Raw genomic sequence first — 165,300 nt, forward strand, 5'->3', positions numbered from 1 at the left:
CTGCCGCGACATGACCGACAAGCCGTTCGGCGTGAACCTCACATTCCTGCCGACCTTCAGTGCGCCGCCCTATCCGGAGTACATCGCGGCGATCAGGGAGGGCGGCGTCAAGATCGTCGAAACCGCCGGACGCAGCCCCGAACAGTACATGCCGGCCCTGAAGGCGGGCGGCATCAAGGTGATCCACAAATGCACCTCCGTTCGGCATTCACTGAAGGCCGAGCAGATCGGCTGCGATGCCGTCAGCGTCGACGGCTTCGAGTGCGGCGGCCATCCCGGCGAGGATGACATGCCGAACATGATCCTGTTGCCGCGCGCCGCGGAGGAACTGAAGATCCCGTTCGTTGCCTCGGGCGGCATGGCGGATGCACGCAGCCTGGTTGCCGCCCTGGCGATGGGCGCTGCGGGCATGAACATGGGCACGCGCTTCATCGCCACCAAGGAAGCGCCGGTGCACGAGAACGTCAAGGAGGCGCTGGTCGCGGCGACGGAACTCGATACCAGGCTCGTGATGCGCGCGCTCCGGAATACAGAGCGGGTCCTGAACAACAAGGGCGTCGAGCAACTGCTCGAGATCGAGCGCGAGAAGGGCAAGAGCCTCAAAATCGAGGACATCCATGACCAGGTGGCGGGCGTCTATCCCAAGGTGATGATCGATGGCGACATGGATGCGGGCGCCTGGAGCTGCGGCATGGTCGTCGGGCTCATTCACGACATTCCGACTGTGAAGGAACTGATCGACCGCATCATGGCGGATGCGGAAAGACTCATTCGGCAGCGCCTGACCGGCTTCCTCGACGGCGCCGGGCAGCGGCCGGCTGCGGCTCGGGCGATGGCTTAGCCGGGGAGAACATACCGCTTCCGGGGGTTCTGACGGAGGCTATGCGCACGCATGGTCATGCGTGCGCCGATCTTTGTTGAAGCTCGACGGGCCAGATAGGCGGCCCTAGGCAGCCTCGGGGGCATTTATGGACCAGGCCGACTTCCACTACTACGAGCCTTTGAAAGGCCACGGGCTCCGGCATAATCCGTTCAATGCGATAATCGCGCCGCGTCCGATTGGGTGGATCTCATCGCGCAATGCAGCCGGTCGATTGAACTTGGCCCCCTACAGCTTTTTCAACGCGTTCCTCTACGATCCTCCGATCATCGGGTTTTCCTCGATTTCGTGGAAAGACACCGTCAAGAACGTCAGCGAGACGCGCGAATTCGTCTGGAATCTGGTCACCATGGATCTCGGCGAGCGCATGAACGTGACAGCGACGCCGCTCGATCACGGCGTGAGCGAGTTCGAAGCGGCCGGATTGACGCCGATACCCGGACGCCACGTTGCTGTGCCGCGGGTGGGCGAGAGCAGGGCCGCAATGGAATGCAAGGTCGTCGACGTCTCTCAACTGGCGAATGCGCGTGGTGAGAAGGTGGAAGGGTGGTTCGTACTTGGCGAGGTCGTCGCGGTTTACATCGACAAGGCATTGATCGAAGACGGTGTCTACAACACGGCACTTGCGCGTCCCATTCTGCGCGCCGGCCGGGGTGGAGATTACCTCGAGGTCAGGACCGAGAACATGTTCGAGATGAAACGCCCACCTGGCAGCAGCAAACCGGAATTCCACGGCACTTGATTGCGCTGGAAACAGGCTCAACGGCCGGGCTGGCCAAGCATTTGATCGACAGGCCTGAGCCCGGCTTCGCAAAGCTGATGAGTGACTGAACGGAAGACCCGTGCGGAATCATATGCCCATCAAGATCCCGGGCCTCGTGCGTACAGGCCAAGAGCGAGCAGCGAAAACGAGCTCATCACGACGCCCAACGCGAACATTGCTTCCGGTGACACTGTGGCAGCAAGCCATACGCCGGTCGCGGCGATCGTCATCTGCAAGAAACCGAGCAGCGCCGAGGCGGCGCCGGCCTTCTCGCCGAATGGAGACAACGCGCGCGCCGTGGCCAACGGACTGACAACGCCCATGCCGAGGAGATATACGCTCATCGCGCCTAGAAAGGGCAAGAAAGTCGGGCTGATCAGCGAGATGAGCAGGATCGCAAGGCTGCTGGCGGCCGTCGCAGACAATCCTGCCCGGATCGGACCATCGAGCCCGTAGCGGGGTGCCAATCTTGTGGCAAGCATACCCGCGGCGAATACGATGAAGACGGTGCCGGCAAAGAAGAGCCCGAGCTGGATCGGCGTGAAGTGCAACGCTTCGATGAATAGGCGCGGCGCAGAGGAAAACATCGAGAACAAGCCGCCCATAGTGAGGCTCGAGGCGGCCGCGGGGGTAACGAAGCGACGGTCTCCAATCAGACCGGCATAGGTCCTGCCGACGACAACTGGATTGAACGGCGTGCGGATCGAATTGTGGGTTTCGCCAAGAACGATGGCGTAGGCAACGGCGCCGACGGCGGCAAAGGCCGCGACTAGCGCGAATTCGGCGCGCCAGCCCAGGCTATGGTCGAGGGCGCCGCCAAGCAGCGGCGAGAACCCGGGAGCTGCGGACATCACGATCATGATGAGCGCCATCGCGCGTGCCAGTGCCGCGCCACTGAACATGTCGCGGGCGATGGCGCGAGACAGCACTGATGTCGCGCAAGCACCTGTTGCCTGCACGACGCGGCCGATGAGGAGATTGGGCAGGTCGGTTGCCAGACCGCACCAAACGCTGCCGGCGAAGAATACGGCGAACCCGATCAGGACCGGCCAACGTCTTCCGTAGCGATCCGAAAGCGGTCCGACCAGGAGCTGGCCCAACCCGAATACGGCAAGAAAGACGGTGATGGCGGATGTGACCGCCGCAGTCGTGACATTCAAAGAGATCGCAATCTGCGGCAAAGACGGCAGCAGAATGTTGGTCGCGAGTGTTCCCATCGCAGCCAGGACGGAAAGGACGGCGATGGGCAGGGTGCTCGAGGTCGGAATGTCCCGCGGCACGGGATTCGTCAGGTCAACCATGGGATCTTTCGCGTGCCAGGGACAGGTGGATTAGGGCAGCGAGTGACGCCGTTGGCGCCACTCGCGTTGTCCGTCGTTGTCCGCCCAGCCGTGTTATCAGCGGACGACGCGCTCGATCGCGATGGCGGTAGCTTCGCCGCCGCCGATGCACAGTGACGCGACGCCGCGCTTGAGGTTGCGCGTTTCGAGCGCGTGCAGCAGCGTGACCATCAGTCGCGCGCCGGTCGCGCCAATGGGATGACCTAGCGCGCAGGCGCCGCCGTTGACGTTCAGCTTTTCCCTGGGGATGCCGAGATCCTTCTGTGCCGCCATCGCGACGACGGCAAATGCCTCATTGATCTCGAACAGATCCACGTCGCCAACGCTCCAGCCGACCTTGTCGAGCAGCTTGCGAATAGCGGGGATGGGCGCCGTGGTGAACCATTGTGGTTCCTGGCTGTGGGTGGCATGGCCCTTGATCTCGGCGAGCACCGGGAGGCCGTCGCGATCGGCCAGCGCACGTTTCGCCAAGATGAGCGCAGCAGCGCCATCAGCATTGGCGGATGAGGCAGCGGGCGTGATGGTGCCGTTGGCGCGGAATGCAGCTTTCAGCCCGGGGATTTTGGCGGGATCGACTTTGAGCGGATGCTCGTCGTTGGAGATGATCCGGGGTCCGGCCTTCTCGGTCAACGTGATCGGAGCAATCTCAGCCTTGAACGCGCCACCTTCAACCGCCTTGCGGGCGCGGGTCAAGGTCTCGATTGCATAGTCGTCCTGGTCCTTGCGGGTGAATTGATAGGCCTCCGCCGTGGCCTCGCCGAAGTCGCCCATCGAGCGTCCGGTCTCGTAGGCGTCTTCCAGCCCGTCCATCAGCATGTGGTCAATGATGCGGTCGTGGCCGGCGCGATAGCCGCCGCGCGCCTTGGCCAGCAAATAGGGCGCATTGCTCATGCTCTCCATGCCGCCGGACAGAACGATCTCGGCGGAGCCCGCATTGATGATGTCGTGAGCGAGCATGGCGGCCTTCATGCCGGAGCCGCAGACCTTGTTGATGGTGGTGGCGCCGGTGGCATCGGGCAATTTGGCGCCGCGCGCCGCCTGGCGCGCCGGCGCCTGGCCTTGTCCGGCCGGCAGCACGTTGCCCATGAAGACCTCGTCGATCCGCTCGGGTGCCAGCTTGGCCCGTTCCAGAGCTGCTCCAATCACGTGGGAGCCGAGCTTGTGGGCACTGAGTGGCGAGAGCTCGCCCATGAAGCGGCCGAGCGGCGTACGGGCCGCGGAGAGGATGACGACGGGATCGGAAGCGGCGGCCATGGCGAATTCTCCTGTTGATCACTTCGTTATATGACGATAGTCATATAACATGGGCGACATTGCAATGAAATATTGCCGTCGCTTCAAAAGCGCGGTCCAGAAGCGCTGGTGGATGGGATCGGTCGAACAGCCGGTTACCGAGCAGCTTGCACGGAGGGGAGATGCGTTACGTAGGAGACCATAGGCGCCAGACCCACAGCCGGATCGTTGAAAGTGCCTCCTACGGCTTGCGTCAAAACGGAGCCGAAGGACTTAGCGTTGTCGAGTTGATGAAGCTCGCGGGTCTGACGCACGGCGGGTTCTATAACCATTTCGAGTCGCGTGCCGCACTCGTCGGCGAGGCAATCGCGTTTGCAATGGACCAAATGGTCGAGCGATGGAAAAAGCTGGCGAACCGGAGGGCCAGCGGGGATCGTTTCGAGACGCTGATCGCCGATTACCTAAGTTCCCGCCACCGCGACAATCCCAGACAAGGTTGCGCGCTTCCAGCCCTGGCCGCGGATGTCGCTCGATCGAGCCCGAGCGAGCAACGGGCGCTTGCTTCCAAGCTGGAGGAGATGATCGACATCCTGGTCGAAGTGCTTCCCGCCGAGGGTCTCCAACAGGCACGCCAAATCGCGACGAGCGCGATTGCGACCATGGTTGGATCGATCGTGCTGTCGCGTGCTGTCGGCGCCGGGAAGCTTTCTGACGGTATTCTCGACGCCGGACGGATGACTGTCTGCGGCCGGACTTACAAGCGGCAGCGCAGAACAGCAAAGGCGATGAGCTGCGACAAACCATAATCTGGGAGGTGCCCATGACGGCCGGCAAGTGGCTCAAGACAGCCTGCAACCTGTGTTACGTAAATTGCGGCATCGAGGTCTGGGTGAATGAGGGGCGCCTCGAGAAGGTACGAGGCGACCGTTCAAACCCGAAGTCGCAAGGCTATCTGTGCAACAAGGCGGCGCGCATTCCCTACTATGCCCATCACAGGGATCGGCTCACGACCCCGCTGCGTCGTCGCGCCGATGGCGGCTTTGATGAAATCGAGTGGGACGTCGCGATCGCAGAAATCGCGGAGCGGCTTCGAGACGTCGTCGACAGGTATGGCGGCAAGAGTATTGCCCTTTATGGCGGCGGCGGGCAGGGCAACCATGCTGGCGGCGCCTACGCCAGTGGCTTGTTGCGTGCGCTGGGCTCGCGCAGCGTCTTCAACGCGCTTTCGCAGGAGAAAACCGGCGACTTCTGGGTCAATGGCCACATGTTCGGCAGTCAAACCTGCCACACGTCAGAGGACGTCCATCATTGCGATCTCTTGCTTGTCATCGGGGCAAATCCCTGGATCGCGCACGGCTTCCCCAATGCGCGCGACCATCTCAATCAGATCCGCAAGGATCCCGCACGCAAGCTGATCGTCGTCGATCCACGGCGGACCGAAACCGCCGAAATGGCGGACCTGCATCTCGCGGTTCGTCCCGGCGCCGACGCGTTTCTCCTTGGCGCACTGCTGGCAACGCTTGTCCGTTCCGACCGGATCGACCACGCCTTCATTCAGGAGCACACGATCGGTTTCACGGAAGTGAGGCAAGCGCTATTGAACATCCCCGTTGAGGAATGGGCGGCCGCCGCCGATATCTCGATCGCGGAGCTGGAGCGATGCGCGGCTATGATCGCGGCCGCGAAGGCCATGGTGGTTCGGGTTGAGCTCGGCATCCAGCAAGGCGTCAATTCGACTCTCAATTCCTATCTCGAGAAGCTCCTGATCATGCTTTCCGGCAATTTTGGCCGTGAAGGTACCAACCAATTGCATAGCTGGCTTCAGCCGCTCTGGGGAAATTCTCCGAACCAGACATTCGCGCCGACCGGCGACGCCATCATTGGCGGCTTGCTGCCGCCCAACATTTTCCCCGAAACGGTTCTCAAGGACCATCCCGACCGGTTACGCTGCGCCTGGATCGACAGCTCCAATCCAGCCAACACCGCGGCAAACACCGAGGCGGTGGAACGCGCGCTGCAATCGCTCGAATTATGCGTTGTCGTCGACGTTGCGATGACCGAAACCGCACGGCTCGCGCACTACGTCCTCCCGGCCTCCACACAATACGAAAAGACCGAATTTACTCTGTTCAACTTCGAATTTCCGACCAACTATTTTCACGTTCGCGCCGGTGTCTTGCCGCCGCTCGCCGGCACGTTGCCGGAGCCCGAGATCTATACGCGGCTTGCGATCGCTCTGGGGCTTCTGCCGGGTGACAATGTCCTCGCGCCGCTACGCGAAATAGCACGGCGCTCGCGACCTGAATTCGCCGCGGCATTTCGTGATTTCATCGCGGAAAACCCTGCGGCAGTGCCTGCACTGGTGCTCTACCATACGCTGGGGCAGACGCTTCCGGACGGTACCGCGGCCGCGGCGCCGATGTGGAGCGCGGCACTGGCTTGCGCGAAGCGGTCGTCGCAAGCAGTGCGGCGGGCGATTGGCGCATCCGAGGAGGTGGCGGACCATCAGCTCGGAGATCTCCTGTTCGACACCATCGTGGGCGCCCGGCAGGGCACGGCGGTTACTCGGCACGAGTATGACGAAGTCTGGTCGTTGATCAGCCATTCCGATCGCAAGGTTCGGCTGGTCGTCCCGCAGATGCTGGAATGGCTGGCGCGTCTCGATCCAGGGGCCGCGGGCGCGCCAAAAGAATTCCCGTTCATGCTGGCGGCTGGTGGCCGCCGCATGTTCAATGCCAACCAGATCTTTCGCGATCCCGCGTGGCGTCGCGAGGACCCGGACGGGGCGCTGCTGATCAATTCGAGCGATTTGCACGAGTTGGGTGCAAAGGATGGTGACTGGGTGGCCGTCGAGTCGGTGGTCGGGCGGCTCGTCGTCCGCTGCAAGGTTGACGACGCCATGCGGAACGGCCAATTGGCGCTGCCGCACGGCTACGGTCAGGCCTACCCGACGTCGGACGGAGAGCGCCTGATCAACGGGCCGCGCATCAATCTACTCACCGAAAGCGGCAACCGCGATCCCATTGCAGGCACGCCCTACCACAAGAACGTCGCGGTTCGACTGGCCCTGGTGACCGAGCACGAAGCTGCCGCCTATCAGTCGCAATCCGACCGGATTCACAAGAGAGCGGCCGGACAATAGCTCGAAGGGAGCGTCGAATGACCGAGAAACCAATCGCGATCGTGACGGGGGTGGGGCCAGGCACCGGAGCTGCCATCGTCAAGCGCTTCTCTGCTGGGGGATTTCGTATCATCGCGCTTGCTCGCTCTACGGAGCTCATCAATCGCCTTGCGCAAGAGCTTCCCGACGTGCACGCGGTGAGCTGTGACGTCTCGGACGAGAGCCAGGTGCGGACCGCAATCAGTGACGTAAAGCGGCGGTTCGGCCCGTCTGACGTTCTGATCCACAACGCGGTCGGAGGGGGCTGGGGGAGTTTTCGCGAGATCGATCCGAAGATGCTGAAGGGCAACTTCGAAGTCAACGTGATGGGCTTGTTGTACCTGTCGCGAGAAGTGGCGCCTGACATGATCGATCGCGGCAAGGGCGCAATCCTGGTGACCGGCAACACGTCTTCGATCCGAGGCAAAGCCAATTTCGCCGGCTTCGCTCCGACGAAGGCGGCGCAGCGCATTTTGGCCGAGTCGATCGCACGCGACTTGGGGCCTCTCGGCGTGCACGTCTCCTACGTTCTCATCGACGCCGTTATCGATACGCCCCGGATGCGCGCGCGGATGAGCGACAAACCGGATGAATTCTTCATCAAGCCGGCGGCGATCGCCGACGAATTATTGCATCTCTATGGTCAGGATCGCTCGGCCTGGTCGTTTCTCACGGAACTGCGGCCATTCCGCGAAAACTGGTGAAGCTCGAACACGGACACGGCGAGAGCTCTCCGCGCGACTTGAAAGGTCAGAAACATGACTGATGGATCCATCTCGGTTGACACGGGCACGGATGAACTGCTGTGCGCGATCCGGGATCGCGTCGCGGTGATTACCTTGAACCGACCCGAAGCCCGAAATTCGTTGTCCGATCATCTTACGCCGGCGTTGCGCCGGATGATCAAACAGAATGGAGATGATCCTGAGGTCGGAGCCCTCCTGATAACAGGTGGAGGCACCGCGTTCTGTTCGGGCGGCGACATCAAGGGGATGGGCGGCAACTCTGCGGTGCCGGCCATGTCAGTCAGCGACAAGGTTGCGCGGTTGCGGGAACGTCAGCGAACCCTAACCGGCGTACTTATTTCGGTGCGGAAGCCCACCATCGCGGCTTTGCCGGGACCGGCGGCTGGCGCTGGGCTTGCAATCGCACTCGCCTGCGACCTGCGTATTGCGGCCGAATCCGCGATCATGACGACCGGCTACGCCAGGATTGCGCTCACCGGCGATTACGGCATTTCGTGGCTGTTGACCCGGCTGGCCGGGACGGCGCGTGCCCGCGAACTGATGTTTCTGTCTGAACGGATCAGTGCACGGCGCTGCGAAGCATTGGGCCTTATCAATCGCGTGGTGCCTGATTCCGACCTGCAAAGCGAAGCATTCGAAATGGCGAGAGCATTGGCGAATGGCCCGGCGAGCGCCTATGCCTCCATGAAGGATAATCTCGACCTTGCGCTGTCGGCCGACTTCTGGATGTCACTAGATCAAGAGGCCGAGAGGATGGTCCTCGCGGCGGGCACTGCGCAGCACGCCGAAGCTGTCCGGGCTTTTATTGAGAAGCGTCCGCCGACTTACAGGTGAAACTCTCTCAATTTATTGCTTCGAAGTTCTAGGTTGCCGCGCTCGCGACCGCACAAGCTGGAGATTCCAAGCGAATCTCTCATTCGACTGGCGCGATGCGAATGGAACGCGTTCCGATCGGAGCGCCGGTCGCGCGGTCGATGGTGAGGGGATCGATCTCCGTTCCATTCTCCGCATCAAAGAACCGGGTCACCTTGCCTCCGCTGCGATGCTTGCGTCCCCACGCGCCAATCGCGAAGAGCACCGGCAAAAAGTCGAGCCCGGCTTCTGTCAGCACATATTCGTCCCGTGGCGGACGGTCTGAATAGCGGCGCTTCTCCAGCAATCCCTCGTCAACCAGGGCTGAAAGCCGACCCGTCAGCATCGTCGGCGCGATACCGAGACTCCTGCGAAAGTCGTCGAAGCGGGTCAGCCCCGCATGGGCATCGCGCATGATCAGCATGCTCCATGCGTCCCCGACAATCGCCAGGCTCCGGGCGATCATGCAGGGCTGGGTCGAAAGTTTATTCATGTCAGTCTCATTTTAGTAGTTACTCAGTACTAAATTGATAGTAACATGCTGTCTGTGGATGTTCCAGAGCAAATTGAGAAAGCCGGAATGAGCAAGACAGAACAGGGAATCGCGCTGATTACGGGTGCTTCCGGTGCCAGCCGAACGATGGAGCAAGTGATGTCAAACTATGTCAGCCACCCGGGATCGGTCATACGCTATGTCGATGCGCCGAATCTTTCGATCAGTGCTGCGGGAACGACCTTTGCCTATCGCGACATCGGTCCGCGCACCGGCGTGCCATTGATCCTTCTCAATCATTGGGGCGCGGTTCTCGACAATTTCGATCCGCCGATCGTCGATGGGCTCGCCACCAGGCATCGCGTCATCGCGATCGACTACCGGGGTATCGGCGCTTCAGGTGGGAAAGCGCCCGTTAGCGTTGGCGAAATGGCGCAGGATACGATTGCTCTGATCGCCGCGCTCGGCTTCGAAAAAGTCGATCTGCTGGGCTTTTCCCTCGGCGGCTTCGTGGCCCAGGACATCGCGCTGAAGGCGCCGGGTCTGGTACGAAAGCTGATTCTGACCGGCACGGGCCCAGCAGGCGGCAAAGGCATCGAGAAGGTTGGGCCGGTGTCCTGGCCGCTGATGATCAAGGGTCTGCTGACACTGCGAGACCCGAAATTCTACCTGTTCTTCACCTCCACGGCCAATGGCCGCCGGGCCGCAAAGGCGTTCCTGGCAAGGCTGAAGGAACGCAAGGCAGGTCGCGACAAAGCAGCCACACCGGAGGCCCTGTTGCGGCAACTCAAGGCGATCAAGGGCTGGGGCCAGCAGGCACCTCAGGATCTCGGCAGCCTCCGCATCCCCGTCCTGATCGCGAATGGCGATAACGACATCATGGTGCCGACCGCAAACAGCACCGACATGGCACGGCGTATCCCGAGCGCACAACTGGTCATCTACGAAGATGCCGGGCATGGCGGGATTTTCCAGTACCACGCCGATTTCGTGCCGAAGGCGCTGTCGTTCCTCGACGCCTGACGCCGCAACCAGATTCCAGAGTGGAGATGACATCATGAAGGCATTCGTCGTCGACAAATACGAGAAGAAAGGCGCTGTTCGCCTGGCAACCATGCCGGAGCCGGAGGTGCGGGACGACGGTGTCCTGGTTCGGATCCACGCAACAGCCGTGAACGTTCTCGACTCCAAGCTCAGGGATGGAGAATTCAAACTCATCCTGCCGTATCGTCCGCCCTTCATTCTGGGCCACGATGTTGCCGGCACGGTCGTCAGGGTTGGCCGCAACGTCAGGCGATTCAAGGCGGGCGACGAGGTCTATGCGCGGCCGCGCGATCATCGGATCGGAACATTCGCCGAATTCATTGCCATGAACGAAGCCGACGTGGCGCCAAAGCCTGCGAACATCAGTATGGAAGAGGCCGCTTCCATCCCGTTGGTGGGGCTGACCGCCTGGCAGGCGCTAATCGAGGTGGGCAAGTTGAGGCCCGGCCAGAACGTCTTCATCCAGGCTGGCTCCGGTGGCGTCGGGACTTTCGCGATCCAGCTCGCCAAGCACCTCGGTGCGGTCGTGGCGACGACGACGAGCGCGAAGAATGCCGGCCTGGTCAAGAGCCTCGGCGCGGACCTGGTCATCGACTACAAGACCCAGGATTTCGAGAAGATCTTGTCGGGTTATGATCTGGTCCTGCATAGCCAGGACGCCAAGACGCTTGATAAATCTCTACGCGTGCTCAAGCCGGGCGGCCTGCTCATCTCGATCTCCGGGCCGCCCGACCCCGAATTCGCCAGGGAGCAGGGGATGAATATCTTGATGAAGCTGGTGCTGCGCTTGCTGAGCCATGGTGTGCGGAAGAAAGCCAGAAAACTCGGTGTGCGCTTCTCATTCCTGTTCATGCGCGCGCAGGGACAGCAGCTCCGCGAAGTCACGTCCCTGATCGAATCCGGCGTGATCCGTCCGGTCGTGGACAAGGTTTTCCCGTTCGAAAAAACCGGCGACGCGCTCGCCTATGTCGAGACCGGGCGCGCAAACGGCAAGGTCGTAATTGCGGTGAGGCCATAGGTCCCGCAATGACGCTGCGGTGCCAAGACTTGGGCTGATGACCAACGAAGACACCGAGGATAGATCGACATAGGTCGGGGCCCACCGAGGCCGGCCATCAAATGCATCGGAGGAAGGAACATGACTCAATCCAGCCGCGACACCCAGACTTCCACACAGGACGTTGCACTCATCGTCGGCGGTGGGCCGGGCATCAGCTCGAGTTGCGCCAGGCTGTTCGCGGAGAACGGCATGCGCGTCGCCGTTGCAGCCAGGAATCCGGAAAAAGCCGTCCTCGAGACTCTCGAAAAGACGCACGGCGTGCGTCGGTACGCCTGCGATGCAAGCGAACCGGCGGCCGTGGCGCAGCTGTTCGAAGACGTCGTTCAAGAGGTCGGGACGCCAAGGCTTGTCGTGCACAACATCGACGGTCGCGTTCCCGGCATTTTCCGCAAGACGGTGGTCGAGGCCGACCCGGTCATGGTGTTCGAGACGCTTCGCAACGCCGCGTTCTCTGCGTTTCTGGTGGGCCAACAGGCCGCTCGGCTGATGCTCGGAAACGAGCCTGATGCCAATGGCGCGCGAGGAACGATCATCTTCACGAACGCCAGCGCGGCGCTCAAGGGCTTTCCATCAGGAGGGCCATTTGCAATGGCATGCCATGCCAAGTCCGGGCTTGCGCAAAGCATGGCGAGAGAATTGATGCCGCGGGGAATCCACGTGGCGAATGTGCCGATCGACGCCGCGATCGGCTGGACTCAGGAGGACGGCACCCGGGCGCACCGGCTGGCGGGAACGACTGTCGACGACAACATGGCCGACCCCGCTCATATTGCCGAGACCTATCTGCAACTGCACCGCCAGCATCGGTCGACCTGGGCTTTTGAAGTCGTGCTGCGGCCGTGGGTTGAGAAATGGTAATCGCGCTCAGCTGATCCCTCCGAACAAATCGTGCGGCAGTTTCTAATTCCAAATTGGAATGTGGCTTCCGCACCGATAATTGCGGCGTTTACTGATTTATTGACGTTCGCGCGTCTTGACAGTTCTATTTTAGAACGGTTTACTCCGTCGGCCAATAGAATGAAGGGGTGCGGACCTCCCGGTTGAAGGGGGCCGCGCACGCTGCCGAAAACAAGGCACAGGGGAGGATGGCATGAGAAGCGTGGACGAGCTCACCGCAGCCGAATTGCTGGACGGCCTGCCGTCCAGAGTGCACGAGGTTTACGCGCCATTCGTGCGGGACATTCCGGATCATCCGGCCTTCGTGGAAGGCGGGCGTTCCTGGAGCTACCGGCAGTTCGCGGATGCGGTCGACGCTGCGGCAAAGGATCTCGCCGGTTTGGGCATCAGGCCCGGTGATCGCGTGATCATTGCAAGCGAGAACAGCGTGGCCCTGGGAACGATGCTCTTCGCAGCGAGCAAGCTCGATGCCTGGGGTATTCCGGTCAATCCCCGCCTTTCGCCCAGGGAGATCGACCTGATCGGGACGCACAGTGGCGCCAGACGCGTGCTGTTCAACTCGGCGCTCTCGAAGGAAGCGGCCGATCATGCCTCCCGCCTCGGTGCGAAGATCGGCGCCGTAGGGCCGCTCGGCGGAATCGGCATCGGTCCGCTCAATGCGGATGCGGAAGCAGAGCCCGTCGTGAAGGATGGCGCCCGCCAGGTCGCAGGCCTATTATACACCTCGGGCACGACCGGTGCGCCGAAGGGCGTCATGCTGAGTCACCGCAACCTCCTCTTCACCGCAAGGACGTCGGGAATCCTTCGCCGGAGCAGTCCAGACGACCGTGTCTACGGCGTGCTGCCGATGTCGCACATCGTCGGGTATGCGATCCTGCTGATCTCGACGCTGATGCACGGCGGCACGTTGCATGTCGTAGCCAAGGCGGATCCGGCTGCGCTGGCTCATGCCATCGCCGAGGAGGGGATCACGAGCCTGTTCGGCGTGCCCGCCACATATCAGCGTCTGCTCGAACACAAGGCGGTCAAGGGCCTCCAACGGCTCGAGCGGGGCAGGCTGCGGATCATGGCCGTCGCCGGCGCTCCGCTCGACCTCGATCTCAAGAAGCGGATCGAGGACGAGTTCGGAATCCCGCTGCTGAACAATTACGGCATAACGGAATGCTCACCGGGACTCACGGGGGTCCGTTCGGAACAGCCTGTCCCGGACGAGTCGGTCGGCCCGTTTCTTCCCGGCATCGAGCACCGGATCGTGGACGGACAAGGAAAAAAGGTGGCGACCGGTGAAGTGGGCGAATTACACGTTCGAGGTCCGAACATCATGCTCGGCTACTATCGTGCGCCCGACCTGACGGCGGCGGCGATCGATGAGCAGGGATGGTTCAACACGGGGGATCTCGCGCGGGTGAACGGCAAGGGGCATCTCTATATCGCCGGCCGCACCAAGGAGCTGATCATCCGCTCCGGCTTCAACGTTTATCCCGCCGAGGTGGAGGCGGTCCTGAACGCGCACGACCAGGTCGTCCAGTCGGCCGTCGTCGGACGAAAGGTCGAAGGCAACGAGGAGGTCGTCGCGTTCGTTCAGCTTCTCCCCGGTGCGAGCATCAGCGCGGAAGACCTCAAGGCGTACACGGCCCATTTGCTCACATCCTACAAGCGTCCGACCGAATTGATCGTGCTCGACGCTCTGCCCTCGGCCTCCACCGGCAAGATACTGAAACACAAGCTGCGGGAGATGGCGAACGAACAGGCCGCCCCGAAGGCGTCGCGTGCGGCAGCCGCTGGCTGACGGGCGTCAGGAGTGATTTGCACGGCAATATGCGGTTCAAGAAAGAACGTTAACGACGGACTTGTCGCCAAAGGGAGATGACAATGTTGAGAAGCGCCATGATTGCAGCCGCGCTCGCGGCATCCATAGCCGGCGCGCATGCGCAGACGCCGGGCGTCACCGAATCCGAGATAAAGATAGGAGCGACGTTCCCTTTCAGCGGCCCCGCTTCGCCGCTCAGCAATACCGGAAAGGGCATGATCGCCTACGTCAATTCGATCAACGAGCGTGGCGGCATCAACGGGCGGAAGATAAACCTCGTCACCTACGACGATGCCTACAGTCCTCCCAAGACGGTGGAGCAGACCAGGAAACTCGTGGAAAGTGACGAGGTGGCGTTCCTGTTCGGCCCGCTGGGTACGCCCGGCATCAGCGCTACTATCAAGTATGTCAACGCGAAGAAAGTCCCGCATCTGTTTGTCGTGAGCGGAGTCACAAAATTCACGAACTTCGCTGAATTCCCCATGACCACGACGGGATTGCCGAGCTACGACACCGAGGGACGAATCTACGCGAAATACATCACCCAGACCCGGCCGGACGCGAAGATTGCCATCCTGTATCAGAACGACGATCTGGGTAAGGACTTTGTCAATGCATTCAAGGGCTATTTGAAGGACGACTTCGACAAGAAAGTCGTCGCGTCGTCCTACGAGGTCACCGAGCCGACCATTGATTCCCACGTCGTTTCGCTGAAATCGTCCGGCGCGTCGGCGTTTTTGGTGGCCGGCACGCCAAAATTCGCAGCGCAGGCTATCAAGAAGGCCGATGAGATAGCTTGGAAGCCGCTGTTCCTGATCAACTTTGTTTCGAGCTCGGTGTCTTCGACCATCGTCCCCGCAGGACCGGAAAAGGCCGTAGGCATAGTCGCCGCGACAATCACGAAGGATCCGAATGACAAGAAGTGGGCCGACGATCCCGGCATCAAATGGTACCGCGAGTTCTTTGCCAAATACTTGCCGGGCGCAGATATCGGAGACAACAATTATCTGTTCGGGACCCAGCAGGGACAGATCCTGGAGCAGGTACTCAAGCAATGCGGCAACGATCTCTCGCGCGAGAACATCGTCAAGCAATCGCGGAGCATCCGCGGGCTGGCGCTTCCCACTGTCATACCCGGTGTCGTCATCAACACGGGCCCGGAAAGCAGCATGGCCTACACGCAGCTGCAGCTGCAGCGCTGGAATGGGACCACGTGGGAGCAATTTGGTAGCGTACTCAGCGCCGACGGAAAGTGAATGGCATCTTCTGAAATGCATCGCGGGTGGCCCGTAACACGACCAACTTGCTCATGGAACACGGATGTCCAGCGACGTTCTTTTCCGCCCCTTCAAGCTGAAAGGGTTGAACTTGCCGAACCGGGTCGTGATGGCGCCGATGACGCGCTCATTCTCTCCGGGCGGAATCCCGACCGAAGACGTCGCGCGGTATTACCGCCGGCGTGCCGAAGGAGCGGTCGGATTCATCATATCGGAGGGTACCGGCGTGGATCGTCCGGCATCCCTGAACGATCCGAACGTTCCCCGTTTTCACGGCGAGAAGGAGCTGGCGGGGTGGCGGCGTGTGGTTGACGAGGTGCATGCCGCGGGCGGTCTGATGGCACCGCAGCTATGGCACGTCGGAGCCGTTCGCACCCGCGCCAAGGATTGGTCTCCTCCGGGGGCCTACGACAGTCCGTCCGGCCTGTCGCGACCGGAGAAGAAGTTCGGCGAGCCGATGAGCGAAGCGGACATCGCAGACGCCATCCGCGCTTTCGCCGATGCGGCGCTTGCCGCGAAGCGTCTGGGGTTCGACGCCGTCGAATTGCACGGCGCGCACGGCTATCTGATCGATCAATTCTTCTGGGAAGGCACCAATCGCCGCGAGGATGCCTATGGAGGCAAGGACCTGCCGGGCCGGGCCCGGTTTGCCGCTGATATCGTTCACGCGGTGCGCAAGTCGGTCGGACCCGACTTTCCAATATTGCTGCGGATCAGCCAGTGGAAACAGCAGGACTACGAAGTGAAACTTGCAGATACGCCTCGCGCGTTGGAAGCCTGGCTCAAACCTCTGGTCGACGCGGGGGTCGACATTCTGCATTGCTCGCAACGGCGCTTCTGGGAGCCGGAGTTCGAGGGGTCCGATTTGAACTTCGCAGGATGGGCCAAGAAGGTGACGGGAGTGCCGACGATCTCGGTCGGGTCGGTCGGCCTGACCGGCGAGTTCATCGCCGCATATAGCGGGGAGAGCTCCCGTCCGGCGTCCCTCGACGAACTGATCCGCCGCCTTGACCGCGAGGAGTTCGATCTTGTCGCGGTAGGGCGGGCGCTGCTTCAGGATCCGCAATGGCTCCTGAAGATACGCGACGGCCGGACGGAGGAATTGATGGCTTTCGAACGGACCGCGTTTGCGGCACTGAGCTAGGCTGGTGCGCGTCATTGTGCAGTCGCCTGGAAGCAATTCGGAGATAGACAATGAGCGACACCAAGACCCAAGCCGGCCGAATCCGCACCGAGGTGCACGGGCATGTGTTCAAGATCATCATCGACAACGTGGCGAAGAAGAACTCATTCAGTCCGCAGATGATGGCGCAGATGTCGGATGCGATGACGCTTCTCGATCGCACCGACGATTATTGGGTTGGGGTACTCTGCGCCGAGGGTCCGGATTTCACCGCCGGACTGGATATGCCGAAGTTCTTCGGACCCAAGGCCGAGAATACCGAGCTAAAGCCCGGCAACATTGATGCGTTCGCCTTGAAGAGCCGGTGCCGCAAGCCGATTGTGACGGCCGTACAGGGGATCTGCTTCACGATCGGAATCGAAATGATGCTGGCTGGCGACATCGTCGTGGCGGCCGACGACGCCAAGTTCTGCCAGATGGAATCCAAACGCGGGATTGCGCCTCTTGGTGGTGCCCATTTCCGCTATTTGACGCGGGCGGGCTGGGGAGACGCGATGTATCATCTGTTCCTGTGCGACGAGTTCGGCGCAGCGCGGGCTCACAAGATCGGCTTCGTTCAGGAAGTCGTTGCACCCGGCCAGCAGATTGCGCGCGCGATGGAGATTGCGAATCTGATCGCCAAGAACGCGCCGATCGGCATTCAGGTGACGAAGGAGGCTGCGTTGAAATTCATCGAGGCCGGCGAGAGCGCGGCGATCGATTACATTCCCAAGATCAAGGATCGCGTCTTCAGCAGCGAAGACATGAAAGAAGGCATCCAGTCTTTCGTGGAACGTCGCTCGGCCGTATTCCGCGGGAAATAGAATCCGGCACAGTTGGACGTCGCTCACGAGCCGGAGGATCTGACCATGGGAAGCATCAAGAAGGCATTCGATCTCTCCGGCAGGAACAGGCGGTGCAGATCCATGGCGGCAGCGGCTACATCGGCGAGTGTATTGTTCAGCGATAGCGTATTGAAGGGCGCCCATTTCATTCAGCTCTGCGACATGAATTGTACGCCGCTGCTGTTTCTGCTCCGCAACCTCTCTAATGGGCTGCGGCGTTCGGCGATATCTTGCTGCCGCTCAGCAAGCGCAGTTTAGACCGAGCGCGGCGCGCCTTTGCTAGGTCTTGTGCTGCTTGCGGCACCAACGCTGCAGCCCGTTCCTACGGTTGTTCTGAGCTACAGTGCATGCCCCTTGATAGGATTCGCTGCGCGTCAGCATAACTGTCTCCGCCTCGAAGCCGCGCGCCGCATCAATGAATGGTCGAAGCCAGATCCCGATCTTTCGCTCAACGTTTCCAGCTTTTCGTCCCCGAAGAGTTCGAGTGAGCGCTCTTTGATCTCGTGCGACGAATGCCCATAGTCGGTCGGTTAAGCCCAGTCGTGCGACCACTAAGTCATTGATTGTTCTCACCCCGCCGCTATCTCTTAATCAGCGGGTCCCAGGTTCGAGCCCTGGTGCGCCCACCAAGCTTCTCAATAGCTTAGGTGCCTCTCGCGACAGCCATTCCGACAAGCGGTCAGCGGCTATTCCGACAAACCAGCTGCTTTTGTTCGCTCCTCGCGACGCTTTTTACTGCCTGAGATCAGTTGCTTGCGCGTGCGTTTTGCATATGTCGGCAGTTGCCGCGCTGATCGATGACGGCCCGCAGCGCGCAATTCGGCGTCCGTGAGATCGCTATCCGCCCCCTCCGTGAAGCCCTGTCTATACCGAAAATCTAAGCTCGGCCGTAGTGGTGGTGAAGTCCGCCAAGGATGCGTCTCACCAAAGACGATGATGTGATCTAAGCACTCGCGGCGGATCGATCCGATCGACCGTTCGGCAGCTCCAATTCTGCGCGGCGAGGCCGGTGCAGTAGGCTGTCGCGGATGCCCTTGGAGTGCATTCGGCGCGTGACGACGCTGCCATAGACCGTCGTGATCCCGGATGGCCAAAAGCGGATTTTCGATGCTGATCCGCCGGATCAACACGCGCGGCTCGGTGTCGATCTGCGATCGGCCTCCCGAAGATCGTGACTTCCAACGCCAGTAGCAGCGAAAACCAGTCCTGTGCCAACGCACGATCGTGAGGACGGACGAGATTGATGGAAACCAACGATACAACTGGACAAAGAACCAGCGATCATGGTTCGTGAGCCGGACGCGACCCTGCAGCCTCCACCGCAAGTCCATCAACTGATGTCGAAGCGCCGCGTTCTCAGCTTCAACCGGCCTAAGATTGATCGCGCCGCCCCAGACGACGCAGCCCCCTCGCGCTCGACGACGCGCCTGATCTCCGCCGTCTCCAGTTGGACCGGTGCCATGGTCTCCATAGTGTGAATTCGTCTATGGCGCGCGTCATTTTGTCGGCTCGGTCGTCGACCACAGCACGGTCTTGGCGTTCTTCTCAGGCGTTCTTCTCATAGGCCATGCCCTTGGGATAGCTGATCAGCTCCATCTGCATTCCCCACGGTGTCAGGAAATAGAGGATGGTTTGACCGGCCGCCGGCCCCTCGTTCACGGGAATCGGTCCCTGCATGGTCTTGACGTTCTTCGATCGCAGATACTCGGCAGCCTTTGCGATGTCGTCGACATAGAGCGCGATGTGGTGGCCTCCGATATCGCTGTTCTTCGGCACCGTCTTGGCCTGGTCGGGTGATTGATACTGGAACAGCTCGATATTGGAGCCGTATCCGCAGCGGACCATGCTGATCTCGTCGATGACGGCGCGCGGGTTCACGTTGACGACGTCCTGCATGAAGGTGCCCTTGTCGTCCATGAACGGTCCGAACGACATCGCATGCGAGCAGCCGAGGACGTCGGTGAAGAACGCAGTCGCGGCCTTCACGTCCGGCACGGTGATGCCGGTGTGGTCGTGACCACGCAGGCCCGGAATGGAATCCGCCGAAGCCGGCAGGATCGAGGCTCCGAGCGACAATACGGCGGAGGCAAGCAGTACTCTCAACGGGATCATGATCACTTCCTCATGGTTTGCAGCAGCACAAGGTCTGACGCGAAATTCAACCCGGCGACGCCAGCTGGCGTTCGACACCCTTGGGATCATGGGCAAGGCCTTGTGCAAGGCCGCGCGCCATCTCGCCGACATAGATCTCCTCCTCGCCGGCCTCGAAGCCGTCGAGGATTTCCTTCGCCGCATCCGCGGTCGTCATCTTCGGGATAGTCAGCATCGCAGTCATGCGGGTGTCGATCGCACCGGGAAGTGCGGCAACGACACGCACGCCCCTCGGGCCGAGATCGCCGCGCAGGCCCTGAGTCAGGCTGAGGCCCGCCGCCTTGGAGGCGCAGTACGATCCCATGAATGGCAGATTCACGCGTGCGAGGATGGTGAGGATGTTGAGGACCGCCCCCTTGTTCCTGACCAGCGCGGGCGCGAAGGCCTTGGTCACCCGCAGCGGCGCGAGATAGTTGATCTCAATCTCCTCGCGGGCGATCGCAAGATCGGGAGCGACCATGAAGCCGGTGTTGTGGTTGATTCCGGCATTGTTGATCAGCACCGCGACGTCGCCGAACTGATCGGCGGCTTTCGACACATCGTCGTCGCTCGTCACATCCATCTTGACGGGGACGATGCCGTCCGAGGCTGTCAGGGCGAAAACATCGCGCGCGGTAGCATAGATCTTCGCAGCCCCGCGCGCCTTCAGTTCGGCGATGAGCGCCTGCGCGATCGCTCCGGCAGCACCTGTGACGAGCACGACGGAACCTCTGATTGTCTCAGTCATGCGGCTGATCCTTGCTGTTGCGGAGAGACGACCGAGGATTCATCGAGCCAGCCCGGCTCGACGTCGGGCAACGGTATCGCGGCGAGCAATTGCCGCGTATAGGCGTGCTGCGGAGCACCGAACACGCGTGCGACCGGGCCGGATTCGACCACTTCGCCGTGATGCAGGATTGCGACGTCGTCGCAAAGCACACGCACGACCGAGAGGTCATGGCTGATGAACACCATGGTGAGGCCAAGCCGCGCGCGCAACTCCTTCAGCAGCAGCAGGATGTGCGCCTGGGTCGAGACGTCGAGACCCGACACGATCTCGTCGGCAACGATGAAATCGGGCTCGAGCGCAAGGGCGCGTGCGATGCCGGCGCGCTGGCGCTGGCCGCCGGACAATTCGTGCGGATAGCGATAGGCGAAATCGGACGGCAGGCCGACGAGACTGAGCAGCGCGGCCGCGCGCTCGCGCTGATCGCGCTTGCCCTTCAGCCGCCCGTGCACGCCGAGCGGGCGCGTCAGCGTCGTGCCGAGCCGGAGCCGCGGATTGAGCGAAGACTGTGGGTCCTGAAAGATCATCTGGATGCGTGCGCGCAACGGGCGCAGCGCGGCCTCGTCGAGCTGACCTATCTCGAGGCCGTCAAACTGGATGCCACCAGAGGTCGGCTTCAACAGCCGCACCAGCAAACGGCCGAGCGTGGTCTTGCCGGAACCGGATTCTCCGACGAGACCCACCACCGAACCACGCGGCACCGCGAGATCGACGCCCTTGATCACTTCGCGGAGAGTCGGCTTCCCGAACAGGCCGTTACGCTGCGGATAGCCGAAGCCGAGGCCGCCTGTCTGGAGCAGGATATCGCTCATGCAGCCCCCACCGCTGGAACCTGATCGAGTCGGTACGCCTCCGACCACAATTGGTCGATGAGATCAGGCGGCACTGGACGCAGCGCTTCCGCAGGCCGGTCGGCGCGCGGCGTCGCGGCGAGCAGCGCACGGGTATACGCATGGCGCGGTCGCACCAGCACGTTGGTTGTCTCGCCCTCCTCCAGCACCCGGCCGGCATGCAGCACCGTCATGCTGCGGCAGATCTTGGCGACCACGCCGAGGTCGTGGGTGACGAACAGCACGGCGCTGCCATGGCGCAGGCGTAACCGCTCGACGAGCTGCAGCACCTGGCGCTGGACGGTAACGTCGAGCGCCGTGGTCGGCTCGTCGGCAATGACGAGCGCGGGATCACAGGCAAAAGCCATCGCGATCAGCACGCGCTGGCGCATGCCGCCGGAGATCTCGTGCGGATAGAGCGCGAGGACCCGCTGGGGGTCATGGATCGCAACCTCGGCCAGAAGCTCGGTGGTGCGCGCCAGCGCCGCACGCTTCGACAGGCCGAGATGATGCCGCAGCAGATTGCCAATCTGCCTTCCGATGCGTTTCACCGGATTAAGCGAGGTCATCGGATCCTGCGGGATGAGCGCAATGCGGCGGCCGAGCAGGCTGCGGCGTTCGGCCTCGGCCATGGCCAGCAGATCGCGGCCCTCGAAGGCGATGCGCCCTGCGGTGACGCTTGTGTTCGCCGGCAACAGCCCGAGCACGGCACGACCGAGCATGGACTTCCCGGCGCCGGATTCGCCGACCAGCCCGCGGACCTCGCCCGGCTGCACATCGAGGCTGACACCGCGCAGAACATTGGCGGCCCCGATCGCGACCTTCAGCCCTTCCACCGCGAGTGTCGCCGTCATGAGCGTTGTACCGGATCTAGCGCGAGACGCAGGCCGTCGCCGAACAGATTGAGGCCGATCACGCTGGTGATGATGCAGGCGATCGGCAGCGCCATGATCCACGGCGCCTGATAGACGATTTGGCGACCCTCGGCGATCATGCTGCCCCAGGTCGGCGTGTCACCGGCCACCGAGATGCCGACAAAGGACAGGATGACCTCGACTAGGATCGCAATGCCCATCTCGACGGCGAGGAGGGTCACCAGCAGCGGAACGAGGTTGGGCAATATCTCCAGCCGCAGCAGCCTGGCCCGGCTCAGGCCGATCACTTGCGCGGCGGCGGCATAGTCGCGCGTGAGCTGCACCATGGTCTCGGCGCGAATGACGCGGGCAAAGCGCGTCCAATCGATCACCACGATCGCGGCGATCACCGAGGTTAGTCCGGCGCCGATCACGGTAGCCAGCACGATCGACAGCAGCACCGGCGGAAAGGCCATCCAGACGTCGATCAGTCGCGAGATGGACTGATCGACCCAGCCGCCAAAACTCCCGGCAAACAGGCCGAGCGCGACGCCGATCAGCGCAGCGAGCGTTGCCGCGATCAGTGCGACCATCACGGCCGTACGCGCCGAATAGGTCAGGCGCGACAGCACGCAGCGGCCGAGGCTGTCCGTGCCGAGGAGATACGCGTGATCCCCGCCAGTCATCCAGGCCGGCGGCAATTGCGCGGACATCAAATCCTGCTCGAGCGGATCGTGCGGCGCGAACACGGGCACGAATATCGCGGCCAGCACCAGGAGAGCGACCAGCACCGTGCCGATCCAGAGACGCGGACCGCCCCGCCTCAAGCCCGCAAGCAGGCGCGACGGCGGCGCGGCAAGCGAGGCGATTGCGATGTCAGCCATGGCGCAGCCTCGGATCCAGCATGGTGACCATGAGATCGACCAAGAGATTGAGCGCGATGAATAGCACCGCAAAAGTCAGGACCAAGCCCTGGATCAGCGGAAAGTCGCGGTTGATCACCGCATCGATCGCCATGTTGCCGATACCCTCATAGGAGAAGATGCGCTCGACCAGCACGGTGCCGCCGAGCAGCAGCGTCACCTGCACGCCGCCGAGCGCGACCGTCGGGATCAGCGCGTTAGGAAACACCTCGTGCAGCAGGATGTTCGGGCGCGAATAGCCGCGGGCGCGCGCGATCTGGGCATAGTCCTGATCCTCGGATTCCGCCAGCGACGCTTTCAACAGACGCGCCACCAGGGCCGCAAACGGCAGCGCCAACGCGAGCGCCGGCAGGATCATGTGATGCAGAAGCGCGAAGGCGATGTCGAAGTGGCCGGTCAGGATGCTCTCGATCAGGAAGAAATTGCTGCGCAGGTTGAGGTCGATCTCCGGATCGATCCGGCCGGAGATCGGCAGCAGCGGAATCAGCACACCAAACAACAGCAGCAGGATCAGCGCCCAGAGGAAATCCGGAATCGCGAGCAGCACGCCGATGCCGCCATCGACGACCCATTCGGCGCGCCGGCCCCGCAGCAGAATGCCGACAAGCGCTGCGACAACGCCAATCACGACGGCGGTCATCGTCGCCAACAGCGCAAGCTCGATCGTGGCCGGCAGCCGCGCCAGTAGCAATTCCAGCACGTTTTGCCGCACGCTGATGGAGCGGCCGAAATCGCCGCTTGCGACCTGGCCAAGCCAGGTCGCAAATTGTTGGAGGATCGGCTGGTCGAGGCCATAGAGCGCACGGAGCCGGCCGATGTCGGCCTCCGAGGCGCCGGGCGGGATCATCATGGCAATGGGATCGCCCGGCACGACGCGCAGCAGCACGAAGACGATCACCGCCACACCGAACAATGTGGGTGGGACGAGGACAAGTCGCCTGATCAGCTCGCCCGATCGCATCCTTGTGCCCCCCTTTTTCGAAGCCGGCGGCTCAAGCCGGCGTGACGAGCTGCGGAAGGATCATGCCGTTGGATTGCGACACGACCTTGAGACCCTTCTTGTGGATGATCGGCTGCACATATTGGAACAGCGGAATCACCTCGCCCTCCTCGGCGATGTACTTGTCGACGGCCTTGTAGCCTGCGATACGCTTGGCCTCGTCTTTCTCGCCCCAGAGGGGCCCGATGCGCTCGACGAGATCCTTGCCCTTCCAGGCGCAATGCGGCGAGGGACCAAACATCGCAAAGCCGGTCGAGGTCGAGGGATCGCCGATCGCGTTGCCCCAATTGTAGAAGGCGGCCGGCGCCAGCGCGTGGCGTGCGCGCAACTCGAAATGCTTGGCGATCTCGTATATCTCGATATTGGCGTCGATGCCGACCTTGCGCCACATGCCGACGATCGCCTGGATCATCTCGTAGTCTTTCGGCTTGAAGCCGCGCGTGGTCTGGATCGTGAACTTGACCGGCTTGTCCGGAGAATAGCCGCTCTTGGCGAGCAGGCTTTTCGCAAACTGGGGATCGTAGGCAACTTTGATGGAGGGATCGAAGGCCGCATAGCCCGGCGCCTCGAGGGTCGAGATCGGCACGCCGTAGCCCTTGAGAAGCCGGTCGACGATCGCCTTCTTGTCGATCGCATGGTGCGCGGCGAGCCGCACATTGCGGTCGAGCATTGGGTCGATGTCGGTGATAAAGATCATCGCGATGTCGGACACCGGCTTGGTCTGCCCTGCCAGGCCCGGCTTGGCTTTGAGGCGGTCGAACTCTTCGTAAGGGATCTCGAAGGTGAGATCCGAGCCGCCGGATTCCATCTCGGCGACGCGGCTCGTCGGATCGGTGATGAACTTGAAAACCACGGTCTCGAAAGCCGGCTTGCCGTCCCAGTAGCCAGGATGCGCCTTCAGCCGCAGGAAGGCGTTGCGCTCGAAGGCATCGACCCTGTAGGGGCCCGATCCGATCGGCGCCTTCTCGAAACCTTCGGCACCGACCTTCTCGAAATAGGCCTTAGGCAGAATATAACCGGTGAGGAACGCCATCCATTTGAACAGCGTCGGCTCGAATTCGAGCACGTCGCCGGTGATGGTGTTGCCGTCGATCTTGTAATTGCCGACCTTGGCCCAGACGAACTGGATCGGATTGCCGCCTTTCGGATCCGCCGCGCGGGTAAGCGACCAGACGACATCCTCAGGCGTCACCGGCGAGCCGTCATGCCAGGTCGCGCCCTTGCGCACATCCATCGTGATCTTGCTGCGATCCTCGTTCCATCCCCATTTCGTCAGCAGCCCGGGCTTGAAGGAGAGGTCCGGCGCCTGGCCGATATAGGGGTCGAACACCGCCTGATAGATCGACTGGATGGTCGGGTTCACGGCCGAGAGGCCGACAGTCGGGTCGAACGACGGCAAATTGACGTTGTAAGCGATGGTCAGCGTGCCCGGCGTGGCCGCAAGTACGCCACCGGTGAGACCCGAGGCGAGTGGCAGCGCGGCGACGCCGCCGACAAGCTGGAGAAGCGAGCGACGAGAGAGATACGACATGTTCATGACCCCCAACACGATGGACGAGAGATTGCGAGCATTTGCGAAAGCGGCGCCACAAGCGGCGCCGTCGATCAGATCTGCTTATTTCCCGGCGCTCTCGGACCAGCGCGCCATCAGCGTGTTGGACGGCAGCGATTCGTTGACCAACTTCTTGGCGGTCTCGACGCCGGCCACCGGCAGCTTGCTTGGATCGATCAGGCCGATCTGCACCAGCACCGACGCCTGGTCCCAATAGATGTGCTCGTTGTAGAGCTTGTCGCCACGGAAGCGCACGATCGCCACCAGCGGGATCTCGACATACTTGCCGGTCGGGGGCACGCCGGGCAGCATCCAGTCGATCTCGATGTCATGGGTAAAGCAGAATAGCATCTCGTCGACGATGCGGTCCGAACCGATGGTACGGGAGATCGGCACCAGCTTGGTGTCCTGCGGCGTCTTCGGAATGAAGTGGTTCTTGTAGAAGCGCAGCAGGTCACGATAGCCCACGCCACCCGTCATGGTCGGGATGTGGTTGACATAGGGCTCGGCAACCATGGTCGTCATGGTCTGCTCGGCCGACCGCGTCGCGAATTCGAGTTCGGTGTGCTTGTCCCACAGCGCCGAGAGGTCGTAGTGCGGGCCAAGCACCTTCCGGAACAGCGCGATCGAGCGTGTATAGGCCATCAGCGTCGCGGGCTTGTTGAAGCTTGTGCGCTCCGGCGCAGCGAAGGCGTGGTCGCAACCGGGGTAGAGGTAGAATTCGATCTCAGGCCGGCCCTTGAACGCCGCCATGATCTGTGCTCGCGCTTCCGCCGGCGCAAAGCGATCGAGCTCGGCGAAATGGAAGACCACGGGGCATTTGACGTCGGCCGCTTCGCTAAGATCGGCCTCGATGCCGACGCCGTAATAGCTGACGGCGCAGTCGACGTCCGTCCGCGCGGCAACGAGATAAGCAAGCTTGCCGCCAAGACAGAAGCCGAGCGCACCGACCTTGCCCTTGCATTCGGGACGCGCGCGCAGCACCTTCAGCCCGTCGGCAGCGTCCTTGATCGACTGATTGGCATCGAAGCGTTGGTAATAGCCCATTGCCTTGCCGAAATCGGCCTCGGTGTAGCCGAGCTCGACGCCGGGCTCCATGCGCCAGAACAGATCGGGTGCCAGCACCACATAGCCTTCCTCGGCGTAATGGTCGGCAACCTCACGCATCGATTCGTTGACGCCGAAAATCTCCTGCAAAAGCAGGATGCCGGGACCGGAGCCCGAAGCTGGGACCGCGAGGTACCCCTTGAACGTGCCGCCATCCTTGGCAGCGATCTCGATCCACTGTCCAGCCACCGTGATCGTCCCCTCTCCTCGTTGAGCCCTTGGAGCCTTCCCCATCGCGGCGCGTCTGTTTGACGCGTCGGGCACGAGGCAAAGGCGGTTGCCTTATCATCATGCTTTCTTAATTGAATTTTTAATGTAAGAATCGAACTTGTAAATAGCATAGATTGAGCACAGCCTGCCCAGGCAGTAAGCGAGGGCGGGAATCAGGAGACGATGTTGAGGAAGACGCAGAAGGCGGCCGCGCGACGAACGGGCACCGCCGCGAGAGACAAGCAGCGGCCGGCCGCGACGGAGCGGCCAGGCTCGTGGCACCTGGCGCGCACCGAGACCGAGCTGCGCCTCTCCGAGTTCGAGTTCAGGCTGGAGCGGCTGGCGCAAGCCTATTATCGGTGGAAGGCTGCCTGCCTTGCCGCCGTCTGCGACGTGCCGTTGACCGGAGACGACGTCGCCGTGCTCAACGTGGTGCGCATGGGCGATGAACCCAAGCGACTGTCAGAGATCGGCCAGCTGCTCAACCGCGTCGACGTCCCCAATCTGCAATATGCGACTCGCAAGCTTGTAAAGGCCGGTTTGATCGAGACCGAGGGCTCGTCCTCGCGCAAGGAGACGCGCTACCGCGTGACCGACCGGGGCCACGACGTCACTGAAGCCTATGCCGCCTTGCGCGCGGAAACGCTCCCGCCGATGTTGGAAGCACTGGACGACTGGGCCGAAAAATCGGAGGCCGCGGGCTCCCATCTCGAACTGGTGTCGAGCCTCTATACGCAGGCCGCCCAGGCCGCGCTCATACGGCGGCATCAGCCCTGAAGCTGCTGTGCAGTCTCGCCTGCGATTGCAAAGGGAGAGATATCCCGGCATGACTCGAACATGCGACTTACGGCGTGGGAATAAGTTGGTTAATTCTAACGGCGGTTAACTACGCCTTGTCTCCGGTAAGCGCGTCGCAGACTGCATCCCGTGCGGCGGTCGGCACTGGCAGGTTCTTGCCATCATTCCGGCCGCACGATCGAGGACGGCATCCTTGCCGACGACTGTAGCCCATTCGCGGATGCGCCAGACGGAGCGGCTGGCTGCGGCCGTGAGCACGTCGAACGCCGGAAGTTCTGCCAGCGTTGCGGCCAGCGTGGCGCGCGTGACCGCCGCGCCGACCTCGACCACATCGGCATCGACCTTGATCGCGTGGAGCTCCGGAATCTTCTCTATTGCGACGTAGCGGGACTTGAGCGGCTCGTGCCGGATTGGAGCGCGCATGATCCAGGTGCCACCGGCGAAGGGCGCGGCCGCTGAGCCGCCTTCGTCGTGGGCTTCGAGCGCGGCCGGCAGAGATGGTGCGACGTCGACGGACCTCGAAGCGGGGGTCTGCATGGCGTCTGGAGCTCTCGGTTTGATCGGTCAGCCTGTGCTCCATTTCGCTACTGAGCGCCGCTCGAACACCTCGCGGAACTGACTTGTGGATTTTGGAAGAAGCGCTCCAGTGCCCCAGTCGAGGATCACGGCATGCTGGCGGATCGCGTCGAGCGCGCTGATCATACCGCTGCGATAATTTTCCGCTACGATCTCTGGATCGAGCCGCACATTGGCGACACGCTCGGCCCTGATTTTGGCGCGAAGCGCCGCAGTCGCGGCCATGTCGACCTCATATTCGCACAGTTCAGCATCGACGGTGCGCACGACCACGCCATAATCCTTGGCGGCGCGTTCGACCGAAACGTAGTCGTCCTTGATATCTTCGATCACGAGGGCCGGGTCGCGTTCGAGTGGATCTCCAAACCCGCCGCCGCCCGCAGTCGGGCGTGAGAAGATATCGCCTTCGCCGATCGGGACATCCGAGAAGATCGAGCCGAGCCGCTCTTCGCCTTTGCCGTCGGCGCGGGTCAATGTCAGGCCGTGCGGCATGGACGGCAGACCGCCCTCGATGCCCCATACCACCGCACGCTCGCGGTCGCAGATATAGGAGATCACGGTTTTCTCCGCCTGGAGCATGCGGGAGGTTTTCACGACGCCGGCGCCGCCGCGCCATTTGCCCGGACCGGCTGAGTCCTTTAGGATTTCGCATTCCGTGGTCAGGATCGGATTGGCGCGCTCCTGGCCTTCGACAGGTTGCGACATAAGACCTGTGCCGAAGCAAGCCGTCGTGACGTTGCTGCCGTCCTTGCCGTTGCGCCCGCCCCAGCCGCCCGGCAGCCAGTCGTAGAACATGAAGATTGGCTTGTCGGAGCTGCGGGCGTCGAGACCACCCGTGAGCAGATATTCGAGATTGAACGCGCAGGCGAGCGCGCGCTCCGGCATCAGCTTCGACCACATCTCGTAGATCGAGTTCATGATCTTCTCGAACGGCATCAGGAAGCCGGTGACCGCGATCGGCCATTTGGCATCGATGATCGAGCCTTCCGGCGCGATGATTTCAAAGCAGCGGTAGAATCCGGAATTGAGCGGGAGATCCGGGAAGAAAGTCTTCATGCCAGCTGCGACGGCCGAGAAGGTTGTGCCGAAGGCCGAGTTGTAGATCGAGCTGATGGTCGGATGGCTGCCGGTAAAGTCGTAGATGGCGCGGTCGCCTTTGATCGTCAGCTTGATACGAATCGGGATCATGCCTTCGCTGCCGGCGGGATCGCGGTCGATGAAGTCGACGGTCTCCCATTCACCGTCGGGCAGCGCCGCGATGCGCTGGCGCACTGAACGCTCGACGTAGTCCTGCACGGCGCCAAGGCCGGTCTCGACCGTGTCGCGACCATATTTGTTGACGAGACGCAGGATCTCGCGCTCGCAGACCTGGGTGGCCTGGGACTGCGCCTGGATGTCGCCGATGATCGACGCCGGATCGCGGGTATTGGAGGCAATCAGATGCGCAACGTCCTTGCAGAAGCGCCCCTTGTCGAACAGGCGGATCGGCGTGATGCGCAGCCCCTCGCGGAACATTTCGCGTGCGGCGACGTCGAACGATCCCGGCACGCTCCCGCCGACGTCCGACCAATGACCGTTCGACTGGCTGAAGGCGATGATCTTGCCGTCGGCAAAGATCGGCCGGATCAGGCGCACATCCGGGAAGTGCGTGCCGCCGGCGTAGGGGTCGTTGATGGCGAAGACGTCGCCCTCATGCATGTCACCGTCGAAGAAGCGCATGACGTCCTTGCAGGTGAAATGCAGCGTGCCGACATGGACCGCGATGTCTTGATTGCCCTGTGCGGCGCACTCGCCGCGGGCGTCATGCAGGGCACTGGAAAAATCGCGGTTGTAGATGACGAAGGAGTAGCAGGTCCGAAGCACCTGCTCGCCCATCTGGTCGACGCTGGTGATGAAGGAGTTCTTGAGAACTTCGAAGGTGACGGGGTCGAGCGGGAGGTCTCCGGCCATGGTTCACTCCTTCACGCGGATGATGATGTTGAGATACTTGTCGACCTCGGCGCTGGCGCCTGGCGGCACGACAGTGGTTGCGTCGACCTGCTCGACGATCGCGGGGCCCTGAAAGGAGAAGCCGCAGGGCAGGTCGTCGCGCTCGTAGACGGGCGTGTCCAATCCGTTGCCTTCGAACCACACCCTGCGGCGGCCAACCGGCTCAGGGATCGCACCGGTCGGTTCGTGGACGGCGAACTCCGCCTTGGGGACGACGCCCACCGCCCTCAGATTGAGACGAAAGAAGCTGACCGGGGCGCTGTCGCGGCGGAAATTGTATTCACGCTGGTGCTCGGAATGGAAGCTCTGGACGAGGTCGGCGATCGCGCCGATGGGGCTCGGTGCGTGGACCGCGAGCGAGCGCCACTGGCCGCGATACATCATGTCGATCGATCGCTGGAGCACGATATCTTGTGGTGCGATGCCTTCGTAGGTGAGCCGGGCGAGTGCGTCCTTCTCCAGCGCCGCGAACTGCGCCTCGATATCGGCGGCATCAGCCTCGTCGGCGCCGACCATACAGCTCTGCGAAAAGTCGTGCTGCATGTCGACCAGGAGGCAGCCAAGAGCCGATGTCACGCCGGGATTAGGCGGCACGATGACGACGGGGATGGCAAGCTCGCGCGCGACATCGACCCCATGCAGGGCACCTGCGCCGCCGAAGGCGACCAGAGCGAAATCGCGCGGATCGTAGCCGCGGCTGATCGAGATCAGCCGCACAGCATCCGACATGTTGGCGTTGGCAACCTTGACGATCGCGTCGGCAGCCTCGTGCAGGCCGAGGCCGAATGGCTTTGCGACGCCGTCCTCGACTGCCTGGCGTGCCAGCATGGGGTCCAGCTTCACCTTGCCGCCGGCGAGATTAGTGCCGAGCCGGCCCAGCGTGACGTTGGCATCCGTATTGGTGGGCTGCGTGTTGCCGTTGCTGTAACAGGCGGGACCCGGAAAGGCGCCGGCGGATTGCGGCCCGTTGCGCAAGGAGCCGGCCGAGTCGGTCCAGGCCAGTGATCCGCCACCGGCTCCGATGGTGAGGACCTCGATGGACGCGAAGCGGATCGGATAGCCGAACTCGATGTGCCAGTCCTTGGTGATGCGCGATTGCCCTTCATAGGCCAGCGAGACGTCGGTCGAGGTGCCGCCCATGTCGAGGCCGATCGAATTGGGAAAGCCGCAAAGACCGGCGATGTAGCGGCTGGCGATGGCACCGGCGGCGATTCCGGAACCAGCCAGACGCGCGGCGAAGTCCTTGACGCTGGCCGGCGTCATGACGCCGCCGCCGGTGTGCAATAGCAGGAGATCGCGGGTATAGCCTTCCTCGGCGAGGCGCTCGCCGAGCCTACTCGTGTAGCTAACCACGACCGGGCTGACGACGGCATTGGCAACGGTCGTCGAAAACCGCTCGTGCTCGAAGATTTCGGGGAGCACCTGCGAGGAGATCGAGACCGGAATGTCAGGCATTTCCTCGATGAGGATATCGCGCATGGCCCGCTCGTTCGCCCCGTTGAGATAGGCGTTCATGAAGCAGACCGCGATCGCGGCAACGCCGCGGCGCTTGAGGATGCGCGCGACGTTGCGCGCGGCCTCGACATCGAGCGGCTCGATCACGATGCCGCCGGCGTCGACCCGTTCCGGCACGGTCAGGCGGTCGCGCCGCGGGACATAAGGCTTGACGACATCCTTGTAGGTGTCCCAGAGGTCTTCCTTGTTGGCGCGCCGGATCTCGATGACGTCGCGAAACCCCTTGGTCGTGACCACGGCGGTGCGTGGTAGGCGGCGCGTGATCAGTGCGTTGGTCGCAACCGTCGTGCCGTGGGAGAATAGCGCCACATCGGTAAGATTGATGCCTGCCTTGGATACGCCGCCCATGATCCCCTCGATGGGATCGGGCGTCGACGACGTCTTTTCGATACGGATGAGGCCGGTTGCCTCGTCCATGATGCAGATATCGGTAAAGGTGCCGCCGACGTCGACGGCCACACGAAGGTTCTGCACCATGCGACATCCTCATCGAATTGCGATCGCCGATCATATGCAAATCGGTGGCGGCAGTTCTTGACGCTGAGCGCAGGAAAATTTGTGCGAGAGAGCAGCAACGGTCGACGTGCCGACGCCGACTATCGGCTGCCTAAGGGTTGGTCAGGCGCGCAAATGTGCCTTCAGGAAAGGGCGGTGCGTGCCGCAGCGCGGGCCTCGCTCGGGGTGCAGCCGAACCGGCTGCGGTAGTTCCGGCTGAACTGGGCCTGGTCACTGAAACCCCAATGGTAGGCGATTTCCGAGATGCTCTTGCGGCAGGACGGATCGCGCAGCATGGCGTCGGACATCGACAGGCGCTGGTTCCGGATATAGGCGCAAACGGTGACACCTTCGCCCTCAAAGACCTGATGAAGATATCTGAGCGAGATGCCACAGCCGTCTGCGACCATTTGCGGTGTGAGCCGCATGTCGTCGAGGCGAGTGCGAATGAACTGCTCGCAGCGATGGAGATGGCCATTGCGAACGGACGAGGAATGGCCCACCAGCACGCGGTCGTCGGATTCGATCACCATCGCCAAGAGATCGATGAGATGCTTGCCCATTACGGCGCGAGCCGTGTCGTCCATGTCCGCGATGCGTTCGCCGGCAAGACGCAGCGTGTCGACGAAAAGTGCGCCCACGCTGCGGCTGGCGTCGAATTGCAGCGTGGCAAGGCGTTCCGGGCGGGATATCCGAGCACGCAGGACGGCGCTCGGGATCTTCAGCACCCAGAGCGCCGCCGGATCATGATGGCTGAATTCATAGGGCAGATGGCTTCGCTCGATCAAGAATGCGCCGGGCCGGCACCGCACGTCCTTGCCATCCTGCACGAAACGGATCTCGGCGAGCTCGGGGACCGTGATGAGGAAGCATTCTTCCCGCTCATTCGCGAGGTGCCGTTCGCGGCGCCTGTAGAGCAGGCCATTCGAGACATTGCGGGATATCGAGATCGGACCCATGGACCATGCGCCCAGGCCCGCATGGAAGTTGCGACCGCCGGGAAAGACAAGATCGAGCGGGAAGTAGGTATTGGAGACAACGTCCCGCCAGAAATGCCGTCGATTTTGCAAGGGAACATCGCTGGTCGCATAAGTGGCCTGCATGCCGCACTCCGTCCTTGTCGTCGTCCGTCTGCGCCTTACGGTCTTTCATCGCGCCGACTGCCGTGATTGGCCCAAGCTTGGCGAGGACGACCTGCCGACGTCAAATCGAATTTAAGCAGGTGCCGATATCTCAGATTTCGATGGCCTCGTCCGATCGTTGTCTGTGGTCGATGCCGACAGGAGGACGTACGGGACCAACACCCGCCACGGCGAAGCGCATGAAGTCGCGATACGCCTTGGCGGCCTCCGAAAATTGGGTGTCACGGCGCCAGGCCAGTCCGACGTCCATGCTGGGCACTTCGTTCTCGATGACGCGGGTCTCGATCCGTTGTCCCTCGAGCGACCAGGGACGGTAGACGAGATCGGACAGGATCGTAATGCCCATTCCGCCTGCAACCATGGATCGGACGGCTTCGACGGAGGAAGTGCGGAAGATCGTTCGCGGTTCGAGCGACAAGGCGTTCCAGTAGCGCATCGACGTATGCTTGGCCTCGTCGACGGTGAGCATGACGTAAGGGTAGTTCGCGATCTCAGCGAGATGGACGCGCTCGGCGCGGGTCAATGGATGATCGGGAGCGAGCCACAACCGGCGCGGCGACCGCAACAACGTCTCGCTCGCAAGCATGGCGTTGTTGTGCAGGTTCGAGACCAGCATGACCGCGAGATCGAGCGCACCGTCGACGACGGCGCGTTCAAGCACGTCCCGCGGCGCCTCGTACAGCTCGACCGTGATCCCGGGAAAGCTTGCCTGGAAACGCATCTGATGGCGCGGCAGAAAATAGCCGGATACGGTATAGGTGACGCCGATGCGCACCGTTCCGAACAGCGGACCGGCGGAGATATGCGTCCCGCGGACGGCTTCGGCGACTGAAGCAAGGATCTGGCGTCCCTGCGACAGGAACCGGCTGCCCTCCATGGTGACGGTTACCCCGGCCGGGGTACGTTCCAGCAGGCGGGCGCAGACTATCGCTTCGAGTTGCTGGATCGCGGCGGTGACTGCGGATTGCGAGACATTCAGGTCGACGGCCGCCTGGCTGATCCGTCCAGTTTCGGCCGCGGCGATGAAATAGCGGATTTGTTTCAGAGAAACGGACATCGCAGTCGATCCGATATTTTGAGTTTGCCTAACTCATGAGCGCTTGAGCGCTGCTTCTCGCGCATCAGTTTTCGTTGCAACTCCCGTGCCCAACGCCCGCGCCGGCGACTGGAGGAACAAAGTCAGTGGAGTGGAGGGACGGTCAGAGCGACCACGCACGATTGCCTCGGGGCCTGGCAGCCGCGCGTACCACCCCCTCAGCCCAAGGCCCAAGGCCGTTACGCCAACGCGCTCCGGAGCTTGCCCAGCAACCCGGCTCGGCTCTTGCGCGCCGCAAGGGCCTCATCCATCCCAACCTTGACGAACCTGACCGGTGTATTCGGCTGGAGCTGGCCGATCAAATCCATGTCCGCGGCGATGACCGTGCCGACCATGAAATAGCCGCCGCCCGAGACGGCGTCGCGATGCAGTACAATCGGTTCGGTACCGCCGGGAACTTGGATTGACCCGTAGGGATAGCAGGCATCGGTGATATTGGACGGATCTGAACCGGCCCCGAAGGGCGGCTCGCGCGGCACGAACTCGAGCGGCTTGCCACCTTTGAAACGGTAGCCGATGCGATCAGCTTCCGGCGCAACCTTCCAGGTGTCGCCGAAGAAGCCGTTGCCAGCCGTGTCGGTGATGCGATGCCAATATAGCCCCGGCATCACGCGCAGTTCCGTTGGCATCGCCGCCGGCAGGCCGCGCAGATCTTTCCCGACCGAGCGGCCTTCCTTGACCGCTGCGGCGGCCTTGCCGATTGGAAGTTCGTCACCGGCCTCGAGCTTTCGGCCCTTGAAGCCGCCAAGCGCGCCGAGCGCGTAGGTGGAACGCGAGCCCAGGACAAGCGGCACGTCGATGCCACCGGCGATCGCGATATAGCCGCGCGCGCCCTGCTTGAGGAAATCGAAGGAGAGCTTCTGGCCGCGCTTCACCTTGAAGCTCGTCCAGGTCTCGCGCGGCTCGCCGTCGAGCTTTGGCGGCAGCTCGGCTCCAGTGATCGCGACCACGGCGTCATCGGTAAATTCGAGCTCCGGCCCCATGAACACGGCCTCGAGAACCGCAGCGCCTTCCTCGTTGCCCACGAGCAGGTTGGCGGCGGCGAGCGCGTGACGATCCATACCGCCGGAAAGCGGGATGCCGATGTGATAATAGCCGGGACGTCCCAAGTCCTGGACGGTTGTGGCAAGGCCGGGCTTCAGGACCTTAATTGCCATGGAGAACCCCCTCGAGTTTGCGATTGTAGGCGTCGATGTCGTTGTTGAATTCGGTCAGCGAGAATGAGACGTCGCGGATGATCGGCGCGAAACGGCCCGCATCGACATCGGCCACCGCAGCGTCATAGGCCGGTCGGTCGATCGGTTTCCATTTCACGATGTCGCCCGGCTTGAACAGGCACATGAAGTCACGCAGGTAGCTGATCTTCTGGTTGGGATCGTAGATCGGCATCGGCGTGATGCCGAACATCTGGTAGCCGCCGGCGCCGCGTACCGAGTAAATGCAGCTGAAGCATCCGCCGTGTCCGACGGTGAGTTTCGGCGTGTCCGTGCGTGGGCGAAGATACTTCGGCGCCTGGATCTGCCGTTGGCGTTCCACCATCTGGTAGAGGAACGGCAGGCCTGCGACGAAGCCGACCATGGAGACGAACCATGGTGCGCTGGAGTGCGCCTTGATGAAGGCGTCGACTCCGTCGAGCCCGTTGATGCGCGCGGCATATTCGAGGTCGGTGCCGTTCGGATCCTGATGGCGCTCGCGGAAGCGCATCAGCGTCTCGTGTGTCCAGGGATCGTTGTAAAGAACCGGGATTTCGATGATCCGCGTCTTGATGACCGGTGCGGATGTTTCAGATGCGGAATCCAGCTGTTTCAGCTCGACAAGCAGGTCGTCAGGCCTTATCTGGTCCGGATCGAACTTGACCTGATAGGACGCGTTGGCGGGGCAGATCTCGATCACGCCCTTGATCCTGGCGTCGCGCACTGCATTGGTGACGAAGAGGCCCTTGAAGAAGGCCTCCAGTGACATGGACTCGGCGACCTCGGCGAAGATGTGCTCGTCGCCGCCGTAGGAAAATCGGGTTTGCATGACTAGCGGCCTCCTGTTGCCGACGGGGCGGATTCTCTTGCGGTCATCGGGCGACCTTGGCGGTCGTTGACGGCTCTGCTGTCGTTAGCGCTGCCGCATGGGTTTCCAACCATGGCTCGAGCCAGGCTGTATGAAAGCGCGCGGCCCGGACGTCCGGATCGCGTACGAGCGCCTGATGCAAGGGCTTTGTCGTCGCCAAGCCCTCGACGCTGAGCTCCGCAAGGGCGCGCTCGAGCCGCCGGATCGCGCTCGGTCTGTCCTCGCCGTGCACGATCAGCTTGCCGAGCAGACTGTCGTAGAACGGCGGTACGGTGTAGCCCTGATAGAGCATGCTGTCGAAACGCACGGCTTCGCCTTCGGGTACGCTGAGCGTGCTGATTGTGCCGGGGCATGGAAGAAATCCCTTCGCGGGATCCTCGGCGTTGATGCGGACCTCAATCGAATGACCGCGGACGCGAACCTGATCCTGGCTGATACGCAGCGGCTCGCCGCCGGCAATCCGGATCATTTCGCCCACGAGGTCGATGCCGGTGACCATTTCCGTGACGGGATGCTCGACCTGGATGCGTGTGTTCATCTCCAGAAAGTAGAATTCGTGGCTTCGGTCGTCATAGAGATATTCGAGCGTTCCGGCACCGCGATAGTCGACGGCCTTGGCGAGCGCGACTGCCGACGAACACAGCTCGTCGCGAACGGCCGGCGTCAGCGAAGGCGAGGGAGCTTCTTCCCAGACCTTCTGACGGCGCCGTTGCAGCGAGCACTCGCGCTCGAAACAATGGATGACGTCGCACCCGTCACCGAGGATTTGCACCTCGATGTGCCGCGCGCCTTCGATCAGCTTCTCGACATAGAGCCCGCCATCGCCGAAAGCCGCGAGTGCTTCCGCTTGCGCCTGCGGCATGAGATGATGAAATTCCTCGGCTGAACGCGCGATACGGATGCCGCGTCCGCCACCGCCAGCCGCGGCCTTGATCATCACCGGAAAGCCGGTCTTTTCGACCAGTGCGAAGGCTGCGTCGGCAGACTCCAGGCGTCCCGCGCTGCCGGGGACGGTCGGCACGCCGGCCGCAGCCGCAGCCTCGCGGGCTGCGACCTTGTCGCCCATCAGTCTGATCGATTGCGCTGTCGGGCCGACAAAGATCAGTCCGGCCGCTTCGACGGCGGCTGCGAACTCGGCGTTCTCCGCCAGGAAGCCATAGCCGGGGTGGATTGCGTCGGCGCCGGTCGTCCTCGCAGCGGCGAGGATCGTCGCCTGGTTGAGATATGATTTCGAAGCTTGCGGCGGACCGATCTCGATCGACTCGTCCGCGAGCCGAACCGCGAGCGAGTCCTTGTCGGCCTTGCTATAGACCTGAACGGTCGCAATGCCGAGCTCGCGTGCCGCACGGATGATGCGGACTGCGATCTCGCCGCGATTGGCTATGAGGAGTTTCTGGATCGTCATGGCCGGTCTGGCGGTCTCAAACGTCAATCTCGGCAATCGGCTGCCCCGCCATCACGGCTTCCTCATTCTCGGCCAGGAATCGCACGATCTTGCCGGCCGCGCCCGCCTTGACCTCGTTGAACGATTTCATCACCTCAATGAGTCCGATCGTATCGCTGTCCGCGATGATGTCGCCGTCAGTCTTGTAGTCTGGCTTGTCGGGGGCGGGCTTGCGATAGAATATGCCCGGTAGCGGCGAGAATATCTGCTGTGTTGCCATGGAGTGCTCCTGAAGGATCGTCGTTGTCCAGCCCGCCTCACCGCGCGGTGAGGTAGGGACGGACGGCCTCGCGAACGGCGTGCGCGATTGCGACGGCATTGGGCGTGTCGGAGTGGATGCAGATCGAGTCGGCGCCGACCAGTACGTCGTTTCCGGCCACCGATCGGGTCTTGCCTTCATTCACGGCTCTCGTGCACCGCGACGCCGCATCGGCCGGATCCTTGGCTTCATGCTCGCGCGTGATGATGAGGCTGCCATCGGCGTTGTAGTCGAGGTCGGCGTAGTATTCGGCGACGAAGGTGTGGCCGCGCCGCTCGTAGACCATCTGATGCAGCGTGCCCTTCATGCCGAGTAGCGGCACCTTGTAGACGTCAGCGGCATCCGCGATGGCCTCCGCGATGTTCTCGTTGCGTGCGGCCATGCCATAGAGGGCGCCATGCGGCTTGATGTGATTGAGCGGCATGCCTTCGGCATCGAGGAATGCCTTGAGCGCGCCGATCTGATAGAGCAGGCAGTTCGTCAACTCCTCACGGTCGATCTTCATCTCCCGCCGTCCAAAACCTTGCAAGTCCGGCAGTGACGGGTGGGCGCCGACCTTGACGCCGAATTGCTTGGCGAGCTGCACCGTCTTGCGCATGTGATTGAAGTCGGATGCATGGAAGCCGCAAGCCACGTTAGCGACATCGATGTGGGGCATCAGCGCCCTGTCGTCGCCCATTTTGTAGAGGCCATAGGCCTCGCCCATGTCGCAATTGATCACGACCATTCTCCTGTTTCCTCTCAACGGCTTGCATTCGACCAAGGCACAAGGCCGCCCGCAGATGCGACATGGACCGCGGGCGGCGTACTGCCAGCTTACTTCGACACCAGATAATCGACCGGGATCTTTTCCGAGATCGTCCACTGATCGACCATCTTCGGCTTGCCGCCCTCGGTGTCGATGATCAGGTAACGACCCTGGTTCTGATGGTGGATGTCCTTGTTGAAGGTACGCGGACCGAACAGCGTGGCCTCGTTGTTCATCTTTTCCAGCTCGGCGACGACGGCCGGAGCGTCCGTGGTCTTGGCGCGCTCGACCGCCTTGGCCCAGACTTCGATCAGGACATAACCGGGATAGACGTACTGGCTGGACGGATCGCCGCCCGTCACGTCCTTGTACTTCTTGTTGAACTCGTTGACCTTCGGATTGGGATCGTCGCCGTAGATCGAGCCCTGCACCGGAACGTAGAAATTCGACAGATCCGGAATGGCATTCAGCCAGTAGCTGCCGTCCATGCTCGAGCCGTTGAGGATCATCGACTTGATGCCGGCGGCCCGGATCTGTTTGATGGCCGAAACCGCGCCCGGCATCATCGTGCAGACCATGATGGCGTCGGGTTCCTTTGGCAGGCTCTTGATACGCGTGATCTGGGACGCAATCGAAGCGTCATCATTCTTGAACGTGTCGCTTCCGGCCAGTTTCGCATCCTTTAGCTTCGGCATCATCCAGTCGAAGCCGTCGCAGATGCCCTTGTTGTAGACGGTCCAGCTATCGAGCAACCTATAGAAGGTGCGAGCGTTCTTCTTGTTGTAGGCCCACTCCGCCATGGTCGCGCCCTGCACGGCGGCCAGGACGGAGCCGGAGAACGAGTAGGGACCGACGCCGGGGATGCCGGCCTTGATCGATTCGGCGCAGAGGAAGAACGAGACCTTGCCGGCCGCTTGCGCCTGGAGTGCCGCCGGCGCGCCGAAGTCGTAATCGCAGGAGACGACCACGAGGTCGGCGCCCTGGTCGAGCACCGCGAGGCCGGCCTTGGCGCCTTCAGCCTGATCGGTCTTGGTGTCGGCAAAGACGGCCTTGATCTTCCTGCCGAGCAAGCCGCCTGCCTTATTGATTTCGTCGATGCGGATCATTGCCGCATCTTGTGCCGGCTTGTCGTAGGCTTGCATGAAGCCTGAAGCTGCGGTCGCAAATCCGATGACGATCTCGTCGGCCGCCCTGGCCGGCGCAAACCAGAGTGCGGACACTCCAATCAGGACGCCTAGTGTTCTCGCAAGACGCATAACCATTCCTCCAGGTGTGCAGTAACATTCAGTTCAGTTCCTTCACCGCCGTCTGCACAGGGCGCGACAATCGTCGCAGCATCGGCCAGCCGCGCCAGGAAAACTCCCGGTTGCGGGTGAGGCCGGCCGGCAGATACGTCAGGATGACGATGGTGATGATTCCGATCGCGATCTCCTGAGCCCCGTTCGGCAGTGCCACCTTGAGTGTGCCGAGGCTGATGCCCTTTTCGAGGTTGCGGAAGAACTCGATCAGCACCGAGATTGCGACCACGCCGGTGACTGCCCCGCTGAGGCTGTACATGCCGCCGACGACCAGCATCGACAGGGTGATGAAGGTCGTCCGCAGATAAAAGGCACCGGGGTTGACGATGCTGAGGAAGTGCGCGTAGAGCGCGCCGGCGATGCCGATGATGAAGGCGCTGACCACGAACGCGATCAGCCGTTCACGAACGATGTCGATTCCGGAGGCGCTGGCGGCGACGGACTCGTCGCGTGTGGCGCGAAGCGCGAGCCCGGAGCGGGAGGTCGCGTAGAGGTACGCGATCGCGATCGCAACCGCCGCACCCAGCCAGCCAATCCATACGTTCATGGTCGGTGGTATGCCGACGATCGAACCTTGTCCGCCCGTGACTGAATCCCAGTTCGAGTAGACGTTGTTGACGACGCCAAGCAGTCCGAAGGTCGCGATCGAGGCTGCAATCCCCGACAGGCGCATGATGACGCGCCCGACGACGAGCGCGACCAACGCCGCGAACACGCCCGAAATGGGTGTGGCGACCCACATCGGCAATTGCGTATGCAGAAGCCATGTGGGCAGTCCCTTGAGCGTGATCGACTTCATCACGGGCGGAATCGCGAGCCAGGCGGTCATGTAGGCGCCGAGGCACATGAAGCTGATGTGCCCGAACGACAGCAGGCCGGAATTTCCGACAAAAACGTAGAGGCCGACGACCACCATGATGTTGATGAACATCTCGACGGCAGTCCGGTTGAACGCGCGGCTGCCGAATTGATAACTCAGCGTAGCCATGATGAGCAGCACGACGATCAGCAGGATCGGGGTCATGATCGTTTGCCGGATGACAGACGGCCGCTTTGACATCGATCAGACCCTCTGCTTGGCGGATTTCGGTGCAAACAGGCCCTGTGGCCGCACCAGAAGGACGACGATCACCGCGCCATAGACGAAGGCATCACGAAAGACGCGCGCGTCGTGCGGCAATGTTGCCTGGAAGACGACACTGGCGGCACCAATGATGAAGCCGCCCGCGACGGCGCCGGGCACACTGCCGAGACCGCCGATCACGGTGGCGATGAAGGCGATCAGCATGACGTTGGCGCCCATGTTGATGTCGGCGGTGCCGGAGATGGTCGCCAGGATCAATCCGATCGCTGCGGCCAGCATGCCGCTGATGGCAAAGGCCAGCAGGATGACGCCGTTGGCGCGGACTCCGAGCATGCGCGCCATGGTGAAATTGTCGGCCGCAGCGCGCATCTCCAGGCCATAGCGCGTGCGCTTGAGAAACAGCACGAGCACGGCGAGTGCGGCCAGCGTGATCACGATGGTCACGACTTGCAGCATCGGTATATGGGCGCCGAGAAAATCGACGGGCAGGCCGAGGCCCGGCCAAAGCGTGATGGATTTCGGGCGGCTCGAATAGAGCATCAGCAGCAGGTGCCGGATGACGAATCCGAGGGCGAAGGACGCAATCATCATGGTCGCCGGGTTGGCGTTGCGGAAACGGCGGAATACGATGATCTCCGACAGGATCGACAGTGCCGCGCCGATGATCAGCAAGAGCGGAATCAGGAGATAGAACGGCAGCATTCCGGCGAAAACGACCGCCGTTGCATCGATCGACGGCCATAGCATTGCGAAAACGCAGAACGCTATGAAGTCGCCATGGGCGAAGTTGACGAGCCGCATGACGCCGAAGATCAGGGCAATACCCAGCGCGCCGAGAGCGTAGAGACTGCCGAGGCTCAGCGCGTCGAAGATGATCTGCAGAACCGCCGTCATTCTCAGTGGTCTCCGAAGCCGAAATAGGCCTGCTTCAGGCGCTCGTCCTTGATCATGTCGGCCGCGAGACCCTCGAGGACGATGCGCCCGCCGCGGATCAGAATCATGCGTCCGCCAGTCATCATGGCGCGCGTCGAGCTCTGCTCGACGATCAGCAGCGTCAGCTTGCGCTGCGTCCGTAGCCGCACGAGGATCTCGTAGACCTGATCGATGATCTTGGGTGCAAGTCCCAGCGAAGGCTCGTCGATGGCCATGATGCGCGGGGCCGTCATCAACGCACGACCGATGACGAGCATCTGCTGCTGGCCGCCGGAGAGCATGCCGGCGGCGTCGTGACGGCGATCGGCCAGCATCGGGAACTCGGCGTAGACGGACTCCAGATCGCCGGCGATCTTGTGCCTGTCGGCTCGCATACCGGCGCCGACCTTCAGATTTTCCTCGATGCTCAGTGCGCCGAAGACGTTGCGTCCTTCCGGAACCAGCGAAAATCCCCGCCGGGCGATGTCCTCCGGCGAGGCACCCGTCACTTTGGCGCCGTCCATGGTGATGGAACCCGAGCCCGCCGGCACGACGCCGGCGATCGCGTTCAGCAGGGTCGACTTGCCTGCGCCATTGGGGCCTGTCACGAACAGAACCTCACCCTCGGCGATCCTGAGCGTGACGCCGCGCAAGGCCGTCAGGCGTCCGTAGTTTACGGTGATGTCGTCGACGGCGAGCAGCGTCATGATGCGGCACCCATCTCGGTCGCGAGCGGCGGAATCACTTCGTCGCGCTGCGTACCCATATAGGCATGCCGAACAGCGTCGCTGTCGCGGATCTGCGCAGGAACCCCGACTTCGATGATCTCGCCGGAATCGAGCACGAAGATGCGCTCACAGAGTTCGAGCACGAGGCCAATGTTGTGCTCGATCAGCAGCACACCGACGCCGAGTTCACCGGCGATCCGCCTGATGATGAAGGCCAGATCGTGGCTTTCATGCTCGGACATGCCGGCCGCGGGCTCGTCCAGCAGCAGATAGCGCGGCGTGCACATGATGGCGCGGCCGATGGCGACGCGGCGCTCGTCGGTGTAGGGCAGGGCGCCTGCGATTGTGCTGCCGAGGTGCGAGATGCCAAGCCAAGTCATCACGCGCTCGGCCTCCGTGATCGCCTCGCACCGCGTCTGGCCCATACCCACGCCCGTGACCTCGAGATTGTCCACGACCGGCAGGTCGCGAAAAAGGCGGCCGGACTGAAAGGTGCGCGCGACGCCCTTGCGTCGAAGCTTGTGGGCCGCGATGCCGTTGAGCGCCTCACCTTCCAGGTCGACGGTCCCGGTGCCGACCGGCTGGAAGCCTGTCAGCACGTTGATGAGCGTCGTCTTCCCGGCGCCGTTGGGACCGATCAGTCCGGTGATGCGTCCCCGGGGAACCGTAAGCGTGACCTTGGACAGCGCTTTCAAGCCTTCGAATTGGACGCTGACGTCGCGCGCGCCCAACTCCAAGTCACCGGAAGTCATCTCAACGCCTTCTCACTCGCCGCCAATCACAAACTGAGTTTTGCGTTGAGGGAGACGCTTGTAAAATTAGAAATATCGTTCGTCGATATCGGAAATTATGATGACGTTGACATTCCAGGAATATTTTGTGGCCAAGCAATGCTGGTCGAAGCGCCCTGGAGTCGCGGAACAGCAGGACTGGAGTGAAGGAAAGACCGGCGTGAAGGTAGCAAGCGATCCGGTCGCGTGACGGGGCCATCAAAGCGCTTGCAGGAATCGCTCTCCCATCGCGACGGTTCCGTCGGTGTAGGCCGATCCTAATTGTCGTGCGGTCTCGGTGTCGGAATGCGACGCGATCCATGCCGTCAGCAGCATGCGCCGGAGCATGACGAAAACGGGCAGCATGAGTTCGTCCCCGCGCGAAACCGGCGCAATCTCGCGATACCCGGCGAGCCAAGACGCCTGGAGCTCAGCTACCACGGGCTCATGCTCCATGAAGCTGACGGCGGCGGCAAAGTCGTAGAAGAACCAGGAGAAGCCGCAATCGTCGAAGTCGATCACACCGAGGCGCGGGCCGTCGACGAGAAGGTTGGCCAGCCGCAGATCGGCGTGGACGAGGCCGAACCGGTCGTTTGTGCTTCCGTAGCTGTCAAGACGCTGCTTCAGGGTGTCGGCGACCCTCTCCAGCAATTTCAGGCCATCGTCGCGAAGGCCAAGGCCGGCGCGCCAATCACCCCACAACGGTCGAGTGCCCAACATTGCGTCAAAATCCCAGACCTTCCGCTGAAAGTCCGGCGGTCTCTTCCACCGGCGACTATGCGCGTGAAGTCTGGCGCTGATCGCACCGAGTTTGCCGAACCAGGCGACGAGATCCTCTGATGGATCGGGCTCCTTGCCGCTGAGAAACTCGAATGCCGCAATCTGTCGCGGTGAGCCGTTCAGGACGATCTGAGATAGCGGTCGGGCCTCACCGTCGGCGACCGGGCGAGGCGTGACGACGGCATCTTCCGCGATCAGCGAGTCGATCCAGGCGAGCTCGGACCTGATCTCGGCGGACGTGTGATAGCCGATCCGCTGCACGCGCAGCACCAACCTCCGTCCAGATGCCGGGTCTCGTGCCAGAAACGTTGTGTTCTCGGAATGGCTCAGGAAGGAGATCGTCGATTGTGATGAGAGATTCCAGCGCGGCAAGGCCGCGCCGAGATCGGTCTGCATGCGCGCGATCAAGCTCGGAGTCATCATGAGAGTGAGCCGGGGATCTCGAAAAACTGCGCGGCAGATTGCGTCGGGTTGGTGGTGACGAATGCATAAGGCACGCCCTGCTCATGCCAGGCGCGAAACGCTCTGACCGAACTCGGGATCGCGGTATCTTCGCGATCGGCCACGCCGTCGAAGTCCGAGATGATGCCGCGACGGGTGTGGCAGGCCGGGGACTCCTGTATTTCCAAGGCTGCGATTCCGCTCATTCGAAACACGGGAATTATAGGTTCGCCGTCTCCCCGCCGCTGTTCCGAGCGTCCATTATTCTTGTCCTGCTCAGCGGAGAGGCGCGATTGCCTCTGAGTTGGGCGGTGCATTCTGGATTATCGGAATCCGCCGCGCGCAATCGCCGCATCCGGGAGCGTCAGCAACGGAATCGTGGAGCAGCAGGAATCGGGCGGGCGTGGCCTTTGGTCTACGCTTTGCAGGTTGCGACGAGTTGCGCGAGACGATCGAAACGGCTGAGTGCCCCGCGCCCTCGGCAGCAGTTTCAGCGTTGCCAAAATCATCGAGGGATAGGACATGATCAACCGTAGAGATGTGATGTTAGGGGGGCTCGCCGGTGTTGCAGCGTTCGGCTTCGGACGGGTCAACCCGGACTTTCTGGTCAATTCCGCTTTCGCGGCCGAAGGCAAGGCGCTGCGATTTCTCGGCGCGGAAGCGCTGACCGGCAACTGGGATCCGACCACGCACACCAATCTGGGTCAGTTGATCGTCGAGGGATTCGTCTTCGGCTATCTGACGCGAGCGCCCATGCGGCCGGACAAACCGGACGAACTGATCTTCGAATTGGCCGAGTCCATGACGCCGATCGATGCTTCCACGATGGAGGTCAAGCTGCGAAAGGGCGTCAAGTTTCATGACGGCACGCCGTTTACGGCGGCCGACGTCAAGGCGACATACGAGTATGGCTGCCAGCCCGACCGGCCGGCGCAGTGGTATCCCGGTCTCGTCACCGTTGACGTCGTCGACGATTTCACCTGCCGCATCAATACCAAGGCGCACGGCTATCCGGCGGCGCTCTACTATTATCTCTCTTCGTTCCTTCCGATCATGTCTGCCAAGGACGTCGCCAACAAGGCTCAGTTGTCGGCTCGCATGAACGGCACCGGACCGTACAAATACGTCGAGCAGAAGGGCGACACGACCGTTCTCGCCGCCAACGCCGATTTCTTCCTCGGTGCGCCGAAGATTCCCGGCGTCGAATATCATTTCGTCGGCGACACCACGACCCGAACGCTGTCATTGCTGAATGGCTCTGCGGACATCATCGAGCGGCTGGAGCAGGAGCAGGTCGAGACGATTTCCAAGGATGCTCGCTTCAACATCCACAAGGCGGTGTCGGTCGAGAACAAGTATCTGTTCTTCCGCTGCTCCAAGAAGCCGTTCGACGATCCGCGCATCCGGCTGGCGGCATGCCACTCGATCGACCGCAAGCAGGTGCTGGAGGTGCTTGGCGTCTCCGGAACCTACTCCAAGGCGCATATCTCGCCGGTGAAGTTCGGCTACGCGGAGGTCGCCGATTATCCGGAATTCGACCCAGCCAAGGCCCAGAAGCTGTTGGCGGAGGCCGGCTTCCCGAAGGGCCAGGGCCTTCCCGAACTCACCTATTACACCTCGGTCGGCTTCTACCCGAAGACCAAGGAATATGCCGAACTGATCACCGGCATGCTTCAGGAGCAGGGTTTCAAGGTCAATCTCCAGACCCTCGAAGTCGCGGCCTGGGGTAACCTGCTCTATGACAAGCCGGGCGGCGGCGAAGGCAACATGATCGACTGCGGCTGGTGCACGGGTTCGCCCGAGCCGGATTTGGTGCTGCGCACCCACTTCCACTCGTCGTCGAAGCGCATTACCGGCATCGTCGACAAGGACATTGACGCGGTGCTCGACAAGGAGCGCAACGCCACCTCCATCGAAGAGCGCAAGAAGATCCTCCAGACCGAGACGCTGCCGACCATCGCCAAGAAGGCGCCGGCACATGCGTTGTTCACGTCTGTCTTCATCCACGCCTACAGCAAGAAGCTCGACGGCCTCTACATCTACCCGAACGGCATGCAGGACATGACGAAAGCCAAGCTGGCATGATGATTGCTCCGGCAGGTCGGACGCGTCCGACCTGCCGGTCTTCTCAGGTTGGGTGCAGGTCAGACAACCCCGCCTGCCGGAACTCCCGACGAATGCAAGGGTAGCTCTTCCCGATGTTGATTCTGGAATTCCTGGTCAAGCGGATCGCGCAGGGCCTCCTGATCGTCTTCATCACCTCGTTGATCATCTTTACACTGTTGCGCGTGGTTCCAGGCGATCCCGTCCGCCTGATCGTCGGCGGCATGGCGCCGCCCGATGTGGTCGAGAAGGTGGCGACCAAGATGGGGCTGCGCGATCCCATCATCGTGCAATACGGCCGCTATATGCGCGGTCTGCTCCAGGGCGACCTCGGACAATCCTATCTGCGGCCGCGCAGCGGCATGATTGCTGCCGGCGGGCAATATGTCGATCCGACCAAGTCGGACATGGCGCCCGTGACCGACCTCATTCTCGAACGCTTGCCGTTCACGCTCCAATTGGGCGGCATGGCCCTGTTGTTCGCGCTGTTGATCTCGTTTCCGGTCGGAATAGCCGGTGGCCTGCATCAGCATCGATGGCAGAACGCCCTGGCGTTCGGCATGCAATCGCTGTTCGTGTCGATACCGAATTTCTGGCTCGCGATTGTTCTGATCCTGTTTCTGTCGGTCAAGCTGAAGCTGCTTCCGGCGCTCGGCTACCAGGGGTTCTCTTATGTCATTCTTCCGGCCGTGGTGCTGGCGGTGGAGATCGCGCCCTTCATCATCCGGACGCTGACGACGTCGCTCGGTGAGGTGATGCAGGCGCCGTTCATCGATGAAGCCCGGGTTCGCGGCCTGTCGCGCCGCCGCATCGTCTATTCCCATGCTCTGCGTAATGCAGCGGTGCCGCTGGTCAACCTGCTCGGGATCCAGCTTTCGACCCTGATCGGCGGAGTGCTGGTGATCGAATACATCTTCGATTATCCGGGCCTCGGCAATTTGACCGTCGTGTCCGTGGTCGGGCGTGATTTCCCAGTCATCCAGGGCATCGCCATTACGACCAGCGCGGTGTTTGTCTTCATCAATATCATCGTGGACCTGGTCGCTTATCTCATCGATCCTCGTGTGGAGATCTGACCATGACGGCCACCACGGTCATTGCTGCGGAGCCCGAGCCCCGATCGGCCCGCGTCAGGTCGGTCAATCGGCGTATCCTGGCTGCAGCCTGGGGCATGTCGAGCTTCAAGATCGGTTTCTTTGTCTTCATCGCGCTATTGCTTGCGTCCGCGATCTATCCCGAGGTGTCCTCGGTCAGCGCCACCAAGATGGTGGTGAAGGACAAATTCCTGGCGCCGGTCTATCTCGGCGACAAATGGACCTGGGATCACCTGCTGGGCACGGATCAGCTCGGCCGTGACATGCTGATGCGCAGCTTGATCGGGCTGCGCTATTCACTGCTCGTCGGCATCGTCACCGTGCTCCTGATCTTCATCATTGGCTGCGGCCTCGGCCTGTTCGCAGGCTTCAAGGGCAAGTGGTGGGACACCATCATCATGCGGATCACCGACGCCCAGCTCTCGATTCCGATGATCATCCTGGCGATCACGATTCTCGGCGTGTCGCGGCCGACCGTCCCGACGATCATCATCGTGCTGGCGCTGTCCGGCTGGCCGCTTTATGCCCGAGTGGCCCGCAGTGCCGCCGTCGCCGAGCGCGGCAAGGAATATGTGCGCGGTCTGCGCGTGCTTGGGGCCGGGGATTGGCGGATTCTGCTGTTGTTCGCGGCGCCCAACATCCTGCCGCCGATCGCGTTCGTCGCGGTGCTCGACGTTGCACGCATGATGATCTTCGAAGCGATCCTGGGCTTCCTTGGGCTCGGCATTCAGCCGCCGACCCCAAGCTTTGGCAGTATCATCGCCGATTCTCGCAAATATCTGCTCAATGCCTGGTGGATCGGAACCATCCCGGGCATCTTCCTCGCCGTCGCGCTCACCTCGATCAATCTCATGGGCTCGGCGCTGGAAAAGGCGCGCAACCGCATCTATGGAGGTCTCTGATATGGATCTCTCGCTCATTCTCGAAATCGACGATCTGACGGTTGGTGCCACGACACCGGCGGCGGCTCCGATTCTCGATCGCATCAGTTTCCGCCTCAGCACGTCGGAGATTTTCGGCGTCTACGGAGAGAGCGGCGCCGGGAAGACGGTGCTGAGCCGCGCGCTGGCGAACTGGTTGCCGGAGAGCCTGGAATATCGCGCCGGACGGGTCGCCTTCGCCGGACACGACATCCTCGGCACCGGAGCGCGCGAAGTCCGGATCGGGCGCGACATCGCCTATATCGGCTCCAAGCCGCAGAGTTCACTCGATCCGACCGTGCCGGTCGGCGTCCAGATCGCGGAGAAGCTGCACAGCGTAAGGCCTGAATGGAACGGGCGCGAGTGCCGCGACCGGGTCATGCAGTTGCTCGACGAGGTCCGCATCCCGTCGACGAAGGAACGCTACTGGGACTACCCGTCGAAATTCTCCGGCGGCATGATGCAGCGCGCGATGATCGTGGACGCCATTTGCGCCGAACCCGCCGTGCTCATCGCCGACAACGTGACCCAGCCGCTGGACGTCACCATTGCCGCGCAGATCGTGGCTTTGCTCCATGACCTCTGCACGCGGCACAAGATGGCGACGATCTATTTGTCCTCCTCCTTGCCGACGCTCGGGCAGTTCGGCGATCGGACGGCCGTGCTGTACCAGGGCCGGTTCGTTGAGCAACAGGCGTTCGCCGAACTGCTGGCTTCGCCGCAATCCGACTACACGCGCAAGGCCATCGCGAGCGTGCCGCGGATGTGGGAGACGGCGGAGGGCCCGCTTGCTCGCCGTCAGGCTCAAGGCGAAGCCCCGTTGATGAAGGTGGAGAATGTCCATCGTACCTATCGTGCCCGCAAGCGCGGCACTTTCAACACCTACAGCAACGTGCAGGCCGTGCGTGGCGTGACACTCGATATCATGCCACGCGAGAATTTCGGGATTGTCGGGGAATCCGGCTGCGGCAAGTCGACCCTGACCCGCCTGCTGGCCTGGCTGGAGACGCCCGACAGCGGCAGCATCGTCTTGAACGGGACCTCCCTCGGCGCTCTGTCATCGCGGGACCTGATCCGCAAGCGCAACGAGTTCCAGCTTCTCCTGCAAGATCCCTACAATGCCTTGCCGCCGCGCACCACGGTCGGCCGCATGATCGAGGAAAGTCTCCTGATCCGGGGCAGTTTCAAGCGCGCCGATTTGCGAAAGCGGGTGATCGCGGCGATGGCCGAAGTCGGTCTCGCCGCCGAGCTGTATGATCAGTTGCCCAATGCGCTCTCGACCGGCGAGCGCCAGCGCATCTCGATCGCGCGAGCCCTGATTCTCGATCCCAAGCTCCTGATCCTCGACGAGACCCTGTCGGCGCTGGATCAGCGCGAGCAGGGCAGGCTGATCGAGCTGTTCTCGAAATTGCAGGATAAGAACGACCTCACCTATGTCTTCATCTCGCACGATCTGGCGATGGTGCGGAAGGTCTGCACCCGGATCGCCGTGATGTATCTCGGCGAGATGGTCGAGATTGCCGACAACCGCGATCTGTTCTTCGATCCGCAGCATCCCTATACCAAGGCGTTGCTGTCGGCAGCCCCCACTCTGGAAGAGAAGCCGTTTGATGCCTCCGATTTCCTGCTGGAGGGCGAGCCGCCCAGCCCGATCGACATCCCGGCGGGTTGCAGCTTTGCGTCGCGCTGTCCGAAGGCATTCGGCCGCTGCCGGGTGGAGACGCCGAGGCTTGTCGAGCATTCGCCCGGGCGCCTTGCCGCCTGTCACCTTCTCGATGGCGATGAGGCGCAGGCCGCGGCCTGACCGTCAGGACCGCGGCTTGAAAGGCCAATCCATCGCGACGGGACGCATATCCTCAAGCGCCTTGGTCACCTGCAGCACGCCAAGATCATCGAAGCGATGGCCGATGACCTGGACACCGATCGGCAGATGTCGGGAATCGAACGCCATGCAGACCGTGGCGGCGGGCTGGCAGGTCTGGTTGAACATGGCCGTGAAGAGCGTGTGCTCGAGCGGCATTTCGCGAGAGACGCCGGGTTCCTCGGCCGGAAAGTTCACCACCGGCAGCGTCGGTGAGATGACATAGTCCCAGCCTTCGAAGGCCCCCAGCAGCGCCGCCTTCATTTTGGCGATCTGCCCCAGGGCCCGGTAAAGGTCGGTGCCCGAGTGCTTTGCTCCACCCAGGGACCAGGCGCGAACGAAGGGATTGATGTCGCGAGGAGTGTCAGTATGTGAGGGCAGTGACGTGTATTCGAGATAGCCGCGGACCTGGAGGAACAGGTCGATGGCTTCATAGGCGTCATGATCGAGCGGCGAGGTGAACGGTTCGACGTTGGCGCCTGCGCCGGCGAGCAGCTTTCCGGCCGCCTCGACGGTCTCGCGCACGGCCGCCTCTGGCTTCATGCCAAAGCCCATGTCGGTGAGGACGCCGATCCTCAATCCCTTCACGTCGCGCTTGAGACGCTCGTGATAGCGCACGCCATCGGCGGGGAGGCTCCAGGTGTCGCGCTCGTCCTGCCGCGTCAGCACGGTCAGCAGGCGGGCGATATCGTCGACGCTGCGGCCCATGGGACCGGCCATGCGCATGGTATCGGCGGGCAGATGCGGGACGCGCCCGTGGGTGGGCTTCAGTCCGGCGAGGCCGCAATGCGCGGCCGGAAGGCGGACGGAGCCCGCGATATCCGTGCCGACGGAGACATATCCGGCGCCGGCAGCGATGGAGGCGCCGGCGCCGGCCGACGAGCCGCCGGTGTTCCAGGCAAGCCCCCAGGGGTTGCGGGTGATGCCGTGCAGCGAGCTGATGCCTGATGCCATCAGGCCACAATCCGGCATCGTGGTCTTTGCAAAGATCACCGCGCCGGCTTCGCGCAACGCGATCGCCGGTGGTGAATCATAGTTTGAGGGCGGCAGGGCGCGGTTGGCCCCGATACCATGAAAGTAGGGCCAGCCGACCATGGCGACGCTATCCTTGACGGTCATCGGAACGCCATCGAGCGGACCCAGCGCAGCCCCGGCCTTCCATCGCGCTTCCGAGCGTAGCGCGCTGGCCATGGCCTGCTCCGGACGGAAGCAGAACAGGGCGTTGATCGCTGTATTGACGTTCTCGGAATGGCTGAGGGTGGCTCGTAGCACCTCCACCGGCGATAGCGCCCGCGAGGCGTAAGCGTCTGTCAGCTCGGCAAGGCTCATCCCGATCAATTCTGCAGCGGACATGTGGGCCTCAATGGGTAGCGTCCCGGGTCACTGTCCGGATAGCGAAAATGACCTGCGTTGGGGTAGGGCCGCTGCGTCAACGGCATGATTTGGTGGAGCCCGAGGCATCCCTTTTGCATCTGTCCTGATCAAAATTTGTCCTGATCAAAATCTGTCTTGATCAAAATCTGTCTTGATCAAAATCTGTCTTGATCAAATTTGGCAGACACGAAGGTCGGCTGAACGGCAATCGCAAGAGATCAGAAGTCGCCATGAGTCAATCTGGAACGGAATTGGCCACCATCCGGAATTCCATTGCCGAGCTCCCCGGATGGGGGGCTGGAGATGTCGTGATCGAACCTGCCATCCCGATCCTGGCTTCGCCAAGCTGGCGAGGTGTCGACGGCTTTCCGTGGCGCGCCACCAGGAAGGGCCGTAGCGAAAGCATCTTCATCAAGAGCATGGATCGTGATGCCGAGCTCTATATCGACGTCGCGTGCGCCTTCGAGGCGGCGCAGCGTGCATCCGATCTCGGCATCGGGCCCAAAGTTCTGATGGCCGACCCGAAGGCGGGACTGCTGGTGATGGAGGATCTCAACATGGGCTGGCGGGTCGGTACATTGGAACGGATGCTCGAGCCCGATATTGTCGACGCCGTCATTGCGGCGATGCGCCTGTTTCAATCCGGACCGCCGTTGCCGCGCCGCAGAAGTGTCTTTGATGAGATCGAGGATTTCTACGCTGCGGCGGCAGCTGCGAAAGCCCAGTTGCCGTCGGATGCTGAATGGCTGGTCAAGGAGTTGCTGTTTGCGGCCGAAGCCTTCCGGACGCTGGATATCAAGGCGGTGCCGATCCATGGCGACGGCAATGTTTCGAATATCCTGATCAGCGACGCGGGCGAGGTCCGTCTGATCGACTGGGATCGCGCGACAACGACCGACCCGTTGGAGGATATCGGCAGCTTCCTCGTCGAGGCCTGTGCACAGGAGCCTGAGGCGCGCGACATCTTCACCCGTAGCACCGGGACGTTCGAGGAGGCTGCGTTCAACCGTGCGCGGATTTATGGCGTAGCTGATGATCTGCGCTGGGGATTGATCGGCGCGCTGCTCGCCGCCAAATCGGCGCGTAATACGCTGGAGTTCTACAAATTCGCCAGTTGGCGCTTCGTGCGTTGCCGCATGGCGGTTCGGGAGCCCCGCTTTGGCGAGATGCTTCGGAGGATCGCATGACCGTTCGCAGAAAAGTTGGCGAGGGGACCACGGTTCACGAGCGCAATGTCGAAGCCGCCATCGCCCGCGTCCCGCAATGGAACGGCAAGAAGGGCGCCTATGCGCCGCTGGTCGGAGGCCTGTCGAACCAGAACTGGCTGGTCGAGATTTCCGGCGACGGGCGCCGCTATTTCGTCAAGGTGCCGGGCGAAGGCTCGGAGATGTTCATCAATCGCGTCACCGCCAACGAGGCCGCGCGCAATGCCCATGCTATGGGTGTCGGGCCGGAGGTGATCTTCTTCGACGCGGCGGATGGGCTGGAGATCAGCGAATTTCTGGAGGGCTATCGCGCCTGCACGAATGCCGATTTCGGCGATCCCGCCATCCAGTCCGACGTTCTCGCTCTCTATCGCCGCTTGCATGGCGGCCCGAAGCTCGGCCAGACCAAGACAATCTTCGACATGATTGAGGAACATATCGAGCAGGGCAAGGAACTGGGGGCGCATTTCCCGCAGGACATGCCCTGGCTGATGCATCGCTACAATCAGGCCAAGTCGGCTTTCCTGGCGTCGGGCCTCGACCTCGTGCCATGCTTCAACGATCCCATGCCTGGGAATTTCCTCATTTCGGCTGAAACCGGCGCGCCCAGGCCGATGAAGCTGATCGACTACGAATTTGCCTCCAACAATGAGCGCAGCTACGAGCTCGGCGTGCTGTTTGCCGAAATGTTCTTCGACGAGAAGCTGACGGAAGCGCTCATCGAGCAATATCTCGGCGAGGCTCGTCCGCAGATGATTGCGCGCGTCATTCTCAACCGTGCGCTCGCGGACATGAAATGGGCCTCATGGGCGGTCGTCAACCGCAAGCTCAACACCTGGGATTTCGACTACCAGAAATACGGCGTCTGGAAATACATGCGCGCCCACGACGTGATGTATGACCCGCGCTGGGACAGCTGGTTACGGTTGGTGTGAGCCTGGCCCGGCCGTCTCTTCTATTGCTTCAGGACCGTCAGGGCCTGCTTGAGCAGGCTGTCGTTCGCGGCGGCGATCACGCGTCCGTCGGAGTCCGGCGTGAGTGGCCGCCCATCCCAGTCGCGTATGATTCCGCCGGCGCCCTCGACCACGGGAATCAATGCCATGAAGTCGAACGACTTGAGCGACGTCTCGACGACGAGATCGCAATGGCCGGATGCCAGCAGGCCGTACTGATAGCAATCGCCGCCGAATCGTCGGAACATGGCCTTCTTGCTCAGCAAGTCGTAGCGAGCCCAATCCTGCGACGTAAAGAAGTCCGGTGAGGATGTATAGATTTGTGCGTCTTCCAGTCTTGCCGTGCGACTCGCTTTTGCGGGCTTGCCATTGAACGTGACCCCACGCGGCGTGCCGTACCACCGTTCGGCCAGCGCCGGCATGTCGATCATGCCGGCGACTACCGCGCCCTTGTGCTCGTCGGCGAGCGCGACAAGCGTGCCGAACAGCGGCATTCCGGAGATGAAGCTCTTCGTTCCGTCGATCGGATCGAGATACCAGGTGTAGCGATCGCCCAAGGTCGATCCCATCTCCTCCCCGAGGATGCCGTGATCGGGGAAGCGGGCGCTGATCAGGCGCCGTAGTTCCACTTCGATCGCGCGATCGGCGATCGTTACCGGCGTCAAATCCTGCTTGCGCTCGAAATTGGCGCTGGACCGAAAGTGGGTCAACGCGATCCGACCGGCTACGTCGGCGAGTTCATGGAAGAACGAAGCGAGTTCGTCCGCAGAAATCTTGTCTTGAATGTCGTCCAATGCCTGCTCCAGCAGAAAGCACGTCGCGCATGAGCGGCGCAACGGCTGGCCTTCGGAATTCGGCTCTAAACCGTCTCGCGAAGCTCTTGCTTGTGGACGTCCCAATACGGAGATCCGAAAGCCTTGCGCGAGGAGGCCATTCGCGGCGAAGACGATCCGTTCGGTTCGACAGCGCGTGTAGCTGAGCCCGGCCGCGGCGCGGCTTCCTGCGCCTGGCGAACGTCACGCGGGGCCACCTTGAAGTGACGGCTGAAGCAGCGCGAGAAATGCGAGACGTTCTTGAAGCCCACTTCGTAGGCGACCTCTGAGACGGTACGGTGACCCTTGGGATCGGCAACCAGGATTTCGTAGGCTCGCTGCAGCCGCCTGGTCTGCACGAACTGGCTGACTGTGGTCTCGTTGTCCGTGAACAGACTGTAGAGATAGCTCAGCGAGATTCGGCTGCTGGCCGCAATTTTCTTCGGTGACAGGGACTGGTCGCCGAGATGGCTTTCAATGAAATCAACGATCCTGCGGCGCAGATGATAGCGCGCATTGCGGACGTCTGTAGCGGCGCCCCGGTCCTCCGCGCCGATCGTGAGCGCCACGAAGCTGATGACTTCGGTCGCAAGCGCTTGTGGATTCGGCGCCGGAAACTCAATGAACAGCTCGGCCACGCTTCCGATCATCCCGGCCAGAAGGCGGGTCATCTGTTCGTTCGGCTTGAAGCGTCGGCTGATGTGATCCTCGATCGAGACGAGACGTCCGCGCAGCTCCGCAGCCGGGATCCGAAGCACCAGAAAGCGTGCGGCCTTGTCGGACGACAATTCGTAGAAGGCGAGTTCGCTGAGCAGGACATATTCGCCGGCTCGGGCAATGCCGACGCGGCCGTCCTGGCTGAATGCCACACATCCCGTCAGTGGAAAGACAAGCGCATAGGAGGCATCGTGAATGCTGGCGGTGCGTGTCCAGCTGCAAGTGAGGGCTCTATGCGGCTCGACGAGTTCGAGATCCAGGCGTCCGATCCTGGTTCGCTGATGCGGTGCAGGACCCTTGTCTCCGTCACCATCAAGGCCGGTATACTCCTCGCGAGAAGCAAGAGATGTGAGGCTTGCCATGGCTTGGTCTCTCTCAGGGTTGGGCAATGATCACCTCCGTTCCGGCTTCACGGAGTGCCGTTGCCAGAGCTCCTTCCGGTTGCCGGTCGGTAACCAGACGGTCGATATCGGTCCAATGCGCAAATACGGTCAGAGCGCGCTGGTCGAACTTGCTGTGATCGGCGACGAGGATAGCTTCCGCAGCGCGCTTGACCATCGCGCCATAGATCGCACCGGCCTCGTCGTCCGCATCGTTCGCGCCTCGGGCGCTGATGCCTGTCGCGCTCACGATAGCGCGGTTGGCCTCGTAGCTGTTGATGTTGGCGATCGTCTGCGTACCGAACACGTAGCCTTCGGTCGGGTGATAGCGGCCCGGGCAGCACAGCACACGGATCGATGAGTTGACCGCGAGTGCGCCTGCAATCGCATAGTCGTGCGTGATGACCGTGATGTCGCGCGCACGCGAAGCCAACCGTCTGGCGATGTGAAACGTCGTGGCGCCGGCCGCCAGCATCAGGACTTCGTTCGGTAGAACGAGGTCCGCGATCGCGGCGGCGATCGCTTCGCGTTCAGCAATCATGAGCGTCTTGCGATCGGTGAGAGCCGGCTCGAGCGCAAACGGGCGCGAAGCTCCGCCATAGGTCCGGTTGATGAGCTTCTGTTCCTGAAGCTCCACGAGATCTCGGCGTATGGTTTCACCGGATACACCAAGCGCGGCCGCAATCTCGGAGGCGCGCAGAGTAGGGGCGGCGGTGAGTTGCGCGACGATGTGCTTGTGGCGGGCCAGCTTCGAGAGGCGATCGCCATCGCTCTTTCGTGGCCGTTTCTCGGCCGCGGAGGCGTCGCTGGTCAGTAGCGGCTCGCTCGTCATTGAGGTGTCCTCATCTGCCTCGGCCGTCGGGACGAGGAAGTCTTTCTCACGTCGATTTGGAAAGATACACTAATTATGTGGCAAGTCCCTCAAATGTTGGGCAGCAGAGTGCCCAGTATCTCCGCAAGTTGTCGCGTGTCCATGTGTAGTCGATTGATATTGCTAAGGTAACACTGGTAGCCCGGGGCTGTGTGTCTGAGGCTCCGGTGTCTTTTGCCTCCTGGCAGCTTGCCATTGTGGGAATTTGCACAAAACTCCAAGCTGATTGGGGAGTGATTGCGGCGCGATGGGCGCGGCCGTCGCTTTGACTTGCGCAAGGCGCGGTCAGAGGAGGCGTATGGTGCAGCGGGAAAGAGAAATTCTGGCGTTGAACGCCTTCGACCAGGGCCATGCGTCGGCGATGGGCGCCGAACTCGGAGAGGCGGTGCAACGACGCCTGCGGTCCTTCGGCAAGGCTTCGGTCCTGTTCTACGAGGAGCCGATTCGAATGGAGCGCGCTGAAGGCGTCTACATGTTCGACGTCGACGGCCGCCGATATCTCGATCTCTATAACAACGTCCCGTCGGTCGGGCATTCGCACCCTCGCGTCGTCGAGGCAATTCGCCGCCAGGTGGGTTTGCTCAATACCCACACGCGCTATCTCAACGACGTGGTCGATGCCTATGCGGAGCGCTTGCTGGCGACATTTCCATCCGAAATCGATCGTGTGGTACTGACGTGCACTGGCAGCGAGGCGAACGATCTCGCGCTCCGGATCGCAAAGGTCGTCACGGGTCGGGCCGGCTTCATCGTTACAGAGACGGCCTATCACGGCAACACCGCAGCCGTAACCGTCGTGTCGCCGTCCTCATGTCCCGGCCAACCATTGCCGCTCCATGTGCGGGTGGTGCCGGCGCCCGAGATGTTCCGCCATCCGGTCGGTGATCCCGGTCGGCGTTTCGCTGCCAGTGTTGCTGCGGCAATTGCCGATCTTGAGCGAAGCGGTATCGGGTTTGCTGGGCTGCTGGTGGACACGATCTTTTCGAGCGACGGCATCTATGCCGATCCGGCCGGCTTCCTGGCGCCCACCATAAGCCTCGTCCATGAACGCCGGGGGCTGTTCATCGCCGACGAGGTGCAGCCCGGCTTCGGACGCACGGGGGCAGCCATGTGGGGCTTCGCGCGCCATGGTGTTGTCCCCGACATCGTGACGATGGGAAAGCCCATGGGTAACGGCTTTCCCATGGGAGGCGTCGCTCTGCGTGCATCGCTGCTTGATCGCTTTGCGGCCGAAGTGAAGTACTTCAACACGTTCGGCGGCAATCCAGTGGCCGCAGCGGCAGGACTTGCGGTGCTCGACGTGATCGAAGATGAGGACCTCTTGGAGAATGCGAGCGAGGTTGGACGTCATCTGATGGACGGATTGCGCGAGATCGGAAATCGCCACGTCCAGATCGGGGACGTTCGAGGCGCCGGTCTGTTCATCGGCATCGAGCTCGTACGTGATCGCGACGGCAAGGAGCCGGCGCCGGAGCTCGCAATCATGCTGATCAACCGCCTGCGCCAGCGCGGCTTCCTGATCGGCGCCGCCGGACCGTTCGGCAGCACGCTCAAGATTCGTCCGCCGCTGTGCTTCGGCACGGATCACGCGGATATGTTCATCACCGCTTGCGACGAAGAGTTGCGCGCGATCGCGCCGGCTTGAGAGGGTGTTCGAAGTTCATGGGCGCAAGAAACGTAAAAACCGCCGCCGATGCCAGGGCCCTGGTCGAGGAACGGGGCCTGTCCCACGTCAAGCTTGGGGTCGTCGATCTCGATGGCGTCATTCGTGGAAAATATCTCGCGCGAGACAAGTTCTTTGGCGCATTGGAGGGTGGCCTCAGCTTCTGCGACATCATCTTCGGCTGGGATTCCAACGACCAGATATACGACGCCGGCAAGTTTACCGGTTGGCACACGGCTTTTCCGGACGCTAGGGCCCGCATCGATCCTGCGACCTGCCGCGATATCCCGATGGAAGGGAACATGCTGTTCTTCCTCGGCGAGTTCGTGGACGAGGCGGAGAAGCTCTGCCCGCGCCGGCTGCTTCGCCGGGTCATCGACCGTGCCGAAGGCATGGGATTTGTCCCGTCAGTGGCTGCCGAGTTCGAATTTTTCGTGTTCGACGAAACGCCCCACAGCGTGCGGGAAAAGGGTTTTCGCGAGCTGAAGAATTTCACGCCGGGCTGGTTCGGCTATTCCATGCTGCGCGCCTCCGTGGAGTCGGAATTCCATCGCTCGCTGCTCAAGCTGTGTGACGAGATGGACATGCCGATCGAGGGGCTGCACACCGAGACCGGCCCCGGGGGTCCTGGAAGCGGCGATCCTGTACACCGATGCGCTCGCCGCTGCGGATCGCGCGGTGCTGTTCAAGACTTTTTCAAAAGTCTGGGCCGAGCGTCAGGGCAAGATGCTCACCTTCATGGCCAAATGGTCGAACGCGTATCCCGGACAATCCGGGCACCTGCATCTTTCGCTGCGCGACAAGGACGGCAATCCGTCATTTCACCAGAGTGGGCGTCCCGCCAACATGTCCGACACCATGCGCTGGTTTGTCGGCGGCCAGCAGGCATTGCTGCCGGAGCTGCTTGCGATGGTTGCATCCACCGTGAACAGCTATTCGCGTCTGATACCTGGTTTCTGGGCGCCGACGGATGCGACCTGGGGAATCGAGAATCGCACCTGTGCGCTGCGGGTCATTCCCGGACAACCGGCGAGTCAGCGCGTGGAATATCGGGTCGCCGCCGCCGATATCAATCCGTACCTTGCGATCGCCGCGGCACTGGGATCGGGGCTATGGGGGATCGAGCACAGAATCGAACCGAGCGAGCCAATCGCCGGTAATGCCTATGAGCGAACGCACCCGCCCGAGCGTGCGTTTCCGCGCACGCTGTCGGATGCTGCCGGGCGATTGATGGCTTCGCAGGCGGCCCGCAATCTGTTTGGAGACGTCTTCGTCGATCACTACGCCATGACACGGCAGTGGGAGGAACGCGAATTCCGCAAGACCATCACCGATTGGGAGCTTGCGCGCTACTTCGAGATCATCTGATCCCGTTGGAGTTCTGACCCGGCCAAAATCATTCCACCTTCGCATCGAGCACTGAGAGCCGCATATGGACGTTCATATCACCGGGGCCTGGAATTTTCCGACGCGCGTCATCTCCGGTCCGGGCCGCATCGCCGAGCTTCCCGCGGCGTGCCGGACATATGGTCTTGCCAGACCTTTGCTGGTGACCGACCATGGCCTCGTGAAGACCGACCTCATCGCGGGCATCGTCAGCCGCATTCGCGAGGCGGGCATCCCGCTCGGCATATTTTCCGACGTGAAGCCCAATCCGACCGAATCGAATTTGCGCGCGGGAGTGCAGGCATTTTGGGCGGGCGGCCATGACGGCGTAATCGCGGTCGGGGGAGGTTCAGCGCTGGACGTTGGAAAATGCGTGGCGTTCATGGTGGCGCAGTCGCGGCCGGTATGGGACTTCGAGGACATCGGCGACTGGTGGACCCGCGCCAACACGGATGGCATCGTGCCGATCATCGCCGTGCCGACCACGGCCGGCACGGGTTCCGAAGTGGGCCGTGCCGTCGTGATCACGCGCGAAGACACCCATGAGAAAAAGATCATCTTTCATCCCATGATGATGCCGAAGATCGCGATCGAGGATCCCCAGCTTGCGGTTGGACTCTCGCCATTTCTGACGATGGCGACCGGCATGGATGCGCTGTCCCACTGCTTCGAGGCTTATTGCGTCAAGGCATTCCATCCACTCGCCGACGGCATTGCCCTTGAGGGGATGAAGATTGTCGACACCTACCTGCCACGCGCGGTCGAGAATGGGCGTGATCTCGAAGCCAGATCCTACATGTTCGCGGCGGCGTCGATGGGAGCTACCGCGTTCCAGAAGGGACTGGGCGCGATCCATTCCGTCTCTCATCCGGTCGGCGCGCGCTACGACACCCATCATGGGCTGACCAATGGTGTAGTCTTTCCCTATGCCCTTGTTTGCAACAGGGATGCGATCACCGACAAGATCCCGCACATAGCGCGCGCGTTGAATTTGCCGGGCCATGATTTCGATGCGGTGTTGTGCTGGATCCTGGCCTTGCGAAAGAAGCTTGGCGTACCGCATACCCTGGCCGAGCTCGGGGTGGACGAGAGTGACGCCCGGACAATTGCCGCCGATGCGGTGAAGGATCCGACTGCGGGCTCCAATCCCCGGCGTTTGACCGAAGCGGAGTTCGAACAATTGGCGCTTGCGGCTATTCGCGGTGATCTCGGACCATGACCGCCTTGCACGATCTCATTGCGGGCTTCGCGGCGATTGGCGCGACCGACGACGGCGGCGTTTGCAGGCTTGCGGCGACGGCACTCGACAAACGGGCCCGAGACCTCTTTCTGCGCGAGATCGGCAACCGCAGCCTCGTCCCGAGGATCGACGCGATCGGCAACATGTTCGGCGTCGCCATTCTTGACCCTGCGTTCGACGACGTTGTGATCACCGGATCGCATCTTGATTCCCAGCCGACGGGCGGCCGATACGATGGTGCCTATGGTGTGCTGGCGGGGCTTCTTGCGGTTGAAGCGGTCAGGGAGCGCTGTCTTGCGAACCCCGGCGCCGCACGACGCAACCTGGCCGTCGCGAACTGGACCAATGAGGAAGGCGCCCGTTTTCAGCCCAGTCTGACCGGCAGCTCCGTTTTCGCCGGCAGCTTGAGCTTGCAGGACGCCTACGCCTGTGCGGACGGCGACGGCGTCACGCTCGGCGCTGCGCTGGCCGCGATCGGCTATTGTGGTGTCACGCCACTCGAGTATCGCCCCGTACGCTACGTGGAACTTCACGTCGAGCAGGGTGATCGACTAGAGCAGGTTTCAGGGGATATTGCCGCGGTTTCCGGCGCCTGGATGACTCGCAAGATATCGGTCGTATTTGAAGGCGATTACTCGCATACGGGACCGACGCCGATGCCAATGCGCCGGGATGCCCTGCGCGCGGCGGCCCGCGCGATCGAAGCCCTCTACGTCGAAGTCGCGCGCGAAGACGTCGGCGCACACGCCTCCGCGGCCCGCATCAACGCTTACCCGAATTCGCCGAATGTCGTTGCAGGCCGAGTGAGGGTCTGGTTCGAGATCCGACACGAAGACGAAGCCGCGGTTGTCGCCATCAGTGACCGTTTTCTGAAGCGGATCGAACGCGAGGCCCGCGAGATCGGCGTTGGCATCTCGATCGCCGCCGACGACAGGCGCTCGGCCCCCTTGCTCGATCCGGATGGTGTCGAGTTGATCCTGACCGTTGCGAGCGATGTCGGCTGCAAGGCCCTGACATTCAAGACCATCACGGGGCATGACGCGTTGGCGATCCAGAAACGCATCCCAGCTTCGCTCATATTCGTGCCGAGCCGGGGCGGGCTCAGTCACAATCCGCGCGAGTTCACGGCACCTGAAGCTCTCGACAAGGGCTATGCCGTGCTGGTCGAGACGTTGTGGCGCATGGTCACTGCCGCATAGCGTGACAGCCATCCGGCAGCAAGATTCGGTTCTCGCGGATCGCCGGGACTACAGGGCGTGCCTGCATACGCCGACGACTCGGGATGCTGCGACAACGGATCAAGTCAACCAACGATTATCGTGCGACGAATGCACATATTCGGCCGGACAAACCCGACTGTGCGACCGGTAAGTCATTGATTCGTCTTAACCCGTGGCTGACTCTTAATCAGCGGGTCCCAGTTCGAGCCCTGGTGCGCCCACCACCCTTAAGAGATTGGCCCGCAAGGGCTTTAAATTGAGCGGCATTCGCCAGCTCTTCGTCGTCCACACCTCGCAGTGTCGGTTGATGAACGCTGCCGGCACCTCCGGTCGGAGGACTGATGTGCAACAGGCTCAAGAGTGCTGGTCCAAATAGGTGACTTTGGCAGCAAGCTGATAGCCGCCGTTGCGCACCGTTTTGAAGATGTGGTTCGCGCCACTCTCCGCGAGCTTGCGCCGCAATCGACTGATCAGCACGTCGATGGATCTGTCTAGCACGTCTCCGTCGCGCCCGCGTGTCAGATCGAGCAACTGGTCGCGAGACAGGACGCGACCGGGCCGTTCGAGAAAGGTCAAGAGCAGGTCAAACTCGGCGCTAGTCAGCTCGATCGAACCGCTTTGTGGACCGACGACCGACCGGGCGGACGGATCGGCGATGAAGCCTTCGAAGAGGTAACGCCCCTTGCCCCCATGGGCCGAGCGGTCATCTTCACCGCGACGGAGGACCGCGCGGATGCGCGCTATCAGTTCGCGCGGATTGAACGGTTTGCCGAGATAGTCATCGGCGCCGATCTCCAGGCCGATAATCCGATCCACATCTTCCTTGAGAGCAGTGAGCAGGATGATCGGGATTCGGGAACGCGCGGACCGAAGATCGCGACAAAGATCGAGTCCGGATCCATCGGGGAGCATCACGTCCAGGACGATCAGATCGATCTGGTTCGTGGCGATCCGCTCGCGTACCTCGGCGCACCGGGACGCGAGCTGCACGCGAAAGCCTTGCTCCTTGATATAGCGAGCAAGAAGCTTTCGAATCTCTAAATCATCATCGACGACAAGGATTTGCGGAATGTGCATGAGCGCCGGTTTAGTCCGGTTCGAGCAACCTGAAGGGTATTATTTGTAACGAAGGCTGTCCCCAATTCGCTTGGACATCTTTCGACACAAATGGTGGTCGAGCAGCAACATTAGGTCATTCGCGGCCAGATTCCGAGCCATGTAGCCCGTCTATCAACGGCACCGGGTTCACAACAAGGGGGTCTGAATGCGTTCCGCCGCCGGTTTCAACCATTCTGCGTCATACAAGTCTATTCCGTACCGGCGCCGGTGGCAGCCCGGATATTGCGCATTGCCCCAGCGCCGCCTCGTGCCCAGGCACTTCAGGACGTATCGGAGGTTGCGGGGGCAGGGCGCCACCCTTCTATGGGTTGTGGTCACCGTTTTGACCCACTTTACCGGCGGGGGCATCGCAAGTGCACTCTTCCTGATCCTCTGCTCTTCCGGTCTCCGGAGCTTAAGGTCGTACTGCCAGACCGGCCTGAAAGCCGAACCAGCCTCGACGCCGAGTAGCCGAATGTGCCTCGCGATCGCGGCCGGTCGGAAGCAGACGGCACAAGGTCGAAACAAGGGGATGTTCTTGGCGGCACTACCGATCCTCGCGGTGTTGCCTGGATGTGCGACGCCCACGCTGGTGCAGGGCAATGCGCTCTCTTCATACGAAGGCTTGAAACAGTCGGACGGAAAGATCACCAAGTCCCGCCTTCAGGTCAAGAAAGAGCAGGTAGCAGCAGCAAAGACCATCAATATCGCACCGACGGCATTCCCGGCTCATGTTGCGCCGACCCTAACGCACGAACAGCGCGTCCTTGTTGCCAATACTGTGAGCCGTGCACTGTGCATCAATCTGAGCGACCGCTTCAAAGTGGTCACGTCTGATCAACGGGCGGATTTGACCGTCCGAGCCGCTATCACCCGAGCAGCACCGACTGATGAAGTCGCAGCTGGCGTCTCGGCGGCCGCGTCTCTCGGTTCGAGCTTTGTGGATGCAAGCGTTCCAATCCCCGTGCCGCGCATTCCGGTCGGTTTGGGCGATCTCTCCATTGAAGCCGAAGCTGTTGATCCTGCCGGTCGACAGCAGGCGGCCATGATCTGGGGAAGAGGCGCGACGGCATTTTTCAGTACGCCGAGGGCATCGAAAGCGAGTGACGCCTACGATCTCGCCCGGGACTTCGGCGACGACTTCGCGAAGATGCTCAACAAGGGTGAAAGCCCCTTCGAGGGCTTCAGCATCGACATCCCGTCCTTGGAAAAGGTCGGTTCGAATTTCGGTCTCGCTCCCAAGTATGCGGCGTGCGAAACCTATGGCCGCGCTCCAGGGATCGCCGGTCTTGTCGGCGGCAAACTGGGCCTTCCTCCCGAATGGACCGATGACGGTCCGGCGGCGACACGAGAGCAGTGATGTGGCCAAGGACGGTCGCATCGACAAACGCGGCCTTTGCGGCTCGATTCGCGAAGGTCGCCATGATGATGGTCATCCTCGTCATTGTATACGGCACCGTGGCTTATGTCGGCTTTTCGCTCTTCAGGATTGGGTGGCCGGGATGACCGTCCGGATCGCCTCAGGCCTCTCGGATGAATGACGTTGCGACGGCAGGGTCATGGCCGGCCCCTGCCGAGCTTCCAATGCAGAACGCATATTCAAACGACCGGACATTATAGCCGGGCCTTTTGAGCGGACGGCGCATCTGCTCGGAGAGGTCGGATTAGGCGTGCTGAAATCGTGAAGATCATGTGCACATCAAGATCGTTGATGCGTCTGGCCGCGCTTTTTCTGATGACCAGTGTCCTTTGCGGATGCGTCTCCATGTTTCCGCGCGATGTGGTTCCGAAACGGCTCCTTGACGAAGCCGAACTCGCCGGCATGCCAAACATTCGGCTATGGGGAGACGCTCCGTCGGAGGCGGTTGGCGCCGTTTCTACCATCAAACAAGCCAGGAGGGTGCCAAGTACCGCTGCGTTTGGCCGTCTCGGCCAACAGTCAGATAGGCTCAACATTCTCGCAATCTCCGGCGGAGGCGACAATGGTGCCTTCGGAGCCGGTCTTCTGGTCGGCTGGGGCGATGCCGGTACGAGACCTGAGTTCGATCTCGTTACCGGGGTTAGCGCCGGCGCTTTGACTGCGCCGTTCGTCTACCTGGGGCGGAGCAGAGATGCGGCATTGAAGGAGGTGTTTACGCGATATGAGCGCAGCGACATCTACGATCCCGGCGTCGTGGCGCCGCTACTCGGATCTGGCTTGGTCGACAGCTCTCCGCTCGAGAGCCTGATAGCAAAATACGTCGATGATCGTTTCCTCCGCGACATCGCCAACGAGCGGCGGAAGGGAAGAGTATTGCTGATCGGAACGACGAATCTGGATGCGCAGCGGCCCGGTCCTGTGGGATATGGGCCGCATCGCAATGAGCGATCATCCCCAAGCATTGAGCCTCTTCCGCAAGATTCTGCTCGCATCCGCATCCGTACCAGGCGCCTTTCCCCCTGTGCACATCAAGGTCAGGGCCGCAGACCGAACCTACGAGGAGTTGCATGTCGACGGAGGTGTGACTCAGCAGGTCTTCGTGCCGCGACCTTCGACGGTCATCCGCAGCGACGCCTCGACCAAGCGAACTGCTGCCCGCTTGTTCATCATTCGAAAACGGAAAGATCAGCCCGGAATGGGAGGCCGTAGAGCCGGGCATCTTCTCGATTTCACTGAGGTCGATTTCCACCCTGATCAAGAACCAGAGCATTGGAGACCTCTATCGCATCTATGCGAAGGCCGAGATCGACGGTATCGATTTCAATCTTGCGGCAATCCCATCGAGCTTCGGCGCGACGAAAGAGAAGTCGTTTGAGCAGGCATATATGCAAGCCCTATATAGGGAGGGCTATCGTTCAGGTTTTGAAGGGTATCACTGGATGAAGGCCCCACCGGGAATCGCGAAGGACCCAGGGCCGCCTGATAGTCCGTCCGGTTCAGCCCTGTCGACGAGGCAGATCGTGGAGCTCAGGTAGCCACGGCCATTAGGATACTTCTTGCCGTCGAGGAGAAATGTTTCCGCGGTCTTGGAAACCAAATGACGACCAGGCTATCGGCAGTTCGAAGAGCGGACTGCCGATGGCTGGGTCGGAGTGATCAGATCCTCGAACAGGCCGGCAACCTTACGGTCTGGATCAGCCCGCGCAGAGAACCATTCTCGATTTTGATGCTGCCTCCAGCCCGCTGAACGATCTCTTTCGCAATCGTCAAGCCAAGTCCCGCGCCGTCGAATTGCTTCATGCGTGCCCGGTCGACGCGAAAAAACGGTTCGAAAACCTGCCCGATGAGATCAACCGGGATCCCTGGACCGTCGTCGTCGATGACGACGACGATTTCCTTCGGAGTGCTTTGGACGGCGACCCGGGCCCGCTTCCCATGAGTGGATGCATTTATGATCAGATTTCTGAAAGCGCGACTTAGGCCCGTTCGGTTCGCCAGCGCGGTCCCGGCCGCGGAGTTGGTCAAGGTGACGTCATACGATAGCGTTCGAAGCTCGTCGACCAGATCGGATATGAGAATGTCCAGCCGGATCGGTGCCGGCGCCGATTTGCCGGATTCCTCCCTCACGAGAAGAATTGCGCTATCGGCGATCCGGTCTAGCTCGTCGATATCCTTCAACCACATTTCACGGTCTTCTTCGTCCTCGACGAACTCCGCGCGCAGGCGCATGCGGGTGATCGGCGTTCGCAAGTCGTGGCCGGCCGCGGCGACGAGCCGCATTCGGCTCTCCATTGCCCCTTTGAGGCGGGAGGACAGCGAATTCAACGCTTTGGCTGCGACCCGCACCTCCGCTGGTCCCGTCACGGCGAGCTCGGGAAGCACCGCATCGGGTCCCACAGTTTCAATTGCACGTTCGAGAAGGACGAGAGGTTTGACCATTCGGTTCGCGAAGAAGAGAGCGACAGCCATCATGCCCAGCGTGGTCAGCGCGAGCCAGATCAAGAGGAGATGGAAGATACCGCCTGCCGGAGGTAAATCCGGGATTTGCGCAACGATCCAACCTTGATCCACCGGAATGGACAGAAGAGGCAGGTCGTTCTTGCGGGACACGATGACGTCGCGAGGAGCTCCTCGAGCCATCAGCGCGTCGCGTATCCAAGCAGTGAGATTGGCTTCGACTTCACCGCCAGCCGCGGCCTCTTGAACGACGACCAACTTGGGAGCGATCTGCCTAACTTGCGTCAAAAACTCTATTTGATCGACGAGTGGACTGATTGCATCCTGTTCGTTGGGCGGATCAAACAGGTAGACAAGAATTGAGGTCAGAATGCAGACCACCGCGATGATTACCACGGTGAGAAGGACGGCCAGTTTCGCGCGCAAAGTGTTCACGCCGGGTAGTCCTGCAGACCGACTTTTGCGACGAGCTGATAACCGCCATTGCGAACTGTTTTGAAAAGGGGGGGAGCCCCCGAAGTATCGAGCTTTCGCCTCAGACGGCTGACCAGGACATCGATCGAGCGATCGAATGCTTCTCCCTCGCGTCCGCGCGTGAGATCCAAGAGTTGGTCCCGTGAGAGCACGCGTCCGGGCCTATCCAGGAAAACTTGTAACAGATCGAACTCCGCGCCGGTCAATTCGAGCGCATTGCCTTGAGCGTCGATTACGCTGCGCAGCTGCGGATCTGCGGTAAGTCCGTCGAACCGATACTTTCTTGCTTCTTGAGATCGAAGGTTCCTCTCGGAGCGACGTCGCAAGACGGCACGAATTCTGGCGACCAGTTCTCTTGGATTGAACGGCTTGCCGAGATAATCGTCGGCTCCCATCTCCAGGCCCACGATGCGATCGACATCTTCTTTAAGCGCGGTCAGGAGGATGACCGGTGTCGTGTTCCGCTTCGCTCGCAGATCGCGGCAGGCGTCGAGCCCGGAGCCGTCCGGGAGCATCACATCCAAGACCACGAGGTCGATCTTGTCAGTCGCGAGACGCTCCCGCATTTCGCTACAGCTCGCAGCCAGAACGACCCTAAATGATTGGCCTTCGACATAGCGGGCAAGCAGCCTGCGGATCTCGGGATCGTCGTCGACCACTAGGATCTGGGGAGTATGTTCGTTCATGGACGCCGTTCATGGTGGCTCGGGAGCCCGACATTACCGCCAAGCCGGGTTGAAAAAAGCCGGAATTCGTAACGAAACGCGGTAGGGCGCCAATCCAGCAACATTTCGACACAAATCTGCGCCTGTCGAGACGATCTGACACAAATTGTTCTACGCGAGCAAACCTCGCGTCCTACCCGGATAGTCGCCAGCCGTCCGACGAAAGCGGCTGGCGAGGCATTCGGACGTCGACAGGCGTGGAGGAAAGTGCTGGCATGACAAGAATCTATCGCAGCCTGGGATCGATCGCGATCATCGCGATCTCTCTGATCTTCCATTCGACCGTTCGGGCGGAAACTCTATCGTCTGTGATGACGGTGGTGGCGGCCGCCGTCGAGAAGTCGGAGGTTACGAGGACCATCACCGCGACAGGCAACGTCGTCGCGTGGCGCGAAATTCCGGTGAGCTCCGAAGCGGGTGGTCTGGCGGTGATCGAGATCGCCGTCGACGAAGGCGACGTTGTTGCGAAGGGTCAGGTATTGGCGCGCCTCAGCCATGATCTGACGGCTGCGACGCTATCCAGGCAGAAGGCCGTGGTCGACGAACTGGAGGCAAGCCTTGCCATTGCCAGATCGGACGCTGCGCGAGCGCATTCGGTATCCTCGGGCGTCATAAGCACGCAAGTGATCGAGCAGCGGGATACTCTCGTCAAGACAGCCGAAGCCAAGCTGGAGGCGGCTCGTGCTCAGCTCAACGAAGCCGAAGCGCGGCAACGTCAGACGGTCATTGTCGCGCCTGCTGCGGGAACGATTGCCTCGAGATCCGTAGCGATTGGGCAGGTGGTCCAGCTCGGCGTCGAGATGTTCCGCTTGATCCAGGACAATCGCATAGAGGTCGATGCCCGCGTCGTCGAAACCGACCTGCTCGCTGCCGCTGCCGGACAGCACGTGACAGTACTTGGCCCCAGCGGACAGTCCGAGCAGGGCTCGGTCCGCATCGTTGCGCCGCTGGTAGACCCGAAGACGCGCTTGGGCACGGTTCATGTCGCGCTGCCCAAGGATACGAATCTCAAGCCGGGGATGTTCGCGCGCGTCGAGATTTCGATCGAAAGCAAACTTGCCTTGACCGTTCCTCTGAAGGCCCTGGTCTGGCGCGAGGCGAAGGCTCACGTCTTCAGAATCGGTCGCGACAATCTGGTATCATTGGTCGAGATCGGGATCGGCGTCAAAGAATCGGATGGCATAGAAGTCCTGCGCGGGCTGGAGGCTGGAGATCGCATTGTGACCCAAGGCGCCGGTCTTTTGAGCGACGGCGATTTCGTGAACGTAAAAACTGCATTGGTCAAAGGCGGGGCGTTCCGATGAATGGAATCTCCGGTTGGGCGATCCGCAATCCCGTAGCGACCATCATCCTGTTCGTGCTGCTCACCCTGGCGGGTACGGTCGGATTCTCGAAGCTGCGCCTCAACAACATGCCCGACATGGATATTCCGACCGTGACGGTCAGCGTTGCCTGGCCAGGAGCGGCACCGACTGAAATCGAGACGCAAATCACCCGTTTCGTCGAGGACGGCGTCGCAGGACTTGGCACAGTGAATCGCACTCGTTCGATCGTGAACGAGGGACTGTCGATGACCATGGTCGAGTTCGCGATTGGTACCGATATCGATCGGGCGACGAACGACGTCCGGGACGCGGTCGTATCGATCCGTTCGAAGCTTCCGCAAGGTGCCCTCGATCCCATGGTCCGGCGCGTGGAGGCGACGGGGCAAGCGATCCTTACGTTCATCGCGGATGCTCCAACGATGGCCCCGGACGCATTGAGCTGGTTCATAGACAATGACATCGCCAAGGCCGTGCTCGCGGTACCCGGCGTCTCCAAGATCCTCAGATCCGGCGGTGTCGAGGCGGAAATCACCGTCAAACTCGATCCCGAGCGCTTGATGGCGCTGGGACTGACCGCCGCGGAAGTTTCAGATCTGGTAAGGAACCGCAACATGACCCAGCCCGGCGGACGCGCGACGCTGGGAGGAGCCGAGCAAGCCATTCGCACGGTTGGCAGTGTTCCGGACCTCGCGGCCCTCAAGGAGATGCGTCTGGCATTCGGCGACGGTCGCAGCGTCAAATTGTCCGAAATCGCAACCGTCGAACGCTCATGGGCCGATCCGCGACAGAGGTCCCGGTTCAATGGTCGAGAAGTCGTCGGCTTTAGCGTCTACCGGGCGGTCGGGACCGGAGAGTTCGCCGTGACCCGGGACGTTCGGAAGCGGCTGGCTGATTTCGCCGCGGCCCACGAGGGTGTACGGATCCTGGAAGTAACATCCTCGACTGACGCCGTCATCGAGGGCTACGACGCGGCCATCGAAGCGCTCCTGCTGGGGGCGTTGCTCGCTGTTCTGGTCGTCTGGATCTTCCTGCGGGATGTTCGAGCGACTTTGATTTCCAGCGCCGCACTGCCGTTGTCCTTGATGCCGACCTTCGCGGTCATGTATGCGCTGAACCAATCGCTCAACAATATCACTCTTCTGGCGATTGCGCTGGTCGTCGGCATTCTTGTCGACGATGCCATCGTTGAGATCGAGAACATCGTTCGGCACATTCGGCAATCCGGAAAGAGCGTCTACGAGGCCGCCATCGATGCAGCGGACGAGATCGGCATGGCCGTGGTTGCGACGACGTTCGCCATCATCATGGTCTTCGTCCCGGTCGGGCTGATGCCGGGCATTCCGGGCGAATTCTTCAAGGCTTTCTCGATCGCCGTCTGCAGCTCGGTCTTCTTCTCCCTTGTGGTCGCACGCCTGCTTACGCCATTGATGGCGGCTTTTCTCCTGAAGACGACCGGCAGGGAGCATCGCGAGCCGGCGTGGGTGCGGCATTATGCTTGGATGTTGAAATGGACGCTTCGCTACCGATGGATCACCGTCATTGCCGGTGTCGTATTCTTCGTCGCGTCCTTGTCACTCATTCCGTCCCTTCCTACCGACTTCATGCCGGCGGCCGATCGCGGGCGCACGATTCTCAGTGTGGAGTTGGCACCGGGTGCGACGTTGCAGGAAACGGACGTCGCCACGCAAAAAGTGACATTCTTGCTGAGGGCGAGACCTGAAGTCGCTTCCGTCTATGCCGCGGTCGGCACCGAGACCTCGACGTTTTCCGGCCCAGGAGATCTTTCGACCTCGGTAGGAGAGGTCAGAAGAGCGACCGTCACGATCAATCTCGTTCCGAGGGCTGAGCGAAACCTCTCCCAGCAGGCGTTCGAATCCTCGATCGGCCGTCAACTTTCGGTCATTCCGGGCGTCCGTATCCGTCTCGGAGAGGACGGGTCGTCCAGTGCGAAAATCCAGGTATCCTTGTTGAGCGATGATGCCGCTGCACTTGCCGATGCGGCACGCCTGTTGGCGCATGATATGCGCACCACTCCGGGCTTCCACCGCGCGAGAGTGATGAGCAGCTTCGCGAGGCCTGAGCTACAGATAACTCCGAAGGCGGACAAGGCCGCTCTACTTGGGGTTTCGACGAGCGCGATAGCCAAGACTGTCAATATAGCCACCGTGGGCGATATCGACCAGAGCCTGTCGAAGTTCAGCCTGGGAGCGCGACAGATTCCCGTTCGTATTCTATTGAGCGACGTTGCTCGCTCCGACATGGCAAGTCTGTCGATGCTGCAGGTGCCGACCTTCGAGAAGCCGGTGCCTTTGTCGTCTGTTGCCGATATCAGCTTTGGCTCGGGTCCGCTTCAGATTGAGCGGACCGATCGCACGAGAAGCGAGACGATCGAAGCAGAGCTAGGTGGTTTGACGGTAGGCGAGGCGGAACATTTGGTCGCTCAAATGCCTTCGATGAAGCGGTTGCCAGCGGGAGTGCTCTACAAGCCCGCGGGCGACTCCGAACGCATGCAAGAGCTGTTCGATGGGTTCAAGCTCGCGGTCGGATCGGCTATCGTTTTGCTCTTTGTCGTTCTCGCCCTGCTCTTCAACGGTTTCGTCCAACCTGTGACCATTCTGACGGCGCTCCCCCTGTCGATCGGGGGAGCTATCGGATCGCTGCTGATGACAGGGACGTCGATCTCCTTGCCCGTAATGATCGGTATGCTCATGCTTATGGGGATTGCGGCGAAGAACTCGATTCTGCTCGTCGAGTACGCGATCGTCGCCAGGCGTGATGGCGGCCTTGATCGCACGCAGGCATTGCTGGATGCTGCTCGGAAGCGAGCTCGACCCATTGTCATGACGACCTTGGCGATGAGTGCCGGCATGTTGCCGATCGCCTTGGGCATGGGAGCGGATGCCGAGCGGAGGGCGCCGATGGCGATCGCGGTTATCGGGGGACTATTCAGCTCGACGGTCCTCAGCTTGATGTACGTGCCCGCCTTCTACACGGTGATGGATGACCTACAGCGCTGGATAGGAAAAGTCTTTTGGAGAGGCTATGGGCGAGCCGGTGAAATCGTTCGAAGCGACGCATCGTGACGTCGCGACGTGCCCTGCTGGATTCGCGAGGAGCACGCCCAGTATCGTGTGATAAAGCATCGATCGAAGGTGGGTTGTGAAAGCGAGTTTGGCGTCGAGCTGACCGTATCAGCTTTAGCGCCTTCGTATCGTTTGGACGCGATGGTCCTGCTTTCAGAAGATGGCGATTTGCTGACTTTCGGCACACCGTCCGGAACAGCCTCCCGAGTTACGTTGCCACGCTCCTCCGGCGGCTCGAGGTCGTGCCGCCTGCCGAACTCGTTCTTGCTCCTCGCCCGGAATGTTTGGCCCCGATCGGAATTTGGTGACGGCTCTTCGGCTAGCGCCGTGAACCGGGCCAATTAATCAGAACGTCCTGCCCATAAGCGTTCTCCTGCGGGTGCCTTGGGCAGCAGCTTCGGAAGGCGCGAGATGGTCCTGGCTATCCGTCTTGCCTCCTCGCGCGCGAGGAAGCGTTTGGTGCATAGGTAGCTCCGCTAATGCAGGTCTTCACGGTGAAGGTTACAGCAAAGCTGCGGTAACGTTCCTTGTAGGCCATGTACCCAAATGGCCGGGCGATCGATGTCCGGTATGGGCCGAGCAGCAAGATCGTTCTGGGGCGCTCACAGGCGGCACGCCAATATGGCATTTCCGAGCTCATTGCAGCAGCGCTGGTCGGTTGTGCCTCGAGCCGGGGAATGTTTGCCCACTGACCCTGCGTCAAAATAATGCACCCGGTGTAGTTTTTATTGACAGGGAGAGCTCCGACCGCTACCGAGTTGGCATCGGTCCAGTGCTGAAAATGCATGGCGCAGGGAAGTAGCAGGAGTATGGTCATGAAGAGCTGGCTCGCTGCTATGGCATTGGCATGTGCCATCGCGATGGTGCTGCCTCAGGGCGCAAATGCGCAGAATGCTCAGGTGCAACAGGAGCATACGGCGTTTCGCGCGATCGACTTCGATTGGAGGGATACGTCTCGAAGTCGCGAAATTCCTGCTCGCTTGTATTGGCCGACCGAGGTATCGCCGGGAAGGGTGCCACTGATCGTCTTCTCGCACGGGATGGGCGGTTCACGAAACGGTTACACCTACCTCGCTGCCCGGTGGGCCGCACACGGCATTGCGAGTTTGCATGTCCAGCATATCGGAAGCGATGCTTCTCTCTGGCGCGGAAATCCCTTCGAGCTCGTGGGGCGGCTGCAAGCGGCGACCCGGGACGATGAAGCTGCGGCGCGTGTCGGAGATCTCCGTTTTGCGCTCGACCAAATGCTGTTATTTGCAACCGGTCCCTACGCCCGATTTATCGATATGCGACGCGTCGCCGTAGCTGGACATTCGTACGGCGCGAACACCGCGTTGTTGACGGTCGGTGCCCGGGTCATTCGGGATGGTCGTTGGCTCAATTTCCGCGACCGACGCTTCAAGGCGGCGATCGTGATTTCAGCCCCGCCTTTCTATGGTGAGAGCGACTTGTCGAGCGTGCTCGCCAACGTCGCTGTGCCGACGCTTCACGTGACGGCTACACAAGACGTCATCAAGATTCCCGGCTTCTATTCGAGTGCACGCGATCGAGTCGCAATATTCGACGCGATCGCCAATCGACGTAAGCTGCTGGTCATGTTCCGAGGCGGATCCCATAGTATATTTACGGACCGCGCTCTGACCGGGGGACCAGGATTGAATCCGAAGGTCAAGGAAGCCACCGGAGAATTAACGCTCGCATTCTTGGATTATGCGTTCGCCGGAGATTCCAGAAGTTTGGCGCAATGGAGCGTCGACTGGCAGGATATTCTCGCGGAGCCTACCATGCGAAACGCAATGCCGACCTCAGGCGCGTCCGCACGGGCGGATTGGCAAGACAACATGCCTGCGACCGCGGCCGAGACAGGCCGTGCTATGACTGGCGAGCAACAGAAGAGTTATCCTCCTCTTGGGGGCGCGGCACGTCGGGCTGCGGCAGAAATCGACTCGTCGGCATCTGCATTGCATCGATAGACTCCGATGCAGCGGTTCCTGCTTATGGCGACTTTGTGTCTGCTGACCGCCGGGTGCGCGACTGCGCCGCTGAACAGGGCGGGTTCACTTGCCAGTTATGATGGTCTGACGCCATCCGACGGCGTTCTGACGAAGTCAATCGTTCGCGTCGACAAGGAGGACGTTCTCGGCGCCAAGACCGTGCGGCTGGTAGAAACTCGATTTTCGTCCAAAGCGGCGGCGGAGGTCTCCTTTTCGCCGGAGCAGCGCAAGATCATCGGCAACGCCATCGACCGTGCTCTGTGCTTCGGACTGAGCGATAGATTCCAGATTGTCGATCCGGCGGATCAGGCCGACCTGACCATTCAGGCCGTCATCACCCATGCGGCGGCGACCGATTCTGCAGCGGCAGGCGCCTCGGGTGTCGCGCGGGTTGCGAAAGCCGTGCTCCTGCCTGGCGTGCCAGTACCAGTTCCGCGCATTCCGTTGGGGCTTGGCAGCCTGTCGGTCGAAGGTGAGGCGAGAGACAGAAGAGGGCAGCAGAAGGCGGCTATGGTATGGGGCCGGGGGGCGAATTCTTTCACAAGTTCTCCCCGCGTATCGCCTGATGGCGATGCCTACGACCTTTCCACGGCATTTGCCGCCGACTTCAGCCGATTATTGGTCACGGGGAGTACGCCTTTCGGAACCCTTCCAGCGCTGCCGTCGCTCGAGAGCCTGCACACGTCCCTGGGCGGTGCGCCGAAGCAAGCGGCGTGCGAAGTGTACGGAAGGGCTCCGGGACTTGCTGGATTCATCAGCCAGGGAGTTGGAGCTCCTCCAAGTTGGACCGACAAAGGCGCGGTGTCTCCATCGTCTCCGACTGCCGTGCCACCGGTCAGCGAGCGTTCGCCTGCGACATGAAGTCGGCGAAGCGCGGATCCCGACATGGGCGATGTCGACGCGCGTGCCGGGCGCCGGCGAGCGTCGGGTATGAAGTCGATCCGGACGCGCAACCAGTTGCCGCCTGATTCCGCACCCCAGTTACAACCTAACCGCGGCATCGCGACGTTACCGATGCCGCGCGCCATGCACCCGGTCTATCTGGGTTGTCGGGAAAACAGCTGAAGCAACGAGCTCTGACGAAGGCCTATCCTCTCCACCAGCCATTCCCCAGCATGTGAAAGAATTCACCAGCCCGGCATCGGGAGCCAAGTCGTTGATCTTGCCCCGAACATCGGGGGAGACCATTTCTTCAAAATCCAGACGCTGCCTGGCAGCTCCCGACCACTTATAAATTCCGCAGATCGCAAGAGAAGCCGCTTACGTTGGCCATTCACGAAAATTTTGGAACGACTGCGGCAGCCGCTTCCTGGATCGTGTGCCAGACCGCCTCTATGTCGCTCGCCTCGGTGGATATTGCGCCGATCGAGACGCGGACCATCCAATGCCCGGCCGCGGTAGCGGGCGTGACATAGGCTTGGCCTGAGGCGTTCACCGCGTGCGCCCATGCGCGCGTGAAGTCATCGAGACGATGGGAAGGCACAGACTTCGGGCGATTCACAATGCATACGGTTTGCAGAGCGACGGGTGCGACGACTTCCCAACCGGGTGTTGCTTCGACTTTCGACCGAAGATCTTGGGCCAGGCTAATGTCTCGCCGCAACCTGGCCTGCAACCCGGAAACGCCCTGTTCCCGTATGGCGAACCACAGTTTCAACGCCCTGAATCTCCGTCCGAGCGGAATACCTGTGTTACGCAGATTACGCACCTTCTCGTCGGCCTGAGATTGGAGGAAGCTCGGATCGGCAGACATCACCCTGAGAAGGTGAGGCTCGTCCCGAACGAAATAGAGCGAGCAATCGAATGGGACGCCGAGCCACTTGTGCGCATTGATCACGACACTGTCTGCATCCTCGACCCCTTCCCACATCCATCGTAGCTCGGGCAAGATCATCGCATTCCCGGCCATGGCAGCGTCGATGTGGAGCCACAAACCATGCCTCCTCGCTATGGCAGCGATCTCCGATACCGGGTCAATGGACACGGTAGCGGTCCCGCCCACTGCCGCGACGATCGCACATGGCTTGAACCCGGCGCGAATATCCGCAAGGATTGCATCTTCGAGCGCCCTTGGCCGCATCGCGAAACTGTCGTCGATATCGACCATGCGGACATTCTCACGGCCGAACCCCGCCAGCAGCGCCGCTTTTTCGACGGAAGAATGAGCGCTTGCCGATGTATAGATCGTCAATGGCTTGAGTTCCGCTTGCAGACCCTGGCGAACGAGCGAAAAGCCTGTCGTCTTTTCCCGGGCGCAGAGCAGAGCAACCAAGGTGCTTGTCGACGCAGTGTCGTTGATCACGCCGAACCAGGCGGAAGACAAGCCAACCATCTGCCTGAACCAGTCGACCGTGACCTCCTCGATCTCCGTCACCGCGGGCGACGACTGCCAGGACAGGCCCAGCACCCCAAGTCCGCTGCTTACCAGGTCACCAAGGATGCCGGAGCCGAGTGAATTGGAGGGAAAGTAGCCGAAGAACCGCGGGTGTTGCCAATGCGAGATGTTGGGAAGAACCACTGAATCAAGATCAGCGATGATTTCACCGAACCCCTCAGCTTCTATCGGCGGGGAGGCCGGAAGCATCGCTTTGACGTCACCCGGCTGTGTCGCAGGCTGGACCGGATAGTCGGACATCTTGGCATGATAGTCCGCCAGCCAGTCGATGATCTCGTGACCTCGTCGTCGGAATTCCTCGGGCGTCATCTAGGCCTCTTTGGTTGTTCACTTCGTGGTCGGACGGGCGTTCCAAACTAAGGGAGAGCGTATCTCGGATGGCTCCGCAAAGTGCAGTGATTGGATGTGCCGGCGCGATAGCCTGAGGCGCCGAATCTGGGATACCGCAGACGTGGCCAGCGCGCGAATCCTCGCCATCGTTCCGGTCCGAAGCACGCTGAATGCGGGAAACAAGGCGAACAGCAAAGTAAGACCGATCCACCTCATCAGTCGACCCGAGAGGAACGCTTGTATCGTGGGCGTCACCTCTTCCTGCAGGAAATCCACCGTCGCCACCAATATTCCCTTCGCGCCGGGGCAAACGAGGCTGCCTGAAACGATGCTGGCCAGATCGAAATAGGGATGGAATGAGATCACATACAGGAGAGCAGCGATCCCGACATTCGTGAGAATTGGCGATCGGAGTGCCTTCACAACGCGTGCGGCGAAACCACAGGAAATTGGAGCAACGTGGGTTTCTTCGTGTTTCGCGGGATCGCCGGGCTGGATGGGCCTCAACGCCTTGGCCGGCCGGTAGGAGCCACGAGGTCGGTCGCGCCGTTCGCACGTTCGGTATTGAGCAATCGTTCTACGCCTTATGGGCGCTTCGATCGGCCACACGCGCGGACGCGGTCGAAGGTGATCGGGGCTACCGCTATGGCTTGCGGACCCGCCGCCGGCAAATGGTCGCTTAGCATCTCGCTCCCGCCCTTGTTGTGGAACAGTGATATCCGTCCCATCCGGTGTGTCACATGCCATTTGATGACTCCTTGTTCGTCCCCGCGGACGACGGTCGGGATGCCTCAAGGGCAGTCATTTCAGAAATCTCGCACCAAAGCCCAACTTTATTTCGCACTTGGTGTAATATTATTTGGGCGATTTCGTGGCCCGGGCCATGAGGACGCGCGTCTGCCAGCGCATCTTCATCCTGTGGAGACCTCGCTTCGCCCGCAAGGCAAGACGTCCCGTGCGCAAATTTGCGCAACGATGGTTATGATATGGAGGAGGCAGTTGGACGAAGTCTTGTTCGTCCGTATTGGGAGGCCGGCGCTGGCGCGGTAGCCTTCCTGAAGGGACGCCCTTCGGCGCATCTGGGAAAGCCTTCGTCCGTCGAACGCCAAAGGCAGACGACGATGTCCCCCTCGGTAGTCTTCAGCCTTGTCACGGTCACATCGAGCGCGGCCGCGACGGGTACAAACCCGAAGAGCGCAGCAGTAGTCAAAGCGAGATGAATGGCAGAGCGACGCCAGCCCGATGAAGGAAGCTGCATCCGATTTGTTCTCCTCATGACTCTTTCTTTCACGGTATTTTTGCTGATGGCAGGTCGGTTCATGGTGATTGCGTCGATCGTTTGCGAGCATTCGTCACTCGAGCGTGCCGCAATTCCCGTTACGTGATGGCTGCAGGCTGCCAGGAGCCGACTTCCGAGCGATCACGACGATTGAGTATTGAGCGGTAATGCGAACGTGGAAAATGCCTGAACTTGCATTTTTCTTGCCTATTCCTGCACAGGACAAAGGTGGATTTCCGCCCGCGTTGGCGTGCGAAGAGCGTGAGAAATTGCCGCGCCGAAAGGCGCCTTCGAGCAGTGCCAAAGAATGCCGGTCGTAGTGTACGATCGCACCTTATCGATCACGGATGTCTTGAGGCGGTCGAGGTACGAGCCAGAGCAAAAGAGATTGCAGGTCGGCGCGCATCTGTCGGGTTCGATCAGAGTCGTCGCCGGGGCAGATACACGCTCACTAGGAGCGCAATCCCGACCTCAATCCGATATCGCCAAGTCGCACACGTCGTTGGGGGCAACGGAGCGCGTTCTTGCGTTTCGATCAATAACCGCCGGCCAATCTGCCGAGCGGTGCTGGCAACAATAGATTGCCATCGCATATCGTCTGGTTCACGACCGCCGAAGTGACGCAGCGATCTGCCGATTTGCAATCAACAGGACGATGCCAGTGACGGCGCTGGCGACCGGGACAGTCAGCATTCCAATCGCGAGCCCGTTAGGCATCTGGGCCTTTGTCGCGGCGTCGCTGATCAAGCCGACGATCAGCGGCCCAATTGCCGGGCCAAAAAGGCCAGAGGCGATCATAACGAGACTGCTGGCCATCGCTTCTTTGCCTTTTCCGGCCACCAAGTGTGCAGCTCCGAACCCCCAAGGCAGCAGAAATGCGAAGGACAACATGCTCGGCACCAGCAGCAATATCGAGAGCCAACCGATTGACGCAAACAGGGCTGCAGCTGTCGTCGTGCTGGCGATAAGAAAGAGGATCGCGGGAGGCCCAAGTACCTTTCCGCTACCGGAGCGCACGGCGCGATCGAACCAGCGCCCGCCTATGAGCGTACCGAGAATGCCCATCAGGCCTTGGAGAAGTCCGAATGCCAGCCCGGCCTCGCCGGCGCTATACCCGTGAGTGCGAATGAGAAAGGGGGTTGCAAATGCGTAGAAGGGGGCTGCCGCGAAACTGCCGATGATTGCACCAATGAACAACCAGCGAAAGTTTGCGGACGAAAGAAGCCGGTAGCTCGCTCGGAAGAAGGGTTCGTTTCTTGTAGCTCTGCTCCTGATTGGCGGAGTCGGACTGATGATTGCGAGCGCCAGAAGGCCAATTGCTGCTCCGGCGGCGCCCGCGCCAATCAGCGCCGCACGCCAACCCAGTGTATCGCTGACGGCACCGCCGCCGGCGAATCCGACCATGGTGCCGAGAGGTAGACCCAAGGCGAAGAGGGCAATCGCGAGGCCGCGGTGTTCGGGGTTGATCTTCCGGGCGATGATCGCGTGCCCCGCCGGGGTGGCGCCGGCCTCACCGAATGCAACTCCGAAGCGTGTGAATGCCAGGAACAGGAAGCTGGCCGCGAAGCCGCCAAGCGCCGTCATCGTACTCCAAAGCAGGGTGCATAAAGCGATCACCAACCGGGGCGATCCCCTATCAGACGCCCTGGCGAGCGGCAAGGAAAGGAGCGTGTAGCAAACAGCGAAAGCAGCCCCGGTCAATGAACCAACCCCGGTGTCGCTGAGCGCTAGATCAGCCTTTATCGCTTCTGCCATGACGAACGGCAGTATCCGATCGATCTGACAAATCAGGCTGACGAGAAACAATGCAGTCAGCGTGGCGGCAACACGCCATCCCTGGATGTACTCGCGGCCGTCATCTTCAGAGACAATCGACAGGAGGCCTGGCCCTTAGGTTGAAAGCGTGACGCCGTTCGTCATGCCAGAGGGATGTTTCTGCCTTGTTGGATGTTGTTCGGCAAAAAGAGACGGCCGATTGCCAATGCCCGCTACGCAGATATATTTTATTCGGTTGGTCCAACAAGGGACCATGCGTTTGTTTTCGGGGGCCAAGTGTCGCACTGGCCGCACGACCGATCGGAGGCTCGCGTGTCATCGTCGCTGCTTAGAGCTGTCACTTCTTATATCGAGGCTCAAGGTGGTGGTGAGGGTTTGTTCCCGACACAGATCAGCTCTGTCAACATCATGCGATCGTTCCAGCGGAGGCTGCCGCTGCAACAGATCTACCGGCCGTCAATCTGCGTCGTGATACAAGGCGCGAAACAGATCCTCATCGGTGAGGAGATGATCCAGTATGGAGCGATGGAGTGCCTTGCCATCGGCATGGAGCTGCCGGCTACTGGACGCATCGTCGAAGCAGGTCCGGACTCTCCGTATATAGGCGTCACGATAGAATTCGATTTGGCGATAATGCGTGACGTGCTGGAGAATCTCGAGACGCCCCCAACACTTCCGCCCGATTCAGGTCGGTGCGTGTTCGTGAGCAAAGTTGATGGACCTCTGGCCGACTGCGTCCTGCGTGTTATCCGGATGAATGAAGCGCCGCAGGCGATACCGATCCTTTACCCCTCCGCCATGCGAGAGATTTGCTATTGGCTTCTGACTAGCCCGCATGGCGGAAAACTATGTAGGCTGGTATTGCCTGAAGCGAACGCGGCGCGTGTCTCAAGGGCGATCCATCTCATACGTACCGATCTCGCCCGGATGTTGCGTGTCGAGCAACTGGCAGAAGCAGCCCGAATGAGCCTTTCGTCATTCCATCAGCATTTTAAGGCTCTAACGTCTATGACGCCGCTTCAATTCCAGAAGCAATTGCGCCTTATCGAGGCACGGCGGCTAATGGTGACAGAGAACGCAAGCGTGACGGAGGCTGCGTATCAGGTCGGCTACGAAAGCGCATCTCAGTTCAGCCGGGAGTATTCTCGCATGTTCGGAGCTCCTCCCAAGCGGGACGCCATGGCAAAGCAGCGGCTATATAGCCAGTACATCAACCGAAAAGCACAGAACGCATACAGCAGCTAGGGCATCTTGTCGCGCGCCGGAAAGTTGAGGCGGGCAGGTTCGTCGCACATCGACTGGTACTCAATACGTCGACTGGTACTCCATCAGAGCGCGCCGCGGGCGCAGCCTCTTACGGGCCGCTCTTCGGTTCAAAGGATGCCCTGCAAATTAGCGAAGGATTCGCGGAGATAGGCTGCCGGCGGTCGCCTGCCGTTGTCGTTGCTCCAGGATTCGATCGCCAGTCGAAGCGCTCCGACGGCGACCATGGCGACGTATCGAAGAGATTTCCGCCGCTTGGCCTGCGGCCATTTCACGCAAAGGGCTTCGAATATCGCCTGTTCCTGAGCGATATACTTCGCGTGACTCGCGGAAATCAGCGCCGGGCTCGAGCGGATGACCCGATCGAGGGCAAGGCTCTGCTCCGAATTGTAGTTGCCGGTCAGTTTCAGCAAAGCGTTCTTGACCGTGTCGATTGGAGATTGATCCGAAGGCTCGGCGATCACCGCAGCTCTAATGAGCTGCGTGAAGTGGCTTTGCCACGCAAGCAGGATTTCCTCTTTTGACTTGAAGTAATAAAAGAACGTCCGCCGCGAAATGCCTGCCGCCTCGGCGATCGCCTCGAGAGTCGTCTCTTCGTAGCCATTCGTCATGAACAGCTTGAGGCCTGCTTCCGCGATCCGAGCCAGCGTCTCACGCCGTTTGCGCTCGCGAAGACCCTCCTCCGCAACTTTGTCATCCGCTGCTACTTTTGCCGGCAAGGAAAGCCCCATCCAAAAAATCGCACTAAGTGCAATATGCTACACGCTGCGCAAACAATGTGCAAGAAAAAAAGCGATTTGCCTGCCGTGACTTAGGCTGTCTTGCGATGCGATCGCGGCCGTCAGTTGATCGCCGCGCCCGCGGCCAGTGGTCGCGCAGCCGGTGCCCGCAACTGCCTTGCAAGATCGCACTAAGTGCAATAAAAAATGCACTTGATGTAATTTTATCGAGGCGGGCCTGGTCAGTGCGTCGGCCGCCGTCGTTGGAAAAATTGCGGCTGCATCAAGGTTCGCAAATTTTCTTCGTGGCCAACCTTGTAAAAACTGCACTGAGTGTAATATTTGTCCACTGTGTCTAACTTAGTGGACTTGCAGGGAAGCTATGCCGGAATGGACCATCAAGGATATTCCTTCTCAATTGGGGCGATCAGCCGTCGTCACGGGGACAGGGGGGATCGGCTTTGAAGACGCGTTGGCGTTGGCCCGGGCCCGCTGTGAAATCATCATCGCGGGCCGTAGCTTGGAGAAGGGAGCGAGCGCCATTGCACGGATCCGCATGGCGTTTCCCGACGCCAAAGTGCGCTTTGAAGAGCTCGACCTCGCAAGTCTGAGGTCGGTGAAGGACTTCGGCGCCCGGATGCGAGCCCAACGGTCGAGCCTCGATATGCTCATCAACAACGCCGCCGTAATGGCCCCGCCGCTGCGAAAGGCGACGAGCGATGGCTTCGAGCTGCAGCTGGCGACCAACTATCTTGGCCACTTTGCGCTCACGGCGCAGCTCCTTCCGCTGTTGCGCAACGGCAAGGAGCCACGCGTCGTCAACGTTTCGAGCCTGGCCGCCCGGGGCGGCGTGATCGACTTCGACGATCTTCAGGCGGAGCGCGAATACAGGCCCATGCGGGTTTACAGTCAATCAAAGCTCGCGTGCCTCATGTTCGCGTTCGAGCTTCAGACGAGAAGCGATGTCTCCGGATGGGGAATCAGGAGCATCGCCGCGCATCCCGGCATCGCCCGCACCGAGCTGATTCCAAACGGCGCCGGACCTCGCAGTTTGCAGCGCCTCACTCGGTCCTTCCTCTGGTTCCTGTTTCAACCGCCAGCTCAAGGGGCGCTGCCGACGCTGTTCGCGGCGACGTCTCCGCTTGCCGAACCTGGAGGCTATTACGGGCCGGACAGGCTGGGCGAGACCCGCGGCGTACCGGCCGCCGCTCGAGTACCCCGACAAGCAAAGGACGCGTCCGCGTCCGCGCGGCTCTGGGAGGTTTCCGAAAAACTCACCGGCGTTCGTTATTCATGAGCTGTTCGACGATCAAGCGTGACGGAAGAGCGGTCTGTAACGCCCGCGCTCCCACCGTTGACGATGGCAGCGCCTTCCGCAGCGGCGCACAAGCCGGGCACAGCCCTATTGGGCCTCTGACAGGCAGAATATTCTTGGCAGTCTCCCGGCGTGCTCGCCCGCACATGGTGAAAAGGCTCTATGCCATGGTCAGACCGAGCGCTTTCTTGATTTGCGCCGTCGTCTCGCTCGTTCTGAGCGGGTGCGGCACACCCTTGGTCGGCGCCGATCCGGTACCTTCTACGTCGAATCTCGACCACGCACGTGAAGCCGCTCGGCCCGAGCTGGAGCGCAGTGCGGACTTCGAGATGATCAGCGTCGAGACCGAGATCCAGGCACCCTTGGCTTCCGTAACGACCTGGTTCGCTGACCGCGGCGCCGCCGCATTCGGCTCGTTTCTTACGGGAACGGACAGTGTGCCGGGCGTCGTGAGCACCGAGTCGCTGAGCGGAGCCTGGAGCAAGCCAGGCGACCGTCGGCGAGTCGTATTCTCGGACAACAACACTGCGCTGGAAGAGATTACGGATCGCAAACCGCAGCTTCTGCAATACCAGATATGGAATCTTACCAACCGTACTGGGCGTTACATCAGGTATGCGGTGAGCGAGCTGGAGTTCATCGGTAACGGCCAGGCGACGCGCGTGCGCTGGACCTATTCGTTCCGGCCCAAGATCTGGCCGGACGGCTATCTCATCCGGCCCTACGTCCAGAACGACTTTCGGAAGTTTATGGAGGTCGGCCTGCAAGCAATGCGAGACAAGGCGGTGACGGATCTCGCTCCAAAACGCAGCGCGCGGTCGTCCTGAGTGGGAGTAGGCGAGCTTGAGCATCGACCAGAGAAGTAGATATTCGGAAGTCAATCCCATCACTATCGTGCGTGCACGCCTTTCGATTACCCTCACGTCTTCGAAGGACGGCAGCGGGCCTGGCTCTCGCTCGGGGGTGATCACTCGAGCTCATGCCGTTTTGGGCGAGGTGCCGAGCACCGCACTTCCGGTGAAACGTAGGAGCTGGCATCTGATCTCCAGGAGCGGGCGCCTGGTATTCGTCCTCGGGATGTGGTTGGCCGCGTTCGGTGCCCCAAGCGCGAGCGGCGCCGTGGAAGGCGACGTGCGTGCTTCCTATGCCGTATCGTTCGCCGGGGTGCCGTTGGCTCATGTGACTTTGCACGTGGCGCTCCGCGGCAGTACCTACGCTGCGCAAGTCGATTATCAGGTCTCCGGAGCGATGCGGCTCTTGAGCAATTCTGCAGGTATCGCGTCCTCTAACGGCACTCACAACGCAGGGCACTTCGTCCCGACCGAGTTCGATCTCGATCATCGAAGCGGTTCACGCCGGCAGAAAGTGAAGCTCGGCATGACCGACGGCGTCGTCAAGACTATGGTGGTCGATCCGCCGCTGGCCCTGGATTCGAATCAAGCTCCGATTGAACCGAAGCATCTCGTGGCAATCGTCGATCCCTTGAGCGCTCTCCTAATGGGAGCCGCCAAGATCGAAGGAAGAGCACAGGGGGGAGTATGCGATCGGGCGCTATCGATCTTTGACGGTCTGAGACGATATGACGTCAAGCTCGAGCACCAAGGGACAGGGACGACCGCACAAAAAGGCCTTGGCGGAAGCACGACCATCTGCCGAGCAGTCTTCAAACCTGTAGCTGGGCGGATTGGCGAAGGAGACAGGGCGCGAAGTTCGTCTCCGAACTCCAACGTCGATCAGATCACGATGACATTCGGCCGGACCAGCACGATCGATCTCTACATTCCGGTTTCCATCCAGGCGCAGACGCGGCTTGGAGCCGTAAGCGTTCTCTTGACGGCATTCAGCGCCGACTCTGCAAGGTCTGCCGATTCTCGGTGAAGCGGCGGCGTTTGAAGCCGAGTTCTCGTCACTTCCGCACAAGCTCTGCCCGGCAGAGCTCCGGTATGACGTCGGGGCCGGCGTCAAATGCGAAATCATTCCCTGGATGTCTTGAATATTACACTGAGTGCGATATATTTTCGCATGAAGTGCAACTTAAGGGCTCGTCGATGAAGCTTAACGTCAATGGCGAGGATCGGGATTTCGATGGCGATCCGAATATGCCGCTCCTCTGGGTTCTTAGAGACCATCTGAGTTTGAGCGGCACGAAGTTCGGCTGCGGAATCGCTCAATGCGGGGCGTGCACCGTACACTTGAACGGCAAAGCCGCGCGTTCGTGCTCCGTGCTTGCGGCTGAGGCGCAAGGCATGAAGATCACGACGATCGAAGGCGTGAGCGCTGGACATCGCTTGCTCGTCGCCTGGGTCAAGCACGACGTTCCGCAATGCGGCTATTGTCAGTCCGGGCAGATCATGCAAGCGGCGGCACTTCTCGCTGAAAAGCCGAAGCCTACAGACGCCGACATCGATGCTGCCATGAGCGGCAACATATGCCGTTGTGGGACCTACCGGCGCATCAAAGCGGCAATCAAAGACGCGGCGGGAGTGGCGTGATGTCGGAGCGGAAGTTCGGAGAGGGAGCGCAACCGTCGCCGGTCCTCACCCGCCGTCGCCTGGTCCTGGGTGGCAGCTTGCTGGGCGGAGCTTTGGTGGTTGGCTATGCGGCGACCAACTTTGGGGCCGTCGCCGCCGGTGCGCTGAGTGTTGGCGCTGTAGATGTGAATCCAGGCGTGTTCGGGCCGTTCATAAAGATCGACGAAGCTGGCTGGGTTACAGTCGTCAACCGATACCAGGAGATGGGCCAAGGTACCCATGCTGGCTTGGCCGCGATCGTCGCTGAGGAGTTGGACGCCGATTGGGAGATGGTGAGATTTGAGAGCGCTCCCGCCAATGCTGCCGTATATCGGGACGTGACGATGGGGATTCAGGGCACCGGCGCCTCGCATGCGATCGCGGGTTCTTGGAACCAGCTTCGCCAGGCCGGCGCTGCAGCGCGGGCGATGTTCGTCCAGGCTGCTGCTCGGAAATGGGGTCTGCCAGTCGACTCGATCGGCGTGCGGAACGGCGTCGTGTATCACTTGGCTTCCCAGCGCAGCGCGACGTTCGTCGATCTGCTTGCTGACGCGGCGAAGATCGCGCCACCCGAGCATCCCAAGCTCAAGGATCCGAAGGACTACAAGCTGATCGGCACGGAGATCGTGCGCCGCAAGGATAGTCAATCCAAGAGCAATGGCACCGAGCTGTATACGCAGGATGTCCGGCTTCCGGACATGCTCGTGGCGATGGTCGCCCATCCCTCTCATTTCGGCGGCAAGCTCGGCAGCCTCGACATGGGTGCGGCGCGAAAGGTGCCTGGCGTTGTGGACGTTTTCGAGATCGCGCGCGGCGTTGCCGTAGTTGCCAAGGATACATGGTCCGCCCGTCTCGGGCGCGACGCACTCAAGATCAATTGGGACGATGCAAAGGCCGAGACACGATCTTCCGATGAGCTGCGAGCGCTCTATCGTGAAATCGCGAAAGGAAAGACCGATGTCACCGGGGCGGCGTTCCAGACAAAAGGCAAGGTCGACGATGCCTTCGATGGCGAACTGTTCGAAGCGTCGTTCGATTTTCCCTACCTCGCGAATGCCCCCATGGAGCCGATGAACTGCGTTGCTTCGGTTGACGGACGCCGAGTGAAGCTTACTTTCGCCGCGCAGATCCAGACGGTGGACCAGATCAACTGCGCCTTGGCTGCGATCACGCTTCCGGGCATGGTGGAAATCGAGACGCTGCCGGCGGGTGGATCATTTGGACGTCGCGGGACGTTGACGTCCGACTACATTGTCGAATGCGTCAACATCGCCCGTCACGTCGGCGGCGGTCGCCCTGTCAAGCTCGTCTGGACGCGCGAAGACGATATGAGTAGCGGATACTACCGGCCGATGGCTCATCACAAGGTTTCCATCAAATGCGACGAAGGTGGGCTGCCGATCGCCTGGCGCCACAACATCGTGTCGCAAGCGATCGTTCCTTTCGGCGCCAACGAGCTCCCCACACACGGCGTGAAGAATTCACCCTATCTGTCTGTGGCCAGCGTGGTGGACGCCAGGATTTTCACCCCGAAGCTCGCTGTGCCCCCTGGCCTATGGCGATCCGTCGGCAATTCGCAGTCGGCGATGGTCATGGAACACACGGTCGATCTACTGGCGCGACGCGCGCAGCGGGATCCGGCCGAGTATCGCCGCGCTATATTTACGAAAGTAGGCAACGTCCGCAAGCTGGCCGTCCTGGATCTTGTCTGCAAGAAGGCAGGGTGGGGCGGTCCATTGGACGCTGGATGGGCGCGGGGGCTCGCCATTCACGAATGCTTTGGCACGGTCGTGGCCCAGGTTGCCGAAGTCTCGGTGCTGGGCGGAAATCTCAGGGTACGTCGGGTGGTGTGTGCGGTCGATTGCGGCATGGCAATCGCGCCGAATCAGATCGCCGCACAGATCGAGGGTGGAGTGTGCTTCGGACTTGGTGCGGCTCTTTATGGACGAATCACGCTTGATCACGGCATCCCGCAAGAGACGAACTTCGACGCTTACAGGGTTCTCCGTATGGACGAAGCACCCGCTGTAGAAACGCATATCGTGCCATCGAAGAAAACTCCCACAGGCATAGGCGAGCCGGGTGTCCCGCCGATCGCTCCCGCCGTAGCGAATGCCCTTTTGAGTCTGACCGGGCGACCGACCAGCAGTCTCCCGTTCGTCATATGATTTGATGCGGCAACTTTGGAGGCCCCTGATGCGATGGATCGCCGCCTTCGACTTCGGCATTCGTCTTGCCCTCGTGGCCGGTTTGCTCGCGGTCGGCGCGGTCTTCGTTTACTGAACCGTTCTTCGTCTTCGCGACGTGCCGGGTATGGCCTCGTGTCGCAAGCGCGGTATCGACCGGTCCGGTTCTGCCCCCAACGACGGTGACGAGGATGTGCGAGAATGCGAGGTAGTCCTTCAAGTGCATCCGACTATCTGCGGAACGCCTGGCGGCGGGATGGCCGGCGCGTACCAAGCATGCGAAGCGTTCTCGAAACAGATCGCGGCCAGAGAAACCGGTTTAGCGGTCAGATTTTCAAGCGGTTGTTTCTCGCGAATGCTGATCAACCCACGCCCCGCTGCCGCAATGTGACACTTCGCCTCTAACCCCGCGCCGCGCGCTGTCTCGTGATGGACGGGGGCGTATGTTGTGAGACCAACGCCCACGCTATGAAGGGGTAAAGATCGATAATGAGGCGACGAGCCCGCAGGCACGCATGAGGTAGTCCGCAATAGTGTGGCTACGAAGAATATTGCATCCTGATCCTATGGCTCATCCGGCGAGGAACCCGCCATCCACAGCAACGACGGTTCCGGTCGCATATCGCGACGCCGGCATGCAAAGGAAAGCAACTGCGCCGGCAATCTCCTCCGGCTGTCCCCAGCGCTTGAACGCGGTGCGATCGGCGATGCGCTGGTAATGCGCGAGATCAGTACGGCCGGCGGCGTTGATCGCCGTTTCGATATAGCCGGGTGCCACCGCATTGACGCGGATGCCGTCTTCGGCCCACTTCAAGGCCAGCGCCTTGGTCAGCATCACGACGCCACCTTTGCTGGCGCAATAGGCGGGAATGCGCGGCAGCGCCAGCGTCGCATTCATCGAGGCGATGTTGACGATCGAGCCTTTAGTCTCCGCGAGCCGCGGCTGAAACGCCATGCAGGTTCGGAACGTGCCGGTGAGATTGACGTCGAGCACCTTCATGAAGGTCTCGATCTCGAATTCCTTGTCGCGCGCAAGGATCCCGGCGCAATTGACCAGCGCATCGACGCGCTTGTGCTGCCGGGCGAAGGACGTGACGGCGGCATCATCGGTCACATCGAGTGTCGCGAGCGCAAGGCCCGCGCGCGGCTTGAGCAGGGTGCGGTCGAGATCGGCATCGTTGGCCCCCGTGGCCGTCACGGTCGCGCCGAGATCGCAAAACTGGTTGCTGATCGCAGCGCCAATGTCGCCGGCGCCGCCGATCACGACGGCGTGGAAGCCGGGTGCGAGGGAGAAATTCGAACTCATGGGCAGGGTCTCACTTCAGGGATTTCGGAGGCTGGGCGGTCGATTCACGCACCACCAGCGAGAAATCGATCTCGCGATGCATGATGGTCTGCTCGCCGGCAAGGCTCCGCACCAGATATTCGCCGGCGCGCTGCCAGGTCTCTCCGGTCGGAACGTGGATCGTGGTCAGGCTCGGCCGCAAATGGCGGCTCCAGTCGAGGTCGTCGAAGCCGACCACCGACAAGTCGCGCGGCACGGAGAAGCCGTCGCGCTCCGCCTCGAGCAGGACGCCGTAGGCGATGACGTCGTTGCCGCACACCACCGCCGTCGGACGGTCCTTGAGATTGAGGAGATAGCGCGCCGCCTCGCGCGCGTCGTCCAGCGTATAGGGCACCTCGACATGCCATTGCGAGGGAAGCTCGATGTCGTTCTCGGCGAGCGCGCGGCGAAAGCCGGCGACGCGGGCGCTGGCGCGGTCGTTGTTGCGCTGGAGCGCCGAGACGATCCCGATGCGGCGATGGCCGAGCTCGATCACATGCGCGGCGGCGCGATGGGCGGCGGCTTCGTTGTCGGTGCCGACGCAGGGGTAGGGCCTATCAGGCTGATAGATGCCGACGTTGATAAAGGGGACTGCATTGTCCGCGAGCAGCTTGCGCAAGCCGTCGTGATGACAATCGCCGCGCAGCACCAGGCCGTCGACGCCGCGGCTGATCAGATTGCGCGCCTGCTGCAACTCGACGTCGAGGTCGTAGCCGCTCGTGGTGAGAAACAGCATGTATCCGACCGAGGACAGATATTGCTGCAGCGAGGCGATGCCGCGCGCGAACATCGTGTTGTCGATCGTCGGCACGATCGCGCCGAGTGTGCGCGAACGCCGCGACGACAGGATCCGTGCCGGCGCATGCGGGATGTAGCCGAGCGCGTCAATGGCCTTTTCGATGCGCGCGCGCAGGGACGGGCTCACCGCATCGGGATTGTTGAGCGCGCGCGACACCGATGCCGTCGAGACGCCAGCGCGCGCCGCCACGGCGCGGATACCCTGTTTCGCAGATTTGGCGTTGGTCAGTCTCATGTAACGTTACATTGTGCGGCGCAACCCGAGCGTTAGCGGGAATGTCGCGAATCTGCCGCAGATTGTGCTGCTTGTCCATCGCTTGACACGGCGGATGCGAGGTCTATTTTGTAACCGTTTTCAGATAGTGATCAAACGTACTCAAAATGGTCCGCCAGTTTAAGGCGGTCAGCCGGGAGGAGAGTTCGATGAAGGCCAGGATGCTCGCGACCCATGTCGCGTTGCCCGTTTTCGCGATTGCCGCCGCCAGCGCGCCAGCACACGCGGCCGATTTCGACTGGATGAAATTCAAGGGCAAGACGGTCACCTTTCTCGCCAACAACAATCCGGTCGCGCAGGCGCTGCTGACCTACAAGGCCGATTTCGAGAAGCTGACCGGCATGACCCTGAAGGTCGACGCCTATCAGGAACAGCAGATGCGCCAGCGTCTGGTCACCGTCATGAACGCGAACAGCGACGAGGTCGACGTGTTCATGACGCTGCCCTCGCGCGAGGGCGAGCAGTTCGCCGCTGCCGGCTGGTACGGCGATCTCACCACGATGGCCAGGAACGAGGTTGCCAAGGACTATGATCCGAATGGATTGAGCCAGGCCTTGCTCAAGGCCGCGACCTTCAACGGCAAGCTCACCAGCATGCCGATGAACATCGAAGGTCCGATCTTCTATTACCGCACCGACATCTTCAAGAAGTGCGGCCTCGAGGCGCCGAAGACGATCAAGGACGTCGAGGCTGCCGCCGAGAAGATAAAGACCTGCGATGGCGCGGTGACGCCGTTCGTCTCGCGTGGCCTCAAGCCCGCGATCGCCTACACCTTCAGCAACATGCTGCACAATATCGGCGGCACCTACATCGCAAGCGGAAAGTCGAACCTCTGCTCCGCCAAGGGCAAGGAGGCGCTCGATACCTATAGTCGGCTGATGCGCGATTTCGGTCCGCCGGGCGTCGTCAATTACAGCTTTCAGCAGATCTCCGCGCTCTACCGCAGCGGCCGCGCGGCGATGGCGTTCGAATCCTCGAACGAACTGCGCACAGTGATGGAAGGCGGTGCGCGCCTGAAGGACACCGGCCTGCTGCCGTTCCCGGCAGGCGAGGCCGGCCAGGTGCCGACCACGATCGGCTGGGGCATGGCGGTGTCCTCGCACAGCAAGCAGCCGGAGGCAGCCTGGTACTTCGTGCAGTGGGCGACCAGCCCCGAGGTGCAGAAGAAGATGGCGCTGCAGGGCATTGCCCCGCCGCGTCCGTCGGTCGCCAAGGACCCTGAATATCGCAAGTGGATCGACGAGGAGCCGGTCCGCAAGGAATGGCAGGCCGCGCTCGACGTGCTCGCCACCAAGGGCTCCTCCGAGGTCGGCTATCCCATCGTTGCCAACCCGGAATCGCGCGAGTTCATCGGCCAGGCCGTGCAGGATCTGATCCTGAAGCAGAAGCCGGTCGAGCAGGCCTGCGCGGATGCCGACAAGGCGCTCGATGCGCTGATCGCCCGGAAGTAACGGTTTCATGCCGGCAGGCTCGCTGCCTGCCGGCACCTCATTCTCAAGGAAACGGGCGGATGTCTGACACGGCTGCGACACTCACGCAGGACCGGCAGAAGCTGGAGATGGCGGCGCTTTCGGCGCCGGCCGTGGTCTTTACAGTCGCGATGATCGCGTTTCCGGTCGTCTATACGATCTGGCTCGGCTTCCAGACGTTCTCCTCGACCGGCAAGCAATCCTTTGCGGGCCTCGCCAATTATTCGAAGCTGATCTCCGACGTCGAATTCTGGCACGGGCTGTGGATCACCATCGCGCTGTTCGTGCTGTCGCTGGCGCTGCAGCTCGTGTTCGGCGTCTGGCTGGCGCTGGTACTGTTCCACGCCAAGCGTCTGCCGGGCATCGTGCGCTCGCTGTTCATCTCGCCCTTCATGATGCCGCCGGTGGTCGCGGGCATGATGTGGCTGGTGATCCTCGATCCCTCGCTGGGCGCCGCCAACTACATCCTGCAATCCTTCGGCCTGCCGCCGTCGGACTGGCTGGCGTCGCCGACATGGGTGATTCCGACCGTCGCGCTGATCGACAGCTGGCAGTGGACGCCCTACGTCGCCCTGATCGTGCTGGGCGGCCTGCAGTCGCTGCCGCCGAGCGTCTACGAGGCCGCGCAGATCGACGGCGCATCCCCGTTCAAGACCTTCCACCGCATCACGTTGCCGCTGCTGCTGCCGACCATCGTCACCGCGGCGATCCTGCGCAGCGTCGATCTCCTGCGCTTCTTCGACATCATCTACATCACCACACAGGGCGGGCCGGGCAACGCCTCGAACACGCTCAACATCTACGGCTTCCGGGTCGGCTTCGAATTCTTCAACATCGGCTATGCCAGCGCCCTGATGCTGACGTTGACGGCGATCGTGTTCGGCGCCGTGCTCGCCTTCAACCGCCTGCGCGGCGCAGTGGCGTGGTGATGACATGACCGATGCCGCCAACACCGACCGCTGGATCCGCCGGCTCAACCTGGTGCAGCTCGTGCTGGCCGGCGCGATCATCATGGCGCCGACGGTCTGGATGGTGCTGTCCTCGTTCAAGCCGTCCTTCGAGGTCACCGCCTATCCGCCGACGCTGGTCTTCACGCCGACATTGGAGAACTATGTCGAGCTGACGAGGACCACGCCGTTCCTCAGCTATGCGCTCAACAGCCTCATCGTCACCGTGGGCTCGACCGCGCTCGGACTGATGTTCGGCATTCCCGCCGCCTTCGCCGTCTCCTGGACGCGGATTTCCTGGCCCGCGATCCTGACGCTGGCGGCGCGCATGGCGCCGGGCACGCTGTTCCTGCTGCCATGGTACGTCATGTTCCGGCAGGTCGGCATGATCGGCTCCTACACCGCGTTGATCCTCAGCCACGCCGTGATCACGCTGCCGATCGTGATCTGGGTCCTGCTGCCGTCCTTCGATGGCATCCCGCGCAGCGTCTTTGAAGCGGCGCAGGTGGACGGATGCAGCGTCACGCGCATCCTCTGGCGCATCGCGCTGCCGCTGGTGGCGTCGGGCGTCGCGGTCTCGGCGATCCTCGCCTTCGTATTCTCGTGGAACTACTTCCTGTTTGCGCTGGTGCTTTCCAATGGCGACACCAAGACGCTGATCGCGGCGGCCTTCAACTTCATCGGCGAGGGTTCGACGCAGTGGGGTGCGCTCATGGCGGCGGCGACGTTGATCGCATTGCCGCCGCTGGTACTGGCGGCCCTGGTTCAGCGCTGGCTCGTGTCCGGACTGACGCTCGGCGCGGTGAAAGGCTAGGTCTCATGAATGTATTATCCCGTCCGAATTCGATCATGCAGGCCGCGGTCTTCCACGGCAACGATCGCATCACCATCGAACGCGTGCCGATGCCCGACGTCGGCAAGGGCGAGGTGCTGGTGCGCGTCTCGCGCACCGCGCTGTGTGGTTCGGACTTCAAGCTCTGGCACAAGGGTGCGGAGTTCACCGCGGGCCACGAGATCTTCGGCGTGGTCGAGCAGCCCGGTCATCGCCTGCATGGCCGGCGCTGCGCCGTCTATATCCCCTTGCACTGCGACCGCTGCGCCGCCTGTCGGCGCGGCGACACCCAGATGTGCCTGGAGGTCTCCAGCCTGATCGGCTGGAACAGGCCGGGCGGCTATGCCGAATACGTGCCGGTGCCTGAAAACTGCCTGCTCCCGGTCCCCGACGACATCGAGGACAGCCTCGCGCCGTTGCTGCTCGACACCATCGGCACTTCGGGCCATGCCGTGCGCTTCGTCAGCCGCGTGATGTCGCCGGCCGAGGCCGGACCGGTGCTCGTGATGGGGGCGGGGCCCGTCGGTCTCGGCGTCGTACTGGCGCTCCGCGCGCTCGGCTACGATGACGTCCATGTCGCCGACCCCAACGCCGCGCGCCTCGGGATCGCGCAATCCTTCGGCGCGAAGGCACACCCGGTCGGCGACACCTCCAAGCGCTTTGCCCTCATCATGGAATGCTCAGGCGCGCATGCGGCGCGCAATCTCGGCATCGAGCTTGTCCTGCCGCGCGGCGCCTTGGTGCTGGTCGGCGAAAACGCGGCGCCCTGGACCATCGAGGAAGGCAAGGTCTTCCGCCGCAAGGACTTCTACATGATCCGGACCTTCTATTTCCCGGTCTCGGATTTCGAGCCGAATGTCGAGCTGCTGCGCAAGTACAAGGACGAGTATCGCGTCCTCGTCGACGGCGAGTTCTGCCTCTCGACACTCCCTGAGAACTTCGCCCGCTTCGCCAAAGGCGAGCTGATCAAGCCCGTGCTGGCGCTGGACTGAGCGATCATGGCCTCGATCTCGATCCGCAACCTCACCAAACGTTACGGCAATTTCACCGTGATCCCCGATCTCAATCTGGAGATCGCTGACCACGAGTTCGTCGTGTTCGTCGGCCCGTCCGGCTGCGGCAAGTCGACCTTGCTGCGCATCATTGCGGGCCTCGAGCCGATCTCGTCGGGCGACCTCTATATCGGCGACAAGCGCGTCAACGGCGTGCAGGCCGCGCAGCGTGACATCGCGATGGTGTTCCAGGACTACGCCCTCTATCCGCATATGCACGTCTACGACAACATGTCGTTCGCGCTGGAGCTGCGGGGAGTGTCCAAGGCGGAAATTGATGCGCGCGTGAGGCGCGCCGCCGCGCTCTTGCACATCGAGCCTTATCTCGACCGCAAGCCGAAGGAGCTCTCAGGCGGCCAGCGCCAGCGCGTCGCCATGGGCCGCGCCATCGTGCGCAATCCCAAGGCGTTCCTGTTCGACGAGCCGCTCTCCAACCTCGACGCCAAGCTGCGCGGGCAGGTCCGCGCCGAGATCAAGGCGCTGTCGCAGGAGCTGAAGACCACCATGGTCTTCGTCACCCACGATCAGATCGAGGCCATGACCATGGCAGACCGGATCGTGGTGCTCCAGAGCGGCACGATCCAGCAATACGACACGCCCGAGACCGTCTACGAGCGGCCCGCAAACCAGTTCGTCGCCGGCTTCATCGGCTCGCCCGCGATGAATTTCTTCCCGGTTGAGTGGCGCCAGGAGCAGGCAGTTCTTTCGCAAGGCGGAACGGTGGTGGCGCTGGACGGCGAGACCGCAGGCCGCCTGAGCAAGGCCGGTAACGCCGTGCTCGGCATTCGCCCCGAACATTTCGCGGTCGCGACCGATGCCGCCGATGGCATCGCCATCGACGTCAAGCTGGTCGAGCCGCTCGGTTCGGACACGCTGATCCATTTCGATCTCGCCGGCGGTCCCGCCATTGCGCGGGTCGATCCGGCGCTGCGGCCGAAGGTCGGCGATCGCATCAACCTGCGCCCGCAGCCGGGCAAGACGCACCTGTTCGATGCCACCAATGGACGGGTTCTGCGGTGAGCGCGCCGGTGAACATCGGTGACCTCTCGGCGCTGGCGGACGTCGCGTCCAGCGAGAGGCCCGTGCACGTGATCTGTCTCGGGCTGTCCGCGCTCGACCAGGTCTGGCGGGTCGATCGGCCGTTCGCGGGTGGAAGCGAGAAAATCAGGGCGGTCGAGTACGGCACGCTTGGCGGCGGCATGGCTGCCAATGCTGCCGTCGCGGTGGCGAAGCTCGGCGCGTCTGTCGCGTTCTGGGGGCGGGCAGGGAACGATGCGGCCGGCCATGAGATGAAGTCGGCCTTCACCGCCGAAGGCGTCGACGTCGAGAACTTCCGGCTGTTTCCCGCTGGCCGTTCGTCGGTCTCCGGAATCATCGTCGACAGCTCCGGCGAGCGCCAGATCGTCAACTTCCGCGGCCTGTATCCGGAGGCAGCCGATTGGATTCCGCTCGAAATCGTCGCGCACGCCTCTGCCGTGCTGGCCGATCCGCGCTGGGTCGAGGGCGCGGCGGCGCTGTTCCGCGAAGCGCGTGCGCGCGGCATTCCGACCGTGCTCGACGGCGACATGGCCGACGCCGAGGTGTTCGAGCGGCTGCTGCCGCTGACTGATCACGCGATCTTCTCGGCGCCCGCGCTCACAGCCTTTGCCGGATCGGCCGATGATGAATCCCTCGCAACGCTGGCGCGCTTCGGATGCCGCGTCATCGCCGTCACGCGCGGCGAGGGCGGCGTGAGCTGGCACGAGAACGGCCAGCTGCATCGGCAGGTCGCCTATGCCGTCGACGTCGTCGATACCACGGGCGCCGGCGACGTCTTCCACGGCGCCTATGCGCTTGCGATCGGCGCCGGCATCGACGTGCGCGCCGCCATGGCGTTTTCGGCCGCCACGGCCGCCATGAAATGCCGCCATGCCGGCGGCCGCAATGGAATCCCCACCATCAATGAGTGTCTTGTATTCATGAGGACGAAGCCATGAGAGCGATTGGAAAGAACCGGGGCCTGGCACGGCTTGCTGACGCGGACGGCCACTTTCGCATGGTCGCGCTAGATCAGCGGCCGCCACTGTTCGATGCCATCGCGAAAGCCAAGGGCATCACGCGGGACCAGGTCGAGTTTTCGGACGTCACGGCGGCCAAGCGCCTCCTGGTCGAGAACCTCGCGCCGCATTGCAGCTCAATGCTGTTCGACCCGAACTTTGCCGTGCCGGCCGCGATTGACCTGCTGCCGCCGCGCTGCGGCCTCATCATGACGCTGGAAGAGCACCGCGTCGAGGAGACCGCGGGTGGCCGCAAGTCGCGCGCGATCACCAATTGGAGCGTGGAGAAGATCCGCGCCATGGGCGGCGACGCCGTCAAGGTGCTGGCCTGGTACCGGCCCGACGCCGATGCCGCCGTCAACGAGCACCAGAAGAAGTTCGTGCGCGAGATCGGCGAGGACTGCGCCCGCCACGACATTCCCTATGTGCTCGAATTGCTGGTCTATCCGTTCCTCGGCAGCGCCAATCACACCGCCGATTACGTGGAATCGCCGGGCAAGCTGCCGGGCCTCGTCATCGACAGCGTGCGCGAGTTCGCGAAGCCCGAATACGGCGTCGATCTCCTCAAGCTGGAGAGCCCGCTTGCGGCGGGCAGCCTGCCTGCACGTGACGGCAGCGCCGAGGCGAAGGCCGCGCAGAAGGAGTTCGATGCGATCGGCGATATCTGCCGCGCGCGCAACATTCCCTGGGTGCTGCTCTCGGGCGGCGCCGCGCCGGAGAAATTCGAGCGCGTGCTCGACTATTCCTATGCCGCAGGCGCAAGCGGCTTCCTGGCCGGTCGGACCATCTGGCTCGATGCCGTCCTCAAGAACTTCCCGGACCGGGCGGCAGTCTCGGCGAGCCTGAGCAAGGATGGTCTCCACGTGCTCGAACGGCTCAACGAGCTGACCACGACCAAGGGCACGCCCTGGAAGCCCCGCTTTCCGGTCTTTACCGATATCAAGCTGGAAGGTGACTTCGCACGCGCCTACTAGGATGATAGCGGTCCGGCGTGGTCTTGCAGGAATTGCAACATGACTGACAGCTTCACCATCCGTTCGATCGAAGCGTTCTGCTATCGCTATCCGCTGGCAATGCCGGTGGTGACCTCCTTCGGCAAGATGCTCGACCGTCCCGCCGTCTTCGTTCGCGCAGTCGACGAAGACGGCGTCGAGGGATGGGGTGAAGCCTGGTGCAACTTTCCAGCGCCAGGCGCGGAGCATCGCGCCCGGCTCATCAACGAGGTGCTTGCGCCCGCGCTCATCGGGCGCAAATTCGATGGTCCCACTCAGGCGTTCGAGACCCTGACCAAGGCCATCGAGGTTCTGGTGATTCAATGCGGCGAGCCCGGTCCGTTTGCGCAGGCGATTTCGGGCATCGATCTTGCGCTGTGGGATATCTGCGCACGGCGTCGGCGGGTGCCGCTATGGCGGCTGCTCGGCGGACAGTCCGGCAAGATCAAGGTCTACGCCAGCGGCATCAATCCCGCCGGCGCGGCGCAGACGGCGGAAGCCGCGCTCGAGCGCGGCCATTGCGCGCTGAAGCTGAAGGTCGGGTTCGGCGCCGAAACCGATATTGCCAATTTGGCCGCGCTGCGTGGGATCCTCGGCGCGGGCATGCTTGCCGCCGATGCAAATCAGGGCTGGTCAGTCAGGCAGGCGATCGAGATGCTGCCGCGGCTTGCCCAGTTCGATCTACGCTGGCTGGAGGAGCCGATTCGGGCCGATCGCCCGCGCGCGGAATGGCGCAGGCTGCGCGCCGCAGCGAAGATGCCGATTGCCGCCGGCGAAAACATTTCGAGCGTCGAGGGCTTCAAGGAGGTTCTTGCCGACGACGTGCTCGGTGTGGTTCAGCCCGATATTGCGAAATGGGGCGGGCTGAGCGTGTGCAGTCCACTGGCCCGCGACATTCTGAAGGCGGGCAAGACGTTCTGTCCGCACTATCTCGGCGGAGGCCTGGGCTTGCTTGCGTCCGCGCATCTCCTCGCCGGCATCGGCGGGCATGGCTGGCTGGAGGTTGATGTCAACGACAACCCGTTGCGCGATCTCTATTGCGGCCCGGTTCTTGACGTGAGGGAGGGCACGGTTGAATTGGATCAAGAGCCGGGGCTCGGAATAGCGCCCGAGCTCTCACGTATCGAGCGGTATCGCAGCATCTAAGCCGGCGACCGTTCGTCATCATTGGCGTCTGCTGCCGGCACTTCCGGAAGGTGCCAGACGCGCATGGCCTGTCGGATCGTCAGGGGAAAAGTGGTTCGGCGACACGGCGGCCTGATTATGCGCTCGTCAGACGTGGGACTTCCATGGCCACGGCCGGGAGCCGTGCGCTCGCACGTTCGGGTGCACGGATTCACCCACCGCTGCGTGCCGCGCGTTGGCGCAGCAGCTTCGCGAACGCCTCCGCCGGCGGCGAGAGCACCAGCCCGCGTCGTTGATATATATAGTAGCGGCGGCGGATTTCCGGAGCGCGCAGCTTGATGAAACGCACGTCGAAATTCGGCGCGAACAGCCGTCCGTAGTCGGGAACGGCCGCCAGGCCGGTGCCGACGCCCACCAACGCCAAAGCGGTGGTCAGATATTTGACCTCGACGGCGGTCTGCATGGAGAGCGAGCTATCGTGCGCATGCAGCAGGCTCTCCAGGTGCCGGTTGAACTCACTGGAATAGATGACCCAGCGCTCGTCGCGCAGTTTCTTCCATGAGACGGCGCGTTGCTGCGCCAGCGGGTGCTGCGCTGAGCAGACCACTCGGATCGGCACATCCATCAGGAATGTGCTGGTGACGTCCTCGCCGGTGGCGCGCTCTGGGCCAACGCCCAGTTCCGCCTCGCCCCGGCGCACCGTGCTCACCACCTCGTCCGCCATCGCGTCGGTCACGCGCAGGCCGACATCCGGATGGGCTTGCTCGAACTCGCCCAGCACTGCGGCCACCCATGTGCATGCCAGCATCTGCGGCGCCACCACGCGCAACAGGCCGGTGCGAAGGGAGCGAAGGTCCGAAGCGCCCTCTGCGATCTGTTGCACGTCATCCAGGATGCGGCGCGCCAGGGGGAGCAATTGCTGGCCGGCCGCCGTCAAGAACACGACCGCGCCGCGGTCGAACAGTTTCAGCCCGAGGGTCTCCTCGAGTTGCTGAACCAGCATGCTGACTGCCGACTGCGTCAGGTTGATCTGTCGCGCCGCCGCCGTGAAGCTGCCCGCTCGAGCGACCGCGGCAAAGGCGCGCATCTGGCGCAGGCTGAGAGTGGAGAGAATGGCGGGCCGCATCACATATCCTCGCTCGAACGGATCCATCATCAGGAAACCTGATGATCATATTAAAAGAATTGGCTTGTGTGATGGGGGAATTATTTTTCAGAATTCCCGCATGCACATTGTCGTCATAGGAACGGGAATCGTCGGCGCTTGCACTGCTGCGTGGCTGCAGCGCGACGGCCACGCGGTGACCTTCGTCGACCCGCTGGACGCGGGCGAGGCCTGCTCCTTCGGCAATGCCGGCTCGCTCTCGCCCAGCGCCTGCCTGCCGGTCGGCATGCCAGGCATGTGGAAGAAGGTCCCGCGCTGGCTGCTGGACCCATTGGGACCGCTGACGGTGCGTTGGGCCTATGCCCCGCTCGTGGCGCCATGGCTGCTGCGGCTGCTGCGTCATTCATCACGCGAAGAGGTGACACGCATCGCCACCGCGTTACGTTCGCTGCTGGCGCCTATCTTCGACTGCTATGATCCGCTGCTCGTCCATGCCGATGCCCGGGAGTTGGTGCGGCGTAGCGGTTGCCTGTACGTCTTTTCCTCTCGCGAGACAGCGGCGCAGTGGGCCTGGGGCATGAATCTGCGGCGATCGCTGGGCGTGTGGATGCAGGACGTGGAGCAGGACGAGCTGGAAAGTCTCGAGCCGGACCTCAAGGGACGTTTTCGGTTCGGCATTCTGGCGCCCGATAACGGCTCCACGTCCGATCCATCTGCCCTCGTCAAGGCGATCTACAATCGCTGCATCGGCGACGGCGCGCGTCACGTCCGCGACCGCGTCCGTGGTTTCGAGCGGCAGGGCCGGCGCGTCACGGCAGTGCTGTTGGAGCAGGGCGAGCCGCTGGCGGCGGACGGCGTGGTGGTGGCAGCCGGGGCCTGGTCGGGCGCATTGGCGACACAGCTCGACAGCCCGGTGATGCTGGAGACGCAGCGCGGTTACCACGTCACCGTGCAGAGCTCGAATCTGGCTCTGCGCCACACCGTGATGGCGGTGGAGCACAATCTGATGGTCAACCCGATGGCCATGGGTCTGCGGCTGGCCGGTACGGTGGAATTCGCCGGCTTGAAAGCGCCACCCAACATGGCGCGTGCCGATGCCCTGCTTCGTCAGGGACAGCAGTTATTCCCGCACCTGGACACATCGTCCTTCACGCGCTGGATGGGTCATCGTCCCTGTCTTCCCGACAGTCTTCCCGTGGTCGGTCCGGTCCGCGCGGCCGACAACGCCTGGCTCGCCTTCGGCCATGGCCATATGGGCATGTGCATGGGCGCGGCGACCGGCCGCGAGATTGCGCATCTGGTGGCCGGACGACCGACGCAGGTGGACCTGACGCCGTTTTCGCCGGAGCGCTTCCGTTGAACGCGTCCTGGTCACTCGCCGTGGACATGGGTGGCACCTTCATCGATGCGGTGGCCTTGCGGAGCGACGGGCACGTTGCGTCGCTCAAACATCCGCGCGCCGGACGCCGGCTGGCGGAGCCGGTCGTCGAGGCACTCGATCAGTTGTGCGCGCAGGCGGGCATCGGGGCAGACGACGTCGGCCGCGTCGTGCACGGCTCCACCGTCATCACCAATCTGCTGCTGGAGCTGAACGAACCTCCGGTGGCCCTTGTCCTGACGCGCGGCATGCGCGACGTACCGGTCCTGGCGCGCCAGGATCGCAAGGAACTGTATGAGCCGGTGATCATGCCGGCCGTGCCCGAAGCAAAGCTGTTTCCGGAGCCGCTGCGTTTCGAGATCGGCGGGCGCATCGATGCCGAGGGGCGCGAGGTGGAGCCGCTCGACCTGTCGGCCGTGGACGCCATTGCGGATGCAGTGAGCGACGCCGGCGTGCGCGCGCTGGCGGTCGGTCTGTTGTTCTCGCACCGCAATCCGACCCATGAGCGCGCGCTGCGTGCGGCGCTGCATGCGCGCCTTCCGAGCTTGCACATTTCACTGTCCAGCGAAGTCGATCCGCAACCGCGGGAATTCGAACGCTGGCTGACTACGGCGCTGGACGCCTATGCCAAACCGCTGGCAGCGAGTTACCTGCACGCGCTGGCCGACGCATTGAAGGTACGTGGCTTGCCGCCGCTGCGCCTGATGCGATCGGCCGGCGGCACTGCGCCCTGGCATGATCTCGCCGAGCAGCCGATCGGCCTTGCCATGTCCGGTCCCTGCGCGGCGCTGCAGGGCGTGGCCGCCGGCCTCGCAGCCTCCGATCCCGCGATCGTTCTGGATATCGGAGGCACCAGCGCCGACATCAGCATTCTGCTCGACGGCAGGCCAACCTTTACCGATGCGCTGGAATGCGGCGGCTTGCCGATCCGTCAGCGCTGCGCGGATATCGCCTCCATCGGCATCGGGGGTGGCAGCGTGGTGTCGGTGCTGCCGGGTGGCGCGCTTCGCCTGGGGCCGCGCTCGCAAGGAGCCTGGCCAGGACCGGCCGCCTTTGGTCTCGGCGGTGACTTGCCGACGCTGAGCGATGCACTGTGCGTCCTGGACCGCTTGCCGCCCCGGCTGGCCGGCGGGATCGTGCTGGACCGCGCCGCCGCGGAGGCCGCGCTTGGCGGCGTGGCCGGCGCGCTCGGCTTGTCGGTGCTTCGAACCGCTGAAGCCGTCGTGGGCGCGGCCGCCGCCGGGATGGCGGAGGCGCTCAAGACCCACGCCTTTCAGCGCAAGCTGGATCCGGCGGATGCGGTGCTCGTCGCCATCGGCGGCGGCGGCGCGCAGCATGCGGCCGAGATTGCCGAACTGGCCGGTATGCGCTGCGTGCTGGTGATGCCGCACGCCGGCGTGATGGCGGCGCTGGGCATGCTCTACAGTCCGGACGAGGGCGACGTCAGCCTGGCGGCGAGCGAAAGCCCGTGGGATTCGCTGCCGCCGCAAGGCGAGGGGCCGCATTCTCTGTTCGCGCCGATGACAACCGTCTTTGTGCCGGCGGGCTGGTCGTGGCGGGTGACGCCGGACCAGGCGCTGGCGCTGGAGGCGAAGGCATGATGCCGCGCGCGCACGACGTCCCGCCTGATCCGGTCATCGCCCTGCGCATGGAGCCGCTGCGTCTGGCGCTGCAAGGCACGGCCGACCGCATGCAGCATGGCATGATGCGCGCCGCCGTGTCGTCCATCGCCCGCGAGAGCGGCGACTGTGCCGCGGCGCTGTTCCTGCCGGACGGACGCTTGCTCGCCCAGGCGCGCTCGCTGCCGTTGTTGCTGGGCTCGCTGATTCCGGCCGTTGCCGGTGTGCTCGCACGCTTTCCGCTCGCAACGATGTCCGAGGGCGACGCCTATCTGCTCAACGACCCCTGGTCCGGCGGCACGCATCTGCCGGACCTGGCTCTGGTCCATCCGGTCTTCCACGATGGCGAGGTGATCGCCTTCGCCGCCGCCAATTTGCACCATCAGGATGTCGGGGGCATGGCCGCCGGCTCCATTCCGCCTGATGCAACCGAAGTGTACCAGGAAGGCCTGCGCCTGCCGCCGGTGCGCTGGCGCAGCGCCGAAGGCGTGCAGCCCGATATCGACGCCATCCTGGCCGCCAACTCCCGCACGCCTGACAACCTGCGCGGCGACCTGGAAGCGCAGTGGACCGCGCTGACGCAAGGCGCGCGCGAACTGAAGCAGATCGCGCGTCACACCGGACCTCGTTTTGCCGACGTCTGCGATGCCCTGATTGCGCAGACCGAATGCATGACCCGCGCCGCCCTTGCGGCCGCGCCCGACGGCGAATGGACCTGGCGTGATCAACTCGACGGCGACGGCATCGACACCGCCCCGGTTTCCATCGCGGTGAGCTTGCGCAAGCAGGGTGACACACTGGTCATCGACTTCGAGGGGACCGCGCCGCAGGTGAGGGGGCCGCTCAATGCATCGCCGGCGGCGATGCTGTCGGCGGCTCTGTTCTTCATGCGGACGCTGGCACCGGATGCACCCAATAACGCCGGTTGCCTTGCGCCACTGACGCTGAAGCTGCCACCCCCCGGCAGCCTGGTCAATCCGGCGCTGCCGGCGGCGGTCAATGCGCGCACGGCGACCGTGAAGCTGGCGTGCAACGCGATTCTCGGAGCCTGGTCACAGTCGGCAGGCGGGATGGGCGTGGCGCCGCACGCCGGGGTAGCCACCGTCCTCGCGCTCAGCGGCACGCGGGCGGACGGGCGGCGCTGGATGTTCACCGAGATCATTGCCAGCGGCGCCGGCGCCAGCGTCCACGCGCCCGGCCGCGCCGGTGTCTCCACCGACGTCGGCAATGCGCGCAATACCCCCGTGGAGGTGATCGAGACCGAAGCGCCGCTGAGGGTGGAATGCTACGAGATCCGCCGCGGCAGCGGCGGCGGCGGTCTGCAATGTGGCGGCGACGGCGTGCGGCGCGCCTATCGGCTGCTCGAAGGCCAGGGGTGGATCGCCTATCGCGGCGAGCGCCATGTCGGCCGTGCGCGCGGTGCTCGAGGCGGCGGGGCCGGCGCAACGTCGATGGCCCGGGTCTTGCGTGTGGACGGAGCGATCGAGCTCTTGCCTGCGCGCGCCCGCATCGCGTGGTCCGCCGGCGACCTGCTGATCATTGAAACCGCTGGCGGCGGCGGCTGGGGTCGTCTCGCTCCAATTGAATCCGCCAATCCACCCGCAAGGAGTTGCCCATGATCCGTTTCCCGATGTCGCGCTGTGCGACGCTGGCGTTGGCCAGCTTCGCGATGCTCATGCCTGCACTGGCCAATGCGCAATCAACCTACCCGAACAAGCCGATCCACATCGTGGTGCCGTTCGCGCCTGGCGGCAGCACCGACGTGCTGGCGCGGCGTGTGGGAGAAAAACTCGCCGCGGCGTGGGGACAGCCGGTGGTGGTCGACAACCGCCCCGGCGCCGGCGGCGCCCTGGGCGCCGACTTCGTGGCCAAATCCGCACCCGACGGCTACAACCTGTTGGCGGGGGTGACCGGCAGCAACGCCATCGCGCAGGCGCTGTATCCGAAGTTGCCCTATAACGTGATCAACGACTTCGCACCCGTGTCGATGATGGTGAACTCGCCGCTGGTGCTGGCCGTCAATCCCGACGTCAAGGCGAACACGCCGGCCGAGTTTCTCGCCCTGGCCAAGTCGAAACCGGGCGAGCTGAGTTACGGCTCGGCCGGCAACGGCACGTCGATGCATCTCACCGGCGAGATGTACAAGCAGGCGACCGATGTTTCGATGGTGCACGTTCCCTATCGCGGAAGCGCGGCCATGCTCACCGATCTCATGGGCGGTCAAATCCAGGTCACGTTCGGCGACGTCCTGGTGCTGATGCCGCAGATCCAGGCCGGAAAGATTCGCGCGCTGGCCGTCACCTCGAAAATCAGGCACCCCCTGCTGCCGGACGTGCCGACGCTGGATGAATCGGGACTGAAGGGTTTCGAGGCGCTGTCATGGCAAGGCCTGTTTGCGCCGGTCGGCACGCCGCCCGAGGTGGTCGAGAAGCTGAGCGCGGAAGTGAACAAGGCCATGCAGTCTCCCGACATCAAGGATTACTTTGCGGCGCAGGGCTTCATCGTCCAGGGCTCGACCCCTGAGGCCTTCAGGGCCTTTGTCGCGAGCGAGGTGCAGAAGTGGACGCCGATCGTGAAGAATTCGGGTGCCCAGGTGAATTGAGCTGGCGCCGCCGGCGCGGTGCCAATTGGAATTCGCCCGCGGCAAAGGACTTTCGACCTTGTCCCTTCGCTTGCTGAGGTCGGTGCAATGGGTCGTCCGGTGGCATCAGCCTGCGGGGCGCACCATTGCCTCGCGGGAATGCCGTCGGGCAAGGAGAACGGAGGGTCGCTCGGCTCACTCGCGAATAGCAATCCGCAATGCACCGCAGCTTTAGACTGAGGGTCGGACGCCCGACGACTGATGGCCGGCACGGTCCTACCCCTCCGCCGCGAGGGGCGCGTGGTGCCGTGGATCTGGCACGTGCGGTTCTGAGATTGCGACATCATCCCAATGCGGGCGATTGGCGATTGTCTTGGCCGGTCTGTCCAGAGGCTTGGGCTATGCGCGATGCTCCGGAGCGACGAAGTATGAACCGACGCCCACTCGAGCCTCGGAGACCGACAATGGAAGCTGGCATCGCAACCACATTCGAGCAGACTGATTTCGCGGGGATCAGCACCAGGATCATCAATTCCAGCACAAGCCCGTTCACGATTCTGGACATGACGATCAAGCCAGGCTTCGGCGCACCGGCTCATATTTCCGCATCCGAGGATAAGCTGTTCGTCGTTCTCGAGGGAACGCTGAAATATCTCATCGGCGACCAGACCGAGGTCGTGGAGCCCGGGGCACGCGTGCAGGTTCCGAAAGGCATGATTCATGGGTTCACGAATGTCGGCTCCCGTGATGCGCGCCACATCTTGATCTCGACACCGCGAAAGCACGAGGAATTCTTTCGCGATCTCCGCGACATCCCCGAACCACGGGAGCAGAATATGAATCTCCTGCCCGGTATCGCCCAACGGCACGATCAAATGATCGTCGGACCCTTGCCATAGCGTGCGCGCCTTGCGGCACCCGGGTTCTGAAGGGCCATGTCGACCCGCAAATCGAGCGAGGAGACGGGTCGAAGGAGGTCCCCGATCCCCGGATGTCTCATCCCTGACCGTGACCAACCCATCTTCCTGCGGGCGTTCGTAAAAACGAGGATGTGAAGAAGGGGACAGCGCCCGATATCGTACTATCGCGCGATAGATGCGGACTCTCAAACACTCCCGATCCCGCCCATCCATACTTGGGGATGGTCGCCGGAGCGCTCATCGCTGGCTTCCGGAGGCGGCACGCCATTTCGCCCGTGATCCTATCAAGGATCACGGCTCGCTGAGGGCGCGCTGATGGATCTCAACGCGCTCAAGACATTCATTGAAGTTGTTCGCGCGGGCAGCTTCTCCGGAGCCGCACGCCGGACAGGGATGCCGCGGTCTTCCGTGAGCCTGCGCATTCGCAATCTCGAGAGCTCGCTGGGCGTTCGCCTCTTCAAACGGTCGACACGCGCCTTCGCTCTGACCGCCGAAGGGCAGGATCTGTATCAGCGATCGGAGGGCGCCCTGGCGTCCCTGGCCGATACACTCGCCGATCTGAAGCAGGTCGGACCATCTCATGCAGGCGAGATCCGCATGACGCTGCCTGCGGACTTTCCAGCAAAGATCGTTGCCCCGGCTATCTCGGAATTCTGCGCGGCATATCCGAAGGTGCGGGTCAATGTGGTTCCGACCAACGCGGTGCTCGACCTCGTCTCCGAGAATGTCGATGTCGCACTGCGGATCGGTGCCGCCAATCCCCAGGACGCCGTCGTGCGGGGGGCGCTCGACATGGAACTGGGCTTTTATGCGAGCGCCGATTATATGCGCCGTCACGGTGCTCCGGCGAGCATCGCCAGGGCAACGCGGCTGATCGGTCCACAGCAGCCGGAACTGCGCCGCCTTTTCGAACAGTGCCTCGATGGCGGGGTCCTGCCTCAGTTCCACGTTACGGTCGACAGTTTCACGTTCATCCGCGAACTGGTGCTGCTCGGTCAGGGCATCGGCCTCCTGCCCGGGTCGCTATGCAGAACGGCGTTGGCGTCCGGCGCTCTCGTGAAGGCCTTCCCCGTTTCGGCTTCGGTCAGACTCCAACTCACCTATCCCTCGCGCGCCGACATCTCCTCGAAGGTGAAGGTGTTCGCAGAGATACTTGCCCGTCATCTGAAAGCGGCCGTCGCCTGAGCGCCGATTGGCGATCTTGCTGGCCGTTCTGTCCAGAAGCGCAGGCTATGCGCTGCGCGTCTTTACGACAGAATATCGGCTGAGCACCCGGGCCCTGGAGATCGCGGCCAGTGAAGGCGTCGTCACGACGCCGCTTCATTGGCAGCCCCATGGCCGAAGGATCGGGCCGGACAACACAAAGGGATTCATGATGGACAGATCGCTTCCGATCTCGATGCTCGATTTTTCTCCGAAGTACAATGGCGACGGTACGCGTCAAGCTCTGGCCCGCACTGTCGAGCGAGCGCAGCATGCGGAGGCGTTGGGCTATCGACGCTTCTGGTTCACCGAGCATCACAACGTGCCGCGGCTGACCAATGCGGCGCCACCTATCGTGCTTGCTCATGTTGCGAGCCGTACGCGATCGATCCGCGTCGGCTCTGGCGGCGCAATGTTGCCCAACCATTCGCCCCTTCTGATTGCCGAACAATTCGGAACATTGGCGGCGCTACATCCCGGCCGGATCGATCTCGGAATCGGACGCGCAACGGGCGGACCAGGGTCGGACGCTGACACGCTCCGGATGCTACGCAAGGCGCCCGATGCGCGCATGCGTTTTGACGCTGACCTCGACGAATTGTTGGCGCTCCTGCGCGAGCCGCAATCGGGCGATAGTCCACATGCACCTGGGCGCGGCCTCGATGTACCCGTCTGGTTGCTGGGGTCTTCAACGGCCTCGGCGACAATGGCGGGCAAGCTCGGCTTGCCGTTCTCCTACGGGACCCATATCGCGCCCGATGATCTGATTCCTGCCATGCAGGCGTATCGCACGCATTTCCGGCCGGGCGCCACAATGCGATCTCCGCATGCGATGGTGTCGGCCTTTATCATCGCGGCAGACACGGATGCAGAAGCGGAGGAAATGATGGCTGGCGTCCGGCCGATCCTGGTGCAATGGTTTCGCAAGAAGCTGCCGGCATCGGCGACGGACGCGATTGCGGCGCCCGTCGCAGCCATGCCCGACCGCTTATCCTACGCCATCGTTGGCGGACCGGAAACGGTGCGTTCCGGTATCCAGGCGATGATCAGGAGAACGCAGGCAGACGAACTCATGATCATCACGTTCATCCAGGACACCGCCGCGGCCCATCGCTCCTATCAGATCGTCGCCAGTGTCTGCCAGGATATCGATAGAGGAGCGGCTGACGAACCCATTCAGCCGGGGTAATCGCCAGAATGTAGGTCTCATTTCGCATCTGCCGCCCGCGCCGGATCGTCGAAAACGCAGCCAATCTCCCCGGCATTGGTCGTCAGCGGCCGTCGGTCCCGCTTCAAAATGCGCGCAAGGTCGGGAGGCGCTTTCGTTTGGCGATGCCCGCGCGCTCTTGCGAACGCTCGGAGCATTTCGTGGCGTCGGTCAGCGGCACCGGGCCGATCATGGGCGGGCGGCCGCATCGAGGGTTCGTCAGGCGCGACGAGACGCCGTCGTTGCAGCTGACGGCCGTCTCATTCGGCGGCCGGCGGCGGCGATGGTCTCCATCTCGTCGACGAGGCAGGACCGATCGATATCGACCTTGATGGCCTCGCCGAGGAAGCGAGCCGTCGTCGCGAATTGCGGCTCGGTGATCAGCCGGTCCACTGCCGCGGCGATCTCCATCTGCGAGGCCGTTGGAGGCAATCGAAGCCCGGCGCCCTTGGCCTCGACCCGCGCCGCGTTCGCAGCCTGATCCCGTCCCATCGGAAGAACGAGCTGCGGCAAGCCGTTGAGGAGCGAACGGGTGACGGTTCCGTGGCCGCCTTGCGACACCACGGCAGAAACGTCTTTCATGATCAGGTCATGGGGAGCGCCGCTGATCAATCGGACATTCTGTGGAGCCCGCAGATCTGTAACCTTCAGATTGGGGCCAGTGGTCGTGATGGCATCGATCTCGAGCATGCCCATCGCGTTGACGACGCGTTGAAACAGATCGCGCTGGCCTTGAGCGCCGGTGCTGCAAGCGATCAAGACGCGGCGGCGCCCCGATCGCATGGACGATGCTGGCCAGGTGGCGGCCTGCCGCGAATTGGGTTGCGTGGCCTTGGACCAGTTCGGCACGTCGAGCAGCGGCCCGACATACCGAAAATTGTACGGCAGAGCATCAGCCTGAAAGTCGAACGCCCGACTGGTTGCGAGCAGAAGCCGGTCGGCCCGATCGAACAGGTGCATGACATCCGCGAGCGGGGCGAGTCCCAGATCGACGCGGGCCCGGTTGAGAAGAGGGAGAAACGAATTCAGCATCTGGGATACGGCGGCATTGGCCACGTCGACTTCGGCACGCTCTTGCGGAGTTTTCGGTTGACCCAACCCGCTCGTGGCCGGCGGCATTCCCGGCAGGGTGCGCAGGCTGACATGGGGGGATAATAGAGCGAGGGGCACATCCGATGCCTCCGCTCCGAGCGCGGCGCCGAACAATACGTCCAAGCTGAGAACCGCATCCGTCGGCCCGCGGCGAATTTCGTCCCGGATATCGGCCGCATAGGCTGAGCAGGGGTCGAATACGACGCGGCGTATCCATTGCGACATGTCCGAGAGATCTGTCGGATCGGCGGCCTTGCCCGTCGGGGCGCGGCGCCATGTCACGAATTCGAAGTCGGCGCTCTCCACTTCGGCACGCATTGCCGGATCCGCCATCACCCGGACATGATGACCATTCCGGCGCAGTTTCCGTCCCGCAGTCAGGAGAGGAGAGAGGTTTCCCAATGTGCCCCAAGATGCCAGCAGAAAATGGTATAACATTCCAGAAGCCTCATCAGGTCGCGAAACTCACTGACGCAATCGTTCCTTTCGCGACCGGAGCAGGCGATGGGACAATTGCGTGATCGCGGGTGTAGCCGCGCCGGCCGCGCCAACGATGGGGCAATGCTGCTACCGAATGATGTCTAGTCGAGACAAAATGGTTACCTCTGTAAGAATGGCACGCGCGATCATGTGCAGCGTTCCCGGCGGCCATCGCCTCGGCGATCGCTGTCACAGCTTCGTGCGAATTAATTGATCCGCATGGCTGCTCCTGTAGGGGAAACCAGGGCATTGAGCGCGCCGAAGCCAGATGTTTTTCACGCAAGCGCAAGCGGCTTGTCACGAGCCGCCGCCTTTAGGCATGATCAGCGGCCGCCAGATGATCAGCTTGCGGTCGATTTCGGCATCGAGCCGGCGCGCATCAGCCGCTCGATCGTCTGAGATTGCAGACGACGGTCGGCGGGACGCGCGACCAGGAAATACAGGACGAGCGCGAGGAGCGCGGACGCAGCCATGACGACCGTCGTCGAGAGCGCCGTCCGGCCGTCGAAGCAAGCCGCCACCAGTCCGCTCGATATGGCACCGGCGATTAGCTGGATGCTTCCGGCAGCAGCGCTGACGGCGCCGGCGATGTCGGGAAAGTGCTGCATCGTCGCGCTCACCACGTTCGGCGCGCTGAGTCCGAAGCCGAGCGCCACCGCCATGAGGAGCGCGGCGACAGGCACCGTGGGCATCCAGCCGGTCAATGTCATCGCGAGCAGGACGACGCTGGCCGCCGCCGACAGCGTCAGCCCGGTGGCGAGCATGCATGCCGAAGATATCCCGCGCCGGCCGAGCTGTCCGTCGAGGAAGGCGCCGCCCATCACGGAAGCCGAGCAGGCGCTGAAGATCAGGCCGAATTGCTCGGGCGAGAGCCCGACGGCCCCGACGAAGAAGAGCGAGGCGCCGGTGACGTAGGCAAACACCATCGCGCCGCCTGCTGCACCGACCAGGATGTAGGGAAGCGAAACCGGATGCGTCAGGACGCGGCGATAGCTGTCAATCACGGCCGTGGGCACCAGGCGGGCGGATGGAGCGATGGTCGCACTTTCGGCGAAACGAAATATCACGACCAACAGCAGCGCGAGACCCATCGCGGCCTGGGTCGCATAGATCGATTGCCAGCCGGCAGCGGCCAGCAGGGCAGCCCCCGCGGTGGGCGCGATCACGGTGGCAACGTTGACTGCGACCATGACGTTGGCGATCCTGCCTCGTGCCGCGGTACCGTCGAAGAGGTCGCGTATGATGGCAAAGGTGGTGGCGGTTGCGGCGGCGCCGATACCTTGAATGAAACGGCACACCAGCAGAGCCGGCAGCGAGGAAGCAAGCGCGCAGCCGAAACTGGCGGCGACGAACAGCGCGAGGCCGAATGCCAGGATCGGCTTGCGGCCAAGGCGGTCGGAGGCGGGTCCATAGATCAGCGGCGCTGTTGCGAGGCTGAGCATGAAGGCACTCGTCGTCAACCCGACGTCCGACGCGCTCACGCCAAATGTGGAGCCGGTGGCCGCCAGTGCGGGCAGATTGATGTCGATACCGGAATATGGCACGGCCGCCAGCAGCCCGAGCAGCACCATGAAGGCGAAGGATTCAGGATTGATGCGCATGAACGAACATCCGATGGCTTCCGACGGACATTGATGGAACGACGGAGGACGGTCGCACCGCCCTCCATGGCTCAGTTTGGCAATCGGATCATCCGCGCCGCCCGGCGCGCCGACCCCGACTTGGCATGGTCGCGCGGAGGCGCGACAGCTTGGCTTCGTCGGCAACGAGTTCGCCGATGATCCGGAGAATCTTCTTCCGTGTATCGATCCCTGCGAACTCGTCCGCGATCTGTAACGCGCGCAATCGATAGCGCGACTGGTCGAGCACCGTCCGCACCGCCTCGCGCAAGGCTTCTGGCGTCGGCTCATTGGTCGCGAGGTCGATGCCGACGCCGGACCACGCGACCCGTGCGTTGACGTCGGCCTTGTCTTCGGTCAGTCCCGCGGTAACCAGGGGGATGCCGAAGCTCATGGCCTGGTTGACGCTGCCATAGCCGCCGTTGGTGACGAGCACGTCGACCTTCGGCAGCAGCCATTCGAACGGCAAATAGCTGGCGACGCGGGCGTTCGACGGCACCTTGCCGGGAATGGCGTCGACTGGACGGCCGCCTGCCGTCGCGATCACCAGGATGTCGGGCTCGTTGGCGAGCGCCGCCAGCGTCGGGGCGACCAGCAGATTGAGGTTGTGATTGGCCACCGTGCCCTGCGTCACGAGCACGACCTTGTGCGAGCCGTCGAGGTCCTCGGCCCAGGGCGGCGGCGAGACCTGGTTGGCAATGATCGGAGGCGTGCCGACGAAATTCACCGAAGACGGCATGTCGCGCGGAAATTCGAAACTCGGCACCGACAGTTGCAGATAAGAATCTGCGAGAGCGACCACGGAATGGAATAGCGGCATCGCTACCGGACCGACCCCGAGGCCCTTCAAGGCGCGGTTCAGGCGCAGCAATACCGGCTGATCGACCGTCGCGTCATAGTCCCGCGTCAGGGCCGCATATCGATCGCGGTCCTCGTCGGTCCTTGCCGGCGGCAAGCCGAGAAAATTGGGTGCGCCGTCCTCGCGCGCCCAATGCAGGATCGAGGTGCCGCAGAGCGCGACGGGAGGCCGATGCGATCGCGGTCCGAGCAGGATCGGCAGGATGCCGAAAAACATGTCGTCAGCGACAATGATGTCCGCCGGAAATTGCCGCAACGCCTCCAGCAGCCCCTGGTGCTGGGCCGGAATGGCGTCGACGAAGATGCGCTCGCAAACAACACGAAGCCACTCCAGCCCCGGGGGAATGATCTTGAGCTCGGGGACCAACGAGAAGACGTCGTTCGGATCGAAGTCCGCGCCCTCGGGAAGAGGAAAGAACCTGATGCCGTTGGCTTCGACGCGGGCACGAAAGGCGGTACCTGTCACAAGGGCAATCTCGTGGCCTTCGGCAGCCAGGATCTGCGTGATCGCCAGCAGTGGATTGAGATGGCCCGTCGCAGGCGTCGAAGCGATAAGAATCTTCATGGGAGATGACCTCTTGATGGATCGGTGCACGGTCGCAACAGGGCGGCCGAGCGATTGCGCAGAGCGAGTTGACGGGATCGCCGTTACACCAATGCTTCCGCCGGCCATCGAATGGTTACAGCGGAAACGCAACGTGGCGTGACCAAGGCTGGCGTCGCCGCGTCTTCCGGCACCGTAGATCCGTGCTGAACGCGGCCGGCGGATTGCAACCGTAGCCTTTTTGCCGATGACGGTGATCTCGGTGTAACGGCCGGCCTGCACATAGGCTCCCACGAACAATGCGTGGGAGATCTACGATGAAGTCGCATTCTCGCAGTATGGTCCGGTTTGCCCGCCCGGTTGACGGGGAGCTCGATGGTCAAGATTTGGCCGCATGGCCCGATGACCGCGGTACGGCCGGTCTCGGTGCTGGCCGTAACGGGAGGCAGGACCTCGCGGACACTGGTTCGCATCCGGCGCCGGCTGGAGCCGCGCCGGACCGGGACGTCGGCATGTTGTGGTCGGTGATCTTTTCCTTCATGGAAGGGTTTGCGCTCTACGGTGCGGCGTTGCATCCGGCCGCGGCCATGCCGGCTCACACGATACTGGTGGCACGAAAAGACTGGCTGACGGACCGGGAGACCGGTGAACCGGCAGAGCCGATGCGCAGCGGCGGTCGCGATGGCGCCGAGCGCAACGGCAGCGCCGTCAAATGCGGCGGCGTGCCGCCGCGCGCGGCGCAACCCGCGCGACGTTGGAATTGGCTGCGTTCGGCCGGTGAGATGCTGACTGTCTTGCGATTGCATTTTCGCCGAGAGCGGGAGATCAGAAGGGCTGTTGCTGCTCTGATGGAACTCGACGACCGCACGTTGCGCGATCTTGGAATCCACGGCCGTTCGGAGATCGAGTGGGCGGTGCGGGGCTTCCATGATTGCTGAGGCGGGCGATCTTGCCATCGCCGGACCGAGCGTGGGCCGCGCCGCGCTGACAGGCAGGCGACCGCGCGGCCGCCCGTTACGATTGCAACGAATTTCGACTGTCCGGCAATCGAGACGTAACGCGCCAGGCCTAGGGAGGAGAAATCGCAGTCAAGGACAAGAGAATCCCAATGGCAGAAGTTGTCGGCGCCGACGATCGGGCAGCTCTCGCCGCTGTTGAGGACCTGCCGGTTCTCAGTGCGGCAGACCTCGACGCGGATCCTCACGGAATGTTCCGCAAGTATCGTGCCGCCTATCCCTTTGTCAGGCATGAGACGGGAGGTTACCTCGTGCTCCGCCATGCCGACATTGAGCGGCTCGGCAGTGATGTCCGTATAGCCGCATCCGAAACCGCCCACCCGGAATTGTTCGGTGTCACGGAGGGAGCGCTGTTTGATCTCTTCGCGCACGGAATGCTCACCGCGAACGGTGCCGTTCACCGCCGCCGGCGCTCACCGTTCTCCAGAAGCTTTGCGGCCCGTATGATAGCCGATCTGCGGCCGCACATACGACGCTCCTCGGAGCAGCTGATTGAGAGCTGGTATGCCGATGGTCAGGTCGAATTCGTCGGTCGGTTCGCAGCTCAGCTTCCCGCCCAGGTCATTGGCGATCTTCTCGGCCTGCCGCGAGCCGATATCCCTTCCTTTACAGAACTCGTCTACGCGGTGACTCGATTCCTCAGCGCCAGCATATTGCCGGACGAAATCCCCGAATCGGAGGTGGCCTGCCAACAGTTGCGCGCCTACGTGGAGAAGACGATCGAAGACCGGCGACGCGCCCCTCGGGATGATTTCCTCTCGGATTTCCTTGGGAAGGCCGACGCAGCAGGTGAGTTGTCACCTCTCGAGATCATATTCCAGATCGTGCAGTTGATCGTCGGCGGCACCGACACGACTCGCGTCGCCATCGTCATGCAATTGGCGCTTCTGCTCCAGCACCGGGAACAATGGGAGGCGGTATGCCGCGATCCCTCGTTGATTCCGGGCGCGGTTGCGGAGGCGATGCGATTCGAGCCGAGCGTAGCATCGTTCATCAGGGTAACGGCCGAAGACATCGAGGTTGGCGGCGCTGTGCTCCCGGCCCGGCAACTCGTCATCTTGTCGACCATGTCCGCCGCGCGTGACGAAGGGGCTTATGAACGGCCCGACGTATTCGACATCCGTCGAATCGACCAACCACGGTTGCTGCCCGCCTTCGGGGCCGGTGCCCATCGTTGTATCGGTGAAGCGCTGGCGCGGATCGAACTCGAGGAGAGCCTGGCGGCGCTCGCGGCCCGCATTCCTCAGCTCAGATTGGATGAAGCGCCGGCGATCAAGGGGCACAGCGGCATCCGTCGCCTCGACACCATGCGAATATCCTGGCGGCCGTGACACCGGACGAGGCCACGCACGGCGAACGGCCTGCCTCCCGGAAGCACGGGAATCCAAAACCAGTGCTGAGAGCTCTCTGATGCGGCGCGACAGATGAGGGCGGTCGGCCCGCGCTCGTCCACGCCGTGGAGGGCAGGGGCAAGTCAAGTGATGAATGTCTACAGGAGTAAGGGCCTGGCACCGCCCGCCCTTGCTTCCGCTTCTACCTCAAGAACGGCTTCGCCGACGTCTAGGTCGTCGCGCTCACTGAATACGATCTCGATGAAAAGGGCTTTCGCGCATCGATGGAGTTGCAGATGCCGTTCTGGTTCCTGCCCAAGGAAGTCGGCCTGAAGGGCGCGGTCTACGCCGATGCCGGATCGCTCTGGGGCTACCAGGGGCCGACCTCATGGTCGGCCACGGGCGAAGTCAACACCAAGGCCTGCCCAACCTGCGGACTGCAATACGACGACGGCAATCTTGCGGTCGTCCGTCGGCGTCGGCCTGATCTGGGCCTCGCCGTTCGGGCCACTGCGCTTCGACTACGCCGTGCCGCTGACGAAGGGCAAATACGACACGGTTCAGGAGTTCAGGTTTGGGGGTGGCACTTCGTTCTAGTTGGACGCTGTGGCCTTGCCGTGTGGGGCGCCGGATGATCGCGATCGGCGGCGCCGGAGCACCGGCAGGCGCTCCTCGCGCGGCCTCATACCGCGCTGGCGGCCCCTAGTTCATCATCGCGGGCGCTGGACGAGCGGCAATACGATCCGCGCGAATCGTATCAATAGCACGCAGCCATCGCACCAAGCTTCGGATAAAGCCGATCGATCGCGGTGATCTCGCTTTTCATCTGCGCGGTGATCCAGTCGCGGATCTCGGCGGCGATCGGGCGCATCGGCCGGTTGCGCGGCGGCAAGAATTCGCAGATGCGGCGCGTGGTGGTGAGCGTGTCGGAGGCCGGCACCAGCGCGCCGGTGAGCAGCCAATGCGAGGTGACCGTCAGCCAGCCGAGCGCAATGCCCTGGCCAAGCAGCGCAGCCTGCACCACGACGGCATAGTCGGTGAAGCTCAGCGCTTTGGCCGCGCCGCGGCGCCCGGTGAGCAGCGAGGCGTAATCCGCGGCCCAGTCGCCCGGCGTCTCGGCGAGACGAATGATGGTGTTGCCCTCCGTTGGATCGGTCTCGCCGAGATAGCCGGGGCTGCACATGGGCAGCATGACTTCCTTCATCACCAAGGTGCCGCCGGATGACGGCTCGTCGCGATCGCGGAAGCGCATGCCGAGATCGACGTTCTCCACCGGTCCGCGTAGCGCACCAGAGATGAGCTGGAAGCGCAGATCGACTTGCGGAAACTGCTTCTGCAGCTTGTCGATGCGCGGCATCAGCCAGTGGGTGGTGAAGGCGGAAGAGACCGACAGCGTCACCGTCTCGGTGCCCTTGCGGCGCCGCTCGATCTCGACGAGCCCGCTCTCGATGCATGTTATGAGGCCCGTAATAATTTGGCAATTGCCGGGTTTTGCCAAGTCTGTTGTCATTGGTGTCACAGCCTAAAGACAGGGGCTTGCGAGAGAAGGTTAGGTGCACTGCACGCTTCAGCCGTGAGTGCTCAGAATCCCTGTCTATAAAGCAGGCTTATGGCGCGCAGTGAGGCACGCCATTGCAGGGATGGGTGAGGTCGGTCGTTGGACAAGCGAGCGGAAAGCGTCGAGATCAGGTCCGCGAGCAAGGCGTATGGCGCCGTTCGCGCCCTGGACGACGTGTCCCTCGATGTCGGCGCCGGCGAGTTCGTCTCGCTGCTCGGTCCCTCAGGTTCCGGCAAGACCACGCTGCTCGGCATTCTCGGCGGCTTCATCCTGCCATCGTCGGGCTCGATCCATTTCGGCGGCCGCGACGTCACCTATATGCCGCCGCACAAGCGCGACATCGGGGTCGTGTTCCAGAACTACGCGCTGTTCCCGCATATGAGCGTCGGCGAGAACGTCGCCTTTCCGTTGCGCGCGCGGCGGCTGCCCAAGGCGACCTGGCCGGAGAAGGTGCGTGCGTCGCTCGCGATGGTGGGGCTCGCCGGCTATGAGGAGCGCGGCATCGCGCAGCTCTCGGGCGGCCAGCGCCAGCGCGTGGCCCTGGCCCGCGCGATAATCTTCGAGCCGCGCCTGATTCTGATGGACGAGCCACTCTCGGCGCTCGACAAGCAGCTGCGCGAATCCATGCAGATCGAACTGCGGGCGCTGCACAAGCGCATCGGTGCCACCATCATCTACGTCACGCATGACCAGCGCGAGGCGCTGACCATGAGCGACCGCGTCGCCGTGATGAAGGACGGCCGGCTGATCCAGATCGACACACCCGAGCGGCTGCACGACCATCCCGCCGATTCCTTCGTGGCCAGCTTCATCGGCGAGGCGACCATGCTCCCGGTCCGCCGCGTCGACGCCTCCAGCGTCGCACTCGGCAATGTGCTGCTGCGCAGTGCGCGCGCCCTTCCCGATGGCGACGCCCTGATGCTGGCGGTGCACAGCGAAAAGCTGCTGATCGACGACGGCGCGCAGGATCCCGCCTGCAACCGGCTGACCGGGACGGTCACCGACATCGTCTATCAGGGCGAGAGCCTGCGCATCTTCCTGGCGCTGGAAGGCGGCATCGAGCTCAGCCTGCGCCAGCCGGCCTATCACCAGGCCTACAGCCGGATTCCGCCGCTCGGCGGCGGCCTCACCGTCACCCTCCACCCCGAAGACACCATCGTGGTGCCCCGGGTGGACTGAACCCACGTCCGTTCAACCGAGAGAAGAAACGACCATGTCCAGCCCAGCCGCATTCAGCCATTTCAAGGTCCTCACCTTCGACGTCGTCGGCACCTTGATCGATTTCGAGAGTGGCGTCCTTGCCGCGGTGCGCCGGATTTCGGGCAAGACCCCGGCCGAGCTCAGCGATGACCGGATCTTCGAGCCCTACAAGCGCGGCCGCGACAGGCACTATGGGCGCTCGAGCGAGGCGATGTTCCACGTCTATCGCCATCTCGCCCAGGAGCTGGGTCTGCCGGCCGATGATGCCGCCTGCGATGCATTCCAGCTCTCGGTGCTGCGCTGGGGCCCCTTCGCCGATTCCGTCGAGGCCCTGAAGCGCCTGCGCACCAGATTCCGCCTGGTCGCGATGACCAACGCCGACCGCGTCGCGCTGTCCGCCTACGCCCATGCACTCGGCGATCCCTTCGACGACACCGTATGCGCCGACGATACGGGCGTCGCCAAGCCGAACCCCGAGTTCTTCGCCTACAACAAGGGGCGGCAGTCCGCCTTCGGCTACAAGCAGTCCGACATATTGCACGTCGCGCAGAGCCAGTATCACGACATCGGAATCGCCCGGAAGCTCGGCTACAAGGTTTGCTGGATCGAGCGCCGCCAGGGCATCGCCGGGTTCGGCGGCACGCCGGCTGTGGAGACGTTGACCCGGCCGGACTTCCATTTCCCGACCTTGAAAGCGCTGGCCGATGCGGCCATCGGGCCGACGGCGTAAGGACGTGAACGTGGGCATGACAGGGGAGTGGAGCGCGCTGCCATCGGCCAACTCGCTGTGGGCTGCCACGGCGGAGCCGGCGCGCGACTTTCCGGTGTTCGCGGGCGAGCATCAGGCGGACGTGGTGATCATCGGTGCGGGCTATACCGGCCTGTCCGCTGCGCACCACATCGCCCAAAGCGGCCTGTCACCGGTCGTGCTGGAAGCCAACCGTCCCGGCTGGGGCGCGAGCGGACGCAATGGCGGGGTGATCACCGCGAAATTCCGGCTGTCGTTCCGGCAGATCGACGCCGTGCATGGCCGCGACATGGCGCGGCGCATGTACGAGATCGCGCATGAATCGACCGACATCGTCGAGGAGCTCGTCTCCGAATTCGGCATCACCAGCGCGAACCTGACGCGCACGGGCCAGGTCAAGGCCGCGCACAACGAGACGACGCTGCGGGCCGCGATCGACGAGGCCAACTGGATGACGCGCGAGATGGGCTCGGCCGAGGTCCGCATCCTCGACAGGGGCGGCGTGCGCGAGGAGACCGGCTCGGACGTCTTCGTCGGCGGCGTGCTCAACCCAGGCTCGGGCGGCATTCATCCGCTGAACTATCTGCGCGGCCTCGCCGACGGCCTGGCGCGCAGGGGCGTTCCGATCTTTCAGGAATCGCCGGTGATGAAGCTCCGGCGGGATACCGACGGCATCGTCGCCGAGACGCCGCGAGGCGTCGTGCTGGCCAGGCAGGCGATCATCGCCACCAACAGCTATTCCGACCTCACCGGTGCGACGGCGCGTCTGCAGCGCACACTGATCCCGTTCCGCAGCGCCATCATCGCAACCGATGAACTGCCGCGTAACCTCGCCGGAAAGTTGATGCCGACGAGCCGCACCTACACCGAGACCAAGCGCATGATGCGCTGGTTCCGCATGGTCGACAACCGCGTGATCTTCGGCGGCCGCGGCGCCTTCGGCAAGCAGGACTCGCACGCCGCATTCGATGCGCTGCGCAAGGCCATGGTCGGCATCTTCCCCGATCTCGCCGACGTTCCGCTCGCCTACACTTGGTCCGGACTCGTCGGCATGACGCTGGATTCGGTGCCGCATATCGGCCGGCTCGACGACCGCACGCTGTTCTCGGTCGGCTACAACGGCGCCGGCGTCGCGATGTCGAGCCTGATGGGCCGCTATCTCGCCGCCCTCGTGCGCGGCGAGACGCCCGAGCTGGCGCTGCTCGATGCGCGGCGCATGAAAGCGATCCCGTTCTATCCGCTGCGCGAGCCAGCCGTCCGCATGGTCGCCGGCTGGTATCAGTTTCTCGACGCGATCGGTCAGTGACGTTTTTTTTGACGATGGAGGAGGCGAGGATGATGACGACACGGACTTTTGGACTGGGCTGTGCCGTAGCGGGCGCAATTGCCCTCGGCGGCACGGCGGCGGATGCCGCCGAGCAGATCACCTTCGTCTCGCAGGGCGGCGCCTATCAGCAGGCGCAGACGGTGGCGGTCCTCGATCCCTCCGCCAAGAAGCTCGGCATCACCATCAACCAGGATTCCATTCCCGATGCCTGGCCTGCGATCAAGACCCAGGTCGGCAGCGGCAAGCCGATCTGGGACGTGGTCGACACGCCAACCGGCTATTGCTTGCGCGGTGGCGAGCAGGGGCTGATCGAGAAGCTCGACTTCTCGAGGATCCCGAACGCGGCGGCGATGCCGGAGGCCTATCGTAGCCCATATTCGATCTCCTACGAGTTCTATTCGAGCGTGCTGGCCTACAGCCAGAAGATCTTCCCGAAGGACGCGCCGAACAGCTGGGCCGATTTCTGGGACGTCAAGAAATTTCCAGGCCGCCGGGCGCTGCGCAACCACCCGATCGCCACGCTCGAGGCGGCGCTGATGGCCGACGGCGTCGCGCCGGACAAGCTCTATCCGCTCGACGTCGACCGCGCCTTCAAGAAGCTGGAGGAGATCAAGCCGCACATCACGGTGTGGTGGACCTCGGGCGCGCAGTCGGCGCAGCTGCTCAACGACGGCGAGGTCGATATCGAGATGGCTTGGAACGGCCGCGTCAGCGCGCTCGCCAAGGAAGGCGCCAAGGTCGCCTTCACCTACAACCAGGGCATTCTGCAGAGCACCTCGCTCTGCATCCTCAAGGGCGCACCGAACCTCGACACGGCCGTGAAATTCCTCAACGAGGCCGTCGATCCCGTGCATCAGGCCAATCTGCCGCTCCACATCGACTACGGCCCGGGCAATCCCAAGGCATTCGAGACCGGCGTGATCAAGCCGGAGCGCGCCGCACAATTGCCGAGCGAACCGGCGAATGCAGCCAGGCAGGCGCTGATGTCCTACGCCTGGTGGTCCTCGCCGGCCGGTGAAGCCGCCGAGAAGCGCTGGGCGTCGTTCCTGCAGAAGTAGGTCGAGCGAAGAAATGAGCCGTAGGAGCAGCCGCACCGATTCTCCTCTCCCTCTCCCGGCTGTGGAAGAGGTCCAGCAACCGAGAGCAGCGAGGCCGCGTTGAAGAGATCAGTGCCCGATCCATCAGAGCAGCATCGGCGCCGCGAGAACGGGCTGATGCTGGCGCTGGTGTCGCCGGCGCTGCTCGTGATCCTGCTCCTGATCGTGCTGCCGGTCGGCTGGCTGGCCTGGCAATCGGTCTATCAGGACGGCTTCACGCTGGAACATTATCGCCGCGTCCTCACCGAGGCCATCTACTGGCGCAGCTTCGCGCTGACCTTCGAGATCAGCCTCGCGGTGACCGTCATCGCGCTGCTGCTCGGCTATCCCGTGGCGTATCTCGCCAACTCCGTGCCGAAGGGATGGAGCATCCTCATCCTGTCGCTGGTCGTGCTGCCGTTCTGGACCAGCGTGTTGGTCCGCGCCTATGCGTGGCTGGCACTGCTGCAGCGGTCCGGCGTGATCAACCAGTTTCTGCGCTATCTCGACGTCATCAGCGAACCGCTCGCGCTGGTCCACAACACGTTCGGCACGGTCGTCGCAACCGTGCACATCCTGCTGCCGTTCATGGTGCTGCCGCTCTATGCGACCATGCAGAAGATCCCCGGCGATCTGATGCAGGCCGGCGCCAGCCTCGGTGCGAGCCCGACGCTGACCTTCGTGCGGGTCTTCCTGCCGCTGTCGCTGCCGGGTGTACTCGCGGGCTGCACCATGGTGTTCGTGCTCTGCCTCGGCTTCTACATCACGCCGGAGCTGCTCGGCGGCGGCCGCACGGTGATGGTGTCGATGCTGGTCAGCCGAAATGTCGAGCTCTACAACCAGTTCGGCGCTGCAAGCGCCGTGGCCGTGGTGCTGCTTCTGAGCGTGCTCTTGATCTTCGTCGTCGTCGGCCGCTTCGTCGCGCTCGATCGCATCCTGGGGCAGAAATGACGCGCCTCTCGCCCGCACGGATTGCGCTCTATGTGGTCAGCGCCCTGGTGCTGGTCTATCTGATCCTGCCGGTTCTGATCATCGCGCCGATCTCGTTCTCCAGCGCGCGGTTCCTGACCTTCCCGCCACCCTCGTTCTCGCTGCGCTGGTATCAGCAATATTTCGCCAATCCCGCCTGGATGCAGGCGACGCGGGTGACGCTCACGCTCGCGCTGCTGACGGTGCTGATTGCAACGCCGCTCGGCGTCGCCGCCGCCTATGCCATCAGCCAATCGAAGCTGCGCATCATGCGCATCATCCATCTGGCGCTGCTGCTGCCGCTGGTGGTGCCGATCATCATCATCGCGGTCGGGATCTTCTTCGTCTACGCCAGGGTCGGCCTCGTGGCGACCATGCCGGGCCTGGTGCTGGCGAACGTGATGCTGGGCCTGCCGTACGTCGTCATCTCGGTCCTGGCTGGCCTGCAGAGCTTCGATCCGGCGCAGGAGATGGTGGCGCGCAGCCTCGGCATGAACCGGCTGCGCAGCTTCTTCGCGGTGACCTTGCCGCAGATCAAGTCCAGCGTGATCGCCGGCGGCGTCTTCGCCTTCATCTCGGCGATGGACGAGACCATCGTCGCCTTGTTCATCTCCGGTGGCCAGTACCAGCCGCTGACCAAGCGCATGTTCACCGCGCTGCGCGACGAGATCGACCCGACCATCGCAGCGATCTCGACGCTGATGACGGCGGCGTCCTTCATGCTGGTGCTGCTGGCGAGCGCGCGGCAGCGGAGGAATTCTTAAGGCGCCCGGCGTTCGGGGGGCGCAGCGATTGATCGCGGCGATGGAAACAGCATCCTGCTACTGAACGAGATCGGCCCCACCCAATTGATGGAGCGCGTAGCGCCGCAATCTCTGAGCACACGCCGGCGTTGATCTGGATCAACGCGAGCTCTTGACCGGCGTGGCTTCCTTGCGTTTACCGAACATGCCGGAGAACCTTTGCATGGACCAGATTGCGTCGGGCGCGGCATTGGGAGCGGAGACAGACATGAATGCGACCATATTTTCGCTTGCGCTGCTGGCGAGTTCCTCGTTGTTAGAGGTCTCGGACAAAGTTCCGGAGCTGAAAGTCGAAGCTCTATGCAAGGCGACGTCCGAGACGGACAAGGCGATGGGATTGGCACTGCCGCAGAGCTTTTCCGACTGCATGCGCGACGAGACCACAGCGCAGCAGCAACTCGGCGAGATCTGGGCCGCGACGAAGCTCGCCGTCCGCGACGTATGCGAGGGCGAAGCGACAAGCGGCGGGAGCCAAAGCTACGTCGATCTACTCACCTGCATCCAGATGACGGGCGTTGCACCTGCGACAACGGCGATGCCCGCGCTCAGAGGCGCGAGCAAGAACCGAAGCAGGCAATAGGAAGCCATGCCTCGCGCGTGGCCGGGTTGCTTCTGTCCAGCCCATCGGCTCTGGGTCGATGCTTTCAACCTTGGTTCCCTTCACCAGACGGTCTGGCTGGTGCGCGACATTCCGCCGGCCCCGCCGCCTCCACGACGGCGGTGAGGGTATAAGATTCGTCATCATCGCATCGCGCCTTAGTGGTCAGGCGCCTCTTGCGCATACCTGATCATGGCGCCCGGGGGGCTGCTCAGCGAACGCAGCCGGGCTTCCGCGAGACCAGGAGCGGGATCGCCCGTCAGTGCGCTCCCGTGTACGCAGCGCGGCGGCTGTTCCTCCAGGATCCGTCGTACGGATTGGGAGCATCGTCCGCACCTGACGGTGCAGCCCAGGCAGTCATAGACCTGCGCGGCCGAAAAGAGCTCGTCGTCGGTCGAGCCGACCGCACCCCTGATGTCGTGATCGCTGATGATGTTGCAGGAGCAGACGATCATGCCGGATTCCGTTGCGTGATGCGATATGCGGTGTGGAGCTTGACGGCGGCGGCTGTTGCATTGGCAATGGCGCGCCCGCGCTGATCCGTGCCGGTCCATTGGGCGTGCCGTCCGCGCGGATCGATTTCCAGCAACTTGACGCCGGCCGGAACTTCGCTGCCGTCGCGGGCGATGCCGCGCAGGATTCCGTCGCGCGGCGCGAGCACGGGAATGCCGGCGAGATGGCCGAGCACGAGATCCCGATAGACGCGGGTGCCGATCTCGACCGGCGTGTGCCAGCGTCCCGCGAACGGCGAATAGACGAAGCGCTCTGCGCCGACACCACCCAGTGAACTCGCAACGCCATCGGCAGCGTCGGTCCAGCGAGCGTCGGTGACAGGCCCGATCTTGCCGGGCCGGGTCTCGACCGAGACGTCGCAATTGGAGTTCGATGAGAAGCCGGGCCCAAGTCCGATCGCGAGCCGGGCGAGCCGCCTGAGGTCGGGCGTGATCCGGCGCTTCTGCAGGCGCGCATCGATCAGAAGGTCGATGTGGCGGACCGGAAGCAGATCGAGCAGGCCGAGCCATGTGACCAGGATTTGTGCCGGCCGACGGAGCGCCTGATGGACCTGTACGCCGTCGTCGACGCGCTCGGCGACAATGTCCTCGAGCTGCACGGTGTCCGTGAAGAGCGCGTCATGAAAGGCCATCTTGCGCCGAATCACCGGCGGATCCGGATCGTGTGACATCACGACGCAATATCCGGCGCGCACGAGTTGGATGCCGATCGCGGATGCGATCTCATTGGTGCCGAGGATGACGGCAAGGAGTCGATGGTGGTTCGGCTGGGGCATTTGAAACCACGTTTGCGGAGTAAGCGCAGCGAGATGTGATCAAGTTTGGAACAAGAAGAGCAAGAGCCGGGCCATTTGGAATGATTGAAAAACAGCTCTCAACCTCCGGCCGGCACTCGGAAAGGAGGTTTACGCCGTGACGGCGCCGCTTGGTTCGAAAGCCCACGCGTGCATGTCGCAAATCTGGCAGCGTGTCGCGAAGCCGACATTCAGTCGTGAAAATTGCAGCGATCCGGCGGTGAAGCGTGGCCCAAATCCTGCAAAGTTGCTCTCGTTGTCATTGTCTGGCGTCCGTCCGGACGCGGCGAGGAGTTGACATGACGCTCGATCTCTTGGATCGCGATGGTGCCCCTTCGGGTACATCGGCACCCGATGTCGCACTGTGTCCGTTTCACGGCGACAAGTCGCGGGCACAACATGGCGAGCGCAAAACGCTGGTTCTGACTGGCGCGTCCCGCGGCATCGGCCATGCGACGGGAAAGCTGTTCTCGGAGGCCGGCTGGCGGATCATCACCTGCTCCCGGCAACCGTTCGACGGTGAACGGTGTCCCTGGGATTCAGGGACGGACAATCATGTGCAGGTGGAGTTGAGCGACCATCGCGCGCTGCCGCGGGCGGTCGCCGGGATCAAGGAGCGGCTCGACGGCGGGCCGCTGCATGCACTGATCAACAATGCCGGTATTTCGCCCAAGGCGGATGATGGCACCCGGCTGAACTCGTTGACGACGCCGGTCGAGACCTGGATGAGCGTGTTCCACGTCAATCTGCTCGCGCCGGTCCTGTTCGCGCAGGGCCTCGTCGACGAGTTGAAGCTGGCTGCCGGCGCGATCGTCAATGTCACCTCGATCGTGGGCTCCCGGGTGCATCCGTTTGCCGGCACCGCCTATGCGACGTCGAAGGCTGCGCTTGCGTGCCTGACCCGCGAGATGGCGCACGACTATGCGCCGTTCGGAATTCGCGTGAACGCGATCGCGCCCGGTGAGATCAAGACCGACATCCTGTCGCCGGAGACCGAGGCCCAACTTGCACCGATCATCCCGTTGCATCGCGTGGGTACGCCGGACGAGGTCGCGAAGGTCATCTTCTTTCTGTGCTCGGACGCGGCCAGCTACGTCACAGGTGCGGAGGTACCAATCAACGGCGGACAGCACGTGTGATCGGGGAGCGGCAGTCCGTCCGGGAAAAAACTTCGCGGATTTGCGCTGGATCAATGCGGCGGTTTCGATTCCGAGCGTGTCGCTCTCCCGGAGGGTAAATTTCACGAATTGGATGACAAAGCGTGCAAGTGCGACGGAATCTTTTTGCAGCAATGCCGACAAGTTGAGCGCGACTCCCGACACGACATGAATCAGAATAAGACAAATTCCAGAGAACGCGGCCGGGAGGATGTAACGAGCAACGGAGATTCCGTCATGCTGAATGCTGCTCCCTCGGTTGAACGACACAGGGCCGAACAGACGGCACCGATCGTACCGATCAGCGAGATCGCGCTGACCGGCATCTTCGAGATCTCAAAGATACTGACGGCGCCAACCCGGCTGGAGACGACGCTCGCCAACGTCGTCAACCTCCTGCAGTCGTTTCTCCAGATGCGCCATGGTGTGGTCGCTCTGCTCGCGGACGACGGTATTCCCGACCTCGCGGTCGGGGCCGGATGGAGCGAAGGCAGTGACGAACGCTATCGCGGGCGGTTGCCGCAGAAGGCCGTTGATCAGATCGTCGCGACCGCGATGCCGCTGGTCGCAGAAAACATTGCCACCCATCCCGCCTTCAGCCCGACGGACGTAGAGACCCTCGGCGCCTCGGAGACGATCCGCGTATCGTTCATCGGCGTCCCGATCCGCAGCGATGCCAAGGTCGTGGGCACCCTGACGGTCGACAGGGTCTGGGACGAGCGATCGATGTACCGGCTCGATTCCGACGTGCGTCTGCTGACGATGGTCGCCAATCTCGTCGGCCAGACCGTGAAGCTGCATCGGATTGTCGCGCAGGACCGCGAACGGCTGATGCATGAGAGCTACCGCCTTCAGAAGGAACTATCCGAGCTCAAGCCTGCGCGCGATCGCCGCAAGGTTCACGTCGAAGGCATTATCGGCGACAGTCCGGCGCTGCGCGGGCTGTTGGAGAAGATCGCGGTCGTGGCCAAATCCAACTCGACCGTGCTGCTGCGGGGTGAATCCGGCACCGGCAAGGAGCTGATCGCGAAGGCCATTCACGAACTCTCGCCGCGGGCTAAGCGTCCGTTCATCAAGATCAACTGCGCGGCTCTGCCGGAATCGGTGCTGGAGTCCGAGCTGTTCGGCCATGAGAAGGGCGCCTTCACCGGCGCGCTCAATTCACGGAAGGGCAGGTTCGAGCTGGCCGACAAGGGCACCCTGTTCCTGGACGAGATCGGCGAGATATCCGCCTCGTTCCAGGCCAAGCTGCTGCGCGTGCTGCAGGAGCAGGAGTTCGAGCGCGTCGGCGGCAACCAAACCATCAAGGTCGACGTGCGCGTCATCGCCGCGACCAACCGCAACCTGGAAGAAGCCGTCGCCCGCAACGATCCCCTGAGGAAGCTGATGAACGCACGGGCAGCCTCGTTGCCGGCGCCCGCCTTCAGCAGGACCGCGTCCTGCCGGATCGGGTTATAGAGCGCCTGCGGTACCACCCAGCGCGAACCGGCCTCGCTGCCGGTCAGTTGCGACAGCGCCACGAAGCCGACCTCGGCATTCCCCGTCTCGACGAACTGATAGGCCTGGGTGATGGTGGCACCCTCCACCAGCCTCGGCTTCAGGGCGTCGTAAAGGCTCAGCGACTTCATGGTCTCCACGGCAGCAAGACCGTAGGGCGCGGCGGCCGGATTGCAGATCGAGAGCTTTGCAAAGGTCGCGGCCTTCAGCGTCTCCTCGCCCGTCACGACGCCCGGCGACTTGCTCCACAGCACGAGCTTGCCGATCGCGTAGGTGAAGCGGCTGCCCGCGACAGCGAGACCCTCCTCGACGAGCTTCTTCGGCCGTGAATCGTCGGCCGACAGGAACACCTGGAACGGCGCGCCTTGCGTGATCTGGGTATAAAATTGCCCGCTCGCGCCGAAGCTGAGCACCGCCTCGTGCTCGGTCTTCTGCTTGAAGAGGGCGGCGATCTCCTTGGCGGCATCGGTGAAGTTGGCGGCTACGGCGACGTTGGTCTGCGCGGCCTGCGCCGATGCGCATGCGAGCAGCAATCCTGCGGCAATGGTGATCGAGCGAAGCAGCTTCATGGTGAACTCCAGCGGACGGTAATTGCTTCAGCGCAGCCCGATTGCTGCAAGGTGCCGGCCGGAAGCATCCCAGCAATCGGCGTGCCGGATATGCGGTCGCAGTCTCTGGTGTGCGCCTTGCAGGAATGGCGTCAAAAGAGGGGCTTCCCGCCTCTCGCAGCGGCGGGACCGATGATCCGTGTCGGATTCCCGACAAGGCCGTCGACAAGCCGACACCAATCAAGGGAAGCACGACATGGCAACCGCTGCATCGCGCGCCGAACTCGAACGCCTGCTGGAGGACGATGTCCCCTATGGCGATCTCACCACCGAGGCGCTCGGGATCGGCGGGGCCATCGGCGTGATGCAGTTCGCCGCGCGCGCACCGATGGTGCTGGCGCTCGCCGAGGATGTCGCCGCGATCATCGCGCTCGCCGGCTGCGACGTGGAACTGTTCGCCGCATCCGGCGCGGTGCTGGAGCAGGGCGCCCCGATCCTCCAGGCGCGCGGTCCGGCCGCGGGCCTGTTGCGGAGCTGGAAGGTGGCGCAAACCTTGATCGAGATCTGGTCGGGCGTGGCCAGCGACACCCGCGCCATCGTCGATGCGGCGAGGGCGGTCGCCCCTCATATCCCGGTCGCCTGCACCCGTAAGAACGTGCCGGGCACCAAGCGCTTTGCGGTCGCGGCCATCAAGGCGGGCGGCGCCGTGATGCACCGGCTCGGCCTGTCCGAAACCGTGCTGGTGTTTCCAGAGCACCGCGTCTTTCTCGGCGACCTGCCGCTGTTTCAAGCCGTCGAGCGATTGCGCCGGGCGGCGCCGGAGAAGAAGCTCGTGATCGAGGTGAAGACCGCCGATGCCGCACTAGCCGCGGCGGTCGCCGGTTTCGACGTGATTCAAGCCGAGAAGTTCTCGCCAGCCGAGATAGCTGCATTGGTCAAGCGCATGGCATCGATGGCCTATACGCGCGCTCGTCCGCTCATCGCCGCCGCCGGTGGCGTCAATGCGGCAAATGCCGCGGCCTATGCGGAAGCTGGCGCCGATGTCCTGGTCACGTCCTCGCCCTATCTGGCGAAGCCGAGAGACGTGCAGGTGGAGATTGCGTCAGCCGACGACGGCACACGTGCGCGGCTTATTCTCAGGAAGGATGCAGCCGTTCCGGCATCGACGTAGCAGGAGCCACCTCTCTCCGAGTCGCCACCGCTATTTGGACAGGCTCCTGGTTTCGGGTTGGCCTCCTCCGAGGAGCAGAACGAGCCCGGCAGTGACAATCGCGATGCCGATCCACTCGATGGTTGTTGGAATCTCCGAAAGTATCGGAATCGCCAACAGCGTCGCACTTGCCGGTACCGCCGCAGCCAGACCGGCCGAGGGCGTCGGCCCGAGTATCCTCGCGGAAATCGAGAACAGGATGACCGCCAAAAAACCGGGCCCCAGGCCCTGGAAGGCAGCCTGAAGCAGTACCGTCGACCACGGCGCATCGTGGATGGTGGAGGGAAGAAAGAGAAACCAGACCGGCAGGAAAAGCAGCGCGTTCGGCACACTGACCAAAACCAGCGCCTGACGCGCCTCGACCTGCCAGTGCCTCACGCCCATGAAGTAGATCGAGAGCACAGCTGACGCCGCGAGGAAGAACGCAATGGCCGATGCCACACTATTGCCGCCGGCGCGCATGCCCGGAACGCCGATGAGCACAGCGCCGACGAGCAGGACGAGAACTGCAATGAGTTGCCGCAATGACGGCATGCGCCGTACGAAAAGCAAACCCAGCAGAATGGTGAAGATCGGCAACGAACCGTTGGCGAATGCTCCCCCGTATGCTGCCGACGAACCCTTCAACCCGAAGTACATCAAGATATTGTACAGCGCGCCGGGGCCAAAAATCGACATCGACAGGATTGCGTGCAGCGGCAGGTGGCGCGGCCACCAGGCCTTGGCGAACGGAAGAACCAGGGCGCCGGAGACCATGAACCGGAGCGCCGTCAAATCGAAGGGTGTCAGGCCGGATTGCATGCCGGCCCTCGAGAAGACGAGAAAGCCAGACCAGATGCAGAATACACCGGCTGCGCTCAGGAGTCCGAGAATCCGCTCGTTCGTTTGGGCTGCTGGAGTCAAGCCGGTGTCCGATTGCTTGAGATATCTTCACGCACCTAAAGCACCTGTGAGTTTCAAATGCTCTCCGCAACATGGTTCTCAAAGGTGACGCCATGGTGAGCGGCCATTCGCGAGAATTAGAACGGTGCGTTGAACTCTAATCGGGGCGAGCCGCGAAAGGCGAGGAATTTGCGCCTCGATAAAGAGGTCAGCGGCCTGGTTTTCCGCGCCCTGGCACGAGATTGTGTGCGGGCGATGAAGCAAGCCAGTGGTCGGAACCAACCTCTGTAAATGGACCGTCCAGCTACTTCGCCCTCGCATTCGTGTGGCTGCTGCTCGCGGAAATCCCGACGGTTGCCGGCTTCGGCTTTCCGCATGACGGATGTCGGCGGGCCGGACACGCTCCAAAGCCAGGAACACTTCCGGCGCCGCCCCGTTAGCGCAGCAAACGCCGGGAGTTGTCCATGACCGACTATCCAAAGCCGCCTTATCCTGCGCAGCAGCAACCGATGCCCGGCTCGACGCGAGCAATGCAGCCCCGGCCGGATCATGGCGAGGAGAGTTACAAAGGCGCCGGGCGGCTTGCGGGAAAGAAAGCCATCATCACGGGCGGAGACAGCGGCATCGGCCACGCGGTGGCGATCGCCTATGCGCGTGAAGGCGCCGATATCGTCATATCCTACCTGAACGAGGACGAGGATGCCGCGGAGGTGAAGGCGCTGGTGGAGCGGGAGGGACGCAAGGTCGTCCTCATCCCCGGCGATATCAGCGATCCCGAGCACTGCCGCGCCATCGTGCGTCGCACCGTCGAGGAGCTCGGCGGCATCGACATCCTCGTCAACAACGCGGCGCATCAGGCCACGTTCAAGGACATCGGGGACATCAGCGACGAGGAATGGCAGCGCACGTTCGAGACCAACATCCACGCCATGTTCTATCTGGCCAAGGCCGCGGTCCCCCACATGCGGCCGGGAGCCGCGATCATCAACACGGCCTCGGTGAACTCCGACATGCCGAACCCGAGCCTGCTGGCTTACGCCACGACCAAGGGAGCCATCCAGAATTTCACGGGTGGGCTAGCGCAGATGCTCGCCGAGAAAGGCATTCGGGTCAACGCGGTGGCCCCGGGTCCGATCTGGACTCCGCTCATCCCCTCGACCATGTCGGAGGAAAGGGTCGAGAACTTCGGCAAGCAGGTCCCGATGCAGCGCGCCGGCCAGCCGGCGGAGCTCGCAACCGCCTATGTCATGCTGGCCGATCCACTCTCGAGCTACACCTCTGGGGCGACGCTGGCCGTCACCGGTGGCAAGCCGTTCATCTGATCGGACGTGTCCGCTAGCGGTGGAGATGAGCGGCGGCGGAAGGAGGATGGCGGCGGCCGCCGCCGCCATCCTTTCGAACAATCGGCCTCGATCACGCGGCGTTCGACGCCTTGGCGTTGACGCCCTTGCGAAGGGCCACCGTGTTCAGCTTGGTGTTGGCGGCCTTCTCTTCGTTCAAATTGGTCGTGAGGAAGCGCACGATGTCGTCGTGGCCGAGCTCTTCGGCCCACGCGATCAGCGTGCCGTAGCGGCACATTTCGTAGTGCTCCACGGCCTGTGCGTTCGCGACGATCGCGGCGTCGAGCACGGACTTGTCCTCGATCTCCCCGGCGGTCTCGTCGGCTTCCTTGATGAGGCCGTCGATGGCCGGACAATGAGTGCCGCTCGGCTCCTTGCCGAGTTTCGCGAACACCTTGTCGAGGCGTTCGACCTGCTTGTTGGTCTCTTCCAGGTGGGCTTTCAGCCCGGTGACGAGGTCCCTGTTGGTCGCCTTGTCGATCATCTTCGGCAGCGCCTTCAGGATCTGCTGTTCCGCGTAATAGATGTCCTGGAGCCCGTGCAGCAGCAGGTCTTCCATCGATTTGATGTCCTTGGTGAAGAATCCCATAAAGACGTCTCCTTTTCACAATGATGGCAGTGGAACGCCGTGGGGCCGTGGCTGTTCCATTGCCGTGGGTAGATCGGGAGAGCCGAATGAACGACGGACAGGATCATCTTGCAGGCCTGCTCGGACGCGCGGCGATGGACGTGTGGGGCGACATGCCCCGCGACATCCAGGAAGCGCTGTTCGAGACCGCCATGAAGGGACGCCCGACGGAGCGTGAGGAGCTGGCGCGATTGCTGCACGAGCGGCATCCGCGCACGCTGCATCCGGCCCGGCCAGGCTGATGCAGCGGGCCAGGAACGATCGTGCGAGTTCCTGATTGGTGAATCGGGTAGCGCGTCACACGGCTCGGATGAGGACCGCGCGAGGCGCACCGCCCGACCCTGTCAATCCGTGAGTCGACCGACGTGACTGAGATGAATATCGGAAAATGGTACGACCCGATTTCGGAGCGGTGGATCGTGCCTCGCCAAACCCGCGCCATCGCCGCCTTCGATCGGTCGAGCGCGGAGGTGCCGCAGACTGGCAAGAGAGAACAGACGCAGCGAATCTGGGACCTGCTGGTCGATTGCTGCGCACGCGGATGATGCTCGTCCTTGCCATGACGCTCGGGACGTCCGACGACCCCTGAGGCTGACTTTGCGCGGGGCAGGTCAGCGTTCACGTCAACCCTGATCTCGACGACGTCCCGATCGGATCGGTATATTACCGCTCCATTGTCGACGCCGCCGGAACAAGGATCAGATGATGGACGATACGATTGGCTTCCCCGACCCGGGTCTCGACCTGTCGGGCGGCTTCAAGCCGCACACCTCGCATTGGGGCGTGTTCTCCGCGCGCCAGGGCGCGGCCGGCCTCGAGGTCAGGGCCTATGCGGGCGATCCCGATCCGAACGGCATCATTGACAATTTTCCCGGCGCGCTCCGCCACCAGGCGCGCATTGCCCAGCCGGCGATCCGCCGCGGCTGGCTGGAGCGCGGGCCGGGCCCCGACGATCGCCGCGGCCGCGACGAGTTCGTCTCCGTCAGCTGGGAGAAGGCGCTTGATCTCCTGGGGGACGAACTCGCACGCATCCGCGACACGCGCGGGCCGGGCGCCGTGTTCGGCGGCTCCTATGGCTGGTCGAGCGCCGGCCGCTTTCATCACGCCCAGAGCCAGGTGCATCGCTTCCTCAACATCGCGATGGGCGGCTATGTGCGCTCGGTCAATTCCTATTCCTCCGGAGCGTCCTCGGTGCTGCTGCCGCAGATCCTGGCGGGCTACGAGGATATCACCAAGCGCAACGTCACCTGGGAGCAGATCGCGGCCGAGAGCGAGATCGTGCTGGCGTTCGGCGGTATGGCGCTGAAGAACTCCATGGTGGCCGGCGGCTCGATCAGCAAGCATGTCGAGCGCGGAACCATGGCGGCGGCGCGGGCGCGCGGCTGCGAGTTCGTCCTGGTCAGCCCGCTGCGCGACGATCTGCCGGTCGAGGCCGGCGCCGAATGGATGAGTTGCGTGCCCGGCACCGACACCGCCTTGATGCTCGGCATCGTCCATACCCTGGTCAGTGAGAACCTGCACGACCAGGCCTTCCTCGATCGCTACACCGAGGGCTGGCCGGTCTTCCTGCGCTATCTCACCGGCGAGAGCGATGGGCAAGCAAAGCATGCCGAGTGGGCCGCCGCAATCTGCGGCGTCGAGGCGGATACGATCCGCAAGCTGGCGCGGCGCCTTGCCGGACGGCGCGCGCTCATCACCATCTCCCATTCGCTTCAGCGCGCCGAGCATGGCGAGCAGCCGGTGTGGATGGGCATGGTGCTGGCGGCAGCCCTCGGCCAGATCGGCCTTCCCGGCGGCGGCTACGCCTATTCGCTGGGTGCGATCGGCTACTACGGCCGCCGTGTCAACGACGTGCCGGGGCCGACGCTGGGGCAGGGTCGTAACGGTGTTGCCGATTTCATCCCGGTGGCGCGCATCGCCGACATGCTGCTCAATCCCGGCAGCACCTATCGCTACAACGGCGAGACGCGCACCTATCCGGACATTCGTCTGGTCTACTGGGCGGGCGGCAATCCCTTCCATCACCATCAGGACATCAACCGCTTGCGCAAGGCATTCGCGCAAGTGGACACATTCGTCGTGCACGAGCTCGCATGGACCGCCACAGCCCGTCACGCCGACATCGTGCTGCCCTCGACGATGACGCTGGAGCGCGAGGACATCGGCTATTCCAGCAACGATCCCCTGATGGTCGCGATGCACCGGATCGCCGAGCCGTTTGGGCTCGCGCGCGACGACTACGAGATCTTTGCCGATCTCGCCGAACGTCTCGGGGCGCGCGAACCCTTCACCGAAGGGCGTACGTCGCGGCAGTGGCTAAAACATCTCTACGAGCCGACTCGCGCATCGCTGGCCAAGCGCGGCCTCGAAGCTCCTGATTTCGACGCGTTCTGGGCGCGCGGCAGCCTGGTCGTGCCCCAGCAGCCCGATGACGGTGGCCGGCTGCGCCGCTTCCGCGACGATCCGGTCAATCACGCCCTGCCGACGCCGAGCGGGCGGATCGAGATCTTCTCGGCCAAGATCGCAGGTCATGGCGATGCGGATTGTCCCGGCCATCCGGTCTGGCTCGACAAGACCGATACGCCCAAGCCCGGGGCGCCGTGCTTCCTCGTCGCCAACCAGCCGGCGACGCGTCTGCACAGCCAGCTCGATTTCGGCGGACATTCGCTTGCCGCAAAGCATCGCGGCCGCGAGGTCGCGCGCATGAACCCGGTGGATGCGGACGCGCGTGGCATCAAGGACGGCGACATCATTCGCCTGTTCAACGAGCGCGGCGCATGCCTTGCTGCCGTTCACGTCACCGACGGTATCGCGCCCGGCGTGGTCCAGCTTCCGACCGGCGCCTGGTACGATCCGATGGATCCCGAAGACGAGGCGCCGCTCTGCGTCCACGGCAATCCAAACGTACTCACCCGCGACATCGGCACCTCCGCCCTGGCGCAAGGTTGCACCGGTCAGTTGACGACCGTCGAGGTGGAGAAGTTCACCGGCAATCTGCCGCCGATCCGGGCGTTCGATCCGGTGTAGGGGCGTCAGTATTGCGCTTTCGTGCCCCGGACGCAGCGCAGCGATGCGCTGCAGAGCCGGGGCCCATCTCACCGCAAGCTACCGTGGAGCGTTCTGGGTCCCCGGCTCTGCACCGCAACGCTTGCGCGTTGCAGCTCGTCCGGGACACGAGGACTTGCAGCGGCGAGATCGGGAGCAGCAAACAAGTTGAGGCATACCCCTCGTGATCCCTGTCGTCCGTCGCTCGCCGGATCAGCTATGCAGCCGCGCTGGCGATCCAATCCCGCTCCGGAGACGCGTGCCGCCTCGGCCGCGCTTCGACCTTGAGCTGTCCGTCCACGTTGGCAAGGCGCCAGCGCGCCGGAGATTGACCGCTGATGCGCTTGAAGACGGTCGAAAAATGCGCCTGCGTGCTGAAGCCCACCGCGAGCGCGATATCCGCCAATGGCCGCTCGGTGGTCGCGAGCAGAGTCTTCGCATGCTCGACCCGCTGCGTCAGCAGATATTCGCGGGGACGATAACCGGTCGCGGCGCGGAATTGTGCCGCAAAGTGCATCCTGGACAGGCCGGCGACATTGGCGAGCTCGGACAGGCTGATGCAGCGGTCGAAATGATCGGCGATGTGCTGCTCGACGCGCCGCAGCCGCCATTTCGGCAAGGCATTGACCTTGACGCGCGGCAGCTCCATCCGGGTGAGATGCATCGCCAGGGTCTGGCCGATGCAGCGCGTGAACTGCAGGTCCGCGGCGTCACCATGTTCGATCAGCGCCTTGGCGAGCTCCGCAGCGAGCGGATCGCGCAACAGCACGAGGTCATTCAGCCCGTCGGCGTGCGCCGGAAGATGGTCCGTGGAGATGTGGACGTGCAGGAAGGCGCTCGGCGACTGGAATTGTACGCCGAGAGGCTTCGACGGCGCGGTGACATACAGCGACCCCGCCGGCATGGTCCCTTCGAAGATGATCCGGCCATCCCGTATCAGCTTCGCGCGCGTGGTCTTCAGGGCAATGCCGACGAAATAGCGATCATCCGGCGTCGTCGTTTCGTGCGACGAGGTGCTCCGCGGGTCGTCCCATCGCGAGATCGTGATCTCCTCGATCATGCCCTCTTGAGTGCGATCGATCTGACGCCACCGGCTCTCCCGGGCGATCGCCTGTGTGGGGCGATGACCCTCATGATCCCGCGGGGCGGCCGGAAATTCAATCCAGGCGCGCGCCGCGTGCAAGTTGCTCGACATCGTTCGTCCTCTCCTGGTTTCGCCGTGGCTTGCAACGACCGGCAGGCGCGCAAACCAATGCTTTCCATGCTGAGAGGATAAACGTGAGCTGGCCAGGACGCTCGTTAGGGGTGATTAGGAACTGTTAGATTCTGTGGGTGTGCATCAGGTGTGACAGCTCGTCGCAGAGGGGCCGGTTAGGACCAATTTGTCACGCATTTTGCGCGAACGGGACTGGCTCGAGGAGGGCACAAGGCATCGCCAGGCGACCAACGCGCGGTGCGGGTTCGTGCAGTGCCTTCGCTGGACCGCGCTGCGGCGCCTTGTATAGTCGCGCTGCGTTTCGAGGAAGCAGTCGTCAAGATGGGCGCGATGTGACCGAGCTTTCGGCAGGACATGACCGCCGCAGCGGCGACACTGGGCTGATCCTTGATCTCGATGCCGTCTCGTTCGGACCATTTTCGCTGCGTTCGCGGCTGCTGGAGAAGGACGGCGTGCCGGTCAAGCTCGGCAGCCGGGCGATGGACATTTTGCGGCTGCTCGTCAGCCGTGCCGGCGAGGTGGTGCCGAAGAACGAGATTCTCGCCTACGCGTGGTCCGGCCTCTCCGTCGAGGAGATCAGCCTGCGGGTCCATGTCGCGGAGCTGCGCAAGGTGCTCGGCGACGGCAAGGATGGCGCCCGCTACATCACCAACGTTCCGGGCGGGACGACGTCGTGGCCGAGCTGTCGAAGCGCCTGCTCCGCGATCGCTTCGTCACGCTGCGAGGGCCGGGTGGCATCGGCAAGACCACCGTTGCGGCCGCGCTCGCGCATGACATGTGCGACAGATTCAAGGGAAACGTCCATTTCCTCGAATTCGGTCCGCTGCAGGATGCCGCGCTGGTCGCGAGCACGGTTGCCGCCGCGCTGGGCCTCGTCGTGCATCACAACGACCCCGCAGTCAGCATCGTCAATTTTCTGCGCGGGCGACGGCTGCTTTTCATTCTCGACAGCTGCGAGCACGTCATCGACGAGGTCGCGCGTCTCGCGGAAGCCATCTACCGTGAGGCGCCCGGCGTCGCCATCCTGGCAACCAGCCGCGAGTCGCTGCTGGTGGAGGGGGAGCAGATCTTTGAACTCGCTCCTCTGCCAGGTCCGCCGCAGAACGCTCGTCTCAGCGCCGGTGAGGTGCTGGGTTATCCGGCAGCGCGTCTGTTCGTGGACCGCGCCGTCGCGGCAGGCCATCGGGACGCCATCACGGACGAGGACGTGGGAGTCCTGGTCCGGATCTGCGGCAAGCTCGACGGCATCGCCCTTGCGATCGAGCTGGCCGCCGCGCGCGTTGGTCTCTACGGATTGCGCGAGATGGCGGCGCTGCTCGACAGCCATTTGCAGCTCGAATGGCGCGGGCGGCGAACGGCGCCGCCGCGCCAGCAGACGCTCGGCGCCACGCTCGATTGGAGCTTCGGCCTGGTCGGCGAGAGCGAGCGCATCGTGTTCCAGCGCCTCGCCATCTTCGCGGGTCCCTTCACGTTGCAGGGCGCGATAGCGGTGGCGACTGACGCCGCGACGGCGGAGGATCGCGTCGTCCACGCGTTGGAGCAACTCGTGGCCAAGTCGCTGGTATCGGCGCAACCGGACGGCGCGTCGCGGCGCTATCGCCTGCTGGATGCGACGCGTGCCTATGCCATGCAGAAGCTGGTAGGTGGCGGCGAGGCCGACACGATCGCGCGCCGCCATGCCGGATATGTTCAACGCACGCTCGAAGCCGGCATGACAGAGCCGGACAGCCGCGACCAGGCGTCCCGGGGACAGGAGCGGGCCGGCCTGCTCGCCGACGCTCGCGCGGCACTGGCGTGGAGCTACGCCAATGTTGACGGCGCCGGCCTGCGCGTGCCGCTGGCGGGCAGCTGCACGAGGCTGTTCGTCGAGCTCAGCTTGCTGAACGAAGCGCGCATATGGTCCGAACGGGCACTCGCAACGCTCGGTGAGGCCGAGCGGGGCGACAGATGGGAGCTCGAGCTCCAGTCGACGCTCGGTCATGCCCTCATGTTCACCGAGCGCAACAGCGGGCAGGCGGAAGCGGCGCTCAGGCGTGGGCTGGAGATTTCGGAAACGCTCGGCGACCATGCCAATACCTTCCGGCTGCTGTCGCGGCTGAATATGTTCTACCGCCGGACCGGCGGCTATCGGCATCTGGTGCCGACTGCGCGCCACGCCGAGCGGATTGCCCGCCTGATCGGCGATACCGCAGGCGTTGCCGGCAGCAAGGCGCTGCTCGGCGTGTCCTATCACCTCGCCGGGGACCAGCTCGAGGCCCAGGCCCATCTCGACGAGGGCCTGCGCGACGACGCCGCGCTGCGTGGCACTCAACCCGGACATTTCGCCTATTCGCGCACGCCGCAGATTCCGCTTGCGCGCGTGCTATGGCTGCGCGGCTTTCCCGACCGTGCGCTCGAATGCATCCGTCCGCTCGTCGGCGCGTCAGCGCCGCGCGACGTGGTCATGCATTGTATCGCGTTATGCTGGTCCGCCTCGGTGTTCGGCTGGGTTGGCGACTGGTCCTCCGTCGAGGCCATGACCGGTCGCCTGGTGAAGCATGCGAACCTGCACGGGCTCGTTCCTTACGAAGCCGTCGCGACCGGCTTTCGGGCGCAGGCCATGATCGCCCGCGGCGAGGTCCCCGGCGGCATCGACCTGTTGCGGACTGCGCTCCCGCGCCTGCACGCGGATCGCTACGAACTCTACGCGTCGGCGTTCGCAGCCGATCTGTCCCGGGGATTGGCGGCACTCGGACGGCTGCCGGACGCACAAGAGATGCTGCACGAGACCATTGCGCGGATCGAGCAGGAAGGCGGCGCCTTCGACATGCCGGAGCTGCTCCGTCTGCGGGGCGAGCTCGAGGCGCATGGCGGAGACCTCGCAGCTGCCGAGGCAAGTCTGGTCGCGTCGGCGACGCTCGCCGAGCACCAGGGCGCATTGGCCTGGCTGTTGCGAACCGAGATGTCGCTGGCGCGGCTGCGAGACCGTCAAGGTGTGCCAGATTCGCTTGAGCGGCTCGCCAGCACCTACGCCCGATTCTCCGAGGGGTTCGAGACCGCCGATCTCAGGGCGGCACGGCTGATGCTGGATCAGTCGGCCTGATTTTGCGCGGTCCGAAATCCCGGGCCTAGCCCTTGTCCTTTTCCAGGCGCGCAAGGAAGTCGCGAACGAGCGCGGCGATTTCGTCGGCGGCTTCATCCAGCGCGAAGTGGCCCGCCTCCAGGATGTGAACCTCTGCATCCGGCACATCGTCGCGATAGGCTGTGGCGCCGGCGACGGTGAAAGACGGATCGTATTTGCCCCAGACCACCAGCGTCGGCGGCCGCGTCTTGCGCAACCAGTCCTGCCATTTGGGATAGGAGGCGACGTTGGTCCGGTAATCCAGGAACAGCGTGGCCTGGATCTCGGCCTGGCCGGGACGCGTCAGGAACGCGTATTCGTCGTTCCAGGTGTCGGGGTCGTAGCGTTCGGGGTGCGGGCTTGAGCCGAGATGCCGCTGACGCGTCGCCGCCAGCGAGGTGAAATTGGCCTTGAGCGCCTCGAGCTCGTGTGCCGGATCGGCCCAGTACCTGCGACGCGCTTCCCAGAGCGGGCTCAAACCCTGCTCGTGCGACACCGCATTCTGGATGATGATTCCGCGGACACGTTCGGCATGCGCCAGCGCCATGCGGAAGCCGACCGGACCGCCGTAGTCTTGCATGAACAGAACATATTTGCCGAGACCGAGCTTCGTCGTGAGCTCTCCGATCACGCCGGCGATGTTGTCGAACGTATAGGTGAAAGTGGACGGCGGCGGCGCGCTGCTGTTGCCGAATCCGGGATAATCAGGTGCGATCACGTGATATCTGTCGGCGAGCAGCGGCAGCAGAGGCTCCCACATCCGCGACGAGGAGGGGAAGCCATGTAGCAGCAGCAGGGTCGGTGCGTCGGCGGGGCCGGCCTCGCGGTAGAAGATCTCGAGGCCCTGGATATTGACGGTGTGATAGCTGATCGAACGCCGGCTCGATCGCAGGTCCTGTGCCGAGGCGTGCGCAGTCGCGCAGGCCAGGGCTGCCGAGAGTGCAAGGGTAGCTGGAACCTTCATGTCATTGCTCCGATGGCACACGTCGTTGGTTGCTCGCGTGTGCAATCTGCACCGGGTGCCGTCTATTGGCTCGTTATGTATTGTTAGGCGTTGAGAGCAGTGGTCGCCGCTCCCGCGGGTGGTCGTCTCTACTCGAAGATGGCGTCGAAGATCTCGACGTCCATCAGCACGGGCCTGGCGATGACCGTTCCGTCAGGCTGCAGCGTCTGCACGCGTCGAAGTGTCGGCACGACGATGCCGCAGAAGCTGTCATGAGCCCAGGAGAAGTGTGCGACCTTGTTTCCGAAGAGATCGTGGTCCGTCCGCCGTTGCAGGGCGCTCTCGTCGAAATAGAAGATCTGTTCAGGCGCGAGCGTGATGAGGTGCGGGGGGAATTGTGCCCTGAGCCGCCGCCACGTCTCGGCGCCCTCGCGCCAGGGCGGCAGCTCCTCCACCGCGACATCGGGATGGGCGAGCAGGAACGGGCTGGTCAGATAGTTCCAGATCGCGACGCCGCAGAAGAAGACCAGATGCAGTTCGTCGGCAAGCGCAGACGAGCCGGGCTCGGTCAACGCGAGGCTCGGGTTGCGCCAGGTTCGCAGAACTTCGCCATCCAGGCTCTCGATCGTGATCGCGTCGGGTTGAAAGGAGCCGGAGTGTTCGCCCCCGGTGATGCCGGTGAACCGGAGCGATTGCGCGCGGGTTGAGCCTTCCGCGGTCACGTCCTTGAATTCCTGGGCATGTCCGGCGCTGGAGAACAGCGATCCGCCGACGGAAAGGTGGAGCGTAAACCGGTTCAGGCTGTTCCAGTGGGTCAAGCCGCCGCTGGCATCCATTACGTCGTCGAGAAGCGCCATGTCCCGCCATATCCACCATGAAGTGTCGCCACCATGGCGGGGCGCAGGCGGCTTGGCGTGTTAGAAGTTGTTAGGAGTTGCGAGCAGGCAGTTTGGCGGTATGCCGTTGAAGATGCTGTCAATTCAGCGTGCCCAGCAACTCCGTTGCGGCGACCAGATCGCGGGTCTGGAGCCCCTCCTGGTAGCGCCCGACGAGCGGGGCGAGCAAGTCGCGTGCGTCGCCGGCCTTTCCGGCCTCGCGCCAGATGCGACCGAGGCTGATCGCGCCCCGGAGCTCCCAGCCGACTGCGCATTGGCGCTGCGACAGATCGAGCGATTCGCGCAAGCAGCTCTCGGCCTCCACCGCGCTGCCCGACCGGGCGAGGATGTCGCCTTTGACCCTGAGCATCTCCGGCATGTCGAAGGACTCCCCATGATCGGGAATCTGGGCGATCGCCTCGTTGATCGTCCGCAGGGCGTCGTCGGGCTGATTCTGGGACGCGAGACCCTCCGCGAGCGCCGTTGCAAACACGGTCGTCATGATCCGGTGCCGGGCCGCGTGCAACGTGGCCTGACTGCGGCGAAGGTGCTCGATGCCCGCGGCAACGTCGCCGCGGCGCAGCAGCAGCTCGCCCTTCTGGCCGATGCCGACCGCGTGATAGGGCCCGAGGAAGTGCCGCGCCGAATGGTCGATCAGCCGCTCGATCAGGATTTCGGCGTTGTCCCAGTCGCCGACCCAGAGGAACACGTAGATCGTCCAGATCAGGGAGATGCCGAGGGTCAGCGGCTGTTCGAGCAGCTCGGCCTCGCGAACCGTGTATCTGGCGGCCTCGATCGCACGCTCGGGCCGGCCGGTGAGCCAGAGTCCGCGCGCCAGCGCCACCAGCGCCACGATGCGGTCGTCATAGCCGAGATGGCCGATGTTCAGCCGTTGCGAGCCGGGATTGTGCACCATCGCGCTCTCGCAGAACCGAACCGCCTTGTCCTGGTTGCCGATCAGATGATGCGCCACGCCCAGCATCCATTCGACGTTCAGCGTGGCGGTGGGATCGTTCAGCTTTCGCGCCACGCTCTCGCCCTGTTCGCCGATTCCGAGCGCGCCGTGAAAATCTCCGACCCTGGTCAGGTAGATGTGCAATCCGCGCAGCAGCCAGAGCTGCCAGTGCAGGTCCTCGAGCTCCCGGGCAAGCTGGAGACTGCGCGTGAATGCCGACCGGACGCCTTCGGTATTGCCCTGCGTGAACATCACGGAGACGCCGAGCGCGGCCTGCAAGGTCATCTCCTTGCGGCTGTCCGCGGCGCGCGCATCCGGCGACGCCAGCGCCTGCCGGGTCCAGCGGTAGCATTCCGTCAGCAAGGTCAGTTCGAGGAAGAACTGCGCCGCCGAGGCCGCCAGATCGACGCCGATCGTCCGATCGCCGCTCTCCGAAAAGCTGAAGGTCAGCGCGGCCCTGACATTCGGCAAATGGTCGGCATAGGGAAGGAAGCCGCCGGCGCTCTGCATGCCAGTGGATTTGAGGGCAATGTCGTGGAGGAAGTCGCGGAAATACTCGGCGTGGGCGCGTGCGACGCGGTCCGCTTCCCCGTTCTCGACGAGCTTGTCCGCGACGAAGGCGCGGGTGGTGTCGAGCAGGCGATAGCGCAGCCGCCGCTCCGTGGGCGAGGTCGCGATCAGGGATTTGGACAGCAGGTTCGAAATCGCTTCGACGGCTTCGGGCTCACTGATCCCCTGGCAGGATGCGACGGCAAGCGCGGCCTCCAGCGTGAACGGCCCGACGAACACCGACAGGCCGCGCAGCGTCGCGCTTTCGGCCGGCGGCAGCAGGTCGTAGCTCCAGGCCAGCGCCGCGCTCAAGGTCTGGTGCCGCGGAATTGCGGTACGCCGTCCCCGCCACAGCAGCGAGAAGCGGCTGTCCAGCAGCGAGGCGGTGCCGGCAATGCCATAGGCGTTCACACGTCCGGCCGCGAGCTCGATCGCGAGCGCAATGCCGTCCAGTCGCCGGCAGATCTCGGCGACGAGCGGGGCATCCTCATCGCGGAGTTCGAATTCGCTCAGACTCTCGGCAATGCGTTCCACGAAGAGCTGGCTTGCGGGATAAGCAAGGATGTCAGCAATGCCGAGCCCCTCGCGCTCCGGCGGGCAATCCAGCGGAAACAGCCGATGGACGCGTTCACCTTCTGCGCGAAAGGATTCGCGGCTGGTGGCCAGGATATGCAGCTGCGGCGTCTCACGGACCAGGCGCTCAGCCAGAGGGGCGAGTTCGTCGAGGATATGCTCGCAACTGTCGAGCACCAGCAGGATCCGCCGGCTGCGCAGGACCGTCAGCAGATCCGGTATCGGGTCCTCGGAATTGACGGTCAGGCCCAGCACGGCCGCTATGGTTCCGGGGACGAGCCGGGTATCGGTCAGCGCGCCGAAATCGACGAAGCACACCTGGCCGTCGAAGGCCGCGAGCTCGCCCTGCGCGACGGCGAGTGCGACCGACGTCTTGCCGATCCCGCCGGGGCCGACGATGGTGACGAAGCGATGCTGGGCAAGCTCGGCGGAGATTCTCTCGACCGCATCGTCCCGGCCGATCATCTTCGCGAGCGGCGAGGGCAGCGAGGAGGGCGAAGCGGCGGGCGGGCTCGTCCTGCTCTCCGATGCTGCGGGCCGGAGCAACGGAGCCGTGAAACAATAGCCACGTCCCGGGACGTTGACGACGTAGCGCGAACCTTCGCCTGCATCGCCCAAAGCCTTGCGCAGCGTCGTGACGTGGAAGCGCAGGCTGCCTTCGTCCACGTTCACGTCGGCCCAGATGCGCTTGATCAACTCCCGCTTGTCAATGACCTCTCCGGCGCGCTCGGCGAGAAAAATGAGGATGTCGAGCGCACGGCCGCCGAGGGGAAGCGGGGCGCCGTCCTTTTCCAGCAGCCGCGATTTCACGAACAGGCGGAACGGCCCAAAGGCTATGACCGAATCCTGCTCGTTAGTGTCCGGCACGGGCCAACAATTCCAGTCAATGAGCTGAAGTGTGCAATTTGATTAGCAGATCGAGGCGTCCAGTAAACTGGCCGAAAGTGGCGAAATCGCGTGGCCGACCGCCGATTGCACCGGGACGTGTGTCGCAAATTTTGCTTAAACGCGAGCGGCTTACGACGCGACTGCGATAATTCGTCAGCGCGCCTGACCCTCGAGACAGGCGTGTCCGCTGCGCGATCGCGGGCGCCGCCGATCATAACAGAATCTTGCAACGTCTAACGGGCAAAACGCGCGCGACGCATCCACTATAGCGTTTGAGTGAGATCCTGTTTCAACGGGGAGGCTATGATGTCCAGTATCGGCGCCGGGGCGAACGACCACGTCGTTCGACCTCAACTCGTCGCCAGTCTCGATGATCAGTCGCGTGACTGGGAACTCGTGCTGCGGGAGTCCCACCATCGCATGAAGAACACGCTGACGCTGCTCGGTGCCTCGGTCCGCCGCGACTTCACGCGCGCGAGTAGGAGGGATGTGTCGCTGGCGGTGGACCGCCTCGAGCGGCGCATCGTCGCCTTCGGCCGGCTCTATCAGCTCCTGTCCGACAACGACGATCCATCGGCCATCGCCGTGGAGCCGTTCTTCGAAAAGCTGTGCGGAGCCCTCTCCGAAGCGGTGCTGGAGCCGGCAGGCATCCGCTGCGAAGCCGCGATCGAGAGCGGCAGGCTGCCGGCTGCTCAATGTCACCGGCTCGCGCTGATGCTCACCGAACTGGTCACGAACGCGGCAAAGCACGCCTTCCCGAACCGGAGCGATGCGCTGATCCGCATCGAATTGGCGAACCGCGACGGCGCCTGGCTCTGCACGGTGGCCGACAACGGCATTGGTGCGACTGGCCCGCTTCAGGGCACCGGCAGCCGGATCCTCGAAGGGCTCGCACGCAGCATCCACGCGCGATTGCACGGCGAGGCGGGGCAGGGCGGCACGCGGGTGACGATCGTGATGCCGACTGTCGCATGAAGCTCTTCCATGTCTGCAACCGCGTCTCACATCAGGGAGTTCGACATGACCACCATCGAAATCGATCGCGAAACCGGAACCAGGCCCTCGACATCGCGCAGCGTTGACCTGAAGCTCGAGGTCGTCGTGATCCCCGTGTCCGACGTCGACCGTGCCAAGGCGTTCTACGCCTGCCTCGGCTGGCGGCTGGACGCCGATTTTTCGTCGGGCGAGGACTGGCGCGTGATCCAGTTCACGCCGCCGGGCTCGGCCTGCTCGGTGATCTTCGGCAGGAATGTGACGGCCGCAGCGCCCGGTTCGGCGCGAGGCCTGTACCTGATCGTCTCCGATCTGGAGATCGCCCGGCAGGACCTGCTCGACCGCGGCGTCGAGGTCAGCGCGCCATTTCACGGTGCCGGCGACGTTCATGCCGGGCCCGACGAGCCGTATCTGTTCGGCAGCGTTCGGGTCGGCGGTGCCGACCCGAAACGCGGCAGCTACAGCTCGTTCGCATCGTTCAGCGACCCCGACGGCAATGGCTGGCTGTTCCAGGAGGTCACGACACGACTGCCCGGGCGCATCGCGGGCGGCGCCACGACATTTGCGTCGACGACCGATCTGGCGGCGGCGCTGCGCCGAGCGGCGACCGCGCATGGCGAGCACGAGACGCGGACCGGCGGACACGACGAGAACTGGGCGGACTGGTACGCCGACTATGTCGTCCGCGAGCAGGCCGGCCAGCCGCTGTCGTCGTGAATTGCAGCCAGCGCATCTCCTGACTTTAGCCGATCCGGCGCGCGATGACTGACCTCGTCGCGCGCCGTGCCGCATCGACATCGCGTGTTCTGTTTCATCGCGCGGACTCGCAAGGGCTAACGAGGCCTAACAAGCCATAACGCGCAAATCGGACTTGCCCGCGTCAATGTCTGCACGGAACGGACCGATGTGCCGCTCTCGAACCCGATCCCGGGCATTGGTCGAAGCAAGGGAGATCCAAATGACGACGCAAGTCCGCACCGACATCCTCAACCCCGATCGCCGTCAATTGCTGAGCCAGGCCGCGATGGGCGCGGTTGCCGCCAGCGTGTCGAGTCTGCTGCCGCTGCAGCCGGCGAGGGCGGCTACGAACGGCACGATCCGCCCCTTCCACGTGAACGTGCCCGAGGCGGACCTGCTCGACCTCGGTCGTCGTCTCGCGGCCACCCGCTGGCCGGATCACGAGATCGTCACCGATCAATCGCAGGGCGTGCAACTGAGGACGGTGCAGGAGCTCGTGCGCTACTGGCAGAGCGACTACGACTGGCGCAAGATCGAAGCGCGGCTGAACGCTCTGCCGCAATTCGTCACCGACATCGACGGCGTCGACATCCATTTCATTCACGTCCGCTCGCGCCACGAGAATGCGCTGCCGATGATCGTCACGCATGGCTGGCCCGGCTCGATCATCGAGCAGATGAAGATCGTCGGCCCGCTCACCGATCCGACCGCGCACGGCGCCAGCGCCACGGACGCGTTCGATCTGGTGATCCCCTCGCTCCCCGGCCACGGCTTCTCGGGCAAGCCGACGGAGCTCGGCTGGGATCCCCAGCGCATCGCGCGAGCCTGGATCGTGCTGATGAAGCGGCTCGGCTATAGCCGCTATGTCGCCCAAGGCGGCGATTGGGGCAATGCCGTCACCGAGCAGATGGCGCTGATCGCACCGCCCGAGCTGCTCGGCATCCACACCAATATGCCCGCGACCGTCCCCGACGACATCGCCAAGGCGCTTCAGCCGGGTGGCGTGCGGCCGCCGGATCTCTCGACCGACGAGCGCATCGCCTACGACCAGCTCGACGACTTCTACAAGCATGGTCTCGGCTACGCGATCGAGATGTCGAACCGGCCGCAGACGCTCTATGGCCTCGTGGATTCGCCGGCGGGTCTCGCCTCCTGGATGCTCGACCACGACGCACGCAGTGCCGCAATGATCGCGCGCGTTTTCGACGGCAAGACCGAAGGTCTGTCACGGGACGATGTGATCGACAACATCACGCTCTATTGGCTCACCAACACCGCGGTGTCGTCGGCGCGGCTCTATTGGGAGAACAAGCTCGTGTTCTTCGCGCCCAAGCACGTGAAGATCCCGGTTGCCGTCAGCGTCTTCCCGGACGAGATCTACGCCGCGCCGCGGAGCTGGACGGAGAAGGCCTATCCGAAGCTGATGCACTACAACCGCCTCGACAAGGGCGGCCACTTCGCGGCCTGGGAGCAGCCCGCGCTGTTCTGTGCGGAGATGCGCACCGCGTTCCGTCCGCTGCGGCAATCGATCTGAAGCGGGAACACATGCATCAGGGAGTACAAGCGATGAACCGTCCCGAACGCAATCTCACGACCGGTGACATCCGATTGGAGCGCCGGCTGCCGTCATACTGGCGCGTCACCTTCGATATGCCGCCGGTGAATATTTTCGGGCCGAAGCAGCTTCCGCTGCTGGGCGACATCGTCACGGCGATCGAGACAGATCCGGACGTGAAGGTTGTGGTGTTCGACAGCGCCGTCGAGGGCTTCTTCATTACCCACTACGATTTCCTCGCACCGCTGGAAGAGTCGTTGAGCATCCCGCCCGGGCCGACCGGCCTGCAGGCGCTGCCCGACATGCTGGTCCGCCTCAGCCGTGCGCCGGTGGTCTCGATTGCCGCGATCCGGGGCCGCGCCACCGGCGTCGGCAGCGAGCTCGCGCTCGCCAGCGACATTCGCTTTGCCAGCCGCGAGAGGGCGATCCTGTCGCAATGGGAGGTCGGTGCGGGCCTCGTGCCCGGCGGCGGGCCGATGGCGCGGTTGCCGCGCCTGATCGGCCGCGGCCGCGCGCTCGAAGTGCTGCTCGGCGCAGACGACATCCACGGCGATCTCGCCGAGCGCTACGGCTACGTCAACCGGTCCTTGCCCGATGCCGAGCTCGACGGTTTCGTCGAGGCGCTCGCGATGCGCATCGCGTCCTTCGACAAGGAGGCGATCGCCGAGACCAAGCGCCTCGTCGACGTCGCGAGCCTGCCGTCCGACGCCGAGATCAAGCCGGAATGGGATGCGTTCCTGGCCGCGCTCGGCCGCCCCGCCAGCCAGACCCGGATCGAGGCGCTGATGGCGCGCGGCTTCCACCGCGCCGGCGATGTCGAGAACCGGCTCGGTTTCCACGTCGGGCAGATCGGCACCTAGCTGACGGAACCGCTGCGGCGTTCGGCCGGTTGGAACGATGACGGGCGGTCGTGCCAATGTCGCCTTTCCACCGGTACGCAGCGCCGGTGCTGAAATCAAACAAGGAGAACTGAAATGATCCGCAAGGCAACGGCAGTCTGGAAGGGCACCGGTCGCGATGGGACCGGTCATCTCTCGAGCGAATCCGGCGTGCTCGCGCAGACGCCCTATTCGTTCAAGACCCGCTTCGAGAACGAGAAGGGGACCAATCCCGAGGAGTTGATCGCGGCGGCCCATGCGGGCTGTTTTACGATGGCCCTGGCGTTTGGCCTCCAGATGGCGGGTTTCACGCCGGACGAACTGTCGACGGAAGCCGCGGTGACACTCGAGCCTGAAGGCAAGGGCTTCAAGATCAGCAAGTCCGCGCTGACCCTGCGTGCAAAAGTGCCGAACCTCGATGAGGCCGGCTTTGCGAAGTTCGCCGGCGAGGCCGAGAAGAACTGCCCGGTGTCGAAGGTGCTCAACGCCGCGATCACGCTCGACGCCAAGCTGGGCTGATCGAGACAATGGAGACGCTGCCATGCCGCGCCAGGATCTGCCTCGCCAACATCAGCCGGACGAAGACAGGTTTCGGGCAATCCTGCCCGAGGACGTCGCATGGCAGCCGTTCCCCGCTTTCCCGGCGGGCGCGCGGCTGGCGGTGATGGTCGGCCATCCCTCCGAGCCCGGACCATACCTTGTCCGGGTGAAGGTGCCCGGCGGCACGAAGCTTATGCCGCACAAGCATCCGGAGGACCGCATCTACACGGTCATGTCGGGCGTCTTCTACATCGGGCTCGGCGAGCGCTTCGATGGCGACAAGGTGAAAGCCTATCCGCCCGGTAGCGTCATCGTGCTGCCCGGCGACACCTGGCATTTTCACTGGGCGAAATCAGGCGAATATGTCACGCAGGTCTCGGCCATCGGGCCGTTGGGCCTCGAATATCACGATGACGTTGATGATCCGCGCTTGCATACTGCGGGGGACAAGCGCTGAATATCTCAATCAAACCAATGGAGCGTCAGATGACGACAGAACGCGCAGTTTTGGCCGGGGGCTGCTTTTGGGGCATGCAGGATCTCATCCGCAAGCAGCCGGGCGTGATCTCCACCCGCGTCGGCTACACCGGCGGGCATGTGAAGAACGCCACGTATCGCAATCACGAAGGGCACGCCGAAGCGATCGAGATCAGCTTCGATCCCGCCAGGACCAGCTTCCGCACGATGCTGGAGTTCTTTTTTCAGATCCACGATCCCACCACGCTCAATCGCCAAGGCAATGATCTGGGCACCAGCTATCGCTCCGCGATCTTCTACACGAGTGAAGCGCAGAAGCGGATCGCCGAAGACACCATTGCCGACGTCGAGGCGTCCGGCCTGTGGCCCGGCAAGGTGGTGACCGAGGTCGCGCCCGCTCGCGAGTTCTGGGAGGCCGAGCCGGAGCATCAGGACTATCTCGAACGCTATCCTGACGGCTACACCTGCCACTTCATCCGGCCCGACTGGAAGCTGCCACGGCGTGCGGCTGCCGCTCAGGGCGTATGATAGTGAGCGTTGGAGAAACCGAACTCTCCACGACGTCATGGCCGGGCTTGTCCCGGCCATCCACGCCTTGCCACGTCGCACAAAGAACGTGGATGCCCGGGCTTTCGCCTCGCCGATGCGGCTTCGGCCGCGCAGGCGGGACAAGCCCGGGCATGATGACCAACTCGTGAACTGCTCCCTCGGCTGCTGCTGGGGGCGAGGCGGCGCCGTCAGTTCCGGAGTTGTGCCATCAACTCGCGCGCGGTGCGCATGTCGGCGATCTCGGCGCCCTCCGTGAATGATCCGGAGACATTCTTCAGATCGGCCAGAGCTTCGGCACTCCGGCCGGCCCCCATCCTGAGCCGCGCGAGGCTGATCGCGCAGCGCAGCTCCCAGAAGCGCGCGCCCTGCTGGACGGCAATCTCCATGGCCTCGCGAAAGCGTGCCTCGGCGTCCGCTGAATGCCGCGCGCTCCTGAGCATCAACTCTCCCTTGATGCGCATCAACTCAGGCAGATACCAGAGCTCCTGCCGGTCGCTGCAACGGGTCAGGACGTCATCGATGACGTCGAGGCCGCGATCGACCTGGTCGGCTTCGCCAAAGCACGCCGCAAGCTCGCCGAGCAGTGGAAGAAAGCGCGGCAGGAAGCGTGCATCGCCGGCGCGGTTGAGCTCTTCGCGCAGCAGCGGCAGGCCGATCGCGACGTCGCCGCGCTTGGCGACGACTGCCGCATTGAAGGCTCTTGCCCACAGGCCCCACAGCCGGATCGCGTGCCGATCGGTGTGCTCGAGCAGCTCCTTGCCGTGGCGTTCCGCGGCGTCGAGATCGCCGGCCCAGAAGGCGATCGGGCACGCGGCCTGGCCCAGCACGCTGCAGAAGGTCAGGGCGTGGCCGTTGGCTCGGCCTTCCTCGATGTTTCTTGCCGCCAGCGCCTGCGCCTGATCGGCGAGACCCTGCAGCCACAGGATGCGGGCCCGGAAATATTGCGTCGAGATCCTGAGATCGAGCGGGAAGATCTTGGGCTTCTCCGCCAGAAAGTGCAGCGATGCATTGACCCGGTCGATACGCTGCCGCGCCTCGTTCTGGTCGCCGAGATAGTGCAGCGCGACAGCCATCAGCCGGTCGCCCAGCATGACGTCGGTCTTGTCGGGAGAGTTCGCCGCCGCGCTCGCAAAACGATCGGCGAACGCACGGGCCTTGCCGAACTGTCCGTTGTTGAACTGGTCGATGCACAGGCCCCAGAGCGCGCGCAGCCGGAAATCCTTGTCGTCGAGCCTGTCCGCCAGCTCGAGAGTCGTCTCCAGGATCGGGCGCGCCTCGCGCGCGCGACCCTCGCCATACATCAGCGACCAGCCGAGTGCCGACAGCAGCTGCATGCGGATGCGGTCGTTGTCCGTGCCGTCTCCGAGCGCTGCCAGTGCCGTTCTGCTGCGCTCTCGGCACTCGGCGAACAGCGAAAGCCGCACCCAGAGGGTGATCGCGGCCGCCGTCAGCGCGATGCCGAGCCTTGCGTCGCCGTCGGGCGAGAAAGCCCAATCCAGCGCGGCGCGCACATTGTCCAGCTCGCCCGCATAGATGCTCAGCCATTCGGGCAGCGGTGTCGATGTATCGGCCTCCGCATGCTCGAAGAAATCACGAAAATGCTCGGCATGGCGCCGCGCGAACGTCCGCGCCTCTCCGAGTTCGTTCAGCTTCCCGAGTGCGTAGGTGCGCGTGGTGTCGAGCAGGCGATAGCGCAGCGTCCGCGAACCGGATGGCGAGATCAGCGATTTGGTGACCATGCTGTCGATCGCCTCCAACGTCTCCGAGGTGCTGAGGCCCTCGCCGGATGCGACCGCGGCGGCCGCCTCCGGCGCGAACGGCCCGGCGAAAACCGACAGTCGCCGCAAGGTGGCGCTTTCCGCCGGAGACAGGAGGTCGTAGCTCCAGTCGAGCGCAGCGGCGAGCGTCTGGTGCCGCGGCACGGCCGTGCGCCGCCCCCGCCATTGCAGCGAAAAGCGGCTGTCGAGCAGGGAGGCCGTTCCGGCGATGCCGTATGCGTTGACACGGCCCGCCGCGAGCTCGATCGCCAGCGCTATGCCGTCGAGGCGCCGGCAGATGCTCGCCACCAGCGGCGCTTCTTCAGCGCTGAGCTGGAACGCACCCGAGCTCTGCGCGATGCGCTCGACGAAGAGTTGAGCCGCGGGATAGGCGAGGACCTCGGCGACCTCGAGACCCCCCCGCTCCGGCGGACAATCCAGCGGGAACAGACGAAAGATCCGCTCGCCTTCGCTCCGGAATGACTCGCGGCTCGTTGCGAGAACGCGAAGCTGCGGCGATTCGCGAACGATACGCTCCACGAGCGGGGCCAGCGTATCCAGCACATGCTCGCAACTGTCGAAGATCAGCAGGGCGGGTCCAGTCTTCAGGAATGTCAGGAGGGCCGGCGTCGGATCCTCCGAGCTCACGGTCAGTCCGAGGACCGAGGCGACGGTGGTCGTGACATGGCTGGCGTCCCGCAGCGGACCGAAGTCGACGAAGAAGACGCGTCCGCCGAAATCTGCCGAGCGGCGATGCCCGACCGTGACGGCGACGGCGGTCTTGCCGATGCCGCCCGGGCCGACCACCGTCATGAAGCGATGCAGGGTCAATCCGTTCGAAATCTTCTCGATGACCTCCTCTCGCCCGATCATCTTTGCAAGCTGAGCAGGCAGTGAGCGAGGAGGGGAGATCTCGGCCGCGCGGGTCGCTCGGCAAGCAAGATCAGAATATCGAGCGCGCGGCCGCCGATGTGAAGCGGCGCCCCCTCCTTCTCCAGGAGCCGCGACTTTGGAAACAGCCGAAATGGGCCAAAGGAAATGTGCGAGTCGTGATTACTATGAGTTTCCACGTGCCATTGCCCCCTCCACGGGAGTCAAAAGGTATTCGGTTGTGATCTAGCAGAACGACGCGTCCAGTAAACTGGCCGAAAGCCGCATGGCAGACAGACCGGCGCAGATGGCTTGGGCTTGCTTCGGCCAGCCAAAATAGTGCCTGCAAAAGAACGGTTTAGGCTGGCATGCCAAGATGATGGTCCTGGACCCACGCGCATGGGACCATGGTGGCCGATGGCAATCCCGCCCCTCGCATCCGTCATTCGGCGCAGGGCCGCTCACGCATCGACGCGCGTCATCCGGCGCTGCTCCGCCGTGACGATCCGCGCCGACAGCGTGACGAGGCCCATCAATCCGGCCAGCAGCCAGAACGCCATGGGCAATCCGCCAAGACGTGCGACGAAGCCTACGCCGGCGGGGCCGATCAGGACCCCCGCGTATCCCGCAGTCGTGATCGCCGCGACCGCAAGCCCGGTAGGCATCACCGTTTGCCGCGCGGCCCGCCGGAACAGCACCGGCACGAGGTTTGACGCACCGAGCCCGATCAGCAGGAATCCGCCGAGGGCGACCGCCGCGGCAGGCGCCGTCAGCAGGATCACAAAGCCCGCGATCGCGATGAGGCTGCCCCAGAGCAAGGTCGTGCGGTCCCCGATGCGCGCAACGACCGCGTCGCCGCCAAGCCGACCTATCGTCATGGCGATCGAGAACACGATGTAGCCGGCTCCGCCCTGCGCCTCGGTGACGAGCCCCGCGCCGATGACGAGGAGCGCGCCCCAATCGAGCATTGCGCCTTCGACGAGGAAGGTGATGGCGCCGAGCAGCGCAAGCAGCAGCACCGATCCGTGCGGCAGCACGAACAACGGGCCGTCCTGCACCTGCACCGAGCGAAGCAGGCGCGGCCAGGTCGCAAACATCGCGAGCAGCATCAGGGCGGAGCAGATCAATGTGCACGCCAGCGCACCGAGTTGCAACGAGAGCAGCACCGTCATCAGCGCGGATCCGGCGAAGCCGCCGATGCTGAACAAGGCGTGGAAGCCGGACATCAGCGGGCGTCCCGCGGCGCGCTCCACCTCCACGGCGTGGATGTTCATGGCGACGTCGATCGAGCCGAGCGCGGCGCCGAACGCAAAGAGCACCAGCGCCAGAGACGTGGGCGAGCCTGCGATCGCGAGCAGCGGCAGGACCAGCGCGAGCATGAACCCGCTTGCGACGATGATCGGCCTGCTGCCGTAGCGCGCACTGAGAACGCCGGTCAGCAGCATCGCGACGACCGAGCCGATGCCGAGGCTGAGCAGGAGCAGCCCGAGGACCCCGTCGTCGACGCCGAGCCGCGCCTTCGCGAACGGCACCAGCGGCGCCCAGCACGCGATGCCGAAGCCTGCGACGAAGAAGGCAAGCCGGGTCGCAAGGCGGGTCGCCGGCCGGTCGGCTGAAGACATGAGAACTCCCGGGGAAGCAGGCAGGGCGATCGACAAGCCCGACGATTGTCGCGACTTTATGTCTGTGGCGCACACGAGGTGTCGCGGTCGCGGGGGACCTTCGGTCGATGTGCATTCGATCGTTGGAACCAGTGCAGATTCGTAACGAACGCGGCTGTCTCGTATGACCCGTAGAAGCAATGATCGCGACTCCATCACCGTCACCCTGAGGCGCTCGCCTCTTCGGCGAGCCTCGAAGGGCGACGGCCTGGCCGCAATTGCCGCGTGGCTCTGGGTCCCGGCTCTGCGCCGCAATGCTCCACGCATTGCAGCTTGTCCGGGACACGAGCGCTTGTGCCGCGCGATCGACTGCCGCAGATCGGCAGCCGCATCTCGCTCTAGCCGCCGAGGATCCGCCGGCAGGCGTCGACGAAGACCTCTGCGCCGGTGACGATATCGGCGTCGGCGGTGTTCTCGGTCCAGTGATGGCTGATGCCGCCGATCGAAGGCACGAACAGCATGCCCGCGGGCATGACGGTCGCGAGCATCTGCGCGTCATGCCCGGCGCCGCTGGGCATGCGGAGGGACCGGCCGCCGGCCAGTGCCCTGCTCGCGGCCTCGATTGCGTCCTGGAAGCCGGAATTCATCATGGCGGGCGCACCAGTGCGCAATTTCTCGACGGTGACGGTGCAGGGACCGTTCGCACTGGCCTCCTCCGCCATGGTCCGCAGCAATTGCTCCAGCCGCGCGATCACGGCCGGATCATCGTCGCGGATCTGGAACAGCATCTCTGCGCCACCCGGAATGATGCTCGGAGCGCCCGGATCGAGCGCGATGCGCCCGGTGGTCCAGACCGTGCGCGGGCCGCAGGCAGACGGAAAGCGTTCGTCGATCGCGACGCAGAATTTTGCCAGCGCGAGGCCGGCATCCTTCCGCACTGCCATGCGCGTGGTGCCGGCGTGGTTCTGCTCGCCGGTAAAATTGATCTGGTACTGCCAGATGCCGACGATGGAGGTCACGACGCCGATCGCGAGGCCGCCGCTTTCGAGCGTATCGCCCTGCTCGATATGCGCCTCCAGATAGCCAACGTGCCGCCCCGGCTCGACGGTGATGCGCGGGCGTCCGGCGAGACCCATGTCGGCAAGCGCATCGCGCATGGTGCGGCCGCTGGTGCGGTCGCGCGCGGCGTCAATGTCGGCCTCGGTCACCTGTCCGACATAGGAGCGCGAGCCGAGGAAATGGCCGAAATGTCCCTCCTCGTCGCACCAGGCGGCGACCTCGACCGCGCCGTTGAGCGATGGATCGGTATTGAGCACGCGCGCGGCTTCGAGCGCGTAGACGACGCCGAGTGGACCATCGAGCCAGCCGGCGTAGTTCTGGCTTTCCAGGTGCGAGCCCGTCAGCAGCTTCGGTCCGGGCTTCGTGCTGGTGCCGAAGACATTGCCGATGCCGTCGATCGTCGCGGAGAGGTTGGCCTCGGGCAGCTTCTGAACGAGCCATTCCAGCGAAAGCTTGTGCGGCTCGGAGAAGGTCGGCTTGTGCACGCCGGTCTTGTAGGCGCCAAAGGCGCGCAGCGCATGGAGGTCGGCGAGCACGCGATTTCCGTCGGCGCGGGGTTGGGTGTCAGGCATGTTCGGCAACTTTCAGCGCCTCGGTGCGGATCTCCTCGACCAGCCGCTCCTTGAGCTGGACGAATTCCGGCGTGGTCTTGATCTTGTAGGAGCGCGGATGCGGCAGGTCCACATGGATCTCGGCCTTAATGCGTCCCGGACGCGCGCTCATGACGATGACGCGGCTGCCGAGGAAGATCGCTTCCTCGATGTCGTGGGTCACGAACAGCACCGTCTTCTGGTCGCGCTCCCAGATCCCCAGCAGCATTTCCTGCATGAGGGCGCGGGTCTGGTTGTCCAACGCGCCGAAGGGCTCGTCGAGCAAGAGGATCTTCGGATCATTGGCGAGCGCGCGGGCAATCGCTGTGCGCTGCTGCATGCCGCCCGAGAGCTGCTTCGGCCAATGGTTCTCGAAGCCGGACAGACCGACCTGGCGGATGAAGGCATCGGCGATCTTGTTCCGCTCGTCCTGTGCCACGCCGCGCTCGCGCGGGCCGAAGGCGATGTTCTCGCGCACCGTCAGCCAAGGGAACAGCGTGTAGGACTGGAACACCATGCCGCGATCGGCGCCCGGGCCCGTCACCTCGCGCCCGTCGAGCGTGACGCGTCCGCCGGTCGGGCGGTCGAGGCCGGCGACGATGCGCAGCAGCGTGGACTTGCCGCAGCCGGAGGGACCGAGGATGGTGACGAAGTCGTTGTTGCCGATGACGAGATCGGTGGGCTCCAGCGCCTTGGTGGGCGCATTGCCGTGGCGCGCGGGGAAGGTGCGCGAGACCTGTTCGATCTTCAGCATCGTCATGCGAGCTTCCAGGGAAACAGCCAGGCGTTGAACGCCTTGAACAGGAAGTCCGAGATCAGGCCGATCAGTCCGATCACGATGATGCCGAAGATGATCTGGCCGGTGTTGAGCAGCGCCTGGCTGTCGGTGATCATGTGACCGATGCCGGAGGACGATCCGATCAGCTCGGCGACGATGACGTAGGTCCAGGCCCAGCCCAGCACCAGCCGCAGGATCTCGGCGATCTCGGGCGCGGAGGAGGGCAGCAGCACCCGGCGGATGATACCGCGGTCGCTCGCTCCAAGCGTATAGGCGGCCTCGACCAGATCGCGCCGCGTGGCGCCGACGGTCACCGCGACCATCAGGATGACCTGGAATACCGAGCCGATGAAGATCACGAGCAGCTTCTGCAATTCGCCGATGCCGGCCCACAGGATCAGCAGCGGAATGAATGCGGAAGCGGGCAAATAGCGCGCGAATGACACGAACGGTTCGAGGAACGCCTCGACCGGCTTGTAGGCGCCCATCAAGACGCCGAGCGGCACCGCGATGACCGCCGCGAGCGCGAAGCCGCCGACGACGCGCCAGATCGTCATGCCGATGTCGAACAGGAAGCCATGCTTGGTGAGCAGCTCGACGCCCTCCTGCACCATGGTTAGCGGATTGGCGAGGAAGGTTTTCGACACATGGCCGCCAAAGGTCGCCCAGGACCAGAGGGCGACGAACAGCACGAAGAACGCAAGGCCATACGCCGCGCGCTGCCTAGATGTCACGGGATCCAGAGGACGCATCAAATTGCAAATCCGAATGACGCGCCGGCTCCGCCTCTGGCGGAACCGGCAGCGCGAAGAAAGTTACTTGATGAAGCTCGCGTCGTAGAGGTCCTCGACCTTCGGCACGGCCTTGATGATGCCGATCTCGAGCAGGAGCTCGGCGGCCTCCTTGTTGAAGGTCAGGAACTCGCCGGCGAAGAACTTCTGGTTTGCGGCCTTGTCCTGCCAGCGCAGATATTTCGCCGAGTTGCCGAACTGCTCGCCGGTCTGCTTCACGTCGGCGCCCATGATCTCGTAGGACTTGGCCTGGTCCTTGGCGATCATCTCGAGCGCCTCGAAATAGCTGTCGGCGAGCGCCTTGGCCGCCTTGGGATTGTCGGTGAGGAACTTCGGCGTGCAGCCGAACGTGTCCATGACCATCGGATAGTCCAGCGTGGTGGCGATGATCTTGCCCTTGTCCGGCGCGGCACGCACGGTCGACAAGTATGGCTCATAGGTCATCGCCGCATCGTTCTGGCCGGAGACGAAGGCCTGCGCCGCAGCCGCCGGCTCGAGGTTCACGACGGTTACGTCCTTCGTGGTGAGGCCGTTCTTCTTCAGCATCCAGGCCAGCGCGAAATAGGGCGAGGTGCCGGGTGCGGACGCCGCGACGGTCTTGCCCTTCAGGTCCTTGATCGCGGCGACGTCGTTGCGCACCGCCATGCCGTCGGCGCCATAGCTCTTGTCGAGCTGGAAGATCTGCTTGGTCGCAACACCGTTGGCGTTCCAGGAGATCCAGGTCTCGACCGTGGTCGCCGCGCACTGGATGTCGCCGGAGGCGATCGCGAGATGGCGGTCCTTCTGCGGGATCTTCTTGATGGTGACGTCGAGGCCGTTCTTCTTGAAGATGCCCGCCTCCTTCGCCAGGGTCAGCGGCGCGAAGCCGGTCCATCCGGAGATGCCGACGCCGACCTTGACGTCGTCGGCGAGCGCGGGAGTGGCGGCCGCGAGAGCAATGATTGTCGCAAATAGCTTTGAACTACGCATGATTGTCGTCCTCTTGCCGATCGATGGATTGACGTCCTGTTGATCACTGTCGGCCCATCTGGACCGTTGCCCGAAGCGTTGCACGAATTGTGCCGACATGTCCTCTCAGCCTCCCTTGAATCGGGCGACAAGGCGGTGAGAGTCACCGGGATAGAGCAGGCGCACCGCGGTGATGGTGCGCGCGCTCCGCCAGGTGTAGCGGTCGATCACCAGGCAGGGCGCGCCGACGGCGATGTCGAGCGCCTCCGCGGTGCGATCGTCCGCAACGATGGCGCTGATCGTGTGCTCCGCTTCGGTCCATGGGACATGGTGAAGCAGCCACGAGCCGGGGGGCTCGCGCGAGAAGTCCGCGGTCGCGGCATCCGGCACGGACGACAGGTCGATCAGCCTGTCCTCGGCGGCGAAGGGCACGTTGTCGGCGCTGTGGCGGCAGGTGATCGCGACCACCTTGCCCGCCTTTTTGACGCCGAGGCGATCGCAGTCGGAAGCGGTCGCCGCGCGCAGCTTGCGGCCGATCAGCTCGTAGCCGTAAGCGCGGCCGAGGGCGGTGATCTCGGCGCGGATGTCGGCGATCTTGAGCACCGCCGACTGATGCTGCGGCCGGCGCACGAACGAGCCGGCGCGCCGGCGCCGCTCGATCAGATCTGCCTGCGCCAGCTCAGACAGTGCCTTGTTCACGGTCATGCGCGAGCAGCCGTAGCGCGCGACCAGCTCGTGCTCGAAGGGAATGCGATGGCCGGGCGGCCATTCGCCGGTCAGGATCCGCTTCTCGATGTCGGCGCGGATGCGCTTGTAGAGCGTCGGCTTGTCGGCATCGGTGACGAGGCTCATGCGACGAGCCTCCGGACCGATGCATTGAAGCGCTCGCGCGCTGGCTGACGCAGCCTGTGCCGGCCGCCTTCGACGACCTTGGCGCCGCCGGCCCAAACGCAATCGATCGCACCGCTGCCGGCCGCAAAAATCCAGCCATCGATAGCCGCATCCCCCTGACGTCCGGCCAGCGATGGATGCGCAGTGTCGAGGGTGACGATGTCAGCGCGCGCACCGGGCGTGAGGCCGACTGTCGATTGCGCCAGCGCCTGTGCTCCGCCCGCGAGCGCATGATCGAACAGCGTGCGTCCCGTCGAACGACCCGCGCCACTGGAGAGCACGTTGCGTTGGCGATGCTTGAGGCGCTGGCCATATTCGAGCTGACGGAGCTCGTCCGCGACGCCGACCAGCACGTTGGAATCAGTGCCCACACCGAGTGCACCGCCGGCAGCAAGAAATTCGCGCGCTGGGAAGATGCCATCGCCGAGGCTCGCCTCGGTGACAGGACAGAGGCCGGCGACTGCCCCCGTCCTTGCAAATGCGCTGACCTCTTCGTCCGTCGTGTGCGTTGCGTGAATGAGGCACCAGCGTTGATCGACTGGCGCGTGCTCCAGCAGCCATTGCACCGGGCGCTGTCCCGACCAGGCGAGGCAGTCCTCGACTTCCTTCACCTGCTCGGCGGCGTGAATGTGCACCGGCCCGCCGTCGGCCAGCGGAACGATCGCCGTGAGCTCGTTCGGCGTCACCGCGCGCAGGCTGTGCGGCGCGATGCCGATATTGGCGTCCGGCAATTCTGCAATAACTTTGCGCGAAGCAGCCATCAATGCGGCGAACTGATCGACCGAGCAGATGAAGCGACGCTGGCCGGCATGCGGCGCTGCTCCTCCAAACGAGCCATGCGCATAGAAACTCGGCAGCAGCGTGAGGGCGATGCCTGATGCTTCAGCAGCCAGCGCAATGCGCGAGGCCATTTCGGCAGGATCCGCATAGGGCGAGCCGTCGCGATCATGATGCAGGTAATGAAACTCGCCAACGCGGGTGAAGCCCTGCTCGAGCATCTCGACATAGAGCAGCGTCGCAACAGCCGCAACGTCGTCCGGCGTCATGGCCAGCGCAAAGCGATACATCGTCTCGCGCCAGGTCCAGAAGGTGTCGGTGCTGTCTCCGCGCAGCTCCGCAAGTCCCGCCATGCCGCGCTGGAACGCGTGGCTGTGCAGGCTCGCCAATCCAGGCAGTGCGATTGCGTGGCGTTCATCGCCTGGCACGGGCGCGACATTCGGCGTCACCTCGGCGATCGCGCCGGCGGTGATCACCACCTGCACGTCATTGGCCCAGCCCGAGGGCAGGAGCGCGGAGGCGAAATGCAGTCGTGTCATGTTTCCATGCCGGCTGGACAGAACTCCCGCACGATTATATGTCTAGACATATAAGTCAAGCATCCCACGAAGGGGCCGTTGCATGGCAGAGCGCTTCGACCGGATCTGGCACAATGCCCGGCTCGCCACGCTACGGGCCGACCGCCCCGACCTCGGCGAGATCGAGCACGGCGTGATTGCCGCGCGCGGCGGCCGTATCGTCTATGCCGGCGCGCAGGCCGATTTTCCGGCGGACGCCGATGCCGCTGAACGGGTCGACTGCGAAGGGCGCTGGATCACGCCCGGCCTCGTCGACTGCCACACCCATCTCGTCTATGGCGGCAACCGCGCGCATGAGTTCGAGCTGCGCCTGAAGGGCGCGAGCTATGAAGAGATTGCGCGCGCCGGCGGCGGCATCGTGTCGACGGTGGCCGCGACGCGCAAGGCGAGCGAGGCCGATCTCGTCGCAAGTGCGCTGCCGCGGCTCGATGCGTTGATCGGCGAGGGCGCAACCACGATCGAGATCAAGTCGGGTTACGGCCTCGACACTGCGACCGAGATGCGGCAGCTCGCAGCCGCACGCAGCCTCGGACGCCGGCGACCGGTTGCGGTCCGCACGTCCTTTCTCGGCGCACATGCGCTGCCGGTGGAAGCTGATGGCGACAAGGACCGCTACATCGATCTCGTCTGTCGGGAGATGTTGCCGGCGGTCGCAAAGGCGGGCCTCGCCGATGCGGTCGACGCCTTCATGGAAGGCATTGCTTTCTCGGCTGCGCAAACCGCGCGGGTGTTCGAGACGGCGAGGGAACTCGGCCTGCCGGTCAAGCTGCATGCCGATCAGCTCTCGAACCTCGGCGGTGCTGCGCTTGCCGCAAAATTCTCGGCGCTGTCGGCCGATCATTTGGAGCACACTGACGAGGCCGGCGCCGCCGCAATGGCGAAGGCCGGGACGGTTGCGGTGCTGCTGCCCGGTGCGTTCTACTTCATTCGCGAGACGCAGAAGCCGCCAGTCGACGCGTTCCGCACGCATGGGGTTGCCATGGCGCTCGCGACCGACTGCAATCCCGGCAGCTCGCCACTGACTTCGCTTCTGCTGACGATGAATATGGGCGCGACACTGTTCCGGATGAATGTGGCCGAATGCATCGCAGGCGTCACCCGTGAGGGTGCACGTGCGCTCGGTATCCTCAGCGAAGCCGGCACGCTGGAGGCCGGCAAATGGTGCGATCTCGCGATCTGGGACATCGAGCGACCCGCCGAATTGGTCTACCGCATCGGCTTCAATCCGCTGCACCGCCGGGTGTGGAGGGGACAATGACGAACAAGGATGCAGCGATCGTCGTCAAGCCGGGAACGGTCAGTCTGGATGACCTCGCCTGCGTGCTCGATGGTGCGCCCATCGTGCTCGATCCCTCGTTCTGGCCGCGCATCGAAGCGGCGGCGGAGATCGTGGCAAGAGCTGCGCGCGCGGATGTTCCCGTCTACGGCATCAACACCGGCTTCGGGAAGCTGGCGTCGAAGCGTATTCCGCCCGATCAGACCGCGCTGCTCCAGCGCAACCTGATCGTTTCACATTGCTGCGGCGTCGGCGCGGCGACGCCAGAGCCGATCGTCCGCCTGATGATGGCGCTGAAGATCGTCTCGCTCGGCCGAGGTGCCTCCGGCGTGCGCCGCGAGTTGATCGAGCAGCTGCAGGCCATGATGGCGCGGGGTGTCACTCCGCTGGTGCCACAGCAGGGCTCCGTGGGCGCCTCCGGCGATCTCGCGCCGCTCGCGCATATGACCGCGGTGATGATCGGCGAAGGGCAGGCGATCGTTGACGGGAAAACCGTGTCCGGCGCTGAAGCGCTGGCAGCTGCCGCCCTCGCGCCGCTGACGCTCGGCCCCAAGGAGGGGTTGGCGCTGATCAACGGCACGCAATTTTCGACCGCCTACGCCATCTCAGGCGTGCTGCGTGCATTCCGCCTGGCGCGGGCCGCGCTCGTCACCGGCGCATTGTCGGTGGACGCGGCGATGGCTTCGACGGCGCCGTTCCGGCCCGAGATCCAGGCGTTGCGCGGCCATGCCGGGCAGATCGCCGCGGCCGCGACGTTGACCGCGCTGCTCGACGGCAGCGACATCCGCCTGTCGCATCTCGAAGGCGACGAGCGCGTGCAGGATCCCTACTGCCTGCGCTGCCAGCCGCAGGTCACAGGCGCCGCGCTCGACCTGATCACGCAGGCTGCGCGCACGCTGATCGTCGAGGCTAACGCCGTCACCGACAATCCGCTGGTGCTGGTCGAGACCAGCGAGATCGTCTCCGGCGGTAATTTCCATGCCGAGCCGGTGGCCTTCGCTGCCGACGCTATCGCGCTGGCGCTGGCGGAGATCGGCGCGATCAGCGAGCGGCGCATCGCCACGCTGGTCGACCCCGCGCTCAATTTCGGACTTCCGCCGTTCCTCACCCCCGATCCCGGCATCAATTCCGGCTTCATGATCGCCGAGGTGACGGCGGCCGCGCTCTATGCCGAGAACAAGCAGCGCGCAGCCGCCTGCTCGATCGACTCGACGCCGACCAGTGCCAACCAGGAAGACCATGTGTCGATGGCCGCACATGCCGCGCGGCGCCTGTCCGATATGGCCGAAAACCTCGCCGCCATCCTCGGCATCGAGCTCCTGGTCGCCGCGCAAGGCATCACGCTGCGTGCGCCGCATGCAACGAGCGCACCGCTGGCTGCCGTCATCGCCGCCTTGCGCGAGCAGGTCCCCTCGCTGGGTACAGATCGCTACATGGCTGGCGATCTCGCCAAGGCCGCGGCGCTGGTCGAGGCCGACGCGCTGCCGGCTGCTGCGCGCGCGCAGCTTCCCACCGATCCGTTTCCGAGACTCGCCTGAAGAGGTCCGCATGAACCATCGACTGGACAATGATCGCACCATCCGGGCCCCCCGCGGCAGCGAGATCAGCGCCAAGAGCTGGCT

138 protein-coding genes and 8 pseudogenes (1 of these 146 running past the window's edge) are annotated in these 165,300 nt (G+C 63.2%); 82 read left to right on the top strand and 64 right to left on the bottom strand.

Annotated features, from left to right (window positions below):
• On the top strand, positions 1 to 841 hold the 3' portion of the coding sequence (locus H1B27_RS00780) for an NAD(P)H-dependent flavin oxidoreductase (protein ID WP_061883616.1). 173 nt of this gene lie to the left of the window's left edge; the window shows 841 of its 1,014 coding nt (coding positions 174–1,014); its start codon lies off the left edge, out of view; it ends in the stop codon at positions 839 to 841.
• Positions 842 to 968: 127 nt separating this feature from the next.
• Complete coding sequence (locus H1B27_RS00785) at positions 969 to 1,622, top strand: flavin reductase family protein (RefSeq protein WP_197964601.1); 654 nt, start codon at positions 969 to 971, stop codon at positions 1,620 to 1,622.
• A gap of 119 nt (positions 1,623 to 1,741) precedes the next feature.
• Here H1B27_RS00785 and H1B27_RS00790 read toward each other — a convergent pair whose 3' ends face one another.
• Together H1B27_RS00790 and H1B27_RS00795 are read right to left on the bottom strand one after the other, a co-directional pair.
• On the bottom strand, positions 1,742 to 2,944 hold the full coding sequence (locus tag H1B27_RS00790; protein ID WP_246515037.1) for a multidrug effflux MFS transporter: 1,203 nt from the start codon (positions 2,942 to 2,944) through the stop codon (positions 1,742 to 1,744).
• A 96-nt stretch (positions 2,945 to 3,040) separates the two neighbouring features.
• Positions 3,041 to 4,237 (bottom strand): acetyl-CoA C-acyltransferase, encoded by a 1,197-nt coding sequence (locus H1B27_RS00795; protein ID WP_061883613.1) that lies wholly within the window; start codon positions 4,235 to 4,237, stop codon positions 3,041 to 3,043.
• Positions 4,238 to 4,398: 161 nt separating this feature from the next.
• On the opposite strand from H1B27_RS00795, the gene H1B27_RS00800 reads away from it, so the two are divergent.
• Genes H1B27_RS00800 through H1B27_RS00815 form a run of 4 tightly spaced genes read left to right on the top strand, consistent with a single transcriptional unit; the run spans position 4,399 to position 8,956 of the window.
• Positions 4,399 to 5,022 carry a TetR/AcrR family transcriptional regulator gene (locus H1B27_RS00800; protein WP_197964602.1) on the top strand — a complete coding sequence of 208 codons (624 nt, stop codon included), beginning with the start codon at positions 4,399 to 4,401 and terminating at the stop codon, positions 5,020 to 5,022.
• A gap of 14 nt (positions 5,023 to 5,036) precedes the next feature.
• A complete protein-coding gene (locus H1B27_RS00805) occupies positions 5,037 to 7,358 on the top strand; it encodes a molybdopterin-dependent oxidoreductase (protein WP_197964603.1) in 2,322 nt (773 codons plus the stop codon).
• 41 nt (positions 7,359 to 7,399) lie between these two features.
• Positions 7,400 to 8,080 carry an SDR family NAD(P)-dependent oxidoreductase gene (locus H1B27_RS00810; protein WP_311976909.1) on the top strand — a complete coding sequence of 227 codons (681 nt, stop codon included), beginning with the start codon at positions 7,400 to 7,402 and terminating at the stop codon, positions 8,078 to 8,080.
• A 54-nt stretch (positions 8,081 to 8,134) separates the two neighbouring features.
• Complete coding sequence (locus H1B27_RS00815) at positions 8,135 to 8,956, top strand: enoyl-CoA hydratase-related protein (RefSeq protein ID WP_197964605.1); 822 nt, start codon at positions 8,135 to 8,137, stop codon at positions 8,954 to 8,956.
• A 79-nt stretch (positions 8,957 to 9,035) separates the two neighbouring features.
• Here the strand turns inward: H1B27_RS00815 and H1B27_RS00820 are convergent, their stop codons facing one another.
• The gene (locus H1B27_RS00820) at positions 9,036 to 9,467 is read right to left on the bottom strand and encodes a winged helix-turn-helix transcriptional regulator (RefSeq protein WP_061883608.1); all 432 of its coding nucleotides are present in this window, start codon (positions 9,465 to 9,467) and stop codon (positions 9,036 to 9,038) included.
• A gap of 159 nt (positions 9,468 to 9,626) precedes the next feature.
• Here H1B27_RS00820 and H1B27_RS00825 point away from each other — a divergent pair, with 159 nt between their 5' ends.
• The 7 genes from H1B27_RS00825 (at position 9,627) to H1B27_RS00855 (ending at position 17,541) form a co-directional block, all read left to right on the top strand.
• Positions 9,627 to 10,490: an alpha/beta fold hydrolase gene (locus H1B27_RS00825; protein ID WP_197964711.1), complete on the top strand. Its 864-nt coding sequence runs from the start codon at positions 9,627 to 9,629 to the stop codon at positions 10,488 to 10,490.
• A gap of 34 nt (positions 10,491 to 10,524) precedes the next feature.
• A complete protein-coding gene (locus H1B27_RS00830; RefSeq protein WP_197964606.1) occupies positions 10,525 to 11,529 on the top strand; it encodes an NADP-dependent oxidoreductase in 1,005 nt (334 codons plus the stop codon).
• Positions 11,530 to 11,649: 120 nt separating this feature from the next.
• Complete coding sequence (locus H1B27_RS00835; RefSeq protein ID WP_197964607.1) at positions 11,650 to 12,429, top strand: SDR family oxidoreductase; 780 nt, start codon at positions 11,650 to 11,652, stop codon at positions 12,427 to 12,429.
• Between the two features lie 232 nt (positions 12,430 to 12,661).
• On the top strand, positions 12,662 to 14,257 hold the full coding sequence (locus H1B27_RS00840; protein WP_197964608.1) for a class I adenylate-forming enzyme family protein: 1,596 nt from the start codon (positions 12,662 to 12,664) through the stop codon (positions 14,255 to 14,257).
• Positions 14,258 to 14,340: 83 nt separating this feature from the next.
• Positions 14,341 to 15,534 carry an ABC transporter substrate-binding protein gene (locus tag H1B27_RS00845; RefSeq protein ID WP_246515038.1) on the top strand — a complete coding sequence of 398 codons (1,194 nt, stop codon included), beginning with the start codon at positions 14,341 to 14,343 and terminating at the stop codon, positions 15,532 to 15,534.
• Between the two features lie 64 nt (positions 15,535 to 15,598).
• A complete protein-coding gene (locus H1B27_RS00850) occupies positions 15,599 to 16,699 on the top strand; it encodes an NADH:flavin oxidoreductase (RefSeq protein WP_197964610.1) in 1,101 nt (366 codons plus the stop codon).
• 50 nt (positions 16,700 to 16,749) lie between these two features.
• Positions 16,750 to 17,541, top strand: a complete 792-nt coding sequence (locus tag H1B27_RS00855; protein WP_197964611.1) for a crotonase/enoyl-CoA hydratase family protein — start codon at positions 16,750 to 16,752, stop codon at positions 17,539 to 17,541.
• Between the two features lie 23 nt (positions 17,542 to 17,564).
• On the opposite strand, the gene H1B27_RS00860 is transcribed toward H1B27_RS00855, so the two are convergent.
• The 9 genes and pseudogenes from H1B27_RS00860 to H1B27_RS00900 form a co-directional block, all read right to left on the bottom strand.
• On the bottom strand, positions 17,565 to 17,711 hold the full coding sequence (locus H1B27_RS00860; protein WP_197488844.1) for a hypothetical protein: 147 nt from the start codon (positions 17,709 to 17,711) through the stop codon (positions 17,565 to 17,567).
• Between the two features lie 1,347 nt (positions 17,712 to 19,058).
• Positions 19,059 to 19,674 (bottom strand): annotated as a pseudogene (locus H1B27_RS00865) (VOC family protein).
• A gap of 46 nt (positions 19,675 to 19,720) precedes the next feature.
• A complete protein-coding gene (locus H1B27_RS00870) occupies positions 19,721 to 20,440 on the bottom strand; it encodes an SDR family oxidoreductase (protein WP_197964612.1) in 720 nt (239 codons plus the stop codon).
• Positions 20,437 to 21,291, bottom strand: a complete 855-nt coding sequence (locus tag H1B27_RS00875) for an ATP-binding cassette domain-containing protein (RefSeq protein ID WP_197964613.1) — start codon at positions 21,289 to 21,291, stop codon at positions 20,437 to 20,439. The genes H1B27_RS00870 and H1B27_RS00875 overlap by 4 nt, the downstream gene beginning before the upstream one ends.
• The gene (locus H1B27_RS00880) at positions 21,288 to 22,163 is read right to left on the bottom strand and encodes an ABC transporter ATP-binding protein (RefSeq protein WP_197964614.1); all 876 of its coding nucleotides are present in this window, start codon (positions 22,161 to 22,163) and stop codon (positions 21,288 to 21,290) included. The genes H1B27_RS00875 and H1B27_RS00880 overlap by 4 nt, the downstream gene beginning before the upstream one ends.
• Complete coding sequence (locus H1B27_RS00885) at positions 22,160 to 23,047, bottom strand: ABC transporter permease (protein WP_197964615.1); 888 nt, start codon at positions 23,045 to 23,047, stop codon at positions 22,160 to 22,162. Before H1B27_RS00885 ends, H1B27_RS00880 begins: the two co-directional genes overlap by 4 nt.
• Positions 23,040 to 24,047: an ABC transporter permease gene (locus H1B27_RS00890; RefSeq protein WP_197964616.1), complete on the bottom strand. Its 1,008-nt coding sequence runs from the start codon at positions 24,045 to 24,047 to the stop codon at positions 23,040 to 23,042. The genes H1B27_RS00885 and H1B27_RS00890 overlap by 8 nt, the downstream gene beginning before the upstream one ends.
• 31 nt (positions 24,048 to 24,078) lie before the next feature.
• Positions 24,079 to 25,617 (bottom strand): ABC transporter substrate-binding protein, encoded by a 1,539-nt coding sequence (locus tag H1B27_RS00895; RefSeq protein ID WP_197964617.1) that lies wholly within the window; start codon positions 25,615 to 25,617, stop codon positions 24,079 to 24,081.
• A gap of 84 nt (positions 25,618 to 25,701) precedes the next feature.
• The gene (locus tag H1B27_RS00900; RefSeq protein WP_197964618.1) at positions 25,702 to 26,934 is read right to left on the bottom strand and encodes a dienelactone hydrolase family protein; all 1,233 of its coding nucleotides are present in this window, start codon (positions 26,932 to 26,934) and stop codon (positions 25,702 to 25,704) included.
• A 204-nt stretch (positions 26,935 to 27,138) separates the two neighbouring features.
• On the opposite strand from H1B27_RS00900, the gene H1B27_RS00905 reads away from it, so the two are divergent.
• Positions 27,139 to 27,732 (top strand): helix-turn-helix domain-containing protein, encoded by a 594-nt coding sequence (locus H1B27_RS00905; RefSeq protein ID WP_063816741.1) that lies wholly within the window; start codon positions 27,139 to 27,141, stop codon positions 27,730 to 27,732.
• 105 nt (positions 27,733 to 27,837) lie between these two features.
• On the opposite strand, the gene H1B27_RS00910 is transcribed toward H1B27_RS00905, so the two are convergent.
• From H1B27_RS00910 to H1B27_RS00980, 15 genes are all read right to left on the bottom strand, one after another.
• On the bottom strand, positions 27,838 to 28,290 hold the full coding sequence (locus H1B27_RS00910; protein WP_197964619.1) for an FAD binding domain-containing protein: 453 nt from the start codon (positions 28,288 to 28,290) through the stop codon (positions 27,838 to 27,840).
• 27 nt (positions 28,291 to 28,317) lie between these two features.
• On the bottom strand, positions 28,318 to 30,279 hold the full coding sequence (locus tag H1B27_RS00915) for a hydantoinase B/oxoprolinase family protein (protein ID WP_197964620.1): 1,962 nt from the start codon (positions 30,277 to 30,279) through the stop codon (positions 28,318 to 28,320).
• A gap of 3 nt (positions 30,280 to 30,282) precedes the next feature.
• Positions 30,283 to 32,307 carry a hydantoinase/oxoprolinase family protein gene (locus H1B27_RS00920; RefSeq protein WP_197964712.1) on the bottom strand — a complete coding sequence of 675 codons (2,025 nt, stop codon included), beginning with the start codon at positions 32,305 to 32,307 and terminating at the stop codon, positions 30,283 to 30,285.
• Between the two features lie 164 nt (positions 32,308 to 32,471).
• On the bottom strand, positions 32,472 to 33,431 hold the full coding sequence (locus H1B27_RS00925; RefSeq protein ID WP_061883593.1) for an AraC-like ligand-binding domain-containing protein: 960 nt from the start codon (positions 33,429 to 33,431) through the stop codon (positions 32,472 to 32,474).
• A 130-nt stretch (positions 33,432 to 33,561) separates the two neighbouring features.
• Entirely contained in the window at positions 33,562 to 34,527 is a 966-nt protein-coding gene (locus H1B27_RS00930) for a LysR family transcriptional regulator (protein WP_197964621.1), read from the bottom strand.
• 218 nt (positions 34,528 to 34,745) lie between these two features.
• A complete protein-coding gene (locus tag H1B27_RS00935) occupies positions 34,746 to 35,723 on the bottom strand; it encodes a 5-oxoprolinase subunit C family protein (RefSeq protein ID WP_197964622.1) in 978 nt (325 codons plus the stop codon).
• Complete coding sequence (locus H1B27_RS00940; protein WP_197964623.1) at positions 35,713 to 36,588, bottom strand: 5-oxoprolinase subunit B family protein; 876 nt, start codon at positions 36,586 to 36,588, stop codon at positions 35,713 to 35,715. The genes H1B27_RS00935 and H1B27_RS00940 overlap by 11 nt, the downstream gene beginning before the upstream one ends.
• A 43-nt stretch (positions 36,589 to 36,631) precedes the next feature.
• A complete protein-coding gene (locus tag H1B27_RS00945) occupies positions 36,632 to 38,032 on the bottom strand; it encodes an acetyl-CoA carboxylase biotin carboxylase subunit (protein ID WP_197964624.1) in 1,401 nt (466 codons plus the stop codon).
• Positions 38,033 to 38,048: 16 nt separating this feature from the next.
• On the bottom strand, positions 38,049 to 38,291 hold the full coding sequence (locus tag H1B27_RS00950) for an acetyl-CoA carboxylase (protein ID WP_197964625.1): 243 nt from the start codon (positions 38,289 to 38,291) through the stop codon (positions 38,049 to 38,051).
• 37 nt (positions 38,292 to 38,328) lie between these two features.
• On the bottom strand, positions 38,329 to 39,057 hold the full coding sequence (locus tag H1B27_RS00955; protein ID WP_197964626.1) for a LamB/YcsF family protein: 729 nt from the start codon (positions 39,055 to 39,057) through the stop codon (positions 38,329 to 38,331).
• Between the two features lie 89 nt (positions 39,058 to 39,146).
• Positions 39,147 to 40,298, bottom strand: coding sequence for an ABC transporter substrate-binding protein (locus tag H1B27_RS00960; protein ID WP_311976910.1), 1,152 nt, complete (start codon positions 40,296 to 40,298; stop codon positions 39,147 to 39,149).
• Between the two features lie 64 nt (positions 40,299 to 40,362).
• Positions 40,363 to 41,400 carry a branched-chain amino acid ABC transporter permease gene (locus H1B27_RS00965; protein ID WP_246515041.1) on the bottom strand — a complete coding sequence of 346 codons (1,038 nt, stop codon included), beginning with the start codon at positions 41,398 to 41,400 and terminating at the stop codon, positions 40,363 to 40,365.
• Between the two features lie 39 nt (positions 41,401 to 41,439).
• Entirely contained in the window at positions 41,440 to 42,354 is a 915-nt protein-coding gene (locus H1B27_RS00970; protein WP_061883584.1) for a branched-chain amino acid ABC transporter permease, read from the bottom strand.
• Positions 42,355 to 42,356: 2 nt separating this feature from the next.
• On the bottom strand, positions 42,357 to 43,079 hold the full coding sequence (locus H1B27_RS00975) for an ABC transporter ATP-binding protein (protein ID WP_197964629.1): 723 nt from the start codon (positions 43,077 to 43,079) through the stop codon (positions 42,357 to 42,359).
• Complete coding sequence (locus H1B27_RS00980) at positions 43,076 to 43,831, bottom strand: ABC transporter ATP-binding protein (RefSeq protein ID WP_246515043.1); 756 nt, start codon at positions 43,829 to 43,831, stop codon at positions 43,076 to 43,078. The genes H1B27_RS00975 and H1B27_RS00980 overlap by 4 nt, the downstream gene beginning before the upstream one ends.
• A 121-nt stretch (positions 43,832 to 43,952) precedes the next feature.
• On the opposite strand from H1B27_RS00980, the gene H1B27_RS40750 reads away from it, so the two are divergent.
• On the top strand, positions 43,953 to 44,081 hold the full coding sequence (locus H1B27_RS40750; protein WP_283816912.1) for a hypothetical protein: 129 nt from the start codon (positions 43,953 to 43,955) through the stop codon (positions 44,079 to 44,081).
• 8 nt (positions 44,082 to 44,089) lie between these two features.
• Here H1B27_RS40750 and H1B27_RS00985 read toward each other — a convergent pair whose 3' ends face one another.
• Together H1B27_RS00985 and H1B27_RS00990 are read right to left on the bottom strand one after the other, a co-directional pair.
• Complete coding sequence (locus tag H1B27_RS00985) at positions 44,090 to 45,046, bottom strand: phosphotransferase enzyme family protein (RefSeq protein ID WP_246515045.1); 957 nt, start codon at positions 45,044 to 45,046, stop codon at positions 44,090 to 44,092.
• 23 nt (positions 45,047 to 45,069) lie between these two features.
• Complete coding sequence (locus H1B27_RS00990) at positions 45,070 to 45,297, bottom strand: hypothetical protein (RefSeq protein WP_246515047.1); 228 nt, start codon at positions 45,295 to 45,297, stop codon at positions 45,070 to 45,072.
• Positions 45,298 to 45,613: 316 nt separating this feature from the next.
• Between H1B27_RS00990 and H1B27_RS00995 the strand changes: the two genes are divergently transcribed.
• The 4 genes from H1B27_RS00995 (at position 45,614) to H1B27_RS01010 (ending at position 51,012) form a co-directional block, all read left to right on the top strand.
• Positions 45,614 to 47,176, top strand: coding sequence for an ABC transporter substrate-binding protein (locus tag H1B27_RS00995; RefSeq protein ID WP_197964632.1), 1,563 nt, complete (start codon positions 45,614 to 45,616; stop codon positions 47,174 to 47,176).
• Positions 47,177 to 47,289: 113 nt separating this feature from the next.
• Positions 47,290 to 48,270, top strand: coding sequence for an ABC transporter permease (locus H1B27_RS01000; RefSeq protein ID WP_061883578.1), 981 nt, complete (start codon positions 47,290 to 47,292; stop codon positions 48,268 to 48,270).
• A 2-nt stretch (positions 48,271 to 48,272) separates the two neighbouring features.
• Complete coding sequence (locus H1B27_RS01005) at positions 48,273 to 49,190, top strand: ABC transporter permease (protein ID WP_197964633.1); 918 nt, start codon at positions 48,273 to 48,275, stop codon at positions 49,188 to 49,190.
• A gap of 1 nt (position 49,191) precedes the next feature.
• A complete protein-coding gene (locus H1B27_RS01010) occupies positions 49,192 to 51,012 on the top strand; it encodes an ABC transporter ATP-binding protein (RefSeq protein ID WP_197964634.1) in 1,821 nt (606 codons plus the stop codon).
• Between the two features lie 3 nt (positions 51,013 to 51,015).
• Here the strand turns inward: H1B27_RS01010 and H1B27_RS01015 are convergent, their stop codons facing one another.
• The gene (locus tag H1B27_RS01015; protein WP_197964635.1) at positions 51,016 to 52,422 is read right to left on the bottom strand and encodes an amidase; all 1,407 of its coding nucleotides are present in this window, start codon (positions 52,420 to 52,422) and stop codon (positions 51,016 to 51,018) included.
• A 188-nt stretch (positions 52,423 to 52,610) separates the two neighbouring features.
• Between H1B27_RS01015 and H1B27_RS01020 the strand changes: the two genes are divergently transcribed.
• Together H1B27_RS01020 and H1B27_RS01025 are read left to right on the top strand one after the other, a co-directional pair.
• The gene (locus tag H1B27_RS01020) at positions 52,611 to 53,630 is read left to right on the top strand and encodes a phosphotransferase (protein ID WP_246515049.1); all 1,020 of its coding nucleotides are present in this window, start codon (positions 52,611 to 52,613) and stop codon (positions 53,628 to 53,630) included.
• A complete protein-coding gene (locus tag H1B27_RS01025) occupies positions 53,627 to 54,583 on the top strand; it encodes a choline/ethanolamine kinase family protein (RefSeq protein WP_061883574.1) in 957 nt (318 codons plus the stop codon). Before H1B27_RS01020 ends, H1B27_RS01025 begins: the two co-directional genes overlap by 4 nt.
• A gap of 20 nt (positions 54,584 to 54,603) precedes the next feature.
• On the opposite strand, the gene H1B27_RS01030 is transcribed toward H1B27_RS01025, so the two are convergent.
• From H1B27_RS01030 to H1B27_RS01040, 3 genes are all read right to left on the bottom strand, one after another.
• Positions 54,604 to 55,395 (bottom strand): inositol monophosphatase family protein, encoded by a 792-nt coding sequence (locus tag H1B27_RS01030; protein WP_197964636.1) that lies wholly within the window; start codon positions 55,393 to 55,395, stop codon positions 54,604 to 54,606.
• Positions 55,396 to 55,460: 65 nt separating this feature from the next.
• Positions 55,461 to 56,492: a helix-turn-helix domain-containing protein gene (locus H1B27_RS01035; RefSeq protein WP_197964637.1), complete on the bottom strand. Its 1,032-nt coding sequence runs from the start codon at positions 56,490 to 56,492 to the stop codon at positions 55,461 to 55,463.
• 13 nt (positions 56,493 to 56,505) lie between these two features.
• Entirely contained in the window at positions 56,506 to 57,342 is an 837-nt protein-coding gene (locus tag H1B27_RS01040; protein WP_245312270.1) for a DeoR/GlpR family DNA-binding transcription regulator, read from the bottom strand.
• Positions 57,343 to 57,679: 337 nt separating this feature from the next.
• Here H1B27_RS01040 and H1B27_RS01045 point away from each other — a divergent pair, with 337 nt between their 5' ends.
• The 5 genes and pseudogenes from H1B27_RS01045 to H1B27_RS01060 all read left to right on the top strand — a co-directional run bounded on the left by H1B27_RS01045 (position 57,680) and on the right by H1B27_RS01060 (position 62,869).
• Positions 57,680 to 59,026 (top strand): aspartate aminotransferase family protein, encoded by a 1,347-nt coding sequence (locus tag H1B27_RS01045; protein ID WP_197964638.1) that lies wholly within the window; start codon positions 57,680 to 57,682, stop codon positions 59,024 to 59,026.
• A gap of 410 nt (positions 59,027 to 59,436) precedes the next feature.
• A pseudogene (locus H1B27_RS40755) lies at positions 59,437 to 59,598 on the top strand (glutamine synthetase); the annotation flags it as partial.
• A gap of 16 nt (positions 59,599 to 59,614) precedes the next feature.
• A complete protein-coding gene (locus H1B27_RS01050) occupies positions 59,615 to 60,412 on the top strand; it encodes a glutamine synthetase family protein (protein ID WP_311976912.1) in 798 nt (265 codons plus the stop codon).
• A gap of 64 nt (positions 60,413 to 60,476) precedes the next feature.
• Positions 60,477 to 61,649, top strand: a complete 1,173-nt coding sequence (locus tag H1B27_RS01055; protein WP_197964639.1) for an iron-containing alcohol dehydrogenase — start codon at positions 60,477 to 60,479, stop codon at positions 61,647 to 61,649.
• Positions 61,646 to 62,869, top strand: a complete 1,224-nt coding sequence (locus tag H1B27_RS01060) for an allantoate amidohydrolase (protein ID WP_061883569.1) — start codon at positions 61,646 to 61,648, stop codon at positions 62,867 to 62,869. The genes H1B27_RS01055 and H1B27_RS01060 overlap by 4 nt, the downstream gene beginning before the upstream one ends.
• Before the next feature lie 375 nt (positions 62,870 to 63,244).
• Here H1B27_RS01060 and H1B27_RS01065 read toward each other — a convergent pair whose 3' ends face one another.
• Entirely contained in the window at positions 63,245 to 63,967 is a 723-nt protein-coding gene (locus H1B27_RS01065; RefSeq protein WP_197964640.1) for a response regulator, read from the bottom strand.
• A 496-nt stretch (positions 63,968 to 64,463) separates the two neighbouring features.
• Here H1B27_RS01065 and H1B27_RS01070 point away from each other — a divergent pair, with 496 nt between their 5' ends.
• The 3 genes and pseudogenes from H1B27_RS01070 to H1B27_RS39915 all read left to right on the top strand — a co-directional run bounded on the left by H1B27_RS01070 (position 64,464) and on the right by H1B27_RS39915 (position 66,783).
• The gene (locus H1B27_RS01070) at positions 64,464 to 65,348 is read left to right on the top strand and encodes a DUF3313 domain-containing protein (RefSeq protein WP_156505571.1); all 885 of its coding nucleotides are present in this window, start codon (positions 64,464 to 64,466) and stop codon (positions 65,346 to 65,348) included.
• Positions 65,349 to 65,810: 462 nt separating this feature from the next.
• Positions 65,811 to 66,215 (top strand): annotated as a pseudogene (locus H1B27_RS39910) (patatin-like phospholipase family protein); the annotation flags it as partial.
• Between the two features lie 91 nt (positions 66,216 to 66,306).
• Positions 66,307 to 66,783, top strand: coding sequence for a patatin-like phospholipase domain-containing protein (locus tag H1B27_RS39915; RefSeq protein WP_246515097.1), 477 nt, complete (start codon positions 66,307 to 66,309; stop codon positions 66,781 to 66,783).
• Between the two features lie 281 nt (positions 66,784 to 67,064).
• Here H1B27_RS39915 and H1B27_RS01080 read toward each other — a convergent pair whose 3' ends face one another.
• Together H1B27_RS01080 and H1B27_RS01085 are read right to left on the bottom strand one after the other, a co-directional pair.
• Positions 67,065 to 68,300: a sensor histidine kinase gene (locus tag H1B27_RS01080; RefSeq protein WP_197964641.1), complete on the bottom strand. Its 1,236-nt coding sequence runs from the start codon at positions 68,298 to 68,300 to the stop codon at positions 67,065 to 67,067.
• Positions 68,297 to 69,025: a response regulator gene (locus tag H1B27_RS01085; RefSeq protein WP_197964642.1), complete on the bottom strand. Its 729-nt coding sequence runs from the start codon at positions 69,023 to 69,025 to the stop codon at positions 68,297 to 68,299. The genes H1B27_RS01080 and H1B27_RS01085 overlap by 4 nt, the downstream gene beginning before the upstream one ends.
• Positions 69,026 to 69,279: 254 nt before the next feature.
• Between H1B27_RS01085 and H1B27_RS01090 the strand changes: the two genes are divergently transcribed.
• The 5 genes from H1B27_RS01090 to H1B27_RS01110 all read left to right on the top strand — a co-directional run bounded on the left by H1B27_RS01090 (position 69,280) and on the right by H1B27_RS01110 (position 76,531).
• Positions 69,280 to 70,368 carry an efflux RND transporter periplasmic adaptor subunit gene (locus H1B27_RS01090; protein ID WP_061883565.1) on the top strand — a complete coding sequence of 363 codons (1,089 nt, stop codon included), beginning with the start codon at positions 69,280 to 69,282 and terminating at the stop codon, positions 70,366 to 70,368.
• Positions 70,365 to 73,472 carry an efflux RND transporter permease subunit gene (locus H1B27_RS01095; RefSeq protein WP_197964643.1) on the top strand — a complete coding sequence of 1,036 codons (3,108 nt, stop codon included), beginning with the start codon at positions 70,365 to 70,367 and terminating at the stop codon, positions 73,470 to 73,472. The genes H1B27_RS01090 and H1B27_RS01095 overlap by 4 nt, the downstream gene beginning before the upstream one ends.
• Before the next feature lie 815 nt (positions 73,473 to 74,287).
• Complete coding sequence (locus H1B27_RS01100) at positions 74,288 to 75,445, top strand: alpha/beta hydrolase family protein (RefSeq protein ID WP_246515051.1); 1,158 nt, start codon at positions 74,288 to 74,290, stop codon at positions 75,443 to 75,445.
• A gap of 6 nt (positions 75,446 to 75,451) precedes the next feature.
• The gene (locus H1B27_RS01105; protein WP_246515052.1) at positions 75,452 to 76,327 is read left to right on the top strand and encodes a DUF3313 domain-containing protein; all 876 of its coding nucleotides are present in this window, start codon (positions 75,452 to 75,454) and stop codon (positions 76,325 to 76,327) included.
• A 24-nt stretch (positions 76,328 to 76,351) separates the two neighbouring features.
• Positions 76,352 to 76,531, top strand: a complete 180-nt coding sequence (locus H1B27_RS01110) for a hypothetical protein (protein ID WP_197964644.1) — start codon at positions 76,352 to 76,354, stop codon at positions 76,529 to 76,531.
• 208 nt (positions 76,532 to 76,739) lie between these two features.
• Here the strand turns inward: H1B27_RS01110 and H1B27_RS01115 are convergent, their stop codons facing one another.
• Positions 76,740 to 78,170 carry a pyridoxal phosphate-dependent decarboxylase family protein gene (locus H1B27_RS01115; protein ID WP_197964645.1) on the bottom strand — a complete coding sequence of 477 codons (1,431 nt, stop codon included), beginning with the start codon at positions 78,168 to 78,170 and terminating at the stop codon, positions 76,740 to 76,742.
• Between the two features lie 1,903 nt (positions 78,171 to 80,073).
• Positions 80,074 to 81,276, bottom strand: coding sequence for an MFS transporter (locus tag H1B27_RS01120; protein ID WP_246515054.1), 1,203 nt, complete (start codon positions 81,274 to 81,276; stop codon positions 80,074 to 80,076).
• 282 nt (positions 81,277 to 81,558) lie between these two features.
• On the opposite strand from H1B27_RS01120, the gene H1B27_RS01125 reads away from it, so the two are divergent.
• Positions 81,559 to 82,491, top strand: a complete 933-nt coding sequence (locus tag H1B27_RS01125; RefSeq protein WP_197964646.1) for an AraC family transcriptional regulator — start codon at positions 81,559 to 81,561, stop codon at positions 82,489 to 82,491.
• Between the two features lie 128 nt (positions 82,492 to 82,619).
• Here H1B27_RS01125 and H1B27_RS01130 read toward each other — a convergent pair whose 3' ends face one another.
• A complete protein-coding gene (locus H1B27_RS01130) occupies positions 82,620 to 83,240 on the bottom strand; it encodes a TetR/AcrR family transcriptional regulator (protein WP_197964647.1) in 621 nt (206 codons plus the stop codon).
• Positions 83,241 to 83,610: 370 nt separating this feature from the next.
• On the opposite strand from H1B27_RS01130, the gene H1B27_RS01135 reads away from it, so the two are divergent.
• The 5 genes from H1B27_RS01135 to H1B27_RS01155 all read left to right on the top strand — a co-directional run bounded on the left by H1B27_RS01135 (position 83,611) and on the right by H1B27_RS01155 (position 89,221).
• Positions 83,611 to 84,525, top strand: coding sequence for an SDR family oxidoreductase (locus tag H1B27_RS01135; protein WP_197964648.1), 915 nt, complete (start codon positions 83,611 to 83,613; stop codon positions 84,523 to 84,525).
• A 164-nt stretch (positions 84,526 to 84,689) separates the two neighbouring features.
• The gene (locus H1B27_RS01140) at positions 84,690 to 85,370 is read left to right on the top strand and encodes an SRPBCC family protein (protein ID WP_197964649.1); all 681 of its coding nucleotides are present in this window, start codon (positions 84,690 to 84,692) and stop codon (positions 85,368 to 85,370) included.
• A gap of 292 nt (positions 85,371 to 85,662) precedes the next feature.
• A complete protein-coding gene (locus H1B27_RS01145) occupies positions 85,663 to 86,421 on the top strand; it encodes a DUF3108 domain-containing protein (RefSeq protein ID WP_197964650.1) in 759 nt (252 codons plus the stop codon).
• A 170-nt stretch (positions 86,422 to 86,591) separates the two neighbouring features.
• Positions 86,592 to 87,035 (top strand): (2Fe-2S)-binding protein, encoded by a 444-nt coding sequence (locus H1B27_RS01150; protein ID WP_061883557.1) that lies wholly within the window; start codon positions 86,592 to 86,594, stop codon positions 87,033 to 87,035.
• Positions 87,035 to 89,221, top strand: a complete 2,187-nt coding sequence (locus tag H1B27_RS01155) for a xanthine dehydrogenase family protein molybdopterin-binding subunit (protein WP_197964651.1) — start codon at positions 87,035 to 87,037, stop codon at positions 89,219 to 89,221. The genes H1B27_RS01150 and H1B27_RS01155 overlap by 1 nt, the downstream gene beginning before the upstream one ends.
• Here H1B27_RS01155 and H1B27_RS01160 read toward each other — a convergent pair.
• The 3 genes from H1B27_RS01160 to H1B27_RS01170 all read right to left on the bottom strand — a co-directional run bounded on the left by H1B27_RS01160 (position 89,214) and on the right by H1B27_RS01170 (position 91,596).
• Positions 89,214 to 89,459 carry a phosphoheptose isomerase family protein gene (locus H1B27_RS01160; protein WP_156505568.1) on the bottom strand — a complete coding sequence of 82 codons (246 nt, stop codon included), beginning with the start codon at positions 89,457 to 89,459 and terminating at the stop codon, positions 89,214 to 89,216. The genes H1B27_RS01155 and H1B27_RS01160 overlap by 8 nt on opposite strands.
• Positions 89,460 to 89,810: 351 nt before the next feature.
• Positions 89,811 to 90,545 carry an SDR family NAD(P)-dependent oxidoreductase gene (locus H1B27_RS01165; protein WP_061883555.1) on the bottom strand — a complete coding sequence of 245 codons (735 nt, stop codon included), beginning with the start codon at positions 90,543 to 90,545 and terminating at the stop codon, positions 89,811 to 89,813.
• 10 nt (positions 90,546 to 90,555) lie between these two features.
• Positions 90,556 to 91,596, bottom strand: a complete 1,041-nt coding sequence (locus tag H1B27_RS01170; RefSeq protein WP_197964652.1) for a LacI family DNA-binding transcriptional regulator — start codon at positions 91,594 to 91,596, stop codon at positions 90,556 to 90,558.
• A 188-nt stretch (positions 91,597 to 91,784) separates the two neighbouring features.
• Between H1B27_RS01170 and H1B27_RS01175 the strand changes: the two genes are divergently transcribed.
• The 8 genes from H1B27_RS01175 to H1B27_RS01210 are packed head-to-tail and all read left to right on the top strand — an operon-like array spanning position 91,785 to position 100,109.
• Positions 91,785 to 93,086: an ABC transporter substrate-binding protein gene (locus H1B27_RS01175; protein ID WP_197964653.1), complete on the top strand. Its 1,302-nt coding sequence runs from the start codon at positions 91,785 to 91,787 to the stop codon at positions 93,084 to 93,086.
• A gap of 59 nt (positions 93,087 to 93,145) precedes the next feature.
• Positions 93,146 to 94,033, top strand: a complete 888-nt coding sequence (locus H1B27_RS01180; RefSeq protein WP_197964654.1) for a carbohydrate ABC transporter permease — start codon at positions 93,146 to 93,148, stop codon at positions 94,031 to 94,033.
• Between the two features lie 4 nt (positions 94,034 to 94,037).
• The gene (locus tag H1B27_RS01185) at positions 94,038 to 94,865 is read left to right on the top strand and encodes a carbohydrate ABC transporter permease (RefSeq protein ID WP_197964655.1); all 828 of its coding nucleotides are present in this window, start codon (positions 94,038 to 94,040) and stop codon (positions 94,863 to 94,865) included.
• 5 nt (positions 94,866 to 94,870) lie between these two features.
• Positions 94,871 to 95,875: a zinc-dependent alcohol dehydrogenase family protein gene (locus H1B27_RS01190; RefSeq protein ID WP_197964656.1), complete on the top strand. Its 1,005-nt coding sequence runs from the start codon at positions 94,871 to 94,873 to the stop codon at positions 95,873 to 95,875.
• A 6-nt stretch (positions 95,876 to 95,881) separates the two neighbouring features.
• Positions 95,882 to 96,955 (top strand): ABC transporter ATP-binding protein, encoded by a 1,074-nt coding sequence (locus tag H1B27_RS01195; protein WP_197964657.1) that lies wholly within the window; start codon positions 95,882 to 95,884, stop codon positions 96,953 to 96,955.
• Between the two features lie 8 nt (positions 96,956 to 96,963).
• Positions 96,964 to 97,911, top strand: a complete 948-nt coding sequence (locus H1B27_RS01200; protein ID WP_311976913.1) for a sugar kinase — start codon at positions 96,964 to 96,966, stop codon at positions 97,909 to 97,911.
• Complete coding sequence (locus tag H1B27_RS01205; protein ID WP_197964659.1) at positions 97,908 to 98,945, top strand: tagatose 1,6-diphosphate aldolase; 1,038 nt, start codon at positions 97,908 to 97,910, stop codon at positions 98,943 to 98,945. The genes H1B27_RS01200 and H1B27_RS01205 overlap by 4 nt, the downstream gene beginning before the upstream one ends.
• A 39-nt stretch (positions 98,946 to 98,984) precedes the next feature.
• Positions 98,985 to 100,109 (top strand): mandelate racemase/muconate lactonizing enzyme family protein, encoded by a 1,125-nt coding sequence (locus H1B27_RS01210; protein ID WP_197964660.1) that lies wholly within the window; start codon positions 98,985 to 98,987, stop codon positions 100,107 to 100,109.
• 190 nt (positions 100,110 to 100,299) lie between these two features.
• On the opposite strand, the gene H1B27_RS01215 is transcribed toward H1B27_RS01210, so the two are convergent.
• On the bottom strand, positions 100,300 to 101,244 hold the full coding sequence (locus H1B27_RS01215) for a LysR family transcriptional regulator (protein ID WP_246515056.1): 945 nt from the start codon (positions 101,242 to 101,244) through the stop codon (positions 100,300 to 100,302).
• Between the two features lie 70 nt (positions 101,245 to 101,314).
• On the opposite strand from H1B27_RS01215, the gene H1B27_RS01220 reads away from it, so the two are divergent.
• The 7 genes from H1B27_RS01220 (at position 101,315) to H1B27_RS01250 (ending at position 110,083) form a co-directional block, all read left to right on the top strand.
• On the top strand, positions 101,315 to 102,553 hold the full coding sequence (locus tag H1B27_RS01220; protein WP_197964661.1) for an NAD(P)/FAD-dependent oxidoreductase: 1,239 nt from the start codon (positions 101,315 to 101,317) through the stop codon (positions 102,551 to 102,553).
• Positions 102,550 to 104,172 (top strand): hydantoinase/oxoprolinase family protein, encoded by a 1,623-nt coding sequence (locus tag H1B27_RS01225; RefSeq protein ID WP_197964662.1) that lies wholly within the window; start codon positions 102,550 to 102,552, stop codon positions 104,170 to 104,172. Before H1B27_RS01220 ends, H1B27_RS01225 begins: the two co-directional genes overlap by 4 nt.
• Positions 104,169 to 105,809: a hydantoinase B/oxoprolinase family protein gene (locus H1B27_RS01230; RefSeq protein ID WP_197964663.1), complete on the top strand. Its 1,641-nt coding sequence runs from the start codon at positions 104,169 to 104,171 to the stop codon at positions 105,807 to 105,809. Before H1B27_RS01225 ends, H1B27_RS01230 begins: the two co-directional genes overlap by 4 nt.
• Positions 105,806 to 106,792, top strand: coding sequence for a Bug family tripartite tricarboxylate transporter substrate binding protein (locus tag H1B27_RS01235; RefSeq protein ID WP_197964664.1), 987 nt, complete (start codon positions 105,806 to 105,808; stop codon positions 106,790 to 106,792). The genes H1B27_RS01230 and H1B27_RS01235 overlap by 4 nt, the downstream gene beginning before the upstream one ends.
• Before the next feature lie 443 nt (positions 106,793 to 107,235).
• Positions 107,236 to 107,670 (top strand): cupin domain-containing protein, encoded by a 435-nt coding sequence (locus H1B27_RS01240; protein ID WP_061883542.1) that lies wholly within the window; start codon positions 107,236 to 107,238, stop codon positions 107,668 to 107,670.
• Between the two features lie 336 nt (positions 107,671 to 108,006).
• Entirely contained in the window at positions 108,007 to 108,876 is an 870-nt protein-coding gene (locus H1B27_RS01245; protein WP_197964665.1) for a LysR family transcriptional regulator, read from the top strand.
• 7 nt (positions 108,877 to 108,883) lie between these two features.
• On the top strand, positions 108,884 to 110,083 hold the full coding sequence (locus tag H1B27_RS01250; RefSeq protein WP_246515058.1) for an LLM class flavin-dependent oxidoreductase: 1,200 nt from the start codon (positions 108,884 to 108,886) through the stop codon (positions 110,081 to 110,083).
• Positions 110,084 to 110,320: 237 nt separating this feature from the next.
• On the opposite strand, the gene H1B27_RS01255 is transcribed toward H1B27_RS01250, so the two are convergent.
• The 3 genes from H1B27_RS01255 to H1B27_RS01265 all read right to left on the bottom strand — a co-directional run bounded on the left by H1B27_RS01255 (position 110,321) and on the right by H1B27_RS01265 (position 114,715).
• A complete protein-coding gene (locus tag H1B27_RS01255; RefSeq protein WP_311976914.1) occupies positions 110,321 to 111,595 on the bottom strand; it encodes a glycosyltransferase in 1,275 nt (424 codons plus the stop codon).
• A 419-nt stretch (positions 111,596 to 112,014) separates the two neighbouring features.
• Positions 112,015 to 113,274, bottom strand: coding sequence for an MFS transporter (locus tag H1B27_RS01260; RefSeq protein ID WP_197964667.1), 1,260 nt, complete (start codon positions 113,272 to 113,274; stop codon positions 112,015 to 112,017).
• An 88-nt stretch (positions 113,275 to 113,362) separates the two neighbouring features.
• Positions 113,363 to 114,715, bottom strand: coding sequence for a glycosyltransferase (locus tag H1B27_RS01265; protein WP_197964668.1), 1,353 nt, complete (start codon positions 114,713 to 114,715; stop codon positions 113,363 to 113,365).
• Between the two features lie 491 nt (positions 114,716 to 115,206).
• Here H1B27_RS01265 and H1B27_RS01270 point away from each other — a divergent pair, with 491 nt between their 5' ends.
• The 3 genes and pseudogenes from H1B27_RS01270 to H1B27_RS01280 all read left to right on the top strand — a co-directional run.
• Positions 115,207 to 115,632 (top strand): DUF1127 domain-containing protein, encoded by a 426-nt coding sequence (locus tag H1B27_RS01270; RefSeq protein ID WP_197964669.1) that lies wholly within the window; start codon positions 115,207 to 115,209, stop codon positions 115,630 to 115,632.
• A 170-nt stretch (positions 115,633 to 115,802) separates the two neighbouring features.
• Positions 115,803 to 117,041, top strand: coding sequence for a cytochrome P450 (locus H1B27_RS01275; protein WP_197964670.1), 1,239 nt, complete (start codon positions 115,803 to 115,805; stop codon positions 117,039 to 117,041).
• A 266-nt stretch (positions 117,042 to 117,307) separates the two neighbouring features.
• A pseudogene (locus H1B27_RS01280) lies at positions 117,308 to 117,638 on the top strand (BamA/TamA family outer membrane protein); the annotation flags it as partial.
• 160 nt (positions 117,639 to 117,798) lie between these two features.
• Here H1B27_RS01280 and H1B27_RS01285 read toward each other — a convergent pair.
• Positions 117,799 to 118,551 (bottom strand): LysR substrate-binding domain-containing protein, encoded by a 753-nt coding sequence (locus tag H1B27_RS01285; RefSeq protein WP_246515060.1) that lies wholly within the window; start codon positions 118,549 to 118,551, stop codon positions 117,799 to 117,801.
• A gap of 147 nt (positions 118,552 to 118,698) precedes the next feature.
• Here H1B27_RS01285 and H1B27_RS01290 point away from each other — a divergent pair, with 147 nt between their 5' ends.
• The 7 genes from H1B27_RS01290 to H1B27_RS01320 all read left to right on the top strand — a co-directional run bounded on the left by H1B27_RS01290 (position 118,699) and on the right by H1B27_RS01320 (position 125,302).
• A complete protein-coding gene (locus tag H1B27_RS01290; RefSeq protein ID WP_197964671.1) occupies positions 118,699 to 119,778 on the top strand; it encodes an ABC transporter ATP-binding protein in 1,080 nt (359 codons plus the stop codon).
• Between the two features lie 34 nt (positions 119,779 to 119,812).
• Positions 119,813 to 120,529 (top strand): HAD family hydrolase, encoded by a 717-nt coding sequence (locus H1B27_RS01295; protein ID WP_061883531.1) that lies wholly within the window; start codon positions 119,813 to 119,815, stop codon positions 120,527 to 120,529.
• Between the two features lie 16 nt (positions 120,530 to 120,545).
• Entirely contained in the window at positions 120,546 to 121,853 is a 1,308-nt protein-coding gene (locus H1B27_RS01300; protein WP_197964719.1) for an NAD(P)/FAD-dependent oxidoreductase, read from the top strand.
• 29 nt (positions 121,854 to 121,882) lie between these two features.
• Positions 121,883 to 122,932: an ABC transporter substrate-binding protein gene (locus H1B27_RS01305; RefSeq protein ID WP_197964672.1), complete on the top strand. Its 1,050-nt coding sequence runs from the start codon at positions 121,883 to 121,885 to the stop codon at positions 122,930 to 122,932.
• A 156-nt stretch (positions 122,933 to 123,088) separates the two neighbouring features.
• Positions 123,089 to 123,901 (top strand): ABC transporter permease, encoded by an 813-nt coding sequence (locus H1B27_RS01310; protein ID WP_197964720.1) that lies wholly within the window; start codon positions 123,089 to 123,091, stop codon positions 123,899 to 123,901.
• A complete protein-coding gene (locus tag H1B27_RS01315) occupies positions 123,898 to 124,683 on the top strand; it encodes an ABC transporter permease (RefSeq protein WP_061883530.1) in 786 nt (261 codons plus the stop codon). Before H1B27_RS01310 ends, H1B27_RS01315 begins: the two co-directional genes overlap by 4 nt.
• Positions 124,684 to 124,843: 160 nt before the next feature.
• The gene (locus tag H1B27_RS01320; protein ID WP_245312278.1) at positions 124,844 to 125,302 is read left to right on the top strand and encodes a hypothetical protein; all 459 of its coding nucleotides are present in this window, start codon (positions 124,844 to 124,846) and stop codon (positions 125,300 to 125,302) included.
• A gap of 176 nt (positions 125,303 to 125,478) precedes the next feature.
• On the opposite strand, the gene H1B27_RS01325 is transcribed toward H1B27_RS01320, so the two are convergent.
• Both H1B27_RS01325 and H1B27_RS01330 read right to left on the bottom strand, forming a co-directional pair.
• The gene (locus H1B27_RS01325) at positions 125,479 to 125,874 is read right to left on the bottom strand and encodes a (2Fe-2S)-binding protein (RefSeq protein ID WP_311976915.1); all 396 of its coding nucleotides are present in this window, start codon (positions 125,872 to 125,874) and stop codon (positions 125,479 to 125,481) included.
• Positions 125,772 to 126,608, bottom strand: a complete 837-nt coding sequence (locus H1B27_RS01330) for a xanthine dehydrogenase (protein ID WP_197964674.1) — start codon at positions 126,606 to 126,608, stop codon at positions 125,772 to 125,774. Before H1B27_RS01330 ends, H1B27_RS01325 begins: the two co-directional genes overlap by 103 nt.
• Positions 126,609 to 126,925: 317 nt before the next feature.
• On the opposite strand from H1B27_RS01330, the gene H1B27_RS01335 reads away from it, so the two are divergent.
• Together H1B27_RS01335 and H1B27_RS01340 are read left to right on the top strand one after the other, a co-directional pair.
• A complete protein-coding gene (locus tag H1B27_RS01335) occupies positions 126,926 to 127,765 on the top strand; it encodes an SDR family NAD(P)-dependent oxidoreductase (RefSeq protein WP_197964675.1) in 840 nt (279 codons plus the stop codon).
• A 255-nt stretch (positions 127,766 to 128,020) separates the two neighbouring features.
• Positions 128,021 to 129,154: pseudogene (locus H1B27_RS01340) on the top strand (sigma 54-interacting transcriptional regulator); the annotation flags it as partial.
• 2 nt (positions 129,155 to 129,156) lie between these two features.
• On the opposite strand, the pseudogene modA reads toward H1B27_RS01340, so the two are convergent.
• Positions 129,157 to 129,849, bottom strand: a pseudogene (gene modA / locus H1B27_RS01345) (molybdate ABC transporter substrate-binding protein); the annotation flags it as partial.
• A 235-nt stretch (positions 129,850 to 130,084) separates the two neighbouring features.
• Here modA and modD point away from each other — a divergent pair.
• A complete protein-coding gene (gene modD / locus H1B27_RS01350) occupies positions 130,085 to 130,999 on the top strand; it encodes a ModD protein (RefSeq protein WP_197964676.1) in 915 nt (304 codons plus the stop codon).
• Between the two features lie 30 nt (positions 131,000 to 131,029).
• Here modD and H1B27_RS01355 read toward each other — a convergent pair whose 3' ends face one another.
• Positions 131,030 to 131,941, bottom strand: a complete 912-nt coding sequence (locus H1B27_RS01355) for a DMT family transporter (protein ID WP_197964677.1) — start codon at positions 131,939 to 131,941, stop codon at positions 131,030 to 131,032.
• 443 nt (positions 131,942 to 132,384) lie between these two features.
• Here H1B27_RS01355 and H1B27_RS01360 point away from each other — a divergent pair, with 443 nt between their 5' ends.
• Positions 132,385 to 133,242, top strand: a complete 858-nt coding sequence (locus H1B27_RS01360; protein WP_197964678.1) for an SDR family oxidoreductase — start codon at positions 132,385 to 132,387, stop codon at positions 133,240 to 133,242.
• A 91-nt stretch (positions 133,243 to 133,333) separates the two neighbouring features.
• Here the strand turns inward: H1B27_RS01360 and H1B27_RS01365 are convergent, their stop codons facing one another.
• Entirely contained in the window at positions 133,334 to 133,849 is a 516-nt protein-coding gene (locus H1B27_RS01365) for a YciE/YciF ferroxidase family protein (RefSeq protein ID WP_061883520.1), read from the bottom strand.
• 86 nt (positions 133,850 to 133,935) lie between these two features.
• On the opposite strand from H1B27_RS01365, the gene H1B27_RS01370 reads away from it, so the two are divergent.
• Together H1B27_RS01370 and H1B27_RS01375 are read left to right on the top strand one after the other, a co-directional pair.
• Entirely contained in the window at positions 133,936 to 134,130 is a 195-nt protein-coding gene (locus H1B27_RS01370; protein WP_061883519.1) for a hypothetical protein, read from the top strand.
• 463 nt (positions 134,131 to 134,593) lie between these two features.
• Positions 134,594 to 136,915 carry a molybdopterin guanine dinucleotide-containing S/N-oxide reductase gene (locus H1B27_RS01375; protein ID WP_197964679.1) on the top strand — a complete coding sequence of 774 codons (2,322 nt, stop codon included), beginning with the start codon at positions 134,594 to 134,596 and terminating at the stop codon, positions 136,913 to 136,915.
• Between the two features lie 235 nt (positions 136,916 to 137,150).
• Here H1B27_RS01375 and H1B27_RS01380 read toward each other — a convergent pair whose 3' ends face one another.
• Complete coding sequence (locus H1B27_RS01380; RefSeq protein WP_061883518.1) at positions 137,151 to 138,128, bottom strand: helix-turn-helix domain-containing protein; 978 nt, start codon at positions 138,126 to 138,128, stop codon at positions 137,151 to 137,153.
• 500 nt (positions 138,129 to 138,628) lie between these two features.
• Here H1B27_RS01380 and H1B27_RS39920 point away from each other — a divergent pair.
• Together H1B27_RS39920 and H1B27_RS01385 are read left to right on the top strand one after the other, a co-directional pair.
• Positions 138,629 to 138,751, top strand: a pseudogene (locus tag H1B27_RS39920) (winged helix-turn-helix domain-containing protein); the annotation flags it as partial.
• A gap of 71 nt (positions 138,752 to 138,822) precedes the next feature.
• Complete coding sequence (locus tag H1B27_RS01385; protein ID WP_311976916.1) at positions 138,823 to 141,231, top strand: ATP-binding protein; 2,409 nt, start codon at positions 138,823 to 138,825, stop codon at positions 141,229 to 141,231.
• A gap of 25 nt (positions 141,232 to 141,256) precedes the next feature.
• Here the strand turns inward: H1B27_RS01385 and H1B27_RS01390 are convergent, their stop codons facing one another.
• The 3 genes from H1B27_RS01390 to H1B27_RS01400 all read right to left on the bottom strand — a co-directional run bounded on the left by H1B27_RS01390 (position 141,257) and on the right by H1B27_RS01400 (position 146,011).
• The gene (locus H1B27_RS01390; protein WP_061883516.1) at positions 141,257 to 142,213 is read right to left on the bottom strand and encodes an alpha/beta fold hydrolase; all 957 of its coding nucleotides are present in this window, start codon (positions 142,211 to 142,213) and stop codon (positions 141,257 to 141,259) included.
• A 128-nt stretch (positions 142,214 to 142,341) separates the two neighbouring features.
• The gene (locus tag H1B27_RS01395; protein ID WP_061883515.1) at positions 142,342 to 143,049 is read right to left on the bottom strand and encodes a hypothetical protein; all 708 of its coding nucleotides are present in this window, start codon (positions 143,047 to 143,049) and stop codon (positions 142,342 to 142,344) included.
• A gap of 118 nt (positions 143,050 to 143,167) precedes the next feature.
• Entirely contained in the window at positions 143,168 to 146,011 is a 2,844-nt protein-coding gene (locus H1B27_RS01400; protein ID WP_197964680.1) for an ATP-binding protein, read from the bottom strand.
• A gap of 327 nt (positions 146,012 to 146,338) precedes the next feature.
• Here H1B27_RS01400 and H1B27_RS01405 point away from each other — a divergent pair, with 327 nt between their 5' ends.
• From H1B27_RS01405 to msrA, 7 genes are all read left to right on the top strand, one after another.
• Positions 146,339 to 147,007, top strand: coding sequence for a sensor histidine kinase (locus H1B27_RS01405; protein ID WP_197964681.1), 669 nt, complete (start codon positions 146,339 to 146,341; stop codon positions 147,005 to 147,007).
• Positions 147,008 to 147,052: 45 nt separating this feature from the next.
• Positions 147,053 to 147,742, top strand: a complete 690-nt coding sequence (locus H1B27_RS01410; RefSeq protein WP_197964682.1) for a VOC family protein — start codon at positions 147,053 to 147,055, stop codon at positions 147,740 to 147,742.
• Between the two features lie 241 nt (positions 147,743 to 147,983).
• On the top strand, positions 147,984 to 149,297 hold the full coding sequence (locus H1B27_RS01415) for an epoxide hydrolase family protein (RefSeq protein ID WP_197964683.1): 1,314 nt from the start codon (positions 147,984 to 147,986) through the stop codon (positions 149,295 to 149,297).
• Positions 149,298 to 149,329: 32 nt separating this feature from the next.
• On the top strand, positions 149,330 to 150,178 hold the full coding sequence (locus H1B27_RS01420) for an enoyl-CoA hydratase/isomerase family protein (RefSeq protein ID WP_197964684.1): 849 nt from the start codon (positions 149,330 to 149,332) through the stop codon (positions 150,176 to 150,178).
• Between the two features lie 114 nt (positions 150,179 to 150,292).
• A complete protein-coding gene (locus H1B27_RS01425) occupies positions 150,293 to 150,715 on the top strand; it encodes an OsmC family protein (RefSeq protein WP_061883511.1) in 423 nt (140 codons plus the stop codon).
• A gap of 22 nt (positions 150,716 to 150,737) precedes the next feature.
• Positions 150,738 to 151,193 carry a cupin domain-containing protein gene (locus H1B27_RS01430; protein WP_061883510.1) on the top strand — a complete coding sequence of 152 codons (456 nt, stop codon included), beginning with the start codon at positions 150,738 to 150,740 and terminating at the stop codon, positions 151,191 to 151,193.
• A gap of 29 nt (positions 151,194 to 151,222) precedes the next feature.
• Positions 151,223 to 151,741, top strand: coding sequence for a peptide-methionine (S)-S-oxide reductase MsrA (gene msrA, locus H1B27_RS01435; protein ID WP_197964685.1), 519 nt, complete (start codon positions 151,223 to 151,225; stop codon positions 151,739 to 151,741).
• A 209-nt stretch (positions 151,742 to 151,950) separates the two neighbouring features.
• On the opposite strand, the pseudogene H1B27_RS01440 reads toward msrA, so the two are convergent.
• The 8 genes and pseudogenes from H1B27_RS01440 to H1B27_RS01475 form a co-directional block, all read right to left on the bottom strand.
• Positions 151,951 to 154,589: pseudogene (locus tag H1B27_RS01440) on the bottom strand (ATP-binding protein).
• Positions 154,590 to 154,850: 261 nt separating this feature from the next.
• Complete coding sequence (locus H1B27_RS01445; RefSeq protein WP_197964686.1) at positions 154,851 to 156,011, bottom strand: MFS transporter; 1,161 nt, start codon at positions 156,009 to 156,011, stop codon at positions 154,851 to 154,853.
• Positions 156,012 to 156,388: 377 nt separating this feature from the next.
• Positions 156,389 to 157,621, bottom strand: a complete 1,233-nt coding sequence (locus H1B27_RS01450) for a Zn-dependent hydrolase (RefSeq protein WP_197964687.1) — start codon at positions 157,619 to 157,621, stop codon at positions 156,389 to 156,391.
• A complete protein-coding gene (locus H1B27_RS01455) occupies positions 157,614 to 158,399 on the bottom strand; it encodes an ABC transporter ATP-binding protein (protein WP_197964688.1) in 786 nt (261 codons plus the stop codon). The genes H1B27_RS01450 and H1B27_RS01455 overlap by 8 nt, the downstream gene beginning before the upstream one ends.
• On the bottom strand, positions 158,396 to 159,169 hold the full coding sequence (locus H1B27_RS01460; protein ID WP_197964721.1) for an ABC transporter permease: 774 nt from the start codon (positions 159,167 to 159,169) through the stop codon (positions 158,396 to 158,398). Before H1B27_RS01460 ends, H1B27_RS01455 begins: the two co-directional genes overlap by 4 nt.
• Positions 159,170 to 159,232: 63 nt before the next feature.
• Positions 159,233 to 160,177, bottom strand: a complete 945-nt coding sequence (locus tag H1B27_RS01465) for an ABC transporter substrate-binding protein (protein WP_197964689.1) — start codon at positions 160,175 to 160,177, stop codon at positions 159,233 to 159,235.
• 105 nt (positions 160,178 to 160,282) lie between these two features.
• Positions 160,283 to 161,008 (bottom strand): histidine utilization transcriptional repressor HutC, encoded by a 726-nt coding sequence (gene hutC, locus H1B27_RS01470; protein WP_197964690.1) that lies wholly within the window; start codon positions 161,006 to 161,008, stop codon positions 160,283 to 160,285.
• Positions 161,005 to 162,363, bottom strand: coding sequence for a formimidoylglutamate deiminase (locus H1B27_RS01475; protein WP_197964691.1), 1,359 nt, complete (start codon positions 162,361 to 162,363; stop codon positions 161,005 to 161,007). Before H1B27_RS01475 ends, hutC begins: the two co-directional genes overlap by 4 nt.
• Positions 162,364 to 162,445: 82 nt before the next feature.
• Here H1B27_RS01475 and hutI point away from each other — a divergent pair, with 82 nt between their 5' ends.
• Together hutI and hutH are read left to right on the top strand one after the other, a co-directional pair.
• Positions 162,446 to 163,660, top strand: coding sequence for an imidazolonepropionase (gene hutI / locus H1B27_RS01480; RefSeq protein ID WP_197964692.1), 1,215 nt, complete (start codon positions 162,446 to 162,448; stop codon positions 163,658 to 163,660).
• A complete protein-coding gene (hutH, locus tag H1B27_RS01485; RefSeq protein ID WP_197964693.1) occupies positions 163,657 to 165,216 on the top strand; it encodes a histidine ammonia-lyase in 1,560 nt (519 codons plus the stop codon). The genes hutI and hutH overlap by 4 nt, the downstream gene beginning before the upstream one ends.
• Positions 165,217 to 165,300 lie beyond the last annotated feature (84 nt).

This window comes from Bradyrhizobium diversitatis (genome assembly GCF_016031635.1).
Lineage (GTDB): Bacteria > Pseudomonadota > Alphaproteobacteria > Rhizobiales > Xanthobacteraceae > Bradyrhizobium > Bradyrhizobium diversitatis.

Coding starts and splice junctions, on each gene's coding strand:
- H1B27_RS00935 (WP_197964622.1), bottom strand. CDS start 35,723: ATGGCAATTAAGGTCCTGAAGCCCGGCCTTGCCACAACCGTCCAGGAC.
- H1B27_RS01260 (WP_197964667.1), bottom strand. CDS start 113,274: ATGCGCATCAATCCTGAATCCTTCGCCTTCATGGTGCTGCTCGGGCTG.
- H1B27_RS01465 (WP_197964689.1), bottom strand. CDS start 160,177: ATGCGTAGTTCAAAGCTATTTGCGACAATCATTGCTCTCGCGGCCGCC.
- H1B27_RS00855 (WP_197964611.1), top strand. CDS start 16,750: ATGAGCGACACCAAGACCCAAGCCGGCCGAATCCGCACCGAGGTGCAC.
- H1B27_RS00995 (WP_197964632.1), top strand. CDS start 45,614: ATGATCAACCGTAGAGATGTGATGTTAGGGGGGCTCGCCGGTGTTGCA.
- H1B27_RS00860 (WP_197488844.1), bottom strand. CDS start 17,711: ATGAAATGGGCGCCCTTCAATACGCTATCGCTGAACAATACACTCGCC.
- H1B27_RS01230 (WP_197964663.1), top strand. CDS start 104,169: ATGATGCCGCGCGCGCACGACGTCCCGCCTGATCCGGTCATCGCCCTG.
- H1B27_RS00925 (WP_061883593.1), bottom strand. CDS start 33,431: ATGCAGGCCACTTATGCGACCAGCGATGTTCCCTTGCAAAATCGACGG.
- H1B27_RS01165 (WP_061883555.1), bottom strand. CDS start 90,545: ATGAGTTCGAATTTCTCCCTCGCACCCGGCTTCCACGCCGTCGTGATC.
- H1B27_RS01090 (WP_061883565.1), top strand. CDS start 69,280: ATGACAAGAATCTATCGCAGCCTGGGATCGATCGCGATCATCGCGATC.
- H1B27_RS00870 (WP_197964612.1), bottom strand. CDS start 20,440: ATGACTGAGACAATCAGAGGTTCCGTCGTGCTCGTCACAGGTGCTGCC.
- H1B27_RS00890 (WP_197964616.1), bottom strand. CDS start 24,047: ATGCGATCGGGCGAGCTGATCAGGCGACTTGTCCTCGTCCCACCCACA.
- H1B27_RS01135 (WP_197964648.1), top strand. CDS start 83,611: ATGCCGGAATGGACCATCAAGGATATTCCTTCTCAATTGGGGCGATCA.
- H1B27_RS01330 (WP_197964674.1), bottom strand. CDS start 126,608: ATGCCCCAGCCGAACCACCATCGACTCCTTGCCGTCATCCTCGGCACC.
- H1B27_RS00815 (WP_197964605.1), top strand. CDS start 8,135: ATGACTGATGGATCCATCTCGGTTGACACGGGCACGGATGAACTGCTG.
- H1B27_RS01035 (WP_197964637.1), bottom strand. CDS start 56,492: ATGGCAAGCCTCACATCTCTTGCTTCTCGCGAGGAGTATACCGGCCTT.
- H1B27_RS01415 (WP_197964683.1), top strand. CDS start 147,984: ATGACGACGCAAGTCCGCACCGACATCCTCAACCCCGATCGCCGTCAA.
- H1B27_RS00880 (WP_197964614.1), bottom strand. CDS start 22,163: ATGACGGCGACACTCGCGGTGGAAGGGCTGAAGGTCGCGATCGGGGCC.
- H1B27_RS01025 (WP_061883574.1), top strand. CDS start 53,627: ATGACCGTTCGCAGAAAAGTTGGCGAGGGGACCACGGTTCACGAGCGC.
- H1B27_RS01015 (WP_197964635.1), bottom strand. CDS start 52,422: ATGTCCGCTGCAGAATTGATCGGGATGAGCCTTGCCGAGCTGACAGAC.
- H1B27_RS01405 (WP_197964681.1), top strand. CDS start 146,339: ATGTCCAGTATCGGCGCCGGGGCGAACGACCACGTCGTTCGACCTCAA.
- H1B27_RS01170 (WP_197964652.1), bottom strand. CDS start 91,596: ATGAGACTGACCAACGCCAAATCTGCGAAACAGGGTATCCGCGCCGTG.
- H1B27_RS00895 (WP_197964617.1), bottom strand. CDS start 25,617: ATGTCGTATCTCTCTCGTCGCTCGCTTCTCCAGCTTGTCGGCGGCGTC.
- H1B27_RS00825 (WP_197964711.1), top strand. CDS start 9,627: ATGTCAAACTATGTCAGCCACCCGGGATCGGTCATACGCTATGTCGAT.
- H1B27_RS00885 (WP_197964615.1), bottom strand. CDS start 23,047: ATGGCTGACATCGCAATCGCCTCGCTTGCCGCGCCGCCGTCGCGCCTG.
- H1B27_RS00830 (WP_197964606.1), top strand. CDS start 10,525: ATGAAGGCATTCGTCGTCGACAAATACGAGAAGAAAGGCGCTGTTCGC.
- H1B27_RS00785 (WP_197964601.1), top strand. CDS start 969: ATGGACCAGGCCGACTTCCACTACTACGAGCCTTTGAAAGGCCACGGG.
- H1B27_RS01005 (WP_197964633.1), top strand. CDS start 48,273: ATGACGGCCACCACGGTCATTGCTGCGGAGCCCGAGCCCCGATCGGCC.
- H1B27_RS01070 (WP_156505571.1), top strand. CDS start 64,464: ATGTGCCTCGCGATCGCGGCCGGTCGGAAGCAGACGGCACAAGGTCGA.
- H1B27_RS00945 (WP_197964624.1), bottom strand. CDS start 38,032: ATGACGATCCAGAAACTCCTCATAGCCAATCGCGGCGAGATCGCAGTC.
- H1B27_RS01235 (WP_197964664.1), top strand. CDS start 105,806: ATGATCCGTTTCCCGATGTCGCGCTGTGCGACGCTGGCGTTGGCCAGC.
- H1B27_RS01410 (WP_197964682.1), top strand. CDS start 147,053: ATGACCACCATCGAAATCGATCGCGAAACCGGAACCAGGCCCTCGACA.
- hutC (WP_197964690.1), bottom strand. CDS start 161,008: ATGAGCCTCGTCACCGATGCCGACAAGCCGACGCTCTACAAGCGCATC.
- H1B27_RS00795 (WP_061883613.1), bottom strand. CDS start 4,237: ATGGCCGCCGCTTCCGATCCCGTCGTCATCCTCTCCGCGGCCCGTACG.
- H1B27_RS01185 (WP_197964655.1), top strand. CDS start 94,038: ATGACCGATGCCGCCAACACCGACCGCTGGATCCGCCGGCTCAACCTG.
- H1B27_RS00910 (WP_197964619.1), bottom strand. CDS start 28,290: ATGCAGACCCCCGCTTCGAGGTCCGTCGACGTCGCACCATCTCTGCCG.
- H1B27_RS01100 (WP_246515051.1), top strand. CDS start 74,288: ATGAAGAGCTGGCTCGCTGCTATGGCATTGGCATGTGCCATCGCGATG.
- H1B27_RS01295 (WP_061883531.1), top strand. CDS start 119,813: ATGTCCAGCCCAGCCGCATTCAGCCATTTCAAGGTCCTCACCTTCGAC.
- H1B27_RS00790 (WP_246515037.1), bottom strand. CDS start 2,944: ATGGTTGACCTGACGAATCCCGTGCCGCGGGACATTCCGACCTCGAGC.
- msrA (WP_197964685.1), top strand. CDS start 151,223: ATGACGACAGAACGCGCAGTTTTGGCCGGGGGCTGCTTTTGGGGCATG.
- hutI (WP_197964692.1), top strand. CDS start 162,446: ATGGCAGAGCGCTTCGACCGGATCTGGCACAATGCCCGGCTCGCCACG.
- H1B27_RS00820 (WP_061883608.1), bottom strand. CDS start 9,467: ATGAATAAACTTTCGACCCAGCCCTGCATGATCGCCCGGAGCCTGGCG.
- H1B27_RS01055 (WP_197964639.1), top strand. CDS start 60,477: ATGGACGTTCATATCACCGGGGCCTGGAATTTTCCGACGCGCGTCATC.
- H1B27_RS00835 (WP_197964607.1), top strand. CDS start 11,650: ATGACTCAATCCAGCCGCGACACCCAGACTTCCACACAGGACGTTGCA.
- H1B27_RS00915 (WP_197964620.1), bottom strand. CDS start 30,279: ATGGCCGGAGACCTCCCGCTCGACCCCGTCACCTTCGAAGTTCTCAAG.
- H1B27_RS01180 (WP_197964654.1), top strand. CDS start 93,146: ATGTCTGACACGGCTGCGACACTCACGCAGGACCGGCAGAAGCTGGAG.
- H1B27_RS01215 (WP_246515056.1), bottom strand. CDS start 101,244: ATGATGGATCCGTTCGAGCGAGGATATGTGATGCGGCCCGCCATTCTC.
- H1B27_RS00965 (WP_246515041.1), bottom strand. CDS start 41,400: ATGACCCCGATCCTGCTGATCGTCGTGCTGCTCATCATGGCTACGCTG.
- H1B27_RS01300 (WP_197964719.1), top strand. CDS start 120,546: ATGACAGGGGAGTGGAGCGCGCTGCCATCGGCCAACTCGCTGTGGGCT.
- H1B27_RS01000 (WP_061883578.1), top strand. CDS start 47,290: ATGTTGATTCTGGAATTCCTGGTCAAGCGGATCGCGCAGGGCCTCCTG.
- H1B27_RS01085 (WP_197964642.1), bottom strand. CDS start 69,025: ATGAACGAACATACTCCCCAGATCCTAGTGGTCGACGACGATCCCGAG.
- H1B27_RS01450 (WP_197964687.1), bottom strand. CDS start 157,621: ATGCCTGACACCCAACCCCGCGCCGACGGAAATCGCGTGCTCGCCGAC.
- H1B27_RS01190 (WP_197964656.1), top strand. CDS start 94,871: ATGAATGTATTATCCCGTCCGAATTCGATCATGCAGGCCGCGGTCTTC.
- H1B27_RS00950 (WP_197964625.1), bottom strand. CDS start 38,291: ATGGCAACACAGCAGATATTCTCGCCGCTACCGGGCATATTCTATCGC.
- H1B27_RS01105 (WP_246515052.1), top strand. CDS start 75,452: ATGCAGCGGTTCCTGCTTATGGCGACTTTGTGTCTGCTGACCGCCGGG.
- H1B27_RS01040 (WP_245312270.1), bottom strand. CDS start 57,342: ATGACGAGCGAGCCGCTACTGACCAGCGACGCCTCCGCGGCCGAGAAA.
- H1B27_RS00955 (WP_197964626.1), bottom strand. CDS start 39,057: ATGGTCGTGATCAATTGCGACATGGGCGAGGCCTATGGCCTCTACAAA.
- H1B27_RS01370 (WP_061883519.1), top strand. CDS start 133,936: ATGAACGACGGACAGGATCATCTTGCAGGCCTGCTCGGACGCGCGGCG.
- H1B27_RS01390 (WP_061883516.1), bottom strand. CDS start 142,213: ATGAAGGTTCCAGCTACCCTTGCACTCTCGGCAGCCCTGGCCTGCGCG.
- H1B27_RS01270 (WP_197964669.1), top strand. CDS start 115,207: ATGTTGTGGTCGGTGATCTTTTCCTTCATGGAAGGGTTTGCGCTCTAC.
- H1B27_RS01335 (WP_197964675.1), top strand. CDS start 126,926: ATGACGCTCGATCTCTTGGATCGCGATGGTGCCCCTTCGGGTACATCG.
- H1B27_RS01115 (WP_197964645.1), bottom strand. CDS start 78,170: ATGACGCCCGAGGAATTCCGACGACGAGGTCACGAGATCATCGACTGG.
- H1B27_RS01010 (WP_197964634.1), top strand. CDS start 49,192: ATGGATCTCTCGCTCATTCTCGAAATCGACGATCTGACGGTTGGTGCC.
- H1B27_RS00845 (WP_246515038.1), top strand. CDS start 14,341: ATGTTGAGAAGCGCCATGATTGCAGCCGCGCTCGCGGCATCCATAGCC.
- H1B27_RS00985 (WP_246515045.1), bottom strand. CDS start 45,046: ATGCAGACCGATCTCGGCGCGGCCTTGCCGCGCTGGAATCTCTCATCA.
- H1B27_RS01060 (WP_061883569.1), top strand. CDS start 61,646: ATGACCGCCTTGCACGATCTCATTGCGGGCTTCGCGGCGATTGGCGCG.
- H1B27_RS01445 (WP_197964686.1), bottom strand. CDS start 156,011: ATGTCTTCAGCCGACCGGCCGGCGACCCGCCTTGCGACCCGGCTTGCC.
- H1B27_RS01360 (WP_197964678.1), top strand. CDS start 132,385: ATGACCGACTATCCAAAGCCGCCTTATCCTGCGCAGCAGCAACCGATG.
- H1B27_RS01455 (WP_197964688.1), bottom strand. CDS start 158,399: ATGACGATGCTGAAGATCGAACAGGTCTCGCGCACCTTCCCCGCGCGC.
- H1B27_RS00905 (WP_063816741.1), top strand. CDS start 27,139: ATGTTGAGGAAGACGCAGAAGGCGGCCGCGCGACGAACGGGCACCGCC.
- hutH (WP_197964693.1), top strand. CDS start 163,657: ATGACGAACAAGGATGCAGCGATCGTCGTCAAGCCGGGAACGGTCAGT.
- H1B27_RS00940 (WP_197964623.1), bottom strand. CDS start 36,588: ATGCAAACCCGATTTTCCTACGGCGGCGACGAGCACATCTTCGCCGAG.
- H1B27_RS00805 (WP_197964603.1), top strand. CDS start 5,037: ATGACGGCCGGCAAGTGGCTCAAGACAGCCTGCAACCTGTGTTACGTA.
- H1B27_RS01220 (WP_197964661.1), top strand. CDS start 101,315: ATGCACATTGTCGTCATAGGAACGGGAATCGTCGGCGCTTGCACTGCT.
- H1B27_RS00850 (WP_197964610.1), top strand. CDS start 15,599: ATGTCCAGCGACGTTCTTTTCCGCCCCTTCAAGCTGAAAGGGTTGAAC.
- H1B27_RS01395 (WP_061883515.1), bottom strand. CDS start 143,049: ATGGCGCTTCTCGACGACGTAATGGATGCCAGCGGCGGCTTGACCCAC.
- H1B27_RS01375 (WP_197964679.1), top strand. CDS start 134,594: ATGGACGATACGATTGGCTTCCCCGACCCGGGTCTCGACCTGTCGGGC.
- H1B27_RS01265 (WP_197964668.1), bottom strand. CDS start 114,715: ATGAAGATTCTTATCGCTTCGACGCCTGCGACGGGCCATCTCAATCCA.
- H1B27_RS01155 (WP_197964651.1), top strand. CDS start 87,035: ATGTCGGAGCGGAAGTTCGGAGAGGGAGCGCAACCGTCGCCGGTCCTC.
- H1B27_RS01065 (WP_197964640.1), bottom strand. CDS start 63,967: ATGCACATTCCGCAAATCCTTGTCGTCGATGATGATTTAGAGATTCGA.
- H1B27_RS00970 (WP_061883584.1), bottom strand. CDS start 42,354: ATGACGGCGGTTCTGCAGATCATCTTCGACGCGCTGAGCCTCGGCAGT.
- H1B27_RS01365 (WP_061883520.1), bottom strand. CDS start 133,849: ATGGGATTCTTCACCAAGGACATCAAATCGATGGAAGACCTGCTGCTG.
- H1B27_RS01095 (WP_197964643.1), top strand. CDS start 70,365: ATGAATGGAATCTCCGGTTGGGCGATCCGCAATCCCGTAGCGACCATC.
- H1B27_RS01195 (WP_197964657.1), top strand. CDS start 95,882: ATGGCCTCGATCTCGATCCGCAACCTCACCAAACGTTACGGCAATTTC.
- H1B27_RS01175 (WP_197964653.1), top strand. CDS start 91,785: ATGAAGGCCAGGATGCTCGCGACCCATGTCGCGTTGCCCGTTTTCGCG.
- H1B27_RS01325 (WP_311976915.1), bottom strand. CDS start 125,874: ATGGACCGGCACGGATCAGCGCGGGCGCGCCATTGCCAATGCAACAGC.
- H1B27_RS01130 (WP_197964647.1), bottom strand. CDS start 83,240: ATGGGGCTTTCCTTGCCGGCAAAAGTAGCAGCGGATGACAAAGTTGCG.
- H1B27_RS01240 (WP_061883542.1), top strand. CDS start 107,236: ATGGAAGCTGGCATCGCAACCACATTCGAGCAGACTGATTTCGCGGGG.
- H1B27_RS00840 (WP_197964608.1), top strand. CDS start 12,662: ATGAGAAGCGTGGACGAGCTCACCGCAGCCGAATTGCTGGACGGCCTG.
- H1B27_RS01430 (WP_061883510.1), top strand. CDS start 150,738: ATGCCGCGCCAGGATCTGCCTCGCCAACATCAGCCGGACGAAGACAGG.
- H1B27_RS01150 (WP_061883557.1), top strand. CDS start 86,592: ATGAAGCTTAACGTCAATGGCGAGGATCGGGATTTCGATGGCGATCCG.
- H1B27_RS00800 (WP_197964602.1), top strand. CDS start 4,399: ATGCGTTACGTAGGAGACCATAGGCGCCAGACCCACAGCCGGATCGTT.
- H1B27_RS40750 (WP_283816912.1), top strand. CDS start 43,953: ATGACGTTGACATTCCAGGAATATTTTGTGGCCAAGCAATGCTGGTCG.
- H1B27_RS00990 (WP_246515047.1), bottom strand. CDS start 45,297: ATGAGCGGAATCGCAGCCTTGGAAATACAGGAGTCCCCGGCCTGCCAC.
- H1B27_RS01305 (WP_197964672.1), top strand. CDS start 121,883: ATGATGACGACACGGACTTTTGGACTGGGCTGTGCCGTAGCGGGCGCA.
- H1B27_RS01140 (WP_197964649.1), top strand. CDS start 84,690: ATGGTGAAAAGGCTCTATGCCATGGTCAGACCGAGCGCTTTCTTGATT.
- H1B27_RS01205 (WP_197964659.1), top strand. CDS start 97,908: ATGAGAGCGATTGGAAAGAACCGGGGCCTGGCACGGCTTGCTGACGCG.
- H1B27_RS01475 (WP_197964691.1), bottom strand. CDS start 162,363: ATGACACGACTGCATTTCGCCTCCGCGCTCCTGCCCTCGGGCTGGGCC.
- H1B27_RS01045 (WP_197964638.1), top strand. CDS start 57,680: ATGGTGCAGCGGGAAAGAGAAATTCTGGCGTTGAACGCCTTCGACCAG.
- H1B27_RS01285 (WP_246515060.1), bottom strand. CDS start 118,551: ATGACAACAGACTTGGCAAAACCCGGCAATTGCCAAATTATTACGGGC.
- H1B27_RS01310 (WP_197964720.1), top strand. CDS start 123,089: ATGCTGGCGCTGGTGTCGCCGGCGCTGCTCGTGATCCTGCTCCTGATC.
- H1B27_RS01425 (WP_061883511.1), top strand. CDS start 150,293: ATGATCCGCAAGGCAACGGCAGTCTGGAAGGGCACCGGTCGCGATGGG.
- H1B27_RS01110 (WP_197964644.1), top strand. CDS start 76,352: ATGGGCGATGTCGACGCGCGTGCCGGGCGCCGGCGAGCGTCGGGTATG.
- H1B27_RS01210 (WP_197964660.1), top strand. CDS start 98,985: ATGACTGACAGCTTCACCATCCGTTCGATCGAAGCGTTCTGCTATCGC.
- H1B27_RS00975 (WP_197964629.1), bottom strand. CDS start 43,079: ATGACGCTGCTCGCCGTCGACGACATCACCGTAAACTACGGACGCCTG.
- H1B27_RS01380 (WP_061883518.1), bottom strand. CDS start 138,128: ATGTCGAGCAACTTGCACGCGGCGCGCGCCTGGATTGAATTTCCGGCC.
- modD (WP_197964676.1), top strand. CDS start 130,085: ATGGCAACCGCTGCATCGCGCGCCGAACTCGAACGCCTGCTGGAGGAC.
- H1B27_RS01460 (WP_197964721.1), bottom strand. CDS start 159,169: ATGCGTCCTCTGGATCCCGTGACATCTAGGCAGCGCGCGGCGTATGGC.
- H1B27_RS00930 (WP_197964621.1), bottom strand. CDS start 34,527: ATGTCCGTTTCTCTGAAACAAATCCGCTATTTCATCGCCGCGGCCGAA.
- H1B27_RS01245 (WP_197964665.1), top strand. CDS start 108,007: ATGGATCTCAACGCGCTCAAGACATTCATTGAAGTTGTTCGCGCGGGC.
- H1B27_RS01420 (WP_197964684.1), top strand. CDS start 149,330: ATGAACCGTCCCGAACGCAATCTCACGACCGGTGACATCCGATTGGAG.
- H1B27_RS39915 (WP_246515097.1), top strand. CDS start 66,307: ATGCGCAGCGGCCCGGTCCTGTGGGATATGGGCCGCATCGCAATGAGC.
- H1B27_RS01275 (WP_197964670.1), top strand. CDS start 115,803: ATGGCAGAAGTTGTCGGCGCCGACGATCGGGCAGCTCTCGCCGCTGTT.
- H1B27_RS01315 (WP_061883530.1), top strand. CDS start 123,898: ATGACGCGCCTCTCGCCCGCACGGATTGCGCTCTATGTGGTCAGCGCC.
- H1B27_RS00875 (WP_197964613.1), bottom strand. CDS start 21,291: ATGAGCGATATCCTGCTCCAGACAGGCGGCCTCGGCTTCGGCTATCCG.